Here is a 230,686-nt window from a genome sequence, read left to right as displayed (position 1 = left end):
GCCGTAGCTCTGTACGATATGAGATGCAATGACGGTATTGGTAATGGCACCAAAGAAGGCGACGAACGAGATGACGACCATAAAGATTCCGAGCTCTAAAATCACTTGTGGATCATTAGCCAAAATCCCATCATCAATGATTTTTGCAATCAATAAAGGCTGAATAAGCTCGACGGCAAGTTCAAGAAACATCAAAAACAACGCCAAGATGACGAGGCCCTGGTAAGGTTTTAAATAGGAAAAGACTGTTTTCATTACACACCTCAAAATTCTTCGTAATACGAATTAATCACTTCTCTTATTATGACACAGGAGAGGTGAAAAACAAGTCTCAATGTTCTGATTGTTTTTCCCCGGCAATCGTTAGCCACGTGATGAAAACGAGCATGATAGCCATACCTACATATTGAAGCGGACCAAACAACTGACTAAACCAGAAGAAAGAGATGATCATAGCGGTTAGAGGCTCCATACTGGATAAAATGCTTGTCTCGACAGCCGTAATATACTTCATGCTCGACAAGAACAAGATGAACGCGACCGTTCCTACTACTATAATTGCCGCTGTCATTCCAATGACGACCGGATGCAGTAATTGACTCCATTCGTCACTCGCCCATAAGCGAGAGAAAAGGCCAAGGACCACTCCACCGATCACCATCCCCCAACCGACGACGATCAAAACACCCCACTCCTGCATGAGACGAGCTGGGTACACTGTATAAAAAGCAAATGCAATCCCAACAGCGACTCCCCAAAATAGAGCTTCTCCTGAAATCGCCAACTGGGCAAAGTTTCCGTTTGTTAGTAGCAGGACAAGTCCACCCAGAGTCCCCACCATGCCTATCACTTGATAAGCAGGCGGACGCTTTTTCAATCTCCAAGATACAAACAAAATGATATAGACCGGCCCTATGAATTGAAGCAATGTCGCAACAGTCGCATTACTCGCATCGATGGCTGCAACAAATGTGAACTGCACAGCTAGCATTCCAAAGATCCCGAAGATTACTAGCCTCATGCGCCACGCAGCATCCTTCCAAATTGTAAACACTTGAATATGTTGAAGTCGGACTACTGCCAAAACGAGCAGCCCTGCCACAATCAAGCGAATGGTCAAAAAGAACGGGACACTGATGGCATAGTGCTCCAGTAACCATTCCATCATTGGACCACTCGCTCCCCAGAGCATAGCTCCCGAGAGAATGAGTCCAATTCCTTTATATCGTTGTGAGTTCATGGTGAATTCCCCTGCCTTTTCTCTATTTCGCCATTTTACAATTCCTAGAACTTTTGGAATAGTAAGTGGAGAATTGTAATGACGTATTGGTAATAATGAATTATACTGATGAAAACGGATTGTAAAGGAGTACTGTATATGGCTCAAACTAACTATACACTTGATCATTTAAACCAGCCATTTGAAATGAAATCGATCCCTACTGAATGGGAACAGGTAAAAGCTGGTTTAAAACAAGGCTTTATGTTCTATGTTGTTGATGCTAGTGGTATTATCCTCTCTACAAATGCCAATTTTCTAGAACGAAGTGAGTGGACGCCAAAACGCGTCATAGGGAAATCGATTTGGCAACTGCTCCCTGATGAAGAATCGTCTCGTCATAAAGCGCATCAAATCCTTCAGCAACTAGAGCGCGGCTCTGTTTGGCAAGGGTCTGTTGAGAAATGTACAAAGTCCGGTCAACCGTATTGGGTTCAAATGTTAGCTATTCCCGTAATGGATGAAGAGGACATCGTCCAGCACAGCTATATTATAGAAGAAGAAATCACAGATAAGAAAACGATGCAAACGAAGCTTGAAGAAGCTGCCTTCATCGATTTGGAGACAGGCCTCCTCAGTCGTTACAAAATGGAAGAAATCATGAAAGAGCAGCTTGCAAAAAAAATGGAGTTCACCTATGTATTGCTGTCGATCGATAAGTTCTATACATTAAAAGAACTGATGAATGAACAACATGAAGAAGCGCTTCTCCATGAATTCACTCAGCTTTTGAAAAAGTACTTCCCTGACTCTGAAATCGGCCGGATGGGGCGCAATGAGTTTGCCTTGATCACTCCATTAAGCGACTGGTACATCCAAGGATTTGGTGATTTCTTAAAATCCAACCCTGTCTATATCGATAGCAAAGCGGTTGCTCTGACAGTAAGCGGAAGTATGACTCGTTACCCGGATGACCAAAAGACGTTGCATCATATCGTGGAAGCGGCCCACAACTCTTTACAGCGAGTGAAACAGCAAGGCGGAAACTTGATCACAACACTACCAAAAGATGCGCATTCCAAGCTGTCTCGTCGCGTTGAGATCGAAAAAGAACTGTTAGTAGCGCTTGATCAACAGAACCTTGAGGTCGTCTACTTACCTATCCTTGATACGGCAAGCAAGAAGGTCACGAGCTTTGAAGCGCTAGTTCGCTGGGAAAGTGATGTCTTAGGACAAGTTTCCCCAGAAGAGTTGATTCCAATCGCAGAGCAAACGGGTCTAATTAATGACTTAGGGACGTTTGTCTTAGAAAAAAGTTGTAAGCAAGCCGCCGAGTGGCATCAAAAAGGCTATGACATCAAAGTGAATGTCAACCTGTCCGTTCGTGAGTTCCATGACAAGAACATGCCACGCATCATCACACAGATTTTGCAGCAAACCGGCTGTCCTGCCAACCGTCTACAAATTGAGATCACAGAGAAGTTCGCACTCGAAGCAGAATCTGAAAAAGCAATCATCGAGCAGATGCATGCGTTGAACCGAGAGGGCATCCGTTTCGTTCTAGATGATTTTGGAACAGGGTACGCGTCTCTTCGTTACTTGCAGATCTTGCCGATTGAGAGTTTGAAGATTGACCGGACGTTCATCCAGTCGATGACTCAAAATGATAAAGTCATGCGCTTGATTAAAGGGATGGTATCTCTTGGTCATTCGCTTCAAATCCGAGTGCTTGCAGAAGGTATCGAGACCGAGCAGCAAGCCAAGCAGCTACAGTCTATGGGATGTGACGGCCTTCAAGGCTTCCATTTCTCCAAACCTTTGAAGAGTACGGAGCTCGAAACGTATTTCCAATCCTAACTGTACAGAAAACCAAGCGCCCGCTGCGGCGCTTGGTTTTTTATAATTGACGCGTCTCTTCGATATCTACTAGCGCATCTGTCTTTTCCTTTTTCACAACACGTCTATAGAGTCGCGAATAGATCTGCATGATAATTTCTGCAAATACAAGCCCCATAGCTATAGCTCCTGAAATAAGAAGAGCACGTGTAGCTAGCTCAATCGCCATCAAGTAATCCTGTTCCACCACATTTCGCATCGCATTATAAGCAGTAGCTCCTGGAACTAAAACAATGATACCCGAGACACTGAATAAAATCATAGGCATCTTCCGTCTCCGTGCAAAGATGTGAGACATCAACGCAATGGTGAAAGCTCCAAGAAATGTTGCCACCACTTGATCATCGGCTACCGTCTGAGTGACGGAAAAGACAAGCCATCCAACCGTTCCTACCAGACCGCAGTGGATGAGCATGCGACGAGGGGCATTGAATAGAATACCGAACGCTACGGCTGCTAAAAAGCTGAGTCCTGCTTGTAGTAAATAATCCATAGCTCCTCCTTAGAATGACAAGACGAGTGCCACGCCTGCTCCAATGGCAAAGGCCGTGAGAAACGCCTCGGCTCCTTTTGATAATCCAGATACAAAGTGACCTGCCATCAAATCTCGCACCGCGTTAGTGATGAGAAGCCCTGGTACAAGCGGGATGACGGATCCAATGATCAGACTGTCTAAATTATTTCCAAACCCAATATATACAGCAGAATAAGCGGCAATCCCAATGACCAAAGCCGCGAAGAATTCAGCAAAAAATTTCACGCGTGTTTTTAACTCCAGCATAGTCGCAATCACGTACCCCAGTGCACCTATGCCCATGGCAGCCGGCACGTTCCACAAGTCATGACCGAGAAGCAACAAGAAGGCACCTGAAGTAATTCCTGCCGCAATAATTTGGAGCCAGAACGGAAACGTTTTGTGTTCGGTCTCAATTCTCCTCAATTCTTCGTAAGCTGCTTCAATGGTGAGCTCTTGATTAACCAAGCGCCGCGAAATCGAGTTGACCATGGCGACTTTCTCAAGGTCGGTCACACGCGAATTGACTCGCATCAAACGGGTGGGAGCATTGTTGTTGCCACTGAACATGATTCCAGTCGGCATGACAAAACTTTGAGAGCCGATGAGATGCTGGGATTTCGCCATGCGCTCCATCGTATCTTCCGCCCGGTAAGTCTCGGCGCCCCCTTCGATCATGAGGCGGCCCGCAAGCAGACAGCACTCGACTGTAATTTCGTAGTTGGACATGTCCTGCCTCCTTTCGGTTCTCTCTTCAGTCTAACGAACTGGGATGGATTCTGACAATGCTTATTGTGCCAAGACAGCAAAAAACCAGCCGAAGCTGGTTTTCATGTCTTATAAGTATATGCTTTTCACCTGAGACATCCTTTCCAAGGGGAGAACCTCCGAGCCTCCTCGTCGCACACTCCTGCGGGGTCTCGCAGAACCTCTGATACCCTAGGAAAAGACATCTCAGGCTCAAAACACCTGAAATTTACAAACAACCATCTTAATAATCTAGAACTTGCTTGCGCTCAAATGTGTTGAAGTCATAGCTTGAGATGCGGCGGTTGGCTAGTGTGAATAAGGTGTCATCTACATAAACTAGACGTTGAATCGTGTGGTTCCACTCTTCGTATTGCTGGCCTTCCACTTTGTCATTCATCAGAGAAGCCACTGGTGTGATACCTTCTTCTGGTGTGACTCGGTAGATGTTGGCCCCGTCCCCTTCATATTTGACGTTCCCACCTGCTTCACCTGAGTATAAAGTCACCGGGAATCCATAATACCCTTTCTCTTGATGAATCATTAGAGCTTTGTGATCGTATTGGGCTGGAGAGTAACTGCCATATCCTCCGATAATTTCAACATCCTGCTCTTTAGGATTAGAGAAATCACTGACATCAAACAGCGACATCTTCATAGCACCCGTCACTAGACTTGGCTCCTTAGACCCTGGGAACGTCACCATCTCCGTCTCATATCCGATACCAAGTAGATGGGTCTCACCAATAGGGTGCAAATAATTACTGAATCCTGGAATTTTGAGTTCGCCAAGAACTGCTGGTTTTGTTGGGTCTGAGAGATCAAAGACAAATAATGGATCCGTTTCTTTAAATGTCACCATGTAGGCTTTGTCTTCCATAAAACGGGCTGAATAGATTCGCTCCGTTTTGGCCAATCCTTTAAGTTCTCCTACTCGGTTCATCTCGTCATCTAAGATAAACAAGTGATTTTCTGATGGCTTGGATTCATTCCAAGAATCGCCTTCCGTTGTGACTACTCGGAAGTGGTTGTCGTATTCATCCATTGAGAACTGATTCAACAAATGGCCTTCTAGGCGGTGCGAGCCGACCAACTCTACATCTGTTCCTTCAAAATCAAACTTGTAGATATCTGTATCTCGTACTCCAGGATTCCAGAACATGCTGTCAGTCGTCTCATCTGAATCAGCACCTTCTTGAGAATACACAGTAGTTGTTAAATAAATGGATTCTGTAGACATATAGAATTGCTCGCTACTTCCGAGATATCCTTCAGTTGAAAGTTGTGATTCATTTAAATTTTCTAATGAAATAGCAGAGATCAACGTATACCCCCCCACTAATGTATCCGGGAGAATGGTAATTTTGTCGTAATCGATAGCTTCTGGATCTTCGCTTTTTTCCGAATCATAATTGAATGGACGAAGCTCTACCTCTTCATTTTCTTCAAAAGCCCACATTCTGCTGTAAAGGCTCGAGATAAAGTAGATCGTATTGTCTGTCATACGCGCACTAGAAAGTTGCCCCTCTGCCCCAACTTCTCGTACAAGTTTCGGATTTTCAGGATCCTCTAATGAATAAATACTCGCTATAGCCAGACCATCGTAAGGCGCCCATTTGTATCCTTCATCACTTCGAAGGACAGGCTGCCCTTGATGAGAGTAGTTTTGATTCAATACGACTAAATAGTCTTCTGTTAAGAACAGTTGCATAGGATAGCGCTCTCCACCAAAGGTGATGTCACCTGCCTGAACCATATTATCTGGGTCGCGAATGTCAAAGATGCTGACCTTCTGATCTGACACCATATAAATGTAGTCTTCATTCAACTTCACAGTATCCGCTTCGTCGACTCCTTCAACTTGGTTGTTGGTTGTCGAGACATCAGAGCTCTTAGCAGACGACTCTTCTGTCGCTCCTGCCATGTCACTACTGCCCTCAGCCTCTTCTCCAAATGCAAATCTTGACTGCGATGATTTTTTTACGCGTTCGAAATAATCACGCAGTTGCTCTTGCTTTGTCGTGACTGTCATTTCAGGATACCCTTTCACAATTGCACCACTTAAAGAAGTTACAGTATAAAATCCACCTATCAATAGTCCTACAAATACCATTGCCATTACTGGCATCATCCACTTTTTCATTGCCTTCCCCTCATTTCCTGTGAGTTTCTATACCATTAGACTTAGTAAGAGGAAGAAAGTTACAGTACGTCTGAAATTTCTTTTCGACATATTTCCCGGGAAATAAACAAGACCTGCAACCGGTGTCGATTGCAGGTCTGTGAGATCACATTTGTTCTGATTTTACATATTCTTTAATTTCTACACCACGATTCGCCATTTCTCGCATATAAAGGTCGCCTGGCACAACCAATTCTGGTGGATAAACGCCATGAGACGTGATCGTGCCATTACCCACCATCTGAGCAACAACAGAAATTGTATTCGCTGTAGCTCGTGCCATCGCAGTAGTTCCTGATAACTCGTCTTTTGTTGTCACTAGCTCATACATATAGCTCTTTTCTGTCTCCCCTTCGAACCCTTCTACTATAACACGAAGCAAGACAGCATCTTTCTTGTCACCCAGTCGAAGTTGAGGCGTTAATACTTCTCGCAGCACCTCACGAGCGGATACAACATTTCCACCTGCATTCACCATGGTCTCTTTGTTTGTCAGACCAAGGTCTACAAGTAATTTAAACTTCTCAGCATGGCCTTTATAACGAATCGTTTTGTATTCTAAAGTATCGATGCCTGCAAATGTATGACCTAAAGTCGAGGTTCCTCCAGCTGTATGGAATGCCTCTAATTCGTCGAATCCATCAAAATGGATCGGCTCAATTTCAGACAGTGAATCCACTTCCTGCATTTCTCCGTTACGAATTACATGAGACTTATCTGTATAATGATCAAACACTCCGTCTAACGAGAATACGAGGTTGTATTTAAAGATTCCTTCTGGCTCTACCGGAATTCCACCGACATACAACTTGATGCTCGACACTTTATCGAGCTTCTTAGCACCATGTCCAGCTAAAATGTTGATCATCCCTGGAGCAACGCCTAGATCTGGAATGAGCGTAACACCCGCAGCTTTTGCTTTTTCATCAAGATTTAAGATGTAATCTGTCGCACCACCGATGTGCCCCCCTAAGTCTACTGCATTGACGCCAAGTTCAATGGCAAGCTCAGCAACTCGTTGGTTGAATGTATAGAATAGAGCATTGACGACTACATCACACTCTTTCATTAAAGAACGAATCGACTCATCGTCATTTGCATCAAGATGACGGACCTCAAGCTTTGGATTTTGCAGCTTTTGTGCAAACATCTCTGTTTGGCCGACATCTAAGTCCCCAATGATCACTTTCTCTACTTGTGGACTCTTCACTAAGTCTGTTGCTGCTTCTTTCCCCATCAAACCAGCACCTAATACACCTACGATCATTTCTAGTTCCCCCTTTGTTTATATTCCCCTTTGAAACTTACTCTGTATCGAGTTGCAGGCGTTAGAAATACATTCAAAAATCATTCGCCCCCATAGAGGCAAAAAGCACCTCTACGGGCACGCCCAATTTTCGAAGCATTTCTGAGCAAACGCCTTCCACATCTAGTTAGTATCTATTTGCGCCCGCTGCAATTTCCCACTGAAATCTACATAGACGCTCTTCCATTCTGTATAGACGTCTAGTGCAGCCACTCCTGAGTCACGATGTCCATTTCCAGTCCCTTTTGTCCCCCCAAATGGTAAGTGGATCTCAGCACCTGTTGTCCCTGCGTTTACATAGACGATCCCTGTATCTAAATCACGTTGCGCCTTAAAGATTGTGTTGACATCTTGTGAGAAGATCGAGCTCGACAAGCCAAACTTTACGCTGTTGTTCACTTCGATAGCCTCATCTAATGAAGAGACTTCAATGATAGAAACAACAGGTCCAAAGATTTCTTCTTGCGCGATTCGAGAATCCCATGGCACGTCTGTAAATAGTGTTGGCGCATAGAAATGACCTTTTGAAAGGTCTCCTTCATCTAGAACATGGCCACCTTCAAGAAGCGTTGCTCCATCTTCTTTCCCGATTTCCACATAGCCATGAATCTTTTTAAGAGCAGCCGCATTGATGACAGGACCAATTTTCACTGTCTCGTCTGTTCCATCACCGATCTTCAGATGCTTCATCTTCTCAAGAAGCTTTTGCTCAAGTTCTTTCTTTACATCTTTATGAACAATGACACGGCTACATGCTGTACAACGCTGTCCAGCAGTTCCGAAAGCACTCCAGAGAATACCATCTATAGCTAGGTCTAGGTTTGCATCATCCATGACGATGACTGCATTTTTCCCTCCCATTTCAAGCGAGACTTTCTTCAAGTGTTTGCCACCGAGTTCAGCTACTTTACTTCCTGTATCGGTAGAGCCTGTGAATGAGATGACTTTAACGTCAGGATGTTCAATCATCGCAGTCCCGACTGTACCACCAGAACCGAAGACGATGTTAGCGACTCCTTTAGGCAAACCAACTTCCTCAAAGATTTTTGCCATTTCATAAGCCATCATTGGTGTCTCTGTTGCTGGCTTCCATAGGAACGTATTTCCTGCTACGATAGCCGGGAACGATTTCCACGTCGCAATAGCAACTGGGAAGTTCCAAGGCGTGATCAGCCCAACGACACCAATTGGCGCACGAACACTCATTGCAAATTTATCAGCAAGCTCTGAAGGCGTTGTTTCCCCAAACAAGCGTCTTCCTTCACCTGCCATATAATAGGCCATGTCGATTCCTTCTTGGACTTCGCCACGTCCTTCCTCAATGACTTTTCCCATCTCTTTTGTCAGCACTTGTGCCAAATGCTCTTTACGCTCTTCCATTACACGTCCAATAGCATAGAGATACTGTGCACGCTTTGGTGCAGGCACTTTTGCCCATTTTTTTTGTGCAACTTTGGCACCTTCTACTGCTTTAGCTACAAGATCTGCGTCACCCATAGGTACTTCGGCAAGAACCTCACCTGTTGCCGGATTCAGTACATCTTGGTGTGAGCCATCTTCAAGCCACTCTCCGTTCACGAAATGTGTTAACTTCATTTCATCCCTCTTTTCTAGTTGTCCTATCTCCCAAGCCCTTATTTGAAAGCGCTTACAGGTTGTATTCGACAAAACTAGTTGCATTCCTTCTATTATTTTCAAAGTTTCATACAGTGGAATGACCGAGCTCCGTGAAATCAATCAATTTTAATTGATTTTCAAGGTTTTTTCTCTGTATTAAAGCGATGAAGAAATAAATCATCGAGAGTACGCTAAGTCCAATCGATAGTAAGGAGATGGTTAATGCCACACTGGACGTGACATGAACGACAAGTCCTAAAAGTGCAAAGTTGACTAGTTGCACTATCATAAACACTTTTGGGAACTTTGCATCTTGATCTGATAAAATTTGATTCGACACTATAAAGATATATCCGAAATGCAAAATAGTTAAAGCTCCTACGATGATCATCAGAACCCCTAAATATCCATCAAATGGTAGCATAGTGAGACCCATGTTTGGTATCGGAACCATTAACTGGATCAAACTTGTCATTACAAGTATCAAGGAAAGAATTAGGCCCTTATTCGCCTCCCTAGTCGAATGAACGGAAAAAGCGGATGCAATCACTAGAAAGCCAATGAAGTCTGGAAGGATATCAAAAAATCCGATAGTAAAATCGAAAATATGAAAGATACTTCCAATCAACACTCGTTTATGAAAGTTCATTCCTTTTTCGCCTCCTTCACTTTTTGATTGATCCACTCTTCTGATGGCACCTCGTTTAAATTAAAAAATAAGTACGCACTCTCTTCAGATGATTTCCCGCTCACTTGGATTTTCATTTCTATAGTGGCTAGCTCTCCAAAAAACAATGCCGTTCCATCAGATACTTGAATCTGGACAGCATCTCCTTCATCCACTTGAATAGGAGATTCTACTGGTACTTCAATTTCTTTTCCATCCACCCGGAACATCTTTAGCTCAATCCGTTCATCCACCTTGAGTGACTGAATCGTAAACGATTCTAAAGCTCTAAAGCCATCTGCAGAACCATCAGGACCACTCGCACCTGTTAGCATGTCCAGAGGATTCTTTTCTTGAATCAAATCCCTCTGTATACTGAACGGAATGGTTTGTGAAGAACCATCTGTGAAATAAACTGTAGCCATCTTGCCATCTATCTCTTCTACTAATTCAGGTGACAACTGCTCACTCGTAGCTGAATAAAGCACGTAATAAGGAGTCTCCATTTGAATCTGCCCTGTCACCTGCTCCATCCCGTTCATTCCGAATTGCTCAAACGTCTCTGAAGCAAAATTGAGTGGAACGTTCCCTATTTCTGCAAAATTGAGTGCATGTGGTTGTGTCCGATTCGTAATGTACGAGACATAGAACTGTTGCATGTCAGGATTCAATTCACTTGCTACGATGATTGGCTGCTCAAGTGACTTAGCATCTGCATAACTTAAACTCCCAATACGAAACAGAAGGATCGCACCCACTACAATCCATAATTTTTTCACTGGGCTATCCCCTTTAGTTTTCTTCAGTATACGACAGGACGCATTTCTTCGATATCCTTTTTTGGGATTTTTTAGTCCCTTCAGTCATCAATAGTGGGTCATGTTCTAAAATGTTCAATTGCCGGAGATAATGCTATGATAAAGGGACTAGAGAGGTGAGAATCCTATGAAAAAATGGATGGTAGTTATATCGATTGGACTGCTCTTCGCTGTCCTTCTTTACATGCATTTTGATTTATTCCGCCATTTATATGCTGGCGACTTAGACAGCGCACAAGCCTATCTAGAACGCAACTGGATCATGACTTTATTTCTCACTTTTCTAATTATGTTGATCCAACATTCCTTTACCATCTTCCCTCTTCTACTCGTCATCTCGATGAACGTACTTATTTACGGACTTCCATTAGGCTTTCTGTGGAGCTGGATAGCCAGTATCCTTTCTTCAGCCATAGTATTTTATGCTGTCCGCTATGCTATAGACGATCTGATTGCTCGAAAAATCCCAAAGCACATCATGGAATCTATTGAAGCCAACAGTTTTTTGTATGTATTCCAAGCACGAATCATCCCTTTCATCCCAACTAGCTTGGTAAATTTAGCAGCAGGAATCAGTCACATTCGCTTTCTTCCCTTTATTCTCGCTACAACCCTCGGCAATATGATCTTTTTCTTCTTATTAGCCTTAGTTTCAGAAGGAGTTTTAGAAGCAACTACAGAACAGTTCTCTCTATTTGGAATCGCCATTGCGGCAGTGTTGATCTATTTTGTGGTTTTATGGAGGAAGCGCCGCTGGAAGAAAAACAAGCTTAAAGCATAAAAAAACCTGCCACGTCAAACGTGACAGGCGGTACTTATCCTTGTTGATAAAACGCTTCAGGAATCTTTCCAAACAAGCGCTTATGGTACAATAACGGTTCTTTCTCTTCATTGCGAATTTCTGTTACCTCTCCAATCAATATCACATGATCGCCGGCATCAACCGCGTTGTGAAGCTTGCACTCAAGCTGCGAAGCCACATCGTTCAGCACAGCCACTCCATTGTTGCCTGGTTGCCACTCGCATTTCGAGAAGCGATCATCCACACGACTTGCAAACAACATGCACAACTCACCTTGATCTGCAGCTAGAATATTAACATTGAATGTCGTGGCTTTTGTAAAAGCGTCAAAATGAAATGCTTTTTTATCGATAGACCATAAAATCAATAATGGATCGATGGATACTGAAGCAAACGAATTCACGGTCATACCGATTGGATTGCCATCTGCATCCTGTGCTGTAACAACTGTGACTCCTGTCGGATAGTTGCCCATCGCTTGTTTAAATTGTGATACAGCGTCCATGAGGATCACTTCCTTCTTTCTAGTGTCTCTATTATAATACTAGATTGAGAAGTGAATTGCTTTCCATATACTCTCATCCAAAAGACTGAATTTGTGAGGTGAACGCATGAAACGCACGCTCCCCATCCTTCTTCTCATCTTGACTGGTTGGTTGATGTCTTGGTTGCTCCCTTCGCTAAGGAGCCCTTTGACACCGGTACGCAGCTTTATGTTTTATTACGACCATCCTACCGATTCTGTTATGAATGAGTTGAAATCTGTAGATTTGGCCATCTTGGCGGTTCATGCATTTTCCAAAGAGCAGATACAAGAAATTCAAGCGAGTGGCACTCTAGTCTACGGCTATACCAGTCTGATGCAGCTTGAAAGTTGGAACACTGCCATCACAACTCAAGTTCAAGAAAGTGATTATGCCTTACAAAACGAACAAAGAATCTACGTGGAAGAATGGGATACTTATATAATGGATGTCCGGGAAGTCCATTATCAACAAATCCTTCTCACGAAAATACAAGAAGAGCAACAATCAAAAGGAATTGACGGTGTGTTCTTTGATACAGCCGACGATCTCTATCACTATTTCTCCGATACCCCTGAACATGAGAGCTATTTACAAGCCTACGAATCTGTGTTGAAACAAGTAAGTGCACTTGGACTAGGGATCGTCCAAAATAGAGGCTTTGAATCTTATGAAGCACGAGGCAAGCCATATATCGATGCCATTCTGTGGGAGAATTTTGATGACCAGACACTTGCAGAGAGCAAATGGGCTCAAAACTGGTTTTATTCACTTTTAAAAGCTCATCATCAAAAGACCTTACGGTTATTGGCGGAAGTCCGTACAGATAACGCGGAAAAGCTGAGTCGCAATCTCGGGTTTCCTACTTATAGAAAGTAGTATATGTGGAAAACGCTACTTTATTGCTAAAATCGTGCCTGACTTGGGGCTGTTTCCAAAAGGGCCGTGCCGAATCTTCCCAATCGCTTCACGGGTGAAGCGACACGGGTGATATCCGGCATCGACCTGATCCTTCAGGAAACAGCCCCAAGATCTACGGCACGCTTTTTCGCTTCTTGAAAATTAAATTCTGATAGATACTTGTTTTTGAACCTGAGAGGCCTTTTTCCTAGGGTATCATGAGGTTCTCGGAGACCCCACAGGAGCCTGCGACGAGGAGGCTTTGAGGTTCTCCCCCAGGAAAATGGTTTCTCAGGTGAAACTAGCTACACAAAAAAAAGGATTCTGATGGCCGCTCCCACAGATAAGCGTTTCTTTTCCGAGCACTCTCAGCAAGAAGACTTCTAGCTTATGCAACTCGATTACTCTAGATGTGGAGCCGACTTTCCAGAAATCTTGTAAAATACCGACGTGGCTTGTGAAGCGCTCTTGGCTTCATGAGACGCGTCGGTATTTTGCGGGGATTTCTAGGAGGCGCAACTTGATTACATGAATCGGAACATTTCTCCTGCACACTATACAAAATACTAAAGGCAGTTTCCCTTTTGAGAAACTGCCTTTGCTAGATTCTGTTCCTGATATCTTTTTATACAGCATAATCGCCATTGTATTTTACTAAGGAAGCGTCACGAACGCCTTCTGTCTCCACCAGTTCGTTCAAAAAGCTGGTGTTGTCAATCTTCAGCCGGATTTCAGCTGTCAGCTCGACCGCTCCTTTACGAACAATTTTTGATTTCAACTCATAATTGAGTTTCTGCAACGCTCGCTTCACTTCATCATTTGCTTCTTCGGTGTAGTGAATCACCAATAAATACATCGTATCCGTATGTTTTTTACGAGATATAACAAAAATGATGGCTCCAATGACAACTGCTCCAATAATCGTAAGTAAGTATAATCCTGCCCCACTTGAAATTCCTGAGGCAATCGCCCAAAACATAAAAACAATATCAAGCGGATCTTTGATAGCTGTCCGGAAACGGACAATACTCAGGGCTCCAACCATCCCAAGTGAGAGAACAATATTGGTACTGATGGTCATGATGATCAAACAGGTGATCATGGTCATCATTAGGAGGGTTCCATTAAATGTTGGACTGTAGAGAACACCCCTATACGTAATGCGGTAAACAAAATAAATAAACAAGCCGACTCCAAAAGCCATCGTCAAACTTAGTAGAATATCAATAATCGATAATGAGTCCATAGCAAAATCTTCAATAAAACTATTTCTCAGAATATCTGTAAAGTTGGTTTGTTGATCTGTTCCAGTAGTAGCCGCCATGACATCTTCCCCCTAAAATCCGTGATACTGAATGGAGGCCATCCGACAGAGTACGTACTTCGAGATAGCCGACCTTTGATGAGCATCTAACTGAATCATTTGGCGAATGTGATCCGGTAAAAAGTGATCGTATTTTACTTCTAAAATCATTTTTGGATAAGAGATGACTTCCTCAGTTATAGCACTTGCATCAAAAATGTCCATCGTATTTGTCACAAAGCTTAATTCTTTATCAAATGTAATTCGGACATTACTAATATCGGATTTATAGGCTTCACGAACATAATCGACAATAACACGGGGCCTCATGAATTCGCCTTGTAGAAACACATAAAACTCCTGTGCAAGCTCATCCTCTCGTTCTTTTAAAAAATCATAGTCTTGTTGCATGATTCGTTCATACTCATTTCGCGTAATCGGAATGGAAGTCTTCAAAATATACTCACCTTGCCGACTTTTCCGTTCTAATTTAATGACCGCATCCGAATGATTATAAATCCGGATGCGGAATTTTTTTCGCCTAAAGATTCCATAGTGTTTTTGAAACAAGTCCGCGTCAAAGAGATTGTCAAAGTACAAGCTTCTGATTAAGTACCCTTCTTCATTAATGCTATTTTCATCATTCGGTAAGACTTGCTTTAGTTTCTGGCGCAACACATGATAGTCCCGCGAATGGATGTAGTACTTATTCTCATGCCGAAAAGTTTTCAGAGAAATTCCCCCTTACCGTACAATAACTTCTTTGACACCCCAATAACGAATTCTTGATTGATCCACATAAAAATCAAATGGAATTTGCTGATGACCACTAGTATCTTCAATTAAAACCCGGAAATAATAACGTCCTCTCTCTAACTTAGGAAGCCTTAATTCAAAATTGGTATTTTCTTCATTGTGCAACAGATTTTCCATAGTAGGAGTCTTACTTAGTTGGACACGATAACTCAATTGTTCATTTTGAAGATCAAACGATGCATCCCAAGTAAATACTTCTTCTTCACCTTGACTCTCGTGATGCAAAAAAATAGGCATTGGATAGTCTAAAGATGCGAGAGTTCGGTCTTTAGAAACATCAATCGCAGCATACAAATCTGAATAGTACGTCTCAAACTGACTGACCTCGATATCTAAGTAACGTATATCTGGTCGCTGATTGATATATTTGTTAACTACTGGATAGTATGCATCTAAAAACTCTGTAGTTTGTTCAGTTGTAATGATTGTTTCTAGTTCTTCAATTTTGGTTTTTAAATCTTCAATATTTTTTGTATTCCTTAAAAAACGTCTGTGAAGGGAGGTTCCCCAGTAACGTGCTACTCCTCCTTGCCACATAGGTCTGTCATTTACCCTTTCAAGGTCTCGACCGAGTGCCCCATCAAAGTCCCATGGAATTAAATACCATTTCGATTGATTCAGAGGATGATAGAGATAATAATTTGAAGCCATTGTATCATAGTTCCCAAAAAGAAAATTGATAGCTAAGAAGGTTAGATAATTGTCTCTGTCAAAATACGTTTCAAACACCTGATCAAAATTGGCATTAGGATCATTTACAGCATCTAACATTTCTAATAGCGGTGTATGATCTTCACTACCGCTGATGCCAAGTATGCGCTCAAATGCCTCCTTATCATAAGTAGGATCATCTGCAAGTTTAAGCGCTTCAGGATATCTTAGAAATTCAAAGTTTTCTATTTTATACAACTGGCCTCCTGAATTTAATTTCCGAGCCGCCAGAGCTTCTTCATTTAATTGCTCTACATGAGTGTACAGTCCATAACTCTCAAATTCTTCATTTTGAGAATCTTGTGTTTGATCTTTTACATGCAACTCAACAAACGTTGTTCGTAAACTAATAATATCAGGTAGTTTTGTAAAATAATCAAAAGCCAATTTGTTACGAACACGAGTCCGATCTCCATGATGTTTGTTCAAGTTTAAGACACTTTGCCCATACCAAAGACCCGCAGAATCTTTTAAACGAATTTTGTAAGATTTTTGAGGAGACAACCGACTAGATCGCCCTCTGAGTTCAATGGTTGCATTCGTCTTATCAATCCCTTTTGTAAATGCTGATCCTGATGGCCCCTCTTCATCCCCTACTTGAAATAAAATCTGAAGATCCGGGCCTCCTTCAAGGTGCGTAAATTGCTTGTAGGACTCATCGAGTTCGCGAAATGTGATATCGTTTTCCACCACTTCATCTTGATTGAAGATAGTAATGTACACATGTTCGAGGCGATCAAATTGAAATTTGTCATAAATCGTTTTATCTTCTATTAGTCGTGTTGATGTCGGCTCAGCGTATTGTTCAGAAGTGGAGGGAGCTTCTTCGGCGACGCCGTTATCTTGCTGTAAAGAAGGCGTCAACTCATTTTGCAACCAAGTAAGGCCAACGAATACCCCGATTAATGCCAGCACAACACCCACAGCTTGCAAAATCTTCATCTCCCTCACCTCCTGTTACCGTTGCTTTACTAAATAGCGTTCAATAAATGTTGGTTGATCTTTTTGAATAATCGGCTGTGTACAAAATGTTGCATAATCAATATTGTTTAAATTCTTGGTCATAATTACTAATGCCGCTAATAGAGCAACTGCTCCTCCAATGAACAAGTTAGTACCAAGTGGTACCCATGTATAGATAGAAATGACGGTCATTGCAATAGTTACCCCACTAAATGTCAGCATTGCTATGAAGGCACTTTGACGTTCATCGAAATACAGCATGAGCATAAACAAGTTAATCAGCAGCCCGATAAACCAACTTCCTATCACTGCATAGACAAAAATGTCCAGTTGGCCTTGAGTGAGTCCAATAGATGGCAGCAGGGTTAAGCCCAAGAAAATCGCGACTAAGACTACCAGTAACTGAATTTGCGCTAAGAACAATAACTCTAGACGCAATACACGGAACATTTCACGCTTTGCATTTTCAATTTCAGAGAGCGAAGATCCATTCAAAATTCGGCTGTAGTACTTTTTATAAGTGACATAAAACTTTGTTTCTATGGTGACCATAAATAGCACAAGCGCCGGCAAAATGCTTAAGTAGGCGTAGAAAATGGGAACATCATAAAATGGTGCAATCGCGAACGTATCGGCGATAACTAATTGGTAGTCACTCATCCACAAAATAAAGCTATGTCCATAAAGCCCTAGGTAATAAAAGAAGCCGATACCAAAGAGTAACGGATATTTTTCCAAGTAACGCAGAAAATCAAAGTAATTTTTATCATCTACCATAAAATAATGTTTTACATAACGGAACAGCATCAGATAGACAATACCGAAACCAACCGCCAAAGACACGAGCATCGCAAAAGCCGTATTCCAGGAAAACAGTTGTATGAAAATCCAACTTAGTACAAAGCTCGCTACGATTCCTGCTGCGTAACTGATGATGATTCTCTTGTAATCTTTCAGAGCGGATACATACATGGATAAAATCCAAATCCCAATCAGTTCAACAAAGAACAAGTAAGACACGAACTTAAACGCAAAAGGCAGAGGCGAGTTCCAGTAAAATAGCAGTGTTACTACAAAGCCAATAGCAAAGGTAACAGCTAATAGGCCATATAAAGAAGAAAGCACCTTTGTCTCTTGCTCTAAAAACGTCTGATCGGCTACATATCTAGAAATGATAAATAAAAAACCACCAGTTAAGAGCTGAGAAAAAATGAAAGCATATTGAGTTGTGGACATAAATAACAAGACTTCACCTTGTGGGGTGCCTAAAACTAAAAGCCATTCACGAACAACAGTGATTAGGAGAATCGTCAAAAACATAGGTCCCGTTGCGACAATTGCCGAAAAGCTCATGGCGCGAATCTGACCTAAAAAGTTCGATTGGTCATAGAGCTCCTTCAGCTGAAATCCTATTCCGGCCATCCGTCTTCACCTCCTGTGACAAATACAGTTTGTCATAGTTTTCAATCATTTGATCGATACGATAACGTGCACGCACTCGTTCTTTCCCTGCCAATCCATATGTGATTTGAAGCTCTGGTGATTGTAGGATTCGTGTGATTTGATGTGCCATCTGTTGATAATGCATTAAAGGCACAACAGCCCCAGCATGACCAAACTCGTCGTGAGCTCCCTCGATCAACTCTCGGCAAGCTCCTACATCTGTTGCTACAACAGGAATTCCTGCAGCAAAGGCCTCTAAAATAACTAATGGCTGCCCTTCGCTAATACTTGAGAGAACGAGCACATCTATAAACTCAAAATAGGTGCGCACATCAGCATTACCCGTGTAGTGAAGGTTTTTAATGGAGAGCGCTTCCCCTAACAGCAAACACTCTTCGTAGTACTCCTTATCCTCATCATTAGGACCAATCAAGTAAAAATGACTTTCTGGAAGCATCTGTTGTACTCGTGCAAAACTTTGTAACATGGTTTTAATGTCCTTGATTGGAACAATTCGTACCACTGCACCTACATGGAATCCTGGTTTTCGTTTTCGTGTGACACTACCGTATCTAGCAATGTCCACCCCATTTTCAATGACCTTCGTTTTTTCTGGAGGACACCCTAGATCCATTTGTATTCTTCGGTTCTTCTCAAATAGAGAAGTCACGGTATCGGCATACGTATACGTGCAAGAAGATAAATTGTAAAAATAGTGAATCCAAATATCTTTAAAATATCCTTGAATCCATCGCGCTTTGATGATTTCTTCCTCACGTTCCCGTGTATAGATGCCGTGTTCTGTCAAAATCAAAGGTTTTTGATAACGGTGCTTGGCAGCACTTCCTAAGACACCTGCATACCCAGTAGATACAGAATGGTAGATATCGGCTTCTGGGATATCTTGATCTAACGCCACGAACAACGGGAGCAACATAGACCGTAAAGACCAAAACATATCCGTGAACGGAACATAAGGAAAACGTTCTGAGCATAGTTCATAAACAATATCGTAAAAATCCTTACTGACAAGAAAATCTGGAATCGAATCGATTCGGTCTTTTCTGAAAAGATCAAACAACGCCGTCCAATCTGTCGGCTCTCCTGCAATCAGTTGATAAATAGCCTGCTTTTCGTCATGTGTTAATTTGTAGCGTTTGTTATGGGTAGGCTCCGTGTCTAAATAACCTTCTAGATAGATCTCTTTTAGCTCTACTAGGTTCGGCGGAGGCGGATACTTCACGGTTAACTCTTCTCGCTGTTTTGGTGCAATCGAAAAGACGATGAATTGATGGTGTGGCAGCTGTTCCATCATATACTGTAGCCAACTCGAGACCCCTCCGGTTGTTCGAGGGTAGGCTCCTTCAACAAATACACAGATTCTCATGGTCATCACTCCGTTTCAATTGAAAACTGGGGACCCAAGGCACGCACTAGATAAAACTGTTCACCTATCTTTGTAATTTCACAATTACTAGTTGCAGTGATTTTATCTGCAGTTACAAAGTGGAAATAGGTATGATCTGTGAAATACCGTAGAGTAACGTTCAGCTCATTCCCTTGCTTGTCAATAACGTAATCATTCTGCTCCCATTGCTGCTTCCTTTTTGACATCTCACTATACGGCACATACGGGACATCATAGGTCTCTTGTATAGAATCGAGAAAGTCTGTCACGTCCCTCCACATTTGGACATCTCGCTCATCTCCATAAATGGCGTAGGGAGAAAATGAGGTGACTTGAGTCCCATATAGAAAAGCTTCACTCAGTGATTCCCAAAGTGTTTGATTAGTCGGTGACACAGGTAGTGGAGTTCTTATTTCCTCTTCATCAAGAACGCTGATAATCGGGTAATTTCCCACTGCCTGTTTCAGCCTCGGCAACTCAACACTTAAATCCTCATATTCCCTAGCTCCCAATTCCCCTCCAAGTAGCACGAGCTCTCGAGTATACAACTCGAGCTCTTGATCATAGCTGTTCACTTCCCCAAGATCTGCTGGATAGATAGCTGCTGCTGTGTAATTCAAGTCAAACTTTGCTTCAAGGCTCTGCATTTGGAGCCACCAGTCTTGGCGATAATAATTTTTTTCAGATTTCCCATCAACTAAACGCGTTGTTTGAGTAGGAAAAGGAAACCCGTCAAGTAAGGCAGCGCCTGCATATACAATCGGATAAATAGGCGCTGCTGTTTTCGCAAAAGCCCAAGTCAGTAAAGGAGCGTAATAGCTGTCTTTTGAGAGAACACCATTGAAGAAGTAGACCTTTCCTTCACCAAGAGCATACGTCCAAAGAACAGGCTGTCCAAGACCAGTTTCTGCAACTACTAGGGCATCAGAGTGAAGTCTTGCAGAGAGTAAAGATTGTCTAAAATCATCTCCCGAGAGTTCCAACTTTTCGTCTAAGGAAAAGAACGGGGGAAAGACTGTCACATCTTCAGCTTCAATAAAGCCCCCATACTCGATGATTCCAAGTTGCTGATAGATCCGTTGAAAAGTAGATTGTGGCGCCGGCCTTCCAGCAATGACCAGATTTCCACCCGTTTCTACAAATTCAATGAGTCGTGTAGTATCCAGTCCTGTCCAATCTTCTGTTGCTAGAATCACTGTTGAAATCTCCTCTAAACTCGATAGGCTTTGATAGTCTTCTAGGCGATATCCGACTGCCATTTCCTTCAGCCTACCCTCAATATAGAGCGCTATTTCTATGTCACCTTGAGAGTCATGCAACAATAGGGTGTCGACAGTTTGCTGCTTGTCCAACTCATATTCTTTAACAGCTGAATCCGTTTGATGAAAACCAGCCACTCGAAAAAACAATGGCGATTTTAAAAAGATTAAGAATGTAGCAATTAAGATCAACACGGCACTGATTACATACAGCCCTTTACCTAGGTCAAATGTTGGTTTCATAGTCTCTCATCATCCTTACATCCAGAACCTCAGCTTTTCTAGACCAGCAGGAGACAGTTGAATGGAAGAGGCTCGTAAATTTGATAACACACTTTGTAGCATGGTTTGATTTTTTCTAAGGTACGCAATCTTCATTGATAACAGATACGCTTCTTCCGTACCAGGAAAATACGTGTGTACATTTTCACTGAGCTGATCTAATTCTTCATCCACTTCACCGAGCAGTTCTTTTTGAACTACAATTTCTTGATAAATTTTAAAGTCTCTAGTAGGAGCTATAGCAACAATCTCCCTTAGAACTTGTATATACCGCTGACGAAGCTGATACTGTGTCACTTCGTCAATAAATTCCAGTTCAATCGCTGACAGTAACTCATTTTTCAATTCATAGAATAGAACGATATCTTCAGGGGATTCTTTAACTCGTTCCTCCAGTTTTTGAATAGCTCGCATAGTATCACTTTTGCTTTTTTGAATTGCGACTGCTGCATAGTGAGCCGTTTCAGAATCATCATTTTGCAAGGCTTGTTTTAAAACATCCTGTCGGACATGTTGCTGTTTTTTTAACATATCAATCAATAATTGTCTGCGCAGAACACTGGAATTCAAGTACAGAGCGTCCGCAAAAGGAACAATATTCTTTTCTTTCTCTTTATCTGGAATGAGCCAATCTGTTTCTGGAACTTGTTCTCTTCGGATCAACCATTCTGGAAGTGCTGTAGCATCTCTTCCTTTCCACACCAATGCAGCTACAAGTAAAACCCCTGCAAAAGGAACGCTCACTAGAATAAGGAATTGCAAAAAAGCAGAGGGTCTTTTTAAAACAATCAAAATAATAGAATAGAGGACTACTGCTACATAATAAATAACAAACCATAGCATACGATCAGCCTCCTACTAAGACTGGTGATGAGTCGATATTAAAATGACGCAGTCTTTTTTGTACAATTTCAGCCTGTTCTACAGTCGTATTGGATAATAGACATTCGTAGCTTCCATTTTCCCGTTTACCTAGATAGTCGTTAGAACGTAACAGAGGCTCAATCAATTTCAATTGAGCAGTCGAGACTGTATCAGGTAACTCTAACCGAACATATGGTAATTGGTGAGCCTGTCTTGCTTTTTCTTTCGTACCAATAATTTTTTCATAATAGAAAGGTTTTAACACATGCGTATCCTCTACATAGCGCTCTGCCTGTACTTCTTCGATATGTTGGTAGGCTCGAATTAAAGCAGAACTGATTAACCGAAGTGTAATTTCAATTGTATTCTTGTAGTAGAGTGAGAGTCGCTCAAACGGAATATCGTACGCTGCGACGACACCTATTACTTTACCTCCTATTTCAATCGGTGCGGCAAAAGTTGGCGTTTCTGATTGTAAATCCTTATTAAAGGTAACGGTCTGGTCACGAATCACTTTTCCAAACAGAGTATTCACAGTTTGCAAGCTATGAGGTAGTGTAAAACCAGCGCTTGTGGATCTTGCCATAAGACGCAGATACATCCCATCTTGACTCACCTGATAGATAGCAAAACGGTTATGATGAAGCAATTTCTCCAAAGTATCAATGGCATTCGAGAAAACATCTTCCGGCTCTAAATAATCCAAATCTTTCACAGCTTGGTAGACCTTTCCGATGCTATCCTCCGCATAGAGAATTTGAGTTTGAAGTTCATCTTTAATCTCTCGAGTATCTTCGTAGATACTTGTCATGAAATCTAGTTTCCCTTCAGCAATCACTTTTTCCTCTTCTGCGTAAGCTAATTCAATCTTCCGTCGATCAACGATATAGCCGACCACAAACCCGATAATCAGATAAAGGGAGAACGTTACGAGTAAAGAGTTATCTGCTATTAAGGATGTGAACCCTCGACCGTTTTGAACTTGTGTAAATGCTATTACAGAGACCGCTAGTGCAGAGGCGATCATGGCTTGATACTTTCCGAATAATAGCCCCGCAAACAGAATATAAACGAGCCACATATCAACCGGCACAAGATTTGTCGGCACTACTAGAGCTAAGACTAAAAAGATAGCAAAAAGTACCCCATTCTCAATTAATTGCATACCGAATCGATTCGATTTTCCAATTTTCGCAACTGCCTCAGATGCTTTAGTCGTTTGTTTCTTTTGTTCACTATGACTCTCATATTCTTTATGCCACGTTAGGTTTAATCCCTCATTCAAAGAATATTTTGGCGTCCAGTCGATTTTTCGTTTTAGTTTTGTATTATCTAGCAAAGAATGACGAATATCTCCCTTGACCGCTGGGGAGGTGTTTAAAGAAACAAAGGGTTGAATAGCTGACAAGTGTTCCATTACATTTCGTATGCTAGTTTGATGATTGGAAGAGAGATTGTAAGTTCCAGAAAGGTCACTGATCACAGAACGATATACAGCTTCAACGACATCTCCAACATAGATAAAGTCTCGTGTTTGTTCTCCGTCCCCATATATAGTGATGGGTTCGTTAGTTAAACTAGCTGTCACAAATCTTGAAATCACTCCACTTTCATTCGATGATTCTTGATAAGGACCATACACATTTGAAAGACGGAATACTAATGTATCTAGACCGTGCAGTTGCTTCCATTTTTCACAGTAAGTTTCTCCAAGCATTTTGTTGATACCATAGGGAGTCGATGGATTCAGTGGAGCAGTTTCCAGAATAGGCAATGAGGTCGGTTCACCATAAACGGCAGCAGAGGAAAAGAAGACAAATTTCTTCACTTGGTATTTTCGACTGAGTTCTAACATATTCACTAGCCCAACTACATTCGCTTCCGTGTCTTTAGTGGGTGATTGGATGGAGACAGGAACGCTAGTTTGAGCTGCACAATGAATGACCATGTCAAAACGATGGGATTTGTAATAGGCATCACAGGATTCATCCGCACAATCAGCTAAGATCGACTTATGCTTGAACGTTACTCGTTCTTTGTCACCATTTGAAAGGTTATCTAAAATAACCACAGAGTGGCCTTCTTTATAAAACCTTTCTGCCAAGTGCGACCCGATAAACCCGTACCCTCCTGTCACTAAAACCTTCATGATACATTGCTCCTTTCAAAATATCTGAAATTTCAGAATCCTATTAATGGAATAATAGCACCGTTTTTCATATTTGACCATACCTTTAAATAAGACTTTATAACCAAAATTAGAATTTAACTATAATTTTTCTCTTTATTTCTTATTTTAATGAATCTTTTTATCTAGCTATCATTCATATAATGTTCATTTTTTTGCCATTCTTAGTTTTTAAATCCATAATAAAAACCCCTCAATTGAGGGGTTGCTAGTATAAATTAATTACTGACGATCTCTCTTCTTCGATTCGTCAATTTCTTTACGTCTCTTTACAGCCTGTTTAATAAAGGCTTCAAAAATCTTTCCTGAAGTTTCATCACCAGCCATCGCAAATTCTTCAGGATGCCACTGAAAACCAAAAGCAAATGAGTGCGTCTTACTTTCCATTGCTTCAATATTCCCATCTGTTGCACGTGCCACAACACGCAAGTCTCTTCCTACATCTTTACAAGATTGATGGTGGAAGGAATTTACTCTAAACTTTTCTTCACCAAGAATCTTTCCAATCTTAGAATCCAACTCAAGCTCTACCTCATGAGATCGATATGTTCGGGGACCTTTTTGTAAATGCAAATAGGAGTGTTCTTCTCGTTGATCATGCATATCTTGATACATACTGCCACCTTGCACGATGTTCAGCATGTGAAGTCCTCTACAAACCCCGATGTAAGGCTTATCTAATTCAAGCATGCGTTTCACAAGTTCTGATTCCATTTGATCGATTTCAGGAGCAATCTTTCCAAGTTTAAGATGGGGATCTTCTCCGTAATAAGAAGGGTCGATATCTTCTCCCCCCGTAATAAACAGTCCATCAAGACGAAGTGACAGCTCATCCAGGTTTTCATCCCCCATGACTGGAATCATAAGAGGTAGACCCCCATATTTTAAAATAGTCTCAACATATACAAACGGCAGCCAGAAGTGATCTTGATTTTTCGACATTTCTGCTGATATTCCGATTAAAGGTTTCATAACATTCATCCTTTCTTAGCACTGTCTGTATACCCGCTATTTGTTCGTTACGAAACCTGCCGCCTGACTTTCTAGATATTCAAGAACTCTTCGGTCTATTTTGCCGCTCTCTTGCTGGCGCTCTTCAAAGTTCTCTGTGTGATGGTATTTGTCCAGCGCTTGATCGACTTCCTCTTTTGAAGAATGATCAGCTAGTATATAGGAAAGTTTCTGCAAATCCCTCGTCAGACTTTCATAGTGTGCCTCGCTCAGTTCCACTACATCCTCCGCTCGAGTCTTCTCAAAATACAAATGACGTAATTTCAATAAGCGTGTCAATTCTTGCACGGGGTCTGGATGATCATCTACACGTAAATCAATATAACGATCCGTGTACCCACCATAACTGCCATTCTCTTTTACAACTAGCAGGGCGGCTGATTGACGACCTCGACTATCCCCACCAGCCGCGTCTCCAGCAAGTAAAGCAGCAAGCAGTCTTTCTGGTAAAGGTCCTTCCGTCTGCTCGAAAGTCGCTTCCATCTGTTCAACAACCTGCTGACTCACTAAAATATTCCCTTGAATCGCAAAATTCTTTCCTGCTTTACCGCCTGCCCAGTCATAGCAGTCTTCTCCGGTAAATGTAGCACTTTGACCAGTCGCATCCACTATACCAATCTGCCTCCAAACGGCATTGTCATCTTTTTTTGTGAGCTCTTCTACAACTTCACGTGGAGAACGTCCCTTCGCTAAAAGTTCTAGACCTTCTACCCCATAAGAGAGATTAGCAAGTGACTGAGTAGCAATAGCACCTACCCCAGCCTTAGCAAAAGGAACAACAGCTCCCACTCCTAAAAATTTGGATGCCACTGCTATTCCAAGTTCTTTAGTCTCTTCATCATATCCAACAATCGAAAACGTCATATGTATTCCACTCTCCCTTCTCTTTTGTTCAGTGTAATCTGAAAACTCTGCTTTTAAAAGTTAAATGGTTTATTCGTTTGCTAATGGGGTAAAACTAAACTAGATGACAGATTAACTTTGGAGGGATTCACCAATGGCTATGAAATACACAGTAGAAAACTCAGTACAAGCAAAGCAAAAGGTTGAAGAACTAGAAGCACAAGGTCATTCACGAGACGACATTTATTTGTTTGCACATTCTAAAGATCGAGAAGGTCATATTGCAGACGTTCTGGATACAGAAAAAGTAGGAGTTAGTGAGCAAGGATTCTTTAAATCTATGAAAAACGCGTTCAGTAAACGAGGAGATCAGCTTCGTAGCGATATGCACGCTGCCGGATTGACAGAGGCAGAAGCGGAAGCCGCAGAGCGAGAGCTAGATGAAGGGAAGCTTGTTCTCATCGTAAATAAATAGAGGGGCACTTGCCCACCATCCAAACTGCCTGCTTGTTCAGGCAGTTTTCTTTTGCTAATTTCATTTTTACCACGTATACTAATGAACATACGTTCCCCTACAATCCCCTATTCTTATCTCCTGAAAGGAATTCTTCTTATGAAACCAGTAATCGTTGCAGAAAAACCTAGTCAAGCTAAAGCTTATGCAGATGCCTTTAAAACCAAAAAGCAAAAAGGCTTTTACGAAATTTTGCCTGACCCTCTCTTTCCTCAAGGAGCTTTTTTAACGTGGGCAATCGGCCATTTAGTGGAGCTTCGCGAACCAAAAGAATATGATTCGAAATGGACACGCTGGACTCTAGCTTCTCTTCCCATCTTGCCGGATACCTTTGAATATAAAGTAGCCAAAGGAAAGTATGAACAGTACAGTATCGTTCGCAAGCTAATGAAAGAAGCTTCTCTGTTAATCAACGCCTGTGATATTGACCGGGAAGGTTCTAACATCTTTTATTCAATCCTCACTCTAAGTGGTGTCCGTAACAAACCCGTAAAACGCTTATGGATCAATTCTTTAGAAACGACTGAAGTCCGAAAAGGATTCGCGAATCTTCACTCCAACGATCGAGACTTACATCTTTATGCAGAAGCACGGACTCGTCAAAAAAGTGATTGGTTAGTGGGGATGAACGCCTCTCGGATTTATACCATACTACTGAAGAAAAAAGGGGTATCCACCGTTTTCTCTATCGGTCGTGTCCAGTCCCCTACTCTATTTTTAATTTATCAGCGGGCTATAGAAATTGAGAACTTCAAGCCGGAGCCTTTCTTCGAAATAGAAGGGCTATTTGACACTGGAAAAGAGACGTACAAAGGGAAAGCTAAAGTGAAAGAAAAAGACCTTCCTCTCGTCGCAACCGTCCTTTCCGACCACGCGATAACGGAGAATACGAAAACACCCGCGAAAGTAGTGGATGTTCAAGAAAAAGAAAAACGACTAGCACCTCCTCAGCTCCATTCGTTATCGAGCCTACAACTAGCAGCTAATAAAAAGTGGAAAGCTAGCCCTTCAGCTGTATTAAAGGCTGCACAAAATTTATATGAGAAAAAGCTGATCACCTATCCTCGGACGGACACGCGACATATTACACCGTCCGAGTTTCAGTACTTAAAAGAAATTGCACCAGAGCTACAAACCTATACCGGCTGTTCATTTCCACTGAACACGTCCCCATCTAAGCGTTTCGTAGATGCTAGCAAGGTTCAAGAACACTATGCAATTGTTCCAACGCGAAAAATCCCCGTTAATACGAATCTAAGCGGGTTAGAAAAAAACATTTATGAGGAAGTCGCCCGAACGACTCTCGGTATGTTTCACTCTGCTTACATTTATAAGGAAACTACCATTACAACTAGCGTAAATGACTTGTTGTTCTATACAAAAGGAACTGTTCCATTAGATCTTGGTTGGAAACAGCTTTTTCCTCAAAAAGAAAAAGAAGACTGGTTGCCTGCTGTTCAAACAGCGCAACCTGTAGAAGCGTCAGTAGCTATCATAGAAGGCGTTACAAAACCTCCAAAACTGTACACGGAGGGCCAATTGATTCAAGTCATGAAAACTTGCGGAAAGTTTGTGGAAGACGAAGATGACGCCGCTCTTTTAAAAGAAGTTGAAGGATTAGGAACAGAGGCTACTCGAAGCGGGATTATTGAGACGTTAAAGAAACAAGCTTATATAGAGGTCACAAAAAACGAAGTACAGATCACAGAAAAAGGGCGAATCCTCTGCCAGTCAGTAGAAGGCACGCTCTTAGCAAGTCCTGCAATGACTGCAAAGTGGGAAAGTTACCTACAAAAGATTGGACGCGGAGAGGCGAGTGAATTGCAGTTCCTGTCTCAAATTGAGTCATTTATCAAGCAAACTCTTGAAACGGTCCCAAGTCATTTAGAGTCTAAGCAGTTCGCCACCCTACCTGAGGAAGAAGCAGCAAGCCAGGCTATCGTCTGTCCTGCATGCAAACAAGGAAAAATTGTTTTAAAGAAAAGCTTTTACGGTTGCTCTCGTTACAAAGAAGGGTGCACTCAGACCTTCCCTTTACGGGTAGCCAGTAAGAAACTGTCACCCGCTGTAATTGAAACGTTATGTACGAAAGGACGCACCGGGAAATTGAAAGGCTTCACCTCAAAACAGGGGAAATCGTTTTCTGCATATTTAAAGCTTTTAGACGGAAAAATCACATTTGATTTTTAAAAAACAGGCGTAGTAGAGTTACTTCTCTACTGCGCCTGTCCAGCTTAACATCCCTTGCTCTACATTTGTTACTCGGTAACCCTCTTCAGCCAATATCCCACTTGCTTGCTTAGAACGATTTCCTGATTGGCAGACGATGACATAGTCCTGTTCAGGATCTAACCCTTCGTAATTCCCTTCACTAATTTCTGACAATGGTTTGTTCATGGCTCCAGGTATATGACCCGCTGCGTATTCATCCATTTCTCGAACATCGATGACTAGTGCTCCTTGTACTTGTTGACTAACCACGTCATTCAGTGGAATGGTTTCATAGGATGCCCCATTATTAGAACAAGCTGCTAAGAACATCACTAAAAGAGATAGTAAACCTGCTAGTTTTTTCATTTCTTTCACCTCACTCACAAAATACCCTATTAGGTATAGATTTGTCTAGTAATAAACTCTGATTCCGAACATGCCGGAATCAGAGTTTTATCTCATTTAAATGCATCTTGTAAAATATAATAGGATGGTTTCAATCGTTCTTCGAAAGTAGGAATATTCCACGTCTCCCAAGTGTAGCGAGGCAGCTCCTGACTTTCTCCCGGCAAGACAACAACTTCGCCGTCTTCCATTTCGACAGTAGCTCCAATCCCAATAGACTCGGTCACCTCACTTGCTTCAACGCCGTCTCGGAAGACGTCTCCGATAACTTCTAAACGACTTGGATCTCGGAATTGGAGAAGCAACCAAGGAATACGAATTTCTACACCCTCTTCACTGTATTCGTAATCCGCCAAAGAATTGTACTCTGGTGAAGAAGGATTTCCATTTCCTCGTGTCAGCTTGCCTGTTTCATAGAACTGGAATGGTTCTACTTTCTTTAGTTCTGGATAATAAAGTTGTTTATTGAGTACGTAGTAAATCGGTGTGAAATCTCCCGAATTTTTCTGTCCTGTTGAGACAGGTTCAATCATTTTTTGATCATTTCCGTACAAATAATGATAGAAATCGTAATAGGAGTCAATGAGTACGCGTGAATCCTCTCCATCAAGTGATACCTGGAAGTCTATTCCTTCTTGGAACTTCACATCACCCACGGTTTGATTCCCTTGATTTGGGATGGTATCAAGTAGAATTCGTGCACGGTCCGTCTCTTTGATTCCCCTTAGATTCAGATAAAGATACGCTTCATCATGACTGACTTGTAACTGTACAGAAGAATCTTCAGCAAACACGTCTTCTTCGGTCCAATCTTTAAAGTCGCCATCTACTTTCACTTTCATCGAATCAAAGCTGAGTAATCCAAAATGCTGTTCATTTGTCTGCTGGTTCGACCAATAAGGACGTCTTTCCGGATTGTCATAGTCCATCGTATTCCAAGTTCTCTTGAACCACTCATCCTGCCAACTGAATACAAGTCCTCCTAAATAGTCTTCCGCTAAGATGGTTCGGTAAAGTTTCGCAACGATTTCCCCTTGCTGCTTCTCTGTCACATTCCCTTGATTCCACCCGTACGGGTTAACATGGGTTCCCCCACGAGAAGCAGGAATACCGAACTCCGCTACTAAGACTGGCATCTTGTGAGCTTTTTTCAAGTCATTCAAATAGCCTGCATAACTATTTTTCATTCCATCTTGATCTACATACTCCCTGTATGTTTTATCTACATTCAGGAAGTCTGGGTAATAGGGATAGATGTGATAAGAAGCAAACTGCCCCACTTCTTCAAGTACTCCTTTTAAAGAAACTACATTTGGATTTACACTAACCATGTCTTCATCTTCAAGTGGTTCGGATGGATGGTCCAATAAGTCCGTCGTTACCCAGTTTGTAAAACTGATAGGACGAATCTCATTGTAAGTGTCCATCTCGTATTTGATGACATCATCCATATGCTCTGCAAGCCAATGTTCAAACGGTGATGCGCCTTCTGTGTAGACGTATTCGCCTTCATAGTCCCCAATATCTTTATTCGCTTCATTGGTTCCCATGACCATTTCAGGGTACCACTCAATCCCCAGGATCCAACCGATGACATAATCTGAGACGTCTGCATCATAAGTACCTGAAGCATGTCCGACTTGTGGTAACACACGTGCGTTCCCATGAAGGATATTGACGATGTCCTGATACTCTTTTTGGAAACGTTTCTGGGTCTCGTCATTAAATGCATTTTGCGTTTCCTCTAACAACTCTTCTTCTGCCCACACTCCGTGGAAGACGTAGAGTGGCGTGTCATGTTCTTCGTTGTATCGTTTTAGTGCTCGATAAAATCCTGGAGGATGTACGGTGTATACACGGATCGAATTGGCATTCATTTCACCAATCTGTTGGAACCACCGGTAGTATTGTTCTTCAGAAATGCCAGCTTCTCCAGGAAAATAGCCTGGAGCGCCCATTCCAATATTGACTCCTTTTACTGTAAAAGTTTGCCATTCATCATTTACTTTGATTTCAAATTCATCTTCACCCACTCGAGAGTGGTAGGTCAACTCTTCATTTCTTTTTTCAACTTCATCAGGCAATTCCTTCGCACTCGCGACAATCCGATCTAATTCATCTGTGAACGTAGACCAATAGAAGCCATCACTTCTGTTCTTATAGAAAAATCCATAGACATCGGTTAAGGCGAAAATCTGATAAAGTCCAGGCGGAGACTCTAATTGTTGAAAGTCCCCTGCCATATATGCTGTGTGTAGTTTGGGATGGGACCTTTCAATGATTCCCGGAAGCTGTTGCCCCTCCACTACACCTTCAAGTTGATTCGAAACCTCTTTTGGAAGACGGAACCAGAAAGAGACCTCTTCCTCAATTGAAGCGTCCATCACTTCAATCCAACCTTGAAAGTCGCTGGTCGTCCATTGATCGCCTACTCCTTGTTCTAAAGGTTGATCACTAGGTACGACCACCACCTTTTCCAAACGGTCATTTGTAAATATGTACCCTGCCCCGTTGTAATCCCAATTTTCTTGAAGGGCCATGGTGGATTCAGGAATATCTGAGTTAGAGCTCGATAAATCGTCAAAATAACGGAAGACCCATCCTGTAGAACGAGCACCTGTAAAGTCTTCGATTTCTCTTTTTAGAAGCTCATCTTGTACTCCTAACCAATTGATAGGCTGAACCAGAACGAGCTTCTTTTTTTGTTCAACATCAATGGCTGCGTCCCACTCCTCCTTGGTTACGTCTTCAGGAAGTAGTGACAGTTCAAGTGGGGAATCCTCATCCCACTTCTTATGCTTGAAATACCAGTTCATCCCTTGATACTTTTGCAACTCTTCTCGAGTCTGTTCAGACGCAGAGACACCTGAGTTTCCTTGGAACAACCAAAACAAATAGGGCAGGCCAAAGATGCCTGCCACTATTAAAATCACTACTACAAATCGGTTCATGATATGATCTCCTTCTTCTGAAAACCGGTGCGTTCCATTTTCCCCCACTCTTTACGGCGAAAAATAGTTCGAATCAGTCCTTCTAGACGCCATAATAAGGTTAACGGGCGATACCAGAAGATTTCAGTTAGTGCCATGATCAGCAAGCGATAAATATCACGAATTCGTGGGTAACGATTCACACTCCAGGCTTCCATAAGGACGGAGCCCATCGAGAAGACACTTCCATACAAAATTAACAATAGGGCAAGGAGAATAGCAATTTCAATGTATACATCTCCCGCAAAAAGAGCGAAGACCAAATAGATATAGCCCCCAATTTCAATAATTGGACCTAAAAATTCAATCAACCAGAAGTAAGGCATGGAAATCATTCCAACGGCACCGTAGCGAGGGTTCAAAGTCATCCTTTTATGACGCCACAAACTTTCAGTCAACCCTTGATGCCAACGCCTTCTTTGTCTTCTTAAAACCGAGAGTTTCGAAGGCACCTCTGTCCAACAAACCGGATCTGGAACAAACTCAATTCGCTTCTTTTCTTTACTTTCTGCTAAAACCCTATGCAACCGGACGACTAATTCCATATCCTCACCTATTGTATTCTTGTCATATCCACCAGCTTGTACGACCCAAGACTTCGAGAAAACAGAAAACGCTCCTGAAATAATCAAAACCAAGTTGAATCGGCTAAGGGCAATACGCCCCATCAAGAAGGCACGCAAATATTCTACCGCCTGCATGACTACTATAAGATTGTTTGGCAGCGCTGGACTTGAGATTGCCCCATGCTCCACATACAATCCATTTGCAATCCGGACATTTCCCCCAGCTGCAATCACCTCTCCATTAGAAGCAACGATCGGCTTCATAATTCGGAGAAGAGAACGTTCTTCTAGAATAGAATCACCATCTATAGAACAGATATAAGGGAATCTGGATACATTAATACCTGCATTGAGCGCATCTGCTTTACCACCATTCACTTTGTTCACAAGAACTAGGTTTGGATGTATGGTTGACTGGTAAATTTCTTGTATCTCTTCTGTTTCTAACTGTCTACGGACAACGCGGTTCATTTTTTTCATAGCAAAATACTGAATCATGATGTCTTTTGTAGCATCTGTTGACCCGTCATTGATTACAATAATCTCAAACTGCGGATACCGGAGACTAAGTAGAGAGCGAACGCTATCCACTACACCTTTCTCTTCATTAAATGCCGGAACCAAGATAGACACAGGCTTTGAATAGTAACTTGCTAGGAAGTCATCATCCAGTTCTTCTTTATCCAATTGGTATTCTTTTCGCAATTTGAGCAAGGAGAGGATCAGCATCAGCGTATAAATGATGATGACGCCAATCATATAAAAAATCAAAAACTTACCGAAGAATACTAGAATGGCTTCCCATATACTCATAATGCAATCGCCTCCTCTTTTAGTAATTGCTCATCTATAATTTCTTTTGCAAAGCGATCTTCAGTCTTTAGTTGATAATTTAGTAAAACCGAAATTCCCTCTTTTTGCTTAGCAATGGCTTTGGCAGCCGTGGAACGGACCCACCAAGTTTGGTCTTCTAGCAGCGGCAGAAGATATTGCTGACTCTCACGTAAAGGAAACATCCCCACAATCCTAGACGCCAGCATTCGCTCTTGCCAAAATGGAGAAGAAAGAAAAGATACAAACGGATGAAAATCCTGTATAAAGCCCATCAGTTCTAAAGACTTCAACATACGAATGCGGAGCTCTGAGCGTTCTTCTATTTCAAGCTGCTTAACGAAAAAATCTTGGTATTGAATATAATTTTTCTCCCCTACTACATCAATCAAGGCGAGCTTAGAAGCATGTGGCAAATAGTCGTAGTTGTCAATCAGTGAATTCAAATCTTTTTGATTCAGCTTTAACAATAGCGCTCGATTTTGATGCTCTGAAAACTCTACTTCATCCTGCTTAACAAGGTCCAAAGCAGTAGTTCTACCCACAGTGATCTTTAATAAAGATAAATAATACTTTTCTTCTGCATTCCGAACGTTTCGGTTGCTCCACTTATTCAGATGGTTTTCTGCAAGTTCTATTAAGCGAAAATCAATGACTCGATAAAGCCCATTCATTCTGTGGCTCCACTCTGTACTCGCTAACATTTTTCTGTAATAGGAGGCCATATACCGTTCAGCGAACAAATAAATTTTTTCGCGAGTCCCCTCTACATAAACACTGTTCAAAAATTTCACAAGCAACCGTTCTGCTGCCCGCTTTTCCTGAAGCGTTTTAGGGACCATGTCTTCGTGCCAGTCTTGATTGTAGAACAGGTAATTCATCCAGTGCACCTTGGACCGTTGCACGTAATTTGCTTCCTGAAGCAGACGACGTTTTTCCAAAAGCCTAAGGATTGTCAAGTAAACACTAAAGATTAGTAACAACGTAAGTAGAGTCAATATGATCCATAAGAGAACCGTAGTAGAAATCCTCATTCAAACCACAACCTCTCTATAGTCCTTCTGAATAGTGATTCAAACAATCTTAAGTTAAATGGTTTATGAATCATCTCATCAATCCCCATCTGATAAGCAGTAATCAGATTTTCTTCAGACACGCGGTCTGTAAGCATAAATATATGAAACTTTTGACTGCTTGCTTGATTCCTTAAAAAATGGACTACTTCCATACCGTTCTTCTTTGGCAAAACGTCATCAAGAACTACTAAATGTGAATGCGCACTCTTGTGCCACTCAGAAGATTCAAAAGCAAGTCCATCTTCAAATTCTTGAAGTTCGATATCAAAATGATCTAAGCGAATGGTAGAAATCGACCGTTTTAATACCTCTCGAATAATAGGTTCATCCACTACTAGACTAACTTTGATAGTACTCTTTGACCCCTTTGTCCATGGCCCATCTACATAGTTAACGGTAGAGGTCTCTTCTGTCTTTGGCATCGTTTTAATCGCTTTCACTATCTCGATTAAAGAAGCCTGAGGATCACGCACTTCGGTCACAACAACGTGATATGGAGAAGGTTCTTCAATATTAAAGTGAGTTTTCATACGTTTTAAGAAAGCCGCTACTTCTTTCCTCCCACTGTTCGGTAAGATTCCCCACCACCCTGCTTTATCCGTATCATGGAAAACAACGTCAGCTTTCCTTATAAATTCAAGAACTTGTTCATCTGAAAAGAGCGCTTCTTTGGTTTTCGGCATTATGTATACAATGGAAATAGGAGCTTTAGTTCGAGCTAATGCACCTTGGAGAATATAAAAAATGGATTCTGCTTCGTCAATCCAAAATAGTTTGTTTGCCATATAGTTGCCGCCTTCCTTTTTTAGGAGGATTTATTATGCTAAGATTAGCACTATATCCACCTTTTAGATAGTCCTTTTACCTCTATTTTAATTGTTTTTAATATGCATTAAAATTACTACTTTAAGAAAAATGAGTAATATGTCATTTTTTCAAGTTTCTAAACAGATATATATACCCGTATTTGTATAGTAATAAAAAGTCTTTTTATAGACACAGAAAAAAAGCCATAAGCGATATCACTCATGGCTAATCTTATTTAGAATTAGTAGTTGCTGCGATCCTGCATATTATTTTCAGAACGGCGATTTTCAATTTCTTCTACGCGTTCTTCGTGCTCATGGTTACTTAAGCTATCTTCTATAGCAGCGGGTTCGCGCCCGTCATCTTCCATGGCAGGCTCTAGATTTCCAAATGCAGCTGGTCCTAAATTCGGATCTGCTCCTGGGGATTCAGCTCCGTAGGCACGTGACTCATCATAAGCATGTGGTTCAGTGGACTCGAAAGTGGATTCCGTTGTCTCAAATGTAGGAGACGTTGTTTCAAAAGCTTGAGAATCCGTCGTTTCGAATCTAGGTTCTGCTTGCTCAAATGATGAATGGTCAGTTTTCTGTTCTTCTGTCATTCGAGGCTGGATATTGTAAGCATCGTTTTCAACATGCCCTTCACCTGTATAAGCTTGCCCTTCACTTTTAAATAACTGACGATTTTCTTCTGGGGTATGCTCACCTAAAGTAGGTTCGTTATCCGTGAAACGGTTGTTTACAAACTCAGTACCTACGGTTCCCGTAGTGTCTCCATGATAAGATTCGTAGGAATTTCCGGTTTCACCGAATGTGTTGTAGTCATCTGAGCGGAGTGCATGATCTACATAAAGGATTGCTCCACCATTTGTAAGGTCCGTAGCATAACGATCTCTTTCTGTTTGCTCCAAATTCAAACGATGTAAACTTTCTGAAGTTGCATCTTCACCCGTGAAAAACGATTTGAAACGATCCCAAAACGATCCGGCTTCATGAGTATCTACGTGTGTATCCGTTGCATGTACCTGGAACCGGTCTGGATCTTTTGTGACGACGTGAATGTCGGATTCACTATACCCTTGAGCTTTTAAAGACTCGATTTTTTGATTTAGTTCTTCCTGTGACCAAGCTACTTCTACCTGACGCTGATTTTCCATTTCATAATCCTCCTCATAATGTTGGTGATTTGTTTGTGTTATGAATGCTATTCCTTACTTTGTAACGAGTTAAACCTTTCTTAGAAAATGTCATGTTTGTCATGTAAATGAGATGTTTACTAGTTGTCTACTCGGGGAAACTACAAAATAACAATTATTACAGAAAAAGAAGGAGAGATTTTCATGGCAAGTCGTAATAACAAAGCGCTATTAGCAGCACTAGGACTAGGAGCCGCCTATTTAATGAGAAACAAACAGTCTCGAGATAAGCTAGCTAAGCAATTTGAGAGTTTTTCGAATACGCCAATGAGAGGCCAGAAAAATGACGCTGATACTGTAGGTCAGGAAACTCCAGAGTCTATGCGTCATCAGGGTCAACCTGGAAAAGGCATCTTAGATGGACTGTTTGGAAAATAAAAAAAGGCCCGAGGGCCTTTTTTTATTTTGTATCTTCCCATTTCACTTCTTTCCCATCTTCAAATTCCACTTCTAATTCAAAATCTCTATATTCCGTTACACCAAACGCTTCTGTAACAGTAGATAAAACATCTTCTTTTGCCATGTCGGCAGTTAGATTGAGATTCGTGAAGATAGGTTCAAGAGCTGTGCCAGCCTCGTCTCCGCCTAAATTTACGTCTTCAAGTACATTTTGGTACTCAATCTCCGTTCCCGATCTGCCCGTCTCATAGTCTACATCAATCGCATCTCTCTCATCAGGTGTATCTATCGACAAATCAAAGCTTGTAAACCCATAATCCGTGGGGGTGGCAGATTGATTGTTTTCAACCGGCGAAGAGTCTGCGGGATCTGTTTCCACTGTATTATCTGTGGTCTCTCCGCAAGCCGCAAGGAGAAGAACACTGCTACTAGCAAGAAATGCCATGGTTTTCGAGATTTTCTTCATGATTGTATCATCCTTCCATAAATCAGGTTAAATATAGCTTTCCCTCAATATTTTTATGTTAAACTGAACTCACACATATATAGAGAAAGGGATGAAAAAATGGCTACGTTACTAGAAATCACTTCTCATGAACAATGGAAAGAGGTATTGGAACATTCCGAAGGTCAACCGTTCTTCCTCTTTAAACACAGTACAACTTGCCCGATTTCTGCTTTTGCACATAGACAAGTCTCCGATTTTCAGACGGAGTTACCGGTTTATTATGTAAAAGTCATCGAGAACAGACCTATTTCATTAGAAATCGCTGATGATTTGAATGTGCAGCACCAATCTCCTCAAGCTATTTTAGTCATGCACCGCTTAGCGAAGTGGGATCAATCACATTATGATATTACACAAGAAACGTTAGCATCTGCTGTCGATTTTCTAGTTTAACCAGGAGGCCACTATGGATCAAATTGTTCGTGTGAGTAATTATTTACAAGAAAATGCGGAGTCACTCGTAGATAGAATTGTAGAAGATGCATTAAAACATGTGACTTTCGAAATTTCTCCAGAGCAATTGGAGATTGCACGTCAACAAAACGCGGAATTCCTTCGTATGATGGCTCGCTCTTTTCCTTCTACGGATGAAGAGGCTGGAGAAGAGCTATTGAAGTGGGCAGAACAACAAGGTGAAACGAACTCTCAAAACATGGAGGAGTTCTCTAAATCTATTGAACCTTTTGCTCAAAACCGTCTTGTCTACTCGAAGCATATTGCCCAAGTGGCACTTGACTTAGAAGTAGGTCCAGCTCAGATTGTTCGAATCATGAACAGGTTCAATTACTTACTAGACGTTGCAATGGTTCAGTCTATTAAGTCTTTTGAAAAGCATCAAAATGAAAAATTAAAAGAGCGTCAGAAGCTAATTAATGAGTTGTCCGCTCCTATTGTCCCAGTACAAGAAGGTGTAGCTATTCTCCCATTAATTGGTATAGTAGATTATGACCGAATGACTTACATTTTAAATTATGTGATTCCCAAAATACCGAAGATGGAAATTGATCACTTAATCATTGATTTTTCAGGTATACTCACAATTGACAAAGAGATTGCGCAGCATATTTTTACACTGCACAATGTGCTTCAGTTATTAGGGATTGATTTGTATTTCACAGGCATGCGACCAAATATCACTATGGCAATTGTACAAGGAAACATTGATTTCTCTGATTTCCATACATTTGGTTCCGTTTTACAAGCTCTTGCGACTATTGAAAAGAAAAAGTAACTATAAAAAGAGTCTCCAGTCACTATTGGCTGGAGACTCTTTTAGTTATTCTGGATACCGTTCTTCACTAGAAGACGAATCTTTAGTATGACGATGATTTTCTTCATCTTTCACTTTTTGATTCAATTCTTCAACTGGAATCGCATCTACTGTTTTCATATCATCGTGCATGTCATAAATACTTTCCTGGTCCGTTTCCATGACTTCAGGATTATCCATGATTCTGCCCTTAATATCTTGCTTCTCTTGAGTTTGATCTTTTTTTGGTTCGTGTTTCATTGAGGATTCCCTCCTTATTTACGTACCATGTTCACTAGCATGTGTGCCAATGCGTGTTGCTGTTCTTTGTCTCCAGAACGCCATAATTCTTGAAGAAGGTTCTCTTCAGCATTACGTGGCTCTTCTTTTTTAGATAAGTAACCAGCAACAACTTCAGCAGTTTTAGCAAGTTGCTCTTCCCCTAGGCCCATCTTTTCACCTAAAGCTACTTTATCGCCTAAATACGATTTGAACTGTTCAAAATCTTGAAGGATACGCTCCTTTTTTTCTGGTGATACGTTTTCCATTTCGTTTTGTACTTTGTTTTGAATGTTGTCCATCATAGAGTTCCAACTCCCTTTGTTTTAGTGTAATAGTGTGTTTCTGGTTTACATCTTCAGTTTTTCCTAATCCCTATGCACTTAAACCTATTTCCAAAAATTTGATTCCTTCGGTCTAGTGGGTTTATGTCAACTCATCTTGGGTATAGTTTACTAGCTTGGCAAAGCCATAATCATAAGGATTAAAGGAGGAGATTTTATTGATGAATGAGTTTTACATTCGTGACACGCTTTCATTTTTACCTGATTTACTTCTAGCGTTACTCGTACTACTAATTGGTTACTTTGTAGCAAAATTTGTTGAAAAGCTTGTTTACAAAGGGTTGCGTAAACTGAATCTCAATGAACGCCTAGGTAACACAAAATCAAAATGGTCAGTCGAGAAGATTATTAGTAAAGTAGTATTCTTCATCTTATTGTTACTTGCTTTCGTTTTATTCTTTAACATCTTGGATCTACATACATTCGCCGCTCCATTTGCGAACATGTATGATACATTAACTGGTGCATTCTTAAATATTCTAAAAGCTGGTTTGATCTTACTAGTCGCATGGGCACTGGCTACTTTAGTTAAAAAAGGTATCCAGATGCTTGGCAACAAAGTAGATTTCAATAAGCTTGGTGAAAAGACTGGGATGACTACAACTGGTGAACAAAAAACAAAGTGGACAGACACAGTCGCTAATGTAGCGTACTATCTGATTTTCTTATTGTTCTTACCAGCCATTCTTAATGCCTTAGGAATCGATGGATTGAGTGGTCCATTTGAGGATATGCTGTCTAGCTTCATCAACTTCATTCCTAAATTGGTTTCGGCAGCTATCGTATTCGCAATTGGCTATTTCATCGCGAAGCTTGTTCGTAATCTTGTTGAGAAATTCTTACACTCTGTAGGCATTGATCGCTTTACAGAGAAGATGAATTTAAAAAATGATTCAACAACTTCAAATACAAGTCTCTCTAAAATCGCAGGTTTGATTGCATTTGTATTAATATTGATTCCAATTACAATCACTGCACTTGAAATCCTTGATTTAGACGGAATCTCTGGTCCAGCTATTGAAATGCTAAACGATATCATGTCTATGATTCCACAAATTATTGTGGCTATCATCTTGGTCATCGTAGGTGTATATGTAGCCAAATTCGTGAAAGATTTCGTAGTAAATCTATTGAATGGTTTTGGCATTAACAATCTAGCGACGAAGATGGGACTAAACTCTAGCAATGCTAAGAACTTTGATTTAGCTTCTATCATCGGAACAATTGTTCAAGTATTGATCGTGTTACTGTTTGTTATGGAAGCTCTTCAATTAGTAAACCTAGAATTTATGGTCTCTCTAGGTAGTGCAGTATTTGCTTACCTTCCAATGGTCGTAGCAGCTCTAGTGATCTTGGCAGTCGGCTTCTGGCTAGCAAACCTTGCAGAAAAACTTGTAGGAAGCTTGATGAAAGATGCTTCAGGATCTCCACACTTCTTACGATTAGTAGCAAAATATGCGATTCTAGGATTTGCATTCTTCATGGCTCTTAGTCAATTAGGAATTGCACCTGGAATCATCCAGTCTGCGTTTATCTTAATCTTAGGCGGCGTTGCTCTTGCCTTTGGTTTAGCCTTCGGTCTTGGTGGTCGCGAACATGCTTCTCGTTATTTGGACCGCATGGAAAAATCAATTGATGAAGCAGAAGTTGACAAAGAAAACTACGAACAAAAAAAAGAAGAAATGAAACAAAACGCTAAAGACGATATGAAATCTGCTCAAGAAGAAGAGCGTTTCATGCACGGGACTTCTGCTCATGCGGATGACACTTTAGCTCAAGATGTACCTCAAGATACCGGCTTTAATTTACCAGAAACGAATGATCTTCATCCGTATCACGATTCACCAGAAGATCACCGTCGTGATGAAAATCGCAACGAATAACAATTAAGAGTTTTAAAGACGGGCTGCTAGTCAGCTCGTCTTTTTTTGCTAAGTGAGTTCTTGGACTCTTTGCGGCAAGCACTCTATAATGAGAGCTACAAGGAGCGATGTCTAGTGAAAAATGTAGCCTGGTACCGTATGTATCGTATAGTCTGGATGTCTATCAAATTTTTTCTACAAGTCTATTTCTTTCAAAGAAAGTATCGAGGACGTTTTACACCTGTCGTCCAAGCGAAATGGGAGCGTCTCATTGTCAGACAAGCAACGGAATACAAAGAAACCGCCCTGTACTTAGGTGGACTGATGATCAAGGTCGGCCAGTTTTTATCCGCACGAGCCGATGTTCTTCCACAAGCATTTATTGAGGAACTAGAAGGTTTAACGGACCGTGTCCCTCCCGTAGAGCGTGACCTCGCTATGAAAGTCATCGAAGAGGAATGGGGCGGGCCCGTCTCCAAATATGTAATTAAGATTTCTGACGAGTCTATCGCTTCAGCATCTATTGGGGAAGTGTATAAAGCTACATTACTAGATGGTAGAGATGTCGCTATTAAAATCCAACGTCCCGGTATTGAACGCATCATTCGTTATGATTTTAAGGCTATGCGTGTCGTCATTTGGTTAGCCAAACGCTTCACGACCTTTACTAAACAGATTGATTTTGACTTGCTGTATCGAGAAATGGAAAGTACTCTTCTACCAGAACTCGACTTCCTTCAAGAGTTGCAGCACGGCCGGTCATTCCATCAACGCTTCAATGATTTAGAAGGAATATGCTTCCCTATTTATTTTGAAGAGTATTCCACACGCCGTGTGCTGGTGATGGAATGGATTGAAGGAACGCGGATTACTAATATTTCATTTATGGAACTACACGGAATCGATCCAACAGAGGTTACTGAAAGACTGTTTCTACTCTTTATGGAACAAGTCCTACGTAGCGGAGAGTTTCATGCAGATCCACATGCCGGTAACATGATGATTCAACCAGACGGCACGATTGTACTTTTAGATTTTGGCATGGTCGGCTCTATCACTCCCGCACAAACTCGTTCCATTATTAAGGCCATCCAAGGGATTTTGCTAGACAATGATGATCAGATTTTAGATGCGCTTGAAGAGTTGAACTTTTTATTACCAAATGCGGATCGCCCGCTTCTTGCTGATACCATTCGACGAATGATTCATGCTTATGAAACAAACGAACTTTCTAAGATGGATAGTTATGTAGTGGAGCGTCTTTTGACAGATATCCGCTACATTGTCAGAACCCAGCCTGTTCAGCTACCTGCTGAATTTGCCTTTTTCGGTCGAGCTCTGACTACTTTCGTCGGTGTTTTGCACGCATTAGATCCTAATGTAGACCTACTAGAATTAGGAAAGCCTCGTATCCTAGCTTGGACACGAGAACGAGCCACTGGACAGGACTCAACAGATTCACAAGAGCGATTCTTTTCCTGGCTTCAAAAAGGAGCTATTCCACTTCAAAAAGCTTACTCTTTATTAGATGAACCTGCTCGACTCAGAAAATTAATTCAGGCGACAACTATAGAAAAAGTACGCGTACAGCATGTCTTCTTGGATCGAGTGGTACATGCCGTGATGGGAGCAATCTCTTTAATCGCTTTTTTTGCCGGCATCTTCTTCCAACATGTGTGGCTCGCAACCACTTCAGCTGTTTTTGGAATCGTCTTTTTGCGAAGTTTTTACAAGAAGAGGTAGTTCTCTTACTATAAAACCATTGAACGCTATGCCAATTAGGCTAGCGTTTTTTGTTTACTATGAACTTCTTCCGGGTATAGGTAAAAAGACTTACATAAAGGAGGCGGTGCAATTTGAATGCATCAACGTGGAAAAATAAAGTGTTTCTTATCTCGGCAGCCATTATTCTGTTCTTTGTTATTTTAGGTGCGACGGCTCCCGTACAATTTGGAGAAGTAGCTGGATCTCTTTTCGGATTTACTACAGTTAACTTTGGATGGTTTTATTTACTGTCTGTATTTCTCATCATTCTATTCTTGATCTTTTTAGCAATCAGTAAATATGGAAAGATTCGATTGGGCGGTGAAAATGAAAGACCGGAATTCAACTTTTTCACTTGGATCGGAATGCTGTTCTCTGCAGGTTTTGGTGCAGGTTTAGTATTTTGGGGTGTAGCGGAACCTATGAGTCACTTCTTTACGAGTCCTGTTGCTGATGTGACACCTCAAACAGAACCAAGCGCTCGACTAGCGATGGGCTATTCATTCTTCCACTGGGGAATCAGTCAATGGTCTGTATTTGCTATGGTAGGACTCGTCATTGGATTTCTACAATTTCGTAAAAAACAAAATGGACTTGTATCTACAGCATTAGAACCCGTTACAGGAACAAAACCAGCTGTCAAAGGAACCATCGATGTTTTAGCAGTAGTTGCTACAGTGATGGGTCTCGCTACTTCTATCGGATTAGGTATCCTTCAAATGAACGGCGGATTGAATGCGGTATTTAATGTACCGAATGCATTTTGGGTTCAAATCATCTTGATTGCCATCATGTTTGTGGCCTATATGCTCTCTTCCACAACTGGACTTTCTAGAGGAATCAAATATTTGAGTAACTTGAACCTATCCCTTGCGATCATTCTTTCCCTTTTTGTTTTTGTAACAGGTCCTACTGTTTTTATCCTCGAAACATTTGTCTTAGCTCTTGGGGATTATATTACTAACTTTGTACAGTACAGTCTTCGTTTGCAACCCTACCAACAAGGGGTGTGGGTGCAGGATTGGACCATTTTTTATTGGGCTTGGGCAATCGCTTGGTCACCTTTTGTGGGAGCCTTTGTAGCTCGAGTCTCAAAGGGGCGCACAATTCGAGAATTCATTGCTGGCGTTATGGTGATTCCACCTGCTATTGCGATGGTTTGGATTGCTATTTTCGGAGGAACTGCTCTCTATAAAGATCTAAATGAAAATGCAGGTATCGCAGAGGCAGTGAATGCGGATTTGACGCTTGCCTTGTTTGAGACATTTAACCAGTTACCGTTTAGTGCGATTACATCTCTACTAGCGATTCTATTGATTTTCACTTTCCTGGTTACTTCCGCAGATTCTGCAACCTTTATTTTGGCAAGTATGACTAGTAGAGGTAGCTTGAATCCCTCTACTCCACTTAAATTAGTTTGGGGAGTCTTAATGGCTTTAATTGCAGGTATTTTATTATATGCTGGAGGGCTCAATGCACTTCAGACTGCTTCTTTAATTTCAGCGCTACCATTTACAGTTCTATTGCTTCTATTACTAGTAGCTATGTACAAATTGCTGAAACGAGAGCCAATTCCCATCTCAAAACGAGAACTACGCCGATTTAAAGAGATTCAAGCACACATTGAAAAGACCGAACAAGATAAGGACTAAGATTTGTACCTATTGAAAAAACTCGCTTTTCCACATTTAAAAGGTGGATAAAGCGAGTTTTGTTTTTTCTATTCTCTTACAAATCGATTGCCTGCTGCATGAAGTGCTACTACTAATAAAAGCACACAAGTCACAATGAATAAGATCGTCGGCACATACCAACTTCCTGTTGTTTCATTCACAAACGCAAACAACACAGGTCCAGCTGCCGCAAGAAGATATCCGATGGACTGCGCCACTCCAGATAGTTCGGCAGCATCCATAGCTGTTTTTGTACGCAACGAGAACATCATCATCGTAAGTGCAAACGACGTTCCTCCAGCAAATCCAATCAAAATCATCCATAAAATCGTTAATGTACCGTTCGGATCAAGTAATAATCCAGTGAATCCGACAATGTACAGAACACTGAAGAACCAAACTAGTGGTCGCTGATTTGCCATTTTAGATGCCAAAATTGGAGCAATGAACGTCATCGGAAGCTGTGCGAACTGCATGAACGACAACATGTAACCGGCTGAGTCTGGATTCATGCCTTTTTCAATCAACATAGCCGGTAACCAAGCTGCTGTTGTATAGAAAATCAAAGATTGAAGCGCCATCATTAAAGTAACCGCCCAGGTTACAGAAGATTTTAGAATCGACGGATTCTCCACTACTTCTGCAGCTGCATCTACAGGCTCTGACTTGCGATGCTTCAACTGAGGCAACCACACAACCACTGCTATGATACCTAGTAACGCCCATACACCTAGAGCTCCTTGCCAACCGAATGATGTATCTGCTGCAACTGGATAGGCAATACCTGCTCCAAGCGCTGCAGACAAGTTCATTACTACAGAAAACACTGCAGTTAATAGTCCAACGTGAAGCGGGAAACGGTCTTTAATGACCGATGGAAGCAAGACATTCCCAAATGAAATCGCAACACCGATAATTGCCGTACCAAAAATCAATAAAGTAACCGATCCACCCGAGCGCAAAGCAATACCTGCAATCAATAAGACAATTGACCATAATAGAGTGGCTTCTGTGCCAATCTGCTTTGCCACTTTAGGAGCAAAAGGAGAAACAACAGCAAATGCCAAGAGTGGGATGGTTGTTAGAAGGCCCACCAATGTTGTAGACATCGACAATCCATTTTGAATAAATTCTGTTACTGGTCCCACTGCTGTTAATGGCGACCGAAGTGTCAGTGACAAAAAGATAATTCCGAGAATAAACAACAAGAGACCTTGTTGCTTCGTTGATTTTGTCATAGTTATCCTACTTTCTATATACGCTAATACTAATTATTTTTTTCAAACCTTATTTAGTATACACTATTTCATCTTCAGATGTCAGACCTCTGATTTTTTCTATGTGATTCGCCCTATTTTCATGCACAAAGGTTTGTCTATTTCGTGACCTGGGTATTTCCTAATCAAGCACTTACATCACAGGAAATACAAACGAATTCAAACTACCCTTTAGGAGGAATTACAATGGAAAAATTAGCAGCAGGTCAAAAATGGTGGAAAGTCGGCGCGGCCGCATTCTTATCTCTTGGACTATTAGCAGGTTGTGGCGACGGCGTCGATCAAGACAATGTCGATGATGGAACAGAGCAAGAAGTTGAAGAAGATGTGAATGACGCTGGAGAAGAAGTTGAACAAGAAGTCGATGAAGCAGAAGATGATATGAATGATGAAGAGGATTCAGAGTAATCTCACCTTTTTCACTAAAGCCCACACGTTTCTGTTGTGGGTTTTTTTACTGGGTATTTCTATGCTCCTAGTTTCTCATAAAATTTGTGGAAATTTTCATCGCAATTATGAAGTTTAGCATCTAGAAAAGTTGAATTTCCGTTCTATACTATTCATAAAGATAATGAAAAAGGCAAACTTGCTCGAAAGACAAGGACGCAAAGCCATGAGCCTACCCATTGGAAACAATGTACGGTCGTCAGGTTGCCATCATCCCTCAGGATGACTGGTGCATTTAATCACTCGGAGGGATTCTTTATGAAAAAATTTATTACACTCTTCTTCCTTTTTATTTTTCTCCTTGGAGGCACACCTACTATGGCTCAAGCACAAACTCCAGATCGCGCAACTTGGTTATGGAATCCGTGGATGTTTTATGAGCAACCTCAAACGACTTTAGATTTTTTAGCTGCAAAAGATATCAATACCGTCTTTGTACAAATTGATCGCGACATTCCAAAAGCGAAGTACCATGCTTTTATTCAAGGTGCACACAAGTTGAATATGAAAGTCTTGGCTTTAGATGGGGCTCCAAATTGGATCAATAAGACGGGTGCTAAAGCTAAAAATAATTTCAAGAACTGGCTTAGCAACTACCAGACATATGCTCCAGCTACAGCTAGATTTGATGGAATTCATGTAGATATTGAGCCTTATGCGTTGGCAGAATGGGAAACCAAACGAGGCGCTACGGTACGCAGCTTTCAAGACGTCATTGTTGAATTGGCCAATTTTTCTAAATCAAAAAATCTTCGTTTTGAAGCAGACATCCCATTTTGGTTTGATGAGATTCTCTACAATAACGCAGCTTATGGGAAAGGAAATTTAGCAGAATGGTCCATCAAATCTACTGATGGGGTCGCCCTAATGTCCTATCGCGATACGGCTCAAGCGATTATCGAAATTTCTAGTAAAGAAATGGCTTGGGGACAACAATACGGAAAGAAAGTTCGAGTTGGGGTAGAGACGATGCAATCGGTAGACTATCCATTCATCAGCTTCCATGAAGAAGGAGAAGCGGCTATGGAGCGCGCACTTGTAGATGTACAAACTGCCTTTGGAAGCTACTCTTCATTTGCAGGGATTTCTGTTCACCATGTTGGTAGCTGGATGACTTTACAACCTTAACTAGCAAAGAGGCTGACTCATATCAGCCTCTTTTTTGTGATAGAACGTGCCACATGTAAGCCGCTAGTTGTTACCCCTATCGTCCCCCCACCTGGAAAGATATGATCTCCACACAGGTAGAGTCCCGGTAAGCCTGATCTATGTGATGCAGCGCCGAACAGCGCATGCCAAGGTGTCTGCGCAAACCCTCCTACATATCCGCTAGTGCGTAGCGTGTAATTTTCCCAGCCCCTAGGTGCTCCATCCTCAATCACATCGATTGCATCTCGGAACCCCGGATAATACTTTTCTACCGCCTCAAGAATTCGCTCTTTCATGAGCTCTCGGTAGCTGTCATACTGTTCCTTCGTCTTCCAGTGTTTCAAATCGGTATGTGTTGAAATGGTAACTGTCTGATAGCCCTCTGGTGCTCGCAAAGCGTCCTTTGGTTTAGATGCGGAAACAAAGAAATGCCACCCTTCATCCATCTCGCCATGTGCACCGTGAGAAATTTGCTGAAACGGTTGTAGAGGCTTTCTTAGCTTTGCAGAGTCAATTGCGATGTATAACGAATACGTTCCCCAAGTAGTTTTGTCAGGCATCGCTTGCAACGGTTTAGCTAACTGCTCCCATTGATGAGCTTCTAAAAGGGTCTTCAATTGCCGCGGATCTCCATTAAACACGACGTAATCCGCTTCATCATTTCCACCGCGATGGTCCTCTACAAGCCAGCCACTTCCCTTACGTGTAAGCTTCGTCACACGACGTGGTTTCTTGATCCGTCCTCCTGACTGTTTCACAGAAGCCGCCAACCATTCTCCAAACTTATAGAGACCTCCCTGTACGTAGTAGGCTCCTTCATGATAAATATCTAGAGCTATACATGAGAACAACGCTGAGGCCTCTCGAGAGGTCGTTTGCATACTATCAATCAAAATCCCATCGAGTACATGACGAAACGATTCGGCCTGATCCAACCCATGTTTATTCAACAGTACCTCTAGTGGTTGAAGCAAGATGGGTACAAGACGCGTATGTACAGGCCTCAAGGCTTTGACAATCTGTGTTAGATCTTCCAGCCGCTCAGGAGGCATAACAGGTAATGGCTCCATTAATGTACGAATGGTCTTAGCCAGCTGGAACACGTCTGCGTAAAACGCTCGAATGGATGAAGCATACTCCGGAAAACAGGCACATAGCGTTTCTACGTGCTTTTGACGGTCTGCATAATACGGAATAGAAACTTCTGGATGGTGGAGTACCATAACTGGATCTAAACGTTCCGCTTCTACTTCGATATCTAATTTGCGAAACACCCGATTATGAATACCTCCTGGTTCTAAAGCCATCCCTAGTGTCGCACCAGCTGCAAATACATACGGATGACGTTGATACTTCCCTGCGCAGCCTGCAAGCTCTGTCATCGCTTCAAGAACTGTAACTTCGTATCCTTCATTGGCAATGAGAGCAGCAGCTGTCAACCCTCCTATTCCGGAACCTACCACAACGACTCGCTTCATCGAACTTGTCCCCCTTTTCTTCTTACAGTAAAAAATTCATCTATAAAACGCAATTTCCTTGCCTGACACTTTCTATTTTTCTGATTAATCGGTATACTTACTATTGATTCGAAAACCGTAATAGTTAGGAGAGAAATCATGAGTTTACCAAACCGCAACGAGATCCCAACACAAGAAACTTGGGATTTAACACACCTATTTGCAACAGAAGAAGACTACAATGCTGCCATCGTCAAAGTGAAAGAAAGCGTTGAATCCTTTGAAAAGACGTACCAAGGAAACATCACAACTGCCGAGGATGTTGTGAAAGCTGTAGCAGCCTACGAAGACATCTATAAACAGATTATTCCTATTGGTACATATGCAAGTCTTGCACTCAGCGTCGATCAGACGAACGAAGAAGCGCAGATGCGTGCAAGCAAATTCGGCTCTACCTCGGCTCAACTAGGTAGCCAGATGGCGTTCTTAGAGAGTGAACTGCTAAACCTTTCAGAAGACGTTTTATTAGAGGCTAAGAATCAATCTGATGAGTACAGTCACTATTTAGAGGAATTGCTTCGTGCGAAACCTTATCAACTGCACCCTGAAGTAGAAAAAACACTAGCTGCTCTATCTACTGTGTTTGACGGTCCTTACGAGCTTTACAACACAACGAAAATGGTAGACATGAACTTCCCAGACTTCGAAGTGAACGGCACGAAACACGGTCTTAGCTACGTAGCATTTGAAAACGAACTGGAAACAGAAAATGACACAGAAGTTCGTCGTGCTGCATTCGATGCATTCTCTGAAAAATTGCGTCAATACCAACACACGACTGCAAAGACATATGACATGCACATCCAACGTGAGAAAACTGTAGCAGACCTTCGCGGCTACAAGAGCATCTTTGACTACTTGTTGTTCAATCAAGAAGTAGACCGTTCGTTATACGACCGTCAAATCGACTTGATCATGAACGAATTGGCACCACATATGCGCAAATACGCGAAGCTTCTGCAACGTGTTCACGGTTTAGAGAAGATGACGTTTGCGGATCTTAAAATTTCATTAGACCCAAGCTACGAGCCAGAAGTAACGATTGAAGAATCTCGTAACTATATGCAAGACGCACTCGGCATCATGGGCGAAGACTATATCGATATGGTCAACCGTTCATTCGATGAGCGTTGGACAGACTTTGCTAACAACAAAGGAAAGTCTACAGGTGCTTTCTGTTCAAGTCCTTATGGTCACCACCCATATATCTTGATCTCTTGGTCTAGCAAGATGAATGAAGTATTTGTACTTGCTCACGAGCTTGGACATGCAGGTCACTTCTACAATGCTCACAAACATCAAAACATCTTTAATTCACGTCCATCGCTTTATTTCATCGAAGCTCCGTCTACTATGAATGAAATGCTGATGGCAAATCACTTATTAAGCACGTCGAATGATCCTCAGTTCAAGCGCTGGGTCATCTCTTCGATTGTAGCCCGAACATACTATCACAACTTTGTCACACATTTATTAGAAGCAGATTACCAAAGAAAGGTTTATGAACTAGTAGATTCAGGGAACAATGTAAATGCAGGAACATTAAACAAACTAAAACGTGAAACTCTTGAACAGTTCTGGGGCGATACTGTAGAAATTACAGAAGGTGCTGAACTAACTTGGATGCGTCAACCACACTATTATATGGGCCTTTACCCATACACTTACAGCGCTGGTCTGACAATCTCTACTCAAGTTTCGAAACGTATCTTAGAAGAAGGTCAACCGGCTGTAGATGAGTGGTTACAAGTTCTACAAGCAGGTGGCACGAAAAAACCTGCAGAGCTTGCGAAGATGGCAGGCGTGGATATCACGACTGAAAAGCCTCTACGCGACACAATTGCTTACATCGGTGAACTGATTGATGAACTTGAAAAACTAACAAATGAGATAGAAGCTCAGAACTAATCCTCTGTCCGCTTCTGTCTTTCTGAAACGACCTAGACTCTAGGTCGTTTTCTAATAAAGTGAGGAGTGGACGGTATGGTTAGACAGTGGAAACGCGTATGGGAAGCACGAAAATGGATGAAGCAAAATGAAGGGTTTTTACCTACTTGGCATGCCTATCTAGGCTACCGTTTAAACTTCTTTGATGAGTTGCAGCAAAACGGAACGGTCGGTGCACACGTGAAAGACCGTGAGCTCCTAGAGAACTGGATACAAACCGGTTTAATCCTTGGACATTTAAAGAAAAAAGGCGATAAAGTCTACCCAAGCTCGCAAATGAAACAATACTTCTCAAAATCTAGCGACGTTGCCATCGGTGACTTGCTTGTTGAGATGATGGAACTACATATTCCGTCGCTGATGGACTATGCGCCTGTCTTAAAAGGTGAAACACCTCGCAGAACTTTTGATGGAGATGAACACGGAACGGCTGTGGCCACTACTTCATCTTTCATCGAACAGATCAGCTACCGAGCTGTTAAAAAAGTGGTTTCAGAGATTGGATGTGAAACGATCCTGGACATCGGTTGCGGTAATGCAGGCTATATTCGTCGTCTAGCAGAAGAGTTTCCACATAAAGAGTTTGTCGGCATCGACCTTAACAAAGCAGTCGTTGAAGACGCAAAACGCAATACAAAAGATTTGAGCAACGTGCGTATTGAGCAGCAGGATTTGCGTGAATGGGATAATGAAGGCAAGACTTTCAAATGCATTATGATGCACAATCTACTTCATTACTTCTCACCTGTAGAGCGCATGGAACTCATGAAAAATATTGAAGGGTTGCTCGACAAAGATGGTGGCATTTCACTGATTACGCCTCTCTATTTGTCTGAGCATGGTCAGGAGTTCTCTGCAGCCTTCAATAACTTCTTATCTGTTCACGAAAACCTTCACCGCCTCCCGACTGCGGAAGACGTAGAAGTGTTGGCGGCTGCAATTGGTCGTAAAGTGACGAGCTTGAAGCCAATCGTCAAAGAGGGCGGCTGGTATTCCATTGTAATTAAGTGAAAAAACGAGCCATCCATAACGGATTGGCTCGTTTTTTATAGTAGTGTAGTTTCTAACTGATCCAATATTGATTTCGGGAAGACCGCACGCACTGTCATGAGTGGGTCTACCATCTGACAGATTTCCACATGCCCTACAGCACTCATCAACATTAACGCGTCTTCTAACGATAAATTCGTATAGGCGACAAGTCGCTTTACTAGAAGGTCAGTGGCAAGCTGGGATGCTTCATCAAGCGTCTTAGCTGAAGCAATTTGAGTAAAGTTCCTCGCATTCTCTAAAATAGGTTGCTCCAATTTTAAATCTTTAACGACCTCTAGCTTCACTGTCACGGCTCCTGCTACTTCCACACCAGAAACCGAAACTTCACCGTCTCCCATCGCCGCATGAAGATCTCCTAATGCAAACAGGGCTCCTGATACATTGACCGGGAAATAGAGCGTGGCTCCTTCTGTCACCATGCGGTTGTCCATATTCCCTCCGTGGGCACCTGGTGTTCCACAATTAATCTCGCCTTCTTTTGGAGCAACTCCGATGACACCAATCATTTTTCTAACTGGTAAGCTCAGCTGATTGAATAACACTCGACCGTAGCGAACGTGCATGACTTTGACTTTCATCTCTTCCACTTGGTCTCCCAGTGTCCCGAGTCCTGGCCCCACCATCATGACACCTTTAACATCCGTTTCAATAGCCAGGATGGTGACTTTAAGTGCATCTCCAGGCTCTGCGCCTTCCACATAGATCGGTCCTGTGGCAGGATTGATCTGATTCCAGTCCAGTTCTGTCAAAGGCTGTTTTTCAGACTGAATTTGATCGGTGAAACAATCATATGTCTGAATAACTAAACTCTCCCCCGATTTCGCATGATAAATCGGAGCATGATTTGGTGAAAATGAATAGATTTTTCCTTCGGTCTTTTCTATGACTTTCATAACAATCACTCGCCTCCACCCTTAGTTTTCAAGCTCATCATACGTCAAAGGAATCTTTTGCCCTCGTATTAAGGAGTTCAATTTCCCTTGCGCTTGTGTGACGAACCTGGTCTCATTGACCTCAGTCGAGTTTCCGTCCTTAAATCTAAATGTGTACCACGAAGGGTCCTCCGCTTCCGGTGGACGCACGTGATAAATGACTTCTTCCACGTCACTCCACTCGTACTGTTGTGTTTGTGATTCAAAAGGATAGCGGTACACGATGCTCTCCTCTGTGACTTGGAAATACCCTAAAGCAGCCCCATAAAAACAAACCCCTGACGCTACGAGCAGTGAAAGAGCGACAAATACTGTCCATTTTTTAACATTCGCAAGCCATAATACTAGCGGTGCTGTCACGAATGCTCCGACAGCGATTCCATAGATCCAATAACTTCTCGGGTAAACATATGTAAACAAACCGTCTCGAATATAATAAGCGGTCTCTGTAACAATGACGGGAGCCAATAACCAAATAATGGGTGAAAATAACAGCAAGCAGATGGCAATCGCCATAAAGACATGTCGTGGACCATAATTTCTCATAAAATCTCTCCTGTTGTCGTTTACTCGGCTGCATAGATGGGTATAAAAGTACTATTTCCAACTTTATTTTGAAAGGAGACTGCATATGATTGAGCTACAAGATGTGACGAAAATTTTCCCGGACGGCACGAAAGCTTTAGATTCTATCAACGTGACCATTCCGGAAGGCAGTTTGACGGTCGTCATCGGTCCCAGTGGTTGTGGGAAGACGACACTGATGAAGTGCATCAATCAATTGGAAAAACCAACATCTGGTACCATTTCTATACATAACAAACCTATTTCTAGTATACCTGAGGTCGAGCTTAGGCGCGATATCGGATATGTCATTCAGCGGATTGGCCTGTTCCCTCATATGACAATTGAAAAAAATGCGAGTCTTGTTCCTCAACTTAAAAAGTGGCCAAAAGAAAAGACACACGCTCGTGTGAAAGAGCTCATGTCTTTAGTTGGCTTGAACCCCGATACGTATTTGAAACGCTATCCCCTTGAACTGTCTGGCGGCCAGCAACAGCGTATTGGATTTGTCAGAGCTTTAGCTGCGGACCCGTCTATCTTGTTAATGGATGAACCCTTCAGTGCATTAGACCCTATCAGTAGAGAGCAACTTCAAGATGAATTGATTTCCTTACAACAGAAAATCAAAAAGACCATTGTGTTCGTTACGCACGATATGGATGAAGCGCTGAAAGTAGCAGATTGCATCATCCTGATGCGCAACGGGAAAATTGAACAGATAGGGACACCTGAAGAAATTATCCAAAAACCCGCTAACGAATTCGTTACACAATTCATTGGTGCTGAACGACTGCAAAAAAACCGTTCTTGGCTGGATCAACCATTGCATACCCTTCCACTCGATTACAAAAAAGAGCTTGACCCTGCGATTCGTTCTTTCCGTATCAGTAACACAGCAACTGTTCGAGAAGCGATTCAACAATTTGAGAAACATCAAGTGAGTCATTTGATGGTCGCAAGCGGGAATGAATTGGTCGGTTTTATTGATCACTTCACACTTTTACAAAGTGCGACGAATCTGGAGGTGGGTGCATGAGTGCATGGATGGAGTTCTGGGATACTGTTCAGTCCCGTAGTGATTTAATTTGGGAGTCGTTCGTCCAACATATGTACCTGTCTTTTGTAGCGTTATTTATAGGACTACTGATTGCATTACCTCTAGGTATTCTTGTGGCTCGTTACCAACGATTTGCGGAACCTGTCATCGGGGTTACTGCAGTCTTTCAAACGATACCGAGTCTTGCACTGTTTGGATTTCTCGTCCCTCTAATCGGGATCGGTTCTACAACGGCTTTAATTGCTTTAACAATCTATGCCCTACTGCCGATAGTCCGCAATACATACACCGGTATCACAGGAATCGATTCTTCCATCATTGAGGCCGGAACCGGTATGGGAATGACCAAAGGAGATATTCTGTGGCGCATACAAATGCCACTCGCTCTGCCATTCATCATGGCAGGTATTCGTACGGCTACTGTATTAACGGTTGGTATTGCTACACTCGGAACATTTGTAGGTGCCGGTGGTCTTGGAGACGTGATTTATCGAGGCCTTCAATCTTACAACAACTCATTGGTACTAGCAGGAGCTCTTCCTGTTGCCTTTATAGCATTATTCTTTGACTTCACACTCAAGTGGGTCGAAAAGCGTAGTACCCCAAAAGGGATGAACCGATAACAAGGAGGAAATGACAATGAAGACATGGAAAAAGGGAATGTTTGTGACGATGAGTGCTTCAGCACTGATTCTCGCAGCGTGTGGAAATGATTCAACTGGAGGCGAAGGTGGCGACAACGAAATCGTCATCGGAGGAAAGCCATGGACCGAGCAGTTCATCTTACCTCAGATTATTGGACAATATTTAGAAGCAAATTCAGATTACGACATCAAGTACCAAGAAGGACTTGGTGAAGTAGCGATTTTAACTCCTGCAATTGAAAAAGGCGATATCGATATCTACGTCGAGTACACGGGTACCGGCCTGAAAGACGTTTTGAAACTTGAGTCTGAAGTGGGAGAAAGTTCAGAAGACGTCTTCAACCGAGTTAAAGAAGGCTATGAAGAAGAATTCGAAGTAACCTGGTTAGAACCACTTGGCTTTGAAAACACCTATACACTTGCTTATACAGAAGACAGTGGGATTTCTGCTGAAACTTATAGCGACTTAGCCGAGCTATCTAAATCCCAAGATATGATTTTTGGTGCCCCTCATTCGTTCTACGAACGTGTAGGAGATGGGTATGATGATTTAAGCGAAACGTATGGTTTTGAATTCTCTTCTACGGAGAGCTTAGATCCAAACATTATGTACGAAGCGTTGAAAAATGGCGACGTGGATGTCATTCCAGCCTTCACAACAGATGGCCGTATTGAACGTTTCAACTTGCAGATGACGGAAGACGATAAAGGATTCTTCCCGAAATACGACGCTGCTCCAATCGTTCGTATGGAAACCCTTGAGCAGTTCCCAGATTTAGAAGAACTGATCAACGGCTTAGCAGGCATGATTTCTGAAGAAGAAATGATCGCGATGAATGCTCGTGTAGATATTGACGGAGATAAAGCTGAAGATGTAGCACGTGATTTCTTGATTGAAAAAGGATTAATCGAAGAGTAGAAAAAAACTCGATTCCATTCGCTGGAATCGAGTTTTTTTGTTTTAGGACGAGCCTGTTTCACATCTAAGAGTAATCGAGTTGCACAGGCTAGAAGCACACTCAAAAATCGGACGCACCCTATGAAGCACAAAACGCCTCACAGGGCACGCCCGATTCCCGAGGAGCTTCTGGGCAAGCCTGTTCCACATCTAAAGTAATCGAGTTGCAGGCGTTAGAAATACACGCAAAAACCATTCACCCCAACCGAGGCAAAGAACGCCTCACTTGGTGCGCCTGGCTTTCGCGAGATTTCTGACCAAACGCCTTTCACATCTAAAAGTTAGAAAAACATACCCGCAATAGAAGCGCTTAGTAGCGAAGCGAGTGTACCTGCTGCTACGGCACGAATACCAAGACGAGCGATATCCGGGCGGCGGTTTGGTGCAAGGGCTCCAAGTCCACCTAGTAAGATTGCCATCGAGCTCAAGTTGGCAAATCCACAAAGTGCAAAGCTGACAATTAAGACAGTCTTAGGTGACAGGTTTGCAATTTCTGGTGCGAACGAAGAGTATGCGACAAACTCATTCAATACTAATTTCTGGCCGATGTAAGAACCCGCTTGAACAGCCTCTACCCATGGCACTCCAATTGCAAATGCAAGTGGTGAGAAGATATATCCAAGAATCAATTCAAGAGAAAGGTTCGGTGCTCCTACAAGACCTCCGAAGAATCCAAGAATTCCGTTGATCAATGCAATCAAAGCGATAAAAGCAATCAACATAGCTCCAACGTTCAAGGCTAGACGGAGACCGTCACTAGCTCCATTGGCTGCAGCATCAATGACGTTTACTGAGTTTGTGTCTTTTTCCATCTCAAAGTTGGAATCATCCACTTCTTCTGTTTCTGGCATCATCATTTTTGCCATGACCAGACCAGCTGGTGCAGCCATAAAGCTCGCTGCTAATAAGTATTCTAATGGAACACCTAGTAACGCATATCCGACAAGAACGGAACCTGCAACAGAGGCTAGTCCCCCTGTCATGACAGCAAACAATTCTGATTGTGTCATTTTCGCGATAAACGGACGAACTACTAATGGTGCTTCTGTCTGCCCTACGAAGATGTTCGCTGCAGCTGAAACGGATTCCGCTTTACTTGTACCTAGCAACTTAGCTAGCCCACCACCAATAAATTTAATGATGATCTGCATAATTCCTAAGTAGTAAAGAACCGAAATTAAAGAAGAGAAGAAAATAATGATCACGAGTACTTGGAATGCGAAGACGAATCCAACACCGTTTTCAGCATCTCCAAGAGGACCAAATACAAAGGCAATCCCTTCGTTTGCGTAGCTGATCATGTTTTGGACCGCGTTCGTTAGCCATAACAGACCATCACGACCCACTTCCCATTTCAATACGATAAAAGCAAAAAGAACTTGAATCGCTAAACCACCAATGATTGTACGTGGTTTAATAGATTTCTTTGCCGAAGACAATAAAAATGCAATTCCAAGGACGACAACAATACCTGCAAGACCCCAGAGAATATTCAACATGTGCACCTTCTTTTCGTTTAGTGTGCAAGATCGCGAAAACGCTTTCTTACATGATTCACCCCTTGAAGATGTCTGACGACAGACAACTATCGGCATCTTATCAAATTTCTCATCAAAAGTAAATGAAAAACGCTCTCATTAGCCGATTTCTATCTATTGTCTTATTTTCACATGTTCCTTATCTTTTTGCCATTAATAAGTACACGAAGTACGGCGCTCCAATGAGAGCAACGATTACGCCTGCTGGGATGTTGCCACTGTCCAGTACTGTTCGGCCGATCGTATCGGCTATCAGTAAAAAGAGTCCTCCAATCAATAGGCTAATCGGCAGGAACAACTGATGCCGTGGACCTACAAGCTGTCGTGCAATGTGCGGCGCCATGAGTCCTACAAACGAGATTCCACCTGTCACGGATACGGCAGAAGCAGCTAAAGCGACTGCGATGACGCTCAACGTCATCCTCTCCCGCTCAATTGGTAATCCAAGGCCTATTGCCACTTGTTCGCCTAGCCCTAGTATGTTCAGTCTGTATGCTTTCATGAGAGCGATTGGCACCAATAACACGATCCAAGGCAGTAACGCTAAAATAAATGGCCAGTCCGTCCCCCAGATATCCCCTGCCAACCACCGAGCGATAAAATCGACTTTTTCTCTGTCCGCTGAAGAGATCAACAACACCATCATTCCCGAAAGAGCCATTGAAAATCCCACACCGACCAGTACGAGACGGACGGGTTGCACACCAAGAATCCGGTCGTAAGAAAAGAAATAAATTGCTGCAGCTGTTAGGAAAGCTCCTAAGAAGGCAATAACAGGTAACGCATATGCAAATGCCCCGGCTTCAAGTGGCATGTATAAGAAGTAAATAGCTACCGCCACTCCAGCCCCTGAGTTAATTCCGATGATTCCAGGGTCCGCCAGATCATTCCGGGTGATTCCCTGTAGCAATGCTCCCGACAATGCTAACGCCATCCCTGCAAGCAACGTGACTAAAATACGAGGCAGACGAATATCAAAGAACACAAATTGCTCTTTGAAAGTTCCTTCTCCTGCGAGCACAGCTCCGATTCGGTTATAAGAAACGGCCGCATCGCCAAGACCCAGACTTACAAAAATCGTAGTCAAAATCGCAAGTGAAAACCCTGCAAGCAGCCACTTCTGACGCTTACGTGCTTTTGTATCCATCATCTGAACGCACCTCCGCTTCTTCGCACTAAGAATAAGAAGAATGGAAGTCCGAGAATCGCTACGACTGAAGCGACTGGTGTTTCATACGGAGCATTGATGGTCCTAGCGACTGTATCTGCGAACAGCATAAACATGGCACCGACTATCAACGACATTGGCAAAACAAAACGGTAGTCTGTTCCCACAAGAGGACGCACTAAATGTGGAACCATCAATCCAAAGAAAGCCAAGTTTCCGACTAGAGCCACAGAGGCACCTGTCAGCATGACAACCAATACAAACATCACAATCTTTACTTGAAGCGTCTTTTGACCAAGCCCTACGGCTACTTCTTCACTGAGGCTTAGTATCGTCAAATGACGCGCGTACAGAATCGCCACGAGGCCACCTATGACAACGAACGGAACCATAATCCCTACTTGAGTCCACGTCGTCCCAATCATCCCTCCTGCGGTCCACATCGAGACTTGTTGAGACAGTTTGAAGTAAATTCCGACGCCTTCTGCAATGGCATACAGGAACGCAGAAATTGCCGCACCTGCAAGAACAATTCGAATGGTCGAGAATCCTTCTGGGTGAAACGAACTCAATCCAAAGACGAGAGCCGCACCTACAGCTGCTCCGATAAAGCATGCAACCATCACACCAATGTACGGAAGCGATGGAAAGGCTGCCAGACCAATAGCAAGCGCAGCATTAGCTCCTGCTGTCAATCCGAGAAGACCAGGATCTGCGAGCGGGTTTCTAGTCATCCCTTGAATGATAGCGCCAGAAACACCAAGAGCCGCGCCAACAAGGGCAGCGGCTACTTCGCGTGGTATTCGGATTTCTTGTAGGATGACGGAGGCTCCGGTTGCTTCCCCGATGCCAAACGCCGCCAATACGTCTTGGATTGAAGTGTTCGCTGCCCCTACCACGACCGCCAGCACAAATGCGCCCATGAGGACCACGAGGCTGATGATTAATTTATATCGAAACGGGTAGTTTTGTAGCTTCCACTTCCACATATTACTCTCCTAAAAATCCGTCTTTAAATGTATCTAGTTGGAAATCTAAAGTGATTGGGTCATTGAAGTAGAACGCTGCTGCATCTACAGTAAGCAATTTCCCGTCTTTTACAGCTGGAATATTTTTAAATGTTTCTGTTTCTGCGAATGAATTGTCTGCATCCCCGTGACGGCTCCAGACGATGAAATCTGCTGCATATTCAGGAAGGACTTCTGAAGACAATGCGTAGTATCCGTCTTTTAATGCCATCTCTTTTACTTTATCCGTCATGCCTAGACCCATTGCCTGGTACAAGATTTCCGTTCCACGTCCCCAGTTGTCGCCAAAGACATACAATTGTTTTTCAAAGCTTTCAATTACAGAAACGGTTACATCTTCTCCGTGCTCCGCTTTGATATCTTGTCCAATTTGTTCGGCACGTGCATTGAAGTCATCGACCCAAGCTTGCGCTTCTTCTTCTTTGTTTAAAAGCTTACCAATTTCAATGTGTTGCGTTAAGTAGTCTACTTTCCCATACGTATATGTGACAACAGGAGCGATTTCACTTAACTTGTCTACGTTCTTCATATCCGACAGACCAATAATCAAGTCTGGGTCTAATTCAATGATTTTCTCAAGATCTTCGTCTGTTACGACTTCCACATCAGCAAGCTCTTCTTGGAAGTTTGGGTTGTCTTTTGCCCAAGCGTCTACTCCGACTAACGGGACATCTAGTGACATCACGTTCCCTGCAAATGTAGCTAAAACGACTACGCGCTCAGGGTTTGCAGGCACTTCAACTGGACCGTTTTCTGATTCATATGTAATCGTCCCTGCTTCTTCTGTATCTGCCTCGTCAGCAGAGCCTTCCGTTGCTTCGTTATCTGAGCCACAAGCCGCTAAAAATAGAACTGTAGCTAGTACAAGTAAAAATGCATAAATCTTTTTCATGTTAGTTGTCTCCTCTGATCAAGTTGTAGGTGATACAAATGGGTTTTTGAGTACGAGGATCGGTTCCTATCTCCGCATCGATGTTGAACAGTTCTCGGAGGACTGGCTTCTGAATGACTTCTTCCGCCGTTCCTGCCGTTTTGATTTGACCAAACTTCATGCCGATGATGTAATCAGCAAACCGGGCGGCATGATTCAAATCATGAAGCACCATGACAATGGTGCGTTTTTCTTCTTCATTGAGCTTTTGCAAGAGCTCCAAAATCTCGAGCTGGTGCGCCATATCGAGGTATGTCGTCGGCTCATCGAGAAAAATCATATCCGTTTCTTGAGCGAGTGCCATGGCGATCCAGACTCGTTGGCGTTGCCCGCCAGACAAGGAATCCACCGGATGGGATTCAAAAAACTTGGTTCCCGTCACTTCCAGTGCCCAATCAATGATTTCGAAGTCACGCTTAGAGAGTTTGCCGAACCGCGACTGGTGCGGGAATCTCCCGTAAGAAACCAGTTCTTTCACCGTCAATGCTCCGGCACTATCTGGTGTCTGAGGCAATACAGCAATCTTACGAGCGAGCGATTTCGTGTCTTCCTTCGCAATCAACTCACCGTCTAAAACGACAGATCCTTGCTGATGAGGAATGATTCGTGTCATGGCTTTTAACAGCGTCGACTTTCCACAACCGTTTGAACCAATAATGACAGTCACTTTCTCATCCGGAATTTCCACGGACAAGTTATCAACGATGGTACGGTCCCCATATTTAATTTGAAGATCTTGTGCATGTAGTCGGACCACGAGTCACACTCCTGTTGATAAAGATTCTCAATTTCATTTACAAACTTACTTTAATACGCTACAATCGACATGTCAACTAATAAATGATAACTTTTCTCATTTGAATGGAGCGAATGCTATGAGAGATGTATTTGATATAACAATCATTGGAGCAGGACCTGCAGGCCTTTATTCTGCCTTCTATAGCGGTTTGCGAGGAATGAAAACGAAATTACTAGATGCCCAAGATGTACTAGGAGGCAAACTGAATGTGTATATGGAGAAGATGGTATGGGATGTTGGAGGACAACCGCCTCTTCCAGCTGCCAAGCTGATTGAGCAATTGATCACGCAAGCAAAGACGTTTGATCCAACGATCTGTCTCGGCACGAAAGTGACCCGACTTGAGCGACTAGAAGATGATTCCTTTGCGATTCATACGGATAGTGGTGAGATTCATTACTCAAAAACGGTGATTCTTGCTTTAGGAAGTGGAATTTTAAAGCCGCAGAAGTTAGCTATTGAAGGGGCAGACCGTTTTGAAGTATCCAATCTGCATTATGTGGTGAAATCATTAGGTCAGTTCAAGGATCGCCATGTGGTGATTTCAGGTGGTGGAAACGCCGCTATCGACTGGGCCAACGAACTATCTCCAATAGCCGCGTCCGTGACAGTGGTCTATCGTAAAGAAGCGTTCACAGGGGCACACGAAGCTCAAATCGAGCAGTTGATGACAAGCGGTGCCACGTGCTTGTTCAATACTACGATTTCTAAGTTAGTCGCTGACTCTCAAGGCGAAACGATAGATTGTGTGGAAGTCAAAGACGAAGTGACAGGAGAAGTTACATCGCTACAAGTCGATGAAGTCATCATCAATCATGGGTATGAAATTGACGCGGAACTCCTCCAAAACAGTTCGTTCGATTTCGAGTTGGATGAATACTCACGTGTCATCGGTTCGGATTCAAGCGAAACGTCGGTACCAGGTATTTATGCAGCGGGCGACATCCTAATCCACAGCAGCAAAGTCAATCTCATTGCAGGCTGTTTCCATGATGCCGCCAACGCTGTGAACCGAGCGAAGCTTTACATCGAACCAACGGCTGAAAAAGTGGCCATGGTCTCCTCGCACAATGATGTCTTTAAAGAACGCAACAAAGAACTGCAGCATTCGCTCTGATCAAATGGCGATGCGTCTTTTTCTACGAATACGCCAAATGAAAAAGACCGCAACGATTACGAGGATCAATGCTACAATCGGGACAAACAAAGAAAGAACCGATACGGTGACGGCTGTCACATCTTCCGCTACAGATAGCGCGGGATTTGCGATTCCAGCGGTCGTCGCCGTACTGGCAACACGCGCTGTCCCACTCGCCGCATTCGTCAGGGTGGCCGCTCCGCCCCCTGCAATAATGGCGATTGCCCATGTTAGTAGAGGACTCCCCTCTGTCAGAAACGAGGCTGTGAGTAAAACTCCTGCGATAGCTGCAGCCGGAGCTGCTAGCACAGATAAGAAGTTGTCGATGACTGGAAGATAGTACGCACCTACTTCGACTAGTGTGGCAACTCCAAATGCAATAAGCGCCGGCAATGTACCCATCCAGTCAAAGGTCGATGACAGTTCGACCCAATCGAGATACGACGCGAGACTTGCTATGAAGAGTGGTGTGAAAACTCGAAATCCCGCCGCTGCACTAAGTCCTATTCCAATCAACCCAGCCATGAACCATTCCATAATCCTACCTCCTCATCCATACTCTTTTTGAAACTGTTTTTTTCGCTTAATATAATCTTTATCCGCCCGGAGCTGATCCCAGTATTCTTTAAAAATAGCTGCAGATTCTGCTTTTTCGTCATTGATTTGACGCTCTTTGATAGAACCGTCTTCATTGTATTTGCGCCCACCTTTATAGTTCGCGTAGCGACGCGCACGCGTGTATCCCATCTGTATGAATTTCCTCGCCATATCCATCCCAACAAAGTCATCCCTTTCCCGGTACTCTTCAAATAGCTCCATGATCTTTTCAGCCGATTCTTTTGCGATATCTGGTGTCTTAAAACGCCAGTATGGCAAGATTTCGGATTTATAAGGTTCTACTAGTAATACGCCTTGCTCCCCTCTACCGACGCGGTAAAGCTCAGGCTGCTTTCGAAAGTCGATTTTCTCAAAATCCAAGTCGTAATCAAAGGGCATGTGTCTTGCTCCTCTCAAAAGGTCTTTCCTATCCTCTACCCTAAACATACCCATAAAAAAACCACAACCCGCTACCAGGTTGTGGCTCCAAACAATTAGCTCCCCATCTTGCGACGAGTCGTATTCACTTTCTTACCAGACTGCTGAGACTGAAGCTTCTTACCGCCCGCATCTCCAGCATGACTCGCTTGACCTTGCTGTTGTTTGTTTTTCTTTGCTTCAAGCTGTGCAGCGACAGCTTCTTTTAGTGACATTTTCTTTGGTTGTTCTGACATTGTGTCATCCCCTTCCGTTCCTGTAGTCTGAACGTATCACGGGCGACGGTCTCTGTCAAAGTTATTCCGCAAGATCTAAAGAAATATATTTGATTTCTAAGAACTCATCCATCCCGTGGTGGCCACCTTCTCGGCCGATCCCACTTTGTTTGAAACCTCCGAATGGCGCTTGTGGTGATGATGGAAGACCATCGTTCAAACCGACAATCCCGTACTCCAAGTTCTCAGCGATATAGATCCCCGTGTTAATCGAAGATGTATAAACATAAGCAGCTAAACCGAAGTCTGTGTCGTTCGCACGTTCAATGGCTTCGTCTACAGTTTTGAATGTCGTGATCGGTAAAAGCGGACCGAATGTCTCTTCGTTCATACAAAGCATGTCATCCGTTGCTCCCGATAAGACAGTTGGCTCGTAAAAGAGACCTTCTTTCTTCTCACCACCGGTCAGTACTTTCGCACCTTTGTCTTTTGCATCTTGCACGTGTTTTTCTACTTTCTTTACAGCGTCCTCGTTGATCAATGGACCAATGTTGACACCTTCTTCTAACCCGTTCCCGACCTTCAGCTGCTTCGACTTTTCAGCAAGCGCCTCCGCGAACTTGTCCGCAATCTTTTCATGTACATAAACGCGGTTGATACAGACGCACGTTTGACCAGCGTTTCGGTATTTTGCGCTCATCACATGTTCAACAGCTTTATCGAAGTTGGCGTCGTCCATAACGATAGATGGTGCATGCCCACCAAGCTCTAGAGAGATCTTCTTCACTGTGTCCGCGGAACCTTTCATCAGTTCTTTCCCGACTTCTGTAGAGCCCGTGAACGTCAATTTGCGGACGCGCATATCTTGCATCCACTCTTGTCCAATCGCTTTCGAGTCCCCTGTTACAATGTTGACGACTCCGTCTGGAATACCTGCTTCTTTAGCAAGTTGGACCATGCGAATTGCTGTGAGTGGTGTTAAGTTCGCAGGCTTGATGACTACTGTACATCCACTAGCGATAGCTGGACCTACTTTTCGAGTGATCATCGCTGCTGGGAAGTTCCAAGGAGTGATGACTGCGACGACACCAACTGGTTGTTTGTGTACAAAGATGCGCTTGTTCGCTGTTGTTGCAGGAATCGTCTCTCCGTAAATACGTTTTCCTTCCTCTGCGTACCACTTAAAGAAGCCATTTGCATACTTGACTTCACCTTTTGCTTCTTCAAACGGTTTCCCTTGCTCGCGAGTCATTAATTCGGCGATTTCATCTGTATGTTCATCCATCAACTTAGCCCATGCAGCAAGCTTTTCTGTGCGCTCATAAGCAGACAGTTTTGACCAAGTTTTAAACGCCTCAAAAGCGGCATCCGTTGCCTGACGAGCTTCTGTTTGGCCCCCTTTAGGAACGGTTCCGACAACTTCACCTGTTGCAGGATTTGTCACCTCTGCTTGCTCCAAATCTTTTCCTGTTTCTTGTCCATTTATGATTAATGAATAGTTCATTTTTCCACTCCTTTATTCATGTTGGTTCTGTAAGTTTACCACTGTAAGCAGCTGTATAAACTTTTCGAATGTCGTCTTCAAGGAGTGGCAATGGACTGCGAGCAAGAATCCGCTTCTGTTTCACACCATCTTGCGTTAAGGATTCGATTGCTGATTCTGGAATATCAAACTCTTTTAAGGTATGAGGAATTCCTACATCTTTAACCAGTCGAACAAGTTCGTCTACACAGGCATAAGAGGCTTCCTCATCACTCATTAGGGATGCATTGCCACCAAGCGCTTCGTATATATCTCTCATACGTGTCACGGTAGATTTGCGAATATAGTTCATCACATAAGGAAGAAGCACCGCATTGGATTCTCCATGCGGGATATGAAACTGTCCGCCGAGTGGATAGGCGAGCGCATGAACGCCAGCTACTCCCGCATTAAAGAACGCCAGTCCAGCGATGTAACTGCCATGGCTCATTGCAGTTCTAGCTTCTCGGTCTTGCCCGTCATGAACTGCTGTCCGAATCGCACGACTCATCATGCGGATGGCATGAAGAGCTAATGCATCCGAAGTCGGAGAGGCATTGACTGAAACGTAGGCTTCGATTGCATGCGTCAAAGCATCTACTCCTGTTGCTGCTGTTACTCGAGGTGGCACCGTCACGGTTAGAGCGGGATCTACTATGGCCACATCTGCAATTAGCGCGGGATGCGCCACTACATCTTTTGAAGATTCTAAAGACAATACAGAAATATTGGTTACTTCAGAACCTGTTCCTGCAGTAGTAGGAATTAGGATTTTAGGAAGGCCCTTCTGTTGAATTGTCCGTGTTGCCGTTAAGTTCATATACTCTGACACGTTTCCTTCATTCTTAGCTAGAACCGCGGCTAACTTCGCAAGGTCTAAAGCACTTCCCCCTCCAAACCCGATAACTAAATCAAAATCTCCTTCACGTGTAAAGGCTACCAATCGTTCTCCCAATTCTAGAGGCGGTTCTGGCTCTACATCGGTCGAGACAACGACTTCAAACCCGTTATCATGAAGTGGGTCCGTGACCTGTTTCGTCAATCCCAGTTTGTCCAACATGGGGTCCGTAAGAACTAAAATCTTTTTTGGCGAAAACGTTTCAACTTGTGGAATCAACTCTTTCAGAGCTCCCCATCCTGTGAAACTGAGAGGAGCAAATACCAATTGAGAATAACTCATCCTATCTCTCCTTACTCGTAGTAGCCTTCTGTCGATTTTCTAAAATTAGCAAACTGATTGGCATCATGTCCAAACCAGACTTGAGAGTTCGTCTCTTTTGCCAACTTCCGAATACGCTCTACCGTTGCGTTATATCCTACTGAGTCATATAGAATTCCAGGTGGTTTCACTGGAGGACCGAAACTTTCAGCTGTATAAATAGCGTCAGATGCCAAGATGATACCACCTGTTTCCGGCATATCAATTCGTAGACCGAGCATTCCCCAAGCATGTCCACTACCAAAATTCAAAACTTCTACACCAGGGAGAAGCTGTAACCGGTCTTCATTCCGTTTAATCGTATTCCATTGCAAATTGTTTTTGATCCAAGCATCAATATCTCCCCACACATATGCTCCTTCTTTTTGATTGCGCGCGTAAGTTTGAAGAGTGCCATTGAATTCGTCTTCGTGAACAATGATTTGTGCATTTGTGAATAATTCTAGACATCCTGCATGATCAAGATGCAGATGGGAGGCTACAACATACTTGATATCTTTCGGGTGGACGCCAAGCTCTCCTAGTCGGTTGTGTAAATAGCAAGCTTCAGGCATATCAATCGGAAACATTTGTTGCGTCGCTTGACCCCAACGGCCTTCTGGTCCCATTGAATTGGGATTGCACGCTGTATCAAAAAGGATTTTTCCTTCTGGATGATCAATTAGTACAGTGTAAACAGGAAATTCAACAAATTCTGTTGGAGCATTTGGATTCGTAAGTGTAGCAGGATTGTGCATGGCAATCATCCAGTTCTTGTCCATACGCATCCGTCCGTTATCCATCACATACAACTTTTTTTGCGGTTGAATAATATGAGTCACTCTAATTTCCTCCTTTTTATCCCGTGAAAGAAGCAACGTCGTCTCCTGATTCGTTTTGCCTGAAGCCTCACCCCCTTTGAATGGTTACGTATTCATTTTTTCGAAAGCGATTTCATTTTCATCCATCGCCAAACTAGATCGAGGCAGTCGTACCTCTTGGAATCAAGTGAACGGGTATTGTTTTTTGAATCCACTTTTCACTTGGAGATTCCATTATAGAAAATAATATCTCCACCCCAACTTGCCCTAAATTTTTTGGGTAGGTAGCGCCAATCGTCGTTAAATTAAATGAAGAATGGCCACTCCATGTGACATTATCAATCCCTAATACACTGATATCTTCAGGCACTCGGTATCCCATAGATTTCAGGACATCTAACACATATATAGCAATGGAATCGGTTGCAGCAAAAATAGCTGTAGGTTTTTCCTTCTCTTTAAGCAATCGAATCATCTGTTTGTGAATATGTTGTGGACTTGTATCTGTCACGACGGTCCAAGAAGGTTTGGTTACGTATCCATTTTCATTCATTACTTCTCGAAAACCGGCATATCGACCGGCAAATGTACTCATTGTTTGTGGCCCTCCGACCCAAGCAATATGGCGGTGACCAAGATCTAGTAAATGCCGAGCTCCAAGTCTTCCTGCATGTACATTATCAATTTCAACAAAATGGCTCGGCTCCACAGGTTTCCGGTTAAAGAAAACAAACGGAACTCCGAATCGAGATAACTTTGAAAAGATGGGGTCCTCCAAATAAATAGAAGATAAAATCATACCGTCTACTTTAGACTTAGCTAAACTTTCAAAAACACTTTCATTGCTCCCTAAATCTTCAAAATGTACGGTGACTTGATAGCCTTGCAACCGCGCAAATTGAATGATAGCTGTGACAGAGTCCGCAAAAAATGGATTATGTAAAGGTCCGGACACTAGAGCGATAGACCGAGTAGAGTTGCTGACTAATGACCGAGCAATTGCATTTGGATGATAATTCAAGGTCTCGATGGCGTCCAACACACGTTGACGCGTCTTCTCTTTTACAGTCTCCGGTGCATTTAACACTCGAGACACGGTAGTTTGAGAGACACCTGCAAATTTTGCTACGTCTTTTGATGAGACCATGAGTTTCTCCTCCAGTAAGTACTGTCATCATAAATGATAGAAAGACTAAATGTCAAGAATAGTCTGACATTTTAGGTTTCCGTCTCATTTGTTGCAACAAGAATAAGAATACGCCAGCTAAGACGAGGACGCCCCCGACTAACTGCCATCCAGTTAAGCGTTCGCCTAACAGCCAAACAGCAAGCAATGTCGCACCGACCGGTTCTCCGAGTATACTCATCGAGATGGTCGTCGCATTGACGTATTTCAATAACCAATTGTTGATCATATGTGAAATCGTTGGGACTACAGCAAGAAGAACAAAGATTCCCCAGTCCTGCCCACTGTATCCAGTAAACGAAACACCAGCAATCAAGTTATAGAGAACTAGTGCGATTCCAGCAAAGCCGAATACAGAAAAACTATAGATCCAGTGCGAGACCTTTTTCACCGCGCTCTGTCCGATCAGCAAGTATCCAACTACAGCAATAACACTTAAAAAGGACAACACATCGCCTAGAATGGCCGCTGCGCTTAGACCAAAATCTCCCCAGCCGATCATCACAGCGCCAACGACCGCCACTCCCATTGTAACGAGAGCTGCACGCGTTGTTCGCTCGCGAAAGACAAGAAAGCCTCCGATAAGCGAAACAATCGGCTGAAGCGCCAAGATAATGGTGGAACTCGCTACTGTTGTGAGTTTCAATGAACCAAACCATAGCGCAAAATGAAGAGCTAAAAAGACACCAGAGAAAGCGAGAAGACGCCACTCACGCGAAGTGACATGTTTGAACTCATCCCTACGTATCCAAACAATCGGCAGTAAAAATAAAGTCGCGAGCAGCATCCGGTACATACTAAGTACCGTAGCCGGAGCATCTGACCATTTCACAAAAATCGCTGCAAACGAGATGGCCACGATGGATATAAATAAAGGAAAAATAATCTTAGGTGAGGATTCTTGAGCCACTTCATGACACGTCCTAACTGAATAAAATAGTTGAAATATAGATTACACATGTGACGGTTAGAGCACTGATGACAGTTGAAAACAGTACAGTTTGAGCTGCTGTATCCGCATCCACATCGTATTCAAGCGCGAGACTTGCACTGTTGCGAGATGTTGGAAACGCGCTAGCAATAAGTAGTGACTGGGCGATGATTCCCTCTAACCCTAGTAGCAAGATCAAGCCAAATGCTACAGCAGGTCCCATTACTAAACGGAAAAAACTGCTGAGGAACACCGTTTTATTGAGCACCGACTTGACTTCGATGGTAGAAAGCTGTGCTCCTAACGTAATTAATGCCACCGCGACAAATCCATCCGCCACATAGTCAATTGGAATGCGAATCGGAGCTGGTATCGGAACATGCAACAGATTGAGCAGTGCACCTAAAACAAGCGCGACGACGATAGGCATACGAATAACTTCTTTGACGATAGCCCAACCGGATTTTGTTGTAGAAATTAAATTGAACAAACCATATGTATACGTCGTGATATTTTGAAAGATGACCATGATGACTTGAATAGCGACCCCTACCGGATTGGCTGCATACAATAGTTGCGCAACCGGTAAGCCGTAGTTTCCTGAGTTGATCAACACGATACTGTTTTTAAACACCGCCGCTTCTGCTCGAGGCAGGCCTAACCATTTCGCACCGAGTGTGCCAAGTAACATTTGCGATAGAATAAATAGAACAATAAACCCCATGACTTGGGTCAATACAGGTAAGGAAATCACAGTTTCATAAAGATTGATAAAGACCGCCGCCGGCATAAAACAATAGGTGACGAGCTGGGATAGAGCTTTGACCCGAAATGCGAATTTCTTTTGAAGAACGGCTCCAAGTCCTAGTAAGACTAGTATTGGAACGATAATTTGAAAGAATAACAACGAAAAATAAGTCACGAACCGCATCCCCCCTCGCCTTTAGTCTAGACCTCTTTTTGAATTCTGCCAACATTCTTTTTTCGTGAAACGAAGTGTTAGAGGTCGCTATTTCTTCTATCTGTCCGTATAATAGTTTAGTACTGAAATAGAAAGTGAGACCCCAAATGACAAAAGACCAACGAAAAAAATTAGCTATCTTAATGTTGAACATGTTCATTGCTGTCGGAAGCTTCGGTTTGATCCTTCCGATTTTACCTGAATATTTACGAGAACTAGGACAAGGCGGGACAGCAGCCGGGATGATCATCGCTTTGTTTGCCGGAGCTCAACTCATCTTCTCTCCTATTGGAGGCCGCTGGACGGACCAATACGGTCGCCGCAAGATGATCATACTCGGGCTATTCGGCCTTGGCTTTTCCATGTTGCTATTTTACCTAGCACCTAACATCTTCTTCGTCTACATCTCGCGCTTTATTGGAGGCGTCGGTGCCGCATTCTGTATCCCGGCAATCTTTGCGTATGTTGCGGATATCACAACGATGGATCAACGTGCGAAAGGGAACAGTTTCATCTCTGCCTCTATGTCACTAGGTATTGTCGTAGGACCTGGAATCGGTGGATTCTTAGCAGAATACGGAACGAAGACCCCGCTACTCGTCTCGGCTATCGTCGGATTATTAGCTGTAGTCATTTCCTATTTCACACTGCAAGAGAGCCGACCTGAAGGAGACGTCATGACTCGTCCTCAATCTTCTTTACTCGATGATGTTATGCAGTCCCCGAAAAAGCCGTACTTCATTCCATTGATCATCATTATGGTCATGAGCTTTGGATTGATTGCCTATGAGACTGTACTCGGGCTTTACGTCGATGCCGCTTTCGGTGCGACAGCACAAGAAATCGCTTGGATGATTACAGCTACTGGAGCAGTCAGTGTCGTCATTCAATTATTTGTAGTAGATTACTTGGTCCGTCGATTTGGAGAGCCCGCCCTACTAATCGTATTTTTAGCTGTTGCCGCTCTTGGATTCTTCCTATCCTTGATTGCTACTAGTTACGCGATGTTCTTCGGCATCACACTCTTAGTATTCTTAGCGACTTCCCTGCTTCGTCCTGTATTGACGACCATGATTTCGAAAATGGCCGGCAAAGAACAAGGCCTCGCAATGGGACTCAACAACTCTTACATGAGTATCGGAAACATCTTAGGCCCGTTACTCGCTGGTGCGATATATGATGTCGATATGAAGTATCCGTTCATGCTTGGCCTAGTTGTCCTGATTGCTACGCTTTTCCTTTCAATTAACTGGAGACTAAAAGCAAAAGCTACTATGTAAACTGAAAACATCCTCTCGGCAATTAGCTGAGAGGATGTTTTTTGATTTATTTTGAAAGAGCAACAAGCGCTTCTGCCATGACAGCTACCCCGTTGACACAGTCTGCAAGTTTCGTCCATTCATCTGGAGAATGGCTTTTGCCTTTATGGCTAGGTACAAAAACCATTCCTGATGGAACATATTTGCCCATGATCATAGCGTCGTGACCTGCTCCGCTGACAAGAGGCATTGTCGACAAGCCACAAGCCCCAGCTGCATCTCGGATGACTTGTTGAATCTCTTCTGGAATCAAGACAGGCGGTATCTGGACGTCTTGCTCGATAGTCACTTCTAGACCTCTTGCCTTTGCAATTCGTTCAGCTGCGTCATAGATTCGTCCAAGTAAATTAGCTCGTGTGTCTTCGTAAATATCTCGCACATCCACTGTCACTTGCGTTTCTCCCGCAATCACATTGGAACCATTCGGAAAGACGTGTAATTTCCCTACAGTTGCGACTGCTGTTCCATTGATCTGTCGAGGCAATTTCTCAACTTCTAAAATAAGTTCTGCCGCAGCAGGAACTGTATCTTTTCTGGCGTCCATCGGCGTATTCCCTGCATGGTCTGTGTTTCCTTTATAGGTAGCCGTCAACCACGCTGGACCTGCAATTCCTTCGACTACTCCGATGTTCGTTCCCGTCTCTTCTAGTTTCACGCCTTGTTCGATGTGAAGCTCTAAAAATGCATGAATCTCATCCGCTTGACGAGTATGCACTTGTACATCTTCAGGAGTGAAGCCCATTTCGCGCATGGCATCTACAAGCCCAACCCCCGCATCATCCTGAAAGCGCAGAAGATCCTCGTAGCTGACTTCTCCCATCAAGACACGGCTCCCGAAAATCCCATTTCGAAAACGCGCTCCTTCCTCATCAACAAACACCACAACTTCAATCCCACGTTTTGGATGAATGCCTCTAGCTTTGATAGCCTTAACTGCGAGCAAGCTGCTGATACAGCCAAGAGGTCCATCAAATGCGCCGCCATTCGGAACGCTGTCTAGGTGAGATCCGGTCATTACAACTGGCAAGGAGGGATCTTCACCTTCTAGGCGACCATAGAGGTTCCCAATAGCATCTTCGCTTACCGCAAGACCTGCTTCTTCCATCCAGCGAACAAACACGTCTTTTGCTTGTTTTTCTGTCGTCGTGTACGAAAAGCGGTGCATTCCACCTTCTGAAGTCAAACCGATCTGCATCAATTCATTTAACTTATTAGCGACTTCTTGAGGGTCAATTCCCGGATACGCAGGAACCTGGTCTATAGCCTGAGTTAATCGTTCATATGTAAACATTTTTAGCCTCCTAGTGGATATTCAATAACAGCTCCTGGTCCTAATGGTAGTCCCAAGAAGTACCAAATCGCAAAGAATGTGATCCATGCAATACCGAACACGATAGAGTAAGGGAGCATGATAGAAATCAGAGAACCCAGTCCTAGATTCTTATCGTAACGTTTTGCAAGTGCTAGTAAGATAGTGAAGTAAGCAAACATCGGAGTTATCGGGTTTGTGATCGAATCTCCAATTCGGTATGCAAGCTGGGTAAATGCTGGACTGTACCCGAGTAACATGAACATTGGTACAAAGACTGGTCCTACAATTGCCCACTTTGCAGAAGCCGAAGCTATAAATAAATTTAAGAAGGCTGAGAACAGGATGAAACCAATTAACAGTGGAAGCCCTTTGAATCCAATCCCTTGTAACAGTTCAGCACCATTCACTGCCATGATGATCCCTAGATTGCTCCAGTTAAAATAAGCAATAAACTGAGCAGCAAAGAAGGCAATAATGATATACAGCCCCATTGAACTCATCGCTTTCCCCATCTCATTCGCCACATCTTTGTCATTGCGTAGCGACTTAGTCGTAAATCCGTAAGCGAGTGCTGGGAATAAGAACAACCCCATAATTACAGGCACAAGAGAACTCATGAACGGAGAAATGACAATGCCACCATCTTCTCCACGTAACCAGCCGCTCTCAGGTACGATTGTCACTGCAACAAGAGCTAAGAAAAGGACTGCCGCTAAACCAGCAAGTTTCAAGCCTTTGAGTTCTTCTGATTTAAGGGGTTCCATAGAGAATGTAGGCCCTGTGTATTCTGGAAGACGTGGTTCAACAATTTTCTCTGTTACCCAAATAGCTAAAGGTACAATGATGAAACAAGAACCTAACAAGAAATAGAAGTTCATAGCTGGATTCACGACAATATCCGGATTTACGATCTCAGCTGCCGTCTGCGTAAAGCCTGCTAGAAGTGCATCTAACATATTTACAATCAAGTTTGCACTAAACCCGCCCGCTACCGCTGCATAAGCAGCAGCCATACCAGCGATTGGGTGGCGACCGACACTCATGAAAACAAGCGCCGCAATTGGAGGAAGAACGATGAAACCTGCATCCCCTGCCATGTTAGCTAACACACCAGCAAATACAATAGCAAAAGTAATCATTTTCTTCGGAGCCGCCTGAACGACTTTACGAAGTAGAGCGGAAATCAATCCTACTCCCTCTGCAAGCCCAACCCCGATCATCGTCACAAGTACGAGTCCTAATGGCGGGAAGTTCGCAAAGTTCGTCACCATCTTGGTCATGATTTCTTGAAAACCGGTCTTTGTTAACAAACTGATAGCCTTTACTTCTTCATTCGTTCCAGGATTTATTACGGATAGGCCCGCCATCGCAGCAAAATGGGAGACTACTAAAATAGCTAAAGCAAATAAAATAAAGAGCGTCACGGGATCCGGTAATTTGTTCCCTACCTTTTCCACAACATCTAAAAACTTTGAAAATAAACCTCTCTTTTTTACAGCTTCCATCCAATCTCCCCTAACTTTTCTGAAAATTAATAGTTTTCATTATAACGCTTTATCCAAATAAAGCTATGTTCGTTTAACCAAATCATAGAATTCTTTTTTGTGTATCTATACAACTAATAGACACTTACTTTGTGTAACTGTCCATAGATATCACATTTTATCAGTGTATAATGAATAGTATTACAATTCACTGGAGGTTCTATGATGTCTACTACTGAAACATTATTTAATCAAATCGATAGCTTATACGAAGAGATGGTCACCATCCGCCGCCATTTTCACGAAAATCCTGAACTCTCATTTGAAGAAGTCGAAACTCCAAAATTCATAGCAAATTATTTAACGGAACTAGGAATCGAGGTTGAGACAGGAGTAGGAGGTCGAGGTGTAATCGGCCGGATTTATGGGGGTCATCCAGGTAAAACCGTAGCTTTGCGCGCGGATTTTGATGCTCTGGCTATTCAAGATGAAAAAGATGTGCCGTATCGTTCGAAGGCAGCTGGAAAAATGCATGCTTGTGGACATGACGGACACACAGCAACTCTCCTGGCTGTTGCAAAAGTTCTACAAGAACATCGTGCTGACTTAAAAGGAAATGTCGTATTGATCCATCAATTCGCTGAAGAACTTGCACCAGGTGGCGCCAAACCGATGATTGAAGCAGGTTGCCTAGAAGGCGTAGACGCTGTATTCGGAACACACCTATGGTCTATGACCCCTTATGGCACTATCGGCTGGGCACCTGGCCCATCTATGGCTGCAGCTGACCGATTTGCGATTAAAATCAATGGCCGTGGTGGTCATGGTGCGTCTCCTCATGAAACGATCGATAGCTTATATTTAGCTACACAGGTAGTAAGTCAATTTCAATCAATTGTGAGTCGTCGTATCGATCCACTTCAGCCTGCAGTTTTGACTGTAGCCACATTTAAATCCGGCTCAGCTTTCAACGTCATCCCAGATAGCGCGGAAATCGGTGGAACAGTACGCACTTTTGATACTGAAGTACAAGATCAAATTATTGAAGAGATGGATCGTATTCTTAAAGGAGTTTGTGAAGGAAGTGGTGCTACTTATGAATTCGACTTCATTAAAGGCTACCCTGCTGTCATCAATCATGAAAAAGAAGCCCACTTAGTTGCTGCTGCAGCAAGAAAAGTAGTCGGTAACGAACAAGTCGTTCAATTGCCCCCTATTATGGGAGGAGAGGATTTCTCTTACTTCTTATTAGAGCGGCCAGGCGCTTTCTTCTTTACAGGAGCAGGAAACCCAGAAGTGGGTGCCAAGTATCCACATCATCATCCTAAATTTGATTTTGATGAACGTGCTATGAAGGATGCTGCCAAAGTGTTGATTCAAGTGACACTCGATTATTTGGAAGCATAAGCCTATGAACGAATCTTTATCAAAGCGTCAATTAGAATCTTTACTGTATGCTACCAATGTCATGAATAGCTCTCTTGACTTTGAAACAATCATCGAGTCTCTTTTGCAAGTGTGTGTCTCACAAGTCCAGGCAATTGACGGAGGAGTTTTATTTCTGTTCGATGAAGAGAGACAACGGCTGATTGCAAAAAAGACAACTGTCCTCGATAAGACCATTATCGATAAAGTCGCTTTAAAACCAGGAGAATCTATGACAGGACAATGCTTTATCCGAAAAGAGATTGTTCTGTTTCAAGGGAGAGAATCCGTGACCTCACTCACGGACACCTTGTCTCCAGAAAATAAACGGTACCTACATCTTTCTGTGCCGACTATGCCCTACTCCACAATTTGCGCCCCTTTACTAATAAAGGGGCAATGTCTAGGTGTCATCACTTTAGATGCATTTAAACCTGTGGAGATTTCAGATGAGGACTTAAAATTAGTCAAAGCGATTTCCCAACAAGCAGCCGTCACATTAGAAAACGCGCGACTTTATCAAACTCAAGAGCGTGCCATGAACGATGTAAAGCGAGTCAACTATGCTCTTCAACGTTCTTCTACGATTCACCGTGAGTTAACCGAACTCGTGTTGAACGGTAAATCTTTGAATGAGATCACCTCTTACATCGGAAATCGATTACAAGTAGACTATGCGGTACTAAACGAAGAGAGAGACTTTTCGGTCTCCGCCTCTTCCCCTCAACTTGAGGAACTTATAGAGACACATTACCCTTCTACTTCTAACTTTCCCTTACAAACGGAAGTGCTGGAACTTAAAGATCGGCACCTACATTTTGTAGCTTTTCGATTAGGATCTAGGCAAGAACCGATCGGTTGGTTACTTTGTTCTAAAACAGAGCCTTTTGATGCAATTGACACCAATACACTTGAACACGCTAGCAGTATACTAGCTATGGAACTTATCAAAACTAGGGCAATAGAAGACGCGCAACTCCAGATGCGAGGAGAATTTGCAGAACAGCTTTTCTCCGGAGTATTAAAAGAAGATTTACCGCTTTTAGCAAAGCGTCTCCACCTTCCAGTTGATGGAGACTTTGTGGTAGCCATCGCTCGGTTTGATGCGCCAATCGAGAAAGTCGTTATGTATCCGCGTGTTGTACAACAAGCAACAAAACATTTTCAGCAATTTGTTCATTTTGCTTCATTAGATTCACGTGAACTAAAAGTTATAGTCCATTTACCTCCAAACAAAGAAGTTCATCAAGTAACAACTATTTGGAAGGGCTGGATTACTGAGTTAGAAGCGCTGACTCATTGCAAAGCTACTGTGGGAATCGGGAAGAAGCACTCCCACCTTCGCCGCGCCTATTACTCATCACAAGAAGCCTATCAGACGCTTCGTCATCTTGAAAAAATGCATTCTACCCAAGCCGTTCTGAGTTTTGATGAATTAGGTCTTCATCGATTGCTGTTACAATCTCCGAAAGAAGATATTCAAAACTATATTCAAGAAACGATGGGAACCTTACTACATTACGATCAAGAGAAAAATAGTGATTTGATTCTCACATTGCGCACATACTTTTCACATCAACAACAGATGAAGCCCACTGCCGAAGCTCTTCATATTCATGCAAACACATTAATTTATAGGTTAAGGCGCATAGAAGAAATCACAGGAAAAACGCTGACAAACTTAGACGATTTACTCTCCTTGCACACCGCTTTGCACTTCCTTCAAGACGAAATGTAAGTGATTTTGTTATGCTTAGAGGAAACAAAAAGGAGTTGTTTTGATGGAACCGTATTTGGCATCCCATTTGGATACTACTCGTGCACTAACACTGAAGGTCTTAGACGCAACGCCTGAGGATTTATTGGATGTTATTCCACAAGGATACTCGAACTCAATCCGCTGGAACCTTGGACACATCGTCTACATTCAAGAGCGCTTAGCTTACGAAGTCGCAGGAAAACCAATTCACTTGCCAGAGGTTTATGGACGTCTGTTCGCTGCAGGAACTAAGCCGGCCGACTGGCAAGAAGAACCACCGACTCTAGCAGAAATTCGTGCACAGTTAGTGGCTCAGACCGCTCGTATCAAAGAAAGTCATCAAGGAGACTTGAACGTATCTCTACCACATCCGTTCACAAATAAATCTGGAATCACATTTGATACGGTCGGAGGTTGCTTGCTGTTCAGTTTCTTCCATGAAGCACTTCACTTGAATACCATTCGCCACTATTTGCGCCAACTGAAACAAAAGTAAAAGCATGGGCCGCGGCCCATGCTTTTTATGCGGATACTTTATTTAATAAATGCACGATGATCCAACCTGCTGCAAACGTTAGCACACTAAGTCCCCACTGCATGCCGTTTTCAGGTAATCCCGGGAAGACGACCGCCAAAGAACCGAGGACTAAACCGATGATTACAGCGAATGTGATACCCGGTTTATGACTAAGTAAGTAACGAATGATCTTACTGCTGACAATAAAGCCAACTCCTACACCTGCTCCGATTATTAAAATCAACGGAATGTTTAAATCAGATAATGCTTTGATAGCTGTTGGGTATACCCCAATTAAAAGCAAGATGAACGAACCACTGATTCCAGGTAACAACATGGCCATACTCGCCAACCAACCTGAGAAGAACAATAAGGCAGTTGTCGCTGGCGACAGATTCGTAATAATAGCCGCTTCTGCAGGACGAATGAATGCCATACTGGCAACTAACACTGTCCCTATCGCTATAGCGATCCAATACGAAGATTTGAAGCCAGCACGTGCATGCAATTCACCAAACAACATCGGAATAATCCCTATGATCAGACCTAAGAAGAAAAACTGTGTAGGTGCATAATAGTTCTCCAGTAAAAAGTCAATCACTCGACTCAGAGACAAAATCGTCACTATCATTCCGACACCAAGCGGAATTAAGAAAAGCGCATGTCTCTTCCATTCACGACTAAAAAATCCACTGATAGCGGCGATTAAGCGGTCGTAAATCCCTAAAATTACGGCAATCGTTCCACCACTTACTCCGGGAATCAAATCCGCGACTCCCATGGCAAAACCACGCAAAATATTTTTCCATTCCATACTAAAAACGCTCCTTTATCCCAATTCACATTGTTCTAGTATAGCGGAAAAATAACTTCCTTGCACAATGAAAAAAGCAGCATCCGAATGGATACTGCTTCCTTCTAGACTAATTGACTAATTTTGCGTAGACTACCAATCGTTCCTCGCGTGTTCCCCACTCACGGTTGTAGGTTCCGGAGCAAGTGATCAGCACAAGTTCAGGGGAAGACGTATACCCAAACACTTCTGAGACGTCCGCTAGGGCAAGGGGTATGGACTCTAGCTTATAAATCTCAAATGTAAGAGTCTCGTTCTCTCCTACCACTTCGACGGTGTCACCGGCCTGTACTTTTGCAAGGTCCCAGAAGATAGCTGGACCATCCAGACCATCAACGTGACCCGCAATAACAGCACGGCCATTTTGTCCCGGCTTATAGCCAGGTTCAAACCAACTGACTTCATTAATTTCATCAGGTACGGCCATCTCGCCTTCCTCATTCACTCCAAGATGCTGGACGGGTGCTTCCACATCAATGGAGGGAATGCGAAGAGTTAATGGGACAGTCCCTTTTTGAAGTACAGCATTTATTGGGTTTTCAGTAGGTTGAGTAGCCGCCTTGACGACAGGCTCCACACGTTCTTTAGGAACATCCACTTCAAATCCCACATTCTCTGTTTTCACTGCTACCTCATCTACAGGCGCGCAGCCTGCAAAGAGGAGCAGTGAGAGAAGGAAGACACTAGTTTTGAAAACGACGACGGAACGCAAACGCTCCACCCATTACTAGGACTAGTCCACCAGCAACTAATAGGTACATCATTGTGTTTTGTTCAGGAGCACCTAGACCAGTTGATGGCATTTCGCCAGGTGCACCAGCACCTTGGTAATCCACTAGAGCAAGAACTTCTAATGAATCTGCAGTGTTGATCGCAAATACACTGTATACTGTGTTGGCAGCAAGCTCAGTTCCTTCTAAAGGAAGAACTTGAGTACCATCTGGAGTACGAATTTCAAGGTCATATGTGCCAGCATCTAGTTCCATGTAATCTGTGATTCCAGGGAATGTAGCGCCAGAGAACACTGCATCTCCACCGATTAATCCAACATCAACTGTTGGAGCATCAGGTGATAAGTGACCTACGCGAATTTTTGTTTTGCCTTCAGTTACTTCCATTGAATCTTCAGCTACAACAAACTCAATTGATTCTAATACGTTAGCAGCTGCTACTGTATAAGCTTTACCAGCTTCAACAGTTAGATCTGCTTGTAGAACTGCTTCGCCTTCCATGTACTCGCTACCTGCAGCGAACACTTCAACATTGTGAGTACCAGCAGGAACGTCTAGATATCCAGAGTCCGCTTTAAATGGTACATCTTCTAATGTCAATTCACCGTTCACATAAACATCAACAGCTGGAGCATCCGGGGATGCGTGAACCACTCGTACTTTTGCACCTTCGTGATTGTCAGCGAGGGCAGCTGCTCCTAACGAGAATACCATGGACAAAACGACAGCAAGTGTTACCAAGATTTTCTTCATCTTCTTCTCTCCTCTGCTTGTTTAGTGTTTGTACACCCTTTGTACAATTTAGTTATAACCTATGGACAAAGATTATACAAGCGAAAAGGGTGAGTAAATAACTAAAAAAACTGAAAATAATCCTTTTTCACTAACTAATTATCAAAAAAATCAATATAATACTAATTATTAGTGTAAATAAAACAAAAATAACCCTGTATCAGTTCTCAAAAAAAGAACTGTACAGGGTTCGTCGTACGCTATGCTTTTTGTTTTGTAAAATCGATGTGTGGGTAGTACGCATCTTTGACAAGCAAGTTTGGTCCGAGACACGAGACTGCTGGACAATGACAGTTCATTGATTTTGCAGTAGATGTACCTAACCACTTCTCGTAAATCTCAGGAAGAGACGTTTCCAGTAGATTCCCGACCTTGGCAGCTTCTCCAAAGTCCGTCACTGCCACTTCACCTGTGAAGATATTAATGTTCAGACGCGAACGCCCGTCCGGATCATTTCGCATCGTGACGTTTTTCTGTTCTCGCAGTTTCCGAAGCAGTTGAAGATCGTCTTCAGCATCACTGCATGCATAGAACGGAAGTGTTCCAAACAACATCCATACATCCGGGTCACGGACCTCCAGAAGTCGCGAGATGGCTTGACGCGTCTCTTCTAGAGTGAGGACGTCCAAGTTCGAAGCAAAGCTGACCGGATACATCGGATGGACTTCGTGACGGCTGCACTTCATGTCTTCCACGACTTGGCGATGGATTTCTTCTATATAAGGTAGCGTCCGCTTGTTCAACATGGTCTCGGCAGAAATGAATACCCCCATTTCAGCTAGACGGCGGCTGTTTTCAATCATCACATCGTATTGCTTTCGGCGAACAGCAACTGGTGGTGGTGTCGGCATGTTGGCAAACCCACCTTCAATAAAGTCTTCAGGAGTTCCCCAGTTGTGAGAAATATGTAAGACATCTAGAAATGGAGCTATAGCTTCATAACGCTCAAAAGGCATCGTCAGATTGGAGTTGATTTGCGTCTTCACGCCACGTGATTTCGCATACTTTAGCAGCGGCAAGATTACGTTCTCTAATGATTTCTTCGAGAACAAAGGCTCTCCACCTGTCAGACTCAATGTACGCAGATGAGGAATTTCATCTAAACGCGCTAAAATGCGCTCCATTGCAATCGGTTCCGGATCTTTCAGGGCTAAAATATCGCCGACAGCACAATGCTCGCAGCGCATATTGCATAAATAAGTGGTCGTGAGTTCGATACTGGAAAGTGTCAAACGGCCGTGCTTTTGAATATCTAAATACGCTTCCCAATCATCCTGGGTCGGCGTTTGGCGTTGCGGTTGAATAGTTACCATGAGTTGTAAAGCCTTCTCTCTATTGAATTTCCATGCTCTATTGTACACGTTCATGGCAAAAGAAAAAAGAGCAGCCGCAGCTACTCTTTAAGAGGACATCAACATGCCGCCATTTACATGGATGCATTGCCCTGTCATATAAGCTCCGTCTTCAGAGGCCAGCAAGACATAAGCTCCAACTAAATCACGAGGCTGTCCTGGACGACCAAGTGGCGTGCCAACTCCAAACTCCTCTACATGTTCTTTATCAAATGTCGATGGAATGAGTGGGGTCCAAATCGGTCCGGGAGCCACCATGTTCACACGAATCCCTTTTGATGCTACGTTTTGAGCGAGACTTCTTGTGAAGCCGACAATGGCTCCTTTTGTCGATGCATAATCGATCAGTTCCTCATTGCCCATATAAGTAGTTACGGAAGTGGTATTGATAATGGCGCTTCCTTGCCCTAAATGCGGCATAGCGAGCTTGGACAGATAGAAAATCGGATAGATATTCGTTTTGTATGTCAAATCCCACTGTTCAGATGTAATGTCTTCAATAGATTTCTGAGGGAATTGTTTAGCGGCATTGTTTACGAGAATATCGAGACTGCCAAACGTTTCAACAGTTTGATCAATCAACTTTCCGCAAAAGTCTTCGCTCGTAATATCTCCTTTAACAAGCTCGACTTTCCCGCCGCGGTCTTCAATGAGACGCTTTGTCTCTTTCGCATCTTCATCTTCATCCAAATAGTTGATAACGACGGAAGCCCCTTCCGCCGCAAAGGCCATAGCAACCGCTTTTCCGATTCCGCTGTCTCCACCTGTAATCAAAGCAACTTTGCCCTTCAACTTGCCGGCACCTTTATATTCCGTGGGATGCACCGGTGCTGGTTCCATCTTGGACTCGACTCCGGGTTGGTGTTTTTGTGTCTGAGGTGGCTGACCATCTTGTTGACGTTCATGAATATTCATCGAATTTCCTCCTCACGTTTTTCATCGGTATTTGTTTTCCCTCCCTCTCCTATTTAAAACGTTTAACTTCAGAGAAAATGGGCATAAGAAAACAAAGAGCGAGGAGGCATCAGTATGCTGACAACAACAGTCAATGGCATTCAATTAGCATTTTCCGAAAAAAGCACGGGCCCTGCTGTCCTGCTTTTACATGGACTTACAGGGAACCGGCACATGTTTGAAGAAGAGACGCGCGTATTGAAAAAGTATTTGCGTGTGATCACACCAGACTTTCGCGGTCACGGGGATTCAGAACGCTCATTGAGCTACGCTTTAGACGACTTGATTGAAGACATTGTAGCTTTAATCGAAGAACTGGGGCTTCCTTCATTACATATCATCGGCGTATCTATGGGAAGTTATGTAGCTCAAGGAGTGGCCATTCGTCTAGGAGATCGAGTGAAGCGTTTGGTGTTGGTAGCCACAAAATCTACTGGCAAGACCTCCGCCATGCAGGCTTTATTTGAGGAACATAAAGAGGAACTTGAAGGTCTGACTCATAACGCGAAAATTTTGAAAGCTTCTAAATACATGTATCATGACTTGCAAGCGGTAGGTCTATGGAGTAAAGAAGCTGCTAAAAAAGCAGAGCCGATGACTGCCGAACAAATCGAAGCAGCCAATCAGGCTCTGACGGGATTTGATTTCACTGGGGAGTTATCTAAAATTACTGCCAAGACCCTCGTTATCAGCGGAGACCACGATCAATTAAATCCGCCAGAGAAAGCACGAGAAACAGCACGACTCATTCCTCACGCCACCTTTGCTGAGTTTAATCAGTCGGGTCATGCACCGAATGTAGAACAAAGACTTCTCTATCTAGATTTTGTTCTCGAGTTTTTAGGTGTCGAGCGAACTTCATAAATAACTAGCGTATCGTTCAAACTGTTCCTTCGTCGAGATATCTCGAGCAAAGAACGGGATGTAGATACGCTTTTGTTTTGAAAATCGTTTTTGAATCGTTGCAAGATACGGAGCTTCCGCTTCTTTGCGTTCGAGCATGAATGCCCCTTCGACCTCTTCCGGTAAGACACGATTCACAATCAACGTTTGGACATGGATTCCGTAATTGTGAAGCAAGTCGACTGCTTTCTGAGTTTCCAGAATGGGGAGGCGTTCTGGATTTAAAACAAATAAATAACCTGTAATGCTTTCATCTAGTAAGACATCGCGTACCGCTTTAAAACGACGCTGACGTTCACGTAGCACATCATAAATGGGATCTTCTCGAGGTTTGCCATCATTCAAAAGCTGCGCGTAATTTTCATTTGTTTTCTCTCGCTTTTGTAATAAGCCCTCAATCCAGACGCCCATGAGTTCAGGCAATGTCAACAAACGAATCGTATGACCGGTTGGAGCGGTATCAAAGACGATTTTGTCGTAATGCTCACGTTCATCTAAAACAATGGAAACAATCTTATCAAAAAGTGCTGCCTCATCTGCACCTGGTGAAGCCTTTGCTGTGTCTAGCTGACGGTATACTTCTTGCATCATCGTAGGATTGACAGTCCCTTTTACATTTTGCTTGACTTGGTCTATGTATTTCGTCGTCTCTGTATCCGGATCAATCTCTAGCCCAAACAGATTGGGAGCGAGCTCTTTCCCTTCTCCACCAATCGTTGTGTCAAAAATATCCCCTAAATTATGCGCGGGATCAGTAGAAACAAGTAGCGTCTTTTTCCCTTGTTCTGCATACTTCCAGGCAATCGCTGCTGCAGAAGTTGATTTTCCAACGCCCCCTTTGCCGCCAACGAATACGATCTGTTGTGATTCCATGATGTGTCCTCCTTCATTTAGCAACAACGAAAGCCCGTCATCGGTGATTTATCCATACCCATTCTGAGATGCCAATCATGAAACTGTTCCATCATATACGGATACAATTCCAGCGTGTAGTAGTAGGCTGGATTCGGAATCCCGAGCATTTCGGAATAGAGCATAAACAAAAACATGTCATCTTGATCTCGTAGCTCACGCGCAATTTCAGAACGATGGGGCATCGACAACACTTCTTCATAAAAAGCAACGAGCGCTTTCATCTTATCTAGTAAGGACATGACGTCACCTTCCTCTCAAACAAAAGGGCTGCATGGGCAGCCCTTTTTCATTCCTCTTCGAAACTATAGTTTGGATCAATCCCTTTGCGAAGTGCTGATACTGCAGTTAATAAAATCCATAACGTAAATCCGAAGATGATAGCTCCGAACACAAACAGGAGACCGTTTGGATTGCTTCCCCACATCGCCCACTGGAAGAAGACCTGTTGAGCCATTGCAAACATCGTCATAAATACGAGGAAGATCATTGGAATGAGCGCGACCCAATAGTTACGACCAAGCCACTTCAGCCAGATGGTAAGTAATAGCAGTGAGATACCTGCTAGCAACTGGTTAGACGTTCCAAACAACGGCCATAACAAGTACCCACCTGAACCAAATCCGTTTGGTCCCTCTGGGATCAAGACAAGTGCTGCAGAAGAAGCAACTGCAATCGTCGTTGCTACGTGTGTCTTTGTTAGTACAGGCAAATTGTACTCTTGACCAAGCTCTGCAATGATATAACGCATTAAACGCACGGATGTATCTAAAGTTGTCGCCGCGAAGCTGATGACGATAATAGATACGATCGTCGTCGCGATACTAGCAGGAATGAACAACCCCTCTGCAAGCTGTGCCGCCCCTTGAACAAAGTTCCCTAATCCGCCTCCACTTGCAGCGGCAAAGCTCGAGTAACTTTCACGGAATGCATCAGCACTTGGGAAGAAGGTGATGACTGCCATAATAGAAACTAAGGCTAATACACCTTCACCAACAGCCCCTGCATAGCCAACAAAGCGTGCATCCGTCTCTTTATACAATTGTTTCGAAGACGTTCCAGACGATACGAGACCGTGGAATCCAGAAATCGCTCCACACGCAATGGTGATGAACAGGAGTGGCAACCACGATACATCTGTAGTAGCATTGGTCATCGGCGCCGTCACTTCAGGAACTGTAAAGAACAGTCCTAGGTACAGAATCAATAGACCAACAACCAGTTGATGCGAGTTGATAAAATCACGAGGTTGCAACAGCTGCCATACTGGGAGTGTGGAAGCTATGTATACATAAATCATCAAGAACAAAATCCAAATAAAGAATGCGGTAGACACGGCACCTAAACCAAATATACCAGCTCCTTCTTCGCCGCCCATATAACGAACAAGGTCAATTTGCATCCATTCCACGTTGCTGGCAATGACTGCTGTAGCATACATGATCACCAGAGCAATCAAAGACGGAATCAGCATTTTCCCTTGCTTTTTATAAACGGAGAATCCGATCCATACAGCTAAAGGAATCTGAATCATGACAGGTAGAACTGCCGCTGGGAAGGAAATGAACAAGTTTGCAATAACCCAAGCAAATACAGCGTTTACCATAAGTACTAAAATCAAAATAATGAATAAGAATAGAATCTTCCCGCGCTGTCCGATCAATCTGTGGGCAAGCGTCCCAACAGACTGTCCTTTATTCCGAACCGATAAGACAAGCGTACCAAAATCATGGAAGCCAGCTGCAAATACGGTTCCTAAAACAACCCATAAAAATGCAGGTAGCCAGCCCCAGTAAACCGCAATAGCTGGACCTAAAATCGGCGCTGCTCCAGCAACAGATGTAAAGTGGTGCCCCCAAAGTACCCACTTATTTGTTGGCACGAAATCGACGCCATCTTCAAATCGATGAGCAGGTGTTACATAGTTTGGATCTAATTTGAAAATCTTCTCTGCTAAGAACTTAGAATAAAAACGGTAGCCTAAAATAAAGATGAAAAGACCAATCGATGCTAAAGCAACGGCATTCATTTCCATAACCCCTCCTTATTTTCAAATAAATTACTACCTCATCATAATATAAGACTATAATTATTTCAATATTAGAAATAAACTAATTATTATATCAATTTGAAGCCTCCGTTTCATTTGTCCATGAAAAAAGACCTTTCGCAACTACACGAAAGGTCTAGTTCATTTAAAATACCGAGAGGTCCCAGTGTTCAGAAAGCTTTTTCAACAATTGAATTCCTTTGACACTGTTCCCTCTAGAATCAAGGGGAGGCGATAAGATTCCGATACCCATCCGGTCACTAACTACTGCCAGAATACTTCCGGAAACGCCACTTTTTGCAGGGAATCCCACCTTGATTGTAAAACGAGAAGAAGCATCATACATCCCACTGAGCAGCATGTAAGCATTCGCTGTCTTGACATTGGAATCCTGCAAGATGCGTTCACCGGAAAACGGGTCTACCCCTTTGTTTGCAAGTAAAGCTCCCATCCTCGCAATATCTTCCACAGTCACTGCAATCGAGCACATTTGAAAATAGAGGTCGAGTGAGTCTTCTGTGTCATGTATGGATCCTGATGCTTGTAGGAAATAGGCAATGGCTTTGTTGCGAAGAGCCGTGGACTTTTCCGAATCAAATACCTCGACATCCACATAGATGCCGTCGTCACCTGTCAAAGTTCGCGTAAACTCTAGCATATTTTGAAGTGCTTCCGGTCCGTCTTTTTCCGCAATCATCGAACTGAGAACAATTGCACCCGAGTTGATCATCGGATTGTGGACGTTCCCTTCTGTCGTGCTTTGAATCCCCATGATGGTATTGAATGGATCGCCTGTGGGGTCTAATGTGATGCGTTCAAACACTGCTTCTTCCCCGAAATTTTCAAGGGCATATAAAAAGATGACCACTTTTGAAATACTTTGCATTGTAAATTTGAAATCAACGTCTCCGGTTGAGATCGACCGTCCCTGAGTATCCATAATACTGACTGCAAATAAGTCGGGGTCGACTCGTTCTAAAGCAGGTATATAAGAAGCAACTTTCCCATTCTGTTCACAGTTCTTTTCACAGTCTATGAAAAGTTCCTCAAGTTGTCTTTCGTATTCTTTAAGCGACATGTCTCTCCCTCATTTCCTAAAAGATTCTGGTATTTATTTACCCGAATCTCCTCCAATTAATCGGTTAAAAACGACAGTCCTTTTGCTGATAGGGCTTCTTCAAGAACGCGCAGCACTTTTGGTCCCACCCCATGGTAGGCCTGCACTTCTTTAAACGATTTCGTAGCTAACTGTTCCAAGGTGAAAATACCGTGCTGGTGTAGTGCTCGAACTGCCGGTTTACTTACTTTTTGTGGAAGTGGCGTGCCGGTATGAAGCTCGGTCATTGTTCTCATTCTCCTTAAAGTTTTCCTTGCACTCTTGGTCAAAAGCGGTATAATAATCTTTGTCAGTAAAATTTAGATCCTGTAGCTCAGTCGGGAGAGCGCCACCTTGACAGGGTGGAGGTCGCTGGTTCGAACCCAGTCGGGATCATTGGGTGCCAAACCCTGTGGAAGCTGTCGGAACACGGCTTTCACACGAAAGAGTCCTAGTAGACCGTATGTCTAGGGGCTCTTTTTTTATGTCTTATATTAGCAGCAGGATGACGGTGTAGGCAACTACGCCACCTAAAAACGCAGGAAAGCTGCTCTCTCGTTCCTCAGGTAGTTCTTCTTTCATCACATTCAATATAATTCCTCCTGCGAGCACAGCAACCAAATAAGAAACAATGAAGGGATGCAGCTCTGTCAGAACTCCCGTAATCCATCCGATAAAAATAGAGGCTGTTAGTAGCCATCTCCCGTATTTTGCATAATCCTGGTCATGTTGTTTATCTAGACTGATGTCATTGGTTATAAAATGGACACCTAAGGCGATAAAGAATGCCCAAGGTCCAAGAGAGTCTGTGAACTCTTCACGAACTAAAAGATATCCAATACTAAAATTATATAAAGCGAATGTGCCGATATGAACCCAAAAGACACCTGCATGATGCGAAATCGATGACTGATGTTCACGATGTTTATGAGATTTCTTCACGAACTGCTCTAGACCATAAAAAAGCACGAGACCTATCAATGCAATCAGATAGATATGGTGTTCCAAATAAGAAAGGACTCCTTCTCCTTCAAGCTCTCGTTGAAAGTCCCCGAGTTCTGGTAACAAGTGGAGAAACACATAAGCAACAGAGATTCCACCTGCAATGGATAGAAATTGGCTACGGGGATTCCTACGCAAACTATGTACATGACGAGAAAATAAGTGAATCGCCATAAATCCCACCACAAAAAGAAAGCTGAGTTCCGTGCTCATTGTATCGCCCCTTCCATAGACCATACTTTCACGTTACCCAGCTCTTGTTTTATTAAACAGTTAGTACCCTAATTGAAATGTATCTTTGATTTGTTGGGCTGCTTCTTTTGGAGACTGTTCCATTGTATTGATGCGAAGATAATTTGTATAAGGGATTTCTCCTGGATGTGAATTGAGACGGTATTTTTGTGATCCGCTCAACACATCATTCCGTGACCATTCCAAGTCTCGTTTCGACGGTTTGTGCTCTAAGCGATTTGGTGTCACGTTGCGCTTCAAACGCTCTTCTAAATCAGCCTCAAGTTCCACATAACAAACTTCTGCTCCACGAGATTCAAAAAGTTGTGCAAGATTGCGGACATATTCCCAGTCTCGTTCTACATCAAATAACCAAACGAACGTAAAAATGAGGCCATCCAAATCACTTTTTGAGACTGCTTCAAAAATCTCCTGACGAAATGTCTGAACTAGCTCTTTTCCTTCCTTGGTCGAATAGTTAAAGAACTGCCCTACCAAATCAATCGTCATGTGATTGTGAAATAATTTGAGCTCTGTAAGTTTCGCCAATTCTTGTCCAACAGTCATCTTCCCTACCGCATGCGGACCAAACAATAAAACAAGTTTCATGATCTCTTATCCCCCAGCCAACTACCAGACTCTGTAATTTTTTCCTATTGTACCATAGGTTTCAGATAGTAAGAGGAGAAGTTTTAGATAATTTCCCGTTCTTTGCGGAGGATCGGTTGACATGCTAGAACACGATCAATTAAGAATGTTCGCTTCGCACGTTTCCCTGCGTCCCATACCCAGATTTTTTCGCCGTGCATCTTCAAAACTTTGATTCGACGTTTTGTGAGTTTCCCTGACTTATCCATATACACGACTTCTAAAAGATAATTGAGTTTCATGGCTTTAGTGAGCTGTTCTTTCATCAATACCGACCTCCTTTTATGTTCTTATTATATCGAACACACGTTCTTTTTACAACTAAAAAGAACCAGCCTCATAAAGGCTGGATTCTCTCTCTAATTTCTTATAACAGCCACTCAATGAAGAGGCCAATTGTTAAAAGCACCCCAACGAATGTATTCGTCAAAGCTGTCGATTTCATCGCTGGTCCCATCATTTGAGGCTTCGTCTTGCCAAGACGGAAACTTTTGATAGCCGTGATGGATTTCGGCACAGCAAGCAACACTAAAAGTGCCCATGGTGTCACGATTTGCAAGACGACCAGACCGACAATCCATGCGTAAGAAATGACGAATGCCACAGCAAGTCCCGTGATGGCTTTCTCGCGCCCAAGTAAGATAGGCAGCGTCTTGCGTCCACCAATAGTATCTTCTTTTATATCTCGAATGTTGTTTGACATGTTGATAGCACCGACTAAAATCCCAAAAGGAATCGACAACAACAGTGCCCAAGTCGTCACTTCAAGCGTTTGAAGATAGTACGCGATCAAGATGAACCCGATACCCATAAATACGCCAGCGAACACTTCACCAAACGGCGTATAGGCGATCGGAAGCGGTCCTCCTGTATACAGATAACCCACTGCCATTCCTACGACACCTATGGCAATCAGCCAATAACTTGTGGAAGCTGCGATATAAATTCCAATAAAGCCGGCTAACAGATAAAGGATCAAAGCCACAGCGAGCACCATGCCCGGCTTCAGTCCGTGGCGGACAATACCACCACCGATTCCCACTGAATCTGCCGTATCTAATCCTTTTTTAAAATCATAGTACTCATTAAATAAATTCGTTGCGATCTGCAGACACAGACCTGCTGCCATCATGGCAATGAAAAGTCCCCAATGAATCGAGGAATCAAACAATGCCATTACAGTTCCCAAGACGACAGGCACGAATGTCGCTGTCAGCGTATGCGGACGCGTCATCTGCCACATCAATTTGCCTCGGGAAATCGGCAGAGTGGAATCAATTGCTGTCATGGTGAAATCTCCTTCGTATCTAAACTACATAGCACTTTATTATAGCATCATTCATACAAAAGTTTGTAGATAGCTGCCGCTTTCTCTGCTACGTAGCCGCTTCCCCCGTTGTCTCCCACATCTTCGATCATCATAGCCATGATGAGTTCTTCCGTATCTACTGGATAGCTGACGAAGAAACCGTTCTCTTGCCCCTCTGCATCGACTGTCGCTTTCAGTTCAGCAGTCCCTGTCTTGCCGGCAAGAGGAATATTTGGAATATTTGCTGCTTGCGCAAAACCATCTACGACCATACTACGCATCCCCTCCTGCAAGATGGCCGCATTCTGCTCACTAACGAGTCCTTCTTTCCATACAACTTTGTCCTCTTCTTCAAGTAGCAGAGTTGGCTGCCACATCGTCCCGTTTGTCAGGAACGGCTGATACGACGTCGCTAAATGCAAGATGTTTGCGAGCATTTGGCCTTGCCCGAATGATGTATCAGCGAGTTGCCCTTCTGACCCGATACCGCCGTCATTTGAAACTTGAGAAGCCTGCAGGTTCAAGAAGAACGGAATGTCTTCCCCAAAGCCAAAGGACTCTAGGCCCTCTACAAATGTTTCCCTGCCCATCTTCAATGCTTGTTGCGCATAGTAGATGTTGTCGGAATAGACGAGTGATTTTTCTAAATCAATTGGATTCGGTGCTTCTGGATGTAACCGTGTGACACGGTAGTTTCCCCATGAGGCATCTTTTTGCCAAGTCTCTCCTTCAATCACAATTCCCACGTCAGGATCAAGTGTCCCTGCTTCCATTCCTATCGCTGCTGTGATTGGCTTCAATGTCGATCCTGGAGCGTAGGAGGCTGCAAAACGGTTTAACAGCGGGTTGAGTGGATCATTTGCCAGCTCATCATACTGCGCTTGTGTCATCCCGAGCATAAATGCGGATGGGTCAAAGCTTGGAGAACTCAACAGCGTCAACACTTCTCCTGTCTTCAGATCCACAATCGATGCAGCTCCTGGTTCTCCGTCCATAGAGGCGAACGTAATGCGCTGAAGTTCGGCGTCAATCGTCAAATCGATGCGCTCGCCTTCTACAGGCTCTTTTTCAGCGAGCGTGACATTTTCAGCACCTTCTTCTGCCTTATCAATGAACACACGCTTCCCGTCTTGTCCTCGCAGCCGCTCTTCTAAGAAACGCTCAAGTCCTTGACGCCCTATCTGGTCAAACTCGGTGTACCCCTCATCTTCACGCTCCGCTAACTGTTCCGCCGTGATGGGACCAATGTACCCAACCAGATGCGCTGCAGCTTCTCCGTATGGATATTCTCGCATAGCCGTCTCTTGAAGCAGGACTCCCGGAATCTCAATAAGCGCCGCTCTCACATCATCCGTCTGTGAGATTTTATCGATAGGGACGAATTGGTCGTCTTTCACCCAGCTCTGCGCCAGTTGTTTATCGATGTACTCAACAGTTGTCCCTAATAGTTCGGCAAGCCTTTGTTTCTGAGTGTCATCCGTAAACTTGCCAGGCACGATGCCCACTTCAAAGCCGGTGCCGTTGATGGCGAGCGCGTTGCCATTACGGTCGTAGATTTCTCCTCGTGCAAATGGTAGCGTCGAGACGCGCACTTCATCTCCCTCTGCAAGGTCTGGCAAGATGAATCCAGTGTCCCAATCGGCCATCCAAGTCAGTTCTTCTTCTGTCTCGACAGATTGCCACGTCATTTCTTTCTCCCATTCGATAGGACCTGCGACTGTCTCCACTTTGATCTGAACAGGAAACGTAGCTGGTTCAGTCGCTTCCCACTCCGTGTCTTCCGGAGCTTTCGTAAACGTCACTTCTCGCTCCGTCACACCAAGCGCCTCATCAAGTGCCACCTGTCGCTCCACAAAAGCAGCTTCGTCCACTTGTTCCTTGGTCTCATCGGATACAAACTCGTTATAAAGTGTTTCATAATCTCCTTCATTCCATGCGGCCACATAGGCCTCTTGTCGTTCTTGTGGTGTCACCTCATCGGTACACCCTGCGAGAAACAGCAAGGACACAGACAAGATTCCCCATCCCCATTTTTTCATGTATTCCACCCCTATCTTTCGTTTAGCGTACCATATTTTTTCCAAAGACGCCCATGAGTTGATATTCGGTTTATATACGCAATTTACACTACGGAAGAGACTAGAAAAGGAAGTGACAAGTTGTGAAAAAAGTGATTCATCGTATAACGGACTTTGTGACCACTAAAAGAGGCATGTGGGTTACATTGATCGTTTGGGTGCTACTCGCTGTTTTATTGAGCGCAGGACCTAAAACTGCAGACTACCGGAGTGCAAACTTTCAATCGCTCCCAGACGATGCACCGAGCATTCAAGCTGAAAAAGAATTGAAAGCCGCATTCCCCGATGCACAGGCGACACCTGGCATCTTAGTGTTTTCTGGAGATGCCCCACTTGAGGCGACAGAAATCTTTGCCGTCTTAGAAGATATTGAGGAAGCGGACATCAACGCTATTAAGCCGATGATGGACCTTGCCGCACTCCCTCCTCAAGCATTAGAAGGCTTCTATTCAGAAGATAAGAAGACGTTCATCTTCCCTTTGGAACTCGAATCCGGTATCGGTAGTGACCGCTACAAAGAGATCTCAGATGAACTACTTGCTATCGGTGAACAGCGCGGAGAAGAATTTGGAACGTTTGACTTTTATGTAACGGGTCCTGTAGGAATTGCAGGCGATACGTTGAAACTGTTTGAAGAAGCAGACTTTGTGTTATTACTTGCTACAATAGGAATTATTTTAGTATTGTTGATTGCTATTTACCGTTCACCTCTTCTAGCAATCATCCCGCTTCTTGCCACAGCGCTTGTCTATCAAGTGACGAACCAGTTAATTGGGTTGCTTGGAGCAGGTGGTTTAGAGATTAACAATGCAACCACTTCTATCATGAGCATTTTGCTGTTTGCAGCTGTTACAGATTATTCTTTGTTCGTGTTTTCGCGTTTCAAAGAAGAACTGTATGTCTATGAAGACAAATATACGGCCATGAAAGTTGCGATGCGTTCAACGGCTACTCCCGTTGTATTTGCAGGTGCCACTGTACTTGCCGCGATGCTCGTGTTGTTCTTTGCCGACTTCCGGGATTATCAGAACTTTGCACCTGTATTCAGCACGGCATTTGTTGTGATCATTTTGGCATCGATCACTCTTGTACCTGCACTGTTCACGCTATTCGGACGGAAGGCATTTTGGCCACGAGCACCGAAATACGGCCAACAACCAGAACGAGCAGCAGGATTATGGGGGCGCATGTCAAAAATCGTGACGAAGAAACCTTTAGTTTCTGGAGGACTGGTTTTACTCGCCCTAATCCTTGCTTCACTAAACTTGTTCAATCTGAAATTTGAATTCGATATGGTCAAATCGTTCCCTGAAAATCTACCTTCTCGAGTAGGGTATGAAATTGTAGAAGCCAACTATGACAAAGGCCAACTTGCTCCGATGACGGTATTGCTGCAATCGAATGAACCGCTGAGCGATGCCACAAAAGAGACCTTCTTACAAACTGTTGAAGAAACTAAAGGCATTGCTTCGATTCGAGAAGTTGAAACAACTGAAGACGCTACGGCGGCTCGTTACTCTGTAGCACTTGACTTGAACCCGTATTCTACAGAAGCCATGGACGTAGTAGAGGATTTGCGTCAGACGACGGAGTCTCTAGACGAAGCGACAGAAGTCTACTGGTCCGGAATCACACCAAAACTCGTGGATGAACAACAAGTCAACAACCGTGATATTTTGATCGTTATCATCTTGGAAACGGTACTCATCACGGCTCTGCTCTTAGTCATGACGCGTTCTTGGAAAATGGCTCTTTATATGATGGCCACGTTATTACTTTCCTTTACCGCAGCGCTTGGAATTGGTATATTCGCAGTGGACTGGCTTTTTGGTTACGAAGCCATCAGTACACGTGTCCCACTCTACTCCTTTATCTTCCTAGTAGCACTGGGAATTGATTATACGATTATTTTGGTGTCTCGCTACATGGAAGAACGAGACCACCATTCTGTAAAAGAGGCGCTGCAACGATCCATCGCGGTCACAGGAGGCGTCATTTCATCAGCTGGTGTCATCTTAGCGGCGACATTTGCTGCACTGATGACCATGCCGATTGCCGACTTGTTTGTATTTGGATTTATCGTGGCTATCGGGATCTTGATCGATACGTTCATCGTACGAGGGATTTTGATTCCAGCCCTTATTCTAGTATTCGAAAAAGACACGCCGAAGAAGGCGTAAAGGAGGTTTGTTATGCGTATTCTTGTCGTGGATGACGATGTTCATATCCGTCAACTGATTGCTCTTCAACTTCAGCAAGGTGGTTACGAAGCGTTACTCGCGCAAGATGCGCAGCAAGCTCTCGAGCTCTTAGAGACAGAAGAAGTTGCGGCTGCCATTGTCGACGTGATGATGCCCGGAATGGACGGCTATGAGCTGACCCAGACGCTCACCGATGACTTAGACATCCCTGTCATACTGGTCACAGCTAAAGGACAACTCACAGACAAAGCTAAGGGATTTGAGTCCGGCTCAGAAGACTATTTAGTAAAGCCGTTCGAACCCCAAGAACTGCTATTTCGCCTGCAAGCCATTCTGAGACGCTACGGAAAGGCGATGCGTCATCACCTCTCAGTCGGCAACATCCAATTAGACCGTTCATCTTATGATGTCGTCATAGGAGACGAAACATTGATCATCCCGCTCAAAGAGTTTGAGCTACTGGCTATCCTAAGCGCCACTCCTGGGCATACTATTTCACGCATTCGGATGCTCGAAGAAGTTTGGGGAGAAGACGACGAGAAGCATGAACTCTCTCTCAACACTCACATGAACCGGCTGCGAGATCGTTTGAAAAAACACGGAGCCTCCGTTGAAATCCAAACCGTTCGAGGGGTCGGGTACCGCTTGGAGGTGCTCCGGTGAAAAGTTTGTATCGTCAATTTGTACAGACCAGTGGTTGGTTCTTGATTTTGAGTGTCGTCATCGGGCTAATGATCACCAATATCTTTTATCTCGCGTTCACAAAGCAACAGACGACCGAGCAAAACTTGACGCGCGCTCAAGAAGTGACATCTATTTTAGAAACGATGCACGGCGATGCAGAAGCGCTAACGCCGTTTCTCGATTCGGTAGCGAATCTCGGCTATCAGATTGTATTAGCAGACTCGGAAGGTTCGCTCCAATCATTCGGGAAGCCGTTTGAAGATGTTGTGTTATCGGAAGAAGCACAGCGCGTTGTGTCGGATGGAGTCATCTATACGGGTGAAGACGGAGCACTCAGCTTCTTTATGACGAGTCACTTTGCCAACCGCATCACCAATACTGTCGGAGTTCCTTTTGAAGTAGACGGTGAGGTTTACGGACTCTTCTTGCGACCGGACCTCAGCCTGTTGTCTTCAGACATTCACACGCTGCTACTCGCATTCTTACTATCGATTGCTCTTGTGAACTTACTTGGGATGCTGTGGATGGCCAAGCAACTAACGAAACCGATCGGGCTGTTACGCCAAGCCACCCAAGAAGTGGCTAACGACAATTACAGTCATTCGTTAGGTATTGAAAGGCAAGATGAAATCGGAGAGCTTGCAGACAGCTTCAATAGGATGATTGAACGACTTCGAGAAAATGATACCGCTCGCAAAACGTTCATCACGAATGTTTCCCACGATCTCCAGTCACCCCTCGTCAACATCCGGGGCTACGCGGAACTGATTGAGAACGAAGCGGATGTGAACGCACCATCCTATCAACATGCAAAAGTCATCCAGCAAGAAGCCACTCGGCTTTCCGGACTTGCGAAGCAGTTGCTGCTTCTAAGCTCTTTGGATCAACCGACCTATCAACTGACCTTAGGACAAGTTGAATTGGACAAGCAATTGAAGCAGATCGTATCTAGCTACCGCTACCGTTTTGAGGAGAACCAGTTGGAAGTTTCGTTGAAACTAGAGCGAGCTACGATTCAAGCAGATGCCGAGCTTTTAGAGGTCGTTTGGGACAACCTTCTCTCAAACGCCACGAAATATACACAAGAAGGCGGTCAGCTAGCCGTTATAATGGAGACGGATGCTTCAGTTGTGAAGATTCGGATTCAAGATTCAGGAATAGGCATTGCTGCACAGGACCTCCCTCATGTCACAGAGCGCTTCTACCGCGCAGACTTATCGCGTCATACAGAAGGAACCGGGCTCGGGTTAGCTATCGTAAATGAAATTGTCACATTGCATAAAGGCACGTTACAAATTGAAAGTATAGAACAGGAAGGGACATGCGTCGAAGTGACGCTTCCCATTTTATAGGAGGCATTCAAATCATGGAAAAGAAATGGAGTATCCGGCTCATTCAAGTAGCTGCGATTTTTGGATTTATTGGAACGTATTTAGGGTCACATATGGCGGGGGCTATGGATTATGCACTACGCCCGATTCACGCGCACATCTTGCTAGTCGGCTGGTTGTCTGTGTTTGCTTGGGGAATCTTCTATCAGATCTTTGAAATCAAGTACAAAAAGTTAGTGGCCGTTCATGGGGTTACAGCTATCATCGGGGCCATTGGTTTGACGGTCGGGATGTGGATGTACAACTTGAATCCGTTCAACTTGAACGACACCTTTATTTTAGTATTCTTTATTGTCGGGGGAACGATTTTGTTGATTGCGTTCTTCTTGTTTGCAGTCATCACGTTCTTTACGGTGCCGGCGAAAGAACGAAAGTAAGGAACTTCTTCCCTCCCCAATCGTATTAAGTAAGTAGAGGAGCTGATTACTATGGAATGGCAGACTTGGCTACTTATCTCGGTTATCGGGTTTACGTTTTATTTGTACGCAGAAGTTCGTGACCTTCGGACGCGCTTGCGTCGACTTGAGAAGACGAATCATCCTTCTCCACAAGAATTCAGTCCGGAGTTGGATCAAGAGCTAGCTGAATTAGTAAGACAAGGAAAGAAAGTGCAAGCCGTTAAGCGTGTTCGTGAAGAACACGGTTGGACACTACTTGAGGCCAAACAGGCAGTAGACCGATATGAAGACTAAAAGGCGCGGAGCAGGTTTGCTCCACGCCTTTTGTTATTGCACCAATTCAATCTCAGCGGCAACAGGGATGCCTTTAAGCGCCTGCGTCGCCAACCGATTGGCTTCATTGTTCTTGTGTCTCGGAATCTGATGGTATTCCGGCTGCAACTTCATCTTATCGATTTTTTGATCGACCCGTCTTCCCCATGACGCGAGCGTCGGGTCCATGATCTCCCAGTCTTCGATCATGTGTTGCAACACAACTTGTGAATCGCCTCGAATCTCGACAGGTACACCTTTCGCACCTAGAAATTCAAGTTCTTGTAAAGCCAGGTGCAGCGCCGCAAACTCGGCTTCATTGTTTGAAGTAAACCCTTCTACAAAGGCATTTTGTCGTAGTCGATAAGATTTGCCGTTCTGCTCATAATAAATGACGCAACCAAGCCCAGCTTCTGCGGTCTCGCGCTTATAGCCACCGTCAAAATAGACACGAATGTTGTGCGGTTCTACTTCAACTTCCTTCAAGTAACGCTTAGCTTCTTTCACTGTCCAGAACGTACCGCGGGCGTCAATGATGTCTACTTGTTTGACGCGACCCGTACGCTCCATGTCTTCAATAAACAGTAAAGCTCGTTCAAGTGGCATCTCCCCTGATTCAAAACGTGTTTCTTGGTTTCTAGGTGTTTTATAAAGCCAGCGAATCGAAACGTTCATAGTGAAGACCCCCCATGGCTAGGATTAGTTCGAGTGGTGCCCGTCTAACTCTTTATACGCATTCATGTATTTGCCGCTATCGGCTACTTCTGCGTGATAGAGCGCTTTTAATGCATGCGCTTTTCCTAAATCATGTTCTTTCATCAGCTCTTTCAGCTTCTTTTGCAAGTCGCGGTCTGATTTTACGAGCTGACTCATCTGTGCTTGTAAGTATTTCATCTATTCTCTCTCCTCTCTTGCATCTTTCTCTGCTTCTCGTTTCACCCGTTGTATGAACTCTTCGACAACCGGGCCTCCATTCTCCTGCTTCTTCCCAAGCTTTAACATCGTTTTACCGACTAAATTGATACCGACGTTAGATCCCAGGTAACGGAAGCGCGTCGTGCTTTCAGATAGCTTCTGAAGTTCAAAGGTCAACGTGGTCTCAAACAGATTGGCCAAGACGAACTGAATGGCTTTGACTTTCTCATCTGGTTCATCTTTAAACTCAGTGATGGTCACTAAATAACTTTCTGTTCGAGTACCTTCTCGGTACGTCTGTTTATAAGAAGAACCCGTGAGCGGCTCATTCTGAACGATCCATTCGTTGGATTCCACTTTCGGCATGATGCGCTGCGGGTGCGCTTCATCAAATAAACCCCACACCGTCTCAATCGGTGCGTCGATTTCAATTTCTTTTTCCCACTTCATTGTGGATACCTCGCTTTAACTTGTGTCACCGTCCGGCGAATCATGTTCCGAAGAACGTCTTCGTCGATGTCGGCTAATTTGTTGATATAGACACAGCTCTTCCCGGACTTGTGCTTCCCTAGACGTGCTAATAATACTTCACGTTCCGGATCACCTGGGTCTAAATACAAGGAATGTGCTGCTTTGCGCGGTGAAAATCCTGTAAGGGCCGCTTCTCCTTCATGACCGGAATCGTATTTGTAATGGTATGAACCGTATCCAATAATGCTCGGTCCCCATAAAACAGGCTCTAAACCTGTTTCTTCATGAAAAATATCGAGTAAGCGGTATGCATCTTCTTTTTTAGCTGGTTTATCGATTGCTTCAATGAATTCAATGACGCTCTGATCTGTCGGCTTGGTCTTTAGTTCGTAGGCCATGCTCCTCATCCTTTCTACTACTATTTCGCAAAGCGAATGGTTCACGTATACTTAGATGTAACGAATTGAACTAGTTGAGGTGACCATCATGAAGCATCCACTCTATTTAGTACTCGGCGGCGTCTTTGCGCTCTTCATAGCGATGAGCATCGGCCGCTTTGCCTATACACCCATTTTACCATTTATGCAGCTAGAAAAGGGATTTTCCACAGTTTTTGCTGGTACACTTGCATCGGCCAACTATGCCGGTTATTTAGTAGGCGCTTTAGCAGGAAGCATCTTCCCAATCGGCCGTTATCGAACGAGATTGCTATATGTAAGTCTTGCGACCAGTATCACGTTGACCTTCGCAATGGGACTCGTGGACTCTCATGTATTGTGGATTGTCTTCCGCTTCATTTCAGGCGTGACGAGCGCCTTTGTTTTCGTGTTGACGAGTAGTATCATCTTAGACCGTCTGGCTGCTATTGGACGCATCGGATTATCCGGCGTGATGTATGCAGGTGTTGGTCTTGGCATCTTTGTCTCGGGGCTTGTCGTCCAGCCTTTAATCACGCGCTACACAAGTGACGGCGCTTGGATCGGTTTAGGATGTATCGCACTGCTTCTCGCGCTATACGTCATCACGGTCGTCAAAGAACCTAAAACCGACTCTAGTCAAGCAGTTCCTATTGCGACTGCGAAGAAACGATTTGAACCTTGGCTCGTTTGGCTTCTCATCGCTTATGGTCTTGAGGGCCTTGGTTACATCATTACAGGTACGTTCATCGTAGCTATCGCGGAAACTTCTGACGTCTTTATGGGCAGCGGTACGCAAGTCTGGGCGATCGTTGGACTTGCCGCGGTCCCTTCAACGATGATTTGGGCATTTGTCGGCAGTCGCTTCGGATGGATGAAGTCGTTTATAGCTTTACTTGTCATTCAAGCTATAGGCGTTGCGCTTCCCGCTCTATCCGAAAGTCCAACGAGTTTCTATGCGAGTGCTATTCTTTTCGGAGCGACGTTCATGGGAGTGACGGTGCTCGTCGCTTCTTATGCTCGTGAGAAATTTCCACATGCAAGCGCGCGTATTTTATCTGTACTCACTGTAACCTATGCGCTCGGCCAGATGATCGGTCCTATCATCGCTTCTTGGCTCGCTTCTCAGACCGGATCGTTCGGTTCTGCTCTGATTGGAGCTTCTGTTGTGATTGCACTCGGCGCCCTCTGTACCGTTCCGATTTTGTGGATCGAAAAGAACAAGACGCCTGCTAACTGAGCAGACGTCTTTTCTTTTACTTAATAGAGTCGAGAGGATCTTCAATACCTTCTTGTAGTGACTCGAAATGAATCGGCCACTCCGGACGTTCCGTTTTCAGCTCTTTATAAATATCCGCACCAAGGCGGAGCCCTACAGCTTCTAACTCAGGCAGGTCATTGTAGTAATAGACTTGATCAATCCCCGCTAGCCGCATCACCGCATAACACATCGGGCACGGATGCCCACTTGCATACATGGTCGCCCCTGAGAGGTCGAGTGTCTGAAGTTCCTGTTGCGCCTTGCGAATCGCTAGTAGCTCGGGATGTCCTGAGCTATCGTGTACTCGGTGAAGTTCATTGACTCCTTCTCCAATAATCTTTCCGTCTTTTTCAAGGACCGCACCAAAAGGCTGACCGCCTTCTTTAACATTTTGAATAGCCAGTTCTACTGCACGTTTCATGTAGGTGTTCATCGAATTCCTCCTTTTTCACTAACGTACCGTGGAACCTTTTTCTTCGTCAATCGAAAAACATTTCATTAGTCTCTTGTAAATTTCGGTTTCCGGAGTATAATTCAGGTAACGAATGATGGATGGAGAACACGTATGTTAAAAATGGACCGCCCCTATAATGAACGAATCAGTATCTATAATGGTATGGCATCTACTATGGCCATGAATATTACCAACACCTTTTTCCCGCTCTTTATGATCACCATCTTGGGAGCAACCAACTACCAAGTTGGGCTACTTAGCTCTCTGCCGCCTCTCATCGCTTTACTTATGACGATCCCGGCAGCTATTTTACTCAATAAAAGCGTCACTCATAAACGAATCGTCGGTACAGCCATCATCACCGCTCGGCTGTTTTTTCTTGCAATCGTCTTTGTGGTCTACCTACCTCCGGAATGGCGAGCGTGGGCTTTCCTAGTCATCATCGGTATGATGCATGTGCCGACAGCCTTGGCGACAATCGGTTGGCAGACGTTGATCAGTGGCTTGGTTGATGAAAACCGTAGAGCACAATTTTTCAGTGACCGTAACCGCATGTTAACAGTTGTCGGCTTGTTCACCACTTTGTTTGTTGGAATCGTACTTCGTGATGCGACGGAAAGTGTGATGTCGTACCAAGTCTTGTTCGCCGTCGCACTGTGCTTCGGTTTGCTAGAAGGGTTTTTGATCATGCGTCATAAAGAAAACGATCCAGTCGTCTCGGAAACCAAACCGAAACTAATGGACTGGTCGATTTTCAAAGACCGCGGCTACCGCTGGTTCTTAGTCGCTGCCCTGTTCTTCAACTTCACCTGGCAGATGGCGTGGGGTTTGTTCAACATCTATCACGTGCGCATTGCAGAAGCGACCATCTTTTGGTTCAGTATGTTCTCTGCAGGAAACATGTTGATGCAGTTCTTTACTTATCCGTTGTGGAAAAAATGGTCGGAGAAGTATTCCAATACACTCGTATTCATTGTCCTAGCAATCGGAATGGCATCTGCTCCGTTCTTCACTGTGCTAACGACAAACTTCTTCCTGCTGTTCTTAGTGCAGACGACCTCAGGTTTCTTCCTGTCCGGAGTCATCTTGGTGCTATTCAATATGCTCCTTGAGCACAGTCCTACTGAAAAGCGGACGTACTGCATCACAACTTACAATGTATTACTGTCCTTGATGGCGTTCATCGCACCACAGATCGGAATCATCTTCTTGGAACTGTTCGGCATTGTCGAAGCGATGCATATCAACGCAGCTCTACGTTTGTCTAGCAGTCTAGTATTCTTCGCGATGTTTTGGTTCTATTCGCGACATAAAAAGCGGCCGGAAGCGGCTGTGGTATAACGAAAAAGAGGCTTTCCGCAAAGGAAGCCTCTTTCTTTCGTCTATACAAAAATCATCCAAGCCACCATAGTGACTACAATCGTCGTGACACCCATTAATAACGTAGACATCGTCATCGCTTTATAAGCATCTGTTACTTTCATTCCACTGAACTCCGTTACAACCCAGAAGAAACTGTCGTTTACATGACTCACTGTCATAGCACCCGCACCAATTGCCATAACGACTAGCGCAAGAGCCACGCCACCAGTAATTCCAAGCTCCACTACTAACGGTGCCACTAAAGTCGATGTGATAACCAGAGCTGTCGTCGAGGAACCTTGTGCAGTCTTCAGTGCTGCTGCAATTAAGAACGGAACAATCAAGAACAACGCCCCCGTTCCAAACGCGGAAAGATCCATGGCTTGCAGCTGATCTGCTACACCTGTATTTCGAATCACTGTCCCAAATGCACCACCAGCACCTGTAATCAGCAAAATCGGTGCTGCTTCTTTCAATCCTTCGCCAACCCATCCGGTCAATGTCTTCTCATCATAAGCAGGTAGTAGCGGTAACGCCGCAAACACACCTAAGAACAAAGCTACTGTCGGCGAACCAAGGAATTGGAAGAAGGACGTAACGCCACCTTCTCCGCCAAGAGCCGTTGCAATCGACCCCATAGCAATTAAAGCAATCGGCACTACAAGTGGTAAGAACGATTTGAAAGCCGATGGCATCTTGCCAAATGAAGCAATGATTTCGTCGTAGTCAAGCGCTTCTGCATCTTCTTCTACATGAATCTTCGAACCGACTTTCACTGCCCAGATGTACCCGACCAGAACTGCTGGAATCGCAATGATCAGACCGACCAGAATGATAGTTCCTAAGTAGTCAGATGCACCGATGTTTCCAGCGGCCGCAATCGGTCCTGGTGTCGGCGGTACAAGTGTGTGAGTCGCAAACAGTCCAGTCGCAAGCGCAACAGCCATAGAAGCTACGGCTACTTGTGCCCGTTTAGCTAACGCCTTTTTCAAACTTGATAAGATGACGTATCCAGAATCACAAAAAACGGGAATCGAAACGATGTACCCAATCACAGACATCGCGAGCTGCGGACGTTTTTCTCCGATAACACGAAGCACGACTTCTGCCATTCGGTACGCTGCTCCAGATTTCTCTAGAATGACACCAATGATAGTTCCGGCCACGATTACGAGACCGATACTCGTCATCAAGCCACCAAATCCTTCATTCACAAAACGAACGACGTCTACAAGCGGTAGACCCGCTGCGATTCCAACAAAAAATGCTGCGACGATCAACGAAATAAACGGATGTACTTTTAATACAGCTGTCGCAAAGACAATCAACACGACCCCTAGCAAAATAATCGCAAACAACATACAAACTCCCCCTTAAATTTAAAATGATTTCCCCAAACGTTCAGCAGCTGCTAGTAAAGCAGGTACCGGCCGTGATAATGCTTCTTCTAGGTGACAAGAAGGTGACACGATACTGTCGATCAGATCAAAATGCGGCGCCAATAGAACACGGTCCTCTTCTCGTACCATTCCCGACAGTAAGGCTACAGGCACCCCTGCCTTCTTTGCGCGAAACGCAATTCCAAGCGGGGCTTTTCCAGACAACGTTTGCACATCCGATTTCCCTTCGCCCGTAACGACCCAACTTGCTCCGTCTAACTTCGAATCAAAATCGATCTCATCTAAGATGATTTCAATTCCAGGACGCAAAGTAGATGGCAGGAATGCGAGAAACGCTGTTCCAAGTCCTCCAGCTGCACCAGCACCGGGCAACTCGTGCACGGACTTCCCTGTAGTTTCTTCTACGACCTGTGCATAACGCCTGAGAACATTTTCTAGTACGTCGTGATGACCTCTTTCGACTCCTTTTTGAGGACCGAAAATCGCAGTGGCACCGCGTTCTCCTAGGAGAGGGTTGTCCACGTCGCAAGCAATGTCGAAGCGGCATTTCGGAAGTCGGGAATCAAGTCCTGCCAGATCAATCGTTGCGAGTTCTTGATAAGAAGGCAAATCCGTCTCCAAAACCTTGCCTGACCCATCTAAAAATCGTGCCCCAAGTGCGCGCATGGCACCAATGCCTCCGTCATTTGTAGCACTTCCTCCAATCGCTAAGATGAAGTGCCGACATCCTGCATCGAGTGCGTGACGAATAAGTTCTCCTGTCCCGTAAGTACTAGCACGGAAAGGATTACGCTCCGACTTCGTAACGCGCATGATCCCTGACGCTTCCGCCATCTCAATCACGCCCGTCTTGCCATCGCCTAAGATACCGAACCGTGCATCAACCGGCCTTCCCAGTGGATCTTCTACGACTACTTGTTGCATCTGACCCTCCGTTAGCTCCACAAGAACCTCAAGCGTCCCTTCCCCTCCATCTGCGATTGGAATCAGTGTATACTGCGCATGTGGGAACACTCTCAAGAGTCCGTCTTTCATCGTTTGTGCCGCTTCTTTAGCTGTCAATGTTCCTTTGAATGAATCTGGACTGATGATAATGTGCATAGGCTCCCCCCTCAAGTAAACGCTTACAAATTAGTGTAGTGTGTATTTTCTGATAGTGCATTATACTTAATGTACAAATAGGAATATAATTTTAGATAATTTTTTGGGAGTGTTGTCGATGTTAACGAAAGAAGTAGCGAATCAGATGGTCGAACAGACGATGATTCGACTGAGTCGGAATATCAATGTGATGGATCCAACTGGTCTAATTGTGGCTTCTGGGGAACCAATACGTCTTCAACAACTCCACGAGGGAGCTGCGTACGTAGGACGTACCGGGAAGACACTGGTCATCTCGGAAGAGGTAGCTGGTGACTGGCCTGGAAGTAAAGCTGGAATCAATTTACCGCTATTTTATAAAGATAAGTTGGTTGCTGTCATTGGCATTACAGGGAACCCTGGAGACCTTGAGTCTGTCGCCCCTCTTGTTCAGTTAACATGTGAACTGATGTTACACCAATCGATCGTGACTGCCGAATCTGAGTGGAACCGCAAATGGAAAGACGACGCGATTACAGAGCTATGGATTACTGGCGAGCTATCTCATGCAACTAGGGAGCGTATTGCGTTATCTCATATTTCGGTTGCAGGTCCTTTATGTTGCAGTCTATTCCGAGACAAAACAGGAAATACGAATACACTTCGAAGAAAATTAGAAGACTTTTTCGATTGGCCAGACAAAGTAATAGGAGTAGGTGTTCACGGCGAAGCAGTCGTTTTGACGAGTGGTTTAAGCGAGGAGCGGTTGAAAGAGAAGTTTAAGCGACTTTTAGGACTCCTCCCCACTCTGCAAATTTCTGTAGGGAAGTGTGTAGATACTGTAGAGGCACTCGGAGAAAGTTTGCATGCATCTCAGGTTACTCAAGCCAATCAGTCGGCTCCCCTTGCTAGTTTTTCTGAGTTCGAACTCACGTATTTGCTGCATCAAGTACCGGAATTAGGCCGATCGCAATACAGTAGAACTTTACTTGCGTCCCTTGATGCCAAAGCTCTTGAGACACTCGGGGCCTTGTTTGCGTCTGACTTGTCCATTCGTGGTGCAGCTGAAAGACTTGGGGTTCACCGCCACACGTTAAGCTACCGGATCCAACAAATCGAGGAGCTGACAGGATTGCACCCGCTGCGATTTGAAGATGCCGCGAGCTTATGGCTGGCTCTCAAGTGGCGTGAGGTATGAATTCGAGGATTTGTTTAAAAGAATTTCAGATTTGCGGTATGGAACTTCAAATTTGCAGAAAAGAACCTAAGATTTGTGGAAAAGAACTTCAAATTTGTCGTTGAACAATCGCTCAGCTTTCTTTCTAACAAAGAACCCCAAACCTTTTCGGTTTGGGGTTCGGCGTTCTTCACATCTAGTAAGTCATTCTCCAAACTTCTCCGAATACCAACGAGCCGCAGCTTGCTTAAGTGCCTCTTCTGGATGGTCAAGGGCATGATTAATTTCACTTTCAGTCTGAGCAAGGAGGACGACCTCTTGGAACAGATCCGTTGCGTCTTCCACAGCATCATGAGCCGCACTGCCCGCAAACAACGTAACCGGTAAGCCTCTTTCCGCCGCAAACTTCGAGACTCCGTGCGGCCCTTTGCCTTCTAAAAACGTGTGCCGATCGAGGCGTCCTTCTCCTGTAATGACATGAGTGACACCAGACAGCGCGTTTTCCCAGCCGGAGCGCTTCAACACAAAATCAATACCGTGGTACCATTTTGTCGGGAAGAAAGCCTGAACGGCACCTCCAAGTCCTCCTCCAGAACCCGCTCCTGCTCTTTCGTGAAGTCGGACACCCGTATGTTTTTCGATGACGTCGGCTAGACGGCTTAATGCTGCTTCCACTCCTGCCGTGTCTTCTTGTCTGACGCCTTTTGTCTCGCCGTAAAGATGAGTAGCCCCTTGAGGTCCAATGTACGGGATCTGCACGTCGCTGACTACTGCAAAGGTACATTCTTGAAGACGCGAATCAAATTCTTGGTCATCAAGGCTTTCGAGTTGCTGTAATTGCAACAAGTCTCCAGACATTTCGTTTCCATCACTGTCTAAAAATTTTAAGCCGAGCGCTCGTAGCATACCTGCACCACCATCGTTTGTGGCACTGCTCCCAATCGCAAGAATGAAGTTTCTATGCCCTTCGTCTAAAGCCGCTCGAATCAATTCTCCTGTTCCGTATGTCGAGGCAAGTCGAGGATTTTGTTCATGTTTTTTCACATAAGAGAATCCTGAAGCTTGTGCCATCTCAATTACACAGGTATGACGAGACAGGCCGGTCACGCCGTATTTAGCTTCAACCTTACGACCAAGTGGATCGCGAACCGTAGCGGTCTTATATGCCCCTTTTGTAGCGCTCATTAGAGCATCCAATGTCCCTTCCCCACCATCTGCTATCGGGAATTCAATGACTTCTAATTTTGGGTCGACAGATTGCAGGCCTTGCGCAATAGCGCGCGTAGCTTCTTGAGATGTGAGCGTGGTCTTCCAAGCATCTGAGCTGACGATGAATTTCATAGTTGGTTCCCCCTAGAATAGTCGTTTTACAGATGGACCGAATAGATAAAAATGCAAATCTTGCTTCTTTTCTTCTATACTTCGTGACAACCTTGCAATCTCCTGCTCAAGTGCTGTAATTTCTTCAATGGCCTTGTCCACCCGTTCCCGAGAAATCTCTTCTCCGAGCTCTAAGTAATGGAGCTTTGCCTCTAACGCTTTTACTTGTTGATGACGCTGCATCGCTCCGGCGTAGCTTTTCACTTCTTTTTGTTTTAATTCTGTCAGTTGTCTTTCAAGCGTTTCTCTTCCCATTGTAAACATCCTCTCCTGAAAATTGTGCCAAACAAAAAACTCTTCCCTACGAGAGAGAAGAGTTGCATACGCACAATTTCTCCTCATCGTTCAGGGCGGACCTGTTGGATGGAGCACCTTACCTTATAGGCAGGTTGCTGAGACTTCGTAGGGCCAATTCCCTCCGTCTCTCTTGATAAGAAAAGAGTTACTGTTCAGTTAGTACTAGTATAGCAGAAAAAGGGGAGATTTCCCAGTGTCACTTCGAGCGAATGTCATCTTCATCTGCATTTTTATGATTGTAGAGCTCGTTTTCACCGTCTTTGTCCGCGGGGTCTTCGCGATAGAAAAACGGATCGCTATCAATTTTTTCTTCTTCTGTTAATGATTTTTCATCACTTGGCATTGGAATCTTTCCGCTGTTTTCTTTTTCTTCTTTAAACATGTAAACTCGCCTCCTGAATTCTTATGTGGTTTTTAGTTCTATTCCCTGAACTTCGATTTTAGAAACGACCCGTTACAAAATGTGACGCTTGGCGTCATCTGTAGCGCCGATGTTCGCCCCGTGAACGCGGTCTACATAAACAAAATAATGGCCTTTATCAATTTCATTTTCAATTTGATCACTTTCTTGCTTATTAAATCCTAAACGAAATAACACATCTTGTGTCGTGTCTTCCCCTTTAAAGAAAGCAGTGGCCGCATCTAAAAAATTCGCTGGATCGGTTTGAATCTGTAAAGAGGTATGCTCCTTTAGCCAAGCTACTTGACGGTCGTTTCGCGCTAGAATGATGATTTCATCTTCGTCGAACTGATCATCATGCAACTGCACTAACCGTTCCTTCAAGGATACAGTAGTAGTTTCTGTCCAATAACTCGCCGTATTTGAAATCATGATGAGTCAACTCCTCTTAGTTGGTAGTAAGTTTGTTCTTTATTCATCCCCTCTTTTTTTAACGGGCAAACGATTTTTTACAAAAATAGGAACGAAGACCGATAGAAGAATCGTTTACTTTTAGTCCGACAGGGAAAGAAGAAATCAAGGAGGCGATAGGAAATGCCATGGACAAAAACGGATTATCCCGATTCCATGAAAAACTTAGACGCTGCAATACGGAATAAAGCCATTGAGATGGCGAACGCTATGATTGAGGATGGCATGGAAGAAGGTCGAGCTATCTCAATTGCTACAGCAAGAGCGCGAGACTATGTAAACGGGACAGATGATTCATCCAGACCTCACTATATAGTGAAGTGGAAAGAAGACGAATGGGTATTGATGAAAAAAGCAGGAGAACGCGCCATTAAGAAAGCTGCTACAAAAGAGGCGCTGCTTGAAGAGGCAAAACCATATGTAAATGAACAGGATGGGATTTTGACGGTGTATAAGGAAGACGGAAGTGTAGCGGATACTTTATATGACTAAGGAGCGGATCAAATGACGGAAAAATTAAAAGTAGGCATCATTTTAGGAAGCACTCGTAAGGGTCGAGTTAGCCCGCAGGTTGGAAAATGGCTCTTAGAAAAAGCAAACCGACGGCAAGATGCCCATTATGAACTGGTCGACATCAAGGACTTCGACCTTCCCTTCCTAGGAACCGAAGAATCTGAAGGGGTTAAACGATGGAACGATAAGCTCGACTCACTCGATGCTTTTGTGTTTGTAGTGGCGGAATATAACCATAGTATGACAGGAGCTCTGAAAAATGCCTTGGATAGCGCTAGAGAACCTTGGCACAACAAGTCAGCAGGTATCGTAAGTTACGGTTCTGCTGGTGGGACACGTGCTGCCGAACACGTTCGACAAGTGTGCGCTGAATTACTGATAGCAGACGTCCGTGTGCATCCCGTATTATCGCTGTTCTTAGATTTCGAAAAAGGTGAAACCTTCAAACCTCGTGACCTTCATGACAAAAATATTAAAGACATGTTGGATCAAGTAATCGCATGGGGTCGTGCACTGAAACCGTTACGTACTAAAGAAGCCTGAGGATTCCCCTCAGGCTTTTGTCATGACGTTTGTAGGCTCTCCTAAAAACTTCATCATCTCTTCAAATTGCGACCTCCCAGTCTCTACTCCAAACTCATAAAGTGATGTTAGACGTTCTGGGTTTCTCTCTGCACGACTGATTTTAAAAGAATCCTCTGGTCGTATCACGAAGGCCTTCCCTTGATCTTCCAAAGCTTCTACCCATTCCAACGTGTCGTTGTAATGCTTCCATCTTGTCTCCATCTGATGAACAAGACCGGGATATTGTTTATACATAAACTTACTGATTCCGGTAAAACGAGAAGGTGCTTTTCGGTATCCTTTCGGACGTGTCAAGATCACCACAGGCTTTTCAATGCCATCCTCCAATGCTTTCTTAAGCGGAATCGGATCCGCTATGCCTCCGTCCATCAAAGTCATTCCTTGATAATCTACTGGAGCCGCCATGAATGGCAAGGAACTAGAAGCTCGAACCACTTTTAAAATTTCGTCTCTAGGAGCTCCCTTTTCAAAATAAATTGGTTTTCCACTATAACAATCTGTTGTTCCGATAACAAAGCGTTCCGGTGTTGCAGAAAAAGTCTCGTAATCAAATGGAACGAGCTCATTTGGCAATTTATCGAATAGCAAATCCATGCCAAATAATTCTCGTTTCATCACCAAGTTCTTGAGCGAAATGTAGTCCGGATGTGTTACATAATCAATAGAGACTTTGCGGTTCCGGTCACGCTGTCTTGCCGCATAGGAAGATCCATGACAGGCTCCTGCAGAAACACCGATGACATATGGAAAATAGTACTCATGCTCCATGAATGCCTCGAGCACACCACCCGTAAACACTCCACGCATGCCGCCTCCTTCTAGTATCAAGCCTGCTGCTGTCAAATCGTCCACTCCTTCTCGATAGTTTTCTACTTATTAGTATTCCGCAAAAACAACCAGGAAGCAAATGGAATATGTAGACGATTTAATTCCTATTAAAACACTTTGAATTGGAAATTGAATACCTGACTTGGTATACTTAGCGTACTAGTACCAAGAAAGTAGGGACAGCTATGACGATTTATCAAAGCGTTACAGAACTCATTGGAAATACTCCAGCTGTGAAATTAAATCGCGTTGTACCGGAAGGCGCTGCGGATGTATACGTGAAACTTGAAATGTACAATCCCTCTAAAAGTGTCAAAGACCGGGCAGCTAATAATATGATCAAGATGGCGGAAGAACAGGGACATATCCGTCCAGGAGATACCATTATTGAACCGACTAGTGGAAATACTGGGATCGGTCTTGCAATGGTCGCTGCTGCACGCGGGTACCGTGCCATTTTAGTGCTCCCTGATAATAGTACGCAGGAACGAATCAATTTATTAAAAGCCTTTGGAGCTGAAGTCGTCCTCACACCTCAGGATGAAAAAATGCCAGGAGCTATAAAAAAAGCGCTAGAGCTGAAAGAATCCATTCCAAATGCCTTTATTCCGCAACAATTTGAAAACACAGCAAATGCAGATGCTCACCGTGGTACTACAGCACTTGAAATCTTAGAACAAATGGACGGCCATTTGGACGCATTCGTCGCAACAGCAGGCACAGGTGGAACGATTACGGGTACAGGAGAAACTTTGAAACAGCACCTTCCCGAGCTTTATATCGGTGTCGTAGAACCTAAAGGCTCTCCCGTCCTGTCAGGAGGAAAACCAGGACGTCATAAGCTAGTTGGAACCAGCCCAGGATTCATTCCTCCGATTTTAAATACAGAAATCTATGATGAAATCTTCCAAATCGAAGATGTCCAAGCCATTGATTTGTTCCGTCGTCTCGCTCGCGAAGAAGGAATTTTTGTTGGTCCTTCTGCTGGTGCTGCTGTTTATGCAGCAATTGAAATCGCGAAACGCCTAGGAGCAGGTAAGAAAGTTCTGTGCATCGCTCCTGATACAGGAGAACGTTATTTGAGCATGGGCTTGATTGAATAACGTAAAAAGTGGGTACTGAATACGGTACGTTCAATTTGAAAGGAGACAATACTATGTCAAAACGCATTTTAATGGTGCTAACCAATCATTCCGAACTACCTAACGGCAAAAAAACCGGAGTCTGGCTTTCTGAATTCGGCGAAGCCTTTCTCGCTTTCCAAAAAGAAGGTTATGACGTCACTGTAGCCAGTCCTCAAGGCGGCGAGATACCTATCGATCCAACTAGTTTAGAAGGCGATGTATCTGAAGAGATGCTAGCTACAAAGGAACACCTTCAACATACAGAACATATCAATGATCAGAATGCTGAAGATTTTGATGGTATCTTCTTACCGGGTGGTCATGGTACGATGTTTGACTTACCGGATAATACGAAGTTACAAGAATTGATTCGCTCTATTTATGAAGCGGACAAGCCAGTCGCAGCCGTCTGTCATGGACCTGCAGGACTTGTTGGCGTTAAACTATCAAACGGAGACCCTCTTGTAAAAGGCAAAAAAGTAAGTGCTTTTACAGACGCAGAAGAGCAAGATACAGGTCTACAAGACGATATGCCATTCCTTTTAGCTTCTAAGCTTGAAGAATTAGGCGCTCATCATGAAGCTGCTGCAAACTGGAGTGAAAAAGTGGTCCGTGATGGCCTACTAATCACTGGTCAGAATCCACAATCTACAGAAGCAGTAGCTCACGCGTTTATAGATACATTAAAAGAGTAGGCAGCCGCCTACTCTTTTTTATGTCCAGCGACCTTCTAAATCAAGCGCTCGGCGGATCTGTTCAAAATGATGTTCGTCATGTTCGACTAACCCGGTAAAATAAGATTCCAGTGTTGTGGTGTTCGTCCCAATAGTAAAAGGTTCTGCCCACTTAGCTTCTGGTACTGCAGATAGTTCATCTACTAATTTTTTGCGAGTCAGTAAAAATTCTTGTATCGTTTGTTCTTTCATCTGATTACGCGCAAGTTCAGCAGACTGTGCATTGAATTGCTCAAATCCAGGATAGGGCTGTAGAGCTTCCCCATTTAAAATCGGATGAAGACGATCTGTTAGAAAGAAACGATCCCAAGGGCCAAGGTGCCCTACCACTTCAGCAACCGTCCATTTTCCTTCTGCAATCGGAGAGCGCCAGTTAGCCTCTTCCCATTCCTTCATCCCTTCAATCCAATCCATTGATGCGCGAAAATGCGCTAAAATCTCAGCCTTGTTCACTTTGTAATCCCCCTTCATTCGGTCTACCCTCAGTATACCCTTTGAACGAAAAAAAACGCCCGCACTAGCCTGTGCAAGCGAAACAAAATTAGGCGTGGGGAACATGAACAACGATCTGACCGTCAATAACTAGAGGCGTTGATTTCTTGTAAAGAATTTCTGGCTTCCCGAAAAAGTATCCTTGAAAGTACGTGTACCCAGAATCTAAAGCTCGCCTGTATTCTTCTAACGTTTCAATTTTCTCAGCAATACGTTTTTTCCCAGAACGTGTTGCCAATTTTTCTGTGTACTGCTGACGGTTCATTGGTGCTTGAAAATCAATCTTAATGTAATCGGCCACTCGCACTATTTCAGGAATTCCATGAACAGAGGCATTGCAGTTAAAATCATCGAGTGCAATCTGGTAACCTGTTTTTTTCAACTGTCGCAGGGATTTTAAAAGCTCCTCATCAAATTCAATGGTCTCCAACACTTCAATGATCAAGTTTCCCGGAGCGACATTCCATTGATGGGGTTGCGTCAACAGATCTCGAGTAAAGTTTACAAACACTGGAAGATTTTGACTCACAATATCCAATCCCATGACATGATAGGCCGTATCTAACACTTGCCTAGTAGCTTCATTTGGGTCTTGTGCAGTGTAGACGTTTTCCTCACTATTTCGGTACAATAATTCATAAGCAACGACATTGCCTTGACGGTCCACTATAGGTTGCCTGGCAAGATAGTGGTTCAATTTATTCACCTCCGTCCATTTAAAGTTGTTAGTCGTATTCTACCATTTATTTTCAGAATAATCAAACATTAATACCTTATCAATTCCAATTCGAAAGTAAAATAGTCTCAGTTTCAAATTATTTTAATTCAGACGAATGGTAGAGAGGAATAAATTAGGCGAATGTCGAATAGACAAGAAAAGGGGAGGCTGCATCATGACGTACAAAATTAAAGAGATTACAGATTTAAATGCCGTATCAGTGGATCATTTAGTAGAAGAAAGTGAACAAGAGGGCTACAGGTTTTTAACACGATTAGTGAAGCAATACGCTGACGGTTCGGAGCTTTTTCAAAAACCGGGTGAAGCATTATTTGGTGTCTGGAAAGAGGATGAATTAGTGGGCATCGGAGGTATCCTCCAAAATTCTTATTCCGATGATCCCTCTTCGGGTCGCCTACGCAGATTTTATGTATTAGCCGAAGAACGTCGTCACGGTGTGGGAACATTACTTCTTGAAGCTTGCTTAAACAAAGCAAAAGAATCCTTTAAAAGCGTCACATGCCGAACAGATTCTGCAAAGGCCGATGCTTTCTACCGTCAGAATGGGTTTGTAGCTGTCCACCACTCACCGGATACCACTCACCGCATTACTTTTTAAAAAACGAAAAAAGACCTTTCCGATTCATTTCCGGAAAGGTCTTTCGTGCTTTATAAACGCTTTCTTTCAAGCTGCAAGGCTTTCAATGTGGAGATCATCATCAAAATCATGATGAAGGAGAACGGCAAGGCCGCTATAATCAACGCATTTTGTAAAGCCGTTAATCCATTTGCAGATAAGAGGATGACCGCTATTGAAGACTGTGCAAGTCCCCAAACGATTTTTACAGAGTTATCAGGATTCAAAGAACCTCCCGTTGTTTGCATTCCCAATACGAAAGTTGCTGAATCGGCACTTGTTATAAAGAAAGTCCCAATCAGAATAATTGCGATGATTGAAAGAATGGTTGCAAACGGTAGTTCATTGAAAGTAGCAAACAACACTTCTTCTGTTGCCAATCCTGAAATGTCTGTCACTTTATCTTGAATTTCAATTGCTGTTGAACCGAATGCAGAGAACCAGAAAAAGCTGACAAGTGACGGAAGCAGCAAGACTCCTGTCACAAACTCACGTATGGTGCGGCCTTTTGATACACGAGCAATAAAGATTCCCACAAATGGAGCCCAAGAGATCCACCAAGCCCAATAGAAGATGGTCCAGCCATTAATCCACTCACGCGTAGACCCATCAAGAGGAGCTGCACGGAAGCTCATGCGAACGATATTCTGCAAATACGAGCCAAGTGTTTCTGTGAACATGTTGAAAATTAATAGCGTAGGTCCGATAATGACGACGCCTACTAAAAGTAAGATAGCAAGAACCATATTGGTGTTCGATAAATATTTGATTCCTTTACTGAGTCCTGACCAAGCAGAAGCTAGGAACAGCACCGTAACTACAGCAATAATGATGACCTGCAATCCGTAAGATGCTTCAAATCCGAACAAGTAACTCAAGCCGCCACTAATTTGAACAGCACCGAAGCCAAGAGTTGTTGCTACCCCGATCACCGTTGCAAAGACGGCAAACACGTCGACGACGACACCCCAAGGTCCTAACATTTTATCTCCAAAGATTGGCTTAAGTGTTGCTGAAATTAATCCAGGTTCGCCTTTGCGGAACTGGAAATAAGCGAGTGCTAAGGCAACAATCGCATAAATGGCCCAGGCATGTAAGCCCCAGTGGAAAAAGGTATAGCGCATCGCGTCACGGAATGCTTGTGGCGTTCCTGTCTCACCAGTTGGTGATGAAACCGCGAAGTGAGAAAGTGGCTCTGCCGCTCCCCAAAACACAAGTCCGATTCCCATTCCAGCAGAAAATAGCATCGCAAACCAAGTGGCTCTCGAATAAGCGGGACGATCCGAGTCTTTTCCTAAGCGAATTTTGCCATATGGACTGACAATCAAAAATAATGTAAAAGCAACCATCAATCCGACAATGATCAAGTAATACCATCCAAATGTAGAGGTAATGAAAGCCTGCATGTTTGCTGTAACCGCCTCAAAGCTTTCAGGCACAATAGCACCAAAAGCAACTGTGACTAATACTAGTGCAAGCGTAATCCAAAATACGTTCGTAACGTTTTTCACATTCTTCCCTTCTTTCGTCTAGTTTTACACAATTCCCTACCCTACCTTAATTTTTTGTAAGGGTCAAGCCATGAACATTTTGCCCACATGAAACTTCTCCACCTCTTCATTCGTATAAAACGTATAAAAAGGGGGAGAAAATATGGGTTTTTCAGATCCTATGTTTGGCTTTATGGATACGTTTGGAACGACGTTTATAGTTGTGGTGTTTGTCATAGTTATCTCGGCATTCATTTTTGGAATTGGGGGTTCCATTAAAACGTGGTCAAAAAATAACAATTCGCCTCAACTTACCATACCCGCTACGGTTAAAACTAAACGCACAAAAACTAGTGGTGGACATGGAGACGCTTCTGCAAGCACATGGTATTATGTGACATTTGAAGTCCAAAGCGGAGACCGGATGGAACTTCCAGTCCGAGGACACGAATTCGGGCAGCTGGCAGAAGATGATTTAGGTCTTCTCACATTTCAGGGAACTCGTTTTATCAACTTTGAGAGACAAATAGAACCACGCACATAATGTGCGTGGTTTACTAGTATACATTAAAATAACGCGCTTCGGGATGAGCGAAAACCATGGCAGAAACAGAAGCTTCAGGCTCCATCATACACCCATCTGTAAGTTCGACTCCAATACGCTCCGGCTGCAATAGTCTCCATAATTTCTTCTGATCTTCAAGTTCTGGACACGCCGGATAGCCGAATGAAAAACGCTGTCCTTGATACTTCGTACGGAACAAGTCCTGAATACTCAATTCTACAGGGTCCGGGAATCCCCAGCGTGTCCGCATCATCTCATGAACACGTTCCGCTAGTCCTTCTGCCGTCTCCAATGCGAGAGCCTGAATCGCATGACTCTCCAAAAACTTTCCTTGCTCTTTCAACTGCTGCGACCAAGCACGGATATCTTTACCGGCAGTCACCGTGAAGAAACCGACGTAATCCATCTCTCCGCCGACCGGCTTCAAGTAATCCGCTAGACACAGATGATCTGCCTTTTGCTGTCTCGGAAAATGGAACCGTTCGATTTCTTGCGTAACGTCTTTAGGGTCATAGATGACGACGTCGTCTCCATCTGACTGGGCTGGAAAGAACTGATAGATGGCAGAAGCTTGTAAGATCCCAGAAGCCACTGCTTGTTCAAACAGACTGTCAGTCAGCTCCTTGAGATTGATTGTCCGTTCATCTTTTTCATCAAGAAGACGAGAAATCTTCCCTTTGATTCCTAGATGATGTCCTAACAGCATTTGCTGGTTGATATACGGATAGACTTGCTGCAAAGAAAACTCTCGCAGGATATGCACATCTAAATCTGTCGGTGTATAGACCTGAACATCTTTACTGACTGTTGATTTTCCAACAGTCTGAGGCTTTCTAGGAATCTCTGCTTCCGGCGATTCGGTTCGTTTCTTTTGATCCTCTTCATGGTGTTGTTCAATTTCCAGACGACGCTCAGGATGCTGTAAATCATTGAACAATTGCAGTCCATCCATCGCATCTTTTGCATAGAGAACGACCCCATCATATTCCTTCGCAATCTTATTGGCTGTAAACTTACGAGTCAATGCAGCACCGCCGACGACTACTGGAGTATCGATTCCCACAGCCTTTAAATCTTGTGCAGTGACCACCATTTGCTGTGCCGACTTTACAAGTAAACCAGAGAGTCCGATAATGTCCGGTTCGTGGGCGCGCACCTGTTCAATCAACTCTTGTGGAGTCACCTTAATACCAAGATCTGTCACATCATAGCCATTGTTGCTCAAAATGATGTCTACTAGATTTTTGCCGATGTCGTGGACGTCTCCTTTAACAGTAGCTAGTATCACTTTCCCTTTTGTAGAGGACACATCGGACTGTTCCATATGGGGCTCTAAATAAGCTACAGCAGCCTTCATCACCTCGGCACTTTGTAGGACTTCTGCGACGATCAATTGATTGTCGTTGAACAGGCGCCCTACCTCTGCCATTCCCGCCATCAAAGGACCGTTGATAATATCAAGTGGCGCCTCATAGCTTTCAAGTGCTGCATTCAAATCCGGAATAAGCCCTTCTTTCGTCCCTTCAACAATGTAATAAGCAAGGCGTTCCTCAACAGTTGCAGGCAGTTCTTGTACCTTTTCTTCTTTTTTCATACCACGGTAAAACTCTGTAAAACGAGCGAGCGTCTCGTCTGTCGTATCAAACAACAGCTCTTCTGCTAGACGCACTTCTTCCTCCGGAATGGAAGCAAAGCGTTCGAGTTTCTCTGTGTTGACGATGGCGTAATCAAGTCCCGCCTGCACACAGTGGTACAAGAACACGGCATTTAAGACTTCCCGGCCGACCGGAGGCAACCCGAAGGATACATTGCTGACCCCCAAGATTTGCGGGCAAAGCGGAAACTTTTCTTTAATGGCGCGGATCCCATCAACAGTAGCTTTCGCCGACCCGATGTATTGTTCATCTCCGGTACCTACTGGGAACACTAAAGCATCAAAAATGATATCAGATGGCGCGATCCCGTACTTTTCCGTAAGGAGCTGATAAGAGCGTGTCGCAATCTCGAGTTTTCGTTCCGCTGAGACACCCATCCCTTTTTCGTCAATCGTTCCCACCACTACGGCTCCACCAAACTGATGCAGCAGAGGTGCAATCGCTTCAAAACGCTCTTCCCCATCTTCTAGATTGATGGAATTGATAATCACTTTTCCTTGGGAGTAACGAAGAGCTACTTCAAGCACCTTCTCATCCGTCGAGTCAATCATCAGAGGCACTTTCACTTTCTTGACGACTTGTTGAATGAAACGGTCCATGTCCTCCACTTCTTCACGGTCCGGGTCTGCCAGACAGATATCGATGATCTGTGCACCGTTCTTCACTTGGGCACGGGCAATTTCCGATGCTTCTTCTAGCTTGTTTTCTTGGATGAGGCGCTTGAATTTGCGAGAGCCAATTACGTTTGTGCGCTCACCAACTAGAATCGGACGAGTTGAGGGATCATCATAAATAAAAGGTTCGATACCAGACACTTTGTGTTCTTCATGAGCTGTGAGAGCACGTGGTGAGTAGGCTTTTGCCACATTAGCCAGTGCTCGGATATGGTCTGGAGTCGTTCCACAACAGCCTCCCACTATGTTGAGCCAGCCTTTTTCTAAAAAGCCTTCCATCTTCGCTGCTAGCGATTCCGGTGTCTCGTTATAATTGCCTTCTTCGTCCGGTAAGCCTGCATTCGGGTAACAGCTGACATAGTTTGAAGCTAAGGCAGACAAGGAACGGACATGATCCCGCATAAACTCTGGTCCCGTTGCACAGTTGAGGCCCACCGCTAATGGGTTCATGTGTTCAAGCGAAATATAAAAGGCTTCAATTGATTGGCCAGCAAGCGTCGTCCCCATCGGTTCGATCGTCCCGGAAACTAAGATAGGCACTTCTTTTTGTTTAGCAGTAAACGCTCGTTGAATCCCTAGGTTGGCCGCTTTAACGTTCAATGCATCCTGACTCGTCTCGACAAGTAATACATCCACTCCGCCATCAAGCAACCCTTCTGCTTGGACTTGGTAATCCTCAGCAAGCTGGTCGAAGCTGATACCACCTGTCACTGAGAGTGTTTTAGTAGTCGGACCCATCGCACCCGCTACAAAACGTGGTTGGTCGGGAGTCGCATAGCGTTCTGCTGCACGGCGGGCTAGTTCTGCTGCTTGCTTGTTGAGCTCGTAAGCGAGGTGTCCCAGTCCGTACTCATCTAACACCACTGGTGTAGCGCCAAAAGTATTCGTCTCCACAACATCTGCTCCCGCTTCGTAGTAGGCCGCATGAATGGATTCAATCAGCTCTGGATGGGTCTTTACCAAGTATTCATTACATCCTTCGTATTGTTCCCCTCCAAAATCATCTGCAATGAGATCTGCCTGCTGAATCATCGTCCCCATCGCTCCGTCTAGAACGAGGATTTTTTTCTGAAGTTGTGTCTCAAATGTAGAGCTGGTCATGTGATTCCTCCTGCTTCCGTGACGTAATGTAATGAATCAGTTCAAGTGACAGTTCGTAACGTAAGAACGGCGTGATGAGATAGATCCCATTGAACAATTTGACGGCTTCTGCCACCAGTTCTTTCGTGATCGCCATTCCTTCTTCAAGCGCTCGTTTTGGATCTTCTCCAGCTAAACGCATCCGCTCCCTTGTATCGTCAGGTAACCGAATGCCTGGGACCTCATGATGCAAAAATTCTGCATTGCGTGAGCTGAGAAGCGGCATGATGCCGACAAAGAACGGACGGTCCACTTGTTTCGAGGCTTCTGCTAGAGCATGAAGCTGTTCGATTCCAAAGACCGGTTGTGTGATAAAGTAATCAGCTCCTGCTGCGACCTTTTTCTCCAGACGCTTGACGGAAGCGTCCATATGGCGGTAGTTCGGATTGAACGCTGCTCCAACGGAAAATTGAGTAGGACGCTCTAGTGATTTCCCTGAGAACGAATACCCTTTATTGTTTTGTTTAATCAGTTCGATTAGTTCTAAACTTGATAAGTCATAAACCGATGCCGCACCTGGGAAATCGCCAATTTTTGCAGGGTCGCCTGTGATAGCGAGCAGGTCTTGAACACCTAACTCATGCAGTCCCATAAGATGAGACTGTAATCCAATCAGATTGCGGTCTCGACACGTCAAATGCACAAGTGGATTTGCCCCGTAGCGCTGTTTAATGATAGCAGCTACCGCATCGTTTCCGACGCGTGGAGAAGCAAGTGGATTATCCGCAAGCGTCAGGGCGTCAGCACCCGCTTTATGAAGGGCTTCGATCCCCTCGTAAAATCGGTCCGTGTTCAAATGCTTCGGCGGATCGAGTTCTACAAGAATCGTTGTCTCATTTCGGACTTTTTGAAGAAGTGGCGATTCTTCTGATGGTTCGACGACTTTCCGGACCGCTTTCAATGGAATGGCCTGCTTCTCGGTAATCGGCGTTCGGTCCTTAAGCCTCTCGCTCACTGCTTGGATATGTCCAGGAGTCGTTCCACAGCAGCCTCCAATCAAGTGGACGCCTTGTTGTCTGAGCTCTTCTGCTATATCTCCAAAGTAAGAGAACTCTTCTGCATACGTATAGCGCCCTTCCTCTAGCTGCGGAAGGCTGGCGTTCGGGTAAACAGAAAGCAGAGCTTTTTGCGGAATAGGAACATTTTTTAGAGCCGTCAGCATATGGAACGGACCCATTCTACAATTGATGCCAACCACGTCGGCACCGAGGCCTTCAAGTCTTGAAAGTCCCTCCGCAAGTGTCCAGCCATTTTGAAGAACTCCCACCTCATGCATCGACAGTTCAGCAATAATCGGCAACTCACACTCTTGCTTCGCAATCTGAACGACGGTCTCGAGTTCCTCAAAATCGTAATACGTCTCAAGTAACAGAGCATCGACCCCTTCCATCAAGAAGATGTAGAGCTGCTCCCGAAAACTGCGTTTGATCTCATCGAGCGGAATGTCTTGTTTAATCCCTCGAAGGCCACCGATAGTTCCCAGTACATAGACCTCTTCACCAGCTGCTTGCTTTGCCAAACGGACGGCCGCTGTATTGATTGCCTTCACTTGTTCCTGTAAACCGTAGCGCGCGAGCTTCACATAATTGGCCGCATACGTGTTCGTCTGAATGACTTCAGCTCCGGCTTCAATGTACTGCTGGTGGACCCTCAGGACATCTTCAGGGTGCGAAAAGTTGAGTTCTTCATTACAGTGATCGACTCCGTAGGAATACAACAGCGTTCCCATGGCACCGTCTGCGACTAACACGCGGTCTCTAAGTTGTTCAAGGAAAGGTCGCTTCATCGTGGAACACCTACCCACGCATCTAAAATGGTCTTCAATTCTTGCTTCAGGTCCTCGATATGTTCAATACCTACAGAGAACCGTAGGAGTCGCGAACAGATTCCAACTCGTTCTCGCTCCGCTTCCGGAATATCCGCGTGCGTCTGTGTCGTCGGATATGTGATAAAGCTCTCCACTCCTCCCAGACTTTCGGCAAAAGCAATGAGTTGTAAACTCTCTAAAAACGGAGGAACCCACTCCGCTTCTTTCAAGCGAAATGACAGCATCCCACCTTTACCTGGATACAATACCGAATCGATGGCTGGATGTTCTTTCAAAAATGCTGCAAGCAAGCGGGCGTTCTCTTGCTGCTTCTCCACTCGAAGAGCCAGTGTCTTTAAACTTCTCACTAAAAGCCAACAGTCTAACGGACTTGGCACGGCACCGATTGAGTTTTGAATGACACGGAGCTGTTCACCAAGTTCTTCGCCTTTTGTAATCACAGCACCCGCCAAGACATCATTATGCCCTCCCAAATATTTCGTTGCACTGTGCAGCACGATATCGGCACCTAATGTGATGGGTTGCTGAAGGATTGGTGTGTAGAATGTATTGTCGACAATCAGCAACAAGCCATTCTTCTTTGCAATTTCCGCAACTGCTTTGATGTCCGTCTCTTTCATCAACGGATTCGTCGGCGATTCGATGAAAATCGCTTTTGTCGCATCCGTCACGGCCTTTGAAATAGCGGAGAGTTCAGTTGTGTCCACGTATCGAAACCGGAGACCTGTCCGCTCTTCAAGCTGATGGAACAACCGGTAGCTTCCTCCGTACAAATCTTCTGAGACGATCAGCTCGTCTCCTGTTCGAAACAATTGCAGCACGGCATGCACCGCCGCCATCCCTGAACTGAACGCAAACCCGTGGTCTCCGTGTTCTAGTGTTGCTAGTGCCTGTTCAAGTGCTGTTCGAGTCGGATTGGCCGTTCTCGAATAGTCATATCCTGTGGATTGCCCGATCCCAGGGTGAATATAAGCTGTAGAAAGATGTATTGGCAGACTGACTGCTCCTGTTGCGGCATCACTTCGGTTTCCTGCTTGCGCTAGTTGCGTTTCCAATTGATAGGTCATAGGTAGTTCCTCCTTGTAGTGGAGGGTATAGAAAAACGCCCTCTTATATAAAAATAAGAAGGCGTGTGTTGGATCTATCCCTCTTATCTGTCAGAGTCTAAACTCTGCTGGAATTAGCACCATACTGTCATGCAGCTGGTTGCTGAGATGTCATCGGGCCAGTCCCTCTATCTCTCGCGATAAGATATTGCATATGAAATTAATTCGCTCATCAAAGCTTTTTACCACTTTAACGTACTGAAGGAAGAACTGTCAACACAATTTTCTGACGATAGCATTGACAAGTTCGTGGAGTTTGCGTAAACTAAGGATAACTACTTTGCATTACCAAGTAGTCATTTTTTCAACTCACTATCTTGCAATGCAAACTAGCAAGGAGGTTCAGCTATGACCGTTCGCAGTCAATTGTTAAAAGGGTTTTTAGATGGCTGTGTGCTTGCAATTATCGAGAAGCAGACCGTATATGGATACGAATTGTCTCGAAAACTTCAAGAGTCCGGATTACCTGATGTCCCAGAAGGCACTATCTACCCCGTCTTATTACGTCTTCAAAAGCAAGGGTGGATTGTCAGTGAGATGCGGCCTTCTGAATCAGGACCCAACAGAAAATATTACTCAATCACTTCAGAGGGCGGGCAGGCACTGGCGCTGATTCGAAACGAGTGGGAACTGCTCTCTATCCCGCTTGAGCGATTATTAAAGGAGGAAAACTCGTGAATGTACAGGATTTGATTAAAGAAAATAATGAGAAACGCGAACTGCTGCACGTCCCGAATAAAATTTACTATGAACAGCTACTAGTTTACATCCGAACAAAGCTTTCTTTATCGGAGCAAAAAACAGAAGAAGTGCTGATGGACATGCTTGACCACTTACTTGAAGCTCAAGCAGACGGAAAGTCTGCAACGGATGTTTTTGGCGACGATCCAAAAGCGTATGCAGATGACGTCATCGAACAAATTCCAGATGAAGAAAAGCGTGATATGGTGAAGTTCTGGGGACGTATGGCGTTTCAGTTGATTGCCTATTACTTCATTGCTCGCGGCGTTATTTTATTCGCACTTGATTCTTTTGGTGAAGCACCAGATACCCGAATTTATTTACTTCCATCTCTCATCCAATTGGCTGTAATGATCGGAGTCGTATGGATAGCTGTTCGTCTGCTGATGCGACAGCTGAATAAGGCTGCTTTTACCGAAGAAACGAAGACGTCTCGTTGGAAGGAGTTCGCTGGAGCTGGGACAGTGGGCGCACTTGGATTTGCCATCATCGCAGTCGTCAATTGGGTGCTACCGTACTTCGGTCCTTCTATGGACTTCCCACCAGCTTCTTCTATCGGGATTGGAGCCGTCTTACTGTTAGTTTCATGGGTGTTGAAACGAACGGAATGGCGTTCGTAAGGCGGTTGCGACAGGGTGAGCGATCGTTCTGGTGCAAGTGATGTGATTTCTACGACATATACTGCGATTTTTTGTACATGCAGGTCATTTTCTAGAACATGTAAACGTTGTTGTAGATCCGAAGTCGTTTTATAGAAAACGAAACGTCATTCAAATAGAAAGCAGGGTTCGCTCATCGAGCGAACCCTGTTGTAGTTTATCCCTTCGCTCGCCCAATTAAGATTGTCAAATCTATAGTGATAGACGACACGTTTTGTGCGAGAAACTCTTCTACTTTCTTTTCATCTGCATTCCATGTCAGTGGGGTCATGCCGATCAAGTCACGCCACTGCTTGTCATCCAATTCTTTTTGGTAGCTCACTGAAGAACTCCCAACAAACTCGAGTTCATTAGTAAACCGATTCTGAGCTTCTTCATTTTCAAACGTCTCTTTATCTGTCCCCGCATAAAAAAAGCTACGCAGTTCGTGTAGGTAAGCAGCATTTGGAATGACTTTTACAACAAGACCACCCGGCTTCAGTATGCGTCTAAACTCTTGGTGGTTTGCAGGAGACAAAATATTGAGAACTACATCAACCGAGGCTTCTTGAAGTGGTGATTTCGCGAGATCTGCTACTAGCCAGACAACCTCGGCCGAGTGATTCGTCGCCAGTTGAATGCCTTCTTTTGACAAATCAATTCCGATGCCTTGGCTCCCTGACAACCGATTCACTATGCCTGCCAGATGCGTTCCTTCCCCACACCCCATATCTACAATTCGCGGTGAGTCTTTTGCTTCTTTCGCAATCCATTCACTTATCTCTTCGATTAATGGTTCAAAAAAAGCTGTTTCCTGCAGCAATGTCTGGCGCGCCGTAAACAATTCTTTTGTGTAGCGACTTTTTGCGACCGTTCCTGCCAAATGAAGATACCCTTGTCTTGCCACGTCTACCGTGTGTCGGTTTGCACAGGTGACCCCCGTTTCGGTCAATTGCAGCACTTGCTGGCAAATTGGGCATCGGAGAGAGTCCGTGTAATGACCCAATTGCATTAAGGCCCGTTGTTTTTTTGTACTCATTTGTCGCGTCCTTCCTGAAGCAATTGATACTGCTTGTTAAATAGTGTCGGATAAGACAAGAATCCAAGTGCGATACTTGTCACAGCTGCCGTGGTCAAAATTAGAAACACGATCAACAATTGAAACTGCACAGCTTGTATGGGATCCGCCCCTGCAATGATCTGCCCGCTCATCATACCGGGAAGTTGTACGAGCCCCATCGTTTTCTGGCTTTCGATTGTTGGAATCATACTCGTCTTGATCGCTTGGATCAATCGTGTATGAATAGCCTGCTTCGGTGTTCCACCGAGCGATAAAATCAGCTCGATTTGGTCTTCATGGCTCTCGATTTCCGAAGTAAAGCGGTTCAGGAATAAAATCGCCAACACCATGGAGTTCCCGATGACCATCCCACTGATCGGAATCACATATTGCGCTGTAGGCGGTGTGATTTGAAATCCGATGAGAATGCCCTGTGTCAGAACTTCAACAAAGATAAGTGTTGCCGCTACTTTCCACGTGATACCAGGAATCGTTTTGCCTTTCTTTCTGACATTAAGTGTGGCAGCTGTAATCATCAACAACACCATTAAGAAAATATAAAGGTAGCTGTCGGAATCAAACACAAATTTTAAAATGTATCCAACAGCGATGAGCTGCACGATGGAACGCACAGTAGCAATTACCGTGTCTTTTTCTAAGTCGAGTCGCAGTGTCTTAGATAGAATGAGTGGTATCAGTACAAAAATCAGCGTTAAAGCTAACGTTCCATACGTCATGCCTCATCCCCCCGAACAAACTGGCGCACTCTATCATTTTGCGGGTCTTCAAGAAGTGAGCTCTCTCCTTGCTCGACGAGTTCCCCGTCCATCAGTACCCATGTGTAATGGCCAATCCGCCCAGCTTGCTCTAAGTTATGAGTGATCCATATGATGGTCGTTCCAAATGTTTTATGGATGTGCTGAATCAGTTCTTCTACTTCTTGACGCGAAGCACGATCTAGCGCTGATGTGATTTCATCCAGTAGGAGAATGTCCGGTTCCATAAGCAGGGTTCTGGCAATCGATACTTTCTGGCGTTGCCCGCCTGATAGATCCTTGCTGTCCCGTTGCAGATAATCCACATCTAGTCCCACTTCTTTAATGATTCGTCTCATCTTGTCGACATCTACTTCGGCTCCTTGAAGCGCGTAGGGCAATGTCAGATTCTCTTCGACCGTCCCACTGATCATCGGCGCACTTTGTAAGGCCATGCTTACACGCGTCCGAAGTTCAACCGGTTCCCAGTTCTCAAGCGGATTTCCGAGAATGGTGATACTTCCTTCATCAGGGCTTAACAGACCGTTACACAATTTGAGCAATGTCGACTTCCCAGCACCAGAAGGTCCTACAAGAGTCGTAATTTTCCCTTGCGGAAACTGTCCAGATATTTGTTTGAGTACTTGTTGTTCTCCTCGTTTCATTGAAACATCTTGAAAACTAATTGCGGCTTCCTGCATTGTGATCCCTTCCTTTTGCTTCATATAGGATTAGTCTAGAGCTTCAGGCGAAATTTTGCTACTGTGGGAACCCTTCGTGGTATAGTAAGGAAAATTAGAGTTCACAAAGGGGGATTTCGGATGTGTTTAATTGCCTTTCATCTTCAGCAGCATCCCACATATGCCTTCATCATGGCTGCCAATCGTGACGAGTTCTATGACCGTCCGACCGAACCCGCCCATTTTTGGCCGGAGCATCCCGATCTGCTCGCCGGAAAAGACCTGCATGCCGGTGGGACCTGGTTAGGTGTCACAAAATCAGGTCGAATAGCAGCACTGACGAATTACCGAGATCCACTTAGCGTGCAACAAGACCTGATTTCTCGTGGTGAAATCGTCAAAGAATTTTTGACGACAGAAACTTCTGCCGTTGAGTTCATTTCTAAACTCGAACAGCAAAAGACATGCTATAACGGATTCAATCTTCTAGCGGGAACATTCTCAGACCTTCATTACTACAGCAATATGACTACTTCCGGTCATCCCATTCAAGAAGGTACCCATGCCCTTAGCAACAAGTTTTTGAACACTCCTTGGCCAAAAGTCGAACAAGCCCGTGAGCTGTTGAGTGATTATGTTGCATCAACCGAACAAGTATCTCACGACGTATTATTCGATATGATGCAACGAACTGATCAAGCTGCTCCACATTTACTCCCGGATACAGGCGTTGGCCCAGACCTTGAACGCAAGCTGTCTTCGATGTTCATCGATATGCCGAACTATGGAACTCGCTGCACCACGGTCATCACCGTGACTCACAGTGGTGTTGTGGAGTTTCACGAACGGACCTATCACGAACGTCAGCCAATCGGGCAAGCTGTGTTCCTTTTCCAGCTTTGATTGATTTCGCTTTGAAAGTCGAAACAATCTGAAGAAACGGAATCTCAGAAAAATCACTAGTTTTCTGCTATACTAGACGGAAAATGATTTGTCAAGGAGCGTTAAAGTTTGTCAACTTCCCGTTATGTTTTGAGCTATGGCGATGCCTTTGTAGATTACATCGCCAGAACCCATGAAAATAAAGAATTTGATCTGTACTTAGGTGGAGCCACTGTCAATGTAGCTGCAGGAGCCAGTCGTCTAGGCCTTCCTTCTCGATTTATTACAATTACAGGTGATGACGAGGTCTCCGACTTTGTTCGTGCCCAAATGGCCGAAGAAGGTGTAGACCTGCAGCATGCGGTCTTTTCGCCGAACAAGCGATGCACTTCCGTCTATGTTCATTTGACCGAAGAATCGGACCGCATATTTGCCAACTACATCGATCCAACACCTGAAATTCAAGTGCGTCCAGAAGAGCTAGAAGAAGAGGCTTTTGAACAAGCCGTTACGTTTCATTTTTGTTCTGGGACGATGTTTCATCCTACAGCACTTGAAACGACGCGCCGTGCAGTTCAGCTAGCCCGAGAAAAAGGCGTGTTGTTGTCGTTTGACGTCAACGTCCGTCCTCTTCGTTGGGAAACCGAGCAGCGTTGCCGAGAGACCATATTAGAATTCATGGGCCTTTCCCACATGGTGAAAATGACTCGTGAAGAGATGTATTTCTTAATGGAGACAGAAGAATTCGAAGTAGGAATTGAGCGTCTTCAACAATTTGATATCCCTCTTGTTTTCTTAACAGATGGTGAGAACGGAACAGTCTGTTTAGTGGATGGGCAACAGATCCATGCGCCAGTAACGCCTGTTGTACCTGTCGATACGACAGGCGCTGGTGACGCGTTCATCGCAGGAGTGTTGTACCATGTGTTCCACAATGGCTTTCCAGAAACACATGCAGAAGTATTAGAATGTGCTTCGTTCGGAAACAAACTAGGCGCTTTGTGTGCGACGAAGCAAGGCGCTCTGACTGCGATGCCTCGCCTTGAAGAAATAGAAGAGTTGTAATGAATAGACCTGAATCACGAACTGTGATCCAGGTCTTTTCTCTATCTAACGTTTGACACGATAGCTCGTCTCCGCAAACTGACCATACTGTTTCATCCCGACCAACTCCAAGTCAACTCGATACTCTCCCTGTGGGAATAACGGAATCCCATCCCCAAGTAGAACCGGGGCGGTAGTAATGACCAATTCATCCACAAGATCCGCTTCAAGGAACTGGCGAATCAGTTGCCCTCCTCCAATAACCCAAATATCTCGGCCTTCCTTCTGTTGCTCACTCTTCGCCCAGTCTGTGACGGATCCAGATACTGCGGTCACCCCGTCTGGAGTTGGAAATCCAGCAGAACTGAATATATAACTTTGAAGATCTCCATATGGATAATTTCCTTTCTCATAAGCCATCACCCAGTCATACGTTTTCTTTCCCATGACGACCGTGTCGATCTGCTCCATGAACTCACTGTAGCCATTATCCCCTTCACCCTCGACTGCAAACAACCAATCAAGTGACTCGTCCTTCGTGGCAATGTAGCCATCTAACGTCTGAGCAATATACAATTTGAATTTTCTCATCTGCAAACCGCCTCCTTTAGTTTCGAGTATAGCAAAAATGACCCCTGGGGCTGTCTCCACACTAAGTTCACTTAGTCTCTGAGACAATCCCTGGGGTCAAAAATTTATTACAGAACTTTTTCTAAGAAGTCACGAGCACGCGAAGATTTCGGTGCAGAGAAGAACTCACTTGGTGCGCCTTCTTCCACAAGCTGGCCATGGTCGAGGAAAATGATACGGTCTGCCACTTCACGAGCAAAGCCCATCTCATGGGTCACGATGACCATCGTCATTCCTGTGTGTGCCAAGTCTTTCATAACCATCAGCACTTCTTTAACCATCTCCGGGTCTAATGCAGACGTCGGTTCATCAAATAGCATCACTTCAGGCTCCATAGCAAGTGCACGCGCAATCGCCACACGTTGCTTTTGACCTCCCGATAATTTTGACGGGTATTCTTTTTCTTTTTCACTCAGGCCGACCTGCGCCAGAAGTGCGCGGCCTTTTTCTTCAGCTGCCGCTTTTGACATCTTCTTCACTTGAATCGGTGCATAGGTCAAGTTCTCGAGAACCGTCATATGAGGGAACAGATGAAAGTGCTGGAACACCATTCCGATCTTCGCACGAACAGCTGACAAGTTCTTGGTCTTCGCAAGAGACTCCCCTTTGTAGGTGATGTCTCCTTCCGTTGGTGTCTCGAGCAGATTGATGCAGCGCAGTAGTGTCGACTTCCCAGATCCTGAAGGTCCGATGACTGCCACTACTTCTCCTGGCTGGATGGTCGTAGAAATATTCGTCAATACTTGGTTGGTTCCAAACGTCTTGGAAACGGATTGAATATTAATCACCTTGTCTCAACCTCTTTTCTATCTTTCTACCAATTACAGTCAGTCCCATAACGAGTAGGTAATAAATCAGACCCACGAATAGTAGCGGCTCAAAGTTTCGGTAGATATCTGAGCCTACTACTTGTGCTCGACGCATCAAGTCCATATAGCTGATGGTCGAGACGATGGCCGACTCTTTTGTTAGAGTAATAAATTCATTCATAAGTGCTGGTAAAATATTTTTCATCGCTTGCGGCAAGATCAAATCTTTCATCGCCGGCTTATAAGGGATACCCAGAGCCATCGCTGCTTCCATCTGCCCTTTGTCTACTGCTTGAATTCCTGCTCGAATGATTTCCGAGATATACGCTGCTGAGTTCAGTCCGAATGCGAGAACCCCTGCTAGGAATGTCGGAATATCATAGCCTGTGAGCTGCGGAACGGCAAAGTAGATGATCATCAACTGAAGGATCAACGGGGTTCCGCGGAAAACCGATGTATAAGCATCTGCTAAAAAGCGCAGGACCTTGTTATTCATGATTTTAACGATAGCAATAAGTGTCCCTAAAACAAATCCTAAAATAAGTGCAACGAAAACGAGTTGCAGCGTGACCCATATCCCTTTTAGCATAAAAGGAATATAAGGCACGATTTGGCTAAAGTCCAAATTCATGCCTTACCACTCCTTTCTATTCTTCTGACAACCACTTGTCTTTTAATTCTTGGATTTTCCCGCTCTCTTCAAGTGCAGCAAGTGCTTTGTTGACTTCTTCAACTAGCTCACTGCCTTTCGGGAACGCTGCTGCCATACCTGGAGAAGCAGAAGTTGGATCATCGAATCCAGCTAAGTCTTGCTCTGCTTGGTAGCCAAGGCCAACTGCTTTATCGATGTAGATCGCATCTACACGATTTGAAAGAAGCTCTTGGACCATGATGGAAGAACTATCGATCGGCTTGATTTCAAAGCCGTATTCTTCTTGGATTTTGCGTGCCCCTTGCTCTTGGATTGTTCCAAGCTGAACACCTAGTGTTTTACCATCTAAATCTTCAATGCTAGAGATTCCTGCATCTTTTAGAGACAAGAACATTTCGCCTGAACGGTGGTATTCCGTTGAGAAGTCCACGTTCTCTTTACGCTCGTCTGTTGCTGACATCCCTGACATAACGAAGTCGATACGGTCAGATTGGAGTGCACCGATCAATCCGTCGAATTTCATATCGCGCACTTCAATCTCATAACCTAGTTCCTCACCAATCGCTTTTGCTAGGTCGATATCAAATCCAACGATCTCTCCAGATGAATCTACAGATTCAAATGGTGGGAAGTCTGCTGAGGTTCCCATCACTAGTTTCTTAGAATCTTCTCCGCCTTCTGAAGACGAACCGCCTTCTTCGCTTGACCCACATGCTGCTAATACTAGCAATGCAAGTAGTGCTACTAACGCTAATAACCCTTTTTTCATGTTGTTTCTCTCCTTCATCCTGTGGACTGTATAAGTTTTTAAGTAAATGAATAATAACACGGTATTATGCATTTGTATACAGTCACACTAAAGTTTTATTATTCAGACTATTTAACCATTTTAAAACCCCTAAAGTCAAGTGCACTTTAGGGGAGATTTCATTACTTCATTTGTTGGAATTCGTCTTTCACTTGTTGCATCAGTTCTGGGTCCGCAAGCAAATCAAATCCTGTTAGCGCCATTGCTAGAGCGCCACGACTTAAGACTTGATGCGAATTATCTGTGATTGTGAGGTCAGCAAGTTCTTTTGTGTGGAACACAAGACCAGGAGAATCTAGGCCAATGTATGGGTGGATAGAAGGACAAACTTGACTGACATTCCCCATATCGAGAGAGCCATAAGATTTTTTAGCAGGATGCACTTTTTCTACACCAGTTGCTAGCAAATTTGCTGTGAATCGTTTTGAAAGCGTCTGATTGGTCTGCATATCGTCATAACTCAACTCATAATTATGCATACTTAGTGTTGCTCCGGTCATCTGCGCTGCTCCATGGGCAATCGCTTTAACCTTTTCGACGACTTCGTTCAAATACGCGCGGTCTGCTGCACGGACATAGAACTGGGCAGAAGCAAAGTCCGGCACTACGTTTGCTGCCATTCCACCTTCTGTAATGATGCCGTGAATGCGGACGTCAGAACGCACATGCTGTCGAAGGGCATTGATTCCGTTGAACAGTTGCAGTACCCCATCAAGAGCATTGATTCCCTTTTCAGGCGAAGCAGCTGCGTGACTAGTGCGTCCTGTGTAATCAAATTGGATGGCGTCCATTGCAAGAGAGTCTCCACTTTCATACGACTCGTCCGCTGGGTGTAACATTAAAGCAGCATCGATTCCTTCGAAGATGCCTTGCTCGGCCATGGGCACTTTTGCACCGTTCGTTTCTTCAGCAGGCGTTCCGAGAACTACAACTTTCCCACCTGTATCTCCGACCACTTTTGATAACAGGATGCCCGCTCCAATCCCCATCGTCCCAATCATATTGTGACCGCATCCGTGTCCGACTCCCGGCAAGGCATCATACTCTGCTAAAAATGCAATTGTTGGTCCTGGCAAGCCGCTATCATAAGTAGCTCGGAAAGCCGTTGCTCGGTCGACAATTCCTTTCTCTACTTGAAAATCGTGGCGGGCCAAGTACTCCGTTAGAAGAGCCATCGATTCAAACTCTTGATCTCCGAGTTCCGGATTGTGATAAAGATGATCACTCATCGCCCATAACTCTTGTTGAATTTCTTCTAGATGTCGCTGCAACTGTTCCTTCATTGAAAACGCCCTCTCTTCTGTTAGTTCTGCCGCCTACTATAACGGAATTCGAAATAAATCGCAATGTCTAGTTCCTGTCTTAAATGGTTATGAAAAATTAAAAAAGCCTGAAATCCCTTAATTCACAGGGGTCTCAGGCTCTTTGTTTTGTAGGACGGCTAATAGGTTGCGAACGGTCAGGTCAGCCATCTCCATGCGAGTTGCAATGGTCGAACTGCCGATGTGCGGAGCTACTTCTACGTTTGGCAAAGTCAGTAGAGGATGGTCAGTAGGAACCGGTTCTTGTTCAAACACGTCAAGACCTGCAGCACCTAACCTCCCATTTTTCAAGGCTTCGTATAACGCCTGCTCGTCTACTAAACCACCTCGCGCAGTGTTCACTAAAATCGCATCAGATTTCATTAAAGCCAGCTCTTCTTTTCCAATCAAATACTTTAATTCTGGTGCGAATGGAAGCATGATGACTAAGAAGTCTGCTTGCTTTAAAACGTCTTCCAGTTCATGGTAAGTAGCCCCGATGGTTTGCTCCGCTTCCGGTTTCTTTGAACGATTCCAGTAGATCACGTCCATATCAAACCCTTTCGCACGACGCGCTACTGCTTGTCCAATGCGTCCAAACCCTAGAATCCCAATCGTCGCGCCACTCAGTTCCTTTCCAGCAAGCTGCAGTAAGGACCAAGACTGCCAATTCCCTTCTCGGACTTCTTGACTTGCCGCGCTCAATTTCCGAGCAGCTGCAAGAAGTAATGCAAATGTTAGATCGGCTGTTGCGTTCGTCAGCACATCCGGCGTGTTCGTCACGCGGATTCCTCGTTTTGTCGCTTCTTCTACATCGATATTGTTAAAGCCGACCGCAAGTTGGCTGATGACTTTTAAGTTCGGTGCTGCTGCTAACACTTCAGCATCTAATGGATCAGAAAGCACGCTGATGATCCCTTCTGCGTCTTTCACTGCTTCAAGGAGTTGTTCTTTCGTCATTGGTTGTTCTGCGGAATGCCATTCTTTGTAGCGGACATACTGTTCAAGTTTTTCTACCACTTCTTCAGGCAGTTTTCGTGTTGCGAATACGTTCATCTCTCTCCATCCCTTCTTGTCGGTTTCTATATTTAGCTTACCAAACTTCTTGAACTAGAGATAACGAAACACTAATTTGGATCACTTTGGTATTGGCACGATTCCTCCCCAAACCTCTCTAAGACAGAAAAAACCGGCACTCCAAAGAGTGCCGGCCATCTAATTACTTCTTAACAATGTTTTTTCCGTAGAAGATTTCATCCATCTCCATCTTCAGTTGCGCTTCGATCTTTTGCTGCTCTTCAACAGTCAGATCTTCTTTCTTCGTCCCGAACAAGTAATTGTTCAAGTCGAAATCTTTTAGCTTCGCTTTTGTATGGAAGATGTTTTCTTGGAAGATGTTGACGTCGATCATGTTGAATTGTTCTTGCACGTCATCTGGAATATAGTTCTGAATCGAGTTGATATCGTGATCGATGAACAGTTTGTGTCCCGTCTTGTCGCGAGTGAACCCGCGAACACGATAATCAATCGTCATGATATCTGTATCGAATGAATGAATCAAATAGTTCAGCGCTTTTAATGGAGAGATTTCTCCACATGTTGACACATCGATGTCTGCGCGGAACGTACTAATTCCTTCGTTCGGATGGTATTCCGGATACGTATGAACTGTCACGTGGGATTTGTCCAAGTGCATGACAACAGTTTCCGGTATTGGACCTGGTGATTCTTCGAACTGCTCTTTCGGAGCGGATTCTACAGGACCTTCAGATACAAGCATGGTCACACTGGCACCTTGTGGAATGTAATCTTGTTTCGCTACATTTAAGACATGAGCACCGATAATTTCCGTTACCTTAGTCAAAATAGCTGTTAGGCGGTCTGCATTGTATTGTTCATCGATATACTGAATGTAGCGTTCACGTTCTTCCTTTGTGCCCGTATAACAGATATCGTACATATTAAAACTTAGTGATTTTGTTAAGTTGTTGAATTCATGCAGCTCAATGCGCTGCTCGGGAGTTAACGACACGTTTCCTCATCCCTTCGCGTAAAAAATAAACTTCGGTTACAACTATACCTTTACCCCTTATATTTGACAAGCAAACGAAGAATGGACAGGCCTTTTCTCACAAAAAAAGAGAGAGGAACACGTCCTCTCTCCTAAACGATTCATCTTAAGCGTATTGAGCTACAAGTTTTTGTGCAACTTCACGAACACGTTCCATACCAGCTGCCACAATCGCTTCTGCTTGTTGTGGGTTGGCATTGTGACCTTCGATGATCACGTTTTCGATGATTTCCATGCCGAACACGCCACCGAATACATTCTGCATGTAGTTATAAGACATCTCCATTGGTGCCATTTCAGGTGCAGAGTACAAGCCTCCACGCGCATTTAAAAGAATGACTTTCTTCTCTGGCATCAACTGAACGAGATTTCCTTCAGCATCGTATTTGAAAGTGAAACCAGCTGAGTATACGTAGTCAATGAATGTTTGAAGCGCTGCTGGAATTGTTAGGTTCCAAAGTGGGAAAGCAAATACTAGAACATCTGCTTCAGATACAGCGTCCATAGCATTTTGTTTCGCTGCCAAGATGCGTTTCTCTACGTCTGTCAGTTCTTCTTCGTTCTGCATTTTACCGAATGCGTTAAACAGATCTTGTCCGAAGTACGGCATATCTTCTTCAAATACATCATAGACGCGAACGTTCAAGTCGTTGCTGTCTTTTACTGTCTCCATAAATGTGTCGTACATTTTAGTTGAAATCCCATCCGGGCGATTGTTTGCTTTTACTACTAACACGTTTGTCATGTTGCGTTCCTCCTAGGTTACAAAAAGTAATCACAAAGGCTATCCTACCACGTCATTAATTCGAATTCAAGACATGTGCTCACCCCGAAAGGCTATCTGCTATACTGAAGAAAACGGTACAAGGAGAGGGCTTATGAACACTGCATTTATCGCGGGGCATGCACGGTTACCTGCTGGAATGGCCGCTCAAAATCTGTATGAGACGCTCACAATCACAGCCGAGATCGACCGCAAGTACCACGTCATTTTAACAGCATCTTGTACACTCGCTACCCAACATGGGCAGGATTTTGTCCATCATTTACTCCGAGGACATAGCTTGCGAGACGGGATTGATCAGCCCCTTACAGCGATTCAAACGCATTATCTCGGAAAAGCAGGAAATGCGCTGCAATCTGCTCTTCGTGACCTTTATAAGCAATACGAATTGCAACTCGATAAATTATCTGATTAATATGTAAATTCAATTTACATTTCTCTTGAAATTCGCTACAGTAGTAGTAAGAAGCGCCAAGACACCTGCCGTGTCTATCCACGCCTCTACCCGCAATCTACTTTACTTATAAAACTGCCGAATCTGACGACCATTCTTCACCGAATGCTTTCTCAGACATACCGCCAGTCCAAAACGACCTTTTTTATAAGGCTTTTTGGATTGGCTTTTTTCATGGCAAGAAAGGAGCGCGTATGACAGGTGCCTTGGCAGGATTTCGAATTTTAGACCTTAGTCGCGTACTGGCCGGTCCCTATTGCTCGATGATTTTTGGAGACTTAGGTGCAGAAGTCATTAAAGTCGAAGCTCCTGGCGGCTCGGACGAGACGCGCCATTGGGGTCCACCTTTCCAGGAAGGCGTCAGTGCCTATTATTTGAGTGCCAACCGCAACAAGGAAAGTATCACGCTTGATTTGCGTACTGTAGAGGGACAAGAACAGTTCAAAGATCTCGTGAAGACGAGCGATGTCGTATTGCACAACTTCAAGACCGGGACGATGGAAAGGTTCGGGCTCGGCTATGAATCACTTGCCGCACTCAACCCAAGACTCGTATTCTGTAGCATTACAGGCTTCGGGGAGACAGGTCCTCTCAAAGACCTTCCGGGATATGACTTCATCTTACAGGGAATGAGCGGGCTGATGCAGATCACCGGGACACCCGAGTCGGGTCCTCAAAAGATGGGCGTCGCCATCGTTGATATTCTGACCGGTTTATACGCCTGCATTGGCATTCAAGCAGCGCTTCTTGAACGCCACACTTCGGGAAAAGGTCAAAAGCTCGACCTGTCACTTTATGACTGTGCCGTCAGTAGCCTCGTCAATATTGGAAGCAACTATCTGATGACAGGCAAAGAGCCCTTACGAAGAGGCAACACACATGCCCAGATAGCACCTTACCAGACATTCGAAGCGAAAGACGGCTTGTTGATTGTAGCCGTTGGAACGAATATTCAGTTCAAGGCACTCTGCGACCTGGTTGGCTGGAAGCCTCCCGAGTGCTTTGCTACAAATGCCGGACGCGTGGAGAATCGCGAGACGTTAACATCTATTCTTCAACTGTACTTGAAGGAACAGACCGTCTCGATGTGGGTCGAACAGATGCGAGCAGTTGGCATTCCCTGCGGTCCAGTTCAAACATTCGAGCAGCTCACAAATGACCCACAACTTGCCCATCGCAACATGTGGGTGACCCAAACTCATCCGGTCGCCGGAACTATTCGTCTTATCGGCAGTCCCTTACACTTGTCGAGGACTCCAGTGACGTATCGTCTAGCACCACCAGAACCGGGACAACACCAAACCAAATGGATTAAAAGGAGAGAACATTCATGAACTTTCATTTCTCAGAAGAACAAAAGATGCTTCGCAAGACTGTACGGGACTTTGTCGACAAAGAGATTATTCCACATATCCGCGACTGGGACCGCCAAGGGAAATTTGACCAAAATATCTACAAGCGTCTCGCTGAGCTTGGCTTGATGGGCGTCTGTATTCCAGAGAAATACGGCGGCAGCGGCATGGATTACAATTCTTTAGCGATCATCTGTGAGGAACTGGAGCGCGGAGACACAGCATTTCGTACAGCGGTTTCGGTGCACACAGGTCTAAACAGCATGACTTTGTTGCAATGGGGTTCTGAAGAGCAGAAAGAGAAATACCTGATTCCTCAAGCAAAAGGCGAGAAGATCGGCGCATTCGGACTCACAGAGCCGGCTGCCGGTTCGGACGTAGCTGCTCTCCAGACGACTGCCAAATTAGATGGCGACCATTACATCCTGAACGGTCAAAAAGCATGGATTTCCCTTTGTGACATCGCCGACCATTTCCTAATCTTCGCTTATACAGGAAATAAGGAAGACAAGCACAAAGCTATTTCTGCGTTCATCGTCGAGCGTACGTGGAAAGGCTTCTCTTCCCAAGCCGTGAAAGGCAAACTGGGAATCCGCGCGGGGAATACTGGAGAACTATTCTTTGAAGACGTGAAAGTACCGAAAGAGAACTTGCTAGGTAAAGAAGGCGAAGGATTTAAAATTGCCATGGCTGCTCTCGATAACGGCCGTTTCACAGTAGCTGCAGGTGCCGTCGGACTGATCCAAGCGTGTCTTGAAGCAAGCGTCGACTACTGTCATACGCGCGAAACGTTCGGAAAACCGATTGGGCGTCACCAACTGGTTCAGCAAATGCTTGCGAATATGGAAGCTGGCTATCAGATGAATCGTTTACTTGTATACCGTGCAGGTCAGTTAAAAAATGAAGGCAAGCGCAACACTCGAGAGACGTCTCTAGCGAAGTGGCAAGCCTGTGATTTCGCTAACAAAGCAGCAGACGACGCGGTTCAGATTTTTGGAGCAAATGGCTATTCTGACGAGTATCCCGTCGAGCGTTTCCTTCGCAACTCAAAAGCTCCTGTTATCTACGAGGGCACACGCGAAATCCACACGTTGATGCAAGCAGATTATGTGCTTGGCTACCGTGAAGACAAGATGCTTTCTCAAATGCTTCCTGCTTGGGAAGGTGAATGATCAAAAACCCGCCTTCCCATAAGGAAGGCGGGCTATTTAGTCTTGTCTCGTATACTTACGGATTGCCGGCAGAATCTCCGACCCGATCAGTTCGATATTACGTTCGAGTGCTTCGAACGGCACGCCACCAAAGTCCATCTGGGCAATGTAGCGTTGATGGCCAAACAATTCGTGTTGATACAGGATTTTCTCGATGATTTGTTGCGGACTGCCGACATTCAGCACATCACGGGGATCTCGCGCACTTTGTTCAAATGCAAACTTTGGATACCCTCGCCCGTTACTCTTCATCATCCCTTTATCCACATAAGTATGATACGTGTCGATGGCCTCTTGAGAAGTCTCAGCAGCAAAGAACATACCTGCTGTAGCAATTGGTAACTGGCTTGGGTCATACCCTGCTTGCCGAGCCGACTCGCGGTAAGCTTCCACTGAGTACTGGAAGTTTTCGGCTTGCCCGCCTAACATAGCAAGCATCATCGGGACCCCAGCAGCTCCTGCTTTGATAGCACTAGCAGGTGGCCCTCCTACGGCTCTCCAAATCGGGAGTTTCCCTTCAACTGGACGCGGCAGCACTTCGGCATCTCGCAGTGGTGCTCTAAATCGCCCTTCCCACGTCACTTTCTCCTGCTCATTGATCTGCAGCAACAAATCAAACTTCTCTTCATATAACTCTTCGTAGTAACGAATGTCATACCCAAGAAGTTCAAACAAGCCGATTCTAGAAGCGCGGCCTGCTACAATCTCCGCTCGCCCTCCTGAAATCAAATCGATAGTTGCGAAGTTTTCATAGACACGGACCGGGTCCGACGTACTGACAATTGTAGAAGAACTGCCGATTTTGATACGCTCCGTTGCTTGTGCAATTGCTGCAAGCACGACCGCATGGGCTTGCGTTGCAAAATACTCCTGATGACTTTCTCCGACACTGAAGAAATCAAGGCCCGCTTGCTCGGCAAGCTGTGCCAGTCGAATAATCTCGTCAATGCGTTGTTTCGCTGAAATGCGGTCCCCTGTATGAGGATTCGGCATATGGTCCCCTAATGTATAGAGTCCAAATTCAAGACCAGTTGCTTTATTGATTCGATAGTTTTCCATGAAGTCGTCTCCTTCTGCTACTCGTGTGCTTTCAGTATACGAAGTTTCTCACTCAGCAGAAAGGAGAAACACTTCGAATTCGAGATTTTCAGTCTTTTGGCCGAATATCTGCTACACTAAACGGAAAAGGAGGCCTCCCCATGAAATTTTTTCAGTACCTGGCGATGTTCGTTGCCGGCACTTTGTTTTTATATGTATATGGACAAATCATGCCGCGTGAAGGTCCCGTCTGGTCCGTGCTTTATTTCGTCATCGGGATTCCCGCACTGATCTTTCTAGTCTATGGCATTCAACAATTTTTCAAGCGCTTGCCAGGAGCGTGAGAACCCAGTAATCCTCGTAAAAATAAAAACTGTTTCCTCGCAGGTCATCCTGCGCAGGAAACAGTTAGTTTTGTCTCGATATTTGGGGTATAGCCCAGTAAATAGTCAGTGGATTTTTCCACATGTGTCTGTAGTTGGTTCAAAACGCCTGCCCATACCAGCTCGTGCCAGTCGTAAGCGTAATCCCAAGAGCTGTCTTCTTGGAATCCTCTATGAAACAGTTTGACACAAGTAGAACCATTTGGATTCTGTTTAAAACGGACTGTGACAAGGGTCTGAGGCGCTGGCGTATTCATCAACTCTGTGAATTGGTTCGGACCTTTCCACGTGAACGTTAATTCTTGCTCAGGGATCATGTGCACGATATGACAGCCCGACGTATTCTTATTCGGCAAGTTACTTGGCATGAAAAACAGTTCATACTTGCCTCCTACCACGGGTTCCACATTTGCGACCGGCGCGAACCATTTGATGACTTCCTTCGCATCTGTCCACAACGTCCATACTTCTGCTAATGGCGCAGATATACTTAGTTGATGATATACACTACGTGTCATGACTCCCCCTCCTCATAATTGGTTATTTCCTAGTATATACCAATATATCCGTCTTCCACAATAGGAAAAATGAGGGAGTTTGTATAAATTTAGCTGCGAATCTTACGATAGATCGATTCAAAGTCTTTTTTGCTCATAATGACAGGCACGGGATACAAAGGATTGGCCTCTTTATACGCCTTTTTCGCCATCTCTTTTATATCTTTTTCTTCGATTCCTTCAATTTTAGTAGGGATGTTCATTTCTTTGTTCATTTCTTCAACCTTACGGATAAACGCCTCTGCATTTTCTTTCTCTGACTTTCCACCCTCCGCAACTCCAGCAAACTCAGCAAGTTTTGCAAGTCGAGAAGTGACCGTTTCTCCATAAAAACGAAGCAGGACTGGCAGTAGCACGGCATTCGCTAAACCGTGGGGTACATTGTAGTAACCTCCAAGCGTATGAGCCACGGCATGTACATTTCCTACATAAGCACGTGTAAAAGCAAGCCCTGCTAGGTACGATGCTTTTTGCATCGCACGGCGCGCTTCCATGTTCGTTCCTTCTTGATAAGCGACCGGTAACCACTTAAAAATCAGTTCGACCGCTTCTTTACTATACGCTTCCGTTTCCGGTGTATTGCTGTGGCCGATAAAGGCTTCGACTGCATGAGTCAATGCATCCATTCCTGTGGTCGCTGTCAACGCAGCGGGTAATCCCACTGTAAGCTCTGGATCTAACACAGCCACATCAGGGATTAGCACCGTGTCATTCACCGCATACTTTTCTTTCGATTCTGGATTCGAAATGACAGCGGCTACGGTCCCTTCACTTCCTGTTCCAGCAGTAGTCGGAATCGCCATTAAGAATGGCGTCGCTTTGCGTACCTTTAATTGCCCTTTCATATCCGGTATCAACTTGTTCGGCTGGGCCACTCGAGCGGCTACCCCTTTCGCACAGTCAATGACTGAACCTCCTCCAAATGCAACAATCGCTTGGCAGTGCTGCTCCTTGTAAAGAGCGTAGGCTTGTTCAATATTGGTGATGGTCGGGTTTGGCACTGTTTGATCGTAAGGTACGGCTTCAATATGTAATTCCGCTGCGCGTTCTACAAACGGTTGGTACAAGCCAAGGTCGGTCATCGCTTGGTCCGTCACAAGTAAGAAGCGTGTCACTTGGCGGTGCTTCAATTCGTTGACACTCTCAATCACACTACCTTCTCCCGCTACGAGAAGCGGCGTGCGCCAGGGCAAGAATTTGGAAATGCCGCGATAAGCAGCCTGATAGGTGCGTGCATATAGTGAATTCATCTAGAAAACCTCTCTTCATCTGGTGTTTCTAGTTTACTAGTTCGAGGCCAGTTCCAGAAACTCCTGCTTTTGACTTCGTTGTGAAAATAGCGTATGATGAATCTTGCGATGAGCTGCTCTGCGTAAGTCGGACAGACACTCCTTCGGGAACACGTTGTGGAGCGTGGTCTGGATCGCCGCAGATGAGAGACTAGCAGAAGGCTAGTCTACCCCTTTCCTTTTGGAAAGGGGTTTTTTATTTAGAAAAGTGGAACCGGCTTGCCCAGAAACTCCTCGGGAATCAGACGTGCCCGGTGAGGCGCTCTTTGCCTCGTCGGGTATGGCTGATTTTTGAGTGGGTTTCTAGCCGGTGTAACTGGACACCCTTAGATGTGGAAGGCGTTCGCAACTGGACACCTAGAAATGTGAAGAACGCCACTCTAGAAATCAAGAAAGGAAGATCCCTATGATACGAAAAGCCACCCCAAAGGACGCTCCTCACCTCGCGCCTCTTATGTACGATGCCATTCACGAAATCGCATACACCCTTACCGGAGCGATCACTCAAGACGAAGCGCTCGAAAAGTTAGCCTACTGGGCAAGCCAGCCGGCCAATCGCTTGAGCTACGAAACCATTTGGGTAGACGAGCAAGACGACCAAATCGCCGGACTTCTCATTGTCTATACAGGTCTGCAAGCGGAGCAATTAGATGCACCACTAAAACAAGCTGTCAGAGAACTCAACCCCTCTGCTGATTTCGACCCAGAAACAGAAGGAAATGTGTTGTACATAGATACCGTTTCAGTTCGTAAGGAATTCGGAGGGCGGGGCATCGGAACAGCTCTACTTCAGCATGCCATGCACTTAGCGGAAGAACTTCAAGTCGAAGCACTTACTCTTAACGTCGAGCTCTCCAACACTGCGGCTCGTCGTCTTTACGAGCGCCTCGGCTTCCAAGAATACTCCACTCGCACCATCTCAGGGGCAAATTACTCCTACATGGTAAGAAAAGTGTAATTCACTTACTAAATAAGACACACTAACAAACTATAGTTGGAAATGGTGCTTGATAAACAGCGTTTCCAGCTTTTATAGATGGGAAAAATGAAGCCTGCAATTGTGGCTTTCGCGCGTATCATCGGCAGATGAATGATTTGCGGTGGCAGATGACACTTTTACGGCGGCAGTTTGCTCCGAATCGTCTTGACTAAGCCTTACTATTTGCGAAGCGACACCATCCCCACACCCAATCTACCTATAAAAAAACCCCTTCCATCCAGGAAGAGGCTCGGCCACTTAGGCTTCAATACATGATTTGATTTTTTCCGGGTGATCGATCTTGCCATCATGAACAGACACTTGATGCAACTGATTGCCGTCCATAAATTTAAAGATCCCGTTATTAAAGTCGGTACCGACCTCTTTAAAGAAGATGCCTTCCAACTGACACTCTTTACGCTGGGCAAAGCTCAAGACATACGAGTCGCCTTCTTGAATCAAGTAACAGCGTATCCCTCGCTCAAACATCTCATCTTCTGATGCACGTATTGTACGCGCTACAGAAACGACATGTAAATCTACGAATGGCAGTTCTCGCAACAACGAGTTGATGAACGAGCCTTTTGTGATCTCTTCCCAGCGACTTTTCGCTGTTTGACCAATAATAATTTGCGTCACATCTTGTTGATTGGCTACTTCTGCTATGACCTTTGCAGTGGGGCGTTTCTCATTGTCACGAATGACAAATTCCGTAGCTCCCAACTCTTTCGTTAAGTCTTTCCATCGCTCTATATAAGCCGTTTTCTCGGCATCAAATTCATCCACTGGTAACGGGTCTACAGTCAATACATAAAATGGGCATCCCAACATACTCGAAAGTTGATGACCGCGTCGAATTAGACGCTCCCCATTCGGACCGTAAAACACACACACCAATATACGTTCATCCATTTTCCCACGGATTGCTCCCATTTCTGCAAACCTCCAATAAATTTTCCCTTTAAAATTTAAACCTCAAAATTATATAACACTTTCTACCATTGCGCAACATTCGTATCATTTTACATCTTTTCTCTAAGAATGTAGTATTAAATTTGGATAGTTTTCATGTCAGATCAGGAGGAGTTGCATATGCTTTTATTCTACATTCTATTCCCGCTATTTGTAGCTTTGGGAATTACTATAGTGTCATCAAAAATAAGGCGTGAGTTTCTCGGCTGGATTGCATTCAGTGTCCCCGTAGTGTTATTTGCGTTGTTTGCTCGTCATATCCCAACCATTTCATCATCAGAAGCGATCCGTACAACATTCTCATGGATCCCCAGTTACGGAATCGACCTCACTTTTCTATTAGATGGCCTCAGCTTGATTTTTGTGCTACTCATTACAGGAGTCGGCGCCCTTGTCATCCTATACTCAATTTATTATTTATCATCTAAGGACTCGTTCGCGCACTTTTATACATACCTCTTACTGTTTATGACAGCTATGTTAGGGGTTGTCCTCTCAGATAACATCATTGTCCTTTACGTATTTTGGGAGTTCACCAGCATTTCTTCCTTCCTCTTGATTGCGTTTTGGTTTCATCGCAAAAATTCTCGGAACGGAGCCATCAAATCTTTATTAATTACGATGTCTGGCGGCTTTACGATGTTGGCCGGCTTTTTAATGCTGCACGTGATGACCGACTCATTCAGCTTGCGCGTGATCTTAGCAGAGCTTCCTCAACTCACAGACCACACCTTGTTCTACCCTGCTATGGCTCTTTTACTCATTGGAGCGTTTACAAAGTCCGCGCAATTCCCATTCCACATTTGGCTGCCTGACGCGATGGAAGCTCCTACACCTGTCAGTGCTTATCTGCACTCAGCCACAATGGTGAAGGCCGGAATCTATTTGATTGCTCGCTTTACACCTGGATTTGGCGGTGACGTGTATTGGTTCTGGGTCATCACCTGTGTGGGACTCGTCACATTGTTCTGGGGCTCGTTCAATGCCGTGCGTCAAAATGACTTGAAGGCACTACTCGCCTTTTCAACTATCAGCCAGCTTGGTCTGATCATGACGTTGTTAGGTATCGGTTCCGCAGGGATCAACCCCGCTATCGGAGAAGCGAAAGGGCTCTATACATTTGCTTTGTTCACCGCTCTCTTCCACTTGGTGAATCATTCTACCTTTAAAGGCTCTCTCTTCATGGTCGTCGGGATTGTCGATCACCAGGTCGGCACACGTGATTTGCGTCGTCTCGGCGGACTGATGCGGTTCTTGCCGTTCACCTTCCTGCTAGCGATGATTGGGAGTTTCGCGATGGCTGGACTTCCCTTCTTTAATGGATTTTTAAGTAAAGAGATGTTTTTGACAGCTGTCCTCTCGATCGGAGACCTTCCCATTTACGGCGGCGCTCAGGTAGGCTGGCTCCTCGTCTTAGTGGCATGGCTTGCCAGCGTCTTTACGTTCGTCTACAGCATGATCCTTGTGTTCCGCACCTTTACAGGACGCCCTATCGTGGATGAAGAATACAAAGTTCCACAAGAAGCTTCCTTAGGTATGTTGATTCCACCTGGAATTTTAGGTGTCCTTGCCATCGGGCTCTTCTTTTTCCCGAACCTGCTAAGTGACTACCTGCTGAAACCGGCAGTAGAAGTGCTTGTCGAAGACGGTGCGGCACTGGCACCGAAGATCTATGCATGGCATGGATTCAATACAGAACTGTTCTTAACACTCGGCATCATTACATTGGGCATCGTTGCGTACTTGCTGCTTCGTAAATGGCGCCCGTATTACCAGTACATTCCGTCAAACTGGACATTCAATACCTTGTTCCGCTCGACTCTTTCCGGATACGAAAGACTCGGCGAACGTGTGACAATGAGATATATGAACGGGAACTTGCCTTCTTATTTCTTATATATTTTCAGTTTCTTCATCATCGTCATGTGGACGACTTGGTGGATTGTAGGACCAATCAATGTCACATTCGACAGCCCTTCTTCGATGACCGTATATGAAGGACTGCTCGCTGTTGTGATGGCGGCAGCAGCAATTGCGATTTTATTTGCCCATTCTCGTCTAACAGCTATTTTGTTAAACGGGGTACTCGGCTTCTCCATCGCGATTTTCTTCGTGTTCTTCAGAGCACCAGACCTTGCACTGACGCAACTTGTCATCGAAGCCGTCACTACGATTTTGTTCCTAGTCTGCTTTAACTATTTACCAGAATGGAAAGTCGAGAAGCTTTCTATCACTAAAAAAGTTCGAAATGGCTTGATTGCCATTGCCGGTGGTTTGACGGTGACGATTGTCGGTTTAGCCGTAAACAACTATACAAAATTCGAGAGTATATCTAGTTTCTATGAAAATTCGTATGAGCTTGCCGGAGGACGTAACATCGTCAATGCAATCCTTGGAGATTTCCGAGCTTTTGACACGATGCTTGAAGGGCTCGTACTTTTCATTGCCGGAATTGGCGTGTTCACTTTGATTCGCATGCGTCAAAAGAAAGGAGCGGAACCACGTGAAAATCAATGATGTCATTTTAAAGACGGTCGTTAAAGGCGTCGTCTTGATCATCTTGACGTTCAGTATCTATTTGTTCCTTTCCGGTCACCACACACCAGGTGGTGGTTTTATCGGGGGCCTCGTGATGGCATCTGCCTTTGTTCTACTGTTCTTGACCTATGACGTGGAAACGGTCAGTGAGGGAATTCCGATTTCTTTCAAGAAGATGTCCGCTGTCGGCGTCTTGATCTCTGTTAGCAGTGCCACAGCCCCTATCTTTTGGGGTGAACCGTTTTTGAGCCAGAACTTTGGCTATTTTGACCTTCCCATCTTCGGGAAGACAGAGCTCGCTACAGTTACTATTTTTGAGGCAGGTATTGCCTTGACTGTTGTAGGTGTCGTTGTAAACATTATTCTAAGTATTAGTGAGGGGTCGAATAAATGGAAAGCATAATTATTGTCTTAGTCGGCATCTTGACCTCTGTTGCCATCTATTTGTTGTTAAGTAAAAACTTGATTCGAATCATCTTGGGCACGGCCATTTTGTCTCACGCTGTGCATCTGCTCATCTTAACCATGGGCGGATTGAAGTCCGGGACGGTCCCCCTTCTCGGCGAAAATGCAGAGCGGTATATTGACGCTTTGCCGCAAGCTTTGATCTTGACTGCTATCGTCATCAGCTTTGCGGTTACTGCCTTCATCCTTGTACTGGCATACCGTGTTTATCAAGAATACGGAACGGACCGAATGGACGAATTGAGGGGGTCCAATGATGAGCAATAGCTTAGTATTTTTTATGGTCATCCCGATTGTAGTCGGCATCATCCTTATCTTCTTTAGAGAAAGCCCGAAGTTACAGAGCTGGGCAAGCATCGGTGTAGTAACTGCACTGTTCGGTTTAGGTCTCTACTTATTGCAAGAAGTTCGTACACAAGGCATCTTGCGCCTTGACTTCGGCGGATGGGAACCCCCTTTTGGAATTCTGTTCGTTGCCGACACATTCTCGCTGTTACTGATCTTAACGACTTTACTAGTGACGATTATCTGTCTCCTGTACGTTGCGTTGTCTCCACGAGACCGCATGATCAACTACTATTTCTATCCACTCGTCCTGTTTTTGAATGCCGGAATCATCGGCTCTTATTTAACAGGAGACATTTTCAATCTCTTCGTTTGTTTTGAAGTCATGTTGCTGTCTTCCTACGTGCTGATCACGTTAGGCGGCAATCGCATTCAACTTCGAGAAGCTATGAAATACGTGACAATCAACATCGTCTCCTCTTGGTTCTTCTTGGTCGGCATCGCCTTTTTATACGGCTCCGTCGGAACGTTGAACATGGCTCATATCGCACAACGCGTTGCTGAAAGCGGTTCGGATCCTTTGCTTACTGTCGTAAGCATCGTGTTCTTAACAGTATTCAGCTTGAAGGCCGGTCTTTTACTTTATGTTTGGTTGCCAGGTTCGTATAGTTCGACACCTACAGTTACTTCCGCATTGTTCGGTGCACTTCTTACAAAAGTAGGGGTCTATGCTTTATTCCGCGTATTCACATTGATTTTCAATGAGGGTACATTGTTACCGACGTTTATTGCCATCATGGCAGGGCTGACGCTGATTGGGGGAAGTCTGGGAGCCGTGGCTTATACAGATATTCGGAAGATTGCAGCTTATAATGTGGTCATCGCTGTAGGATTTATGTTGGCGGGATTGTCCATTGGAAACACACTCGCCATCGAAGGAACCATTTTCTACATCCTTCATGACATGTTTGCCAAAGCGTTGTTGTTCCTTCTAATAGGGACCATGATTTTCTTGACGAACAAAGTGCACATCCATGAAATGAGTGGTTTACTAAAAAACTACCCCACTCTTGGATGGACATTCTTTATTGTGGTGCTGTCTTTAGCAGGGATTCCGCCGTTCAGTGGCTTTATGGGGAAACTCTTAGTGATTGAAGGAGCACTGGAAAACGGTTCTTATGTCCTTCTTGCTCTAGCCATCGCATCCAGCTTGGCTGTCCTGTATTCGTTACTTCGGATATTTAGTCAGTGCTTCTGGGGAGAGACCATTATCAGTGCCGAAGAGCAACGCCCTCTTCCTGTCATGCGTTTGTTGCCTTTAGTGGTACTAGCTGGCATCACATTGGCACTCGGGCTTGGCGTGGAAGTCGTAGCTCCTTATGTACAAGCAGCTGCCTCTCTTTTAGATCCTAGTACATATATAAACGCTGTGCTAGGAGGCACATGAGACTTATTTAGAAAGGAGTGACCTAGATTGCCCGCTCAGTTTATATCCAATCTCATGATTGCTCTATTATGGACATTTTTAATGGATGAAGACGCGTTCTATTTCCCCACCTTTTTGACTGGTTATATTTTTGGGGCCGTCATCATTTTCTTCATGCACCGATTTTTTGGTAGCAAGTTCTACTTGTTGCGTGTCTTTGCGCTATTCAAGTTGATTTTCATTCTGGTATCCGAACTTTTCCATTCCAGTTTTCTTGTACTCAAACAAATCTTAAGTCCATCTTTAGATATCAAGCCTGGTATCTTTACGTACGAGCATTCCATGCGAGGCGATTACGAGCTTACTGCCCTTGCTCTCTTGCTCACCTTGACACCGGGTTCTGTCGTGATGGAAGTATCACCAGACGGGAAAACATTTTTTATCCATGCAATGGATATGGAGACATCTCGTGATGCGGTCTTAAAATCCATTCAAGTATTTGAAAAAGCCATTATGGAGGTGACACGCTCATGATGCTGGTCTTGACGATTTCACTTGTTCTTTTTACATGTGCCATCTTTGTCGCTCTTTACCGAATCATTGTAGGGCCTTCCATGCCAGACCGCGTCGTGGCTTTAGATATGATCGGTGTCAATTTGATTTCATTAGTGGCCGTCTTCTCCATCGTGTTGCACACACACGCCTATTTAGAAGTCATCTTGATTGTCGGAATCCTGGCATTCATCAGCACGGTCGGAATTGCACGCTTCATTGAGAGAGGAGAGATTGTAGAACATGAGCACGATGATTGAATGGTTCAGCGTTGTATTGATTTTGCTTGGCAGCATCATGGCGGTCATTAGTGCATTTGGTATCCTGCGTCTTCCAGATGTGTATACACGGTCTCACGCAGCAACTAAAAGCTCCACGCTTGCTGTTCTCTTATCTTTATCCGGGGCGTTCATCTTCTTTTGGGCAAATGAAGGCTTTATTAGTGTTCGTCTTTTGCTAGGAATCATTTTTGTCTTCATCACCGCACCGGTAGCCGGCCATATCATTACACGTGCAGCTTATCGGTCAAAAGTGAAACTTGCCGATTCCTCAGGTGAGGATGCTTTAAAACCCTTTTTAGAGAAACGCTCGGAGCATCACTAATTCCTACAAAAGCCCACCTCTTCACATGAAAAGGTGGGCTTTTTGCCTACTCAATCAAGAAGCGTCACATCCACGACATCTTGAAGAGCATAGGCCGTGGTATCAAAAGGATCTTGTACGTATAAGAGGCGGCGTGCGATGTCCACACGTTGAATCTTGCCCCCGCGCACATGAAAGTCTCCGTCCTTCCAATACTTCAACTTGATTTCGGCATTCTGAGCCATCGCCAGACCGATCGACTCTTCCAATTGACGCAAGTCCCATTCATCCAGTACAGGCCGTTTCACTTTTCCGTCATTGGCAATGTACTCTCGGATGATGGCCACATGCTCCGGCAACATCATGGCCGTCCATTTGATCTTTCCCCGATCGCGAATCCGGGAAGGGTCGGGTTGTTCCATCCTCGTCACCTCCTCCATCAGTCACCATCAGTATAGAACAAATGTTCTTTTTTATGCAATGTTTATTTTTTCCTGCCCCCGCTAGTTCGCGTGCGAAGGAAGCCGTCTACAGTGTCGATGGTAGCAATAACAAGGAAGAGAACGAACAAGGACCAGATTGCCCAGTTCTTCATATTCTCCGCCTCTGCCGCTGACAGGCCAAGTAGGTTTCCAAACTGTTGCAAGGCTTCTGCAGAGAACAGCTCGGGATGCGTCAAGAAAAGCAAGGTTCCAATAATCCAGAAGAGGTTGAACACCAAATTCCAGATGGCCATGGGAATCGTCCAAAAACCTTTTACCCACTTGTAGATGCCGAATCCCACCTCTAAAGCAGCGAGTGCAACGACGGCAGGCAAGAAGAATTGAAGAGCTTCCTCGTTTAATAGAGGCATCGATTGATCTTCCCAGTAAAGGCGAATCAAATTGGAGGCATTCAAGTAGATTCCGATCCAAATAGCTGTCCACACAAATCCTCCAATGACGGAGGCACGAGAAATCTGTCTCTTCGGCAAAGCGACCGGTTTCAATTGCGTCGGATCCCATTTCGAAAGCGGCACCGTGTCCCGAGAAGAGCTGTATCGTTCAATCAAAGCAAACACCAGCCCCACCCAGAATACAGATTGGATCCCCACTTGAATCATCGCTCCAACTATTTGGATGATCCCTTGGATGATGGCCTGCCCCCAAGAGGCTTCATCAGAGTAGCCTACAATGACGCCTAGCGCGGCCGTGATGCCACTAACAGCGAGCGCTATAGGCAACACAATTTTGAGTATAGAGATGAACGTTGGGTAGAGTGCCGGTCCAATAACATGTAGCGGACGTTCCAAATACCGAGAAGCCAAAATCACAGGGTCCCCTAACTGACGCAATGCACCAAATAATTCTTCTTGAGATGGATTCTCTGAGGTCATATCCGCTATCGTCGATTCAAGTTCAAGCGCAACATCTTCTCGCATGTTCTGAGGCAAACGTTTTGTCACTTCTGCAATATACGCATCTCGGTACATCATTGGCTTGTTCCTCCTTCAAGTAAATTTTGAAGATTCCCAGACAATTGCTTCCACTCACTATACAATTCATTCAGTACCTGCTGTCCTTCCTCTGTCAGAACGTAATACTTTCGAGGCCTACTTTCCGTTGTATCCCATGTACTGCTGACTAACTGTTGTTTTTCAAGACGACGCAATAAAGGATACAACGTACTTTGATCAATGGACACAGCAGATTGTTCCAATGCCTGTACAAGCGAGTAACCATATTGCGGCTGCTTCAGTTGGCTGAGGACGGCTAATGTAAGTGTTCCACGGCGAAGTTCTGTAAGTAGCGGACTGACTCGATCCGTCATAGAAGCATCTCCTTCTTTTTATACTGTATATCATACACTATAGTTTTATATACATCATTTGTCAATCACTAACTCAACAAAAAACCAGCCTGCTAATTTAGCAGGCCGGCCTCCAGTCATTCTATTTAATATTATTCACGGTTACGCGGTTGCGTCCTTTGTCTTTGGATTGATACAAAGCTGCATCTGCCCGAGAAATTAATTCTTTTTCACTCTCATAGAGACCTGGCACCATCGTACTCACTCCCAAACTAACGGTCAGTTTGCAAAGAGGGTGATAGCCATCATGAGCCACATTCAAGTCAAGAATCTCTTGGCGAATCGTTTCAGCAAGCTCTCTCGCTTCTGAAGCGGTCTCTACTGGTAAGATGACGGCAAACTCTTCGCCACCGTATCTTGCAGGAGTTGCAGGACTCTTAACGACCCGACGCAACACCTGTGCCACTTTTCGAAGGCAGGCATCTCCTTCTAAGTGACCGTAGGTATCGTTATAAAGTTTGAAGGCATCGATATCGAGCAAGATCAGCGACAGAGGCTTATTTAACTGACGAGCATCACGCCACGCCTCTTCTAACCGTTCATCAAAAGCGCGCCGATTAGGAATTCCTGTAAGGGAATCGTGTAGAGATTTGTAAATCAACGCTTTTTGACTTCTTTCTACACGGAAGCTATGGACAAATGCCGCAAAGATTAAAAAAGTGAGCGCTGACACGAATAAAATCATCCAACGAGCAGAGTTAGAAGCTTCTCTACTTTCTTCAAAAGCGCGCGAGATAATGGCATCACTATCCTCTTGAATCTTCGAATCAACAAAACGCAAAAGATTTAAATTGGATCGCTGTGAGTTCCTTACTTCATTTGCTCGCTCGATCTGGCCCTGTTGAATCCGCTCAATTTGGTCGAAATGAAAAGCTTCCATCTCCGTGATGATAGGAATTGCTTCTTCAGTAACAATCTGACTCATGATGGGATGAGCTTGATCGAGTTCTTCAATATCTCGGAGCACATCATGCATGCGAGCATTCGCTATTTCAAATTGTTGAAGCGATAAATCGTCTTGTAAGTAAACATAGTTTCGAATAGAAAGTTCTTGATCTAACATCAATGGATACAATTGGCTAGCTGTATTAGAGAGTGGAATATCCTCTTTTTCCACCTTCGTCGTTTGTTGCTCTATGCTCATAAAGGACAGATAACTCCAAACGCTCGTAAAGAGTAGGGCACACAAGGCTACAAGAAGATACACTTGAAGTTTTGATAGCTTCCCTCGCATACGAATCTCCCCATCCAGAAATTAGTCCTTTCTACCTTACATCCTACGGCAAAACGACAAAAGCCGACAGTCGTCTAACTTCCTTTTTTTTGCACCCCTCTTACTAGAACTAAGCTCATTTTACAGAAGAACGGGAAAACACGTACGAAAGCAATAAAGTTAACTGAAAAGTCCGATAATTAGAGAACTACTAGAACAAATTATCCAAAAGAAGGATTTAGAATTATATAATTTAAAAACGAATAGTTCCAAAGTAATATATCATCCTGTATAAACTTGATCATATGCATAGCGGAAATGGCGATCTTTTGGACGTGCCAGGAAGAAGAACAGGGTTAATGGCCCGATTCGACCGATAAACATGGCCACACAAATCAATAACTTCCCTAAATCTGAAAGGTCAGCTGTAATTCCCATTGACAATCCGACGGTGCCAAATGCAGAAACCACTTCAAACAACAGAGGATCAAAGTCCATTTTTTCAGTAATCGTAACAAAGAAGAACAACAGTCCAATTGTAAACATGCTGATTACGGTGATTGCGAACGAACGCATGACCACTTCTTTTTTAATGGTACGTCCGAAGATAAAAGGCTCTTCGTCATTACGGAAAAATGCGAGTGTGGCCAAAAACAACACGATAAATGTCGTCAGCTTGATTCCTGATGCAGTCGAGGCGGTCCCGCCACCAATGAACATCAGCAGGAGTGTCAACATCAAAGACGAATCCGTAATCTGTGAATAGTCTAATGTATTGAAACCGGCCGTGCGTGGAGTCACCGCGGCAAAATAAGCATTTGCCCATTGGTCAATTGCTGATAACGATGCGAGTGTCTGCGGATTGCGGAACTCTAATAAGAAGAACAACACCATCGCGACACAATTTAAAACCAGTGTCCCGTAAATCATCAACTTCGTGTGCAGACTCCAATCCCGAAAGCGTTTCTTCTGAAACACTTCTAAGACAACAATGAACCCGATTCCTCCAACAATAAATAAACTACTAATCAATAAAAGTGTAAACGGGTCTTGTTGGAAGCCAATCAAATTATCCGGAAACAGGGAGAATCCTGCATTGTTAAAAGAAGAAATCACGTGAAATGCTGCGAGATAAGCTGCTTCTCCTAAAGGGAAACGTTGCGTCCAATGAAGTGTCAAGATTACAAATGCGATACTTTGGACTGTGAATACAAAGAGTAGAATCCCTTTCACCAATCGAACCATCCCCCCTACAGAGGGTTGGTTGTAAGAGTCACTTAAGAAGATTCGTTGCTTAAGAGTGATCTTCTTTTTCAATATGATGAGAATAGCTACAGAAAACGTCATTAAGCCAATCCCGCCAAACTGCATGAGAAACATTAAGACAATCTCCCCGAAAACAGTAAACGTGGAGGCTGTATCTGCTACACCTAAACCCGTTACTGTAGTCGCAGATGTTGCAAAAAACAAGGCATCTATAAACCTTAAGTCCCCTACATGGGCAATTGGTAAACTTAATAAAATAGTCCCGATAAAAATAGTGAGTAAAAAGCTAAGTGCAATGACTGCTGCCGGTGAATAATCGGTCACTCGAAAGTAACGCCAAATCTGATTCATAGTTTCGCCTTCTTTATATAAAGTTAAGAACCTTGTGTATCAAATTTCTCGATGTCTTCATTGTTTCCAATAATGATGATCAAGTCGCCAGCCTGCACTTGCTCCTCGTCTGAGAAACTAAGAATCGTACGAGTTCCTCGCTGCAACGCTACAAAGTTCACATTATACTTTCTCTGAAGATCCAGGTCGGCTAATCGTTTTCCGATAGAGCGATCTGTCACTTTAATTTCAGCAATGCTATAGGTATCGGACAGCTCAATGAAATCAATAATTTTAGAGGAATGCAGATTATGCGTGATCCGTTTGGCCATATCGCGCTCCGGGTGAATGACGCGGTCCGCCCCAATCTTTTCTAGAATCTTCCCATGGTTTTCGTCGTGCGCTTTTGCCCACACCTTGGGAATACCGAGCTCTTTCAATACCATCGTCGTCAAGACACTTGCCTGAATGTTTTCTCCAAAAGAAACAAAAGCGTGATCAATATTTCGTACACCAAGCGCGCGAAGTGCCTTCTCATCGTAACCACTAGCGACTACAGCATGGGTAGCAAATTGTGTGTAATAATCGACGCGTTCTGGGTCCAGATCGACCGCTAAAATTTCTTGATTCATTTGAGAGAGCTCTTTGACAAGGCTGCCTCCAAATCGGCCGAGCCCAAATACTGCAAATGTTTGATCCATGTTGTTTCGTCCTTCCTCTGCGCACGCGCATTGAATAGAGATACAGTACTCCTCCACCCACTTGTTGTCAACACAAAAAAGCATCCTTCCTCGAAAGGAAAGATGCTCGTTTAGGCATAGTTCTGTAATGGATTCACTTTTGCTTTCACACGGCTGAAGACTTCTACACGTTTGTCTTCACCAGAAATGGTGTACCGCTCAAATAAAGTGTTATTCTCATCATACATTTCTGCCATGACCCAATGACTTTTCATCGAATCGTACACGAAATCTACTCGTGCTCCCTTTGTTCCGACGAAATAAGTTCCACTTGGTACTTCACACAATGTAAAATCCCGGTGGACGAGGAAACGTCTGGGCACATCGTAGCCGATGACCCAATCAAACTGGCCTTCTGTATGTTGTTTAGAAGAGCGGATGGCGATGATCTCTTCCGTTCCTTGTAACGTCAAATAACGCTGCAAAGAGACCAATCGTTTCATTACCGTCTTACTTAATTTTATATGCTGTTGTTGGTCGGAAGGTATGGATACTGCGATTCCCACCATGTAACTGCGTTCACGCTTTACTAAACGGGCTTGCATCGTATCACTCCTTCGACACTATCTTTCGACAATGTTCTTTACTAGTGTACCATATGAAAGTCGTTTTTTTCCAGTAAAGCGAATGCCACCTCATTCTTCAGTAAACGTACGAATCGGCAAATCCCAGTTATAACGCTGAGATATAAGGCGGAGTAATAAGATGATTCCGAACAAGGCGTAGTGCTGCACGTCTGTTGTGATCCAGTCCATCCCGATGATAAAACCAGCCATGATGGCCCAGAGTAAATACACTTCTCTCGTGAACACACTCGGACGCTTCTGCGCAAGTACATCTCGAATGATTCCCCCACCCGCTCCAGTGATAGAAGCCGAAAACATCACCGCAAGCAAGGGCATGTCCATAGACTGGGCATACATGGCGCCTTGAACAGCGAATGCAGACAATCCGATAGCATCGAACACAGACCATTCTTTTAAATGAAAGATAAAGCTTTTCGGCAATAAAATGAATAAGGTCATAGCAATTAGCGCAATGACGAACAATGTCGTCTGCTGCCAGACTTCCACAATGGGAAGTCCGATCATGAGATTGCGGACTGCCCCTCCCCCGAAAGCCGTAATCAAACCTAATATATAGATTCCCATGATGTCGTATTTGACTTCCATGGCTACAAGGGCTCCACTGATACAAAATGCCAGTGTCCCGACTACATTCAAAACATCCCAAACCACGGGGCATAACTCCTCTATATCTCATTCATGAAAAGGTCAGACCTTAAAATTCACTTTTGCTATCATATCATATTCCTCCCTTTTCAGGCACGAAAAAAAGAACAGCTTGTTTCCCATTCCGTTTGACCTCATACAGCATGTCATCGGCATCTAATAAAGCCTCCTCAAACAACTGACCTTGTTTCAATTTACGCCCCCCTGCACTCACACCAACGCGTACTTGGTTTCCTTCGACCTTATAGGGTTCAGAAAGAGAATTCATCAATTGTTCAACGCGAGATTTCGCAACTTCTTGAGACCCTCTCGTTAAAAAGACAAATTCGTCTCCGCCCACACGTGAAAAATACTCTTCATCATCAATAAATTGAGTAGCACGTTCTGCTAATTGAATAAGTAATTCATCTCCTGCGTGGTGCCCTATTGTGTCATTCACTTTCTTGAATCCATCTAGATCCATGAAAAAAACATAATCATAGTGTTCTTTTTCTAGGGCATCTAGAGCGCGTCTATTTGGAAGACCTGTCAAAAAATCTCGAACAGCCAGCTGTTCCATTTGACCAAGACGTTGCCGCGTATCTCGCAAGCGCTCAATCATGTTATTCAAGGACATGGACAAAGATTCGAATTCTGCAATCCCTCTCTGTACAGGGATCGTGTTGCGATTGCCGAGACGTAATTGATCGGCTGCATGAGACAACTCTTGAATAGGGCGTGAAAGACGGCTAGCAAAAAACCAACCAAATCCTCCTGCTAAAATAGCTAAGACCAACCCACTCAAGAGAAGAATGTTTACTAGCTCATTTGCCGGCTGATAAGCGATCGCGATGGGTTGCCTTGCCAAAATGGTCCAACCTAGTCCCTCATAGTCGAGATAGCCATCCGTCTCTACTCTAGCGGTCACGAAGTCGCCTTCTCCTGTCCAATTTATTTCTTGCCATTCTGAATCTGAAAGAGTTTGAACAGCAGCTGGCACTTGTTTGCCAACCCACTGATCTGGTCCAAGCAATATAAGTTGGCCCCGCGCACTCACCACGAATAACTCAATTCCCTTATCCGCTTCCAGCGGCTCCATAACTTGTCGTTCTACTCCAGCTGCCCACTCCCAACTTAAGTGAGTAGCCAAAACCGGGCTCGGTCTTTGTTCATTTATAGGTAAACTGATATCCACGAATTGCATGACTTCTCCGGTCGGATTGGGAAGGAGTTCCGCCAACAAAACAGCTTCATGGACATCTCCAATAAATGGCGCGTCTTGAGCTTCTAAATAGACAGGACGTTCTGCAATACTTTCTCCCTCTAGAATCCCATCTGTAGAAGCTAAAACTGTGCCTTGCGCATCAGTCAGACCCACCCATGAAAACATCGGAAAAGTTTCTTTGAATTGATTGATCAATTCACGCGTCCGGTCGATAGATGTCGGATTTCGAAAGGGCTCCAATTGCGTGAGAATCTCTACTTCTCCAAAACGCGCCCACATATGTTGATCTAACTGGTCTCCCATAGATTCTGCCGTAACAGTCAGCGATTTCCCACTAACGTCACGCAAATTTTGTGAGGACTGCCAACTAGCAATCAAAGTGACGACGGCAATCAGTACCATACTCATACTAATAAAGACGAGACTATAGATTTTACGTAAATTTTTAGGTTTTTTCATTCGGTCACCCCTCTTCTACTTAGCATACCAAAAGTCTTAGGAAATTCGTTTGTATTTCGTAACTTGCTCTTGCAATTCTTCTATGAAATACTGAAGAGAGTTCAAGAAAGAAGGGTTTTTGGTGCACACAGAAAGACGGTATCTACCTATACGATTGTTTCGCTTCTTCGGTATCGCAGACGGCATTTCTCTCATAGTCTTGCTGGGAATTGCTGTACCTTTAAAATATCTTGCTGATTTACCCGTGGCCGTGACCTATGCAGGGTCCATTCACGGTGCTATTTTTATTGGCTATGTCGTGAGTATTGTCATCGTTCAGTTGACAGTTGGATGGAAACTCTATTGGAATGTGTTAGCCATAGGAGCGGCCTTTGTTCCGTTTGCGAATTTTGTTCTGGACCGCGCTGTAAAAAAACGTGAAGCGCAGTTTCAGACGAGAGCCTTTCCTATCTTATGGCTCGTCTATGCCATCATCTTCTTTTCCTTTATGGACTTATTTGCACAGCTACCTATCATCAGTACATTTGCCACCAGTTTAGGAGCCTCGACTTTCATCGCAGGAATTGCGGTTGGTATGTACTCTCTTTCCAACACCGGCGGAAACTTACTGGCGGGCTTGCTGACCGACCGATTTGGCCCGTACCGTTTATTGGTGATCGGTCTAACAGGGACAGCTGCCATGCTGTTCCTCTACTCGGCTGTTGAGTCACCCGAAGCACTCCTTGTAGTTCGTTTCTTGCATGGCTTCATTGGCGGATTCATCGTACCTGCCGCATTCACTTTTGTGGCAAACCAGAGTAAAGAGAATGCAGCGGGTAGTGAAAATGCACTCACGGGGGCTTTTGTAGGAGCAGCCGCCATCATTGGTCCTGCATTTAGCGGAATTCTCGCTGCACAGACCTCAGCACCGTTCGTATTACGAATCGTAGGTCTTTTCGGTGTGTTATTGGTCATTGGGGCATTTCTTTTATTAAGAGGGCAACTGTTCAAAAGAAGCACTGAACGTCCAGAAGCACTTACCAGAAATCCAGCGTTATTGATTTCGTTTGTCGGCGCCTTTTTGATGATGTTCTCACAAGGTGCCCTTGCCTATCTTTTGCCGCTTCGTGTGGAAGAGCTCGGATTCAGTTCTCGAGTGAGCGGAACGCTTCTTAGCGTTTTCGGCCTAACCGCGGTGCTGGTCTTTATTTCTCCGATTCGTCGGTTATTTGATCGGTGGTCACCACTCGTCAATTTCCAAATCGGAATTCTCATCATTGCGCTGTCTCAACTTAGTTTAGGGATCAACAATTCTATCGTCACTTTTTATATCATCTTTTGCGTCTACGGAATCGGCTTTGCTTTTACTTTCCCGAGCATCAATGTCTTTCTCTTCAAAGGAACGACAAAGCAGAATCGAGGAAAAGCATACGGATACTTTTACGCGTTCTTCTCTCTTGGAGTCGTATTAGGATCTTCAGGACTTGCATTTATTCACCCCGATGTTTCTGTATTGTTCATGGTGACGTGTTTTGTTTTACTAGCCGGCGCCATCACCAGTTTTCTATACGGCAAAAAAGGGTTTTCTCCAAAATAGAGAAAGCCCTTTTCATTTTGACTCTTGTTGAATAACGCAACGCGTGATAAAATAGAACAAATGTTCTGATAGGAGTGATGTGCATGTTGTATTCAAAGGAACGCCACCACCATCCCGCTTTAAAACCCATCGCCCAAGAACTGCATCAGCTCGCCAGTCTATTTGAAGACTACGCCTATGAAGAAGCTCATTTCACGTCTTCTGAGTTCCATCAGCTACTTAGTGAGAAGACGAAAGAGCTCTCCACGTTGATCCGCTATGGGACCGACCCTGTCCTCTATGCGGGCGAAGTGATTCGGCGATCGGATGGCCTCCTGTATATCGAAGATACAGCATTTTGCTTACAAGCCGGTCAGACTGTCGAGTATTGGTCTACTTCTGAAGAGCGCCACGTTCCATCTCGCCTTGCCTATTCAAATCACTTGTTTCTAGTGGATCGTCCTCAATTAAAACTCGAGGGGTTACATATGCTCATCAGAGGATGACTTCTGATTGCTTTTTTCGAATACGCTCCGAGTGATAGGGAGAATCCGTTGGTTCATTTACAAAACTAAGGACATTGCCGTCAAGGTCATAGGCATCAAAACAGAGCATTCCGCCGAAGTCATGGAGCTCTGTCGTTTTCACACCATGAGACCGCAGTTTTACTTGGAGGGCTTCAATATCGGACGTCAAAAAGTTGAAATAGACGTTTTTCCGTTCTTTAGTCATTGGAAATTCTGTAGAAGGCTCTCCCTCTACTTGAATCAAAGCAAATTGCGTCGGCCCTTCCGGAAAGTAAAAGCCGATGCCTTCTTCCCAACGATCAATGATGTTCACCTGAAGATGTTCCTGGTACCAAGCGACGGCCCTATCTAAATCCGTCACTGGAATGAATATACTGCCTACTCTCATGTTGACACCTTTTCTCGCCATTCGCTCCACACATCAAATGTATTGCCATCCTCATCCCAGAAACGCACATTGATTCCTGCATGACCACGTTCTTCAATAGAACCTACTCGAACACCCTTTTCCTTCAATAGATTTTGAAAATTTCGTAGAGCTTCTGGTCCATCTACTTCGAATGTAAGTCCAAACCACTCATTCCCTTGTGAATCTTTGAAGCCATTGGATGCTCCCTGAGCAGCAGGAATCAAGAAGAAACTTTGGTCCGCTAGCTGCAAGATGGCTTTATCCGCATCTTGATACGTACAAATGGCACCTAAATTCGTACAATACCACTCCATTGCTTTTTGAACATTTGTTACAGGTAAATATGTGGTCCCTACACGTTTTAACACTACCATTTCTATCACCTCACCTACTTACTTCTCTAGCAACCAATTGATTCCTGCTACTAATTCGAACCGTTGTAATTCCACCGGTAATGCCCGGCAATCTCTTGTCGAGTAGAAGTCAATTTGGTTTCTACTGCAAATGGAGGTGTATTGTGAATCATGTATGGCGTACCATCTTTAGCCCTTCTATCGGAGATGATGCCCGCGTGATCAGTCCCTTCAAGGAAGATCACGATATCTCCTGGCTGCCACTCGGCTAGATTGTCAGGATCTCCTGGAATCAATTTGGTAGTCAGTGATTCTGCATGTCTTTCTAAAAAAGCGAATTGGTTGGGTACGCGGCGAAAGTCGATATTGGGATCTGGTTTTCCAGCGGTTCTAGGATAAGCGTCCACATTTGCTGCAATATCTGTATCCAATGCGGCCTTCAAATCAATGTCCGCTCCCATTAGACCACGCCAAATTACGTCCGTGCAGACCCCTTCATCTTCAGGTGGGTAGCCACCTGCATAATAAGCGCTGTGATAGGTCGTGCGGTTCTCTACCTCTTCCCTAGCAGCTGCTACGATATCTAACTGGTCGGTAATGCCATTGCCGTTAGTATCTACAAACTCCGTCTTGTCTTCTACTTCTACTCGTTCCGTCCACGGAGCTTCCCAGGAGACCCCAATCATCTGCAGAAGAAGCCCTTCTCTAAAAAACAAAACAAATCCCATTACGACTAGTGTCATCACTCCAACAAGAATACGTTTCTTCATCGGTTCACCTCTTAAGTATTAGAACGCGTGACAGGCCTCAAGGATAGCAAAAACCGCCTAGAAACAAAGTTCCAGGCGGCCGGTCTTAACGAAGTGTATTTTGTTGTTTTAACAGATCCCGAATCTCAATCAACAACTCTTCTTTCGAATCGATTGTCGGGCCTTCTTCTGGCTTGATGTCTTCTTTTCGTTTCAACTTGCCTAGCAGACGGATAAATAAGAAGATGACAAACGCAATGATCAAGAAATCAATAATCGATTGAATGAAAGCACCGTATTTCACGTTCGCTTCGCCTACAGTCACAGCTAGGCCTGAGAAATCGACTCCACCCATCACAAGACCAATCAATGGTGTGATGATGTTTTCTACTAAAGATGCAACAATTTTTCCAAAAGCCGCTCCAATAACAACTGCAATTGCGAGTTCCAGTACATTCCCTTTAAACGCAAAAGCTTTAAAGTCTTGCCACATATAACGCCCTCCCTTTATTTCGTTTCTTATAATTATACGGTAAGGTACGCATTTTTAAAAGGGTCGAGAAATAAAAAAAGCGCAACCCGTTGAACTGGACGCACTCTCTCTAAACTTCCTATTAACAGGCTTCCGCCATCTTCTTCTCTAACAATGTAACAAGCTTTTTACGTTGCCATGCTTCATAGCGCGCTTTTTTCAACTTGTCCCGGTTGATACAGCCAATCATTTTCTGAAGCTGCTCATCGGACTCGATCAACGCTCGGTAGCTCTCGTCATTCCAATACATCTGGAACCAAATTTTCTGACGTAAAGCTTGGATGTTTTTTTGAACGTCTTTGTCTGTAACACCTTTAATGATAGAAAGCACGACTACAGAAAGGACACTGGCAACATGAATTAGAGTTACCATTTCATTCACCTCAATTGGAATTATACTAAATTGTACGTCTATCTCAAAAAAAGGTTTCACTTCTACTGAAAGCGCTCTATGAATTTACGCTCAATTAAAAAATATGCTATCATGGGATTATTGAACTTAGAGAGGAGGAACGACATTGGGAAGGATTTACTCCGTATTGGTGAAGTGGAGAAATTAAACAACCTCTATAGGTATACACTTCATATGGATACAGCAGCGTCTCTTCTACTTGTCGGACCTCAAACGGATCGGACTACTAGATAGTTCTAGCAAGAGAAGAACAACTTAATGAAATCACAATTTTTTTGGAGGTGTCACCCATTTCGGGGACTCATTGGACAGTATATGGATACTTAATTTAGGATTAGTTGCTTTACTTATTGCATTAACTGCATTTTTCGTCGGTTCAGAATTTGCTGTGGTCAAAGTTCGGATGTCTCGACTTGACCAACTGATTGCAGAAGGGAATCAAACAGCGGTTCTAGCTAAACGGATCACAAACAATCTTGACTACTACTTATCAGCTTGTCAGTTAGGAATAACAGTTACCGCCTTAGGTTTAGGTTGGCTAGGAGAGCCAACTGTAGAGAAGCTACTTCATCCTCTATTTGAAAGTTTAGGTCTAGGTGAACCCCTGATTTCCGTACTATCTTTCGGAATCGCTTTCGCTTCCGTGACTTTTTTACACGTAGTCATCGGAGAACTTGCACCAAAGACACTCGCGATTCAATTCGCTGAACGCATGACGTTACTATTTGCCCAACCGCTCTATCTGTTCGGGAAAATCATGTTCCCGTTCATTTGGACATTAAATGGTTCTGCTCGGATTTTGTTGCGTATTTTCGGAATCAAGCCGGCTCCTGAAGAAGCTGCGCACTCGCAAGAAGAATTAAAAATCATCATGACCCACAGTTACCAAAGTGGAGAAATCAATCAAACCGAGCTTGCGTTCATGCAAAATGTCTTTTCATTTGATAACCGTGTCGCAAAAGATTTGATGATTCCCCGTACTAAAGTCGAGACCGTGTCTTTAGAATCTACTCGTCAAGAACTTATTGAGTTTTTCGGAGAACATCAGTTTACTCGTTACCCGGTCACAGAAAATCATGACAAAGACCATATTGTCGGCTACATCAACGTCAAAGAGATGCTGACTGCCCTCGCTACGAAAAAAGAAGGCAAGATCCAGAACTTCTTAAAAGAAATCCCAATTATCGTGGAAACGACACCACTTGTCGAGATATTCAACTTAATGAAGACAAAACAGTCTCACATTGCTTTAGTTGTAGACGAATTTGGCGGGACTGCCGGTATTGTGACTTTGGAAGATTTACTTGAAGAAATCGTCGGGGAGATTCGTGATGAATTTGACGAAGATGAAATCGACGATATCCAAGAAGTCGGGGAAAACCACTATATCGTTCAAGGACGCGTCTTGCTTGCTGAATTGAATGAGCGTTTCCAATTACACTTCGATGATTCTGAAAACATCGATACACTTGCTGGATGGATGCAGGCGCAAAAACTTGATTTAGAGCCTGGTGATGTGGTGACTCGAGATGCCTTCACTCTGGAAGTGCTCGAAGCGGAACAACATCACGTAGAATCTATGAAACTTGAGATCCATCCGATGAGCGATTTGATAACGGAAGACGTGTACTAGATACAAATTTAATGGAGGTGTCACCCGAAAGGGGACCATTTGGACATAGAAATAGCGTTTAATTTATTTATGATTGCCTTTTTGATTGCAGCCACCGCATTTTTTGTAGGGTCGGAGTTCGCCGTAGTAAAAGTCCGGTCTTCTCGTCTTGACCAATTGATTGCAGAAGGCAACAAAAGTGCAGTTCTTGCTAAAAAAGTAACTTCAGACTTAGATTATTATTTATCTGCTTGTCAATTAGGTATAACTGTTACTGCTTTAGGACTTGGATTCTTAGGAAAGCCAACTGTAGAGCTCTTACTTTACCCTGTCCTACAAGAGTTTGATTTGCCACAATCGTTTATTTCCATCTTCTCGTTTGTACTTGCCTTTTCTTTGGTTACGTTTTTACACGTCGTCGTGGGAGAGCTTGCACCAAAGACACTCGCCATCCAGTTTGCCGAGCGTATGACACTTCTGTTATCTCGCCCTCTTTACTGGTTTGGTAAAGTCATGTTCCCTCTCATCTGGTTGTTGAACGGCTCAGGCCGTCTCCTTCTCAGCTTGTTCGGTGTCAAACCTGCGGGTCATGATGTCGCCCACTCAGAAGAAGAACTGAAAATCTTGATGGCGCAAAGCTTCAAGAGCGGCGAACTCAACCAGACAGAGCTTGCGTTCATGCAGAACATCTTTGCGTTCGATGAGCATATCGCGCGTGACTTGATGGTCCCTCGCACTAAAATGGAGACCATCGATATCACAACGACACATCAAGAGATGCTGAACGAGTTTGAAGAGCACCAGTTCACTCGTTACGCAATCACAGAAGACTATGATAAAGACAAGATCATCGGCTATATAAATGCGAAAGAGATCTTACTCGAGATCGCCGCGGGGACACTTCAAGACTTTGCATCGTATGTGAAGCCGCTTCCGGTCGTATCAGAAAATACGCCTCTTGATAAGACGTTCGCTACAATGAAAGCAAACCGTGCACACATGGTTCTCGTAGTAGATGAATACGGCGGGACTGCGGGAATGTTGACACTTGAAGACGTCCTTGAAGAAATCGTCGGAGAGATCCGTGATGAGTTTGATACGGATGAAGTGGATGACATCCAGGACATCGGACCTTCTCAATACGAAGTGGACGGACGCGTGCTCTTAGTTGATTTGCAGGAGCGATTCTCGTTACGCTTTGAGGATTCCGAAGATATTGAGACTTTAGCTGGTTGGATCCAAGCGCGTTCGTTAGAAGTGAAGCATGACGATGTGTTTGAAGAAGACGGCTTTGAACTTCGAGTCATTGAGTTCGAACAGAACCACATTGAGCGCGTCTTACTTACACTAAAAGAAAAACCACAACTTCCAAGTGAAGAGGAAGAATAATACAGAGTCAGCAGTCCAAACCGGATTGCTGGCTTTTTGTGTTTTGACAGATAGACGTGATACACTCATTGTAAGAAAAATCTGAAATCGAGGTGACAGACATGAAGTTAGAGCCAAAAGAATACGTCAGCCCGGAAATCAATGTCTACTTCACTCCAGGCCTATGCATTCACGCCGCTGAATGTGTCAAAGGGCTTCCGTCCGTATTTGATACGAAGAAACGGCCTTGGGTCAATCCTGAGAACGGGGCAGCTCCTGATATTGCAGAAGTAGTAGAACGCTGTCCAAGCGGAGCCCTTCAATATATTCGACACGATGGTGTGCGAGGTGAACTACCTGAAGTCCCGACGAAAGTCGAAACCAATGACAAACAACAGCTCATCATGCGAGGTGACCTCCATTTCCGTCAACAAGACCAGGATATCGTGACGTACCGAGCCGTCGTCTGTGGATGCGGCCAGACAGGAAATTCCCCATTCTGTGATAAAAAAGGCAGCTGCCACTAAGGAGAGATGACATGGAAATCAAACATGCAGACAATAAATTTTTTGTAGGTGAAGATAGCTCTAACACATTAGCCGAGGTCCATTATGTTCCCACTGGTTCTACAAAACTGATTGCCGACCATACTCATGTAGATGATTCTTTGCGTGGTGAAGGTGTCGGGCAAAAACTAGTAGAACAACTGGTCATCTATGCGCGTGAAAAAGACTTGAAAATCGTCCCTCTGTGCCCATTCGTAAAGAGTCAATTTGAAAAAACACCAGAGTACGAGGACGTTTGGAACAAATGAGTGTCACGAGTTTGGTATACTGGAGCTATTACCAGATCAAAGGATGCGATACCGTATGCCCTCACAACTAAACAAAGTGCCGGCAGATAGCTGCGAAGTCGAATGCACACACCCGGAGGTCGTAGAACGCGTCACTCCACTCATCTCGCAAGTCGAAGGTGTCGAAACGATCTTCAAAGCCTTATCTGATGCGACCCGGATGAAAATCATTTACGCCCTGACACAAGAAGACGAACTTTGTGTCTGTGACGTTGCTGCTATCATTGGAATTTCAACAGCCACTGCTTCTCATCATTTACGCCTCTTGCGCACAATGGGAATTGCAAAAAACCGTAAGCAAGGGAAGCTGGTCTATTATTCCGTGAAAGACCATCACATTACAGATCTCGTCAAAATTGCTATAGAACATCATAACGAATGACCCTCCTCTTTCTCCCTTGCGGATGAAGGGGTTTTTCATTCAAATGAATATTTGAATGAAATTGACACAAGTTAGGAACGAGTATATACTAAAGACAATCAAACATTTATTTGAATGTAAAGGGCGTGTACACTATGAAAACCGAACCCCATGTATACCGACTAGAAGGATTGTCTTGTACCAATTGTGCCGCTAAATTTGAAAAGAACATCCAACAGATCGAGACAGTGAAAGAGCTGCAACTGAACTTTGGTGCCTCCAAACTGACCGTTACAGGAGACGTCACGATTGAACAACTAGAACAGGCTGGTGCTTTCGATGGCATTCGTGTCTACGAAGAATCGTACCGACCTAACCATCGTGAAAAGCACTCGTTTTGGGAGTCACGCGAGAACCGCAATACGGTAGCTTCGTTTGTCCTTCTTCTGTTTGCACTAGCTGCAGAGTATGGATTTTCCGCTTCGGAGCCAGTAGTTACTGGCCTGTACCTTGCTGCCATCGTAGTGGGTGGGTGGACACTCTTCAAAGAAGGTTTTGCGAACCTCTTACGTTTTGATTTCGATATGAAGACACTGATGACCATCGCCATCATTGGAGCTGCCATCATTGGGGAATGGCAAGAAGGCGCTGTTGTGGTCTTATTGTTCGCACTCAGTGAAGCACTCGAATCTTACTCAATGGACAAGGCACGAGAGTCTATTCGTAGTTTGATGGACATTGCGCCGAATGAGGCTGTCATTCGACGACACAGTGAACTACTCACTTTAGATGTAAACGACATTCAAGTGGGCGATGTCATGCTCGTCAAACCTGGTCAAAAAATTGCCATGGACGGAACGGTCTTAATCGGAGAATCTTCCATTAATGAAGCTGCGATCACTGGCGAATCGATGCCGAAGCACAAGCGAATCGGCGATGACGTTTACGCAGGGTCTTTAAATGAAGAAGGTTACCTTGAAGTGACCGTGACAAAACGAGTAGAAGATACGACGATTGCCAAGATCATTCACTTAGTGGAAGAAGCACAGGCTGAAAAAGCACCGTCTCAACAGTTCGTCGATCGTTTTGCAGCGTACTACACACCTGCTATTTTGGTGATCGCCTTACTGATTGCTGTCCTTCCTCCTCTGGTCTTCTCAGGAGACTGGTCGGAATGGATTTACCGCGGCCTTGCTGTACTGGTCGTCGGCTGTCCGTGTGCTTTAGTCGTCTCGACTCCTGTAGCCATTGTCACCGCCATCGGAAACGCTGCGAAACACGGTGTGTTGATCAAAGGCGGCGTCTATTTAGAAGAGCTGGGTCGCATTCGAGCGATTGCGTTTGATAAGACGGGAACACTTTCTGAAGGCCGACCTGTAGTGACAGACATTTTGACTTTCCATGAAGCTTCAACAAACGACGTACTTGCGAAGGCTGCAGCAATTGAACAATTTTCGCAGCATCCACTTGCCTCTGCGATCGTGCGTCAAGCAAAAGAACAGCATGTCCCGATACTTGAAGCAACTGAGTTCCGTTCGGTTACGGGTAAAGGTGCTTATGCAAAAATTGGTGACGAGCGCTACACCATAGGAAGTCCGACACTATTCGACGACCACCCAGACTGGAACGAAGAGCTTGTCACTAATGTCGAAGCCTTGCAACACGATGGGAAGACCGTCATGGCTCTTGGAACCGATACGTTCATCGTGGCCTTGTTTGCCGTAGCGGACCCGATCCGTGAAGCGAGCGCCTCAACAATTGCGCGTCTGAAAGAGATCGGGATCTCAAATCTCGTAATGCTCACTGGAGACAATGCGATTACGGCGAATGCGTTGAATCGCAAGCTGGGTCTCGATACAGTCGAAGCGAACTTGTTACCCGAGCATAAACTGGAGAAAATTCGATCCCTTCAGCAGCAAGTCGGCTCTGTCGCTATGGTAGGAGACGGTGTCAATGATGCCCCTGCTTTAGCTAGTGCTACGGTCGGTATTGCAATGGGAGGCGCGGGAACGGACACTGCTCTCGAGACTGCAGATGTCGCATTACTTGCGGACGACCTGTCGAAACTTCCTTATACGATGGGACTAAGCCGCAAGACGCTTCAAATTATCAAACAGAACATCGGCTTCGCTTTTGCCATCAAGCTCATCGCGTTATTGTTGATCGTTCCAGGTTGGCTAACGCTGTGGATGGCCGTACTGGCTGATGTCGGCTCGACCGTACTTGTCGTTTTGAACTCGATGCGATTGTTGCGTGTGAAGGAATAAATTGAGATGTATCAGGGATTCGCTTGTTTAAGCGGGTCCTTTTTTTGATTGGTGAAGGTCTTACTAGTAAGGACCTTTGGCTTGTTGATGAAGATGAAATCGTGCTCCTTGCAGAAGAAACGTCGCTCTATGCAGAAGAAAACCGGTCCCATGCAGAACAACAAGCTCTTATGTCGAACAAATGGCCCTCCTTGCAGAACAAAGTCCTCTCCTTGCACAACAATCCCACCTCTCATGCCCATGAACGCCCGCTCACCCTCACCCCCACACCCACGCCCAAACATACAAAAAGAGCCAACCCCACAGGGCCAGCTCTTCTCTAACTTACTTTCAATTCCATTCGCACTGTCTTCAGAGGATGCCCATCAAAATCTTCTTCAAACTCCTCGACGACTCCAAATCCTTTCGCCGCATAGAACGACAGGCCGGACCAGTTCTCTTTCTCCACATTGATGAACACGGACTGGATGCCTTGCAGCTCTTCAATACCCCGACGCAATAACGCAGAGCCAATGCCCTTCCCTTGATACTGAGGATGGAGGTAAATGGCTGCCAGTTCGGCAGAGCCGTCTTCTTTCAAATTCGAATAGTTGGCAAATCCAACGATTCGTCCCTCTGCTTCTGCTACGAGAAATAACGAATGATCTAGCCGGCGCTTCAGCTGCTCCGGATTATAGGCCATCTTCAAAAAGTTCGCTTGGACGTCTAAAGGGATGATGTCCTCATACGTACTATTCCAAGAGGTCTTGGCAACTTCTTGAACGGCTCCAATATCGTCTTCTTTCATATGCCGGATGTGGATAGTCATATGCATCTGCCTTCCCGCTTGTTTTAGCTTCTAGTTGTTTAATTATACCATTTATAACTCCCATTCTAAACTCGAAAATAAACTCTCGAATTCCGACCTTCTCGCTTCAATTCCACATGCTTATTTAGTATAATTATAAAGTGAGAATGATTCTCTCAGGGTCATTCGAATGCACCCATTTTTCACGATCTGAATACAAGGAGGAGAATTGAGAATGGAACACAACAATCAAAATCCAGGACACACAGCAGCTGGAGACGGACAGTGCCCAGTGACAGGTCTTGGTGCTGGTCATAAGGACAGCGCCATCACGACTTCTAAGAAGCCTGGAGGTACAAGCAATAAAGACTGGTGGCCAAATATGCTCAACTTGAACATCTTGCGCCAGCATGATACAAAAGCCAACCCGTTTGGAACAGACTTTGATTATAAAGAAGAGTTCTCAAAGCTCGACTATGATGCTTTGAAAGAAGACCTTCGAAAACTCATGACAGACAGTCAAGACTGGTGGCCAGCAGATTATGGTCATTACGGCGGTCTTTTCATCCGTATGTCATGGCACGCAGCAGGTACATACCGTACCTTCGACGGCCGCGGTGGCGGGAACACTGGAAACCAACGTTTCGCTCCATTAAACAGCTGGCCAGATAACGTCAACTTAGACAAAGCACGTCGTCTACTTTGGCCGATCAAGCAAAAGTACGGAAACAAGATCTCTTGGGCCGACCTTCTTGTGTTAACAGGAAACGTAGCTCTTGAGTCTATGGGCTTCAAAACATTCGGATTCGCAGCAGGACGCGAAGACGTTTGGCACCCAGAAGAAGACGTCTACTGGGGTAATGAAAAAGAGTGGTTAGCGGACAACCGTTACTCGGGCGACCGTGAACTTGAAAATCCACTTGCTGCAGTTCAAATGGGTCTGATCTACGTCAACCCAGAAGGACCAAACGGCAAGCCAGATCCACTTGCTTCTGCAAAAGATATTCGCGATACATTCGCTCGTATGGGAATGAATGACGAAGAAACAGTGGCACTAATTGCTGGTGGACACACATTTGGTAAAACACACGGTGCTGGAGATCCATCACAAGTTGGAGACGATCCAGAAGCTGCAGACATCGAGAACCAAGGTTTAGGTTGGTTGAGCAGCCACAAGTCTGGTAAAGGTCGCGACACGATCTCTTCTGGCCTTGAAGGTGCTTGGACAGCGAACCCAACGCAGTGGGACAACGGCTACTGGGTACAATTGTTTGAATACGACTGGGAATTAACGAAGAGTCCAGCTGGTGCATATCAGTGGATCGCAAAAGACTTGAAAGAAGAAGATATGGCTCCAGACGCAGAAGACGCAAGCGTGAAAGTACCAACGATGATGTCTACTGCCGATATGGCACTTAAGATGGATCCAGATTACGAGAAAATCTCTCGTCGCTTCTATGAAGACCACGCTGCATTCGAAGATGCATTTGCTCGCGCTTGGTTCAAATTGCTTCACCGCGACATGGGTCCAAAAGACCGTTATTGGGGTCCTGAAGTGCCACAAGAAGAATTGATCTGGCAAGATCCAATTCCAAAAGTGGACTATACATTATCCAACGATGAAATCGCAGACTTGAAAGAAAAAATCTTGGCTACTGACCTAACTGTGAGCGAGCTTGTCAAAGTGGCATGGGCTTCTGCAAGCACATTCCGTCACACAGACATGCGCGGCGGTGCAAACGGTGCACGTATCCGCTTTGCTCCACAACGCAACTGGGAAGCAAACGAACCTGAGCTTCTTGAAAAAGCATTAAAGATCTATGAAGAGCTTCAAGCTGGTCTTGAGAAAAATGTTAGCCTAGCAGATCTAATCGTTCTTGGTGGTACAGCGGCAGTTGAAAAGGCAGCACGTGATGCAGGCTTTGACATCGTCGTACCATTCTCTCCAGGACGCGGAGATGCTACAGAAGAGCAAACAGATGCAGAAAGCTTTGAAGTACTTGAGCCAATCTCTGACGGTTTCCGTAACTACCAGAAGGCTGAATACGAGACAAGCCCAGAAGAAATGCTTGTCGACAAAGCACACCTACTTGGTCTGACAGCTCCAGAAATGACAGTTCTTCTTGGTGGATTGCGTGCTCTAGGTGCCAACCACGGGGATTCGAAGCACGGTGTATTCGGTGAAGAAACTGGCAAATTGACGAACGACTTCTTCGTGAACTTGTTAGATATGAACATCGAATGGAAACCAGCCGGATTCAACCAATACGAAGGCCGCGACCGCAAGTCAGGTGAAGTGAAACGTACAGCCACTCGCTTCGACCTAGTATTCGGTTCGAACTCAATCCTCCGCGCACTTGCAGAAGTGTATGCGCAAGACGACAACAAAGAGAAATTTGTTCACGACTTCGCAAAAGCATGGGTCAAAGTAATGGATGCAGACCGCTTCGACTTGAAAAACTAATACAAAGTAAAAGCACGTGCCTCTCCACTCGAGAGGACACGTGCTTTTTAAATTGGGAATTTTAGTGTAACTGTCGTTCCTTTTTGAACTTCACTCTTGATAGAGAAGGTCCCTTCAAGTTCTCTCACAAGTTGCTGTGTGACATACAAACCTTGTCCCGCTATGGTTCTTCCAGAGACATAGCTAAGGTCAATCAGAGTTGCTAACTGCTCCTGCGCAATCCCAATGCCGGTATCATCCACATAGATATACAACCAGTTGCGTTTTACAAGACCAGATAACGTCACCGTCCCTCCTTTTGGAGTGGCGTCTAATGCATTTTTCATGACATTCATTAAAATCTGACGCATCGAAGTGTGAGGGAAACTAAGCGACTCTGGTACTTCTAAATCTAGAACAAGCCGAACTCCTTTTTGCTTGGCGTACAGTTCTAAACTCTGTTTCACTTCTGTTGTCACAGCAAGAAGTGGCTTTTCTTCTTCCGATAATAAAATGTTTTGTCCCGATGTATACTTGTTTAATGTATCCGAGAGCTGTGCCAACTCATGTTCTACCGCTTCAATATGAGAAAGGTCTGTCGCTACTCCTCGTTTCTTCAACTCCTGGATATGTCGATCCGCCTCTTCAATGTGCGTTGTCAGCTGAAGGCCTAATATCTCTCCAACCTCTGTAATGTAGTTGACCTTTTCTTTGGTCAACGCCTCTTTTTTCAACATCGTGTAAAAGCGCATATTTTCGGAGAAATAGATGAACGTGATACTTGAAATCACATAGAGGATGAGCATGCTCGTGAATACCGGCATGGCAATCTCTTGCAACGCCTGACCTTCCCCGTTCAATAAGAAATGGGCGAAGATCCCTACGACAGCAAGTCCCCATGTGACAATCCCCAATCCACCACTCGCTAAAATTCTACGATTAAACGGTAGCTTCAGAAACCCGCGACGAACAAATGTAAAAATGAAAATGAGGGCAATCGCTATAACTAGCACAATGAGTGAGGCTTGAACGCCCCCTATAACAAATCGCATCAAAATGATCATGGTCGCTGTAATACCGCCGCTCAACATACCACCATACAAAATCGAAATCAATAAAGCCACCCACCGGAGATCCCACAAGAATCCGGTTCCTCCAACCATGGGAAAAGACATACAAAGAATGGCTGCGGTTCCTAAAAGGACGCCCAGAAATACACGTGCTCCAATTGTATTGTAGCTAGAAATAATAAATTGGAAAAAGTACAACGGAGTTAAAATCAACAAGAAGTTGAGAAGCAAATCTGCATATTGAAACTCCATAAACCCACCTACACTTTCAAGACGAGAAGGGTCTGATCATCTTCTACAGGCAGTGGTTCCAATGCATTTATTTTATCAAATAGTGCACGAGCCAGCTCGTCTGCTGAAAGATCAAAATCGACTTCTTGAAGTGCTTGTCGAACGGTCTCCCCATCATCATTCTTATTTTTCTTACGTTCAATCATGCCGTCTGTGAACAACAGCAAGATGTCACCATCGGTTAATTCAATAAACTCTTCTTTAAATTCCGCCTCTTCAACAATTCCGAGCAATGGACCCGTCGGTGTCAATTCACGTAGCTGACCTGTATAACGGTTGTAAAGAAGGCCGGGTTCATGTCCAGCAGAAGAGTAACAAAGCTCTCGTTTGTTAGGATTGTAAGATGCTTTGAACATACTTATAAAGCGACTAGACTCCATGTAGCGATAAGAGAAAGAATTGATCTTCTCAAGAACTGAACGCGGGGTCTCTCGCATCTCCATCGCAAATTGCATCATCGTCATCTGGATAGCAGCAGGGATTCCCTTACCGGACACATCTGCCACACCAAAAATCATTTCATCGTCATTCCGAATAACCGTATAGAAGTCACCGTTCAGCTCCTTGAAAGCATGACTGACGACCCCAATATCTAGAGGCAGGTTTGTGCGTTCCATCGCATCAAAGAGGTCTTCTTGGACTTGGGCAGCAAGTCCGATCTCTAATTGAACGGCTTGGTGAGAGCGTTCCAGCTCTTTTAATTTGAGCGGTTCCGTCACATCTTTAAAGGTGACAAGCACACCTTGACCACCACTGTCATCCACAACCGGCTGTACAAAGTATTCTACAGGGAATGACGTCCCGTCCTTTCGCCAAAACAACTCATCCGCTACGAAGGAGAACTCAGAAGTCTCCAGTGACAAGTAGATGGGGTTATCCTCGATATAGTGTTGCTTGCCGTTTTTTTTCGTATGGTGAATGATGGGGTGTACAAGTCGCCCCTGAAGCTCGTCCCGTCGGAATCCCAACATCCGACAAGCCGGATCATTGATGAACGTGAACTGCCCTTTCGCATCCACTCCGAAAATCCCTTCTCCTACCGTGTTCAAAAAGCGTTCATAGGTGCCAGAAAGACGCTCTATTTCTCGGTACGGCTTTTCTCCAAACTGAATATAAAGAAGTGCAAACAAGTATCCAAGAGCTCCGATTTTAATGATATGTGCCGCAATGTAAGTTGTACTTTCCGGAGTTCCGGAGAGCATGATGATATAGAAAAACATGTAATAAATTGAAATTGGCACTATAAAAGAGTACTCCAAAGAACTCAGACGCAGCCCTTTTTTCCAAAATTTCAACCATAGTACAACTCCGATATGCAGCAACGCTAAGAGGATCACTCCTATTTGAATGAACAGTTGAAGAGGGAACTCCTCAGGTCGAATGTCCTTCACTACGAACGTCAAAGCAACAATGGCCACGATGTAAAAAAGGGAAATCACTATACTCGAACGTTTGAAGTTCTTCAATTGAATCATTCGCTTGTTCTGAATCATTAAGAGGGTAAGCATTCCGAACTCTGTGAGACGGGCAATGAACCAATACTCTCTCGACATGTCGAGAGTTGTAAAGCTCGCAGCCGGCATTCCAGGAAAGGTCAATAAATGAAACAAGTCGAACAGTCCGATGGCTAAAAATATTCCTGACAAAATCAAATTGTTATAAGAATCTCCAATGCGAGTATAGAGCCAAGCTTGTACAGCAATCATCAGAGCAACAAACGAACTGGCTATCGTGATGATCATATAGACCAACAAATAGACAGGGCTTTCTGTATCTTGATAGCCGAGCAACACTCGGACTAAGACGAAGGCTGTGAAGAGGATCCCGAAGAGAAATGCCGCTTTTGTGTGTTTCGGTGTCATAGGGACCTCATTCCTCCTTTTTCATGTAACTGTATTATCACAGTTTATACAAACTTTGTACAGAAAGAAGACACATCCTAACCAGAAAACTTCAATTGCAGAAACCATCTTTCTTGATTCTGAAAATTTTGATACACTAACTATCATACTATTTTGGAGATTACCGATGAAAAAATCATTGAAATATGTGTTCCTGTTCGTTTTAATGGTGGCGTTCTCGTATTATTCAGGTCCACTCAAGGAAAGCTTTTGGCTCTACTTTTTTGTAGGTGTTCCGATAGTCTTGGTTGTCGCCATGCTGTCTTTTAACTTTTTGGAAAAACGAGGATATTAAAAAAGGGAGGCTCCAGTGAGCTTCCCTTTTGACGTCTAGTTGAATAGATTGAATAGCATCCCCGCTATTATAAAAAGAATACCTGCTAACAGGAAATAGCCGATTATTTTAATAGGTAGCGGCAGTTTTCCTCCACGGCTTACAGGATAACCTTCAATTTTATTTAAATGCTCCATTGCATCATTGAATGGTTTTTGTCGTTCGTTTTGACTCACTCAAGTCGCCCCCTTAAATCGTCAGAATCACATTGCCTTTCTTGCGCCAGGATTCGGCATAGCGATGCGCTTCTACGATGTCTTCTATAGGATAGATGCGATCAATGACCGGTTGAAACTGTCCTTGAACAAACAAGCGACCTGCAGCTTCTAAATCCTCTTTTCGCTCTGCTGCCGTGCCCTTCCCATGTATAGATGTAAACTTGGTCGTCTCATGCATCAACCGCGCTCGGTCTTCTTTCGATAATTTTCCTACAGCATCAAACACGAGATCAAAGGTTCCAAGGCGAGTGGCCCAGTCTGCTTGTTTGTAACTAATAGCTTCATCGGCCCCTAACTGCTTCATCAGCTCAATGTTTTCAAGGCTCGTCACAGTAGTGACGAAGCATCCATAAGATTTAGCAATTTGAACAGCTGCCGTCCCGACGGCTCCAGATGCACCGTAGATACATACCGTCTTAGCCCGCTCCACCTGAGCTTTTCTGAGAAAATGATAAGCGGTCGTCACTCCAAACGGCAAGCTCGCCCCTTCTTCGTACGTCATCGTGTCAGGAATATGGGCTATACACTTCTCAGCTGAAAGCGTTGTATACTCTGCATAGCACCTCATTCGAAAGCCCGTCATCGCACATACGCGGTCTCCTACTTTAAATGTGGTCACTTGCTCGCCGACTTGTACCACTTCTCCTGACAAAGATGCGCCAAGTATTGGATTTCTCGGCCCTCGCATCCCTATGACGACTCGCATTAGTGGTTTTATCCACCCGTCTACAAGCAATCCACGAACGCGTACATCTCCTGAATTGACGCTCGTAGCATAGATACGAATCAATACTTCAGTCGGTTTCGGTGATGGCTTGGGAAGATCCACAATCTTTAGCACTTCAGGTGGTCCATACCGTTCACATACAGCAGCTTTCATTGCTTTTCACCTCGTCGTTATAGTTGGTACTTGTTAGTTTCGACAGGAATAAAGAGTTTCCCTTTAAATGAGCCGGGATTGCTGACCGTTTGGGCATTGTGTCGGGAGGGTCGGGCAGTATTGGGCACGATTCGAGAATTGTGTCGAAACTGAGCTTCTACGCGGACTTCACAGACGCTTCCCAGGACTTCACGACTCGTTCCGCGGACAACACCATAAACCCCCAACAAAAAACCGCCAGCCCCAAGGCTAGCGGTCCAACTCACTGAAAATAAGCACCAATCTTATCAATCATCGTCTGCGCATCCATCGACAGATCATGGAACAGCACATGGCCGTCTGGACGAAGAATCAACGTACTGCCCTTTTCCATACCGATCCCAATATCCAAGTGCCGGTGCACGTCATAGATGATTGGCAGGGCCTCTTCTTCTAAATCAAGCGTCCCACCTCGTGCTACAACAAACACTTTCATCATACCCGGATAGACGTCTTCTACTAATTTGTTGAACGTATGGGCATAGTCGATCAGCTCTCGTTCGTAACAATCGATGTAGATCAAGCACACAAATTCATGTTTCTGAACGAACGGATAGAGCCGTGCTGTCGATTTCCCTTCAAAGAACAGCTTTTGATCCGGTACACGTTGACCAGACTGGATGGCCTTCCGAGACAGACGTTTATCTTTAAACGCCTTGTTGCGTTTCACTTTATGATACTCGTGGTGAATGTGCGAATAGTAGTTGGCTACAAGAGGTTGCACCCATCCTTGGCTGAGAACGGCTTTACCTGACCAGTTGCGCAATTTGCCAATGACTCCGGTCTGCTCAATCCCTTTCAGCTCTAAGGTCGTATCTCGAATCACTTCCTGAGCAATCGGGTAACGCTCTTCATGATAACTCGCAAGGAACGAGTCCTTCGCATAGCCCTTTAACACCAAATCGATTTTCCAACACAGGTTGGATGCGTCCTCTAACCCGAGGTTCATCCCTTGACCACCGAGTGGATTGTTGACGTGCGCTGCATCTCCTAAGAAGAATACATTTCCTACACGATAATCGGGAACTTGGCGATGTTCGGTCTGGAAGGTCTTGATCCATTTCGGCAACTCGACACGGTACGGCACTTCTAAAATACGGTCGAGACTTTCTTGAAGTGCTTCAAGTGGCATTTCTTTCGGAACATCATTCCCTTGCCGCGCGCGGTCCATTCCGACTACTCGGTAGGTCCCGTCCTTATAAGGAAACAATGCCACTGCTCCTCGGTCATTCAAATGCATGTTGATGAAGATTTCATTGAGTCCTGGAATCTCCACATCAGCCGTGAAAAACGTATAGCCCTCGTCTTCGCCGATAAATGGGACGTCTAAAAACTGCCGGACGCGACTCTTCGCTCCGTCGCAGGCAAGGGCATATTTTGCAGAGTAATGTTTTTCGACACCGTGATGCAACGCCGTCACGAGCACCCCGTTGTCCGTCTGTTTGACGTCCACTACTTCATGTTCCATATACACTTCTGCATCTTGAGCTGCTAAGTTCGCGATGAACAATTCCTCGATTTCATTCTGAGGTAAGATGAACAGGTAAGGATACCGACTCTTGATGTGATGCAACTCTACATAGGAAGGTTCTCTTCCTGCTAAGTGCATCTTCATGCCCGGTCCTGGATAGCCTCGTTTTAAAAACAATTCATGGATTCCCAAAAACTCCAAAAGCTCGACAGATCGTGCTTGGATACCGAGCGCTTTAGCTAGTGGGGTTGGCCCCGGTCGTTTTTCTAAACAGATATAATTGACGCCTCGTTTTTGGAACTCATTCGCCGCCATCAGTCCAGCGGGCCCAGCTCCAATGATGAGTACGTCTGTTTTGATCACTTCCGTCATGTGCGCCGCTCCTCTCATCCCATCACTTTCGTTACCTCTAGTGTACCCGAAAATGGCAAGGTCTAACTAAAGGAGTGCTTTGAAATGGTGAGAAGTTGTTTGCGATCCTTTTTACCGAGCGTCGTGTAGGGAATCTCTTTCACAAAATGAATCTCTTTTGGCATCTGAAACCGCGCAGCTCGTGCCTCCAACCAATGATAGAGGTCTTCACGTTGTAAATCAGGGTTTTCCGAAACTACATACGCACAGAGCCGTTGACCAAACTCAGCATCATCTAGTGACACCACAACGACATCAACGACTTCTCCATGATCCATTAGCAAACGCTCCACATCAGCTGGGTAGACATTTTCTCCACCAGAAACAATACGATCGTCGACCCGGCCGGTTAAGTAAAACAGACCTTTGTCATCTTTATAGCCGACATCTCCCGTTGGAATGAGACCCGCTTCGTTCTGTTGCATCGACCATTGCGCACTTATATGAAACTCCCCTAGCTCCCCGCTCTTTACTTCTTTACCAGACGCATCGAGTACCTTTAACACCATTCCTTCTAAAGGAGTACCAATGGTTGCGGGATGACAAGCGAGTTGTTCAGGTGTCGCAATGGCATTCAGTCCCGTCTCTGTCGTCCCGTATAGATTGTATAGCAGTAAACCTAGCTTCTTCTGTACCAGTCGAATCAGCGGAGCCGGTAACTCGGCCCCCCCGCATGCGATGCATTTCAATGACTTTAACTTCTCGGGATGCGCCTTTACTAAACGATTTACCATGAGAGGTACTGCATTCATGAAGTCGACCTGATGTTCTTCGATAAGTTGTGCAGCTTTCTCCACTTCGAATTTTTTTGTCAGAATCATCGGCTTCCCGATAGCCAAAAAGGCAAATAGTAAGGACAATCCGTAACCATGGTAGAGCGGTGTCGCAATAAATGCCACCTGCTTCTCTAACAATTGAAAAGCGGTGATCACGGTCTGTAATGGCTTTAGATACGTTCCGACAGCCGGTTGATGAGGTGCGAGTTTGGAAGGTCCCGTTGTCCCACCTGTTGCCAAAACAAAAGGTCCCGAACTCGTGCGACGAAGCGACATATCCGGTAATTGCTCCGTCTCTTGGATCAGTTCAAATACATCGTCTAGTTCTAAACACGCCACACCCTGAGGTAGATCGTGCTCGCGTCCCCATATCACCAAATCGAACGAACCGTTTTGGAGCGCATCTTCTAATTGGGAGATACTCAGTTCTGGATTGATCAAATGAACCGTGGCTCCCAGTCGTGATAGAGCAAACAAAGATTGGATACCTCGGACATCTGTCGCACACACAAGAGCAACGCGGGACTGATTCGAGATTTGATAGTGTTCCGATAGCTGCTTCGCTAAGGTCATCACTTCTCTCGACATCTGTTGATACGTGCGCACGTCTCCGTCCACTTCAAGCATCTTCGCCTCTGGGCTTCTAGACGCTGTGAAAGACAGCAACATCATCAAGTTCGAGCCGTGCTGAACCCAGGCACAGAACAACTGGAATAGATGTACAGGACTAAACAACTGTAACGATTTCATCACGCGCAGTAACGTCCAACCTGTCATCGAATCCCTCCTTTCCAAAACAACCACCACGGAGTAGCTAGTCGTTTACGTGTATACATCAATCGCAAAATCTCGTGGGCCGCCTGCTCCGTAGACATGGCCGGCATCTTCGCATACGCTTTTGTCGGCTTGATCATAGGTGTCCGGACGAGTGATAAGTAAATCGTTGAAACGCTAACTCCTTGCTCTTTCAGTTCTGGAGCCGCGGAACGCAACCATGTATCAAATGCTGCTTTTGAAGCTTGATAGGCTGCCCAATGCTTCATAGGTGACAACAATACATTGATTGTCGACACGTTGATGATATGCCCCTTCCGTTTGATAAGTAGCGGTAGGATTCGCAATAAAATTTTAACTGGGGCAAAGTAATTGATGGCCATCGTTCGTTCAAAGTCATGGGCCCGGTCCAATGAGCTTAAGACAGGACGATGGATGGAAAGGCCTGCATTGTTGATGAAGTAGTCAATTCCGTCTGTGAACTCACATAAGAAGCTAGTGAATCCCTCTAGCTGCTCCGGGTCCCGTAGATCCGCAACATGAATATGTATCTTTGTTTCTTCGCATTCGTTCCGTGCTTTGAACGATAGGAGTTCTTCTGCATTACGACCTGTCAAAATCAAAGTTACAGGAAGGTCTGATAGTTCAAAGGCCAGTTGTTTGCCAATTCCAGATGTCGCCCCTGTAATGACAATGACTCGACTTCGTGTAGCTTTCAAAAGTCGCTTGCTGTCACTCATTCGGTTCGGATAGAGCAGACGCTCTAAAAGCTGTAGACCATTCATAGCATCGCCCTTTTTTGGTTATTATTCCCATGATACGCTATTTCTACGCGTTCGCCTAGCCTTTCTTGTAAATTCACTAAATAGACAGACAATAATCCAACTGTTTTACACGGATTAAACCGTAGTCTATAATAAGGGGCGTTGTGTACACCTGAACCACGGATGAATAGGAGCTTGTCATATGATTGCCATTCACCAATTACATAAACGGTACGGCGAGTTCAGTGCTATACAGGATGTCTCGCTTTCCATCCCTTCCGGTGCCATCTACGGCATTATCGGGGCAAGTGGGGCTGGAAAATCCACGCTTCTTCGCATGATGAATCTACTGGAGCGTCCCGATAGCGGAACGGTCTACGTTGCAGATCAAGACCTGACCCAGTTGTCTAGCCGAGACTTACGGAAAGCGCGCAAGTCCATCGGGATGATTTTTCAGCATTTTCATCTCGTTGCGAATAAGACAGTCCGAGACAATGTCCGAGTGGCACTTGAACTTGCGAGCTACCCAAAAGCACAGCAACTTTCTCGCGTCGAAGAATGCTTACGTTTTGTCGGTCTCGAAGACATGGCTCTCAAGTACCCGGCTGAACTCAGTGGCGGTCAGAAGCAACGTGTCGCAATAGCTCGTGCCCTAGCTACGAACCCAAGTGTTTTGCTGTGCGACGAACCGACGTCTTCCCTTGATCCGCAGACGACGTCTGAAGTCCTTCGAGTCTTGCAAGATATCAACGAGCGCTTCGGCATCACCATTGTCATTGTGAGCCACGAGATGGCGGTCATCAAAAGCATCTGTACGCACGTCACGGTTCTGGAACAAGGTCGCATTTATGAGACTCTGACGCATACACCCCAAGGAATCCAGTCCCCTGGTACCTCTTCTGCTTATTTCGTTGAACAGCTGAAGGAGGGAACTGCCGATGCCTGATGTCCTCGTTCAGTACCAGGGAGAAATCATTCAATCGATTGGCGAGACCTTTTATATGGTCGGCGTGTCCATCCTGTTTGCCGTATTGATCGGCCTACCTGTTGGGACCTTCCTGTTCTTGTGCCGGAAAGGACAGCTGCTTGAAAACCAGCTCGTCTTCTCGACTTTGAACCTCTTAGTGAATGTGACGCGTTCCTTCCCGTTTTTGTTACTAGTTGTTTTTTTAATTCCGTTCACACGACTGATCATCGGGACAGCGATTGGAACAACAGCCGCCACAGTGCCGCTTGCTATCATTGCCATTGCGCACTACTCACGCCTTGTGGAGCAGTCATTACTTGATGTTCCGCGTGGTGTGTTGGAAGCTGCCGTCTCTATGGGAGCATCCGTCCGTGAGATTATCACGAAATTTCTTTACGTCGAAGCGCGCTCAAGCCTGGTCATGGGTTTGACGACTTCAATTATCAGCTTCATCTCGTATTCTACGATTATGGGAGTCGTCGGGGGCGGCGGTATCGGAGACTTTGCGATTCGCTACGGTTACCAGCAGTTCAAGACCGACCTCATGACGTACATGATCATCATCATGGTCATCTTGGTGCAGAGCATCCAGTTCGTTGGAATGTCACTCGCTAGATGGCTCGACAAACGCTAATTATTAGGAGGAACCACCATGAAGAAACTACTTGCACTCCTCGCTGTTCTTGTCCTGATGCTCGCTGCTTGCGGCAACTCAGACGACGCAGCTACAACAGAAGAAACGCCTGAATCGAACGAAACGACCACACTAAAAGTCGCTTCTTTGATTCCACCGATGACGGAAATCTTAGAACTTGTGAAACCAACACTTGCTGAAGAAGGCATCGAACTGGAAGTCGTAGTCCTTGGCGACAATGTTCAACCAAATGCTGCCCTTGCTGCTGAAGAAGTGGACGCAAACTTCTTCCAACACGTGCCGTACATGGAAGAGTTCAACCGTTCTAACGATGCGAATCTAGTTCCAATCACACCGATCTACTTCGCAAACTACGGTGTTTACTCAAAAGAGTTTGGTTCAATTGATGAGCTACCAGAAGGTGCAACCGTGACGATTGCAAATGATATTTCGAACATTGACCGTTCGTTGTCTCTACTTGCACAACACGGTGTCATCACGCTTGGCGAGAAACAAGACAACTACTACACACAAGCTGACATCACAGAAAACCCGAAAAACTTGGTGTTCGAAGAAGTCGACTTATTGATGCTTGCTCGTACGTATGACGATGCGGACGCAGTAGTCATGACTCCTGCTTATGCGGCTCCACTTGGATTGACTCCAAAATCCGATGCCCTTCTTACAGAAGGTACTGAAAACGACTTCGCTATTACTCTTGTAGCTCGCGAAGACAACAAAGACGACGCAGCGATTCAGAAGCTTGCGGAAGTTATGACAAGCGATGCGGTTCGTGAGTTCTTGGAAGAGAACTACGACGAGACAGCGATCCCTGCATTTGAATAGAATGACAAAGCACCCAGATCCGGTTTTGGATTGGGTGCTTTTTTTTAGTTTTAAGTTAAAAATAATAGATTTCATTAGGGCAATCTTCTAATTTGAGGACCTTTGATACGCTCCATTCTTTTAGTAACACCATCAGTACCTCATTCGCAAATGGATTGGTAATAAACAATCGCTGGTTTGGTACATCAATGGCTATTCGAGGTTCATTATCCGCATCATGAGAAGAAGAATCCCATAACTGTTGCGAACGCCCAACTTGTTGAGTCTCTAAATCCACTTCGTATAAATACCCGTCTTTGCCAATAAGGTACCCTTTGGATTGGTGGACAAGGTATGAGAAATAATAGTCGGATGGTACTTCAACGAAATAAACAGTATGACTTTCAATATTGTATAGAATTAAACCAATATTGCTCATCGGATCAGCTATGGTCGAATAATTAGCCATTACCCATGGATTTCCATTTTCACTAACTAGCATGCCAGAGCGAGTAGTGTCATCTGGTAATGCACAAACCTTCACTGTATCCGTAGCTTCTTCATATACATTTAAAGCGGCTTCTGCTCCCATGACTGCAAATAGATTGCCTTTGTATTCTACAACTGTCTCACCATGGATAGCCGGTGCTGCTTCATACTTCTTCACCACTTGGCCCACTTCATCTAGACGAACGAATCGATCCCCAAGGGCAGCTTCTGAGCCCGCTTCTTTTGTTGATACGAGAATAGTTCCATCTTGTAGAGGAATCGCTACTCCATGATGCGCCGGAACTTGAACTTGAAAAAGTAACTTTGTCGGTTGATTGGCTTTAGGAGAAGTATAAACGGTGATTCGTCCGTCACCATCATTAAAAACGGCAAGCCGTCCAGCGTTTGCTATCACATGAGACGGAAGATGACTTCCTTCACTATGCGTCTCGATCTCCAGAGATTCTTTATTTAGCATTAATTGATGAATAATACCTTGGTCTCGTTCATTAAAAAGAAGACCCTCTTCTGGCAGTTTCGTTACATAGCTAAAAGGCATTGAGAACTCATTCACTACGTCAAACTCCGTGGAATCTAAAATCATTACATTTTCCGGAAAATTTATTAGTAATTTAGACATGAACTATCTCCTCATTTATTGTTTAATACAAACAATTATTTATGTATATTTCAGTTTCACTATACTCGTCCTTATCTGTTTGCGCTAGTGATTTAAAGAAGGCGACCAATAGGAAGACTTGAATCATTTAATCTTGAAGAAGGTACAGTGACGTTAGTAAATTCGTTTATATGAAAACTTCACTTCCCAATCAACACAAAAGTATCCAATGAGTCTGTGCCTGACTGCTTCATCGCGTCAATCAACGAGGTCGCCAGTGTCTGCAACTGTGTAGGCGATTTTAGGAATGCGTCTCGCAAGGTTTTCGCATAGCCCATTTCCCACTGCCCGTCTTGGAGATATCTAGAATAGACGGTCTCTTCTCTCGCAATCGAGAATCCGGCATCTTCCATCATACGGTGAATCGTTTCTCGGCTAAATAAGTGCTGGATGTTGCTGTCGTTTTCTGTGATTGTTGAATGTAAGGCTAGGAGCATAGCTGCACAAAAATGACCTCTTTGCGAGATGTCGGTGAAAGCCAAATCCCACTCTGCGAAAAATAAATTGGACGTGACTGTCCTGATCTTGCTCAGATACTCTGCCAACCTTTCTGGTGAATGAAAATACCAGCTTGAGTGTGCAAACACGATACCATCATAGTGTTTCAATCCTTCAAAGCTCAAAAAGTCTGTGTCCAAATGAAACGAGATCCGCTCTCCAAGTACTGTCTGCTTGATCTTCTGATGAGACTGCTCAAGCGTTAGCGGTGCCCCATAGTCCCCACCAGCAATATCAATAGCCGTCACGTGTCCAGAAGCCCCTACTTTATCCGCTAAAACAACCGTCATGTCCCCTTGCCCACAGCCAATCTCGAGTACAGTCATGCCTTCCTCTATACCAAAAGACTGCGCCAACTGAAAGCGATGGAGCAGTTGAACTTTTTGAATTTCATCATCGTTAAATAATTGGTACTTCTCACAAAATACTTCTACCTCTGTTTTCATGATTTCCCCCCGTCCTACTAGTCCTATATAAACACTCTTACCAAAATAAAATTTGTGAGTAGTTTATAAAAAATTACTTTATGTACTTATGAATACTATACTCTTCTTAAAAACTTTTTTTATCTTTACATGATACTTTCTATATTGCTTTTCATATAATTAGTCTGTATATTTAAGTTACTATTAGTAATTAACTTTTATATAGTAATTAAATTGAAGAGGTGACTTGTAATGACTGCTCCTTTACACTACGAAATTCGGAAACCAAACCAGATGGATCCTAACCGCACCTATCCTGCACTTTTTCTGTTGCACGGAATGGGTAGTAATGAGAAAGATTTATTACCACTAGTTGAAGGATTGGAAAATCAGTATTTAATTTTCAGCCTACGTGGTCCTATCGAGCAGTCTCCTGGGTATGCTTTCTTTACAATCGAAGGCTTCGGAAAGCCGCATGTTCCCGTGTTTGAAAACGCCATGGATCTGCTAATCCAGTTTTTAGACTATGCAACTGATATCTATCCTGTTGACCCACAACAGATCTATTTTATGGGATTCAGCCAAGGTGCCATCTCTTCAATGTCTCTTAGCACACGCATTCCAGACCGCATCAAAGGTGTGATTGCGTTGAGCGGCTATGTGCCTGCATTCGTCAAACAACAGACCGCTCTCTCAGCTTCATCTAATGTGAACTATTTCATTTCCCATGGCCAGCAAGACCCTGTACTCCCGTTTCAGTGGGGAGTAGAAGCTAGCGATTACTTCTCTTCTCTTGGAGCAAATGTGATTTTTAATAGCTATCCAGATGGACATTTCATCTCCCAACAGGTGTTCAATGATTTTAGAACTTGGTTGCAGCAACAATCTTAAAAAATGCAGGGACCCGTTATTGGATCCCTGCATTTTACTTGTCTTCGATTTCGAAAACCAATGTTTCTCCCTCATATCCTACTTCCATCTCTACCGTCCACTGATCGGTCGTTTCGCTGTAAACCGTTGAAATCAGAAGTGGATTCATCTGTTTCTGCTCTTCCTTCAATTGCTCGATAGCTTTTGCATTCACTTCAAACTCCGACAATGTCGCACCTTCAGGCTTGTAATTCGGATACACGTTTACAAACGCTGCTTCCCCTTGCGCTGGAAACGATTCGAGAACTGGTCCGTTAACTTCGATATGAACACGCATTCCCACTTTCAGCTCCGCTGCTTCGGTAAAGTAATAATGCGTATTTTGAGTGTGGATCTGTTCTTCGCCGACGAACATCAAGATTTCACCGTCCGACTGCGGTTCAGTCGTAAACTCTTCATCCGGGAAGATGACAACTGGTTCACCAGGACCGGGAACTAGAGGTCCAGTCAATGTGAATTCAATTGGCCATTCTTGGTAAAGCTCTTTAATCTTTTCTTGATCTTCCTCAGTGAACATATTGTGATCAATATGAACCGTTGTCGTAATCGGGTTGATACTTAAACTGAAAGTTCCTCGTTGCCGTCCAATGCCCGACTGCTCCAGTTCGATGTAGATCTTTTCTTGAAACGCATTGAGTTCTGATTGGGAATAAGTGATGGGGTAGAAATGAATATACTTCGCTAAGATCTCTCCATCGTCCACTTTCTTTTGAAGCGCTGCAAACAGCTCCTCGAATTTTTCATCCTGTTCTTTCAATCCAATATAAAATCCCAGTGGCTTTTCTTCTTCCGGATTGCTTTGGAAATAGACGATGGAATCTTTCTCTATCTCTTCATAACTCCCCCACACTTCAGCCATCGTTTCCTGCACAATCATAATTTCGTGAGCTTGGATTTCTTGGAGTTCTAAAGAGGCATCTGGCATTTCTTCCATGAGCTCCACGCGCTCATTGCGCAATTCTTCACTCACGGTCTGTTCTAGTTGTGGAAACTCCACTTCCGTCACCTGCACTTTTGGTGGATTTTGAGATGCGCTTTGATTGGCCGTACCACACCCTACTAGAAGTAGAACAATTAGAATTGCTCCAACTATCTTTTTCATTCGAACACCCCCGTCTACTGCAGTAGTCGACTTTTCTTGTAAAAAAGTTACAAGTGTTTCTGGAGGATTGGTTTTACGTTTAGGTGTTTACATCCTTTGAGACTCCGCTATGTTTTTCAACTCGTTAGCGCGATTCACAATGAAATTTCGCATATATTTTTCTAAAAACAGTTTGTCTGCCGCTACTCCAAGGAGCCCTAAAGGCGATTTGTAGGAAAAGGTGTCTTTCATTATCGTGCCCGTGCCACTCGTTCGAAATTCGTGTGTATGTGAAAATGAATGAAACGCGCCTTTTACCATCTCATCTGTGAAGGAATAAGGTCTCTCCATCTCGGTTATCTTTGCGGTTAATCTCTGCTTTACTCCTAGATGAACGGCTTCCCAAGTCACAGACTCTCCTATTTCTATAAGTCCTGTAGTTCTTCCTGCAACAGCACGCTCTTTTGTCTCGTTAGTAGTTTTCATATGAACTTCAATATCTCTCGCAAGATCAAAACAGACTTCGATTGGTGCTTCGATATAAATTTCGTATTTGATGATTGGCATGTTAGTCTCCTATCCGTTCGTCTTCGCCGAACAACCAATAAGATGGTCATCCACCATCCCAATCGCCTGCATATAGGTGTACAGAATGACCGGTCCCACGAATGTGAAGCCCCGTTTCTTCAAGTCTTTGCTCATCTGGCGAGATAGGTCGTCCTCTGTCGGAATGTCCGAGTTCTGCTCCGGCATATGAATAATTGGTTGACCTTCCACATAAGACCAGATGAAAGCAGAGAACGAACCAAACTCCTCTTGGATTCTCTCAACTGCTTGCGCATTGGTGCGCACGGATTTGATCTTCGCCTTGTTGCGGACGATAGCATAGTCGGTACGAATCGCTTCTAGCTCCTCATCTGTCAGGCGAGCACAGACAGCAATATCGAAATTACGGAACGCCTCTTTATAGGCTGCTCTCTTTGACAAAATCGTATGCCAAGAGAGCCCCGCTTGCGCTCCTTCTAGCGACAACATCTCAAACAGATAGCGGTCGTCTCCTTTTGAAACCTTGCCCCATTCTTCGTCATGATAGATCTGCATCATCGTACTTGTTCCTGGCCATGAGCATTGTGGCATGAGTTGTCCTCCATTCGATTTTATCTACAGTATTTGGTAAAATGAAAGAAAATGGGAGGTGCTACTGTGTCACACTCACCAATTCGTAAAGAGGATAAGAAATCCATTTGGGTAAACCTTGTAGATATTGTACTTGCCCTACCTCGTGCTATCGCTCAACTCATCCGTATCATTTTTGATTGATCCATGCAACCTCCTTCAATTCTTGGGCGTTATGTCTAGAGAAGGAGTGAATGATTATGGGATTTTGGTACTTTCTAGGCGTCCTTATCGGAATCGGCCTTTTACTTTACGGCATCATGCAATCATCTTATAAAACACCATTTCGGAAGCTGTCGGTTCTGATGATCGGTACCATTCTAATTGGGTTTTCTTTATATATGTTCTTACCTGGAAGCGATGATACGATGGCAGAAATCTTTAAACTCTAATCTGTGAGGAGGGCTTTTACGTCCTTATTCGATGCAATCGACTCGTTTCTCCTGCAACTCGTCATCGTGCCTCTTGTTACAATCGGGCTCGGCCTAGCAGCAGCTCTTGTTACGAAAAGACTGTTCATGGCTCCAGTTGTGACATTACTTGCGAACCTTGCCTATGAAGCTCTCTACATGAATGCTTATTATGGGGAAGTGACCTTTAGTTTCTCTTCTTGGGTCATCGTACTGCCAGTGGCTTCCCTACTACTCGCTTGGTTGGTGAGAGCGATGGTCAAGAACGAAAAGACCTTTCAAAGAACCGCTACCTACAAAAAGTGACCATGGGATGGCCCCATGGTCATTGTTTCGTTAGTATGTAAACGAGGAGCACTATCATCATAGTAACAAAGGCGCCAATCTCCATCACAGCGAATTTTCTCTCCCCAACTTGCCATGAACCGATGCCTCTAAAGAACGAAGCTATACTCTGGATGATTGCCATGTAGAAAAGGAACATTAAGTCTGCAGTGACTACAGCAAAAATCCCTACGGCAAAACCTATAAAGAAAATGATGTTCGCGATTTTCGAGTACGGCCGCGGTCTTTCTTCTATCATCTGCATTTGCACCACCTCCTGTTAACAGTTATTCAGAGTGAGTCCGTCTCTTCAAAATCCACTCTGTCACAAACCCTGCTGCAATTCCAATCAAAAGCGGAATCATCGAGCCGCCTGTTTCAAGTTCAAATCCATTTCCCGTCGAAACCTCTTGTTCGTAATAGAAACGCATCCACGAGATCTCATAAGCATTCCCTATATTGTATAGAGCGATCGATACCCCGATTGCCACGATACCAGGTAGCAGAATCTGTACTAGTTTTTTGTTCATTAGGTGTCACTCCCTTGTAGTAAGTTCTACGGTGGTGGGAGGAAAAGGTTTCACTGAGGAAACCATTCGCTCCTATTTCTTCATGACACCAATCACTTTCCCATTAATGCGCACATCCTCGCTTCGCATCATGATTGGTTCGTAGTCGTTGTTCTCAGGCATCAGCAAGACATTGTTGCCCATTGGCACATATTTCTTCATCGTCGCCTCGTCATCAATCACAGCAATCACGAAGTCATTGGCTGGTAAATTTAATCATGTGCAGTACTATCAACCAAGCAAACAATGAAATTGTCACGATTTTACAAAAACTATGGCCCCTTCTCGATTTGGCTGCTAGACTTAATAAAAAGTAGCTAATGAGGTGGAATCATGAAAAAACATGTGAATGTAGTTGGAGCAGTGTTACTGAACGAAGAAAATCACGTTTTTTGTGCATTACGATCTTCTACAATGTCCTTACCGAATCTATGGGAATTTCCTGGTGGCAAAATTGAAGAAGGAGAACAGCCTGAAGAGACTTTACAAAGAGAGTTAATGGAAGAACTTCAAATCGAAATTGAAGTCGGAGAGAAAGTAGAAAGTACATATTATGAATACAATACCTTCACCATCCAATTAACAACGTATTATGCCAAGATTACTAACGGTATTCCAAAACTAACAGAGCATGCCGATTTCAAATGGATGTCTGCTGAATCACTTCATATTTTAGAATGGGCTCCTGCAGATATTCCAGCAGTTGAAAGAGTGCAACATGAGCTATTAGCTAATGGTGCTCGCTTATGAAGTATACAGATGAACAACTGAAACTTTCATTAGAAAAAGGCTTCATCAATTATCAAACTGCAGCCCACGACTCTCTAAAACCTCAGCTTCTAACGAATCGAATTGCTGGTGGAGAAAACGTTCTGACTACTCTTTTAGAAGATCTACAAGTCTGTCAATCGTTCTTTTTCTCTGTAGCCTTTATCACTGAATCGGGATTAGCTACTTTAAAAGCTATCCTTCATGATCTGCATTTAAAAGGAGTTTCAGGCAAAATACTGACTTCTACTTTTTTAGAATTTAACAATCCTAAAGTCTTTAAGGAATTATTGAAAATCCCCAATTTAGAAGTCAGATTGACTTCACTTAAGGGATTTCACGCTAAGGGGTATATGTTTGAACATGCTCACAATTACTCGATGATCGTAGGTAGCTCTAACCTTACCGCAAATGCACTAAAAGTAAATTATGAATGGAATATCCGCCTTACTTCAAATGAAAATGGCGAACTGATCCGCCATTTCCTTCATCAATTTGAAGATGTCTGGAATGCGGCTGCTCCACTTTCACAAGATTGGATTGCAGATTACGAAATTCGCTACAAAGAAACGAAGGAACAGCAGAAACTCATTTCTGTTTTAGAACCTAGGGAAGATTTTGCAACTGATTCAATGGTAAGAGCTATTGAGATTAAACCAAATAAAATGCAAACCCGTGCTCTTGAAAATCTCGCAGTTATGCGAAATCAGTACCAAAGAGCGCTTGTAGTTTCTGCTACAGGTACCGGAAAAACGTATTTATCCGCATTTGATGTGCGAGCTGCTGCTCCTAGACGAATGCTATTTATCGTACATAGAGAACAAATACTAAAACAGGCAAAAGCTGATTTCATGCGTGTACTTGGTGCACACGATGAGCAGTTTGGTTTTCTAACAGGTACTGAGAAAAATACAGGTGCCAAATACGTTTTTGCAACGATTCAAACGCTTTCGAAAATGGAAACTTTAAGAAAAATCCCGAAAGATCATTTTGATTATGTCATCGTTGATGAAGTACACCGTGCTGGTGCAGATAGTTATAAGCGCGTTATTAACTATCTAACACCTGAGTTTCTTCTTGGTATGACAGCCACTCCTGAGCGTACGGACAACTGGAACATTTTTAAGCTATTTGATTACAATGTTGCCTATGAAATTCGACTACAAGAAGCTCTTGAAGAGGATCTTCTCAGTACATTTCACTATTTTGGGGTAACCGATATTACACTAAATGGCAGGCTCTTAGATGAAGAAGTGAGCTTTAATGAACTTGTCTCCGACCTTCGCATTGACCATATTATTGAGAAGATCACTTACTATGGCTATGCTGGCGACCGAGTTCGAGGATTAATGTTTTGTAGTAGGAAAGAAGAAGCTCATGAGCTTTCTAAAGAATTGAATAAAAGAGGCTTCAAAACTAAAGCCTTAACCGGTGAAGATGCTATGGAGGTTCGTTTACAGACAGTAGACGAATTAGAAAATGGAGAACTTGAGTATATTATCACGGTTGATATCTTTAATGAGGGAATCGATATTCCAGCTGTCAATCAAGTCGTCATGTTACGCCAAACGCAATCCAGTATCATCTTTATTCAACAACTAGGACGAGGGCTGCGTAAACATCCGACTAAAGAGTTTGTTACCATCATTGATTTTATCGGAAATTATAAAAATAACTATCTGATCCCTATGGCTTTATCTGGTGACTCTTCTTTGAATAAAGACACCATTCGACGGTCAGTATCCGACACGAGCTATATTAAAGGTGCCTCAACTGTGCTTTTTGAGCAGGTCGCTAAGGAGCAGATCTACCGCTCGATTAATACTGCACGAATTGATCACTTTAAGAACTTAAAAGAATTTTATCTGACATTAGAAAACCGTTTAGGTCGTCAACCAGAGCTCTACGATTTTGTTGAACACAATTCTGTAGATCCCGCTACTCTATTAGAAAATTTCAAGCATTATGATCAGTTCTTAAGTAAACTCACAGAACAACCTGTACTGTACACAGAACAAGAAGATGGAATGCTAAGTTTCATCTCACAAGAACTTTTAAATGGAAAACGTCGACATGAGCTTCTCCTGCTTCAAATTCTAAACTCATCAGACTCAATAACAATTGAAGAGTTTCAATCTCTTGTTGATTCATTAGGCCTTGCTTTTGATAAAAAGACTATCCTCTCTGCAATTGAGGTATTACAATTGAATTTCTTTACGGCCGCCATTCGTAAAAAGTATGCTCATACACCTTTGATTCAAGTGAATTCCTCTACTGTAGAAATGTCTCTTAGCCTTCGTCGTGCACTTGAAAACGACTTATTTAAAAAACGTTACAATGACGTGATTCGGACAGGTTTACGTAAATCAGAGATTTACGATAGTGAGCGCGAACTCACATTGTATGAAAAGTATACCCGAAAAGATGTGGCACGCTTATTAAATTGGGATCAAGATGAATCATCTACAATGTATGGGTATAAGCTAAAACACAATACGTGTCCCATCTTCGTTACGTATCATAAATCAGATGAGATTGATGCAAACATCGCCTATGGAGACGAATTTATTGATGATGCTCATTTCAAATGGTTCACAAGAAGTAACCGCAAGATCAGCTCAAATGAAATTCAAAAGTTACTTACTGGATATCAGCGAGGCGATGAATTCCATTTCTTTATTAAGAAAGATAATGACGAAGGAAAAGACTTCTATTATCTAGGCAAAGTAGATATTTTAATGGACTCTATTAAGCAAGAGTTTATGACTGACAAAGTAGGACAACCAACTCCAGTTGTTACCATGACAATGAAGCTTGAGCAGCCTGTAGAGTTCAACTTGTATCATTACTTGACTCAAGCATAAATTCATTCGTTGAAGATTGATGGGCAACCTGTAAATGAATATTATCTTTATAAACTTCTATAGCTTAGAAGACGGGAGGCTCTTCATATGAAATTCGGACACATCATGGTATTCGTATCAGACAAAGAACAAGCTCGCCAGTTCTATTCAGATGTCTTGGAGTTGCAGTTGGTTGATGAAGATGGGAAGCGCTTGATCTATGATATAGGCGGACAACATTTAGTGTTGTTTGAGACGCTTCGCTCTGTAGAGCCTCTGGCTTATTCGGAGGAAGCGCGAACTGTGCTGGTATTTACAGTTGAGGATGTAGAAGAAAGCTATCGCAACTTAAAAGAGCGTGGCGTTACATTCCTTCACTCTCGCCCCACTCCGCAGCGCTATGCGGCGTTTGTAGATCCGTTTGGGAATGTGCATGAGATTTTGGAGGACGATAAGGCATAGGAGTTTGTCGAGAAGAGCTCAATGATAGGTGCTTCTTCGAAAAAGTAGGGTAAAACTGTGTGGTAATGAATATCACAATTACATCGCATGAAATTAAGTGGGGACAGACTTTAACAATATTCTTCACCAACTTTCTTACCGCTCAATTGGAACAAACAAACTGTTGACTAACTATTAACTTCAAGGAGAAACATAAATGATGTATCTAATCTTACTGATTCCATCAACTAACTGGAAAGATAGTGTGGTCTTACATTATCAACCTTTTATGCTGTAACCGCTAAAATAAAGTGAACAGTTTTTGCTCATTTACTTTGAACACTTTTTATTCAACTATCTTATTACCCTTATGTTGACCGTCTTCAGCAAAGATGCTGGAAACCGATAAGTGTAACAAATAATTCTATTTTTTAACTATCGTATATAATGTGATTATAAGAAGTGATAGTCAATAAAATTAAAAAACAACATAAAAAAGCACCTAGTTGCGCTAACAACTAGGTGCTCTAGCAATAAAGTCAATACTCGAAAGATGTTGACTCCCACAAGTAAGAAACCCAGCCTTATTGAGTGTGCAGCTCAAGGATGGGTTTTAGTCTTTTTTAATGAGTATCAAAGACAAAAAAGTATCTAGAATGAAAAATTTAGCAACCTGGTTATTTTTATGGAGTCCCTCACTCTCTAATAGTACTTTTAATTAACCAAATTATAAATTTAGCCACGAAGTACGAGAAAGGAATACCTAAAAGTAAAATAAAATAGCTCACAAAATAACTGTCAAAAAAGTATCTATCAGATAAATAAGCAGCTAATTTAAAATATTGAAAAAAAATGATCATAACTAATATTCCAAGACCTGCTTGTCTCAACATTAATTTATTTTCATTAAACTTCTTCTCACCTCTCCAGTTTTCCTCCATAATTAAATCTCCCTCCTTTAATATTTAATTATTTACACTATTAGCAAACCTTCTTGTATGCATATAAAAATTTTTCATCTTAAATCTCAATATCAATTGTAAACTATTAAATAGAACAATAAAGATAATACGGAAAATTCAATAAATTTTTCATATTATCAATTTATATTATTAGCTTTTCATGAACTCTTCACTCAAAATTATTTTTTTGGTGTTTCAACAGGAAAGAATCAATTTTTGGAGCAACTTCGGCTTGATAACCTAAGATATCAAGTGTTTCAAGATTCAAATCATTGTTTTTTCTGTTTATAATTGCAGTAGTTACTTTTATAAAATGTATAAACGATAAAAACGACCTCTCGATTCTAAAGGTCGTTTTTAAATAAGTATATAAATCATTTCGAAAGTTTTAAAAAAACGGTACCTGCGCACCACACAATACACTACAATTTCACAATTATCCAGGCGACTTTGATACCTCAAGGTCTTTAGACGCAATTGTCGTTCATAATATGAAAAGTGTGGTGCACAGGTATCATATAGGGAAATTGTGGGAATAACTGAAAGTGAACCGGGAAATTCTTTTATTGCTATTTTAAAAGTAAGCGTCAATCAGTCTAGCCCCTTCACCTGTGCCCGAACGCGCTATGTATGTCCAAACTGAATATAATAAAGGAACTATCATTTTAGCTGGTCCATTTGGGAATTCAGCTGGAGGAGCGATAATTATTGATTCAGAGACGGAAGAAGCTGTTATTAAGTTTGCCGAAAATGATCCTACTGTTAAAAATGAGATTTTCAGTTACACCATACACCAATGGGATTATATTATGAGCAAGTTCGAAAATGAAAATCCAGGTTTTGATCAAAGCTATGTTGATTATAAGCATAAGATTCAAAAAGAATTAGAGATTATTTGACCCACCATATACCTGCGTTAGAATTTAAAAAAGAGTACCCTCCATTTTCAGGAAGGTACTCTTTGTTTCGTTTAGTCATTATCCAGATCTGTATCTAAAAAAGATTTTTTCTCCGACTTTGTTTCGTAGTTATTTCCGTAGGATTTCCCTATCACCGAATTGTTAATACCGCTTTTCACAGCACTATAGATCACAAAATGCAAAATAAGTAATCCTATTAGCCAAAGCACTAGTGTACCGAAAAATTGTGCTGCCATCATGTCTCTCTCCAACCTCTCTTGAAACTCTACCTACTTTCATAGTACTCTATTTCGCTTCACGAAACTAGAAATCTCCAAATAAATAATGAAGGATTTTCCATAGTTGTTAGCGAATAAAGAGTAAATAGTGGATTCTATTTAGGGAGTGTTTCTTCCATGTCTAAGAAAGAAAAATTCAAAGGATGGCTAGCTATAGCACTCACTCTATTTATGGCATCCCAGATCATAACGCGAGAACTCTGGTCCTTGAAGATATCTGCAGGATTTATCACTCTATATGCGTTTTTACACACTTGGGCTTACTTCCTTTCCTTTCGGAATAAAGAAAATGAAATGGAGAAGTGATTAGAAGTTGAGATGGTGGCATATGCGCATTTTACTCGAAATTTATTTATAGCTAGTCGGGACTTTGGGAATGAGGAATTGTATGTCGGAGAAGAGCGTGGGTATTGGGATTTCAATAATTTTATTTACAACTGTTGTATACATAGAATTTGCAGTTTATAAAGGACTCATGAGTACTACTCTTCTCACCGTATTTAGTATTTTCCAGTACCACTTTTACACGACGTTTTTCGTGAACGGCCAAAAACTTCGCTACTTTTCATTTTTAGCACTTTTTGCTGGAACCTTATTCTTGTGTCTACCTTCTATGACAGAAGAGCTGGCTCAGGAGCGGATTAAACAGGAGTATGGTGCAGAGGTGGTAGGCAGAGAAGTGGTATTAACAGATGCGAGTGCATGGAATATCTTCGTTACCCAAAATGCCCTTTTCTATGATACAAAGACGAAAGATGGCGAAATGGGACGTTTCTTTGTGAACCTTGAAAATGGTGTAATTCTAAAAGTAGATGAAGAATAGGCTAGCGGTCGGCGATGAAGTCGACTACTAGCCTTTTGATTTGAATGACTAAATACTGATCAAGACGGAATAGATCAAGAGAAGGCTCAAGGCAATTCCCACGATATATGTAGATACCCTTTTTAGAATGGGATTGTCATATGTTCTCAGCAACAAGAAGAAGAACCCCACGACCCAAATGCCGTTTTGGAAAAAAGTACTGATGATGTTTCTAAACATATTGAAATAAAAGAACGACTCCACACCATATCCCCCTACTGTAAATTGTTCAGTAAATCAGGCCTTCACATCGTTAAACGAGATAAAATCCAGTCGAAAACTAACTGAATAGCTAAGAAAACGAAAGTGGTTCCTATAATGAATAAAATTGAAGAACCATAAGCAACACTCATAGTGAAAATCGAGTAGAGAATTCCTGCAATGATACCGACTACTATATACGCGCATGCAACGACCAGGATCTTTCGAACTCCGCTTGGCTGCCATTTTACTTGAACCAAATAGTCAGCCACTATTGATAGTGGAAGCACTGCTAGTAGAAGTAAAGTGAGTTGAGAAATCAGTACGATAATGAACTGGGAACTCCAACTGTAAAATTCGACTTCTGGTTCTACAACACCATAAATAGATTCTTGTATGACCACAATTGCGGCGATTGCGATAGCTGACAAAATAGCAGCTATGAATTTTGTGACTGGCCAGAAATAGTTCGTGCGTTTTACACTCGTCTCCATAGAAACGCCTCTTTTCAAAATTATTTCCTTTAATTTATTTTACCATTTATTTGAAACGAAAAATTCATTTATTACTCTATTATTAAAATATATTTTTCATCTAGCTGGGTGAAACATTGTACACTCAAGTGGTACAGCTTATACTAATTTGTAAGATACTAGAAATCTGAATGTTCTGCCAATCTGTATTAATTGAGGAGATGTCGAATGAAAAAATGGTTTCTTGCAATTCCTGTATTCGCGGTTGGACTCGCTGCCCTATCTTGGGTCTCTGAGCGAGACGAGCGCGCAATGGCTGCTATTTTAAATGCCGTTCCTTCCATTGATTCGATTCATGTGATCGATGCCGCAACAGGTAAAGAAATTCAAAGCTTCACAAACCAAGATGCCAACTTTTCAGAACTGGTCTCTGTTTATCAATTTCCTTATGAAGTGGCGGATTCTTCCATGGACGAGCTGTTTGATGCACAACCGATCGCTTACCTGAAGTACCAGTCGGGTTCTGAAGTTCGCTATGAGGCAACTCTTTATGGTGGGACTGTAGAAGACGAGAAACGTTTAGCTGCTTCCAACGTAGACGCTGCTCAAGCAGACGCTGTCACTTACAGCTATTCCTATATACCTGAAGGCAGTGAAGTCACCTATTATCTAGGGCAAGAGGAATTAGGACATATCTTTGGTGTAGGGGAAGAACATGTAAAACTAATCGATTCAATCGTCACTCCCTAAACACTAAATTAAAAAGGCTGGCAGTCGACGTTGACTGCTAGCCTATTTTTTCGTATAGCCACATTCCGAACCACCAGAGAACGGCTACCATTTATGCTTGCTTAGCTTCTAAAATCTGCTGAATATCTGTCCAATCCACCAGACGGGTAAACGTCAAATGGCGGTTATAGGACTGATCTTTGAGAATGACTTGAAGGTTTTCTTCTTTCAGCAATGTATTGACCACATCCGGCTTATCATCAAAGTAATAATCCAGACCTAAGCGTCTGATGATCTCTATTTTTTCACCGTCTTGCATGCCATAGAAGAAACGGTCATCTTGCACTGGGAAGCCCTGTGCTTTCATCCATTCTTTTGTTCGCTCTCCGTGCTCTTTCGGTCTTGCTGTAATGTAATAGATTTCATGACCTTGCTGATCGAGTTCAAGTAATGTTTCTAAAGCATTTTGGGAGGCAGCACTTCTCGTGTACGACTTTTAAACACGGGGTTTGACAGGTCTAATTCTTTAGCTTTAATGTCATCGCATTAATAGCCACGATAACGGTGGATACGGACATCAGAACTGCTCCTACTGCAGGAACCAACGTAATTCCAATGAAAGCTAGACCCCCCGCAGCTATGGGAATGGCGATAAAGTTGTATCCGGCTCCCCACACGAGGTTCTGTTTCATTTTACCGGTTGTTTTGTTGGCCAATTCGATAAAGGATTCAATATCTCCTGGATCCGACTGAGTCAAAATCACATCAGCGGAATCAATGGCGACTTGCGTTCCCGCACCGACTGCAATACCCACGTCTGCTATTGCAAGGGATGGTGCATCGTTTACGCCGTCGCCGACCATAATGACCGTTTGTCCATTATTTTTCAGTGATTCCACTAAATCATATTTATCTTGCGGCGATTGATTGGCTCTGTATTCAATGCCCAGTTTCTCTGCTACTCCTTGGGCAGCCGTTTCATTGTCGCCTGTAGCCATAATCGGTTTTATATTGTAATGCTTCAATGCCTGTATCAGCGTTCTGCTCGTTTCTTTCAATTCATCGCCTAATGCGACCGTACCGATCGGATTCCCGTCCTCAACCAGTATACTTAATGTTGCCCCTTTGGGAACATCCACCGCTACATCTCTTCCAAGTGCCTTTTGGCTGATCAATTCGTATTTGCGGCCATTGGCGTTTCCTTCTATACCCGCACCCGACACAACATCAATCGAATCAAAGTGGACAGGCTGAATCCCTTGTTTCTCAGCGTATTGGACTATTGACTGGGCGATTGGGTGGCTGGATCCGCCTTCAATCCCTGCCATTAATGCCGCGATTTCGGCTTCGGTATGTTGACCATCCAGTGTTTCCATGTTCAAAACTTTAAATTCGCCAGTAGTCAACGTACCCGTTTTATCCAGTATCATTACATCAGCCTTAGTTGCTAACTCCAATGCTTCGCGGTCTTTCACCAACAGCCCGCGGCTTGCACCTAAACTGGTGCTTCGTGCAATAACCAGCGGAATGGCAAGGCCGAGAGCGTGTGGACATGCAATGACTAATGTCGTAACCGTAAAAAGAATAGCGGTTTGAATGTCAGCAATGTACAGCCAAACGACAAAAGCGATGAAAGCCACCGCAATGGCGATATAAAACAGCCAGCCGGCTACTTTTTGAGCAAGATTTTCAGCTCTTGAAGGTTGATCCTGCGCTTGGCTTATCAGGGTTTGAACTTGAGAAATGAACGATTGGTCGCCGGTTTCCTGTACTTCAAGATATAAGATGCCTGCACCGTTCGTGGAACCGCCGATTACTTTGTCTCCGGCTCCTTTTTCAATGGGTTTAGATTCCCCCGTCAGCAAAGCTTCATTGATCCGGGAGGTGCCTCTTTTGATGATGCCATCGGCAGGGACATTTTCTCCGGCCTGAACCCGTACAAGGTCTCCGACTTTCAGCTCATTTACGGGACGCGTCTCAATGGAATCGTCTTCCAATACCACATGTGCATCTTTCGGCACCAATTCAGCGAGCGATTTTTGCGCGTCTCCTGCCTCTCCGACAGCCTTCATTTCGATCCAATGTCCAAGGAGCATGATCAACAGCAAGGAAGCAAATTCAAAGAAAAAGTCCATGATGTGTTCGCCAGTCACATAGCGTGCCAGCACCGCATAAATGCTATACAGATAGGAAACGGACACCCCTAAAGAAATAAGGGCCATCATACCCGGCGCTTTTTGCCTGAATTCTTCTATCGCCCCCTGAAAGAAAGGTTTCCCCCCATAAACCAATAAGATGGTTGCTAATCCTGCGACCACAATATCCGAGTATGGAAAAGTGAATTGAAAGGGAAGCCGAATGTCCATCATCGGCGACAATAACAGAATGATGATGCCAACCGGCAGCGACTTCAAGAAAATCTCTTTAAAATTACCGTGGTGATGATGGCCGTGATCATGCCCGCTATGATCGGAATGATCATGATGTTCATGGTTCTGGGAGAGATTACTGTGGACTTGAATGCCCTCTTTTACTTGAGCTTCATGATAGACATGCCCAACATGTTTGGAATGGTCCATTTTACTGTGATCTGCTTGTTCGTCGTGATGGTGGTGATGGTCTTTTTCACTTTTAGCCATTCAGTACGCCTCCTTCAAAATAGTGCTTCTTTATTCCAATTACCCTTATGACATTCTTAACAGCCACAAAGCCCCCAATATACTACCGCGGCGTATATTTCTTTTAAAAGTAAAGAGTGCTGTGAAAGCACTCTTATACGACGGCATATCCTTGTTCTTCAATCGCTTCCTGAATTTCGTTTAATGATGTCTTGCCAGCGTCATAATCCACTGTCACTTCACCTTTTTTAAGATCAACTGCCACAGATGAAACCCCTTCGAGTTCACCGACGCCCGTTTCAACCGAGTTTACACAGTGGCTGCAGGACATGCCTTGTACTTTTAATGTTTCAATCATTCTTATTCCTCCTAGAGTAGTATTTCCATAAACTTAGCATACCTCATTAGGGTATATCAAGTTTTCAGTTTCATTTTTACTTTGTCTTTGTTTTCTGGACGCCCAAGGAATTTACTGTGACCAAAAAGAAAAAACCACCCTATTGATTTGATATTCGATTACTTTTCTATAAACGGCCGACAATGGGCTATCACCAGATATACTTTTTGTTTTTTTCGGAAGGAGTTTGCTGTTTCGCCAATAAATTTGTGCAGTTTCTATGGAGTTTCGATATTTCCGTTTAGTCTGGAAAGTAGAGGGAATATTAGAAACGGAAGCAAAAATATAAAAAATGGAGGTTTTAGCATGGCTCATGAACAACATCAGGAATTGATTCAGGCATTGCACGATTGTGCGGCGGAATGTAACCATTGTTTTGATGCTTGTCTGCAGGAAGAAGATGTGAAGATGGTGGCCCAATGTATTCGATTAGACCGTGAATGTGCAGACATTTGCGCATTTCTGGAACATGCAATTACCCGCAATTCGCCGTTCGTTTCCGAACTGGCAGCCGTTTGCGCAACCATTTGTGAAGCATGCGCAGATGAATGCGAGAAGCACGCCGACCATCACGACCATTGCAAACGCTGTGCGGAAGCTTGCCGCAGATGTGCAGAAGCTTGCCGTAACGTTGCGTAATTTACCCGAAAAGGCTCATTGGAGATATTTTCCGATGAGCCTTTTATCTTTATCTAGTATTATTCCATTTGACTGCCGAAAGCTGTTGGATTCGGTTCGTCTTTCAAACGGCTAGCTGGTTTCTACTTGGTTTTTCCCTCTTCCAGCAGCGTTTTCCAGGTCTGTAATCCGTCTTCCGACAAGTAGGCATTGCCTTCAAATGTGTAGATCGCCAGTTCCATTCCATCCATCGGGTTTTGTGCAATAAGAGCGATGGCATCTTCCGAAAGATCCGGTATATTCAGCGTCTCCAGCTCTTCATTTTCAATCGTATACTTCATCAAAGTCGCTGTTGTCCTGAAGCTTCCGAAGTACAGGTGGTCTTCAGTAAAATGCACCGCTGTGCCTGTTTCATTTTCCGATGTAATCGCCTCAAAATTTTCGCCGCCATCACGTGAGAAATACACACCTGTAGAAGTAGCTGCAGCAACGAAGTTCGAATCTGTCGGATGAAGGGCGAGCGCCATCACTTCTCCTTCTAATCCTGAAGCTTTGACCGGCTCCCACGATTCTCCTATATCGTTACTTTTGTAGAACCCTGCTTCGAGCAATGAGTTTTTTGCTGGATTGAGCAGGAAAATATCATGGCTGGTGTACCCTACAGCCATCGCATGAAAGTCCGTTTCTCCTTGAAATGCAATCTCTTCCAAGGTTTCTCCGCCATCTGTACTCCGCTGAATCCCAAGCGGATTGGGCAAATCCGAATCTGCGCTCGGGTGTCCCGAAGAATAAAAACCTTCATCTACAGCGTTAAAGCCCATATAATCGAAAAAATTATCCGCTGTTTCAAACCATTCGCCATCGCGATAAATTTTTGGACCGCTGTGTGATGCAAAATACAAATCGTTCCCACCTCCTGCATAGCCCATACCGTGGACGTGTCTCAGTTCTCCTTCAAACGGAACTTCAAATGAATCCGCTGTATCGTTGCTGCATCCTGCCAGCAAAAGCAAAGCCAACAGTATACCTATGGCCGTTCTCTTTTTCGTCATTTGATTTTTCCTCCAAATTGCTTTTTTCTAGAAATCATTGTGCTTCTTCAGTTTAACGGAAAAGTTTGGACTTTTTGTGCAGAAAGGTCTATTCTACACCACGCAAACCATTCTCCTTCAAGAAGATGCCATTTTTTCTGCACAGCAAATGTAAATTATTAAGATAGACTGAGTGAAAGACGAACAGAAAGAGGCGATTTAATATGACAAAATGAAACTTACTTATGGGGGCTGCATCGGTGGCGCTTGCCCTTACGTTGAGTGCATGTTCAGACAATGCAGAAGATGGTTCAGCAACAGAAAGCCACGAAAATATGGAAATGGAAGAGAATACGGGCGAAGAAATGCCGATGGACATTGGATCTGAAGAAGATATGGACATGGATATGGATCATTCCGGATCAGGCGAAGTCCCTGACGGATTACAAGCGGCAGAAAATCCGACTTATGAAGTCGGAAGCCAGGTCACAGTGGAAGCAGACCACATGGCGGGGATGCAGGGAGTTGAAGCGACAGTGTCCGGAGCTTTTGATACGACGGTCTATTCCATTTCGTACACACCGACAGATGGCGGTGAACCAGTTGAAGATCACAAATGGGTCGTTCACGAAGAGCTTGAAAATCCCGGCGAAGAGCCGCTGCAGCCCGGAACAGAAGTTACGGTGAATGCAGATCACATGGGTGGAATGGATGGAGCCAATGTGGTCATCGACTCGGCTGAGGAAACGACGGTTTATATGATTGATTACACAGCCTCTACAGGAGAAGAAGTGACAAACCACATGTGGGTGACAGAAAGTGAAATTACTGCTGAATAAATATAAATAACTTTAAAGAGCTTATTCTTATTAAAGTATCTATCTCAAGTGGATATTTTACATGAATAAGCTCTTTTATTGTACCAATTAACAGGTATATTAATGACTGGTTTGGAGGGAATGAAGATTCAACCATGACCTTAATTAAACTTAATGGTTTGTTATGACCTTGTCCGAACTAAGTCGCATCTTCTAAATATTGTAAAAATCAAGGAATCATCTTGTTAAAAAAAGAATAACGTTAGGAAAATACAAATTTACAACGTTAAGCGCATTTTCTTGATTTTATTCCAAGTAGTAAAAGCATGTTTATTCTGAGCGTAGAATATCTTTGAGATATGAATTAAGTAGAAACCTATTAGTAAAGATAAACGTTCGTAAAAGTAGACTTTTACGAACGAAAGGAAAGAAGCTTATTCCATCACTTCTTTCCTTCAGATAAGCAATTATATGTAACTGGATTTAGTACAATTCATACATAGAAAAGAGCTTATCAATATAGAGAAGAAGCTTTTCGGGCTCCATCTCTTAACTCCAATTTTGTTCGAATTAACGTGCTTCTGCATTCTGAACAATTCCCCTGCCGATACGGACAATCTGCAAAGACGTGAGCCATAGGACCAGTGCAGACCCCAGGCCAACTACCGTCATGTATGCATTTGCTTCATATCCACCAATCGAAATTCTCTCCGGAATAAAAATCCAGGCGACGAGAGCGATTGCACAAATCAGTCCCCCCGTCAGATGATAAACACGAACGCCGAAAAGTGAAGCCAATGGGAAAAAGTGCACACCAACAATCAACGCCACGATAATTGGAATGAGTTGCGTAATTTGTGTCGCGTTACAAACAAAGATGGCAATTGCGATGGCAATCCCTTCAGCAGCGAAAATAAGATTAAATGCATTGCGCTGTTTTTTTCCGGACTTTGAACCAGCGCTGGTGCCAGAAAACTTCCTTCCCGATCGCAGCAGCAGAAAGCCCGTTGTGCACAAAGCGATTCCGATTAATAGTGCAATGATAAGCAATGCTGTTTGCGTTCCTCCCGGCCATTGCAAACCCATAATGCCAGTGTATGCCCATAATGTGCCGAATATCGCCATGAAAAATACGCCGTTTGCTGTTCCAAATATGGCTGCTTCAGGCGGCATGCGCTTTTCTTCCATCATCTGAATGTCCTCCTCCGTATTGTTCCCTAAGCCTAACTTACATAAATTAACAGGGATATTTCTTCCTTTTAATATTATATCAAAATTTTCTAATATCTCTTATCTTTTTTTATGTCAGAATAAATCTGCTCGTAAATATACCTTGACGAAAAAACTGGAGAAAAGAGACGCTTTGATTGGCCGCTTTTCTCCATTATATGGATAAACAAAGTGTTAAGAACTTCGACCGGCCACAGTATCAACTATTGAAACGAATCATTCGAAAAGGTGACGTCCTATACATTCATTCATTAGATCGGTTTGGACGAAATAAAGAAGAGATTCTTAAAGAATGGAATGACCTGACCAAGAATCTTGAAGCTGATATTGTAGTTATGGATATGCCGTTACTCGATACGACACAGTATAAAGATAGTTTGGGAACATTTATTGCAGACCTTGTACTGCAGATTCTTTCCTGGATGGCTGAAGAAGACCGAAATCGAATTCGAAAGAGTCAACGAGAAGGTATAGATACAGCCTTGAAAAATGGAGTGAAATTTGGGCGGCCCCAGATAGAAATCTCTGATGAGTTTATAGAAGTATATAATAGATGGCAAGCTGGAGAAATCACTGCGGTGAGTGTCATGCAAAGTTTAAAAATAAAGAAAACTACATTTTACAAACTTGTAAAAGCACTTAAGTACGAAAGGTGAGCACATTTTATATTACACTCACCAAATTCTTTTTGAATAATTTAAAAATTATTTTAATAATAATGGCTAGATATCAACTAAGTTCAGACATTGCATCATTTAAAGTTATTTTAATTTTATCAGCTCGCTTGCGATTGAGATAATTAACCATACTTTTATTTTCGTATTGATGAATAAATTAAAAATCCTAAGCTAAAAATCAAACCCGAAAAAACATTTATGTATATCGTATTGGAGGTAGGACTAATACCAAAAACAAATGATAAAACTAAGCCATATAGAAAGCCTGTAAAAAGTGTTTATAAACAACTTAAAAATTCATGAAATTTTTACCATTATAATAAAAATAATTATCTATACGTTTAAACTTTATATAACTCATGTCAATTATTCTACTCATATTACATAGTAATTTGAGAATGTCTGACTTTTTATTTATAAAAATTTTCATTTATGCGAAACACTCTTGAGTTAATTAGTTAGACTAAACTAATTTTAACAGAGCCTTTTCAAAAAAAGAACCTGTGCATTGAGGCACAGGTTCTGTAGATATTATTTTAAGAAATCTTCTTTTTCGTAATTTGGATGAGGGTACGTGTAAAACCCTTCGCCTGTGGCAATTCCTAGTTTCCCTTTGTCGATGTACTCAGTTTTCAAATACTCTGATGCTTTTCTATGGGCTTCGCTATTAAAGGCTTTCGCCTTTCCAGAAGAAATGTTATACGCTGTGGTCAGTCCCACAATATCTAATATAGCAAACGGCCCTTTCGGCGCTCCCGTCCCAATCATCCACGTCTTATCGACGGTCTCTGGATCCGAAACACCATTGACGACCAGTTGTTGTGCTGCCTCTAAGAAAGGAACAAGCAAAGAGTTTAAAATATACCCCGGTTGTTCTTTATGGATCGGCAGCGCGACCATCCCAATATTCGTTGCGAATTCTAACACTTCATTAAAGTAAGTTTCGTCTGTGCCTGGGTGCTTCATGACTTCACCCGTATTGTTCTTCCAGATTTCATTTGCAAAATGGAGCGCTAAAAACTTTTCAGGTCGGCCTGTTGCCTCTGCAAATTGACTGGGTAAAAGAGTCGATGAGTTGGTCACGAAGACCGTTTTCTCAGGGGCGACCTCTCCTAATTTTTGATAAAACTCTGTTTTGATTGCTACGACTTCTGGAACTGCCTCAATAACTAAATCAGCGTTCGAGACCGCTTCGGCAAGATTTGAAGAATAGGTGATTCGCCCAAGTGCCTCTGTCATACTTTCTTGAGACGTGCCTAAATCTTCTGCGTAGCGAGGCTGCCACCCTTCTACTCGCTCTTTTCCTTTAGCAATCGCCTCGTCTGAAATGTCGTACACGGTCACTTGAAAACCATGTAACGCGGTTTGAAAAGCGATTTGACTACCGAGAACACCACTACCTGCTACTGTTACTTCTTTATACATCGAAACACTCCTTTGGGGTAAGATGACTATACATTATACAAGTATAATTTTACCGTCATCTGAATAGTTCGTCTACTTATCTGCTTCCCTTATTGAAGTGAGTTCAACCATTCTTTTGTGCCTTGCCAATAATTCGATCGAGCCTCAAGCTTTTTTAGCGCTTCAGGGTGTTGCGGATTTTCCTGCAGCAACTCGAGAACGGTCTGATCGTCGGGAAAGTTCCTGATAAAAAGCAATTGATGATCATCCCACGTACGACAGAGATCGATAACCGGAACGTCTACATCGTCGGTTCAAGTGGGAGTGGTAAAGGACAGTCTTACGTCATCCCGAACCTCATCAACAACCGAGAAGAGACATTGATCGTGACAGACCCGAAAGGGGAACTGTTCGAACAGACCGCAGCCATCAAACGCAAGCAAGGCTACAAGGTCTACCAGATCGACTTCATCAACTTCAATCAGGACAACTACAACTTGCTCGATTACGTGTTCGATGACCAAGATGCACAAAGCGTCTCCGTCACGATTGCTAAAAACTCAACGAAAGACGGAAAAGAAGACTTCTTCATGGAGCGTGCACAAAAGATGCTTGCGGGACTCATCGTCTATTGCAAGACCGAGATCCCGAACGCCAGCATGCAGGACGTCTTAAATGCTTTCAATGAATATGTTGCTCCTGACGAGGAATCGTTCCGGAATTGGGTAGATGAAGACTTAGGTCCACATCATCCGGCCTATCAGCTGTTAAAAGGGCTCACGACTCTTGGAGGCAACACCCGAACGAGTGTCACTTCATCCTTTGCTTCACAGGTCAGCATCTTCACATTGAAGAAAATCAGTGAGATGACACGTACAAGTGACTTCAACTTCCGAGAGGACATAAAGAGGCACAGGCCGAATGCGCTGCGTATATCGTCTCTCGATATTACGGACTGGATACCGACCTTTCATCTACCGGTTATATCGCTACATGGGCTCAAGACTTGAACCTTGCGAAACAGGCAATCAAAGAGGTGCAGGACGTCTCGAAAGAGACGATCGAGTATATCAATGACATGCAAAGCGAGAAGATCAAAGAGTTCTATCAATCCATCGATCCAGAACAGGTCAAAGAATCAATCGAATCGAAACTAGGCATATCTTTTGAGGATAAACCGACACTTCAACTGTTCGACAGCAAGAACGGTCTCGTCATCTACGCAAAAGTTGAACAGAGTGAACGTGACCAGCATCATTTCTTACGTACCAATACGAACCGGATCTTACCGATTGATGAGCTAACAGAACGCTATCACGTACTGAATGTGTTAGAGAATAAGGGACAGCTCGCCACTGAATACAAAAAGATCGAGGATATCGTGGAAGTAACAAAGATTGATGAAGGAAAATACGCTGTGACAATCGAAGGTGGAGAAAGCTCTCAACGGACGTTCTTTAAGAAATCCGAGGCTGAGCGCTTCATCGATAAATCAGGTATTGCACAGTCTCTTAATACCGATAAATTCTTGAGTCAGACAAACCACAAAGATGTGCCAAGACTTGAATATCTGAACTCTAGCCATCTGAATGCTCGGCTTGCGAAGGTACTAAAGCAACCCAATCTACAAGCTGAATCAAAACATGGGATTGCGATAGGATGGCAACTGATAAAGAATCCTCATATTCAATCCAAGAACGATTTTGAGAAACATCTAGATAATTTAAATCCACATCTAAGTTCAACGAAAGAACTTAAAAGTGCATTTCTACAATTAGATCGAGAAACTAAGGAAAGAGAATTAGAAAGATAATTATCGTAAAAATAAACCCGCGTCAGAAAGATTCCACAATCCTTCTGACGCGGGTTTTAGAATTTATTTATGTTTTAGTAATGACTGCCTTGAAGACCATCTCCATCACATTTTTACTTTAAGATATTTAATGTTTAGTGAAAACTCAACACAGTTTAATATTTTACAATATCTCTGTTCACAGTCATCCTATATTTTCAACATCACAACCAATAAACGGTGAAATCGACGATGCCTAAAAAAATGATAAATAATCCTGTAGCCTTTTGGAGATAGCCACCGAAATTTCGGCCGTTCATTTTTAATTTTCTATTATCAACATCGACTAGCCACAATAAAAAGATGGCAATCAATAGTGGCAGTGATGTTCCGATTGAGAAGACAGTGGGTAAAATGTAGCCGTAACCAACTGTAAATGAATAGGGCAAGAGCGTGACAAAAAATAAGACAAACATGGTTGGACAAAATCCAAGAGAGAAACTGACGCCCATCAAGAAAGCACCTAACTTTCCTTTTTTGAACCACTTGTCAGGAAGTTTTATAAATTCCACGCCCATTCGCGATTTAAAGATTCCCAGTAAGAACAATCCGATAATGATCATTAACGGCCCGACTATCTTTCTGATCCAGGGAAAATAATTGAGAAGGGATTGCTCGATCTCATTGCCAAAATACCATACAACTAGACCAAGGAACGAGAAGACAAAGATTTTACCGAGTATAAATAAAAAGACTTCAGCCCATGCGATCTTATTCTGAATTGACCGATTCCCATAAATAGCTATAGCGCCTAAGTTTCCCGTAAACTGACAAGGTGCCAAAGCACCAACCACCCCAAGAAAGAAGCCTGCAATGATTGGAAAATTCTGTGCCTGATAAAATAACTCCAAAAAAGGTTCACTGAAAGTGTTGCTGATCTGACCAAAAAAATTATTCACTTTATTCCACCCTTTTTAAAGTTTAGATAGTTTAGGCGGTCATTTCTTTGATACACGGTGTAATAAGAACATGAATACTGTAATGAGAGTAAATGCGATTAGAGCAAGAAACGGGATAGTGATGAACCCCAGCCAATTGATATACTCTGCACTACAGGGCACACCACTGACACAAGGCTTTATCCCTCCAAAGCCAGGAACCTTCTGTTCCATATAATGGAAAAATGATATCGTGCCCCCTACTATTGCAAGTGGAAACACAAATTTTCTCACTGAATAATCGCTCTGAAACACACCAATCCCTAGAATCAATGTCAGTGGATACATGAATATTCTTTGAAACCAACAAAGGTCACAGGGAATAAATCCTCTAATTTCGCTAAAATACAAACTTCCAAAGGTGGCGACCATCGACACGACCCAAGCTGCAAAAAGTAAGGTGCTACGTAGAGTATTTATCTTCATTACTGATTATCCTCAAGTCCTTCATCAATCAATGATTTGATAGCGTCATAGTCAAATGGATCTTCAAGCATTGTCCCGTTCACCATGATACTTGGTGTAAATTGAACGTCAAATTCTCTTACAAGTTCTGCGTCCAGATCCACTTCCTCTTGCATCGTCCGTTCATTCAACTCAGTTTCTAGCTCTTCCAAGTCCACTTCAGTCGTCTCAGCTGCAACTTCTAGAAGCTTTTCAATTGTCACCCACTTGCCGTCATGATTTTGCGTCGGCTGTTCTTCATATAATCTTTTCTGGAAATCCCAATAAGATGATGGGTCCATTTTATACACAGATTCGGCGGCCAAGGAGGCAAGTTCTGATTCCTTGCCATGGAACAATACATTGATATATGAGAAAGAAATCTTATCAGTCTCTACATAATCTTTGATTAACTGGGGATAAATCGACTCTCCCCACGCTTTACAAGAAGGGCATTTAAAGTCTCCGAACTCTACTACTTGAACAACGGATTCAGAGTTCCCCATGGTCGGTTGACCCTCTATCGGAGGGAACTCGTCGCTTGTTGAAATGACGTCCTGATCCTTCTGATTGAAAATCACAAAAGCTGAGATGACTGCAAAAATCACGAGTGTTGCAAGCATCGCTATTCTAAATGGTTTGTTTTTCATTGCTGTATTCCCCTAACCGAATGATAGATTTAACATGAGTCCGACATATAATGCACAAATAAACGCTAACCCAAAGAAAATTGGAATTTTTATAGAGAACTTTTTGTAATAGCTAGCCACAATCATGAACAAAAAGAAACCAGACATAACGAGCACTATCACCCCCATCAGTGAAACATCAATCACTCCTTGTACTGGTGTGCGGATCGTTTCATTCAATAAATTCTCTAGAATAGGCGCTGGTCCGTCTGAAAGTAACGTCAAGTCGACATCATGGGGAGGGGACAGTGTACCCAGGACACTGGTAAAACTGAACGTGATCAGAATAAACAAGCTCTCTGCTCTTAGCCATGGTTTCGGATCAAATTTAAGATGTCCGGCTTTTTTTACTAGCCAGCCGTTTATAAATGCAAAGACAACCAATGGAATGATACTGATATGTTTTAACAAAAGCGTTTGACCGTACGACAGACCCCAAGCATTAATATAGTCTTGGCCGTCTATCAAATAAGAAGAGATAAAGATTCCTGTTCCAAAAATAATCAAAAGCGAGAAAATGGAATAAGGGGTAAACCATTTTAAAAAATGCGGCCAGTTTATATAGCTAATAGAGAAAAATGAAACATGGATCAAAATGCCCGACCAAATCATGATCAGTAAAAAGTGAACAGTATGTGAGAGAAACCCTGCCCAAAAGTCTAGTGATGCCACATGACTTGCATATCCCACTCCACATACCATCGCTAACAGAAGTCCAGCTTGAAGGTGCCTTGAAGCATTCGTATGGATAGCCATCCACAAGAATGTAGCGAAGATACTAATAAATACCCATGCTTTACCTACTTGGAAGTCTGTTAGCACTGAAAACATCGTCTGTACGAACCCAACGCTATCTGAAAAATACAATACGATCTGAAATATTGAGCTTGTAGAAAATACAATGATACCTAGAGTAGCTAGTAACAGGGTACGATGAGGAACTATCAAAGACGGTTTCTTAGATTCAGGAACATAGCGTAGCGCCACATAGCCGAATAGGAACGCAAACAACACATAGTTCATCGTTTCAGCAGCTAGAATAAGTATCTCAATCATTTGTCCTTGCTCCTAACTAACAGCCAAATTCCCGATAAAGTGATCAATGCAAATAATCCTGTCAAAACAGAGGAAAGCATACTTCTCGTTCCGTCTGGCTCCTTGGCGGATTCGAGGTTTTCAACCTCTGTTTGTTCTGGCTCCTTGGCGGATTCGAGAGTTTCACCCTCTATATGGTCTTCCTCGGAACTGTCAGCTGATTCAATGATAAACGAGAGATTTCCATTGATAGGGTGGCCGTCTTCACCGATGATCGACCAGTCCACGGTATACTCCCCATCTATCAACTCTTCATCAACTTCACCTACCAGCTGATTGGTTTCGGTGAGACGCAGATCCATCTCTATCATTTCACCATTTTTATACAAGCTCATGGTACTTAGTTCTTCAACCTTTGTCTCAAACTGTAATGTGATTTCATCTACAGGCGTAGTCAAGATTTGTCCGTCTTCAGGGTCAGAAGAAGAAAGATATGTGTGTGCCATCCCCGGGACTGGAAATGCAACTAACAAAAACAAGCTGGAAACAACAATTATTTTTTTCATAGGATCACCTGCCAGGTTCCTTTACTGATTGTCAGTCGGCTGAATCATCTGCATATATGTTTTTATATCTTCTTCGGTCATCTCACCGGTGATGACTTTGATGACCTCACCCTCTGGGTTGATCAAAAGTGTCGTGGGCAATGGACCTATTGTATAAGAATCTTGAACATCTTTCGTTGTATCGATGACGACAGGAAAACTCATGTCATATTGATTTACAAAGCTCTTCACCTTAAACTCTGGTTCTCCCACATTGACTGCAATGGTCTGCACCCCATGGTCTTTAAACTCATTGTATTGATTTTCAATATAGGGCATCTCTTTTTCACAAGGTTTACACCAGGTGCCCCAAAAGTTTAGGAACACCCCCTGGCCCTTGTAATCGGAGAGACGGTGACTCTTCCCTTCCAAGTCGGTCAAGACAAAGTCTGGAGCTCTATCTCCCTCACTGATGAGTGATCGACTATCACTTGTGACTGAAGAATAAATCGTAAATGTGATGACTCCTGCAAACAAGCTAAGCAGACAGACGCGAAAAATCAATCTTTTCTTTTTTTTATTGCCTTTCATATGCCTCACTCCATATAGAATTTAAAATCCAGTGAATCCTCCGAATATACCCGTTAAAAATGAAATAATTTTGATCATCATATCAAAATATAATAAGATTCCCATCAGAATCATCAATACCCCACCGAGTTTCATGAACAGATTGCTGTTTCTCTGGAGGAACGACATTCTGCCGATGAACAATGACAAGACTAAAAATGGAATTGCAAAACCCAGAACATAAAAGAGCATATAGGATAGACCTTTTCCAGGGTCAGTAATTCCCATCGCCATGACTGCAGCTAAAATCGGTCCCGTGCAGGGGGTCCAACCAGCTGCAAATGCCACGCCTATCAATATGCTTCCTAGGTAACCGGAAGGCCTTTTCTGGAACTGGAACTTCTTCTCTTTCATCAGAAAATCAAATTTCAACATGCCGGTAAGGACACAACCAAAAAATACGAGAACGATAGCGCCGAGTTGTCGAAGCAAATCTTGGTACACGAAAAAGAATGATCCAATAAACGATGTGGATAGCCCAAGGGCTAGAAAAATCAATGAAAAGCCGGTCAAGAATAATAGAGTGTGGACCACGGCACCCTTATTGACCAGATGTTTATTATTCTTTAGATCATTTACCGACATTCCCGTGATGTATGAGAGAAATGCAGGATATAGTGGTAGAGAACAGGGAGAAACAAATGACAACAATCCTGCCCCAAATGCCAGAAGATAATTTATTTCAACCACTTTGATACCACCTCCAAAACTACTTTAACGTTAGCTGTTCATAACACCTTATAATAGATGCCTACTTGTTTCCAGATGGTGTTCAAATGCGATTTTGATTACATCTTTCACATGATCGTCATCAAGAGAGTAGTAGACTAGCTTGCCTTCTTTTCTGTGCTTTGCTAGACCCATCTTTCTTAGCAATCGTAGATGATGGGACGTGGTAGCAGTCGATGCATCGATGATTGCGGCAATGTCGCACACACACAGCTCCTCTTCTAAGGTGAGGATATGCGCTATCTTGATACGAGTGTCATCCGCTAATGCCTTAAATATCATTGCGACCCCCGTCGTTTCTTGAGTATATAACTTGCTCTTTAATTGACTTACTTTCTCTTCATGTACGCATGCGACCTGACAAACATCTTGTCTAGACATGACAACACCCTTTCATTCAAGTGTTTGTTTGACTAAAAGTATATCCATATGTAACTCTATAATCAAACATTCTTTTGAATGTTCATCAAACGTTCAATTATGTGCACCATCTTTGAATCAAAATACTACTAAAGTCGAGTATAGTGACATGTTACTGAACTAATCGAAATCGGTCGTTCTATACCACATCACTCAAACATTCATTTGAATATTTTGTTGACAATTGAAAGATATCAATCATAAAATATATTCAAACGAACATTTGAATGTATAGTGATATGTCGATTCACTTATCTTCTCAAGTGGTAAGATGGCAGTCAGGTTAAAATAGAAAGCTCGTGCCACTTAGATTGCTATATATAACGGAAAAAGGAGTGATTGAAGTGCAACAACCTCAAATGAATACACCAGATACTTCCTCGTCATGTTGTTCTACAGACACTGTTAAAGAGAAAAGTGTCGTCAGTTCCACTTGTTGTTCCAACAAACCAGAGGCCGATCGTTTACAAGAAGCCTCGATTAGATTTGAAGGTGACATGAAGACATTTAAAGTGACGGGAATGGATTGTCCTTCATGTGCGACTACACTTGAAAAAGGTCTTTCAAAACGACAAGATATCGAAACTGTAAAGGTGAATTATGCTGCAGGTAAAATGACTATTGCCTCAAAAGATCCCAATATTTTTGAATCTATCCCCGGACTTGTGAAGAAGTTCGGATTTGAAGCTGAAGAAGAACGATCTACAAAAAAGCCTGATGTCTACGAGATTACAGGTATGGATTGTGGGTCTTGTGCCGCAACGATTGAAAAGCATCTAGGGGGTAACCCGTCGGTTCAAAGCGTTCGTGTCAATTTTTCTACTGGGAAGATGCACATCTCTCACACACTTACTGATGAGCAGGTCGTGAAAGAGGTTCAAAAAGCAGGATTTGATGCAAAATCCTCAACTTGGCGTAAACAAGAAGTATCTGACCAAAAGCCAATCAAGCCTTTTCCAGTCACAACTGTCTCGGGTATCTTACTGGCAATCGGATTTTTGGGATCCTACTTAATGATGCCAGAATGGTTGGTAACGGTCTTATATGCTACCTCTATTGTCATTGGTGGATATAAACCAGCAAGAAGTGCTTTCTATGCAGTAAGAAGTCGGTCACTTGATATGAATGTCTTGATGGTCTCTGCAGCAATCGGGGCTGCTATTATCGGCGAATGGTTTGAAGGTGCAACGGTCGTTTGGCTCTTTGCTCTTGGAAACTCACTTCAAAATCGATCAATCGAACGTACACGAGATTCCATCCGGAACCTCATCAACCTGACCCCTTCAGAGGCCACCATTAAATCTGGAAACGGTCACGTCAAGAAGAATGTTGGAGATATTTCTACAGGGGAAATAATGATCATCAAACCGGGGGACAAGATTCCTTTAGACGGAGAAATCGTCACGGGTATATCAAGCGTTAATCAAGCTCCGATAACGGGTGAGTCTTTACCTGTAGACAAAGAACCTGGTGATACAGTGTATGCTGGAACAGTCAATGAAAGTGGATCGTTGGAAGTCAGAGTCACAAGACTTTCAGAGGATACAACGATTGCACGGATCATCCATCTGGTAGAGGAGGCGCAAGAGAAAAAAGCTCCGACTCAAGCCTTTATCGATCGTTTTGCAGCTGTTTATACGCCAATTGTCTTTATTCTCGCTTTATTGATCATGGTGGCTCCGCCGCTTGCTGGATTCGGGACATGGAGTGAATGGTTTTATAAAGGGCTTGCCCTATTGGTCGTCGCTTGTCCTTGTGCACTGGTCATATCTACTCCTGTAGCTATCGTCTCAGCAATCGGAAACGCTGCACGCAACGGGGTGCTGATAAAAGGTGGGACCTTCCTTGAGAAGGCCGGTGCGATCACTGCGATTGCATTTGATAAGACAGGGACTTTAACTGAAGGTAAACCGAAAGTCACACAGGTGATTGCATTACATGTTGATAGCGACAGACTTGTAAGCATTGCAAAGACAATTGAAGAGCATTCAACACACCCTATTGCGAAAGCCGTAATCAGTTATGCTGATGAACGAAACATATCAGCTATGAAGGGCAGTGATTTCACTGCTATTGCTGGAAAAGGCGCTACTGCTGTAATTGATGGTATTGAATACTTCGCAGGTAAACCAAAGCTTTTCAAAGAGATGGGACTATCCACAGCACATATTGACGAGCGTATTGATGCCATGCAAAATGAGGGCAATACACTTGTCGCGATTGGAACACGTGATCAGATCCTAGGACTGATTGCAGTCGCTGACACAGTCCGTGACATTACGGTCCGGTCAATTGAAAAGCTAAAACAGGTGGGCATCAGTGAAATGGTGATGCTGACAGGTGACAATAAAGGAACAGCGAAGAAGATGGCAGCCGAGACGGGTGTCGATCGCTACTTTGCTGAGCTGATGCCAGAAGATAAAGTGACGGCTGTAAAGAAACTTCAAGATGAAGGCAAGCAGGTGGCCATGGTAGGAGACGGTATTAATGATGCACCTGCACTTGCGACAGCTGATCTCGGTATTGCTATGGGTGGTGCTGGAACAGACACTGCAATGGAGACCGCAGATATCGTACTGATGGCCGATAACCTTGAGAAGTTACCGCATACGATCCGATTGAGTAGAAAGGCGCTCACCATCATCAAACAGAATATCTGGTTTTCACTGATCACCAAGCTGGCAGCACTTGTCCTTATCTTCCCAGGGTTTTTGACACTATGGATGGCCGTTCTTAGCGATACAGGTGCGGCATTGATCGTCATCTTAAATAGTATGCGATTATTAAAGTTGAAATAAGATTTGAAAGCAGATCTCCATTCTAACGAGATCTGCTTTGAATCATTCTAGGCGATATGTCTACACTGTACTTAACGTCTATTTATGTATAAACTATGAATACACATTAATCGTGAGTAGGAGAGGATACGCATGGCCCATTCACATCAACATGGCCACAGTCATGGGAACTTTGAAGAGAACAGACAAGGAAATAAAAAGGGCTTGCTGATTGCCCTTATAATCACAACACTCATCATGCTATTGGAGTTCTTTGGAGGTCTCTTCACAAACAGTCTCGCTTTGTTAGCTGATGCCGGGCACATGCTCAGCGATGCCAGTTCTCTCTTTCTCAGCCTTATTGCTATCTGGTTTGCTTCCAAAAAAGTTTCAAAAAAGAAAACCTATGGCTTTTATCGCTTTGAGATACTAGCCGCACTGTTTAATGGGGTCACCTTATTTGTCATCACGGGCTTTATTCTGATAGAGGCCTACGAACGTTTCATTGAACCACCACCGGTTGCCAGTGGAACAATGATGATCATTGCCTCGATCGGCCTGATGGCCAACTTGCTCAGTGCATGGTTCTTGATGAGAAATGGGGATGTAAAAGAAAATGTAAATCTCCGTAGTGCCTATCTACATGTGATTGGAGATGCACTGGGCTCCTTAGGTGCTATTGCAGCTGGTACCGTCATGTTGGTATCCGATTGGTACTTAGCTGATCCTTTAATCTCAGTCTTTGTGTCCCTTTTAATTCTTAAGAGCGCTTGGGGCATTGTGAAACAATCTGTCCATATCTTGATGGAAGGTACGCCGCAAGCAATTGAAACCGATGTCTTGAAAAAGGAACTCTTAAAAATTGATGGTGTAATAGATGTCCACGACCTTCATATATGGACCATCACATCAGGATTAGATATTTTGAGTTGTCATCTCAAAATTCAGGATGATTGCGATGAACAACTTATACTAAAGACCTCCACCAAATTTATCCAACAAAATTATCATATTGACCACACAACTATTCAATTGGAGAAATCAGGATTTCAGCATGGCGAGTTAAAAGTATAATGTAAGTATTGTATTCACAAATCACTTGTATATCATGGGTCATCCAGCTTCCTAGGTATATCTTTTGGATGCACTTCCTTTACTAAATTATAGCTTCCTACAAGTTAATTACTGCAAATGATATTTTTAAGTTTGTGTGTTATATGTTGAACAAAAGGGATTGAAAGAATTTGAAATTTATGTTAACTCGTATCAAGCCTGACGTAGTTATACAATATTTTAAAATATAAGAGATGCATTAAAAGGGAATGGGCAAGTTTGAACGAAATTGTGCACAAATTCCTCGATATTAGAGGAATGATTTTCAAAGAGAGGATTGTACTGGTTTCTTATTTTGACACATTGATTCACCTGTCTCTGGGCGACTGCACTAGAGCGACTAGAAGTTCAGGAAGTCGCTCTACGTGTCGCTTCGTCCTAAAAAAGCCGATAATCACAGGTTGTTTCCTCACGGACAGCCTGTAGATTCCTGTCTTTTTCATCACGGACGAACGAGTCGGAAACACAAGAGCATGCAAATCGGAGGGTAGCCAACAGCTGGCTACCTTTTATTGTCGCTATTTTTTGCTTTTGGCCACCGGATCGTACACATCCACAACTTGTCTAAGGACCAAATACGGACAGATTCCACGGCTTCGCCCTATCCCTATTTCGTCCCAAGACAGGAGATCTCAGTTCAAGGGGCGAAAAACTTTTTATATCGGCTACGCTAAAAACTTTTTGCGCTGAGACCCTTGACCGGTGCTCTATGAGATGTATCCGTCCTCCTTACCAAAAGGCAAAAATAATCCCTTTTGGGACAACCTCCGCCCGGCGGACCAAAAATTGAAAGGGAGCGATACACATGCAATTAGAAAAAATCATTGAAATCACACGAATCAAACAGGAAATCAAAGAGGTCGAGGAAGCGTACAAAGACATCCTACCGGAGAGAATCAAAGGAGCGACAGACGCACTTGATTTTTCCCAAGCACTCATAGGAGATGATGACCGTGAGGTATTCCTCGTCATGTGTCTCAACATCAAGAACAAGATTACAGTCGTCCATCGTTGTCATGTAGGCGCTTTAGGAGCCAGCATCATCCATCCACGAGAGGTCTTCAAGTCAGCTATCATGAGTAACGCCCACAGCATCATCGTTGCCCATAACCACCCATCCGGTAACTGTCAGTATTCTCCGGAAGATGTAAAAGTCAGCGAACGATTGATAAAAGTGGGTGAAATCTTGAATATTGAAGTACTTGACTCGTTGATAGTGAGCCATCAAGACGCCATCTCTTTAAAAGAACGCAGAGCCATCTGAAAAAGCCCTCCTCTGAGGGCTCCTCAGAGGATTTTAGATGTACACTTCAAAAATTAATGGCCTCAAAATGCGAATCTCTGCATAGCAGATTCACCTTCTGAGGCAAATTCGATTGAATTTCTCAAGTTAAAGGTAGACGAAGCACTTAGAACGAGGGGACCTCTACATAGATGCTTCGTCTTGATCTTCTAAAAGCATGGACTGGATTTTCGGGTTCATGCTAACCTTCTCCTCTAACACCCCTTTTAAATCTATTTTAGTATTTCCTATTTCATTTTAACGATTAGTTGTATAATTGTATGAAAGTTTACTTATGTAATATAATACCATTTATTTTAAGGTATATAGAACGCTATCAAATTTATGAAATGAGGTGAAAACACTGAGTAATATTCAATCATATGACTAATAAATGTTCACTTGTTGAGAATAATGAGAAGAGTGGAAATTATCTATTGGATTCACTTTATACTATTTACAGTAATTTCGAGATAGCAACCTTAAATGCAAAGTTGAAAAATAAAAAAGGGGAAAGAAGAGGAAGCATGAAAAATAATAGAGGTCTTTTAATCTTGGTCATTAGTTTGCTTATGCTGTACGGCTGTAACAATAATGAAAAGCAATCGGTCACTTCAACTACTGGTCCTGAAGAAGTTAGTTCAGAGAATGAAACTGAAAAAGAATTACTAGCATTATCGGAACAAATATTTTTACACTTAAAGGAGTCTAATTACGAAAAAATAGCTGAAAGAGTTGATCCCGTAGATGGAATTACTTTTTCTTTATTTGCAGACTTCGGAGCTGAACATGGTTATGGAGGGGAATACGTAAAATTATCTACTGAAGAAATAAAGAGTGCTGCAGATAAACAATTTGTGTGGGGATATGATGATAGCGATAAAGAGTATAAAATGTCTTTGAGAGACTATGTAAATGAAATGCTATTGAAATTAAATGGGGAAGAAATCACCTATGACAAGACAACATTCAATCAATCAGCATTTGAATATGGCGGGGTTAAAAATACAATACATGAAAACTATCCTGATGCTAAATATGTAGAATACTATGCTCCAGACAAGAGTGGAGAAAATCGTGCATTTCAATCAATTCGTTTTATTTTTCAGGAGCGGGACGGTATATGGTATCTAATCGGTATTTCAAGAGATGTAGCCACAGGATAAATGAAGATAAGAAAAAAATCATATAATCATAGTAAAACAGCTTACGATGTACAATATCGTAAGCTGTTTCTCGTTTTATAATAAGTATTAGCTAATTGGTCCACTGTTTAAAAGGTTATAAACCCCGCTTCGAATTGAACTCACTTGGCTAATAATGTTGTCCCCTGGACAAATTGTATTAGCTAAGGCTTGATGGTAAGTGATAGCGCTACTAGTCAAACCGTAATCATAGCATAACCAAGCCAATAGTTTGATGATAGCTGTTTTTTGAGCTGAGGTAAGCGTTCTTGTTCTATAATCACCATGAACAACTACCCCTATAGTATAATGATTATGATTTGCAACATTAATACCTTGTTTAGTTAAGGGCATACCTTCCAAAATCGTTCCGTTTTTCCCAATTCCAAAATGGTATCCAATATCACACCATTTTTGTGCCTTATGACCATCTTGAATTTTCTTTTGATGCTGAGCTTCTGTACTACCATTGATAGTCGAATCTGGGTATACACAGTGATGAAGCACTAGTTTTGTAACATTACCTTTGGGAAGGAGGGTGGTACATGAATTTGTTCCAGCTCCCCAAGAATTTCGTGATACAATCGTTGGTTTTGCAACATAAGCCATAAATAAAACCCCTTTTCTAATTTAATTTGTCTAACATTAATTAAAGGAGAAAAGGACGAGAATTTATCAACCTTTAAGAAAATATTTAAATTTGGTTAAAAAGAAGGGGCTTTCTGATAGAAGATTTTTACTGTTGGTTGATAAGGTGTGTCACTAATTCTGACCGCCTTATATTGTCCTTATTAAATCAAACGTTCTTCATAGGCTTTTTTTCTTATTTTATCTCAATAAACATTCCATAAGAGAATTAATTTAAAGTATTAACAGGCAATTCAATAGTATATTTATTATAGTGCTCACGCAGATAATTGCCTTTTAACTTTTTTCGAAAGTGACGTTCTAGTTAAAAGAACGACTTGAAATAAAAAGAAAGAGGCTTGTCTTTTTACAGAGTATTGGTTGATAAATACTATTCATATTAATTAAGATGCTATGTGGTTGCTCGACTGATATCAAATAAATTTGATTTTTTTGATACAAAAGATTTCTAGCCATGGCATTTTATATTTGTGAGTAGTATCGGGCGACTGCACTAGAGCGACTAAAAATGTATGAAGTCGCTCTACGTGTCGCTTCGTCCTAAAAAATCCGATAATCACAGGCTGTATCCTTTCGGACAGCCTGTAGATTCCTGTCTTTTTCTTCACGGACGAACGAGTCGGAAACATAAGAGAATGCCAATCGGAGGGTAGCCAACAGCTGGCTACCTTTTCTTGTCGTTATTTTTTGCTTTTGGCCACCGGAGCGTACACATCCACAGCCTGTCTAAGGACCAAATACGGACAGATTCCATGGCTTCGCCCTATCCCTATTTCGTCCCAAGAAAGGAGAGGTCAGTTCAAGGGGCGAAAAACTTTTTATACCGGCTGCGCTAAAAACTTTTCCGCTGAGACCCTTGACCGGTCCTCTATGTGCTGTATCCGTCCTCCTTACCAAAAGGCAAAAAATAATCCCTTTTGGGACTACTTCCGCCCGGCGGACCAAAAATTGAAAGGGAGCGATACACATGCATTTTGAAAAGATCATTGAAATCACACGGATTAAACAGGAGATCAAAGAAATCGAAGAGTCGTATAAAAGTTACCTACCGGAGAAGATAACTCATGCAGCTGATGCTATCAAATTTGTTCAGGCGCTAATAGGAGATGAAGACCGTGAGGTATTCCTCGTCATCTGTTTGAACGCTAAGAACCAGGTCATTACCGTACACCGCTGTCATACAGGGTCTTTAGGTGCCAGCATCGTCCATCCTCGGGAAGTTTTCAAGACGGCCATCATGAACAATGCTCACAGCATCATCGTTGCTCATAATCACCCTTCAGGTCACTGCCAATGTTCACCGGAAGACGTTACCGTGAGTGAAAAATTGGTTGAGATCGGCAAAATCTTAAATATCGAGGTCTTGGATTCTTTGATTGTCAGTCATAAAAACGGAGTCTCATTGAAAAAACAGATGTACATCTGATAAACCCTCTCCGGAGGGTTTTCAGTTTATTAAATTTCAACACTAGCCACCCAATTATTCTAAGGCGTTCCTAAGAAAGCTACCATTTAGAAGGCTGGAAATGATATGCTAATTGTAAGATTACATTCAAAGAAAAACATTAAATGAAGAGAGATGAAAGGGGCCCTAAACATTGTCATTGTTTACAGAAAGCCATCACATATTGTATAACGAAGCGCTACAAAAACTTAACTCTTATCAACAGAGGAGCCATGAATACCAGACGCTAATCTATGTCCTTACTGGTAATGACGAACTTGTCAAAAAAGCTCTTCCTTACCTAACTGATGGTGGGTTCAGTTCGGACAGATGCTTTAAAGAACAGGATTTTTCAAGGGGCACGGCAAGTCTATTGAAGCTTGCAGTCCATCTATATAATGCGAATGAAGACTTTACACCACTTGAACTAGTAGAAAACCTTGATTCAGACTCTTTCCAGCTGGCGATGAATGCTGTGTATCTTAGAAAATATGGTATGAAATAAAGTATTAAAAACCTAAGAAGTGTGAAAAAATCACTCTCCTTAGGTTTTTAAATTGTGAAATTAGACTGACATTATATGACTAGTATCTTTTTATTATCAATCTTATATTGTAAATCTACTACATTTTCAATAAATACCTGGTCATGTGAAACAAGTAAAATTGTCCCTGCATAGCCATTTATAAAGGTTTCCAGTGCCTGTATAGCATATAAATCCAGAAAATTAGTTGGCTCATCTAATAAAAGTATATTAAATGATCCTAGAAAGAGAAGACACAATTGTAATCGTATAGCCTCTCCACCACTTAACGATGTCAATCTCTTTTGAATATCTGTACCTGTGAAATCCATAGTATGGAGAACAGACCTCAAAAATCCTTCATCATAATCTGAATGTTTTTTTACATATTCCATTAGAGTATCGTCTCCTGTAAATCGATAACTAGTTTGTTGAAAATAACCTATCTTTGCTTTTGGGGAGATTGTTAATGCTTCTTCTCTTCGTGCAATGTTCTTTAGTAAAGTGCTTTTCCCACTTCCATTTGGTCCTAAAATCGCAATCTTTTTTCCTCGTGGAAATTGGAAGTTCGCTTCATCTAATAAAACCTTGTCTTCAAATTTTAAAGTTAATTGATTTGCCATGATAGGAAAGGGATTGTGTAATTCTAATGTTTCTTGTTTGGGAAAGATTATACTTTTTTCAATTCTTAAAGGATCAACTTCTTCAAGTTGATCAATCCTTTGTTCAATTGCTTTCGCAGCTCGGTGTACTGATTTCTGTCCGGTTCCTTTTGATTTGGATTCAAACATTCTGTTTGTTTTAGATTTACTTTCCTTTTTTGACATTCGACCTGACTGTGTAATCTTTTCAGCTTTTTTCATTTTCTCCTGGGCAGCCTTTTCAAGACGACTCTTTTCTTTCTGAAATTGTTCCCTAGCATTAAATTGCTGATTCCGCTCTCTTTCTTTTTGTTTCGCATAGTAACTATAGTTCCCCGTATAGACGTTTACCTGCCCATCTTCGACTTCCCATATCGATGTAACCAGTTCATCAAGGAGTTTCCTATCATGACTGATTATAATTAAAGCTCCATAATAGTATCGAAGCTCATTAAGTACAAAAGCAGTACCCTCGGAATCTAGGTGAGTTGTTGGTTCATCTAGTAAAAGAGCTTCATGATGTCGCGAAAATAGTTGGACCAGTTTTAACCTCGATTCCTCTCCACCACTTAAGTAGTTCAAATTCTGCGGGATGTTCAATTTACCTAATAATGAATAATCATATTCACTATCTAACTTTTCTGGTGTTTCCATTTGCTTAAAGTGACCGAACTCGACAGCCTTTAATACTTCCCCTTTTTCAGGCTCAATCTGACCCGTAAGTAATTTCATTAGTGTAGTCTTTCCTGCACCGTTTTTTCCCACAATCCCAATACGATCAAATTGATGAATAGCTAAATTTTCAATTTTTAAGACCTCTTTATCTAAAAAGGATAGTTCAATATTTTTTAGTTCAAAACAAATTTTTTCCATTGTGCTACCTCCGAAATTTTTAATTTCGTACCGATAGCCATAATCGATACGAGCCTTACTTCAAGCCCGTATTAATAAAACAATAAAAACTGCATTACTTTCTCCTCCTAGTTCATCTTATAAGTGATAATCGCATTTACCACGATCAAACATCCTGTAACAGCAAATAATACGGCTATATCCGTGACTTCTGCAATAATTCCTGCCACCCCAAAACCTAAGGGTGTTGCAAGAAGTGACAGACTCGTTATAAAGCTAAATGCCCGTCCCAACAATCGAGGTTCAATTTCAGTTTGGATGAACGCATAAAATGGCGCTGAAAACAGCGGCCCCGACAGCCCCATAAAAAAACTTAGTCCAATAAATATGAAGAAAGCTGAGGGAACCAGCAGACCTGAAATCAGTAAAGCTCCACCTAATAAGGCCATACCGGCGGCCATGGTTTTTCCTTTACTATATCGATCTCCTACGAATCCCACCAAAACTCCCCCAAGAATTAAACCGATTGCAAATGTGATTTCTACAATTCCGGCTTCTATGACGCCTCTTTCGAAGTGATTACGAACCATTAGCGGAAAGTACGTTCCTAATGGAATGTACAGCACCGCTACGATGGTCATCACGATGACTAACTTAATTAGGAGTCGGTGCTGAGTAACCGCCTGATAGCCTTCTTTCATTTCCGTCACAAAGCTCAACGGTGCAGCGCTTTTATCCTCTGTCACTTTTGGAATATGAATAAACAAAAGAATGGAAGTGGCAATAACTGCTCCCAAGATGTCCAACAGTAATACCCATTCTATGGTGGCGATAGCCAACAATGAGACCCCTATTGCTGGTCCCACAATATTAGTAATCGAACTTACCATTTGCCCCCATCCTGCCACTTTTGTGTAATGTTCCTCAGGAACTAACAATGGAATAGAGGCCTGCAACGACGGTACGTGGAAGGCCGTTGCTATGGAACGTAAAATCAGTACTGAAATGATCAATACCAGGCTAGGCTCTTGGAAGTACATCGTGATAAATAGTATGAAACTTCCGAAAGCTACCGTCATATCAGCTAAAATCATCATCATCTTACGTGAGTAGCGATCAATGATGGTTCCGGCTATGGGTCCAATAAGCGCTTGCGGCAAAAAACCGGCTACTCCGGCCAATGCCAGAACAAGTGGCGAACCTGTAGCGTCGGTCAACCACCAGATGATACTAAATTGAACAGCAGCACTGCTCAATAGAGAAAAGAATTGTCCGGTGTATATAGCAAAAAGTCTTTTTTTCCAATTTTTCATTTCAATCGATACCTCCTGATCATATAGCGTATCGATTTTTCATCGATACGAGCTTATCGCATAAACAAACAAGCTCGTATCAATAGAAAAGCAAAGTCATCATGAGTAATTCCTCCATTCTCCTAGAAAATAAAAAACTCACAGACGGGTTATCTGTGAGTAAAAGTAAAGGGGATTCTACTAATCAATTTATACAAGGTAATTAAAGACAGTTTTTAGTACATAGTCCATCAAATTCTTGATTAAAGAAAACTACAGAATTATAAAAGGTAGAGTTATACACTCTTCTTTAACTACTATACCTCTATAAAAAAGTGAAGATTATTAAAAAAGGACAGACTTATCCCGTTTACTCTGATTTCACAAACAGAGCCTTTGAACGTATTCAATTACTGATTCAAAGTTGGGAAACGAAGTCTAATTGAGTGTGTCATTTTTTAATAACCCTCCTAATAATATTTAACTACATAAACAATTATATGCTAATTAACGAAGTTAGTCAAAAAGCTCTAATCAGAAACTGCATCTTTATAAAAACCATATATATATAGAATATCAATGACATATAAACTACACTTGACGTTCGTAAAAGTAGGCTTTTACGAACGACAGCAGAATCTATAATTTTAAATAAAATAAACGTTCGTAAATATACAAAATATATTTACGAACGTTTATTTTATTTGAATCACTTTTACGAATACCATTAAATTATAATTATTAAAAAATGTAATTCGAGAGTGATATGTTGCACCAAGTCGCTTCGCCCTAAAAAAGCCGATAATCACAGGAAGTATCCTTTCGGGCTGCCTGTAGATTCCTGTCTATCTTCTTCACGAATGAAAATTAAGAAATCTATTTATCTTTATGGAGTACCTCATTCTTTAATAGTACTTTTGATTAGCCAAACTATAAATTTAGCCACAAAGTATGATAAAGGAATACCTAGTAATAAAATAAAAATGCTCATTAAATAATTATCAAAAAAGTATCTATTCGACAAGTACGCAGCAACTTTATAATATTGAAAGAAAAGTATGATGACTAATACACCAACTCCTGCTTGTCTCAACATTAATTTATTTTCATTAAACTTCCTCTCACCTCTCCAGTTTTCCTCCATAATTAATACTCCCTCCTTTTATAATGAATTATTCATATAATTAGCAGATCTTATTGTATGTATATGAAAATCTTTTATTTTAACTCTCACTATCAATTGTAAACTATTTAATAAAATAATAAAGATAATACGGAAAATTAATTGAATTTTCCGTATTATAAATGTTTATGCTAAGTTTTTTAATGACTTATTCACTCAAATTCATTTATTTTTTAGGTGTTTTAACAAAAAAGAATCGATTTTTGGAGCAACTTCAGCTTGATAACCTATCGATAAAATTCATTGAAAAACCTAGGGTTTTCAATGAATTTTAGGCTCATTTTATTTCATGCTTCATTTCGTTTAGTTGTAAGTTTAAAGACCAATACCACTTGCTGCGTTGTCCTCAAAAATCGTGCCAAGCTTGATGTACCGCTGGAGGGACGACGATTGTTTATGACGGGTCTGTTTCATGATCTGATGCTCCGTCTTTCCGGCCTTCGCCGCAGACGAACAAAATCCACTTCGTAGACTGTGCGCACCGAAGGCTTCGAAGGGTAGCCCCACCTCTCGACAATACTTCTGGACGATCAATCGCACGGACTGGGCGGTCAACCGATTATAGAGGTTCCCATGCCGGTCGATACGTCGGAAGACCGGGCCCTCCGTGATGTCGGCCTCCATTAGCCATTCTTGTAGACTCCGCACGGGACACGTGATCGGATTGCTCCCATAGGGAAGGGCCACTTCCTGGCCGGCCCCTGTCTGGTCCGTCTTGCTCTTTCCGATCTGGATGATCAACCCGTCCTGCGTGAACTGGATGTCCTCCACATCCAGCGCCACCAGTTCACTCCGACGGAAGGCGCCCGCCCAGCCGATGACGAGGAGTGCATGGTCTCGGATACCGATGCGCGAGGGCGGGAGTACGTGTACCAGTCGGCGGAGGTCGTGTAGCCATAACGCGTCCTTCCCGACCTCTTTCACACCGATCGTCCGCTGGATCCCGTTCCACACCCCCTGGACCAGAGGCGTCTTGGTCGGGCTCGCATAGTTGGCGGTCTCATGGCGCTGCGAGATGGCCGTCATCTTTCGCTTGATGGTCGAGGCCTTGCTCGTCTGGCTGAGGAACGTGAGGTAGTAGACGACGGTCTCCTCCGATGCCGGGAGCGATTCGAGGGAATGGTCACGGCACCACTGGACGAACAGGCGCCAATCCGTCCCATAGGCCTTCTTGGTTTTGGCCGCCTTCGAGTTGGTCAGGTGCGTCTCCGCCAATGTATGAAGTTCCTGTAGGTGGGTCGTCAGGGCACGGTCGCCCTGTTGGATCTCGTGCATCATCTGGCCTCCTTTCTCCATTTTCATTTGAGTTTCTTCTATTATAATAGATCGTTTTACATTGGTAGAGTTCAAGTTCACATAAGCGAGTTTGATCGTACCGAGCGTCTGGTTATGCCAAGACCTTTTCTTTGTTTTCATCCTAGATGGTTCGGATGACTGCACATCATTTAATTTGTATCATTCGAGTAGCTATTCAATGATTTACATTAACAGATTAAGGAAATAATATAGAGAGATGAAAAAGGGATTTCTTCACTAAATTATACCACTTCTAAGTAGCGATAAGGATGTTTATCGCTACTTAGAATCTTAAAAATTGAATTGTTCTATTCCTCTTTCATAGTATGAGAATTATTGACAGAATTTCACTCCCACAAAAAACCATAATGATTCATGAGACAATCCAGAACACTTTTTTAAAACCAGGTAGATATAATAGGAATAAAAATAAAGCCCCTTGGTTTTCTCCAAGGGACTTCATTCTTACTCCACTTATACCTGTTTCTTCTCTAAAATCTGCTGAATATCTGTCCAGTCCACTAGACGTGTGAACGTCAAATGGCGGTTATAGGACTGATCTTTGAGAATGACTTGAAGGTTTTCTTCTTTCAGCAATGTATTGACCACATCCGGCTTATCATCAAAGTAATAATCCAGACCTAAAC

At 43.6% G+C, this 230,686-nt stretch carries 237 protein-coding genes, 1 tRNA gene, 3 pseudogenes and 3 riboswitches (1 of these 244 running past the window's edge); of the genes and pseudogenes, 90 read left to right on the top strand and 151 right to left on the bottom strand.

Annotated features, from left to right (window positions below; translation table 11 throughout):
• Both CQS04_RS06350 and CQS04_RS06345 read right to left on the bottom strand, forming a co-directional pair.
• On the bottom strand, positions 1-255 hold the beginning of the coding sequence (locus CQS04_RS06350; protein ID WP_100353329.1) for an ABC transporter ATP-binding protein. It extends 1,482 nt beyond the left edge of the window; only the first 255 of its 1,737 coding nucleotides appear in the window; its start codon is at positions 253-255; the stop codon falls past the left edge of the window.
• Between the two features lie 76 nt (positions 256-331).
• Positions 332-1,240 carry a DMT family transporter gene (locus CQS04_RS06345; RefSeq protein ID WP_100353328.1) on the bottom strand — a complete coding sequence of 303 codons (909 nt, stop codon included), beginning with the start codon at positions 1,238-1,240 and terminating at the stop codon, positions 332-334.
• A gap of 138 nt (positions 1,241-1,378) precedes the next feature.
• On the opposite strand from CQS04_RS06345, the gene CQS04_RS06340 reads away from it, so the two are divergent.
• Positions 1,379-3,076: a GGDEF domain-containing phosphodiesterase gene (locus CQS04_RS06340; protein WP_165775470.1), complete on the top strand. Its 1,698-nt coding sequence runs from the start codon at positions 1,379-1,381 to the stop codon at positions 3,074-3,076.
• Positions 3,077-3,116: 40 nt separating this feature from the next.
• Here CQS04_RS06340 and CQS04_RS06335 read toward each other — a convergent pair whose 3' ends face one another.
• The 7 genes from CQS04_RS06335 to CQS04_RS06305 form a co-directional block, all read right to left on the bottom strand.
• Positions 3,117-3,608, bottom strand: a complete 492-nt coding sequence (locus CQS04_RS06335; protein ID WP_100353326.1) for a threonine/serine exporter family protein — start codon at positions 3,606-3,608, stop codon at positions 3,117-3,119.
• A 9-nt stretch (positions 3,609-3,617) separates the two neighbouring features.
• On the bottom strand, positions 3,618-4,358 hold the full coding sequence (locus CQS04_RS06330; RefSeq protein ID WP_100353325.1) for a threonine/serine exporter family protein: 741 nt from the start codon (positions 4,356-4,358) through the stop codon (positions 3,618-3,620).
• 262 nt (positions 4,359-4,620) lie between these two features.
• Positions 4,621-6,519, bottom strand: a complete 1,899-nt coding sequence (locus tag CQS04_RS06325; RefSeq protein ID WP_100353324.1) for a beta-propeller domain-containing protein — start codon at positions 6,517-6,519, stop codon at positions 4,621-4,623.
• Positions 6,520-6,664: 145 nt separating this feature from the next.
• Complete coding sequence (locus CQS04_RS06320) at positions 6,665-7,825, bottom strand: saccharopine dehydrogenase family protein (RefSeq protein WP_100353323.1); 1,161 nt, start codon at positions 7,823-7,825, stop codon at positions 6,665-6,667.
• Positions 7,826-7,987: 162 nt separating this feature from the next.
• The gene (locus CQS04_RS06315) at positions 7,988-9,460 is read right to left on the bottom strand and encodes an aldehyde dehydrogenase family protein (RefSeq protein ID WP_100353322.1); all 1,473 of its coding nucleotides are present in this window, start codon (positions 9,458-9,460) and stop codon (positions 7,988-7,990) included.
• Between the two features lie 106 nt (positions 9,461-9,566).
• Complete coding sequence (locus tag CQS04_RS06310) at positions 9,567-10,130, bottom strand: hypothetical protein (RefSeq protein ID WP_100353321.1); 564 nt, start codon at positions 10,128-10,130, stop codon at positions 9,567-9,569.
• Positions 10,127-10,927 carry a hypothetical protein gene (locus tag CQS04_RS06305; protein WP_100353320.1) on the bottom strand — a complete coding sequence of 267 codons (801 nt, stop codon included), beginning with the start codon at positions 10,925-10,927 and terminating at the stop codon, positions 10,127-10,129. The genes CQS04_RS06310 and CQS04_RS06305 overlap by 4 nt, the downstream gene beginning before the upstream one ends.
• A gap of 166 nt (positions 10,928-11,093) precedes the next feature.
• On the opposite strand from CQS04_RS06305, the gene CQS04_RS06300 reads away from it, so the two are divergent.
• Positions 11,094-11,747, top strand: a complete 654-nt coding sequence (locus CQS04_RS06300) for a TVP38/TMEM64 family protein (RefSeq protein ID WP_100353319.1) — start codon at positions 11,094-11,096, stop codon at positions 11,745-11,747.
• 34 nt (positions 11,748-11,781) lie between these two features.
• On the opposite strand, the gene CQS04_RS06295 is transcribed toward CQS04_RS06300, so the two are convergent.
• On the bottom strand, positions 11,782-12,273 hold the full coding sequence (locus CQS04_RS06295; RefSeq protein ID WP_100353318.1) for a flavin reductase family protein: 492 nt from the start codon (positions 12,271-12,273) through the stop codon (positions 11,782-11,784).
• A 106-nt stretch (positions 12,274-12,379) separates the two neighbouring features.
• Here CQS04_RS06295 and CQS04_RS06290 point away from each other — a divergent pair, with 106 nt between their 5' ends.
• Positions 12,380-13,171 carry an endo alpha-1,4 polygalactosaminidase gene (locus CQS04_RS06290; protein WP_100353317.1) on the top strand — a complete coding sequence of 264 codons (792 nt, stop codon included), beginning with the start codon at positions 12,380-12,382 and terminating at the stop codon, positions 13,169-13,171.
• Between the two features lie 646 nt (positions 13,172-13,817).
• Here CQS04_RS06290 and CQS04_RS06285 read toward each other — a convergent pair.
• The 10 genes from CQS04_RS06285 to CQS04_RS06240 form a co-directional block, all read right to left on the bottom strand.
• Positions 13,818-14,516, bottom strand: coding sequence for a DUF4956 domain-containing protein (locus CQS04_RS06285; RefSeq protein WP_100353316.1), 699 nt, complete (start codon positions 14,514-14,516; stop codon positions 13,818-13,820).
• Positions 14,517-14,528: 12 nt separating this feature from the next.
• The gene (locus CQS04_RS06280; RefSeq protein WP_281257844.1) at positions 14,529-15,227 is read right to left on the bottom strand and encodes a polyphosphate polymerase domain-containing protein; all 699 of its coding nucleotides are present in this window, start codon (positions 15,225-15,227) and stop codon (positions 14,529-14,531) included.
• 12 nt (positions 15,228-15,239) lie between these two features.
• Positions 15,240-16,964: a CotH kinase family protein gene (locus CQS04_RS06275; protein WP_100353314.1), complete on the bottom strand. Its 1,725-nt coding sequence runs from the start codon at positions 16,962-16,964 to the stop codon at positions 15,240-15,242.
• A gap of 15 nt (positions 16,965-16,979) precedes the next feature.
• Positions 16,980-18,407: an exopolysaccharide Pel transporter PelG gene (pelG, locus tag CQS04_RS06270; protein WP_100353313.1), complete on the bottom strand. Its 1,428-nt coding sequence runs from the start codon at positions 18,405-18,407 to the stop codon at positions 16,980-16,982.
• Positions 18,370-19,815: a GT4 family glycosyltransferase PelF gene (gene pelF / locus CQS04_RS06265; protein ID WP_100353312.1), complete on the bottom strand. Its 1,446-nt coding sequence runs from the start codon at positions 19,813-19,815 to the stop codon at positions 18,370-18,372. Before pelF ends, pelG begins: the two co-directional genes overlap by 38 nt.
• Before the next feature lie 5 nt (positions 19,816-19,820).
• Complete coding sequence (locus CQS04_RS06260; protein ID WP_100353311.1) at positions 19,821-21,338, bottom strand: DUF2194 domain-containing protein; 1,518 nt, start codon at positions 21,336-21,338, stop codon at positions 19,821-19,823.
• A 15-nt stretch (positions 21,339-21,353) separates the two neighbouring features.
• Complete coding sequence (locus CQS04_RS06255) at positions 21,354-22,220, bottom strand: hypothetical protein (RefSeq protein ID WP_100353310.1); 867 nt, start codon at positions 22,218-22,220, stop codon at positions 21,354-21,356.
• Between the two features lie 4 nt (positions 22,221-22,224).
• Entirely contained in the window at positions 22,225-24,390 is a 2,166-nt protein-coding gene (locus tag CQS04_RS06250; protein ID WP_100353309.1) for an NAD-dependent epimerase/dehydratase family protein, read from the bottom strand.
• A 261-nt stretch (positions 24,391-24,651) separates the two neighbouring features.
• The gene (locus tag CQS04_RS06245; protein ID WP_100353308.1) at positions 24,652-25,401 is read right to left on the bottom strand and encodes a gamma-glutamyl-gamma-aminobutyrate hydrolase family protein; all 750 of its coding nucleotides are present in this window, start codon (positions 25,399-25,401) and stop codon (positions 24,652-24,654) included.
• 36 nt (positions 25,402-25,437) lie between these two features.
• Complete coding sequence (locus CQS04_RS06240; RefSeq protein WP_100353307.1) at positions 25,438-26,304, bottom strand: DUF1028 domain-containing protein; 867 nt, start codon at positions 26,302-26,304, stop codon at positions 25,438-25,440.
• A gap of 133 nt (positions 26,305-26,437) precedes the next feature.
• Here CQS04_RS06240 and CQS04_RS06235 point away from each other — a divergent pair, with 133 nt between their 5' ends.
• Complete coding sequence (locus CQS04_RS06235) at positions 26,438-26,758, top strand: YflT domain-containing protein (RefSeq protein ID WP_100353306.1); 321 nt, start codon at positions 26,438-26,440, stop codon at positions 26,756-26,758.
• A gap of 138 nt (positions 26,759-26,896) precedes the next feature.
• On the top strand, positions 26,897-28,987 hold the full coding sequence (locus CQS04_RS06230; protein WP_100353305.1) for a type IA DNA topoisomerase: 2,091 nt from the start codon (positions 26,897-26,899) through the stop codon (positions 28,985-28,987).
• An 18-nt stretch (positions 28,988-29,005) separates the two neighbouring features.
• On the opposite strand, the gene CQS04_RS06225 is transcribed toward CQS04_RS06230, so the two are convergent.
• The 6 genes from CQS04_RS06225 to CQS04_RS06200 form a co-directional block, all read right to left on the bottom strand.
• Positions 29,006-29,374 carry a rhodanese-like domain-containing protein gene (locus CQS04_RS06225; protein WP_100353304.1) on the bottom strand — a complete coding sequence of 123 codons (369 nt, stop codon included), beginning with the start codon at positions 29,372-29,374 and terminating at the stop codon, positions 29,006-29,008.
• Between the two features lie 92 nt (positions 29,375-29,466).
• On the bottom strand, positions 29,467-32,364 hold the full coding sequence (locus CQS04_RS06220; RefSeq protein WP_100353303.1) for a glycoside hydrolase family 113 protein: 2,898 nt from the start codon (positions 32,362-32,364) through the stop codon (positions 29,467-29,469).
• Positions 32,361-33,782, bottom strand: coding sequence for a glycosyltransferase family 2 protein (locus CQS04_RS06215; RefSeq protein ID WP_100353302.1), 1,422 nt, complete (start codon positions 33,780-33,782; stop codon positions 32,361-32,363). The genes CQS04_RS06220 and CQS04_RS06215 overlap by 4 nt, the downstream gene beginning before the upstream one ends.
• Positions 33,779-34,705: a HEAT repeat domain-containing protein gene (locus tag CQS04_RS06210; RefSeq protein ID WP_165775469.1), complete on the bottom strand. Its 927-nt coding sequence runs from the start codon at positions 34,703-34,705 to the stop codon at positions 33,779-33,781. The genes CQS04_RS06215 and CQS04_RS06210 overlap by 4 nt, the downstream gene beginning before the upstream one ends.
• Before the next feature lie 125 nt (positions 34,706-34,830).
• On the bottom strand, positions 34,831-35,661 hold the full coding sequence (locus CQS04_RS06205) for a response regulator (protein WP_100353300.1): 831 nt from the start codon (positions 35,659-35,661) through the stop codon (positions 34,831-34,833).
• 263 nt (positions 35,662-35,924) lie between these two features.
• Positions 35,925-36,839 (bottom strand): YflT domain-containing protein, encoded by a 915-nt coding sequence (locus CQS04_RS06200; protein ID WP_100353299.1) that lies wholly within the window; start codon positions 36,837-36,839, stop codon positions 35,925-35,927.
• A gap of 183 nt (positions 36,840-37,022) precedes the next feature.
• Between CQS04_RS06200 and CQS04_RS06195 the strand changes: the two genes are divergently transcribed.
• Positions 37,023-37,256: a hypothetical protein gene (locus CQS04_RS06195; RefSeq protein ID WP_100353298.1), complete on the top strand. Its 234-nt coding sequence runs from the start codon at positions 37,023-37,025 to the stop codon at positions 37,254-37,256.
• A gap of 22 nt (positions 37,257-37,278) precedes the next feature.
• On the opposite strand, the gene CQS04_RS06190 is transcribed toward CQS04_RS06195, so the two are convergent.
• On the bottom strand, positions 37,279-37,743 hold the full coding sequence (locus CQS04_RS06190) for a YusW family protein (RefSeq protein WP_100353297.1): 465 nt from the start codon (positions 37,741-37,743) through the stop codon (positions 37,279-37,281).
• A 99-nt stretch (positions 37,744-37,842) separates the two neighbouring features.
• On the opposite strand from CQS04_RS06190, the gene ytxJ reads away from it, so the two are divergent.
• Positions 37,843-38,178 carry a bacillithiol system redox-active protein YtxJ gene (gene ytxJ / locus CQS04_RS06185; protein ID WP_100353296.1) on the top strand — a complete coding sequence of 112 codons (336 nt, stop codon included), beginning with the start codon at positions 37,843-37,845 and terminating at the stop codon, positions 38,176-38,178.
• A 13-nt stretch (positions 38,179-38,191) separates the two neighbouring features.
• The gene (locus CQS04_RS06180; RefSeq protein ID WP_100353295.1) at positions 38,192-39,016 is read left to right on the top strand and encodes an STAS domain-containing protein; all 825 of its coding nucleotides are present in this window, start codon (positions 38,192-38,194) and stop codon (positions 39,014-39,016) included.
• A gap of 45 nt (positions 39,017-39,061) precedes the next feature.
• On the opposite strand, the gene CQS04_RS06175 is transcribed toward CQS04_RS06180, so the two are convergent.
• Positions 39,062-39,295: a hypothetical protein gene (locus CQS04_RS06175; RefSeq protein WP_094943474.1), complete on the bottom strand. Its 234-nt coding sequence runs from the start codon at positions 39,293-39,295 to the stop codon at positions 39,062-39,064.
• A gap of 14 nt (positions 39,296-39,309) precedes the next feature.
• The gene (locus CQS04_RS06170; protein ID WP_094943727.1) at positions 39,310-39,615 is read right to left on the bottom strand and encodes a DUF3243 domain-containing protein; all 306 of its coding nucleotides are present in this window, start codon (positions 39,613-39,615) and stop codon (positions 39,310-39,312) included.
• Between the two features lie 203 nt (positions 39,616-39,818).
• Here CQS04_RS06170 and CQS04_RS06165 point away from each other — a divergent pair, with 203 nt between their 5' ends.
• The 3 genes from CQS04_RS06165 to CQS04_RS06155 all read left to right on the top strand — a co-directional run bounded on the left by CQS04_RS06165 (position 39,819) and on the right by CQS04_RS06155 (position 44,935).
• Positions 39,819-41,540 carry a mechanosensitive ion channel gene (locus tag CQS04_RS06165; protein ID WP_100353294.1) on the top strand — a complete coding sequence of 574 codons (1,722 nt, stop codon included), beginning with the start codon at positions 39,819-39,821 and terminating at the stop codon, positions 41,538-41,540.
• Between the two features lie 156 nt (positions 41,541-41,696).
• Complete coding sequence (locus CQS04_RS06160) at positions 41,697-43,262, top strand: ABC1 kinase family protein (RefSeq protein WP_245858765.1); 1,566 nt, start codon at positions 41,697-41,699, stop codon at positions 43,260-43,262.
• Positions 43,263-43,375: 113 nt separating this feature from the next.
• Positions 43,376-44,935, top strand: a complete 1,560-nt coding sequence (locus CQS04_RS06155) for a BCCT family transporter (protein WP_100353292.1) — start codon at positions 43,376-43,378, stop codon at positions 44,933-44,935.
• Positions 44,936-45,003: 68 nt separating this feature from the next.
• Here CQS04_RS06155 and CQS04_RS06150 read toward each other — a convergent pair whose 3' ends face one another.
• Entirely contained in the window at positions 45,004-46,194 is a 1,191-nt protein-coding gene (locus CQS04_RS06150) for a CynX/NimT family MFS transporter (protein WP_100353291.1), read from the bottom strand.
• Positions 46,195-46,419: 225 nt separating this feature from the next.
• Between CQS04_RS06150 and CQS04_RS06145 the strand changes: the two genes are divergently transcribed.
• Positions 46,420-46,641, top strand: coding sequence for a hypothetical protein (locus tag CQS04_RS06145; protein WP_094943468.1), 222 nt, complete (start codon positions 46,420-46,422; stop codon positions 46,639-46,641).
• A 161-nt stretch (positions 46,642-46,802) separates the two neighbouring features.
• Positions 46,803-46,892: riboswitch (cyclic di-GMP riboswitch) on the top strand.
• Positions 46,893-46,998: 106 nt separating this feature from the next.
• Positions 46,999-47,808, top strand: a complete 810-nt coding sequence (locus tag CQS04_RS06140; RefSeq protein ID WP_133118810.1) for an amidase — start codon at positions 46,999-47,001, stop codon at positions 47,806-47,808.
• 17 nt (positions 47,809-47,825) lie between these two features.
• On the opposite strand, the gene CQS04_RS06135 is transcribed toward CQS04_RS06140, so the two are convergent.
• Positions 47,826-49,307 (bottom strand): phytoene desaturase family protein, encoded by a 1,482-nt coding sequence (locus tag CQS04_RS06135; RefSeq protein ID WP_100353289.1) that lies wholly within the window; start codon positions 49,305-49,307, stop codon positions 47,826-47,828.
• Positions 49,308-49,445: 138 nt separating this feature from the next.
• Here CQS04_RS06135 and pepF point away from each other — a divergent pair, with 138 nt between their 5' ends.
• Together pepF and CQS04_RS06125 are read left to right on the top strand one after the other, a co-directional pair.
• Complete coding sequence (gene pepF, locus CQS04_RS06130) at positions 49,446-51,254, top strand: oligoendopeptidase F (protein ID WP_174688391.1); 1,809 nt, start codon at positions 49,446-49,448, stop codon at positions 51,252-51,254.
• Positions 51,255-51,329: 75 nt separating this feature from the next.
• Entirely contained in the window at positions 51,330-52,304 is a 975-nt protein-coding gene (locus CQS04_RS06125) for a class I SAM-dependent methyltransferase (protein WP_100353287.1), read from the top strand.
• Between the two features lie 35 nt (positions 52,305-52,339).
• Here CQS04_RS06125 and CQS04_RS06120 read toward each other — a convergent pair whose 3' ends face one another.
• Positions 52,340-53,239, bottom strand: a complete 900-nt coding sequence (locus CQS04_RS06120; protein ID WP_100353286.1) for an acetamidase/formamidase family protein — start codon at positions 53,237-53,239, stop codon at positions 52,340-52,342.
• A gap of 21 nt (positions 53,240-53,260) precedes the next feature.
• Positions 53,261-53,824, bottom strand: coding sequence for a hypothetical protein (locus tag CQS04_RS06115; protein ID WP_100353285.1), 564 nt, complete (start codon positions 53,822-53,824; stop codon positions 53,261-53,263).
• A gap of 85 nt (positions 53,825-53,909) precedes the next feature.
• Between CQS04_RS06115 and CQS04_RS06110 the strand changes: the two genes are divergently transcribed.
• The 3 genes from CQS04_RS06110 to CQS04_RS06100 are packed head-to-tail and all read left to right on the top strand — an operon-like array spanning position 53,910 to position 56,462.
• Positions 53,910-54,878: an ABC transporter ATP-binding protein gene (locus tag CQS04_RS06110; protein WP_100353284.1), complete on the top strand. Its 969-nt coding sequence runs from the start codon at positions 53,910-53,912 to the stop codon at positions 54,876-54,878.
• Between the two features lie 8 nt (positions 54,879-54,886).
• Positions 54,887-55,522, top strand: coding sequence for an ABC transporter permease (locus tag CQS04_RS06105; protein WP_094943726.1), 636 nt, complete (start codon positions 54,887-54,889; stop codon positions 55,520-55,522).
• Between the two features lie 16 nt (positions 55,523-55,538).
• On the top strand, positions 55,539-56,462 hold the full coding sequence (locus CQS04_RS06100) for a glycine betaine ABC transporter substrate-binding protein (RefSeq protein WP_245858764.1): 924 nt from the start codon (positions 55,539-55,541) through the stop codon (positions 56,460-56,462).
• A gap of 320 nt (positions 56,463-56,782) precedes the next feature.
• Here the strand turns inward: CQS04_RS06100 and CQS04_RS06095 are convergent, their stop codons facing one another.
• From CQS04_RS06095 to CQS04_RS06075, 5 genes are all read right to left on the bottom strand, one after another.
• Positions 56,783-57,997 (bottom strand): NupC/NupG family nucleoside CNT transporter, encoded by a 1,215-nt coding sequence (locus CQS04_RS06095; protein ID WP_100353811.1) that lies wholly within the window; start codon positions 57,995-57,997, stop codon positions 56,783-56,785.
• Positions 57,998-58,178: 181 nt separating this feature from the next.
• Entirely contained in the window at positions 58,179-59,189 is a 1,011-nt protein-coding gene (locus CQS04_RS06090) for a FecCD family ABC transporter permease (protein WP_100353283.1), read from the bottom strand.
• Positions 59,186-60,196 carry a FecCD family ABC transporter permease gene (locus CQS04_RS06085; protein ID WP_100353282.1) on the bottom strand — a complete coding sequence of 337 codons (1,011 nt, stop codon included), beginning with the start codon at positions 60,194-60,196 and terminating at the stop codon, positions 59,186-59,188. Before CQS04_RS06085 ends, CQS04_RS06090 begins: the two co-directional genes overlap by 4 nt.
• 1 nt (position 60,197) lies before the next feature.
• A complete protein-coding gene (locus CQS04_RS06080; RefSeq protein WP_100353281.1) occupies positions 60,198-61,127 on the bottom strand; it encodes an iron-hydroxamate ABC transporter substrate-binding protein in 930 nt (309 codons plus the stop codon).
• Between the two features lies 1 nt (position 61,128).
• Positions 61,129-61,923 (bottom strand): ABC transporter ATP-binding protein, encoded by a 795-nt coding sequence (locus CQS04_RS06075; RefSeq protein ID WP_100353280.1) that lies wholly within the window; start codon positions 61,921-61,923, stop codon positions 61,129-61,131.
• Positions 61,924-62,041: 118 nt separating this feature from the next.
• Here CQS04_RS06075 and CQS04_RS06070 point away from each other — a divergent pair, with 118 nt between their 5' ends.
• Complete coding sequence (locus CQS04_RS06070; protein ID WP_100353279.1) at positions 62,042-63,082, top strand: NAD(P)/FAD-dependent oxidoreductase; 1,041 nt, start codon at positions 62,042-62,044, stop codon at positions 63,080-63,082.
• Here the strand turns inward: CQS04_RS06070 and CQS04_RS06065 are convergent, their stop codons facing one another.
• From CQS04_RS06065 to CQS04_RS06025, 9 genes are all read right to left on the bottom strand, one after another.
• Complete coding sequence (locus CQS04_RS06065; RefSeq protein WP_100353278.1) at positions 63,083-63,640, bottom strand: DUF4126 domain-containing protein; 558 nt, start codon at positions 63,638-63,640, stop codon at positions 63,083-63,085.
• 12 nt (positions 63,641-63,652) lie between these two features.
• Entirely contained in the window at positions 63,653-64,099 is a 447-nt protein-coding gene (locus CQS04_RS06060) for a DUF4385 domain-containing protein (protein ID WP_100353277.1), read from the bottom strand.
• A 95-nt stretch (positions 64,100-64,194) separates the two neighbouring features.
• Positions 64,195-64,374 carry a hypothetical protein gene (locus CQS04_RS06055; protein ID WP_094943444.1) on the bottom strand — a complete coding sequence of 60 codons (180 nt, stop codon included), beginning with the start codon at positions 64,372-64,374 and terminating at the stop codon, positions 64,195-64,197.
• A gap of 61 nt (positions 64,375-64,435) precedes the next feature.
• Entirely contained in the window at positions 64,436-65,857 is a 1,422-nt protein-coding gene (locus CQS04_RS06050; RefSeq protein ID WP_100353276.1) for an NAD-dependent succinate-semialdehyde dehydrogenase, read from the bottom strand.
• A 16-nt stretch (positions 65,858-65,873) separates the two neighbouring features.
• Complete coding sequence (locus tag CQS04_RS06045) at positions 65,874-67,055, bottom strand: iron-containing alcohol dehydrogenase (protein WP_100353275.1); 1,182 nt, start codon at positions 67,053-67,055, stop codon at positions 65,874-65,876.
• 11 nt (positions 67,056-67,066) lie between these two features.
• Positions 67,067-67,915: an AhlS family quorum-quenching N-acyl homoserine lactonase gene (gene ahlS / locus CQS04_RS06040; protein ID WP_094943440.1), complete on the bottom strand. Its 849-nt coding sequence runs from the start codon at positions 67,913-67,915 to the stop codon at positions 67,067-67,069.
• Positions 67,916-68,048: 133 nt separating this feature from the next.
• Positions 68,049-69,041 carry a LacI family DNA-binding transcriptional regulator gene (locus CQS04_RS06035; protein WP_100353274.1) on the bottom strand — a complete coding sequence of 331 codons (993 nt, stop codon included), beginning with the start codon at positions 69,039-69,041 and terminating at the stop codon, positions 68,049-68,051.
• A gap of 52 nt (positions 69,042-69,093) precedes the next feature.
• A complete protein-coding gene (locus CQS04_RS06030; RefSeq protein ID WP_100353273.1) occupies positions 69,094-69,990 on the bottom strand; it encodes a DMT family transporter in 897 nt (298 codons plus the stop codon).
• 13 nt (positions 69,991-70,003) lie between these two features.
• A complete protein-coding gene (locus CQS04_RS06025) occupies positions 70,004-70,933 on the bottom strand; it encodes an AEC family transporter (RefSeq protein ID WP_100353272.1) in 930 nt (309 codons plus the stop codon).
• Between the two features lie 146 nt (positions 70,934-71,079).
• Here CQS04_RS06025 and CQS04_RS06020 point away from each other — a divergent pair, with 146 nt between their 5' ends.
• Positions 71,080-72,252 (top strand): MFS transporter, encoded by a 1,173-nt coding sequence (locus tag CQS04_RS06020; RefSeq protein ID WP_100353271.1) that lies wholly within the window; start codon positions 71,080-71,082, stop codon positions 72,250-72,252.
• 46 nt (positions 72,253-72,298) lie between these two features.
• On the opposite strand, the gene CQS04_RS06015 is transcribed toward CQS04_RS06020, so the two are convergent.
• Entirely contained in the window at positions 72,299-73,582 is a 1,284-nt protein-coding gene (locus CQS04_RS06015; protein WP_100353270.1) for a Zn-dependent hydrolase, read from the bottom strand.
• Positions 73,583-73,584: 2 nt separating this feature from the next.
• On the bottom strand, positions 73,585-75,108 hold the full coding sequence (locus CQS04_RS06010; protein WP_100353269.1) for an AbgT family transporter: 1,524 nt from the start codon (positions 75,106-75,108) through the stop codon (positions 73,585-73,587).
• Between the two features lie 204 nt (positions 75,109-75,312).
• Between CQS04_RS06010 and CQS04_RS06005 the strand changes: the two genes are divergently transcribed.
• Genes CQS04_RS06005 through CQS04_RS05995 form a run of 3 tightly spaced genes read left to right on the top strand, consistent with a single transcriptional unit; the run spans position 75,313 to position 78,767 of the window.
• Positions 75,313-76,494: a M20 family metallopeptidase gene (locus CQS04_RS06005; RefSeq protein ID WP_100353268.1), complete on the top strand. Its 1,182-nt coding sequence runs from the start codon at positions 75,313-75,315 to the stop codon at positions 76,492-76,494.
• A 4-nt stretch (positions 76,495-76,498) separates the two neighbouring features.
• Entirely contained in the window at positions 76,499-78,250 is a 1,752-nt protein-coding gene (locus CQS04_RS06000; protein WP_100353267.1) for a helix-turn-helix domain-containing protein, read from the top strand.
• 43 nt (positions 78,251-78,293) lie between these two features.
• On the top strand, positions 78,294-78,767 hold the full coding sequence (locus CQS04_RS05995; RefSeq protein WP_100353266.1) for a DinB family protein: 474 nt from the start codon (positions 78,294-78,296) through the stop codon (positions 78,765-78,767).
• A 25-nt stretch (positions 78,768-78,792) separates the two neighbouring features.
• Here the strand turns inward: CQS04_RS05995 and CQS04_RS05990 are convergent, their stop codons facing one another.
• From CQS04_RS05990 to CQS04_RS05970, 5 genes are all read right to left on the bottom strand, one after another.
• Complete coding sequence (locus CQS04_RS05990) at positions 78,793-79,602, bottom strand: DUF368 domain-containing protein (RefSeq protein ID WP_100353265.1); 810 nt, start codon at positions 79,600-79,602, stop codon at positions 78,793-78,795.
• A gap of 109 nt (positions 79,603-79,711) precedes the next feature.
• The gene (locus CQS04_RS05985; RefSeq protein ID WP_245858763.1) at positions 79,712-80,266 is read right to left on the bottom strand and encodes a class F sortase; all 555 of its coding nucleotides are present in this window, start codon (positions 80,264-80,266) and stop codon (positions 79,712-79,714) included.
• A 58-nt stretch (positions 80,267-80,324) separates the two neighbouring features.
• Complete coding sequence (locus CQS04_RS05980; RefSeq protein ID WP_100353263.1) at positions 80,325-81,125, bottom strand: DUF4397 domain-containing protein; 801 nt, start codon at positions 81,123-81,125, stop codon at positions 80,325-80,327.
• Positions 81,126-81,364: 239 nt separating this feature from the next.
• Positions 81,365-82,477, bottom strand: coding sequence for a radical SAM/CxCxxxxC motif protein YfkAB (gene yfkAB, locus CQS04_RS05975; protein ID WP_100353262.1), 1,113 nt, complete (start codon positions 82,475-82,477; stop codon positions 81,365-81,367).
• An 87-nt stretch (positions 82,478-82,564) separates the two neighbouring features.
• A complete protein-coding gene (locus CQS04_RS05970) occupies positions 82,565-83,431 on the bottom strand; it encodes an SDR family oxidoreductase (protein WP_100353261.1) in 867 nt (288 codons plus the stop codon).
• A 114-nt stretch (positions 83,432-83,545) separates the two neighbouring features.
• Here CQS04_RS05970 and CQS04_RS05965 point away from each other — a divergent pair, with 114 nt between their 5' ends.
• Entirely contained in the window at positions 83,546-84,334 is a 789-nt protein-coding gene (locus CQS04_RS05965) for an alpha/beta fold hydrolase (protein WP_100353260.1), read from the top strand.
• On the opposite strand, the gene CQS04_RS05960 is transcribed toward CQS04_RS05965, so the two are convergent.
• The 5 genes from CQS04_RS05960 to CQS04_RS05940 all read right to left on the bottom strand — a co-directional run bounded on the left by CQS04_RS05960 (position 84,329) and on the right by CQS04_RS05940 (position 88,679).
• Positions 84,329-85,246, bottom strand: a complete 918-nt coding sequence (locus CQS04_RS05960; protein WP_100353259.1) for an ArsA family ATPase — start codon at positions 85,244-85,246, stop codon at positions 84,329-84,331. The genes CQS04_RS05965 and CQS04_RS05960 overlap by 6 nt on opposite strands.
• 17 nt (positions 85,247-85,263) lie before the next feature.
• On the bottom strand, positions 85,264-85,527 hold the full coding sequence (locus tag CQS04_RS05955) for a cory-CC-star protein (RefSeq protein WP_100353258.1): 264 nt from the start codon (positions 85,525-85,527) through the stop codon (positions 85,264-85,266).
• A gap of 47 nt (positions 85,528-85,574) precedes the next feature.
• A complete protein-coding gene (locus CQS04_RS05950; RefSeq protein WP_100353810.1) occupies positions 85,575-87,314 on the bottom strand; it encodes a carbon starvation CstA family protein in 1,740 nt (579 codons plus the stop codon).
• A gap of 166 nt (positions 87,315-87,480) precedes the next feature.
• Complete coding sequence (gene glsA, locus CQS04_RS05945; protein ID WP_100353257.1) at positions 87,481-88,413, bottom strand: glutaminase A; 933 nt, start codon at positions 88,411-88,413, stop codon at positions 87,481-87,483.
• 56 nt (positions 88,414-88,469) lie between these two features.
• Positions 88,470-88,679 (bottom strand): helix-hairpin-helix domain-containing protein, encoded by a 210-nt coding sequence (locus CQS04_RS05940; protein ID WP_174688390.1) that lies wholly within the window; start codon positions 88,677-88,679, stop codon positions 88,470-88,472.
• Positions 88,680-88,754: 75 nt separating this feature from the next.
• Between CQS04_RS05940 and CQS04_RS05935 the strand changes: the two genes are divergently transcribed.
• A tRNA-Val gene (locus tag CQS04_RS05935) sits at positions 88,755-88,827 on the top strand.
• A 93-nt stretch (positions 88,828-88,920) separates the two neighbouring features.
• On the opposite strand, the gene CQS04_RS05930 is transcribed toward CQS04_RS05935, so the two are convergent.
• From CQS04_RS05930 to CQS04_RS05910, 5 genes are all read right to left on the bottom strand, one after another.
• On the bottom strand, positions 88,921-89,646 hold the full coding sequence (locus CQS04_RS05930; protein WP_100353255.1) for a ZIP family transporter: 726 nt from the start codon (positions 89,644-89,646) through the stop codon (positions 88,921-88,923).
• 60 nt (positions 89,647-89,706) lie between these two features.
• Positions 89,707-90,273 (bottom strand): AAA family ATPase, encoded by a 567-nt coding sequence (locus CQS04_RS05925; RefSeq protein ID WP_100353254.1) that lies wholly within the window; start codon positions 90,271-90,273, stop codon positions 89,707-89,709.
• Between the two features lie 83 nt (positions 90,274-90,356).
• Positions 90,357-90,578: a transcriptional regulator gene (locus tag CQS04_RS05920; protein ID WP_100353253.1), complete on the bottom strand. Its 222-nt coding sequence runs from the start codon at positions 90,576-90,578 to the stop codon at positions 90,357-90,359.
• 101 nt (positions 90,579-90,679) lie between these two features.
• Positions 90,680-91,591, bottom strand: coding sequence for a 1,4-dihydroxy-2-naphthoate polyprenyltransferase (locus CQS04_RS05915; protein ID WP_425430238.1), 912 nt, complete (start codon positions 91,589-91,591; stop codon positions 90,680-90,682).
• A gap of 56 nt (positions 91,592-91,647) precedes the next feature.
• Entirely contained in the window at positions 91,648-93,660 is a 2,013-nt protein-coding gene (locus CQS04_RS05910) for a penicillin-binding transpeptidase domain-containing protein (RefSeq protein ID WP_100353251.1), read from the bottom strand.
• Between the two features lie 122 nt (positions 93,661-93,782).
• Between CQS04_RS05910 and CQS04_RS05905 the strand changes: the two genes are divergently transcribed.
• Genes CQS04_RS05905 through CQS04_RS05885 form a run of 5 tightly spaced genes read left to right on the top strand, consistent with a single transcriptional unit; the run spans position 93,783 to position 98,667 of the window.
• Positions 93,783-95,879, top strand: coding sequence for an MMPL family transporter (locus tag CQS04_RS05905; RefSeq protein ID WP_100353250.1), 2,097 nt, complete (start codon positions 93,783-93,785; stop codon positions 95,877-95,879).
• A 12-nt stretch (positions 95,880-95,891) separates the two neighbouring features.
• A complete protein-coding gene (locus CQS04_RS05900) occupies positions 95,892-96,563 on the top strand; it encodes a response regulator transcription factor (RefSeq protein ID WP_100353249.1) in 672 nt (223 codons plus the stop codon).
• Positions 96,560-97,936 carry a sensor histidine kinase gene (locus tag CQS04_RS05895; protein WP_100353248.1) on the top strand — a complete coding sequence of 459 codons (1,377 nt, stop codon included), beginning with the start codon at positions 96,560-96,562 and terminating at the stop codon, positions 97,934-97,936. Before CQS04_RS05900 ends, CQS04_RS05895 begins: the two co-directional genes overlap by 4 nt.
• Positions 97,937-97,950: 14 nt before the next feature.
• Positions 97,951-98,352 carry a hypothetical protein gene (locus CQS04_RS05890; RefSeq protein ID WP_100353247.1) on the top strand — a complete coding sequence of 134 codons (402 nt, stop codon included), beginning with the start codon at positions 97,951-97,953 and terminating at the stop codon, positions 98,350-98,352.
• A gap of 51 nt (positions 98,353-98,403) precedes the next feature.
• Positions 98,404-98,667: a hypothetical protein gene (locus tag CQS04_RS05885; RefSeq protein WP_100353246.1), complete on the top strand. Its 264-nt coding sequence runs from the start codon at positions 98,404-98,406 to the stop codon at positions 98,665-98,667.
• 33 nt (positions 98,668-98,700) lie between these two features.
• Here CQS04_RS05885 and CQS04_RS05880 read toward each other — a convergent pair whose 3' ends face one another.
• From CQS04_RS05880 to CQS04_RS05865, 4 genes are read right to left on the bottom strand one after another with little or no spacing between them, the layout of a single operon-like run.
• The gene (locus tag CQS04_RS05880) at positions 98,701-99,360 is read right to left on the bottom strand and encodes an RNase H family protein (protein WP_100353245.1); all 660 of its coding nucleotides are present in this window, start codon (positions 99,358-99,360) and stop codon (positions 98,701-98,703) included.
• 24 nt (positions 99,361-99,384) lie between these two features.
• Entirely contained in the window at positions 99,385-99,579 is a 195-nt protein-coding gene (locus CQS04_RS05875; RefSeq protein WP_094943402.1) for a hypothetical protein, read from the bottom strand.
• Positions 99,580-100,050, bottom strand: coding sequence for an SRPBCC family protein (locus tag CQS04_RS05870; protein ID WP_100353244.1), 471 nt, complete (start codon positions 100,048-100,050; stop codon positions 99,580-99,582).
• Positions 100,047-100,469, bottom strand: a complete 423-nt coding sequence (locus CQS04_RS05865; protein WP_100353243.1) for a DUF1801 domain-containing protein — start codon at positions 100,467-100,469, stop codon at positions 100,047-100,049. The genes CQS04_RS05870 and CQS04_RS05865 overlap by 4 nt, the downstream gene beginning before the upstream one ends.
• A gap of 88 nt (positions 100,470-100,557) precedes the next feature.
• Between CQS04_RS05865 and CQS04_RS05860 the strand changes: the two genes are divergently transcribed.
• Positions 100,558-101,727, top strand: coding sequence for a YbfB/YjiJ family MFS transporter (locus tag CQS04_RS05860; protein WP_245858762.1), 1,170 nt, complete (start codon positions 100,558-100,560; stop codon positions 101,725-101,727).
• A gap of 16 nt (positions 101,728-101,743) precedes the next feature.
• On the opposite strand, the gene CQS04_RS05855 is transcribed toward CQS04_RS05860, so the two are convergent.
• Complete coding sequence (locus CQS04_RS05855) at positions 101,744-102,181, bottom strand: nucleoside deaminase (RefSeq protein WP_100353242.1); 438 nt, start codon at positions 102,179-102,181, stop codon at positions 101,744-101,746.
• Positions 102,182-102,322: 141 nt separating this feature from the next.
• Here CQS04_RS05855 and CQS04_RS05850 point away from each other — a divergent pair, with 141 nt between their 5' ends.
• The gene (locus CQS04_RS05850) at positions 102,323-103,543 is read left to right on the top strand and encodes an MFS transporter (RefSeq protein ID WP_100353808.1); all 1,221 of its coding nucleotides are present in this window, start codon (positions 102,323-102,325) and stop codon (positions 103,541-103,543) included.
• Positions 103,544-103,584: 41 nt separating this feature from the next.
• On the opposite strand, the gene CQS04_RS05845 is transcribed toward CQS04_RS05850, so the two are convergent.
• Both CQS04_RS05845 and CQS04_RS05840 read right to left on the bottom strand, forming a co-directional pair.
• Positions 103,585-104,925 (bottom strand): GntP family permease, encoded by a 1,341-nt coding sequence (locus CQS04_RS05845; protein ID WP_100353241.1) that lies wholly within the window; start codon positions 104,923-104,925, stop codon positions 103,585-103,587.
• Positions 104,926-104,943: 18 nt separating this feature from the next.
• Entirely contained in the window at positions 104,944-106,065 is a 1,122-nt protein-coding gene (locus CQS04_RS05840) for a glycerate kinase (RefSeq protein ID WP_100353240.1), read from the bottom strand.
• 118 nt (positions 106,066-106,183) lie between these two features.
• Here CQS04_RS05840 and CQS04_RS05835 point away from each other — a divergent pair, with 118 nt between their 5' ends.
• A complete protein-coding gene (locus CQS04_RS05835; RefSeq protein WP_100353239.1) occupies positions 106,184-107,242 on the top strand; it encodes a CdaR family transcriptional regulator in 1,059 nt (352 codons plus the stop codon).
• Positions 107,243-107,425: 183 nt separating this feature from the next.
• Here the strand turns inward: CQS04_RS05835 and CQS04_RS05830 are convergent, their stop codons facing one another.
• From CQS04_RS05830 to CQS04_RS05815, 4 genes are all read right to left on the bottom strand, one after another.
• Entirely contained in the window at positions 107,426-108,562 is a 1,137-nt protein-coding gene (locus tag CQS04_RS05830) for a glycerate kinase (RefSeq protein WP_100353238.1), read from the bottom strand.
• Positions 108,563-108,574: 12 nt separating this feature from the next.
• Positions 108,575-108,856, bottom strand: coding sequence for a hypothetical protein (locus CQS04_RS05825; protein ID WP_094943392.1), 282 nt, complete (start codon positions 108,854-108,856; stop codon positions 108,575-108,577).
• Between the two features lie 80 nt (positions 108,857-108,936).
• Positions 108,937-109,038, bottom strand: a riboswitch (SAM riboswitch).
• A gap of 56 nt (positions 109,039-109,094) precedes the next feature.
• Positions 109,095-109,280, bottom strand: coding sequence for a hypothetical protein (locus CQS04_RS05820; protein ID WP_100353237.1), 186 nt, complete (start codon positions 109,278-109,280; stop codon positions 109,095-109,097).
• Between the two features lie 72 nt (positions 109,281-109,352).
• A complete protein-coding gene (locus CQS04_RS05815) occupies positions 109,353-109,730 on the bottom strand; it encodes a general stress protein (RefSeq protein ID WP_100353236.1) in 378 nt (125 codons plus the stop codon).
• Positions 109,731-109,892: 162 nt separating this feature from the next.
• Here CQS04_RS05815 and CQS04_RS05810 point away from each other — a divergent pair, with 162 nt between their 5' ends.
• Together CQS04_RS05810 and CQS04_RS05805 are read left to right on the top strand one after the other, a co-directional pair.
• A complete protein-coding gene (locus CQS04_RS05810) occupies positions 109,893-110,261 on the top strand; it encodes a DUF2188 domain-containing protein (protein WP_100353235.1) in 369 nt (122 codons plus the stop codon).
• A gap of 12 nt (positions 110,262-110,273) precedes the next feature.
• Positions 110,274-110,825, top strand: a complete 552-nt coding sequence (locus CQS04_RS05805) for an NADPH-dependent FMN reductase (protein ID WP_100353234.1) — start codon at positions 110,274-110,276, stop codon at positions 110,823-110,825.
• Positions 110,826-110,834: 9 nt separating this feature from the next.
• On the opposite strand, the gene CQS04_RS05800 is transcribed toward CQS04_RS05805, so the two are convergent.
• On the bottom strand, positions 110,835-111,710 hold the full coding sequence (locus CQS04_RS05800) for a patatin-like phospholipase family protein (RefSeq protein ID WP_281257836.1): 876 nt from the start codon (positions 111,708-111,710) through the stop codon (positions 110,835-110,837).
• Between the two features lie 170 nt (positions 111,711-111,880).
• Between CQS04_RS05800 and cysK the strand changes: the two genes are divergently transcribed.
• Entirely contained in the window at positions 111,881-112,798 is a 918-nt protein-coding gene (gene cysK / locus CQS04_RS05795) for a cysteine synthase A (RefSeq protein WP_100353233.1), read from the top strand.
• A gap of 53 nt (positions 112,799-112,851) precedes the next feature.
• On the top strand, positions 112,852-113,514 hold the full coding sequence (locus CQS04_RS05790) for a type 1 glutamine amidotransferase domain-containing protein (RefSeq protein ID WP_100353232.1): 663 nt from the start codon (positions 112,852-112,854) through the stop codon (positions 113,512-113,514).
• An 18-nt stretch (positions 113,515-113,532) separates the two neighbouring features.
• Here the strand turns inward: CQS04_RS05790 and CQS04_RS05785 are convergent, their stop codons facing one another.
• Positions 113,533-114,006, bottom strand: a complete 474-nt coding sequence (locus tag CQS04_RS05785; protein ID WP_165775468.1) for a DinB family protein — start codon at positions 114,004-114,006, stop codon at positions 113,533-113,535.
• Positions 114,007-114,094: 88 nt separating this feature from the next.
• Positions 114,095-114,742, bottom strand: coding sequence for an EAL and HDOD domain-containing protein (locus tag CQS04_RS05780; RefSeq protein WP_100353230.1), 648 nt, complete (start codon positions 114,740-114,742; stop codon positions 114,095-114,097).
• Positions 114,743-114,938: 196 nt separating this feature from the next.
• On the opposite strand from CQS04_RS05780, the gene CQS04_RS05775 reads away from it, so the two are divergent.
• Positions 114,939-115,382, top strand: a complete 444-nt coding sequence (locus CQS04_RS05775; protein ID WP_100353229.1) for a GNAT family N-acetyltransferase — start codon at positions 114,939-114,941, stop codon at positions 115,380-115,382.
• 50 nt (positions 115,383-115,432) lie between these two features.
• Here CQS04_RS05775 and CQS04_RS05770 read toward each other — a convergent pair whose 3' ends face one another.
• A complete protein-coding gene (locus CQS04_RS05770; RefSeq protein WP_100353228.1) occupies positions 115,433-116,911 on the bottom strand; it encodes a glycine betaine uptake BCCT transporter in 1,479 nt (492 codons plus the stop codon).
• Between the two features lie 142 nt (positions 116,912-117,053).
• Here CQS04_RS05770 and CQS04_RS05765 point away from each other — a divergent pair, with 142 nt between their 5' ends.
• Positions 117,054-117,434: a DUF2500 domain-containing protein gene (locus tag CQS04_RS05765; protein ID WP_245858761.1), complete on the top strand. Its 381-nt coding sequence runs from the start codon at positions 117,054-117,056 to the stop codon at positions 117,432-117,434.
• A 13-nt stretch (positions 117,435-117,447) separates the two neighbouring features.
• Here the strand turns inward: CQS04_RS05765 and metH are convergent, their stop codons facing one another.
• The 3 genes from metH to CQS04_RS05750 are packed head-to-tail and all read right to left on the bottom strand — an operon-like array spanning position 117,448 to position 123,819.
• Complete coding sequence (metH, locus tag CQS04_RS05760) at positions 117,448-120,885, bottom strand: methionine synthase (RefSeq protein WP_100353227.1); 3,438 nt, start codon at positions 120,883-120,885, stop codon at positions 117,448-117,450.
• On the bottom strand, positions 120,866-122,710 hold the full coding sequence (locus tag CQS04_RS05755) for a bifunctional homocysteine S-methyltransferase/methylenetetrahydrofolate reductase (RefSeq protein ID WP_100353226.1): 1,845 nt from the start codon (positions 122,708-122,710) through the stop codon (positions 120,866-120,868). Before CQS04_RS05755 ends, metH begins: the two co-directional genes overlap by 20 nt.
• Positions 122,707-123,819: a methionine biosynthesis PLP-dependent protein gene (locus CQS04_RS05750; RefSeq protein ID WP_100353225.1), complete on the bottom strand. Its 1,113-nt coding sequence runs from the start codon at positions 123,817-123,819 to the stop codon at positions 122,707-122,709. The genes CQS04_RS05755 and CQS04_RS05750 overlap by 4 nt, the downstream gene beginning before the upstream one ends.
• Positions 123,820-123,899: 80 nt before the next feature.
• Positions 123,900-124,005, bottom strand: a riboswitch (SAM riboswitch).
• Between the two features lie 201 nt (positions 124,006-124,206).
• Between CQS04_RS05750 and CQS04_RS05745 the strand changes: the two genes are divergently transcribed.
• Positions 124,207-124,536, top strand: a complete 330-nt coding sequence (locus CQS04_RS05745; protein ID WP_100353224.1) for a PadR family transcriptional regulator — start codon at positions 124,207-124,209, stop codon at positions 124,534-124,536.
• The gene (locus CQS04_RS05740) at positions 124,533-125,219 is read left to right on the top strand and encodes a DUF1129 family protein (RefSeq protein WP_100353223.1); all 687 of its coding nucleotides are present in this window, start codon (positions 124,533-124,535) and stop codon (positions 125,217-125,219) included. The genes CQS04_RS05745 and CQS04_RS05740 overlap by 4 nt, the downstream gene beginning before the upstream one ends.
• Positions 125,220-125,415: 196 nt before the next feature.
• Here CQS04_RS05740 and CQS04_RS05735 read toward each other — a convergent pair whose 3' ends face one another.
• The 3 genes from CQS04_RS05735 to CQS04_RS05725 are packed head-to-tail and all read right to left on the bottom strand — an operon-like array spanning position 125,416 to position 127,753.
• Complete coding sequence (locus tag CQS04_RS05735) at positions 125,416-126,276, bottom strand: methyltransferase domain-containing protein (protein ID WP_100353222.1); 861 nt, start codon at positions 126,274-126,276, stop codon at positions 125,416-125,418.
• The gene (locus CQS04_RS05730) at positions 126,273-127,034 is read right to left on the bottom strand and encodes an ABC transporter permease (RefSeq protein WP_100353221.1); all 762 of its coding nucleotides are present in this window, start codon (positions 127,032-127,034) and stop codon (positions 126,273-126,275) included. The genes CQS04_RS05735 and CQS04_RS05730 overlap by 4 nt, the downstream gene beginning before the upstream one ends.
• Positions 127,031-127,753, bottom strand: a complete 723-nt coding sequence (locus tag CQS04_RS05725; protein WP_100353220.1) for an ABC transporter ATP-binding protein — start codon at positions 127,751-127,753, stop codon at positions 127,031-127,033. The genes CQS04_RS05730 and CQS04_RS05725 overlap by 4 nt, the downstream gene beginning before the upstream one ends.
• 120 nt (positions 127,754-127,873) lie before the next feature.
• On the opposite strand from CQS04_RS05725, the gene CQS04_RS05720 reads away from it, so the two are divergent.
• Both CQS04_RS05720 and CQS04_RS05715 read left to right on the top strand, forming a co-directional pair.
• Complete coding sequence (locus tag CQS04_RS05720) at positions 127,874-128,635, top strand: NRDE family protein (protein WP_100353219.1); 762 nt, start codon at positions 127,874-127,876, stop codon at positions 128,633-128,635.
• A 108-nt stretch (positions 128,636-128,743) separates the two neighbouring features.
• Positions 128,744-129,679, top strand: a complete 936-nt coding sequence (locus tag CQS04_RS05715; RefSeq protein WP_100353218.1) for a carbohydrate kinase family protein — start codon at positions 128,744-128,746, stop codon at positions 129,677-129,679.
• 45 nt (positions 129,680-129,724) lie between these two features.
• Here the strand turns inward: CQS04_RS05715 and CQS04_RS05710 are convergent, their stop codons facing one another.
• From CQS04_RS05710 to CQS04_RS05675, 8 genes are all read right to left on the bottom strand, one after another.
• A complete protein-coding gene (locus CQS04_RS05710) occupies positions 129,725-130,249 on the bottom strand; it encodes a dihydrofolate reductase family protein (RefSeq protein WP_100353217.1) in 525 nt (174 codons plus the stop codon).
• Positions 130,250-130,356: 107 nt separating this feature from the next.
• Positions 130,357-131,076, bottom strand: a complete 720-nt coding sequence (locus CQS04_RS05705) for an amino acid ABC transporter ATP-binding protein (protein WP_100353216.1) — start codon at positions 131,074-131,076, stop codon at positions 130,357-130,359.
• A complete protein-coding gene (locus tag CQS04_RS05700; protein ID WP_094943358.1) occupies positions 131,069-131,728 on the bottom strand; it encodes an amino acid ABC transporter permease in 660 nt (219 codons plus the stop codon). Before CQS04_RS05700 ends, CQS04_RS05705 begins: the two co-directional genes overlap by 8 nt.
• Positions 131,729-131,744: 16 nt before the next feature.
• A complete protein-coding gene (locus CQS04_RS05695; protein WP_100353215.1) occupies positions 131,745-132,518 on the bottom strand; it encodes a basic amino acid ABC transporter substrate-binding protein in 774 nt (257 codons plus the stop codon).
• Between the two features lie 161 nt (positions 132,519-132,679).
• Positions 132,680-133,840 (bottom strand): M20 family metallopeptidase, encoded by a 1,161-nt coding sequence (locus CQS04_RS05690; protein ID WP_100353214.1) that lies wholly within the window; start codon positions 133,838-133,840, stop codon positions 132,680-132,682.
• A gap of 117 nt (positions 133,841-133,957) precedes the next feature.
• Positions 133,958-134,914 carry a 2-hydroxyacid dehydrogenase gene (locus tag CQS04_RS05685; RefSeq protein WP_100353213.1) on the bottom strand — a complete coding sequence of 319 codons (957 nt, stop codon included), beginning with the start codon at positions 134,912-134,914 and terminating at the stop codon, positions 133,958-133,960.
• A 163-nt stretch (positions 134,915-135,077) separates the two neighbouring features.
• Positions 135,078-135,890 (bottom strand): adenosylmethionine decarboxylase, encoded by an 813-nt coding sequence (gene speD, locus CQS04_RS05680; protein WP_100353212.1) that lies wholly within the window; start codon positions 135,888-135,890, stop codon positions 135,078-135,080.
• Positions 135,891-136,035: 145 nt separating this feature from the next.
• On the bottom strand, positions 136,036-136,674 hold the full coding sequence (locus CQS04_RS05675) for an FMN-dependent NADH-azoreductase (protein WP_100353211.1): 639 nt from the start codon (positions 136,672-136,674) through the stop codon (positions 136,036-136,038).
• A 133-nt stretch (positions 136,675-136,807) separates the two neighbouring features.
• Here CQS04_RS05675 and CQS04_RS05670 point away from each other — a divergent pair, with 133 nt between their 5' ends.
• From CQS04_RS05670 to CQS04_RS05660, 3 genes are all read left to right on the top strand, one after another.
• Positions 136,808-137,128, top strand: coding sequence for a DUF3870 domain-containing protein (locus CQS04_RS05670; RefSeq protein ID WP_094943349.1), 321 nt, complete (start codon positions 136,808-136,810; stop codon positions 137,126-137,128).
• A 233-nt stretch (positions 137,129-137,361) separates the two neighbouring features.
• On the top strand, positions 137,362-138,501 hold the full coding sequence (locus CQS04_RS05665; RefSeq protein WP_100353210.1) for a CaiB/BaiF CoA transferase family protein: 1,140 nt from the start codon (positions 137,362-137,364) through the stop codon (positions 138,499-138,501).
• Complete coding sequence (locus CQS04_RS05660; protein ID WP_100353209.1) at positions 138,498-139,691, top strand: acyl-CoA dehydrogenase family protein; 1,194 nt, start codon at positions 138,498-138,500, stop codon at positions 139,689-139,691. Before CQS04_RS05665 ends, CQS04_RS05660 begins: the two co-directional genes overlap by 4 nt.
• 36 nt (positions 139,692-139,727) lie before the next feature.
• Here CQS04_RS05660 and CQS04_RS05655 read toward each other — a convergent pair whose 3' ends face one another.
• Complete coding sequence (locus CQS04_RS05655) at positions 139,728-140,789, bottom strand: LLM class flavin-dependent oxidoreductase (protein ID WP_100353208.1); 1,062 nt, start codon at positions 140,787-140,789, stop codon at positions 139,728-139,730.
• A 140-nt stretch (positions 140,790-140,929) separates the two neighbouring features.
• On the opposite strand from CQS04_RS05655, the gene CQS04_RS05650 reads away from it, so the two are divergent.
• On the top strand, positions 140,930-141,112 hold the full coding sequence (locus tag CQS04_RS05650; RefSeq protein WP_100353207.1) for a hypothetical protein: 183 nt from the start codon (positions 140,930-140,932) through the stop codon (positions 141,110-141,112).
• A gap of 44 nt (positions 141,113-141,156) precedes the next feature.
• Here the strand turns inward: CQS04_RS05650 and CQS04_RS05645 are convergent, their stop codons facing one another.
• Together CQS04_RS05645 and CQS04_RS05640 are read right to left on the bottom strand one after the other, a co-directional pair.
• Positions 141,157-141,669, bottom strand: a complete 513-nt coding sequence (locus CQS04_RS05645; RefSeq protein WP_100353206.1) for an SRPBCC family protein — start codon at positions 141,667-141,669, stop codon at positions 141,157-141,159.
• A gap of 89 nt (positions 141,670-141,758) precedes the next feature.
• Positions 141,759-142,958 (bottom strand): iron-containing alcohol dehydrogenase, encoded by a 1,200-nt coding sequence (locus tag CQS04_RS05640; protein ID WP_100353205.1) that lies wholly within the window; start codon positions 142,956-142,958, stop codon positions 141,759-141,761.
• 445 nt (positions 142,959-143,403) lie between these two features.
• On the opposite strand from CQS04_RS05640, the gene CQS04_RS05635 reads away from it, so the two are divergent.
• Entirely contained in the window at positions 143,404-143,955 is a 552-nt protein-coding gene (locus CQS04_RS05635; RefSeq protein WP_100353204.1) for a GNAT family N-acetyltransferase, read from the top strand.
• Between the two features lie 279 nt (positions 143,956-144,234).
• Here the strand turns inward: CQS04_RS05635 and CQS04_RS05630 are convergent, their stop codons facing one another.
• Complete coding sequence (locus tag CQS04_RS05630) at positions 144,235-144,909, bottom strand: universal stress protein (RefSeq protein ID WP_100353203.1); 675 nt, start codon at positions 144,907-144,909, stop codon at positions 144,235-144,237.
• A gap of 159 nt (positions 144,910-145,068) precedes the next feature.
• Between CQS04_RS05630 and CQS04_RS05625 the strand changes: the two genes are divergently transcribed.
• Genes CQS04_RS05625 through CQS04_RS05595 form a run of 7 tightly spaced genes read left to right on the top strand, consistent with a single transcriptional unit; the run spans position 145,069 to position 150,817 of the window.
• Complete coding sequence (locus CQS04_RS05625) at positions 145,069-147,465, top strand: Na+/H+ antiporter subunit A (RefSeq protein ID WP_100353202.1); 2,397 nt, start codon at positions 145,069-145,071, stop codon at positions 147,463-147,465.
• A complete protein-coding gene (locus tag CQS04_RS05620; protein ID WP_100353201.1) occupies positions 147,452-147,889 on the top strand; it encodes a Na(+)/H(+) antiporter subunit B in 438 nt (145 codons plus the stop codon). The genes CQS04_RS05625 and CQS04_RS05620 overlap by 14 nt, the downstream gene beginning before the upstream one ends.
• Positions 147,877-148,218 (top strand): Na(+)/H(+) antiporter subunit C, encoded by a 342-nt coding sequence (locus CQS04_RS05615; RefSeq protein ID WP_100353200.1) that lies wholly within the window; start codon positions 147,877-147,879, stop codon positions 148,216-148,218. The genes CQS04_RS05620 and CQS04_RS05615 overlap by 13 nt, the downstream gene beginning before the upstream one ends.
• The gene (locus tag CQS04_RS05610; protein ID WP_100353199.1) at positions 148,208-149,683 is read left to right on the top strand and encodes a Na+/H+ antiporter subunit D; all 1,476 of its coding nucleotides are present in this window, start codon (positions 148,208-148,210) and stop codon (positions 149,681-149,683) included. Before CQS04_RS05615 ends, CQS04_RS05610 begins: the two co-directional genes overlap by 11 nt.
• 27 nt (positions 149,684-149,710) lie before the next feature.
• A complete protein-coding gene (locus tag CQS04_RS05605; RefSeq protein WP_100353198.1) occupies positions 149,711-150,196 on the top strand; it encodes a Na+/H+ antiporter subunit E in 486 nt (161 codons plus the stop codon).
• Complete coding sequence (locus tag CQS04_RS05600; protein WP_100353197.1) at positions 150,193-150,474, top strand: Na(+)/H(+) antiporter subunit F1; 282 nt, start codon at positions 150,193-150,195, stop codon at positions 150,472-150,474. The genes CQS04_RS05605 and CQS04_RS05600 overlap by 4 nt, the downstream gene beginning before the upstream one ends.
• Positions 150,467-150,817 (top strand): Na+/H+ antiporter subunit G, encoded by a 351-nt coding sequence (locus CQS04_RS05595; RefSeq protein WP_100353805.1) that lies wholly within the window; start codon positions 150,467-150,469, stop codon positions 150,815-150,817. Before CQS04_RS05600 ends, CQS04_RS05595 begins: the two co-directional genes overlap by 8 nt.
• A gap of 50 nt (positions 150,818-150,867) precedes the next feature.
• Here the strand turns inward: CQS04_RS05595 and CQS04_RS05590 are convergent, their stop codons facing one another.
• From CQS04_RS05590 to CQS04_RS05550, 9 genes are all read right to left on the bottom strand, one after another.
• Positions 150,868-151,218 carry a YolD-like family protein gene (locus CQS04_RS05590; protein WP_100353196.1) on the bottom strand — a complete coding sequence of 117 codons (351 nt, stop codon included), beginning with the start codon at positions 151,216-151,218 and terminating at the stop codon, positions 150,868-150,870.
• Between the two features lie 62 nt (positions 151,219-151,280).
• Positions 151,281-152,270 (bottom strand): HAAS signaling domain-containing protein, encoded by a 990-nt coding sequence (locus tag CQS04_RS05585; RefSeq protein WP_100353195.1) that lies wholly within the window; start codon positions 152,268-152,270, stop codon positions 151,281-151,283.
• Positions 152,267-152,605 (bottom strand): PadR family transcriptional regulator, encoded by a 339-nt coding sequence (locus CQS04_RS05580; RefSeq protein ID WP_100353194.1) that lies wholly within the window; start codon positions 152,603-152,605, stop codon positions 152,267-152,269. The genes CQS04_RS05585 and CQS04_RS05580 overlap by 4 nt, the downstream gene beginning before the upstream one ends.
• Positions 152,606-152,726: 121 nt before the next feature.
• Positions 152,727-153,878, bottom strand: coding sequence for a GGDEF domain-containing protein (locus tag CQS04_RS05575; protein WP_100353193.1), 1,152 nt, complete (start codon positions 153,876-153,878; stop codon positions 152,727-152,729).
• Between the two features lie 261 nt (positions 153,879-154,139).
• Positions 154,140-155,474 (bottom strand): TrkH family potassium uptake protein, encoded by a 1,335-nt coding sequence (locus CQS04_RS05570; RefSeq protein WP_100353192.1) that lies wholly within the window; start codon positions 155,472-155,474, stop codon positions 154,140-154,142.
• Between the two features lie 23 nt (positions 155,475-155,497).
• Positions 155,498-156,154, bottom strand: coding sequence for a potassium channel family protein (locus CQS04_RS05565; RefSeq protein ID WP_100353191.1), 657 nt, complete (start codon positions 156,152-156,154; stop codon positions 155,498-155,500).
• 110 nt (positions 156,155-156,264) lie between these two features.
• Positions 156,265-156,738, bottom strand: a complete 474-nt coding sequence (locus tag CQS04_RS05560; protein WP_100353190.1) for an effector binding domain-containing protein — start codon at positions 156,736-156,738, stop codon at positions 156,265-156,267.
• Positions 156,739-156,828: 90 nt separating this feature from the next.
• The gene (locus CQS04_RS05555; protein ID WP_100353189.1) at positions 156,829-157,431 is read right to left on the bottom strand and encodes a trimeric intracellular cation channel family protein; all 603 of its coding nucleotides are present in this window, start codon (positions 157,429-157,431) and stop codon (positions 156,829-156,831) included.
• A 67-nt stretch (positions 157,432-157,498) separates the two neighbouring features.
• Positions 157,499-159,088: a sensor domain-containing diguanylate cyclase gene (locus CQS04_RS05550; protein ID WP_100353188.1), complete on the bottom strand. Its 1,590-nt coding sequence runs from the start codon at positions 159,086-159,088 to the stop codon at positions 157,499-157,501.
• 121 nt (positions 159,089-159,209) lie between these two features.
• On the opposite strand from CQS04_RS05550, the gene CQS04_RS05545 reads away from it, so the two are divergent.
• Positions 159,210-160,664, top strand: coding sequence for an MFS transporter (locus CQS04_RS05545; RefSeq protein ID WP_217349713.1), 1,455 nt, complete (start codon positions 159,210-159,212; stop codon positions 160,662-160,664).
• A gap of 83 nt (positions 160,665-160,747) precedes the next feature.
• Entirely contained in the window at positions 160,748-161,149 is a 402-nt protein-coding gene (locus CQS04_RS05540) for a hypothetical protein (protein ID WP_100353186.1), read from the top strand.
• On the opposite strand, the gene CQS04_RS05535 is transcribed toward CQS04_RS05540, so the two are convergent.
• From CQS04_RS05535 to CQS04_RS05515, 5 genes are all read right to left on the bottom strand, one after another.
• Entirely contained in the window at positions 161,139-161,579 is a 441-nt protein-coding gene (locus CQS04_RS05535) for a VOC family protein (RefSeq protein WP_245858760.1), read from the bottom strand. The two genes, CQS04_RS05540 and CQS04_RS05535, sit on opposite strands and share 11 nt — an antisense overlap.
• Complete coding sequence (locus tag CQS04_RS05530) at positions 161,555-161,953, bottom strand: VOC family protein (protein WP_100353184.1); 399 nt, start codon at positions 161,951-161,953, stop codon at positions 161,555-161,557. Before CQS04_RS05530 ends, CQS04_RS05535 begins: the two co-directional genes overlap by 25 nt.
• A 50-nt stretch (positions 161,954-162,003) precedes the next feature.
• A complete protein-coding gene (locus CQS04_RS05525; protein WP_100353183.1) occupies positions 162,004-162,702 on the bottom strand; it encodes a DUF1287 domain-containing protein in 699 nt (232 codons plus the stop codon).
• 85 nt (positions 162,703-162,787) lie between these two features.
• Positions 162,788-163,174, bottom strand: a complete 387-nt coding sequence (gene mscL / locus CQS04_RS05520) for a large conductance mechanosensitive channel protein MscL (RefSeq protein ID WP_094943319.1) — start codon at positions 163,172-163,174, stop codon at positions 162,788-162,790.
• A gap of 121 nt (positions 163,175-163,295) precedes the next feature.
• The gene (locus tag CQS04_RS05515) at positions 163,296-163,586 is read right to left on the bottom strand and encodes a hypothetical protein (RefSeq protein WP_100353182.1); all 291 of its coding nucleotides are present in this window, start codon (positions 163,584-163,586) and stop codon (positions 163,296-163,298) included.
• 78 nt (positions 163,587-163,664) lie between these two features.
• Here CQS04_RS05515 and CQS04_RS13735 point away from each other — a divergent pair, with 78 nt between their 5' ends.
• From CQS04_RS13735 to CQS04_RS13670, 8 genes are all read left to right on the top strand, one after another.
• Positions 163,665-163,859 carry a hypothetical protein gene (locus CQS04_RS13735; RefSeq protein ID WP_165775467.1) on the top strand — a complete coding sequence of 65 codons (195 nt, stop codon included), beginning with the start codon at positions 163,665-163,667 and terminating at the stop codon, positions 163,857-163,859.
• Positions 163,860-163,929: 70 nt separating this feature from the next.
• Complete coding sequence (locus tag CQS04_RS05510) at positions 163,930-165,258, top strand: hemolysin family protein (RefSeq protein ID WP_100353181.1); 1,329 nt, start codon at positions 163,930-163,932, stop codon at positions 165,256-165,258.
• 39 nt (positions 165,259-165,297) lie between these two features.
• Complete coding sequence (locus tag CQS04_RS05505) at positions 165,298-166,626, top strand: hemolysin family protein (protein ID WP_245858759.1); 1,329 nt, start codon at positions 165,298-165,300, stop codon at positions 166,624-166,626.
• A 101-nt stretch (positions 166,627-166,727) separates the two neighbouring features.
• On the top strand, positions 166,728-167,132 hold the full coding sequence (locus tag CQS04_RS05500) for a (4Fe-4S)-binding protein (protein WP_100353179.1): 405 nt from the start codon (positions 166,728-166,730) through the stop codon (positions 167,130-167,132).
• Positions 167,133-167,143: 11 nt separating this feature from the next.
• Complete coding sequence (locus tag CQS04_RS05495) at positions 167,144-167,419, top strand: GNAT family N-acetyltransferase (RefSeq protein WP_100353178.1); 276 nt, start codon at positions 167,144-167,146, stop codon at positions 167,417-167,419.
• 55 nt (positions 167,420-167,474) lie between these two features.
• Positions 167,475-167,840, top strand: coding sequence for an ArsR/SmtB family transcription factor (locus CQS04_RS05490; RefSeq protein ID WP_100353177.1), 366 nt, complete (start codon positions 167,475-167,477; stop codon positions 167,838-167,840).
• Between the two features lie 134 nt (positions 167,841-167,974).
• Complete coding sequence (locus CQS04_RS05485) at positions 167,975-170,086, top strand: heavy metal translocating P-type ATPase (protein WP_100353176.1); 2,112 nt, start codon at positions 167,975-167,977, stop codon at positions 170,084-170,086.
• Between the two features lie 44 nt (positions 170,087-170,130).
• Positions 170,131-170,409: a hypothetical protein gene (locus tag CQS04_RS13670; protein WP_133118808.1), complete on the top strand. Its 279-nt coding sequence runs from the start codon at positions 170,131-170,133 to the stop codon at positions 170,407-170,409.
• On the opposite strand, the gene CQS04_RS05475 is transcribed toward CQS04_RS13670, so the two are convergent.
• Complete coding sequence (locus CQS04_RS05475; protein ID WP_094943310.1) at positions 170,406-170,894, bottom strand: GNAT family N-acetyltransferase; 489 nt, start codon at positions 170,892-170,894, stop codon at positions 170,406-170,408. The two genes, CQS04_RS13670 and CQS04_RS05475, sit on opposite strands and share 4 nt — an antisense overlap.
• Before the next feature lie 214 nt (positions 170,895-171,108).
• Between CQS04_RS05475 and katG the strand changes: the two genes are divergently transcribed.
• A complete protein-coding gene (katG, locus tag CQS04_RS05470) occupies positions 171,109-173,337 on the top strand; it encodes a catalase/peroxidase HPI (RefSeq protein WP_100353174.1) in 2,229 nt (742 codons plus the stop codon).
• Positions 173,338-173,384: 47 nt separating this feature from the next.
• On the opposite strand, the gene CQS04_RS05465 is transcribed toward katG, so the two are convergent.
• Both CQS04_RS05465 and CQS04_RS05460 read right to left on the bottom strand, forming a co-directional pair.
• Complete coding sequence (locus CQS04_RS05465; protein ID WP_100353173.1) at positions 173,385-174,638, bottom strand: ATP-binding protein; 1,254 nt, start codon at positions 174,636-174,638, stop codon at positions 173,385-173,387.
• Between the two features lie 8 nt (positions 174,639-174,646).
• Positions 174,647-176,539, bottom strand: a complete 1,893-nt coding sequence (locus tag CQS04_RS05460; RefSeq protein ID WP_100353172.1) for a SpoIIE family protein phosphatase — start codon at positions 176,537-176,539, stop codon at positions 174,647-174,649.
• A 166-nt stretch (positions 176,540-176,705) separates the two neighbouring features.
• On the opposite strand from CQS04_RS05460, the gene CQS04_RS13730 reads away from it, so the two are divergent.
• Positions 176,706-176,873, top strand: coding sequence for a hypothetical protein (locus CQS04_RS13730; protein ID WP_165775466.1), 168 nt, complete (start codon positions 176,706-176,708; stop codon positions 176,871-176,873).
• A 35-nt stretch (positions 176,874-176,908) separates the two neighbouring features.
• Here CQS04_RS13730 and CQS04_RS05455 read toward each other — a convergent pair whose 3' ends face one another.
• The 5 genes from CQS04_RS05455 to CQS04_RS05435 form a co-directional block, all read right to left on the bottom strand.
• Positions 176,909-177,088, bottom strand: a complete 180-nt coding sequence (locus tag CQS04_RS05455; protein WP_100353171.1) for a hypothetical protein — start codon at positions 177,086-177,088, stop codon at positions 176,909-176,911.
• A 13-nt stretch (positions 177,089-177,101) separates the two neighbouring features.
• The gene (locus tag CQS04_RS05450; protein WP_100353170.1) at positions 177,102-178,010 is read right to left on the bottom strand and encodes an NAD(P)-dependent alcohol dehydrogenase; all 909 of its coding nucleotides are present in this window, start codon (positions 178,008-178,010) and stop codon (positions 177,102-177,104) included.
• Between the two features lie 262 nt (positions 178,011-178,272).
• Positions 178,273-179,892: an FAD-dependent monooxygenase gene (locus CQS04_RS05445; RefSeq protein ID WP_165775465.1), complete on the bottom strand. Its 1,620-nt coding sequence runs from the start codon at positions 179,890-179,892 to the stop codon at positions 178,273-178,275.
• Between the two features lie 62 nt (positions 179,893-179,954).
• Positions 179,955-181,484 carry a class I adenylate-forming enzyme family protein gene (locus tag CQS04_RS05440; protein WP_100353168.1) on the bottom strand — a complete coding sequence of 510 codons (1,530 nt, stop codon included), beginning with the start codon at positions 181,482-181,484 and terminating at the stop codon, positions 179,955-179,957.
• Entirely contained in the window at positions 181,481-182,266 is a 786-nt protein-coding gene (locus CQS04_RS05435) for an SDR family NAD(P)-dependent oxidoreductase (RefSeq protein WP_100353167.1), read from the bottom strand. The genes CQS04_RS05440 and CQS04_RS05435 overlap by 4 nt, the downstream gene beginning before the upstream one ends.
• Before the next feature lie 181 nt (positions 182,267-182,447).
• Here CQS04_RS05435 and CQS04_RS05430 point away from each other — a divergent pair, with 181 nt between their 5' ends.
• From CQS04_RS05430 to CQS04_RS05420, 3 genes are read left to right on the top strand one after another with little or no spacing between them, the layout of a single operon-like run.
• Complete coding sequence (locus tag CQS04_RS05430) at positions 182,448-183,191, top strand: methionine ABC transporter ATP-binding protein (protein ID WP_100353166.1); 744 nt, start codon at positions 182,448-182,450, stop codon at positions 183,189-183,191.
• Positions 183,184-183,846 (top strand): methionine ABC transporter permease, encoded by a 663-nt coding sequence (locus CQS04_RS05425; RefSeq protein ID WP_100353165.1) that lies wholly within the window; start codon positions 183,184-183,186, stop codon positions 183,844-183,846. The genes CQS04_RS05430 and CQS04_RS05425 overlap by 8 nt, the downstream gene beginning before the upstream one ends.
• 18 nt (positions 183,847-183,864) lie before the next feature.
• Positions 183,865-184,692, top strand: a complete 828-nt coding sequence (locus CQS04_RS05420) for a MetQ/NlpA family ABC transporter substrate-binding protein (protein ID WP_100353164.1) — start codon at positions 183,865-183,867, stop codon at positions 184,690-184,692.
• A 55-nt stretch (positions 184,693-184,747) separates the two neighbouring features.
• Here CQS04_RS05420 and CQS04_RS05415 read toward each other — a convergent pair whose 3' ends face one another.
• Together CQS04_RS05415 and CQS04_RS05410 are read right to left on the bottom strand one after the other, a co-directional pair.
• Positions 184,748-185,800 (bottom strand): NHL repeat-containing protein, encoded by a 1,053-nt coding sequence (locus CQS04_RS05415; protein WP_100353163.1) that lies wholly within the window; start codon positions 185,798-185,800, stop codon positions 184,748-184,750.
• Positions 185,801-185,979: 179 nt separating this feature from the next.
• Positions 185,980-186,783 (bottom strand): SAM-dependent methyltransferase, encoded by an 804-nt coding sequence (locus tag CQS04_RS05410; protein ID WP_100353162.1) that lies wholly within the window; start codon positions 186,781-186,783, stop codon positions 185,980-185,982.
• A 231-nt stretch (positions 186,784-187,014) separates the two neighbouring features.
• On the opposite strand from CQS04_RS05410, the gene CQS04_RS05405 reads away from it, so the two are divergent.
• Positions 187,015-187,653 (top strand): alpha/beta hydrolase, encoded by a 639-nt coding sequence (locus CQS04_RS05405; protein WP_100353161.1) that lies wholly within the window; start codon positions 187,015-187,017, stop codon positions 187,651-187,653.
• Between the two features lie 34 nt (positions 187,654-187,687).
• On the opposite strand, the gene CQS04_RS05400 is transcribed toward CQS04_RS05405, so the two are convergent.
• The 3 genes from CQS04_RS05400 to CQS04_RS05390 all read right to left on the bottom strand — a co-directional run bounded on the left by CQS04_RS05400 (position 187,688) and on the right by CQS04_RS05390 (position 189,910).
• The gene (locus tag CQS04_RS05400) at positions 187,688-188,794 is read right to left on the bottom strand and encodes a DUF3221 domain-containing protein (RefSeq protein ID WP_100353160.1); all 1,107 of its coding nucleotides are present in this window, start codon (positions 188,792-188,794) and stop codon (positions 187,688-187,690) included.
• An 87-nt stretch (positions 188,795-188,881) separates the two neighbouring features.
• Positions 188,882-189,340 (bottom strand): SRPBCC family protein, encoded by a 459-nt coding sequence (locus CQS04_RS05395; protein ID WP_100353159.1) that lies wholly within the window; start codon positions 189,338-189,340, stop codon positions 188,882-188,884.
• 9 nt (positions 189,341-189,349) lie between these two features.
• A complete protein-coding gene (locus CQS04_RS05390) occupies positions 189,350-189,910 on the bottom strand; it encodes a DNA-3-methyladenine glycosylase I (RefSeq protein WP_100353158.1) in 561 nt (186 codons plus the stop codon).
• Positions 189,911-190,149: 239 nt separating this feature from the next.
• Between CQS04_RS05390 and CQS04_RS05385 the strand changes: the two genes are divergently transcribed.
• Positions 190,150-190,341: a hypothetical protein gene (locus tag CQS04_RS05385; protein ID WP_100353157.1), complete on the top strand. Its 192-nt coding sequence runs from the start codon at positions 190,150-190,152 to the stop codon at positions 190,339-190,341.
• A 3-nt stretch (positions 190,342-190,344) separates the two neighbouring features.
• Positions 190,345-190,665: a hypothetical protein gene (locus CQS04_RS05380; RefSeq protein ID WP_100353156.1), complete on the top strand. Its 321-nt coding sequence runs from the start codon at positions 190,345-190,347 to the stop codon at positions 190,663-190,665.
• Positions 190,666-190,684: 19 nt separating this feature from the next.
• Here the strand turns inward: CQS04_RS05380 and CQS04_RS05375 are convergent, their stop codons facing one another.
• The 3 genes and pseudogenes from CQS04_RS05375 to CQS04_RS05365 form a co-directional block, all read right to left on the bottom strand.
• Positions 190,685-190,948 (bottom strand): hypothetical protein, encoded by a 264-nt coding sequence (locus CQS04_RS05375; RefSeq protein WP_100353155.1) that lies wholly within the window; start codon positions 190,946-190,948, stop codon positions 190,685-190,687.
• 22 nt (positions 190,949-190,970) lie between these two features.
• Positions 190,971-191,213 (bottom strand): hypothetical protein, encoded by a 243-nt coding sequence (locus tag CQS04_RS05370; protein WP_100353154.1) that lies wholly within the window; start codon positions 191,211-191,213, stop codon positions 190,971-190,973.
• Positions 191,214-191,285: 72 nt separating this feature from the next.
• A pseudogene (locus tag CQS04_RS05365) lies at positions 191,286-191,447 on the bottom strand (LexA family protein); the annotation flags it as partial.
• Positions 191,448-191,585: 138 nt separating this feature from the next.
• Between CQS04_RS05365 and CQS04_RS05360 the strand changes: the two are divergent.
• From CQS04_RS05360 to CQS04_RS05350, 3 genes are all read left to right on the top strand, one after another.
• Positions 191,586-192,002: a (deoxy)nucleoside triphosphate pyrophosphohydrolase gene (locus CQS04_RS05360; protein WP_100353153.1), complete on the top strand. Its 417-nt coding sequence runs from the start codon at positions 191,586-191,588 to the stop codon at positions 192,000-192,002.
• The gene (locus CQS04_RS05355) at positions 191,999-194,884 is read left to right on the top strand and encodes a DEAD/DEAH box helicase (protein WP_100353152.1); all 2,886 of its coding nucleotides are present in this window, start codon (positions 191,999-192,001) and stop codon (positions 194,882-194,884) included. Before CQS04_RS05360 ends, CQS04_RS05355 begins: the two co-directional genes overlap by 4 nt.
• Positions 194,885-194,971: 87 nt before the next feature.
• Positions 194,972-195,325 (top strand): VOC family protein, encoded by a 354-nt coding sequence (locus CQS04_RS05350; protein WP_100353151.1) that lies wholly within the window; start codon positions 194,972-194,974, stop codon positions 195,323-195,325.
• Between the two features lie 674 nt (positions 195,326-195,999).
• On the opposite strand, the gene CQS04_RS05345 is transcribed toward CQS04_RS05350, so the two are convergent.
• The gene (locus CQS04_RS05345; RefSeq protein WP_100353150.1) at positions 196,000-196,245 is read right to left on the bottom strand and encodes a hypothetical protein; all 246 of its coding nucleotides are present in this window, start codon (positions 196,243-196,245) and stop codon (positions 196,000-196,002) included.
• Between the two features lie 632 nt (positions 196,246-196,877).
• Here CQS04_RS05345 and CQS04_RS05340 point away from each other — a divergent pair.
• Complete coding sequence (locus tag CQS04_RS05340; protein WP_245858757.1) at positions 196,878-197,165, top strand: YciI family protein; 288 nt, start codon at positions 196,878-196,880, stop codon at positions 197,163-197,165.
• A gap of 71 nt (positions 197,166-197,236) precedes the next feature.
• Here the strand turns inward: CQS04_RS05340 and CQS04_RS05335 are convergent, their stop codons facing one another.
• The gene (locus CQS04_RS05335; RefSeq protein ID WP_100353148.1) at positions 197,237-197,425 is read right to left on the bottom strand and encodes a hypothetical protein; all 189 of its coding nucleotides are present in this window, start codon (positions 197,423-197,425) and stop codon (positions 197,237-197,239) included.
• A gap of 427 nt (positions 197,426-197,852) precedes the next feature.
• Between CQS04_RS05335 and CQS04_RS05325 the strand changes: the two genes are divergently transcribed.
• A complete protein-coding gene (locus CQS04_RS05325; RefSeq protein WP_100353146.1) occupies positions 197,853-198,287 on the top strand; it encodes a hypothetical protein in 435 nt (144 codons plus the stop codon).
• A 284-nt stretch (positions 198,288-198,571) separates the two neighbouring features.
• On the opposite strand, the gene CQS04_RS05315 is transcribed toward CQS04_RS05325, so the two are convergent.
• Positions 198,572-199,021 carry a hypothetical protein gene (locus CQS04_RS05315; protein WP_100353144.1) on the bottom strand — a complete coding sequence of 150 codons (450 nt, stop codon included), beginning with the start codon at positions 199,019-199,021 and terminating at the stop codon, positions 198,572-198,574.
• 207 nt (positions 199,022-199,228) lie between these two features.
• On the opposite strand from CQS04_RS05315, the gene CQS04_RS05310 reads away from it, so the two are divergent.
• Complete coding sequence (locus CQS04_RS05310) at positions 199,229-199,750, top strand: hypothetical protein (protein WP_100353143.1); 522 nt, start codon at positions 199,229-199,231, stop codon at positions 199,748-199,750.
• A 91-nt stretch (positions 199,751-199,841) separates the two neighbouring features.
• Here the strand turns inward: CQS04_RS05310 and CQS04_RS05305 are convergent.
• The 3 genes and pseudogenes from CQS04_RS05305 to copZ form a co-directional block, all read right to left on the bottom strand.
• Positions 199,842-200,186 (bottom strand): annotated as a pseudogene (locus tag CQS04_RS05305) (5' nucleotidase, NT5C type); the annotation flags it as partial.
• A 61-nt stretch (positions 200,187-200,247) separates the two neighbouring features.
• Positions 200,248-202,368 (bottom strand): heavy metal translocating P-type ATPase, encoded by a 2,121-nt coding sequence (locus CQS04_RS05300; protein ID WP_100353141.1) that lies wholly within the window; start codon positions 202,366-202,368, stop codon positions 200,248-200,250.
• A 133-nt stretch (positions 202,369-202,501) separates the two neighbouring features.
• Positions 202,502-202,705 carry a copper chaperone CopZ gene (gene copZ, locus CQS04_RS05295; RefSeq protein ID WP_100353140.1) on the bottom strand — a complete coding sequence of 68 codons (204 nt, stop codon included), beginning with the start codon at positions 202,703-202,705 and terminating at the stop codon, positions 202,502-202,504.
• A gap of 345 nt (positions 202,706-203,050) precedes the next feature.
• On the opposite strand from copZ, the gene CQS04_RS05290 reads away from it, so the two are divergent.
• The gene (locus CQS04_RS05290) at positions 203,051-203,383 is read left to right on the top strand and encodes a four-helix bundle copper-binding protein (RefSeq protein WP_100353139.1); all 333 of its coding nucleotides are present in this window, start codon (positions 203,051-203,053) and stop codon (positions 203,381-203,383) included.
• A 122-nt stretch (positions 203,384-203,505) separates the two neighbouring features.
• Here CQS04_RS05290 and CQS04_RS05285 read toward each other — a convergent pair whose 3' ends face one another.
• Positions 203,506-204,414, bottom strand: a complete 909-nt coding sequence (locus CQS04_RS05285) for a F510_1955 family glycosylhydrolase (RefSeq protein ID WP_100353138.1) — start codon at positions 204,412-204,414, stop codon at positions 203,506-203,508.
• A gap of 224 nt (positions 204,415-204,638) precedes the next feature.
• Between CQS04_RS05285 and CQS04_RS05280 the strand changes: the two genes are divergently transcribed.
• Complete coding sequence (locus tag CQS04_RS05280) at positions 204,639-205,232, top strand: YdhK family protein (protein WP_100353137.1); 594 nt, start codon at positions 204,639-204,641, stop codon at positions 205,230-205,232.
• A gap of 549 nt (positions 205,233-205,781) precedes the next feature.
• On the opposite strand, the gene CQS04_RS05275 is transcribed toward CQS04_RS05280, so the two are convergent.
• On the bottom strand, positions 205,782-206,402 hold the full coding sequence (locus CQS04_RS05275; protein ID WP_068869109.1) for a hypothetical protein: 621 nt from the start codon (positions 206,400-206,402) through the stop codon (positions 205,782-205,784).
• A gap of 194 nt (positions 206,403-206,596) precedes the next feature.
• Here CQS04_RS05275 and CQS04_RS05270 point away from each other — a divergent pair.
• Positions 206,597-207,097, top strand: a pseudogene (locus CQS04_RS05270) (recombinase family protein); the annotation flags it as partial.
• A gap of 552 nt (positions 207,098-207,649) precedes the next feature.
• Here the strand turns inward: CQS04_RS05270 and CQS04_RS05265 are convergent.
• Complete coding sequence (locus CQS04_RS05265) at positions 207,650-208,543, bottom strand: 3-hydroxyacyl-CoA dehydrogenase (protein WP_100353136.1); 894 nt, start codon at positions 208,541-208,543, stop codon at positions 207,650-207,652.
• 167 nt (positions 208,544-208,710) lie between these two features.
• Between CQS04_RS05265 and CQS04_RS05260 the strand changes: the two genes are divergently transcribed.
• A complete protein-coding gene (locus tag CQS04_RS05260) occupies positions 208,711-209,532 on the top strand; it encodes a type IV secretory system conjugative DNA transfer family protein (RefSeq protein ID WP_245858756.1) in 822 nt (273 codons plus the stop codon).
• On the top strand, positions 209,529-210,335 hold the full coding sequence (locus CQS04_RS05255; RefSeq protein WP_174688389.1) for a hypothetical protein: 807 nt from the start codon (positions 209,529-209,531) through the stop codon (positions 210,333-210,335). Before CQS04_RS05260 ends, CQS04_RS05255 begins: the two co-directional genes overlap by 4 nt.
• Positions 210,336-210,538: 203 nt before the next feature.
• On the opposite strand, the gene CQS04_RS05250 is transcribed toward CQS04_RS05255, so the two are convergent.
• From CQS04_RS05250 to CQS04_RS13925, 9 genes are all read right to left on the bottom strand, one after another.
• On the bottom strand, positions 210,539-211,273 hold the full coding sequence (locus CQS04_RS05250) for an urease accessory protein UreH domain-containing protein (protein WP_100353135.1): 735 nt from the start codon (positions 211,271-211,273) through the stop codon (positions 210,539-210,541).
• Between the two features lie 39 nt (positions 211,274-211,312).
• A complete protein-coding gene (locus CQS04_RS05245; RefSeq protein WP_100353134.1) occupies positions 211,313-211,738 on the bottom strand; it encodes a disulfide oxidoreductase in 426 nt (141 codons plus the stop codon).
• On the bottom strand, positions 211,738-212,406 hold the full coding sequence (locus CQS04_RS05240) for a thioredoxin domain-containing protein (RefSeq protein ID WP_100353133.1): 669 nt from the start codon (positions 212,404-212,406) through the stop codon (positions 211,738-211,740). The genes CQS04_RS05245 and CQS04_RS05240 overlap by 1 nt, the downstream gene beginning before the upstream one ends.
• Before the next feature lie 12 nt (positions 212,407-212,418).
• Positions 212,419-213,501 carry a copper resistance D family protein gene (locus CQS04_RS05235; RefSeq protein WP_100353132.1) on the bottom strand — a complete coding sequence of 361 codons (1,083 nt, stop codon included), beginning with the start codon at positions 213,499-213,501 and terminating at the stop codon, positions 212,419-212,421.
• Complete coding sequence (locus CQS04_RS05230) at positions 213,498-214,046, bottom strand: copper resistance CopC family protein (RefSeq protein ID WP_100353131.1); 549 nt, start codon at positions 214,044-214,046, stop codon at positions 213,498-213,500. The genes CQS04_RS05235 and CQS04_RS05230 overlap by 4 nt, the downstream gene beginning before the upstream one ends.
• Positions 214,047-214,067: 21 nt before the next feature.
• A complete protein-coding gene (resA, locus tag CQS04_RS05225) occupies positions 214,068-214,616 on the bottom strand; it encodes a thiol-disulfide oxidoreductase ResA (RefSeq protein WP_100353130.1) in 549 nt (182 codons plus the stop codon).
• Positions 214,617-214,637: 21 nt separating this feature from the next.
• The gene (locus CQS04_RS05220; protein WP_100353129.1) at positions 214,638-215,345 is read right to left on the bottom strand and encodes a cytochrome c biogenesis CcdA family protein; all 708 of its coding nucleotides are present in this window, start codon (positions 215,343-215,345) and stop codon (positions 214,638-214,640) included.
• Positions 215,346-215,393: 48 nt separating this feature from the next.
• Complete coding sequence (locus CQS04_RS05215; RefSeq protein WP_100353128.1) at positions 215,394-215,765, bottom strand: ArsR/SmtB family transcription factor; 372 nt, start codon at positions 215,763-215,765, stop codon at positions 215,394-215,396.
• A gap of 394 nt (positions 215,766-216,159) precedes the next feature.
• Positions 216,160-216,303, bottom strand: a complete 144-nt coding sequence (locus tag CQS04_RS13925; RefSeq protein ID WP_245858755.1) for a hypothetical protein — start codon at positions 216,301-216,303, stop codon at positions 216,160-216,162.
• Here CQS04_RS13925 and CQS04_RS05210 point away from each other — a divergent pair.
• The 4 genes from CQS04_RS05210 to CQS04_RS05195 all read left to right on the top strand — a co-directional run bounded on the left by CQS04_RS05210 (position 216,302) and on the right by CQS04_RS05195 (position 222,142).
• Positions 216,302-218,602: a heavy metal translocating P-type ATPase gene (locus CQS04_RS05210; protein ID WP_245858754.1), complete on the top strand. Its 2,301-nt coding sequence runs from the start codon at positions 216,302-216,304 to the stop codon at positions 218,600-218,602. The genes CQS04_RS13925 and CQS04_RS05210 overlap by 2 nt on opposite strands.
• Before the next feature lie 132 nt (positions 218,603-218,734).
• Positions 218,735-219,655, top strand: a complete 921-nt coding sequence (locus tag CQS04_RS05205) for a cation diffusion facilitator family transporter (protein ID WP_100353127.1) — start codon at positions 218,735-218,737, stop codon at positions 219,653-219,655.
• A gap of 844 nt (positions 219,656-220,499) precedes the next feature.
• Positions 220,500-220,958 carry a JAB domain-containing protein gene (locus CQS04_RS05200; protein ID WP_100353126.1) on the top strand — a complete coding sequence of 153 codons (459 nt, stop codon included), beginning with the start codon at positions 220,500-220,502 and terminating at the stop codon, positions 220,956-220,958.
• A 401-nt stretch (positions 220,959-221,359) separates the two neighbouring features.
• Positions 221,360-222,142, top strand: coding sequence for a hypothetical protein (locus CQS04_RS05195; RefSeq protein WP_100353125.1), 783 nt, complete (start codon positions 221,360-221,362; stop codon positions 222,140-222,142).
• Positions 222,143-222,229: 87 nt separating this feature from the next.
• On the opposite strand, the gene CQS04_RS05190 is transcribed toward CQS04_RS05195, so the two are convergent.
• A complete protein-coding gene (locus CQS04_RS05190; RefSeq protein WP_100353124.1) occupies positions 222,230-222,769 on the bottom strand; it encodes a peptidoglycan recognition protein family protein in 540 nt (179 codons plus the stop codon).
• Positions 222,770-223,775: 1,006 nt separating this feature from the next.
• Here CQS04_RS05190 and CQS04_RS05185 point away from each other — a divergent pair.
• Both CQS04_RS05185 and CQS04_RS05180 read left to right on the top strand, forming a co-directional pair.
• A complete protein-coding gene (locus tag CQS04_RS05185) occupies positions 223,776-224,234 on the top strand; it encodes a JAB domain-containing protein (protein ID WP_100353123.1) in 459 nt (152 codons plus the stop codon).
• 172 nt (positions 224,235-224,406) lie between these two features.
• A complete protein-coding gene (locus tag CQS04_RS05180; protein ID WP_100353122.1) occupies positions 224,407-224,757 on the top strand; it encodes a DUF6075 family protein in 351 nt (116 codons plus the stop codon).
• A gap of 71 nt (positions 224,758-224,828) precedes the next feature.
• Here the strand turns inward: CQS04_RS05180 and CQS04_RS05175 are convergent, their stop codons facing one another.
• The 5 genes from CQS04_RS05175 to CQS04_RS05160 all read right to left on the bottom strand — a co-directional run bounded on the left by CQS04_RS05175 (position 224,829) and on the right by CQS04_RS05160 (position 230,018).
• Positions 224,829-226,289, bottom strand: a complete 1,461-nt coding sequence (locus CQS04_RS05175) for an Msr family ABC-F type ribosomal protection protein (protein ID WP_100353121.1) — start codon at positions 226,287-226,289, stop codon at positions 224,829-224,831.
• A gap of 107 nt (positions 226,290-226,396) precedes the next feature.
• Positions 226,397-227,581 carry an MFS transporter gene (locus CQS04_RS05170; protein WP_217349712.1) on the bottom strand — a complete coding sequence of 395 codons (1,185 nt, stop codon included), beginning with the start codon at positions 227,579-227,581 and terminating at the stop codon, positions 226,397-226,399.
• A 389-nt stretch (positions 227,582-227,970) separates the two neighbouring features.
• Positions 227,971-228,015: an erythromycin resistance leader peptide gene (locus tag CQS04_RS14050; protein ID WP_106408210.1), complete on the bottom strand. Its 45-nt coding sequence runs from the start codon at positions 228,013-228,015 to the stop codon at positions 227,971-227,973.
• Between the two features lie 443 nt (positions 228,016-228,458).
• Positions 228,459-228,704: a hypothetical protein gene (locus tag CQS04_RS05165; RefSeq protein WP_100353120.1), complete on the bottom strand. Its 246-nt coding sequence runs from the start codon at positions 228,702-228,704 to the stop codon at positions 228,459-228,461.
• 354 nt (positions 228,705-229,058) lie between these two features.
• Positions 229,059-230,018 (bottom strand): tyrosine-type recombinase/integrase, encoded by a 960-nt coding sequence (locus CQS04_RS05160; protein ID WP_165775464.1) that lies wholly within the window; start codon positions 230,016-230,018, stop codon positions 229,059-229,061.
• Positions 230,019-230,686 lie beyond the last annotated feature (668 nt).

Origin of the sequence: Chryseomicrobium excrementi (assembly GCF_002798305.1) — a bacterium.
GTDB lineage: Bacteria > Bacillota > Bacilli > Bacillales_A > Planococcaceae > Chryseomicrobium > Chryseomicrobium excrementi.
The sequence above is the reverse complement of the archived record's forward strand: the minus strand, read 5'-3'. Positions and strand labels throughout refer to the sequence as shown.

What these genes read in the sequence shown, in the direction of transcription:
- CQS04_RS06345 (WP_100353328.1), bottom strand. Translation starts at nt 1,240, where the DNA reads ATGAACTCACAACGATATAAAGGAATTGGACTCATTCTCTCGGGAGCT.
- CQS04_RS06340 (WP_165775470.1), top strand. Translation starts at nt 1,379, where the DNA reads ATGGCTCAAACTAACTATACACTTGATCATTTAAACCAGCCATTTGAA.
- CQS04_RS06335 (WP_100353326.1), bottom strand. Translation starts at nt 3,608, where the DNA reads ATGGATTATTTACTACAAGCAGGACTCAGCTTTTTAGCAGCCGTAGCG.
- CQS04_RS06330 (WP_100353325.1), bottom strand. Translation starts at nt 4,358, where the DNA reads ATGTCCAACTACGAAATTACAGTCGAGTGCTGTCTGCTTGCGGGCCGC.
- CQS04_RS06325 (WP_100353324.1), bottom strand. Translation starts at nt 6,519, where the DNA reads ATGAAAAAGTGGATGATGCCAGTAATGGCAATGGTATTTGTAGGACTA.
- CQS04_RS06320 (WP_100353323.1), bottom strand. Translation starts at nt 7,825, where the DNA reads ATGATCGTAGGTGTATTAGGTGCTGGTTTGATGGGGAAAGAAGCAGCA.
- CQS04_RS06315 (WP_100353322.1), bottom strand. Translation starts at nt 9,460, where the DNA reads ATGAAGTTAACACATTTCGTGAACGGAGAGTGGCTTGAAGATGGCTCA.
- CQS04_RS06310 (WP_100353321.1), bottom strand. Translation starts at nt 10,130, where the DNA reads ATGAACTTTCATAAACGAGTGTTGATTGGAAGTATCTTTCATATTTTC.
- CQS04_RS06300 (WP_100353319.1), top strand. Translation starts at nt 11,094, where the DNA reads ATGAAAAAATGGATGGTAGTTATATCGATTGGACTGCTCTTCGCTGTC.
- CQS04_RS06295 (WP_100353318.1), bottom strand. Translation starts at nt 12,273, where the DNA reads ATGGACGCTGTATCACAATTTAAACAAGCGATGGGCAACTATCCGACA.
- CQS04_RS06290 (WP_100353317.1), top strand. Translation starts at nt 12,380, where the DNA reads ATGAAACGCACGCTCCCCATCCTTCTTCTCATCTTGACTGGTTGGTTG.
- CQS04_RS06285 (WP_100353316.1), bottom strand. Translation starts at nt 14,516, where the DNA reads ATGGCGGCTACTACTGGAACAGATCAACAAACCAACTTTACAGATATT.
- CQS04_RS06275 (WP_100353314.1), bottom strand. Translation starts at nt 16,964, where the DNA reads ATGAAGATTTTGCAAGCTGTGGGTGTTGTGCTGGCATTAATCGGGGTA.
- pelG (WP_100353313.1), bottom strand. Translation starts at nt 18,407, where the DNA reads ATGGCCGGAATAGGATTTCAGCTGAAGGAGCTCTATGACCAATCGAAC.
- pelF (WP_100353312.1), bottom strand. Translation starts at nt 19,815, where the DNA reads ATGAGAATCTGTGTATTTGTTGAAGGAGCCTACCCTCGAACAACCGGA.
- CQS04_RS06260 (WP_100353311.1), bottom strand. Translation starts at nt 21,338, where the DNA reads ATGAAACCAACATTTGACCTAGGTAAAGGGCTGTATGTAATCAGTGCC.
- CQS04_RS06255 (WP_100353310.1), bottom strand. Translation starts at nt 22,220, where the DNA reads ATGCTATGGTTTGTTATTTATTATGTAGCAGTAGTCCTCTATTCTATT.
- CQS04_RS06250 (WP_100353309.1), bottom strand. Translation starts at nt 24,390, where the DNA reads ATGAAGGTTTTAGTGACAGGAGGGTACGGGTTTATCGGGTCGCACTTG.
- CQS04_RS06245 (WP_100353308.1), bottom strand. Translation starts at nt 25,401, where the DNA reads ATGAAACCTTTAATCGGAATATCAGCAGAAATGTCGAAAAATCAAGAT.
- CQS04_RS06240 (WP_100353307.1), bottom strand. Translation starts at nt 26,304, where the DNA reads ATGACGTTTTCGATTGTTGGATATGATGAAGAGACTAAAGAACTTGGA.
- CQS04_RS06235 (WP_100353306.1), top strand. Translation starts at nt 26,438, where the DNA reads ATGGCTATGAAATACACAGTAGAAAACTCAGTACAAGCAAAGCAAAAG.
- CQS04_RS06230 (WP_100353305.1), top strand. Translation starts at nt 26,897, where the DNA reads ATGAAACCAGTAATCGTTGCAGAAAAACCTAGTCAAGCTAAAGCTTAT.
- CQS04_RS06225 (WP_100353304.1), bottom strand. Translation starts at nt 29,374, where the DNA reads ATGAAAAAACTAGCAGGTTTACTATCTCTTTTAGTGATGTTCTTAGCA.
- CQS04_RS06220 (WP_100353303.1), bottom strand. Translation starts at nt 32,364, where the DNA reads ATGAACCGATTTGTAGTAGTGATTTTAATAGTGGCAGGCATCTTTGGC.
- CQS04_RS06215 (WP_100353302.1), bottom strand. Translation starts at nt 33,782, where the DNA reads ATGAGTATATGGGAAGCCATTCTAGTATTCTTCGGTAAGTTTTTGATT.
- CQS04_RS06205 (WP_100353300.1), bottom strand. Translation starts at nt 35,661, where the DNA reads ATGGCAAACAAACTATTTTGGATTGACGAAGCAGAATCCATTTTTTAT.
- CQS04_RS06200 (WP_100353299.1), bottom strand. Translation starts at nt 36,839, where the DNA reads ATGGAAAATCAGCGTCAGGTAGAAGTAGCTTGGTCACAGGAAGAACTA.
- CQS04_RS06195 (WP_100353298.1), top strand. Translation starts at nt 37,023, where the DNA reads ATGGCAAGTCGTAATAACAAAGCGCTATTAGCAGCACTAGGACTAGGA.
- CQS04_RS06190 (WP_100353297.1), bottom strand. Translation starts at nt 37,743, where the DNA reads ATGAAGAAAATCTCGAAAACCATGGCATTTCTTGCTAGTAGCAGTGTT.
- ytxJ (WP_100353296.1), top strand. Translation starts at nt 37,843, where the DNA reads ATGGCTACGTTACTAGAAATCACTTCTCATGAACAATGGAAAGAGGTA.
- CQS04_RS06180 (WP_100353295.1), top strand. Translation starts at nt 38,192, where the DNA reads ATGGATCAAATTGTTCGTGTGAGTAATTATTTACAAGAAAATGCGGAG.
- CQS04_RS06175 (WP_094943474.1), bottom strand. Translation starts at nt 39,295, where the DNA reads ATGAAACACGAACCAAAAAAAGATCAAACTCAAGAGAAGCAAGATATT.
- CQS04_RS06170 (WP_094943727.1), bottom strand. Translation starts at nt 39,615, where the DNA reads ATGGACAACATTCAAAACAAAGTACAAAACGAAATGGAAAACGTATCA.
- CQS04_RS06165 (WP_100353294.1), top strand. Translation starts at nt 39,819, where the DNA reads ATGAATGAGTTTTACATTCGTGACACGCTTTCATTTTTACCTGATTTA.
- CQS04_RS06160 (WP_245858765.1), top strand. Translation starts at nt 41,697, where the DNA reads ATGTCTATCAAATTTTTTCTACAAGTCTATTTCTTTCAAAGAAAGTAT.
- CQS04_RS06150 (WP_100353291.1), bottom strand. Translation starts at nt 46,194, where the DNA reads ATGACAAAATCAACGAAGCAACAAGGTCTCTTGTTGTTTATTCTCGGA.
- CQS04_RS06145 (WP_094943468.1), top strand. Translation starts at nt 46,420, where the DNA reads ATGGAAAAATTAGCAGCAGGTCAAAAATGGTGGAAAGTCGGCGCGGCC.
- CQS04_RS06140 (WP_133118810.1), top strand. Translation starts at nt 46,999, where the DNA reads ATGGCTCAAGCACAAACTCCAGATCGCGCAACTTGGTTATGGAATCCG.
- CQS04_RS06135 (WP_100353289.1), bottom strand. Translation starts at nt 49,307, where the DNA reads ATGAAGCGAGTCGTTGTGGTAGGTTCCGGAATAGGAGGGTTGACAGCT.
- pepF (WP_174688391.1), top strand. Translation starts at nt 49,446, where the DNA reads ATGAGTTTACCAAACCGCAACGAGATCCCAACACAAGAAACTTGGGAT.
- CQS04_RS06125 (WP_100353287.1), top strand. Translation starts at nt 51,330, where the DNA reads ATGGTTAGACAGTGGAAACGCGTATGGGAAGCACGAAAATGGATGAAG.
- CQS04_RS06120 (WP_100353286.1), bottom strand. Translation starts at nt 53,239, where the DNA reads ATGAAAGTCATAGAAAAGACCGAAGGAAAAATCTATTCATTTTCACCA.
- CQS04_RS06115 (WP_100353285.1), bottom strand. Translation starts at nt 53,824, where the DNA reads ATGAGAAATTATGGTCCACGACATGTCTTTATGGCGATTGCCATCTGC.
- CQS04_RS06110 (WP_100353284.1), top strand. Translation starts at nt 53,910, where the DNA reads ATGATTGAGCTACAAGATGTGACGAAAATTTTCCCGGACGGCACGAAA.
- CQS04_RS06105 (WP_094943726.1), top strand. Translation starts at nt 54,887, where the DNA reads ATGGAGTTCTGGGATACTGTTCAGTCCCGTAGTGATTTAATTTGGGAG.
- CQS04_RS06100 (WP_245858764.1), top strand. Translation starts at nt 55,539, where the DNA reads ATGAAGACATGGAAAAAGGGAATGTTTGTGACGATGAGTGCTTCAGCA.
- CQS04_RS06090 (WP_100353283.1), bottom strand. Translation starts at nt 59,189, where the DNA reads ATGATGGATACAAAAGCACGTAAGCGTCAGAAGTGGCTGCTTGCAGGG.
- CQS04_RS06085 (WP_100353282.1), bottom strand. Translation starts at nt 60,196, where the DNA reads ATGTGGAAGTGGAAGCTACAAAACTACCCGTTTCGATATAAATTAATC.
- CQS04_RS06080 (WP_100353281.1), bottom strand. Translation starts at nt 61,127, where the DNA reads ATGAAAAAGATTTATGCATTTTTACTTGTACTAGCTACAGTTCTATTT.
- CQS04_RS06070 (WP_100353279.1), top strand. Translation starts at nt 62,042, where the DNA reads ATGAGAGATGTATTTGATATAACAATCATTGGAGCAGGACCTGCAGGC.
- CQS04_RS06065 (WP_100353278.1), bottom strand. Translation starts at nt 63,640, where the DNA reads ATGGAATGGTTCATGGCTGGGTTGATTGGAATAGGACTTAGTGCAGCG.
- CQS04_RS06060 (WP_100353277.1), bottom strand. Translation starts at nt 64,099, where the DNA reads ATGCCCTTTGATTACGACTTGGATTTTGAGAAAATCGACTTTCGAAAG.
- CQS04_RS06055 (WP_094943444.1), bottom strand. Translation starts at nt 64,374, where the DNA reads ATGTCAGAACAACCAAAGAAAATGTCACTAAAAGAAGCTGTCGCTGCA.
- CQS04_RS06050 (WP_100353276.1), bottom strand. Translation starts at nt 65,857, where the DNA reads ATGAACTATTCATTAATCATAAATGGACAAGAAACAGGAAAAGATTTG.
- CQS04_RS06045 (WP_100353275.1), bottom strand. Translation starts at nt 67,055, where the DNA reads ATGAGTTATTCTCAATTGGTATTTGCTCCTCTCAGTTTCACAGGATGG.
- CQS04_RS06035 (WP_100353274.1), bottom strand. Translation starts at nt 69,041, where the DNA reads ATGGTCTCATCAAAAGACGTAGCAAAATTTGCAGGTGTCTCTCAAACT.
- CQS04_RS06020 (WP_100353271.1), top strand. Translation starts at nt 71,080, where the DNA reads ATGACAAAAGACCAACGAAAAAAATTAGCTATCTTAATGTTGAACATG.
- CQS04_RS06015 (WP_100353270.1), bottom strand. Translation starts at nt 73,582, where the DNA reads ATGTTTACATATGAACGATTAACTCAGGCTATAGACCAGGTTCCTGCG.
- CQS04_RS06010 (WP_100353269.1), bottom strand. Translation starts at nt 75,108, where the DNA reads ATGGAAGCTGTAAAAAAGAGAGGTTTATTTTCAAAGTTTTTAGATGTT.
- CQS04_RS06005 (WP_100353268.1), top strand. Translation starts at nt 75,313, where the DNA reads ATGTCTACTACTGAAACATTATTTAATCAAATCGATAGCTTATACGAA.
- CQS04_RS06000 (WP_100353267.1), top strand. Translation starts at nt 76,499, where the DNA reads ATGAACGAATCTTTATCAAAGCGTCAATTAGAATCTTTACTGTATGCT.
- CQS04_RS05995 (WP_100353266.1), top strand. Translation starts at nt 78,294, where the DNA reads ATGGAACCGTATTTGGCATCCCATTTGGATACTACTCGTGCACTAACA.
- CQS04_RS05990 (WP_100353265.1), bottom strand. Translation starts at nt 79,602, where the DNA reads ATGGAATGGAAAAATATTTTGCGTGGTTTTGCCATGGGAGTCGCGGAT.
- CQS04_RS05980 (WP_100353263.1), bottom strand. Translation starts at nt 81,125, where the DNA reads ATGAAGAAAATCTTGGTAACACTTGCTGTCGTTTTGTCCATGGTATTC.
- yfkAB (WP_100353262.1), bottom strand. Translation starts at nt 82,477, where the DNA reads ATGGTAACTATTCAACCGCAACGCCAAACGCCGACCCAGGATGATTGG.
- CQS04_RS05970 (WP_100353261.1), bottom strand. Translation starts at nt 83,431, where the DNA reads ATGAATATTCATGAACGTCAACAAGATGGTCAGCCACCTCAGACACAA.
- CQS04_RS05965 (WP_100353260.1), top strand. Translation starts at nt 83,546, where the DNA reads ATGCTGACAACAACAGTCAATGGCATTCAATTAGCATTTTCCGAAAAA.
- CQS04_RS05960 (WP_100353259.1), bottom strand. Translation starts at nt 85,246, where the DNA reads ATGGAATCACAACAGATCGTATTCGTTGGCGGCAAAGGGGGCGTTGGA.
- CQS04_RS05955 (WP_100353258.1), bottom strand. Translation starts at nt 85,527, where the DNA reads ATGTCCTTACTAGATAAGATGAAAGCGCTCGTTGCTTTTTATGAAGAA.
- CQS04_RS05950 (WP_100353810.1), bottom strand. Translation starts at nt 87,314, where the DNA reads ATGAATGCCGTTGCTTTAGCATCGATTGGTCTTTTCATCTTTATTTTA.
- glsA (WP_100353257.1), bottom strand. Translation starts at nt 88,413, where the DNA reads ATGTCGCTTAAAGAATACGAAAGACAACTTGAGGAACTTTTCATAGAC.
- CQS04_RS05940 (WP_174688390.1), bottom strand. Translation starts at nt 88,679, where the DNA reads ATGACCGAGCTTCATACCGGCACGCCACTTCCACAAAAAGTAAGTAAA.
- CQS04_RS05930 (WP_100353255.1), bottom strand. Translation starts at nt 89,646, where the DNA reads ATGAGCACGGAACTCAGCTTTCTTTTTGTGGTGGGATTTATGGCGATT.
- CQS04_RS05925 (WP_100353254.1), bottom strand. Translation starts at nt 90,273, where the DNA reads ATGAAACTTGTTTTATTGTTTGGTCCGCATGCGGTAGGGAAGATGACT.
- CQS04_RS05920 (WP_100353253.1), bottom strand. Translation starts at nt 90,578, where the DNA reads ATGAAAGAACAGCTCACTAAAGCCATGAAACTCAATTATCTTTTAGAA.
- CQS04_RS05910 (WP_100353251.1), bottom strand. Translation starts at nt 93,660, where the DNA reads ATGAAAAAATGGGGATGGGGAATCTTGTCTGTGTCCTTGCTGTTTCTC.
- CQS04_RS05900 (WP_100353249.1), top strand. Translation starts at nt 95,892, where the DNA reads ATGCGTATTCTTGTCGTGGATGACGATGTTCATATCCGTCAACTGATT.
- CQS04_RS05890 (WP_100353247.1), top strand. Translation starts at nt 97,951, where the DNA reads ATGGAAAAGAAATGGAGTATCCGGCTCATTCAAGTAGCTGCGATTTTT.
- CQS04_RS05885 (WP_100353246.1), top strand. Translation starts at nt 98,404, where the DNA reads ATGGAATGGCAGACTTGGCTACTTATCTCGGTTATCGGGTTTACGTTT.
- CQS04_RS05880 (WP_100353245.1), bottom strand. Translation starts at nt 99,360, where the DNA reads ATGAACGTTTCGATTCGCTGGCTTTATAAAACACCTAGAAACCAAGAA.
- CQS04_RS05875 (WP_094943402.1), bottom strand. Translation starts at nt 99,579, where the DNA reads ATGAAATACTTACAAGCACAGATGAGTCAGCTCGTAAAATCAGACCGC.
- CQS04_RS05870 (WP_100353244.1), bottom strand. Translation starts at nt 100,050, where the DNA reads ATGAAGTGGGAAAAAGAAATTGAAATCGACGCACCGATTGAGACGGTG.
- CQS04_RS05865 (WP_100353243.1), bottom strand. Translation starts at nt 100,469, where the DNA reads ATGGCCTACGAACTAAAGACCAAGCCGACAGATCAGAGCGTCATTGAA.
- CQS04_RS05860 (WP_245858762.1), top strand. Translation starts at nt 100,558, where the DNA reads ATGAAGCATCCACTCTATTTAGTACTCGGCGGCGTCTTTGCGCTCTTC.
- CQS04_RS05855 (WP_100353242.1), bottom strand. Translation starts at nt 102,181, where the DNA reads ATGAACACCTACATGAAACGTGCAGTAGAACTGGCTATTCAAAATGTT.
- CQS04_RS05850 (WP_100353808.1), top strand. Translation starts at nt 102,323, where the DNA reads ATGGACCGCCCCTATAATGAACGAATCAGTATCTATAATGGTATGGCA.
- CQS04_RS05845 (WP_100353241.1), bottom strand. Translation starts at nt 104,925, where the DNA reads ATGTTGTTTGCGATTATTTTGCTAGGGGTCGTGTTGATTGTCTTTGCG.
- CQS04_RS05840 (WP_100353240.1), bottom strand. Translation starts at nt 106,065, where the DNA reads ATGCACATTATCATCAGTCCAGATTCATTCAAAGGAACATTGACAGCT.
- CQS04_RS05835 (WP_100353239.1), top strand. Translation starts at nt 106,184, where the DNA reads ATGTTAACGAAAGAAGTAGCGAATCAGATGGTCGAACAGACGATGATT.
- CQS04_RS05830 (WP_100353238.1), bottom strand. Translation starts at nt 108,562, where the DNA reads ATGAAATTCATCGTCAGCTCAGATGCTTGGAAGACCACGCTCACATCT.
- CQS04_RS05825 (WP_094943392.1), bottom strand. Translation starts at nt 108,856, where the DNA reads ATGGGAAGAGAAACGCTTGAAAGACAACTGACAGAATTAAAACAAAAA.
- CQS04_RS05820 (WP_100353237.1), bottom strand. Translation starts at nt 109,280, where the DNA reads ATGTTTAAAGAAGAAAAAGAAAACAGCGGAAAGATTCCAATGCCAAGT.
- CQS04_RS05815 (WP_100353236.1), bottom strand. Translation starts at nt 109,730, where the DNA reads ATGATTTCAAATACGGCGAGTTATTGGACAGAAACTACTACTGTATCC.
- CQS04_RS05810 (WP_100353235.1), top strand. Translation starts at nt 109,893, where the DNA reads ATGCCATGGACAAAAACGGATTATCCCGATTCCATGAAAAACTTAGAC.
- CQS04_RS05805 (WP_100353234.1), top strand. Translation starts at nt 110,274, where the DNA reads ATGACGGAAAAATTAAAAGTAGGCATCATTTTAGGAAGCACTCGTAAG.
- cysK (WP_100353233.1), top strand. Translation starts at nt 111,881, where the DNA reads ATGACGATTTATCAAAGCGTTACAGAACTCATTGGAAATACTCCAGCT.
- CQS04_RS05790 (WP_100353232.1), top strand. Translation starts at nt 112,852, where the DNA reads ATGTCAAAACGCATTTTAATGGTGCTAACCAATCATTCCGAACTACCT.
- CQS04_RS05775 (WP_100353229.1), top strand. Translation starts at nt 114,939, where the DNA reads ATGACGTACAAAATTAAAGAGATTACAGATTTAAATGCCGTATCAGTG.
- CQS04_RS05765 (WP_245858761.1), top strand. Translation starts at nt 117,054, where the DNA reads ATGGGTTTTTCAGATCCTATGTTTGGCTTTATGGATACGTTTGGAACG.
- metH (WP_100353227.1), bottom strand. Translation starts at nt 120,885, where the DNA reads ATGACCAGCTCTACATTTGAGACACAACTTCAGAAAAAAATCCTCGTT.
- CQS04_RS05755 (WP_100353226.1), bottom strand. Translation starts at nt 122,710, where the DNA reads ATGAAGCGACCTTTCCTTGAACAACTTAGAGACCGCGTGTTAGTCGCA.
- CQS04_RS05750 (WP_100353225.1), bottom strand. Translation starts at nt 123,819, where the DNA reads ATGACCTATCAATTGGAAACGCAACTAGCGCAAGCAGGAAACCGAAGT.
- CQS04_RS05745 (WP_100353224.1), top strand. Translation starts at nt 124,207, where the DNA reads ATGACCGTTCGCAGTCAATTGTTAAAAGGGTTTTTAGATGGCTGTGTG.
- CQS04_RS05735 (WP_100353222.1), bottom strand. Translation starts at nt 126,276, where the DNA reads ATGAGTACAAAAAAACAACGGGCCTTAATGCAATTGGGTCATTACACG.
- CQS04_RS05730 (WP_100353221.1), bottom strand. Translation starts at nt 127,034, where the DNA reads ATGACGTATGGAACGTTAGCTTTAACGCTGATTTTTGTACTGATACCA.
- CQS04_RS05725 (WP_100353220.1), bottom strand. Translation starts at nt 127,753, where the DNA reads ATGCAGGAAGCCGCAATTAGTTTTCAAGATGTTTCAATGAAACGAGGA.
- CQS04_RS05720 (WP_100353219.1), top strand. Translation starts at nt 127,874, where the DNA reads ATGTGTTTAATTGCCTTTCATCTTCAGCAGCATCCCACATATGCCTTC.
- CQS04_RS05710 (WP_100353217.1), bottom strand. Translation starts at nt 130,249, where the DNA reads ATGAGAAAATTCAAATTGTATATTGCTCAGACGTTAGATGGCTACATT.
- CQS04_RS05700 (WP_094943358.1), bottom strand. Translation starts at nt 131,728, where the DNA reads ATGAATTTGGACTTTAGCCAAATCGTGCCTTATATTCCTTTTATGCTA.
- CQS04_RS05695 (WP_100353215.1), bottom strand. Translation starts at nt 132,518, where the DNA reads ATGAAAAAAGGGTTATTAGCGTTAGTAGCACTACTTGCATTGCTAGTA.
- CQS04_RS05690 (WP_100353214.1), bottom strand. Translation starts at nt 133,840, where the DNA reads ATGAAGGAACAGTTGCAGCGACATCTAGAAGAAATTCAACAAGAGTTA.
- CQS04_RS05685 (WP_100353213.1), bottom strand. Translation starts at nt 134,914, where the DNA reads ATGAACGTATTCGCAACACGAAAACTGCCTGAAGAAGTGGTAGAAAAA.
- CQS04_RS05675 (WP_100353211.1), bottom strand. Translation starts at nt 136,674, where the DNA reads ATGACAAACGTGTTAGTAGTAAAAGCAAACAATCGCCCGGATGGGATT.
- CQS04_RS05670 (WP_094943349.1), top strand. Translation starts at nt 136,808, where the DNA reads ATGAACACTGCATTTATCGCGGGGCATGCACGGTTACCTGCTGGAATG.
- CQS04_RS05665 (WP_100353210.1), top strand. Translation starts at nt 137,362, where the DNA reads ATGACAGGTGCCTTGGCAGGATTTCGAATTTTAGACCTTAGTCGCGTA.
- CQS04_RS05660 (WP_100353209.1), top strand. Translation starts at nt 138,498, where the DNA reads ATGAACTTTCATTTCTCAGAAGAACAAAAGATGCTTCGCAAGACTGTA.
- CQS04_RS05655 (WP_100353208.1), bottom strand. Translation starts at nt 140,789, where the DNA reads ATGGAAAACTATCGAATCAATAAAGCAACTGGTCTTGAATTTGGACTC.
- CQS04_RS05650 (WP_100353207.1), top strand. Translation starts at nt 140,930, where the DNA reads ATGAAATTTTTTCAGTACCTGGCGATGTTCGTTGCCGGCACTTTGTTT.
- CQS04_RS05645 (WP_100353206.1), bottom strand. Translation starts at nt 141,669, where the DNA reads ATGACACGTAGTGTATATCATCAACTAAGTATATCTGCGCCATTAGCA.
- CQS04_RS05640 (WP_100353205.1), bottom strand. Translation starts at nt 142,958, where the DNA reads ATGAATTCACTATATGCACGCACCTATCAGGCTGCTTATCGCGGCATT.
- CQS04_RS05635 (WP_100353204.1), top strand. Translation starts at nt 143,404, where the DNA reads ATGATACGAAAAGCCACCCCAAAGGACGCTCCTCACCTCGCGCCTCTT.
- CQS04_RS05630 (WP_100353203.1), bottom strand. Translation starts at nt 144,909, where the DNA reads ATGGGAGCAATCCGTGGGAAAATGGATGAACGTATATTGGTGTGTGTG.
- CQS04_RS05625 (WP_100353202.1), top strand. Translation starts at nt 145,069, where the DNA reads ATGCTTTTATTCTACATTCTATTCCCGCTATTTGTAGCTTTGGGAATT.
- CQS04_RS05615 (WP_100353200.1), top strand. Translation starts at nt 147,877, where the DNA reads ATGGAAAGCATAATTATTGTCTTAGTCGGCATCTTGACCTCTGTTGCC.
- CQS04_RS05610 (WP_100353199.1), top strand. Translation starts at nt 148,208, where the DNA reads ATGAGCAATAGCTTAGTATTTTTTATGGTCATCCCGATTGTAGTCGGC.
- CQS04_RS05600 (WP_100353197.1), top strand. Translation starts at nt 150,193, where the DNA reads ATGATGCTGGTCTTGACGATTTCACTTGTTCTTTTTACATGTGCCATC.
- CQS04_RS05595 (WP_100353805.1), top strand. Translation starts at nt 150,467, where the DNA reads ATGATTGAATGGTTCAGCGTTGTATTGATTTTGCTTGGCAGCATCATG.
- CQS04_RS05590 (WP_100353196.1), bottom strand. Translation starts at nt 151,218, where the DNA reads ATGGAACAACCCGACCCTTCCCGGATTCGCGATCGGGGAAAGATCAAA.
- CQS04_RS05585 (WP_100353195.1), bottom strand. Translation starts at nt 152,270, where the DNA reads ATGATGTACCGAGATGCGTATATTGCAGAAGTGACAAAACGTTTGCCT.
- CQS04_RS05580 (WP_100353194.1), bottom strand. Translation starts at nt 152,605, where the DNA reads ATGACGGATCGAGTCAGTCCGCTACTTACAGAACTTCGCCGTGGAACA.
- CQS04_RS05575 (WP_100353193.1), bottom strand. Translation starts at nt 153,878, where the DNA reads ATGCGAGGGAAGCTATCAAAACTTCAAGTGTATCTTCTTGTAGCCTTG.
- CQS04_RS05570 (WP_100353192.1), bottom strand. Translation starts at nt 155,474, where the DNA reads ATGAATCAGATTTGGCGTTACTTTCGAGTGACCGATTATTCACCGGCA.
- CQS04_RS05565 (WP_100353191.1), bottom strand. Translation starts at nt 156,154, where the DNA reads ATGGATCAAACATTTGCAGTATTTGGGCTCGGCCGATTTGGAGGCAGC.
- CQS04_RS05560 (WP_100353190.1), bottom strand. Translation starts at nt 156,738, where the DNA reads ATGCAAGCCCGTTTAGTAAAGCGTGAACGCAGTTACATGGTGGGAATC.
- CQS04_RS05550 (WP_100353188.1), bottom strand. Translation starts at nt 159,088, where the DNA reads ATGAAAAAACCTAAAAATTTACGTAAAATCTATAGTCTCGTCTTTATT.
- CQS04_RS05540 (WP_100353186.1), top strand. Translation starts at nt 160,748, where the DNA reads ATGTTGTATTCAAAGGAACGCCACCACCATCCCGCTTTAAAACCCATC.
- CQS04_RS05535 (WP_245858760.1), bottom strand. Translation starts at nt 161,579, where the DNA reads ATGGCGAGAAAAGGTGTCAACATGAGAGTAGGCAGTATATTCATTCCA.
- CQS04_RS05530 (WP_100353184.1), bottom strand. Translation starts at nt 161,953, where the DNA reads ATGGTAGTGTTAAAACGTGTAGGGACCACATATTTACCTGTAACAAAT.
- CQS04_RS05525 (WP_100353183.1), bottom strand. Translation starts at nt 162,702, where the DNA reads ATGAAGAAACGTATTCTTGTTGGAGTGATGACACTAGTCGTAATGGGA.
- mscL (WP_094943319.1), bottom strand. Translation starts at nt 163,174, where the DNA reads ATGTGGCAAGACTTTAAAGCTTTTGCGTTTAAAGGGAATGTACTGGAA.
- CQS04_RS05515 (WP_100353182.1), bottom strand. Translation starts at nt 163,586, where the DNA reads ATGGTAACTCTAATTCATGTTGCCAGTGTCCTTTCTGTAGTCGTGCTT.
- CQS04_RS13735 (WP_165775467.1), top strand. Translation starts at nt 163,665, where the DNA reads ATGAATTTACGCTCAATTAAAAAATATGCTATCATGGGATTATTGAAC.
- CQS04_RS05500 (WP_100353179.1), top strand. Translation starts at nt 166,728, where the DNA reads ATGAAGTTAGAGCCAAAAGAATACGTCAGCCCGGAAATCAATGTCTAC.
- CQS04_RS05495 (WP_100353178.1), top strand. Translation starts at nt 167,144, where the DNA reads ATGGAAATCAAACATGCAGACAATAAATTTTTTGTAGGTGAAGATAGC.
- CQS04_RS05490 (WP_100353177.1), top strand. Translation starts at nt 167,475, where the DNA reads ATGCCCTCACAACTAAACAAAGTGCCGGCAGATAGCTGCGAAGTCGAA.
- CQS04_RS05485 (WP_100353176.1), top strand. Translation starts at nt 167,975, where the DNA reads ATGAAAACCGAACCCCATGTATACCGACTAGAAGGATTGTCTTGTACC.
- CQS04_RS05475 (WP_094943310.1), bottom strand. Translation starts at nt 170,894, where the DNA reads ATGACTATCCACATCCGGCATATGAAAGAAGACGATATTGGAGCCGTT.
- katG (WP_100353174.1), top strand. Translation starts at nt 171,109, where the DNA reads ATGGAACACAACAATCAAAATCCAGGACACACAGCAGCTGGAGACGGA.
- CQS04_RS05465 (WP_100353173.1), bottom strand. Translation starts at nt 174,638, where the DNA reads ATGGAGTTTCAATATGCAGATTTGCTTCTCAACTTCTTGTTGATTTTA.
- CQS04_RS05460 (WP_100353172.1), bottom strand. Translation starts at nt 176,539, where the DNA reads ATGACACCGAAACACACAAAAGCGGCATTTCTCTTCGGGATCCTCTTC.
- CQS04_RS13730 (WP_165775466.1), top strand. Translation starts at nt 176,706, where the DNA reads ATGAAAAAATCATTGAAATATGTGTTCCTGTTCGTTTTAATGGTGGCG.
- CQS04_RS05450 (WP_100353170.1), bottom strand. Translation starts at nt 178,010, where the DNA reads ATGAAAGCTGCTGTATGTGAACGGTATGGACCACCTGAAGTGCTAAAG.
- CQS04_RS05445 (WP_165775465.1), bottom strand. Translation starts at nt 179,892, where the DNA reads ATGACGGAAGTGATCAAAACAGACGTACTCATCATTGGAGCTGGGCCC.
- CQS04_RS05440 (WP_100353168.1), bottom strand. Translation starts at nt 181,484, where the DNA reads ATGACAGGTTGGACGTTACTGCGCGTGATGAAATCGTTACAGTTGTTT.
- CQS04_RS05435 (WP_100353167.1), bottom strand. Translation starts at nt 182,266, where the DNA reads ATGAATGGTCTACAGCTTTTAGAGCGTCTGCTCTATCCGAACCGAATG.
- CQS04_RS05430 (WP_100353166.1), top strand. Translation starts at nt 182,448, where the DNA reads ATGATTGCCATTCACCAATTACATAAACGGTACGGCGAGTTCAGTGCT.
- CQS04_RS05425 (WP_100353165.1), top strand. Translation starts at nt 183,184, where the DNA reads ATGCCTGATGTCCTCGTTCAGTACCAGGGAGAAATCATTCAATCGATT.
- CQS04_RS05420 (WP_100353164.1), top strand. Translation starts at nt 183,865, where the DNA reads ATGAAGAAACTACTTGCACTCCTCGCTGTTCTTGTCCTGATGCTCGCT.
- CQS04_RS05415 (WP_100353163.1), bottom strand. Translation starts at nt 185,800, where the DNA reads ATGTCTAAATTACTAATAAATTTTCCGGAAAATGTAATGATTTTAGAT.
- CQS04_RS05410 (WP_100353162.1), bottom strand. Translation starts at nt 186,783, where the DNA reads ATGAAAACAGAGGTAGAAGTATTTTGTGAGAAGTACCAATTATTTAAC.
- CQS04_RS05405 (WP_100353161.1), top strand. Translation starts at nt 187,015, where the DNA reads ATGACTGCTCCTTTACACTACGAAATTCGGAAACCAAACCAGATGGAT.
- CQS04_RS05400 (WP_100353160.1), bottom strand. Translation starts at nt 188,794, where the DNA reads ATGAAAAAGATAGTTGGAGCAATTCTAATTGTTCTACTTCTAGTAGGG.
- CQS04_RS05395 (WP_100353159.1), bottom strand. Translation starts at nt 189,340, where the DNA reads ATGCCAATCATCAAATACGAAATTTATATCGAAGCACCAATCGAAGTC.
- CQS04_RS05390 (WP_100353158.1), bottom strand. Translation starts at nt 189,910, where the DNA reads ATGCCACAATGCTCATGGCCAGGAACAAGTACGATGATGCAGATCTAT.
- CQS04_RS05385 (WP_100353157.1), top strand. Translation starts at nt 190,150, where the DNA reads ATGGGATTTTGGTACTTTCTAGGCGTCCTTATCGGAATCGGCCTTTTA.
- CQS04_RS05375 (WP_100353155.1), bottom strand. Translation starts at nt 190,948, where the DNA reads ATGCAGATGATAGAAGAAAGACCGCGGCCGTACTCGAAAATCGCGAAC.
- CQS04_RS05370 (WP_100353154.1), bottom strand. Translation starts at nt 191,213, where the DNA reads ATGAACAAAAAACTAGTACAGATTCTGCTACCTGGTATCGTGGCAATC.
- CQS04_RS05360 (WP_100353153.1), top strand. Translation starts at nt 191,586, where the DNA reads ATGAAAAAACATGTGAATGTAGTTGGAGCAGTGTTACTGAACGAAGAA.
- CQS04_RS05355 (WP_100353152.1), top strand. Translation starts at nt 191,999, where the DNA reads ATGAAGTATACAGATGAACAACTGAAACTTTCATTAGAAAAAGGCTTC.
- CQS04_RS05350 (WP_100353151.1), top strand. Translation starts at nt 194,972, where the DNA reads ATGAAATTCGGACACATCATGGTATTCGTATCAGACAAAGAACAAGCT.
- CQS04_RS05345 (WP_100353150.1), bottom strand. Translation starts at nt 196,245, where the DNA reads ATGGAGGAAAACTGGAGAGGTGAGAAGAAGTTTAATGAAAATAAATTA.
- CQS04_RS05335 (WP_100353148.1), bottom strand. Translation starts at nt 197,425, where the DNA reads ATGATGGCAGCACAATTTTTCGGTACACTAGTGCTTTGGCTAATAGGA.
- CQS04_RS05325 (WP_100353146.1), top strand. Translation starts at nt 197,853, where the DNA reads ATGTCGGAGAAGAGCGTGGGTATTGGGATTTCAATAATTTTATTTACA.
- CQS04_RS05315 (WP_100353144.1), bottom strand. Translation starts at nt 199,021, where the DNA reads ATGGAGACGAGTGTAAAACGCACGAACTATTTCTGGCCAGTCACAAAA.
- CQS04_RS05310 (WP_100353143.1), top strand. Translation starts at nt 199,229, where the DNA reads ATGAAAAAATGGTTTCTTGCAATTCCTGTATTCGCGGTTGGACTCGCT.
- CQS04_RS05300 (WP_100353141.1), bottom strand. Translation starts at nt 202,368, where the DNA reads ATGGCTAAAAGTGAAAAAGACCATCACCACCATCACGACGAACAAGCA.
- copZ (WP_100353140.1), bottom strand. Translation starts at nt 202,705, where the DNA reads ATGATTGAAACATTAAAAGTACAAGGCATGTCCTGCAGCCACTGTGTA.
- CQS04_RS05290 (WP_100353139.1), top strand. Translation starts at nt 203,051, where the DNA reads ATGGCTCATGAACAACATCAGGAATTGATTCAGGCATTGCACGATTGT.
- CQS04_RS05285 (WP_100353138.1), bottom strand. Translation starts at nt 204,414, where the DNA reads ATGACGAAAAAGAGAACGGCCATAGGTATACTGTTGGCTTTGCTTTTG.
- CQS04_RS05280 (WP_100353137.1), top strand. Translation starts at nt 204,639, where the DNA reads ATGGGGGCTGCATCGGTGGCGCTTGCCCTTACGTTGAGTGCATGTTCA.
- CQS04_RS05275 (WP_068869109.1), bottom strand. Translation starts at nt 206,402, where the DNA reads ATGATGGAAGAAAAGCGCATGCCGCCTGAAGCAGCCATATTTGGAACA.
- CQS04_RS05265 (WP_100353136.1), bottom strand. Translation starts at nt 208,543, where the DNA reads ATGTATAAAGAAGTAACAGTAGCAGGTAGTGGTGTTCTCGGTAGTCAA.
- CQS04_RS05245 (WP_100353134.1), bottom strand. Translation starts at nt 211,738, where the DNA reads ATGAAGATAAATACTCTACGTAGCACCTTACTTTTTGCAGCTTGGGTC.
- CQS04_RS05240 (WP_100353133.1), bottom strand. Translation starts at nt 212,406, where the DNA reads ATGAAAAACAAACCATTTAGAATAGCGATGCTTGCAACACTCGTGATT.
- CQS04_RS05235 (WP_100353132.1), bottom strand. Translation starts at nt 213,501, where the DNA reads ATGATTGAGATACTTATTCTAGCTGCTGAAACGATGAACTATGTGTTG.
- CQS04_RS05230 (WP_100353131.1), bottom strand. Translation starts at nt 214,046, where the DNA reads ATGAAAAAAATAATTGTTGTTTCCAGCTTGTTTTTGTTAGTTGCATTT.
- resA (WP_100353130.1), bottom strand. Translation starts at nt 214,616, where the DNA reads ATGAAAGGCAATAAAAAAAAGAAAAGATTGATTTTTCGCGTCTGTCTG.
- CQS04_RS05215 (WP_100353128.1), bottom strand. Translation starts at nt 215,765, where the DNA reads ATGTCTAGACAAGATGTTTGTCAGGTCGCATGCGTACATGAAGAGAAA.
- CQS04_RS05210 (WP_245858754.1), top strand. Translation starts at nt 216,302, where the DNA reads ATGAAGACATTTAAAGTGACGGGAATGGATTGTCCTTCATGTGCGACT.
- CQS04_RS13925 (WP_245858755.1), bottom strand. Translation starts at nt 216,303, where the DNA reads ATGTCACCTTCAAATCTAATCGAGGCTTCTTGTAAACGATCGGCCTCT.
- CQS04_RS05205 (WP_100353127.1), top strand. Translation starts at nt 218,735, where the DNA reads ATGGCCCATTCACATCAACATGGCCACAGTCATGGGAACTTTGAAGAG.
- CQS04_RS05200 (WP_100353126.1), top strand. Translation starts at nt 220,500, where the DNA reads ATGCAATTAGAAAAAATCATTGAAATCACACGAATCAAACAGGAAATC.
- CQS04_RS05195 (WP_100353125.1), top strand. Translation starts at nt 221,360, where the DNA reads ATGACTAATAAATGTTCACTTGTTGAGAATAATGAGAAGAGTGGAAAT.
- CQS04_RS05190 (WP_100353124.1), bottom strand. Translation starts at nt 222,769, where the DNA reads ATGGCTTATGTTGCAAAACCAACGATTGTATCACGAAATTCTTGGGGA.
- CQS04_RS05185 (WP_100353123.1), top strand. Translation starts at nt 223,776, where the DNA reads ATGCATTTTGAAAAGATCATTGAAATCACACGGATTAAACAGGAGATC.
- CQS04_RS05175 (WP_100353121.1), bottom strand. Translation starts at nt 226,289, where the DNA reads ATGGAAAAAATTTGTTTTGAACTAAAAAATATTGAACTATCCTTTTTA.
- CQS04_RS05170 (WP_217349712.1), bottom strand. Translation starts at nt 227,581, where the DNA reads ATGAAAAATTGGAAAAAAAGACTTTTTGCTATATACACCGGACAATTC.
- CQS04_RS05165 (WP_100353120.1), bottom strand. Translation starts at nt 228,704, where the DNA reads ATGGAGGAAAACTGGAGAGGTGAGAGGAAGTTTAATGAAAATAAATTA.
- CQS04_RS05160 (WP_165775464.1), bottom strand. Translation starts at nt 230,018, where the DNA reads ATGCACGAGATCCAACAGGGCGACCGTGCCCTGACGACCCACCTACAG.